Raw genomic sequence first — 222,882 nt, forward strand, 5'->3', positions numbered from 1 at the left:
AGGTTGTCACCCATGTCTTAGGTACAGTTTGTTACCTATGTGTCCGGGCCGGACACGGCTAACCATGGTAGCGGGGGAGGGACTCGAACCCCCGACCCCAGGATTATGATTCCCGTGCTCTAACCAGCTGAGCTACCCCGCCACGGCATCGCGGTGGCGGCAGGCAATGCCGCGGTCGCGAACGCGCGGCATATAAGGAGCGGGTCAACGACCTGTCAAGCAAAGCGAGCCGTCCGGGCAAGCATCTGCAAAATTACGCTATTTCGGCCGGATTGACGGGTCGCCGCCGGGAGTGCCGGGCGGCGGAATCACTGGCGTCTTGCCATCTTCCGGCGTGGGCGCATGGATTTCGGGATCAACGCCCGGGGGCGGACACAATACGCCCTCCGAGCGGGCCAGTTTGTCGCCGAGCGGCTCGGTCCGCTGACCGGTGGTCGTTCCTTCCCGCGCCTTCCCCTCCGGAACCGTCGCGCCGGAATTCGGCGCCGGCTGCATCGGGGCGCAATTGGCGGCCGCGGCGCGGTCGGGCGATGGCGGTGCGGTCTGGGCGGGCGGCGTCGCCGGGCTGGGCGGGGCCTGAGCGCCCGCCATACTCGTAGCCGTCATCAACACACATGAAAGAAGAAGTGCCCGGTAGATTGCCATACCGAGAAAACGGTCCGCGCACGCGGAGGTTCCGCAGTTAGTTCGCCGCTTTTTTGTTTGACGCGTTTTCTTGAGCGAAAACGCGATGCGCTTCACGATTTCCGAAAACGGATCAGCGAAAAATGTCCCATCGGCGGCATCGGCCGCCGCTCGGTCAAGGTGACGCCGCCATGTTTGGCGGCCCAGTTGGTCAGGCGTTCCCACGGAAATTCCGGCCGCCAGCCCAGCCGCCGCGCCAGCGGCGCGAACGCCAGTTCGAACGCGCGGCGCGGACCGGCTTCGGCTCCGATGTGATTGACCAGGATGAGTTCGCCGCCGGGCTTCAGCACGCGGATGAAATCATCCAGCGTGCGTTCCGGATCCGGCACCGCCGTGATCACATATTGCGCCACCACCGCATCGAAGAACGAATCCGGAAACGCCAGGTTCTTGGCGTCCATCACCGCAAGCGCTTCGACATTGGTTAGGCCGAACTCGCGCACGCGCTTGAGCGCCCGCCGCAACATTGGCTCGGAAATGTCGACGCCGCACAATTTCGTGTTGCGCGAATATTCAGACAGCGACAGCCCGGTACCGACGCCGACGTCGAGCACACGTCCGCCGATTTTGTCGGCCTCCGCAATGGTCGATCGGCGGCCCTCGTCGAACACCTTGCCGAAAACCAGATCGTAGACCGGCGCCCAGCGCCCATAAGCTTTTTCGACCCCCTCGCGGTCGATGTCCCCAGCCATTCCCTCTGCCCCGATTTTTTTCTTAAGTGCGCATCACCTCGGCGAGCGGCGCGGCCTTTTCCTGCGCCCCTGCCCTCGTCACCGGATGGCGTGCGGTCGCGCTCCTGATGAATCCGCCGCCGAGCACGCGCGCCTGTCCCGCAGGCGCATCATAGAACACGCAGGCTTGGCCGGGCGATACGCCCTCCTCGCTGGCAACGAGTTCGACTTCATAACCGCCATCGATCGCGCGCAGCCAGGCCGGCTGCGGCGCGCGCGTCGAGCGCACGCGCACGAACATCTCGATGCCGTCGCCGATGACGCGGTCGAGCAGCCCGTCCCCGATCCAGTTGACGTCGCGCAGCAGGATCCGATCCATCCGCAACGCCTCGCGCGGGCCCACCACGACGCGGCGGCTGCTGGCATCGAGCTTGACGACATAGAGCGGCGCGCCGGCCGCAATGCCCAGCCCCTTGCGCTGGCCGACGGTGAAATGAACGATACCTTGATGGCGGCCGATTGTGCGGCCCTCGAGATCGACGATGTCGCCGGGCTCGATCGCGCCGGGCTTGAGGCGGCCGATGATATCCGTGTAGCGCCCGGTCGGCACGAAGCAGATGTCCTGGCTGTCCTGCTTTTCGGCGACTTCGAGGCCGAAGCGCCGCGCCAGTTCGCGCGTCTGCGGCTTGGTCATGTCGCCAAGCGGAAAGCGCAAGTAATCGAGCTGCTCGCGCGTGGTCGCGAACAGGAAATAGCTCTGGTCGCGATCGGAATCCGCGGCGCAGACCATCGCGCGCGATCCGTCGGCAAGCCGGCGCGAGGCGACATAGTGTCCGGTCGCGAGCGCCTGCGCGCCGAGTTCACGCGCGGTCGCCAAGAGATCGCGAAACTTGATCGAGCGGTTGCACTCGATGCACGGCACCGGCGTTTCGCCGAGCGCGTAACTGTCGGCGAAATTGTCGATCACGGATTCGCGGAAGCGGCTTTCGTAGTCGAGCACGTAATGCGGAATGCCGATCCGCTCCGCCACGTTGCGGGCGTCGTGGATGTCCCGTCCCGCGCAGCAGGCCCCCTTGCGATGGGTGGCAGCGCCGTGGTCGTAAAGCTGCAGCGTGATCCCGACCACGTCATAACCTTCGGACTTCAGCAAGGCGGCCGTCACCGAGGAATCGACGCCGCCGGACATGGCGACCACGATCCGTGTGTCCTGAGGACGGCCTTCGAGATCCAAACTGTTTCGCATGCCAGGGGTCATCGACTTCAATCGCGAACGCGCCATGGCGGCTCGCGGCCAGGGTTTAAAAAGCCTTTATGTATAAGGCCTTAAGGCATCATTCGGCCATACCGGGCCGGATCGGGCTTAGCTCTTTAATATAGGCCGTATTCCCGTGAAGCAATCAGCCGATCCCCATTTTGGAGCGTGTCCAGGACGGCAAATCTTGCCGCCGGGCAGAAAAGGCGGCCGCGGTCACGCTCCGAAATCCACTCGCCAATCTTTTAAGTACTTGAAATAACACGATATTTTTTACCGCGGCGGCTGGCCCGGTCCTTGCTGAATGGTAGCCGAGAGCTCAGCGCGAGGGTTACCGTGGTTAGTGTCACGTCAGAAATATCGGCAAATGCATCTTTCCAGAGCGCGGCGGCGAGGTCGGCCCGGCCGGATTCCGATCCGCCCGCCGGGAACGACAGCTTCGCGGCGCTGGTCGACAGCAACACGGCCGCGAGCCAGAACGACCGCGCGCAGGACGCAGCGCCCTCCCCGCGCCGCTCCGACGACGCGCAGTCAGCTTCCGACAACCGTTCGCGCGACAGTGCCGCCGCATCCGACAAGGCCGACAAGGCCGCGCGCAACGATTCGAATAATCGCGACGCCGCGGCCAAGATGCGCGACGACAAGGCACGGAACGACAAGACACGCGACGACGGCAAGGTCGACACCGACACCAACGCCGATGTCGAGACCAAGTCCGCAAAGACCGGCCGCGCCAAATCGAAGTCCGACGCACCGAAGTCCGAGAAGGCCACGTCCGACGAAGCGACGCAGGCGTCTTCCGGCAACACCTCACCAGCGACCGATCAGACTGAACTGGCGCAGGATGGAACGGCCGTGGTAACGGTCGACGCGATTGCCGCCGCCATCCCTGCGGCCGCAACGCCGGAGACGACGGCCCCCGCTGCACCCGCGACCGATAAGGCGACCGCGCCGCTTGCCATCGCGGCGGCTGCGATCGCAGCCGCCGCTTCGCTCGCCGCCGAGACCGCGCCAGCCAGTCCCGCCGGTGAAAGCGCCGAAGCGACCGCCACTACGATCGCGAACGCGAACGCTGCGCAAGGGGACGGGACCAAGACCAATGCGCAGGGCATCGGCCAGGCCGTCAGCGCCCAGGCCACATCCGCCGACCCGTCGGTCACAACCGGCATCGCTCTGGCCGCCTCCGTGGTTGCAACGACACCCGCCGCCACCAAATCGGCAGTGCCGCTCAAGAGCCCGGATCCCGCCCGAAAAGGCGCCACGACGGCGGTCGCGCCAGAGAACACGGCTGGCACCACCGCCGCTGCCGCACCCGCAGCGCCTGCCGCTGACACCATCGTGCCCGCCATCACGCCGCCGACCGAAGCTGCAGGCAAGTTTAAGTCCGAGAATGGCATCGCCGAGACCGTGAAGGCCGACGCCTCGGGCAACTCCATCGTGCCGTCGGCCGCCAGCGCCAACGCGCATTTTGCCGCCCCAGATGTCGTCGGCCAGACGCCGGTCAACGCGTCCGGCAACGGCCTGCAGGCCGCCGGCACGATCCAGACGCAGCAACCGGCCGCTTCCACCACGACGGCGGCTGCCGCTACCCAACTCACCGCCACGGCAGCAACAAGCGCGGCGGTGCCGGTCAGCGGGCTTGCGATGGAAATCGCCGCTTCCGCCAAGAGCGGCAAGACCCGCTTCGAAATCCGGCTCGATCCCGCTGAACTCGGCCGCATCGACGTCCGCATCGATGTCGATCGCCACGGCCAGGTGACGTCTCATCTGACCGTCGAACGGCCGGAAACGCTTTCGATGCTGCGTCAGGACGCCAACCAGTTGCAGCGCGCACTCGACAACGCGGGCCTCTCGACCGGCAACGGCGGCCTGCAGTTCAGTCTGCGCGACCAGTCTTCGCAAGGCCAGAACGACGGCAACCAATCCAATCCAAACGCACATCGCCTCGTCGTCAGTGAGGAAGACAGCGTGCCGGCCGTCGTCGCCGGCCGCAGCTATGGCCGCATGCTCGGTGCGAGCGGCGGCGTCGACATCAGGGTTTAAGGAGATCGCCATGGCAGTCGATGCAGCAACCATGCCGACACCGGTCGTCTCGGCGCCGGGAACCGGCACCGCGACGAGCAACAACACAGCGTCGGAGAGGACGACGGGAATTGCGGATAATTTCCAGACCTTCCTGACGCTGCTGACCACGCAGTTGCAGCACCAGAACCCGCTCGATCCGCTCGACACCAACCAGTTCACCCAGCAGCTCGTGCAGTTCGCCGGCATCGAGCAGCAGCTCAAGTCGAACGAGCAGTTGAAGGCGCTGGTGGAAATCGAGAAGAGCGCCCAGGCGACGCAGGCGCTGGTCTATGTCGGCAACATGGTCGCCGTTGACGGCAGCAAGGCGCAGTTCGACAAATCGGCAACGTGGAATTTCAATTCCGAGAAAGACACCAGCGCGACGATCACGATCACCAATTCGGCGGGACAGACGGCGTATACCGGCAACTATGCGCTGAAGAAGGGCGGCTCCAGTTTCGTCTGGGACGGCAAGGGCAATGACGGCGTGCAGTGGCCGGCCGGCACTTACACCTTGACCGCCACGGGCAAGGACAGTTCGGGCAACAACGTCGCGATTTCCACCGAAGTCCAGGGCATCGTCGATTCGGTCGATCTCAGCGCCTCCCCGCCGCTGCTGTCGATCGGCGGCCAGAGCTACACCACCGACAAAATCAAGCGCGTGGTCCGTCCGACCTCTTCCAGCTAAGCCCGGCCCACTCGCCTCGGTTGATCCACCGCTCCCGGCCCGGCAATCCCTGATTGTACGCAAAAGCGTCACAGGGAACCGGGCCGAAGCCATTTTCGGTCATTTTCAAGGAGATTCGTATTGAAGCCGTAGGCTTAGGCAAATTTTAAGCCGAGGGGCGTAGGTTACCATGGTGAGTTCAGTGGTTGAGAGTTTGTGAGTACGCCATGACAGAACCCCATCGCCCGAGGGTGAAATACGTCATCGGGCCTGACGGCAGTCCGTTAACAATTGCTGACCTGCCCGCGCCAGGCACCAAACGGTGGGTGATCCGTCGCAAAGCCGAAGTTGTCGCTGCGGTCCGTGGTGGCCTGCTCTCCCTCGAGGAAGCCTGCAGCCGCTATACGCTGACCGTCGACGAATTCCTGTCGTGGCAGTTTTCCATCGATCAGCATGGCCTGGCTGGCTTGCGGACCACCCGGATCCAGCAATATCGGCAGTAAACTCTCCCGAACCGAAAGATTTGATGAAAACCGGCTTCGTTTTACGAAGCCGGTTTTTTCATGCCGGAACTATTCGCCGCCGCTTTAAGGGTTGTTAACCATATGGAAACCATCCCCTAGGCAATAATTGCCCAGTCGGTCCCTCGGGCCGAATCCCTGGGGGCGGTTGGTGCAAAGTCTCGTTGCTTTCCTGAAAGGCCTGGGCGCAGCGCGGCTGATGGCCATGGTTGCGGTTACGACCGCGCTGATCGGCTTCTTCGCCTTCGTCATCATGCGCGTCACCACGCCGCAGATGACCACCCTGTTCACCGACCTCTCCTTTGAAGATTCCTCCAGCATCATCAAGGATCTTGAACGCCAGGCCATTCCCTTCGAGCTGCGCAACGAAGGCGCGGTCATCATGGTCCCGAAGGACAAGGTCACGCGGCTGCGGATGAAGCTGGCCGAAAGCAACCTGCCCAAGGGCGGTGGCGTCGGCTACGAGATTTTCGACAAGTCCGACGCGCTGGGCACCACGAGCTTCGTCCAGAACATCAACCATCTGCGCGCGCTGGAGGGCGAACTTGCCCGCACCATCCGCGCCATCGACCGCATCCAGGCCGCCCGCGTCCATCTCGTGCTGCCGGAACGGCCATTGTTCGCCCGCGAGGCGCCGGAGCCGTCGGCTTCGATCGTGGTGCGGGTGCGCGGCAGCCTCGAACCCCCGCAGATCCGCGCCATTCGCCACGTCGTCGCCTCCGCCGTCAACGGGCTGAAGCCGCAGCGGGTGTCGATCGTCGACGAAGCCGGCCGGTTGCTGGCCGACGGCGCCGGCAAGGACCCCGAGATCGCCGTCGGCGACGAGCGCCGCACCGCCTTCGAGAAGCGCATGCGCAACGAAGTCGAGGCGATCGTCTCCTCCGTGGTGGGCCAGGGCCGCGCCCGCGTCCAGCTCACCGCCGACTTCGACTACAACAAGGTCACCCAGACTTCCGACAAGTTCGATCCCGAGGGCCGCGTACTGCGCTCCACCCAGACCCGCGAGGAGTCTTCCCTCACTGCCGAGAACAATGGCCAGGTAACAGTCAACAACGAACTGCCCGGCAATCAAACCAACACCACAGGGCCTGCGGCCCGCGACCAGAGCAAGAAGAGCGAGGAGACCAACAACTACGAGATTTCCCGCACCACCAAGACCGAGGTCACCGAGGCCGGACGGGTCAACCGGATCTCGGTCGCGGTGCTGGTCGACGGCGCCTACACCAAGAACGAAAAAGGCGAAATGGTCTATCAGGACCGTAGCAAGGAGCAGCTCGACCGCATCGCCACGCTGGTGCGCTCGGCGATCGGCTTCGACCAGAAGCGGGGCGATCAGGTCGAGGTCGTCAATCTCCGCTTTGCCGAAGCGCCCTCCGTGCCACCGGTCGTCGAGCCGGGCGGGCTGCTCGGCATGCTGCAGTTCACCAAGGACGACGTCATGTACGTCATCGAGCTTGGTGTCATGATGCTGCTCGGCCTCGTGGTGCTGTTCCTGGTGATCCGTCCGCTGGTCAAGCGCATCCTGGCCGCCGAAGTCGTTCCCGCGCTGACCGAACCGACGCCCGCATTGATCGAGGGCAGCGGTCCAAACGGAGAACTCGGGCCCAATCAGGCCCTGATCGCCGGCACCAGCGGCACCGCCCAGTTGATCGACGTCGCGCAGGTCCAGGGCCAGGTCCACGCCCAGGCCGTGCACAGGGTTGGCGAACTGGCCGAACGTAATCCGAACGAGACCGCCTCCATTGTTCGCCAATGGCTGAGCGAACCCGCCGAGAGCTGACATGGCCGCCGTACCGCAAACCTCAAACGCCAACGACATCACCACCGTCATCTCGGCGCTGGCGAGCCGTCAGAGCAACCGGCCCAAGGGCAAGCCGTTGAGCGGCCCGAAGCGCGCCGCCATCCTGATGCTGGCGCTGGGCGAGCAATATGGCGGCAAGGTGTGGTCGCTGCTGGACGACGACGAGGTGCGCGAACTGTCGATCCACATGTCGACGCTCGGCACCGTCGAGGCCGATGTCGTGGAAGACCTGCTGCTCGAATTCGTCTCGCGGATGTCAGCCTCCGGCGCCCTGATGGGCACCTTCGACGCCACCGAACGGCTATTGCAGCAATATCTGCCCTCCGAGCGCGTCAGCGGCATCATGGATGAAATTCGCGGCCCCGCCGGCCGCAACATGTGGGAGAAGCTCTCCAACGTGCAGGAAGAGGTGCTCGCCAACTACCTCAAGAACGAATACCCGCAGACCATCGCGGTGGTGCTGTCGAAGCTGAAGCCCGAGCACGCCGCGCGCGTGCTGGCGATCCTGCCCGAGGACCTCGCGCTCGATGTGGTCGGCCGCATGTTGAAGATGGAAGCCGTCCAGAAAGAAGTCATCGAGCGCGTCGAGCAGACGCTGCGCACCGAGTTCATGTCCAACCTGTCGCAGACCCGCCGCCGCGACGCCCACGAGGTGATGGCCGAAATCTTCAACAATTTCGACCGCCAGACCGAGACTCGCTTCATCACCTCGCTGGAAGAGGAAAACCGCGAATCCGCCGAGCGCATCAAGGCGCTGATGTTCACCTTCGACGACCTGATCAAGCTCGATTCCGCCTCGGCCCAGACGCTGATGCGCAACATCGACAAGGACAAGCTCGGCATCGCGCTCAAGAGCGCCAATGAAGAGGTGCGCGCCTTCTTCCTCGGCAACATGTCCTCGCGCGCCGGCAAGATGCTGCTGGACGACATGGCCGCGATGGGACCGGTGCGGCTGCGCGACGTCGACGAGGCGCAGGCACTGCTCGTCAACCTCGCCAAGGACATGGCCGCCAAGGGTGAAATCACCCTGACCAAGAACCGCGCCGACGACGAATTGGTATACTGATGGCTGCACCCGCAAAGTTCCTGTTCGACACCGACTTCGCAGCGCCCGACAGGACGCGCGAGCGCGCCGCCACGGCTGCCGAGATCGCGCAGAGGGTCGCGGAGGCCGAGGCACGCGCCTACCGCGCCGGCTACGAGGCGGCCCAGCACGAGGCCAAAGTCGAGAGCGACCGCCGCTCGGCGCTGGCGCTGGAAGAGATCGGCATCGCGATCAAGGGCATCGCCACGCGTTTCTCCGGCATCGAGGCCAGGATGGAAACCGAGGCTGTCGATGTCGCGGTCGCGGTGGCACGCAAGCTGTGTAGCGAGCTGATCGGCCGAGAACCGCTCGGCGAGATCATGGCGCTGGTCAGCGACTGCTTCTCGCATCTGGTCGCCACCCCGCATCTCGTCGTCCGCATCAACGACCAGCTCTACGAGGCCGCCCGTGAGAAGATCGAACGTCAGGCGGCCCAAAGCGGCTTCGAGGGCCGGCTCGTCATCCTGGCCGAACCCGGCATCGCCACCGGCGACTGCCGGATCGAATGGGCCGACGGCGGCGTCGTGCTGGAGCGCGCGGCCATCGAAGCGAAGATCAGCGAACTCGTCGGGCGCTATCTGGCGTCCCGCGATCAGGCCGCAACGTGAAGGCCATGAGGACTGAACCATGAGTGACACCGACGCACAGGTACCGCTACCCGATCTCAACCCCGCGGATGCGCCGCCGGTCGACGATCTCGCCTACAACGAGGACGAACAGGCCTCGCGCATCGCAGCCGACCTCGAGGCCGTATTCGACGTGCCCGTGCAGGTCTCGGCCGTGCTCGGCCGCTCCAAGATGGACGTCGGCGAGCTGTTGAAGCTCGGACCAGGCACCGTGCTCGAACTCGACCGCCGCGTCGGCGAAGCCATCGACATCTACGTCAACAACCGCCTGGTGGCGCGCGGCGAAGTCGTGCTGGTCGAAGACAAGCTCGGCGTGACCATGACGGAAATCATCAAGGCAGAACGCAACTAACAATTTTGGCGATACGCGCGCGTGAGGCGCGAACAGACGGACAGGAGACAGACATGCGGCTTCTCATCGTTGGCACATTGAAGGGCCAGCTCACGACCGCCACCAAGATCGCGATGGAAAACGGAGCTTCGGTGACCCATGCCGAGGCGACCGAACAGGCGATGGCCGTGCTGCGCGGCGGCAAGGGTGCCGACCTGCTGCTGGTCGACGTCGCCCTCGACATCCGCGACCTGGTGATGCGGCTGGAAGCCGAACACATTCACGTGCCGATCGTGGCCTGCGGCATCTCCAACGATGCCCGCGCCGCGGTCGCCGCGATCCATGCCGGCGCCAAGGAATACATCCCGCTGCCGCCGGATCCGGAACTGATCGCCGCCGTGCTTGCTGCCGTCGCCAATGATTCACGTGATCTGGTTTATCGCGATGAAGCCATGGGCAAGGTGATCAAGCTGGCGCAGCAGATCGCGGGCTCCGACGCCTCCGTGATGATCACCGGCGAATCCGGAACCGGCAAGGAAGTGCTGGCGCGTTATGTCCACACCCGCTCGACCCGCGCCAAGCGGCCGTTCATCTCGATCAACTGCGCGGCAATTCCCGAACACCTGCTGGAATCCGAACTGTTCGGCCACGAGAAGGGCGCCTTCACCGGCGCGGTCGCCCGCCGCATCGGCAAATTCGAGGAAGCCACTGGCGGTACGCTGCTGCTCGACGAGATCTCGGAAATGGACGTGCGGCTGCAATCCAAACTGTTGCGCGCGATCCAGGAACGCGTGATCGACCGCGTCGGCGGCACCAAGCCGGTGCCGGTAGACATCCGCATCATCGCGACCTCGAACCGCAACCTCGCAGAAGCCGTGCGCGAAGGCTCCTTCCGCGAGGATCTGCTGTTCCGCCTCAACGTCGTGAACCTGAAGATCCCGCCGCTGCGTGACCGTCCGGCCGACATCCTCGAGCTGGCGCAGCACTTTGCCAAGAAATACGCCGACGCCAACGGCGTGCCGCTGCGCCCCATTTCCGCCGATGCGCGGCGGGTGCTGACATCAAACCGCTGGCAGGGCAACGTTCGCGAGCTGGAAAATACCATCCACCGTTCGGTGCTGATGGCGCAAGGGGATGAGATTGGGCCTGAGGCCATCCTGACCCCCGATGGCGACCGCCTCGACCTCGCCAAGACCGCGCCTGCCGTGGCCCACGCCACCTTTGCCGCCGAACAGGTGACCCGTGCTCTCGTCGGCCGCACCGTCGCCGACGTGGAGCGCGACCTGATCCTGGAGACGCTGAAGCACTGCCTCGGCAACCGCACCCATGCCGCCAACATCCTCGGTATCTCGATCCGCACGCTGCGCAACAAGCTGAACGAATATGCCGACGGCGGGATACCGATTACGCCGGCCGGCGCGGGCGAGCACCAGCGGTTTGTGACGGCGGGGTAGACGCCGTTGCCGTCATTGCGAGCGGAGCGAAGCAATCCATAGCGCCCCAAGCGGAGAGGTGGACTGCTTCGCTACGCTCGCAATGACGCTGAAAGCGCGGAATAACTCGGCGCATCCGGCTTGCGGAAAATGTGAATAGGGTCCCCGGGCTGCAGGTCGCGCCCGGTGAAAACAGCATAGGCATACAGCGCGAGATAGGCGATCGCGATCGCGCCGACACCGTAAAAAACCCAAGTAGCCAATCGCTTCATCAGATCGCCGTACCGCGTTGCGTCATCGGCCGAGGCTAACATAGCGCGCAGTGCCGGCCCAGCCTCTAACCCGCCGCCACTTTCTGCGCCGGCGCGACATTGATCGCGAGCTTGCCGTAGCGATCCGTAAACGCCTCGGTGTCGATCTCCTCGAGCTGGATCGCACCGCTCATCACGCCCAGCTTCCAGGCGTCGTGTTCGGGGTCGTTCTGGAATTCGGGCATCACCTCTTTGGCGAACAGTTCCAGCGACTCGCAGATGTGCTCATGGGTATTCTTGCCCGCCTGATTGAGCAGGATCACCTGGTCGATGTGGGATGAGCGGAAACGTCTTAGCTTTTTGCGGATGGTTTCCGGCGACCCGATCAGGCCGCCGCGCAGCGCCGCCTCCTGCGCCTCGGGATTTTCACGCTTCCATTTGTTGTACTCGTCCCACATGTTGACGGTGCCGGGGTCGGGACGCTGGCGGTTCTGCGAGGCGCCGTAATAGCGCAGCGCGAACTGGAAGAAGGTGGCGCCGTCGGCACGGGCCCTGGCCTCTTCATCGGTCTTGGCGCACATGAAGAACGAGACCAGCGCCATGTTCGGGTTGATCTCGTAGTCCGCAAGTTTCTTCAGCCGCTTGGTGATCGCGTTGTAGTAGGCATGCACCCAGGCATGCGCCGCCTCCGCGCTGACGAACTGGAAGCCAAGCGCGCCAAAACCGTTCTGGCCGGCGCGTTCGATGGTCGGCAATTGCGAGCACGCCATCCACAGCGGCGGATGCGGCTTCTGAACGGGCTTAGGCACCACATTGCGCAAGGGGATATCGAAATACTTGCCGTGATGCTCGGTGCCGACCTTGGTGAACATCGGGAAGATCGCCTGAACCGCCTCCTCGAACACCTCGCGCTTGGTCTCCATGTCGCGGCCGAACGGCGTCAGTTCGGTGATGGAGGCACTCTCGCCCATGCCGAATTCGCAGCGGCCGTTGCTGAGCAAATCAAGCACCGCGACGCGTTCGGCGACGCGCGCGGGATGGTTGGTGGTGAGCTGGAAAATGCCGTGGCCAAGCCGGATATTTCTGGTGCGCTGGCTGGCGGCGGCGAGAAAGGATTCTGGCGCGGGCGAGTGCGAATATTCTTCCAGGAAATGGTGTTCGACCACCCAGGCATAGTCATAGCCGAGCCGGTCGGCGGTCTCGAGTTGCGTCAGCGCATTTTGGTAGAGCCGGAGTTCGTCGCCCTCTTCCCAGGGGCGCGGCAGTTGCAGCTCGTAAAAAATGCCGAATTTCATGACGCCTCCCAAGACTGTTTGTTCAAGACCGTTTGTTGTTTTCGGGCAGTGTATGCTCCGCAAATCGCAAGTCTAGCCTTGGTCGCGAAGGGACAATTCCGCGTCACGGAAGTTGTCTTGCATGGAACGCGCGAATGGTTAGCTTTACAGTCCGTTGAGTCGCGGCCTTCCGCCTGCTCTTCTCTCCATCTGGACCCCATGACCATTTTTACGCCGCATCAGGATTCCGCGTTGAAGGCCGTTGCCGAATGGCTGAAGGCCAAGCCGGGCCGCAACGGCACGCCGCCGGTGTTCCGCCTGTTCGGCTATGCCGGCACCGGCAAGACCACGTTGGCGCGGCACATCGCCGAGGGCGTCGACGGCGAGGTCAAATACGCCGCCTTCACCGGCAAGGCGGCGCTGGTGATGCGCAACAAGGGTTGCGACAACGCCTCCACCATCCATTCGCTGATCTATCGCGCCAAGGAATCCGGCGTCGAGCAGCCGAGCTTTGAATTGTGGGACGACGCGCCGGCTTCGAAGGCGAAGCTGATCGTGATCGACGAATGTTCGATGGTCGACGCCGAACTCGGCCGCGACCTGATGTCGTTCGACTGTCCACTGCTCGTGCTCGGCGACCCCGCGCAGTTGCCGCCGATCCAGGGCGGCGGCTTCTTCACCAATTGCGAGCCCGACGCGATGCTGACGGAGGTGCACCGGCAGGCGCAGGACGATCCGATCGTGCGGATGTCGATGGACATTCGCGAGGGCCGCGAGCTCGAAATCGGCCGCCACGGCGAGAGTGAAGTGGTGCCGCGCAGCGAGCTCGATCCCGACCGCGTCATGAGCGCCGACCAGGTGCTGGTCGGCCGCAACCACACCCGCCGCGCTTACAACATGCGGATACGGCAGAAGCAGAGTATCGAGGATCCCCTGCCGGTTGCCGGTGACAAGCTTGTCTGCCTGCGCAACAACCGCAAGAAGGGCCTGTTCAACGGCGGACTGTGGCGGGTGAAGTCGCGCACCCAGCCGCGATCGAAATCGCAGATCCTGACCATGCGGCTGTCGCCCGACGAAGAGTTCGGCCACAAGGTCACCAAGGTCTCGGTGCGACACGATTGCTTCCAGGGCGGGATCGAGGCGATCCCGTGGGAGCAGCGCAAACCCTATGACGAGTTCGACTATGGCTACGTGCTCACCGTGCACAAATCGCAGGGCTCGCAATGGGACGACGTCGTGCTGTTCGACGAGAGTTTTGCGTTCCAAGACAGCCGAGCGAGATGGCTGTACACGGGGATTACGCGCGCGGCGAAGCGGCTGAGCGTGGTGGTGTGAGCCGAGTCATTCCAGGGCGCGAAGCGAACTATGGTGCGCACTTGCGCACCTGAGAATCTCGAGATCCCCGATGCGCAGTTGCGCATCTGAGGGCTGGTGCTTACGCACCATCCCGAAATGACGCTGGCGCGTCACCTCCCCGCCACGAAGGAGAAATCCTCGCGTCCCGGCAATGAGCCGTAGGTGAACGGCTGCTGCGTGCGGTCAGGCCCGCACTGGTCAAGTGACCGAGATCACCTCTCCAAATACTCGGGGCAGATGACCCTGTTCACGAACTCGTGTGGCGCACGCCGTAATAATTCGCAGCCAGAGCCGTATCTTGGGCATCGGCGAGAACTGAGCCGATTGCGAAACGCCAGTCCCGCTCTAGACTGCCCCAACCAACGCCGAAAGAGGAAACCATGTCCCCTCGCCATTTCAGCCGCCTGTCGCTCGCCGCTGCCGCCATCGGCACGCTGGCCGTCACGGCCTTTGCCGCCGCGCCTGCGCGCGCCTCGGAAGAGGCCGTCGTCATTCCAGCCCCTGCCGTCGACGTTCAGGCTGCCGACGGCATCCAGACCGCCGTGATCGCCGGCGGCTGCTTCTGGGGCGTGCAGGGCGTGTATCAGCACACCGCCGGCGTGCTCAACGCGGTGAGCGGCTATTCCGGCGGCAGCAAGATGACCGCGAACTACACCATGATCGGCACCGGAACGACGGGACACGCCGAGGCGGTTGAGATCAAGTACGATCCGAAGAAGATCAGCTACGGCAAGATACTGCAGATCTTCTTCTCGGTCGTGCACGACCCGACGCAATTGAACCGCCAGGGCCCGGACATCGGCACGCAATATCGCTCGGCGATCTTCACCATCAATGACGAGCAGAAGAAGGTGGCAGAGGCCTATATCGCCCAGCTCAACGCCGCCAAGGTCTACAAGAAGCCGATCGCGACCAAGGTCGGCCCGCTGCAGGCGTTCTACCCGGCGGAAGACTATCACCAGGACTACCTGACGCTGCACCCGAACCAGCCCTATATTGTCTTCAACGACATCCCGAAGATCGAGAACCTGAAGAAGATCTTTGCGGAGAACTACATCGAGAAGCCGACGCTGGTGCGCAACGCGAAGGCTACCAATTAAGGAGGGCAAATGTCCGAGACCAAGACATCCGGCAAGGTCGTCAAGAGCGAGGCCGAATGGCGCAAGGAATTGACGCCGATGCAGTACGCCGTGCTGCGCGAGAAGGCGACCGAGCGGCCGTTCTCGGGCGAGTATGAGCACGAGCACCGCAAGGGCACCTATACCTGCGCCGGCTGCGGCCAGACGCTGTTCGAATCCGATGCCAAGTTCGATTCCGGATGCGGCTGGCCGAGCTTTACGCAGCCTGCGGTGGACAGCCATATCGATGAGGAGCGCGATTTCAGCCACGGCATGATCCGCACCGAGGTGTTGTGCTCGAAATGTAATGGCCATCTCGGCCACGTCTTCAACGACGGCCCCGGCCCGACCGGCCTGCGCTACTGCATCAATTCGGCGGCCTTGAAGCTGCAGCCGAAATAAGCCCCGAGCAATGTCGCTTGGAACGATACTCATCATCGTTCTAATTATTGTCCTGCTGGGCGGCTTTTCCGGCCGTTTCGGCGGCTATGGCTATGGCAGGGGCCATTCCGCGATGGGCTCGGTGGCGTGATTTTAATCGTGCTTCTGATCCTGGTCCCTGCCCGGCAAGCAGTAAGCCATGGAACCCATTGAAATAACTTGATTTAATTTGCACCTCCCGCAGCCATGCGTGGATTCATCATCACCCCCGATGTCGGGCTTCAGGGGTCGCATTTTCGTCAAAGAAGCTTATATTGGGGCCTGAAATGACGTGCACGGCGTGGCCCCCACTGTGGCCCACCGTCATCCAATCCCCATTGCTCACACGAAGAGAGCCGAAAAAGATTGAGGTCACCGTCCATGCGTCCATTCAGCTACAACACCGCCGCCGAACTGTTTCCCGCCGCGATCCGCAAGAAGAAGCGGGCCGGCTTTGCCTATCGGCGTTTTGGCACCGCGGCGGAAGCAGTTCGCTTCGCGATCGAGGAGCTGCCTGCGGACTCGCTGAATGGCGCCTATCTCCAGGTCGAGGAAGCCCGCTTTGACCAGAGCGGTATCCGCTCGCTCTATGAGAGCGAGGCGTTCCCGCTGCCGCGCCGTCCGCGCCCGGCCGCCACCGACGACAAGGCCGACGCCGCCTAAAGCTTCCACTTTTTAAACAGCGCGCCCCCGGAAATCATTTCGGGGGCGTTTTTCTTTAGCGCGGCTGCTTATCGAGCCAGCGCTTGAGCATGCGCACATTGCGGACGTTGGCGCGGAACATGACGTCGAAGGCGTCGCCTGCGACTGGCACCAGGCCAACCGCGCCATCAACCGCAACATTGGCCAGCATCCGCGCCGTGATGTGCCAGGGGGCGCCAAGCGCGCGCGCCTCGCGCACCACCCACAGCGAAATCGCCGTCGTGATAATGTCGCCGACAACCGGGATCAGGCCGATCAGCCCGTCGATGCCATAACGGAAATTGGTGCCGGGCACGATGAAGGCGACGTCGAGCAATTTGGCGATGGCATCGAGCCGCGCGATCCGCTGCTCGCGCGTCAGCTCGCCGAACGGATTGGCGGCGGAATGACCGAAATCGAACCGCATTCCCTCGAACCGCGTATGCAGGTTCGGCTCGGGGAGTTCGCGCCCCTCCTGGTCGATGACCGGCCCACGTCCGGGCGCGCGCGTCCGGGACGATGGTCCGGAACGCGAACGGGGCGGCGTAAAGATATCGTCGTCTGGCATGGCCATCAGATGGTAACGCGAATGCGAGGCGCAAGTTGCGTCATGCGGTCGCTGCTTTGCGTGGGTCGGATCCGAAAGGTCAGCGCTGTCATCATCCGGCAACGGATCTGGAATGGTGGGCATGACGCAGATGCGCCTTTGCTCGTGCCGGGCTTTTCCTGACATCCCCGAACGAAGCATGATTCTAATATGCGGTTGCGCGCGAAGCAGGTGGGATGCGCGCAGCGGGCCGACCCGTCATTGAGACGCCTTCGGACAAATCAACGGCACGAAGTGAAGACAGATGAAGAAATTCGTCCAGCTCGCAACTGGTTTGTTTCTCGCACTGGGAAGCGCGGCGATCGTGGCCTACGCGATGGCGCACCTCGCGCAACATAGCCTGGGCTTGCCCCGATCCATACTTCGAGAGCAGGCGCTGATCTTCGCGGCTATTCTCTTTGGCCTTGTCACGATCGAGTTCCTCGCAAGCCGAGAGAAATAGCAGGGTAGCCGACGATGAGGATCATAGACCTGGCTGTTGCCGTCATCTTCTTTATCGCAAGTGCCGGCGTGACCGCACTCCTGATGGCCGTGTTCATTCACTACGGATTGGGCGTCCCGCCGGCGGCATTGAGGACGAATGCCCTCATCTCGGCCGGCGCCCTCAGCGTCGTGCTCCTGGTAGCGATGGCGGGGGCGCACGAGAGCGAGGACTAGTTCGCAAACAATCACGATCTGGGTGCTGCAGGGAACGGGGGCTGGAATGTTCGGTGGCAGGACAATCGATAATCGACCTTTGGCGTATTGCGCTCCTTGCTCGGAAAGGACGCCGCACCGATACGAACGATGGGGCGTCAACGGACGTCTCACATCGAAAGCCATCTGCCTGGTCTGCAACAATGATTCGCGCGGCGGCGCGGGTCACACCAGCGCCACCGAAATCGCATCCGCAAAAGCAGGCATAGTGTGAGCATCATTGCCATTGACAGGTTTTTCCTGACGCGCCGGCGCAAGATTGCATTCTAGGATGGCGATCATTCGTGGGGCACGTGCACAATGGGACGAGGAGCAGGAAGGGTGGGTCGAACCAAACACAAATTGATCAAGCTGTCTCGGGCCGAGCTGCTGCATGAGCGGGCCGTCTTCTGCAAGCGTCTGGCGATTGGCGCGGCCGATCCAGGATTTGCCGAAAAACTTCAGATACTGGTCGACGAATATGAGGCCGAGGCCGCGCAGGCAGCATTGCAAGCCAGCCCGCAGCCTGGATTCGGCGAGGCCCTCAACACCCGGCCGCAGCATCAGACAGGTTGACGGATTGCAGTATATGCGGCGTGGCGGCGATATCGCCACTCGGAGAGTCTCTGGTTCGGTGATTCCGGCATCCGTGTCGATCGACACACAACATCAGCCCACGGCATGGCAACGCGATACGTTCCCGACGACGTGCGGGACTTCATATTGAAGCACATCGCTTCGGTGGCGCAGATCGAGGCGCTGCTTCTGATCTGGTCCAGCCCGGAAGAGCGATGGGGACTGCGCCAGATTGCGGCCCGCATCCATGCCAGCGACACGGAAACCGAAAGCGCGCTGGCCGGGCTTTGCACTGACGGGCTACTGGTTTGCGAGGCTGGAGTCTTCAAGTTGAGAACCTCAGCGGAAAACGCCGAGATGATCCGAAGGCTTCAGGAAGTCTACGCCCGCTACCTTGTTGCGGTGACTGACGTCATCCATGGCAAATCGCGCGACATGTTCCGGGCCGCCGATGCGTCCGGACCTGGAAAGGACCAATGAAGGTGCGAAGGATTCCCTGCAAGATGGCAGGCTGGAGTGCGTTCCTGACGGCTTTGTTCATGGTCCAGCCGTGCATGGCCCAGAAGCTTCATTCTTACGAACCGCTGATGATGGATCCATACTCCACCATCTACGTCGATGACGGCTCCTGTTCGGCTGGCAAGGTCTTGAAGGTGCAGGGCGCAGCGAAGAATCATCGCCGGAAAAAGAGCTGCGTGCCGCTGAGTGATCTGCAGCCCGGCACGCGCTCAGAATCGGCGAAGTAGCCCAGCGGCAGGGCAAAGCCGTCGTCCCGGCTTCGAACGCCATGGGCCGCGGACCTTCATCCGCGGCCCCAGGACCTGTCCTATGGGCAGGGATGCCGATAGCCGTCGTATCCGAGATAAGTGCCGGATGCTGGATCATAGGAGCGGTATCGTTGCGCGCAGTAGGCGACCGCATCATTTGCCCGGGCCTGACTATTGGCGATGGCGCCTCCGATAATAGCGCCAGCGGCCAGTCCGCCGAGCACAGCCGCGCCGGTGCCGTGGTGGCGTCGATGCCAGCCGTGGCGGTGGTAGTACGGCCCACGATGCCAGCGGCGGTACTGCACGGCCTCGACCGGCGGAACCGATGCGGCCAGCCGCTCTGCCCCGGCCACCGCCATCGTCGGCGACGCCCCGGCCGGCTGGAGCGGGATCAAGGGCGATATTCCGAGCACAATTGCTGCCGAGACAATTTTCCACGATTTCATCTGATTGCTCCTGTTCTGCGCTCTTGTCCAAGCTGGACCGACAACGCGTCCGTCGCCGTATCGTTCTGACAGGTTAATCCTGACGCTAGACGTGCCGCGGAATAGGAATTGGTATTTGCCATGGCGCTCAGTTCGGAGCAGCGAGCCAGCCCCGCCTGATGCCGTAGCGGACGATATCCGCGCGGCTATGCAGGCCCTTCTTTTCGGATGCTCGCGCCTTGTAGGTTTCGACGCTTTTGACGCTCACCTCCAACTCGCCGGCGATTTGCTTGTTGCTGAACCCTTGAGCGACCAGCTTGAGCACATCCTCTTCGCGCCGGCTGAGTTCGCCGCCATCGCCGTTATCGGCGGACGTCGGTTCGGGAGCGCTCGTTGACGCCTTGTCGGCGATAGCGGGATCGAGGTAGATGACGCCCTCGTTGACGGCCCTGATCGCGCGAAGCAGTTCGTCTGCGGCGGATCGCTTCAAGAGATATCCCCGTGCGCCAGCCTCGAGAGCCGGATGAATATAGGCGCGGTCTTCATGCACGGTCAGCGCTATGATCTTTACCGCCGGGCATCGCTTGCTCAGCCGGCGCGCGAGTTCCAGGCCGCTGATGTCGGGCAGCGAAAGGTCGATCACCGCAATGTCCGGGGAGCATTCGCAAATCGCCTTCAGCCCCGTTGTCCCCGTATTCGCCTCGCCGACGAGTTCGACCTCGGGCATGCCCTGCAGCAGCGCGCGTATGCCGGCGAGCACGACCGGATGGTCATCCACGAGCGCAATCCGAATGGGCGTCATGCGCCGGTCTCCTGCACTTCCCTCTCCTGCACTTCGAGCGGGATCTGGACAAAGATGGTGCTGCCTTTTCCCGGCGCGGATTCCACCGCGATCGTGCCGCCGAGCAGCGCGACGCGCTCCTTCATGCCGGAGAGGCCAAGTCCGGACGGTTGATCTCCGCCCATCGCATTGCGGCTGACGCTTTCCGGATCGAAGCCAACGCCGTCATCCTCGAGAACGAGCGCCAGCCCGTCCGATTTCTTCTCGAGCACGATACTGACCTTGCTGGCGCTGGCGTGCTTCAGGACGTTGGTCAATCCCTCCTGGACCAATCGATACAGCACCGCCGCGACATCGGGAGGCAGCGAACTATCCCGCCCGAACGTCTGGATATCGATACGAATGCCATAACGCTCCTGCCACTCCGCGACGTAGGCTTCGATCGCTCTGAAGAGTCCGAGGTCGTCGATGGCGGTCGGCCGCAGATCCGACGCGGTGCGGTGAATGTCCCGGCCGATCTGCGCAGCAAGCTGCTCCAGCCATCGCACCTGCTCGGTCGCTGCTTCCGTATTGCCGCCTCTTGCCAATCCCTGTTCGAGCGCCTTCAGCCCGAGCGACAATCCCGTCACCGTCTGGCCGATCTGATCGTGCAGTTCTCGCGAAATCCGGCGCTGCTCTTCTTCCTGGGCCGAAGCCAGGCGACGAAGCAAGTGAGAACGCTCGGCCTCCGCGCGCTTGAGGATATCGATGTCGGCGAGCACGCCGTGAATCACGTGACGCCGGTTGGGCGGACCTTCCGCCCTGCCTGCGGCACGTAACCAGTATTCGCCGCGATCGTCGGATTGAACCGGAAATTCGACGCTGCCCGATTTGCCGCTTTCGAGGCAAGCGCCGCCGAACGAGGCCAGAGCCGCGCGGTGCGGCGGTTCGAGCAACGCAAAGATCCGGTCCGCGGACCATCTGGTTTCGCCCGATCGGTCGCTCGGCAAACCCAGCAATGCGCCAAAGCGGCTGCAACCGCTGAACTCGTTTGCGGTCAGATCCCAGCGCCAGGTACCGAGTTCGGCGGCATCGATGGCGAGCGCGCCGCGTTTTTCGCTGTCCAGCAGCGCTGCGGCCGACTGAAGCGCCTCCATGCGACGCCGTTGCGCGATCTCGCGGGCGATCACCAGTCCAAGCGCGATGGCGAGCCCGACACTCGCCGCCGTTCCTCCGACCAGCAGCCGCAACGAGCGAGACACGGGAGCGTTCAGTTCAGCGACGGGAACACCCACGTGGACCGACCATCCTTCGGTGCCCACCAAGCCGCGATGGACGGTTTCGACATCTATTCCCTCCCGCGTCTGGGTGCGCAGCGAATTCGAGCCGCCGCGGGCAATGGCTTCCTGCACCGCAGGCGTCTTCGCGCTTGCACTGACGGCTCTGGCATCAGGCGTTCGCGCGACAATCTCGTCCTTGGCGTCAATGACGGTGCCGGCCCATCCAGCGGGCAGACCGGCCTGACCAAGAATGGTGCCGATCTGATCGGGCAACAGTCCGACGGTCAGGACGTAGCGAAGTTCGCCCTCTCGAATAACCGGCACACGCAGTGCCACGAGCCGCTTGCCGATGGAGGCCTGGTACGGCCCCAGCCCGCCAAGGACTGGCTTACGTGTGCGGAGCACGGCGTCGAAGCTTTCGCTGTCGGTCACAGGCCCAAGCGGCGCGCCGAGCGGCCGCAATACGTTGAGAACCTGTTCCCGGTCAGGCTTGGTCAGGAAGGCAGTCTCCCACAGCGGACGCGCGGCGACTATACGTTTCGCCTCGCGATAGAAGTCGCTCAAGTTGCCATCATCCAGCGCGGCCGAGCTAGCAAGCGTCTCCGCGACCTGTATTTCGTGGGAAATCTCGCTCTCGATCCGGTGCGCCACTTGCGTCAGCGCCTCGGTGGCAGCTTGGCGGGCGTAGCTTCGTTCCTGGTCGGCGGTGATATAGGCCATCCATCCCCCGAGCAGCAGGACCGGAATGGCAGCCGTCAGAACCAGCGCGGTGAAGAGCCAAACGGCTTCCTTGCTTCGGCCCGAACCGGAGGAGAGCTTGTTACTTAACTCCGCGATCATGGATGCGCGCATGTTGGTTCGCCGGCGAAAACTGACAACGCCGAGGCTCCTTTACGTTGCATTCCCCGATCGGACCAGCCTGACATTCGTCTGCCAAGCGTCAACTTGACGGCCGAGGTCAGGTAATTCCTGACGTTCAACGGCGGAACGAACATCGGAGCGCCGATGATAGATGGTGGGCACGGCGCATGCGCGCCTTTTCCCACCCTACGGAGCACTGCACACTTACGTCGAGTGCACTGGCTGCGGCTCGTCCACGTATCGGTGCGCGAGCCACGACGACAGCGCCGCAGGCACCATGCCGACGATGCCGTAGAGCAGAAACTGCACCGCGCCGGTATCCGGTCCGCGCGAACCATAGAGCAGTTCCGACGCAGCAAATCCGATGGCGGCCACGATCAGGATCCGCACCACGTAAGAAATGCGCTTGACGTGACAGAGAATGTCGTCGATGGCGCCGATCATCAACGCAGGCACGATGCCGAACAGATAGCTGTATTGCAGCGTCTTGGCGAACGCGCCGAGGAATTTCCCGATCTCCGACCAGTTGGTATCGGTCCAGTAGCCCGAGGCCACCGTGGTCGCGAACAGCATCAGGAATCCGCCAACGAAGGGGCCGACGGCTCCGAAGATCAGATAGCGTTTCATGGAACTGCCTCCTGGCGCTGGTTACCCAATACAGCAGCTCAAGGGCCAAGTAAATTTGTCCGGTCCACCTTCCTGTTGCGCGAATTGCCGATAGCACCAGCATCTGAATCCGGCTGCGCTGAGGGGCGGATGAATGAATGTTCAGCATATAAAAACGGCTGGACGCAAGCCTGACGCAACTTCCACACGCTTTCGGACTTATGCTGATGGGAAAAAATGGCAGACGTGGACGGGAGCCTTCGCCTGTAACGGCCGGTCGGTTGGAAAGTTGTTAGGCCAGTCGGTTCCCGCTCGCAGATGGCGCTGAGGCCTGCGATGGCGATTGCGAACTCGCCGAGATTTGGAGCGGGCGAAGCGGCATTGCCGCAATGCAAGAACTTTGGAAGAACCACAGAACCACAGAGGCGACTTCGATGTCCACGCTCACTTCCGCCGTGCAACGGTCCACTCTCGGGCTTCATACGCTCGAACAGTACGAGCCGCTCATCGGCGCTGCGACGGTCGAGCGCATCGCGGCGAAGGCGGATCGGGTGCGCACGATGCGCGTCGCCCATATCAGTTCGACATTCTACGGCGGAGGCGTCACCGAACTGCTCACGCCGCTCACCCTCATGATGAACGCGACCGGCATCGAAACCGACTGGCATCTTATTCAGGGAACGCCGGGCTTCTTTGGCTGCACGAAGAAACTTCACAATACGCTGCAGGGCACCAGCCTGGAATTTTCCGAAGCCGAAAAGACGATCTACGAAGAGGTCGTGTTCGAAAATGCCACGCGGCTTCATCTTGACGACTGCGACGCAGTCATCGTGCATGATCCTCAGCCTCTGCCGCTCATCACGCATTTTTCCGATCGGGAAATGCCGTGGCTCTGGCAATGTCACGTCGATCTGTCGTCGCCGCACGCCTCGGTTTGGGCCTATCTGCGCCAATTCATCGAGCAGTATAACGCAGCTATCTTTTCGCTACCGGAATACGGCCAAAATCTTCAGGTCGGCCAGCATTTCGTCACCCCGGCGATTGATCCGTTCTCGGCGAAAAACCGGGAGATGTCCGACCGCGAGAGACGAGAATTCCTCGGCAACTACAAGATTCCGACAGATCGCCCCTTGGTGACGCAGATTTCCAGGTTCGACCGATGGAAGGACCCGATGGGCGTGATTGAGGCCTTCCGCAAGGCGAGAGAGCAGGTCGATTGCACGCTCGTGCTCGTCGGCAACAATGCCTCCGACGATCCCGAGGGCGAGAAGATTCTCGAAAACATCGAGAGCGTCGTCGATGAAGGCATCATTGTTCTCAGCGTCGACGATCCAACCCTGGTCAACGCGCTGCAGCGCTCTGCCGCCGTGGTCCTGCAGAAGTCGATCCGCGAAGGCTTTGGTCTTACGGTCGCCGAGGCAATGTGGAAGGGCGCCGCCGTCATCGGCGGCGACGTCGGAGGCATCCGGCACCAGATCAAGGACGGATGGAACGGATTTCTGGTGAACACGCCCGATCAGGCGGCCGAAAGAATGGTGCAGCTCCTGAAGCATCCGAGGCTGCGAGAGGAGCTCGGTGCGCGCGCGAAAGAAAGCGTGCGTCAGAACTTTTTGATGAGCCGATTATTGGAGGATTGGTTCGACCTGCTGTCCAAATACGAACGACCGGTGGTTTGACGGTTTGGTTCGATCTCGATGGTAGAAAGCCGATGCGGATTGCCCAGATAGCGCCTCTGGCCGAAAGCGTGCCTCCCAAGCTTTACGGCGGCACCGAGCGCGTGGTGGCGTGGCTGATCGATGAGCTGGTGAGCCTGGGACATGACGTGACATTGTTTGCCAGCGGCGACTCGGCAACGTCAGCCCGGCTTCATGCGGTTTGGCCTCGGGCGCTTCGCCTTGGCCGCCCGCGGACCGACCCGATGATTGCCCAGACAGCGTTATTGGAAGCGGTAGCCCGCAATGCGGCCGAATTCGATATCATTCACGCGCATACCGATTGGCTGCACCTGCCACTCCTGAGCCGGCTCGGCGTTCCGTTTCTAACCACCTGCCACGGGCGCATGGACTTGCCTGGCTTTCCGGACGTGGTCCGCAGCTTTCCCGACGCGCCGTTCGTTTCGATATCGGACAATCAGCGCGTTCCCCTAAGCGAGGCCAACTGGATCGGCACCATTTACCATGGCTTGCCGGCCGACCTGTTTCGGCCTTCGTTCGAGGCCGGGTCCTACCTTGCCTTCCTGGGCCGGCTGACGGCGGAGAAAGGACCGGAAGCCGCCATCCGGATCGCGCGCGCAGCCAAGATGCCGCTTCGTATCGCCGCAAAGGTGCCGCGCGGCGATAGGAGCTACTTCAAGGAACAGCTCGAGCCGCAGATCGATGGCGAGCAGGTGCAGCTCACCGGTGAGGTCAATGATGACGCGAAGCGGCAATTTCTGGCAGGCGCTGCGGCGCTGTTGTTTCCGATCGATTGGCCGGAGCCGTTCGGGCTCGTCATGATCGAGGCCATGGCGTGCGGCACGCCCGTCATCGCGTTCAACTCAGGCTCGGTGCCCGAAGTCATCGACAACGGCATTACCGGCTTTGTCGTAGCGGACGAAGCAGAAGCGGTCGAAGCGATCGGAAGGCTCTCCGAACTCGATCGAAGCCAGGTGCGCGGGCAGTTCGAGAAGAGGTTTACCGCCAGGCGCATGGCGGAAGAATATCTTCGCCATTACACAGCACTGGCTCGCGACCGCGCCAATGAAGCCATTCCGGCATGAGGCGGTGCCGGTGGATATGGACGAGCTACATGCGAATCTGACGTGCTCGTCGTCTGTAGCTACCTTCGGCCGGCCGCCGCTACAGCCGCCACGGGCTCGCCCTTCTTCCCAAGGATCCGGTCGGAGCCGAAACGAATGGTCCACTGCGCCACCGACAGCAGTAGCGATTCATAGATCGCCACGCACTGCTCGAGTTCCCGCTCGGTGGATGGCGGACAGTTCGGACGGTTGCGGACGATCATCGTCGTTGTCGACCAGCTCAGCAGCGCCGCCTTGCACGCGACGATCAGGCCGTATACCCGGTCGGGCTCGAGCAAGGGTTCGATGGCCTCGATCTTGACGTCGGCCTTCAGGGCGAGCGCTGCGACGACATGGGTGTATTCGCCCCGCACCGCAAACCGGTTCACGATCGAATCGTTGAGCTTGCCCGTGCGATTGAGCGCGACGACTTCGCTTTGCGCCTGGGTATAATCAATCGCCTTCCGGGCCGCGTCACCCTGTCCGGCAGCCCCGGCAGAACCTTGGGTTTTCTTCCGCGCAACAGGTCGCGACGCTGTCAAGAAACGCGCGCGGACCACGTCGGCAACTCTGCCCAGAAGCTCCCGAAGCAGGTTGCCGGGAATGTCCAATCGAAGCCCGAGCTTTTCCGCGAGGACTTCGTCACGCTCGGCCCGCCCCACCAGCGTCGCGTAGCCGCATTCGGAGAAGCGCGCGCCGGCGTTGCGCGCGAGCGCGCTGGAGACGTGGACGTCGCCAAATCGCATCAGCGCGTCTGTGAGCGCTTCATTGAGGATCCTTCTGTCCGATATTGCCAACAAATGCTGCTGGCTGCGGCTTTTGACGATTTCAAGGAGGTCGGCTTCGGACAGGCAGTTGGAGCATCTGAGAACCGGTGCCGCCAGCAAGTGGTTTTCGTGAAATGCAAGCTTGCGGATGGTCTGGCGTGGGGCGCGGTCGATGGTGGAAAGGGCTTCGCTGAGCTGGACCACGGTTCTCGCGTCCACCCGCTCGATCAGGTGGGCGAGAACGCCATCGACGGCTGCGATCTGCGATTCACCAAGACGATCGACACTGGACAGGAACAGGTCCGTCACTTCCCCGAAAATCCGGGCGTCGTGCTCGGGTCCCTCCTTTTCGGCGCCATTCAATTCCGCGCGCAAATTCGGCGATGCAGCAGGCATGGCTATGCCGCCTCCGCACCGGTCGTGCCGGCTCGCCGCGTCACCTTACGGCCCACCGCGCGGATGGCCGGCATCTTCGTGAATCCATCGGCAGCGGCATGAACACGCATTTGAGTGCCATTCGACAGGCTGGTCCCGGCAGCCTTTTCACTTCACGACAGCAATGAGGCGGGTGCGAGCAATAGCCGCTGATCGTACTCAGCCTTCCCTAACGGGTGGTTGTTCCGGAACGCTGATTTTGCGCATTTTTACGGAGTTTTGGGCAGGTGAAGGCAGGCCGGCCATCTGCCGGGGTTAGGGCCAAGCAGCATCGGCTTCGGCGGACCACCGGATAACCGAAGTCATGGTTGCGTCATGAACGGGACGACGGCGAATGATGTTTCGCCCGCCGTTCGCCGGCCTGTTCGATCACGGCTGAGACGGCGTCCGGAAGACTCGCATCTGTTCCTTCTCCGGAACCGTCAGGCTGACACACAGAAGCGCAGCGCAAAACGTGAGTCGTTTTCACTTTCCGCTTCGCTCGACGTGGCGCGCACGCAACAGTCTTGAGAAGTGTTGGCGTGAGCCATTGCAGCTTCGCAGCGAGCCATTGCAGCTTCGCAGCATTGGCGCATAATTCGCGTGGGGCCGCGCAGCACTTTTCGATTCGGACATCGGCAGAAATCGAGCAACCACACCGGGTGAGTTCCCGGTGACGGACGACGTGTGCGGCAGCGCAAACCGCGTGCAGCGCCCCCAATGAAGAGCGGCCAGCACCGCACGCAACCCTGCACGCAACCCTTGGGGAACGGCTCAATGACTATCCATCGCACAATCAAGATCGCACTTCTCTTCGCCCTCGCCTTTGCGGTGACCGCACTTTCCGCACGCCCAAGCCTCGCCTTCTCGGAGGCGCAGCAGATGTGCACCGGCGACGCCATGCGGCTATGCGGCCATGAAGTCCCTAACGTCCAGCGAATCACCGCCTGCATGGTCAGGAACCGCGCGCATGTCAGCCCGGGCTGCCGCGCCGTGATGGAGCGCGAAGGCGCCGCACGGCGACGAGCCGCCTCCGCAGAGCGGTAGGCTGCTTCGCTCGAAGACGAACGCAGACGGCCTCGGCAGAGCTGCGAGCAATGCTGAGGCCGTTTTTGTGTTGGACTGTTTTGCGACGCTCGCGGCAATCGATGGCTTACCGCGATGGATATCGGCTCACGCTTGAGCGCGCATCGGGGGCGCTCTCCGCCCCTACTCTCCCCACAGTGCGAACGCGTCATTGAACGCGCGTTCGCCCGGAGAGCCCTTTTCGATCGCGATGATAGCGCGGCGCTGGTTGACGTAGACCAGCGGCACGTCGAACCAGGAGCGCTCCTTCAGGAGCTGCAAATTGCGGGCGCGGTCGGAATCGACGTTGGAAAGGCCGACCAGGAAGAAGCCGTCGGTCACTTTCACGGCGAGCCCCGCCAGCGGCGTGCCGCGCGCCTGCTCGTTGGACTTCATCAAAATGCCCGGCACGTTGCCCACGCCGCCGCCGGAAAAATCCTGCGGCAGGATGAAGGTCAATTCCGCGGTGTGGCTCGCCGGCAGCGAGGTATCGGTGTTGCGGCGGAACGACATCGTCATCTTGAACTTGCGGTCGGGAATCTCGATATCGGCGCGCACGGCAACGTCCGGCTTCTGATTGCCGCTCGCCTTGATCGGTTCGGTGCGCCAGATCACCGAGCCGACATACTGCTTGCCCTTGGGATCGGACGGATCCTCGTCGTACAGCACGACGCGCTGCGCCACGGGTGCCACGTTCTCGCTCGACGACGGCTGGCCGACGCGGTCGGGAATCTTCGGGCGCGACTGCGGCGCGGCCGGATCCTTTGGCGCTTCCACCACAGACGAGGATTTGAACAGGCCGCTCACGGCTGTCACGACCGACTTGCCCCAGAGGATGCCGGCGCCGACCAGAATGAGCACGATGCCGACCGCAATCGCGCTCTTGAACGGAAATGCCGCGCGCTTCTTTGGCGGCTCGCGGTCGCGGTCCTGCGACAGCCGCGGACGGTCGCGCAACGGCGGCGGCGCGTAACGGTCGGCTTCCGCCTGCGATTCGTCATACGAATACGGCACCTCGGGATCGGCGCCGCGGTCCTCCATGTTCGGCTCGAGCCGGTCGAATTCCGGCGAGGGCGACGGCACGTTGGCATAGGTCTTCCGCGCGTTGCGGTTGGCTTGCGCCGCGGCGCGGCCAAGATCGTCGGCATCGGCTGCGATGTCGCGGAAGCCGCGCATGCCGGGCGGCTGTGGCGGCGTCGGCGGACCACCATTATCCGGGCCGCGACGTGGGCCGCGCTCGCGAGGCGGCGATGGCGGCAGGCCAGCATCCTGCGTCGGAATCTGCGGCGGCTGCGGGCGCGGCGCGCCGGGCGGTGGCGCATCGGCGCGCAGATTGCGCGGCGGACGTGGCTCCTCGCCAAGCGGCGGACGGCCATCGCGCGAGGGGCCTTGAGAAGGCGGACGCGGGCGCGGCGTACCCGGCGGCGTGGCAGCGGCTTCCGGCGGGCGGGCATTGGCGCGGCGGAAGGCATCGCCGCCGCGCGCAGCCCCGCCACCGCCGCCGGGCCGCGAAGCCTCGCGGGCGCGCTGGGCGGCTTCCGATTCGACCTTGCGCACGGCCTCTTCGAGCGACAGCCGCTCGCGGGTGATTTCGGATTCGGAAAGCGGCGGCTGCACGCTGCGCAACTGCGCGATCAGCGCGGTACGCGCCCGCTCATAGAGCGCACGGCGGCTCTCGCCTGGAGCATTGGGGTCCAGGCCGGCGATAGCGCGTGCAATCAGCGGGTAATAATCAGCCATTTCTCTTCAATACTGCAGCCCCGGCGGTAACATCCCGTTAAGCCTCAAACGGGTTCTGCACCAAGATAGTATCCTCGCGTTCGGGGCTGGTGGAAAGCAATGCGATCGGACAACCCACGAGTTCCTCGACCCGGCGGACATATTTAATGGCCTGGGCCGGCAGATCCGCCCAGGAGCGGGCATTGGCGGTCGGCTCTTTCCAGCCCTCGATGGTCTCGTAGACCGGCACCACCCGGGCCTGGGCGCCCTCGCCCGCCGGCAGATGGTCGATTTCCTTGCCGTCCAGCATATAGCCGGTGCAGACCTCGATGGTGTCGAAGCCGTCGAGAATATCGAGCTTTGTAAGCGCCAGACCCGTGATGCCGCAAGTGCGGACCGTTTGCCGCACCAGGGCGGCGTCGAACCAGCCGCAGCGGCGCGGGCGGCCGGTGTTGGTGCCGAACTCGCGGCCCCGCTCGCCGATCTTGCGGCCGATCTCGTTGTCCTGCTCGGTTGGGAACGGGCCCTGGCCGACGCGGGTCGTATAGGCCTTGCAGATGCCGAGCACGTAGCCGACCGCGCTCGCGCCCATGCCGGTGCCGGTCGCTGCCTGTGCGGCGACCGTGTTGGATGAGGTGACGTAGGGATAGGTGCCGTGGTCGACATCGAGCAGCGCACCCTGCGCGCCTTCGAACAGGATGCGCTTGCCCTCGCGGCGCTTGAGATCCAGCAGCCGCCACACCGTCTCCGCATAGGGCAACAGCTTTGGCGCCAGCGCGGTAAGCTCTTTCAGAATGCCGTTGCCGTCGATCTCCTCGAGATTGAGCCCACGGCGCAGCGCATTGTGGTGCGCCAGCAGCCGATCGATCTTGTGCGGCAACGTGTCGAGGTCGGCCAGGTCCATCAGGCGAATCGCGCGGCGGCCGACCTTGTCCTCATAGGCCGGGCCGATGCCGCGGCGCGTGGTGCCGATCGCGGTGACGGCGTTACTGGATTCGCGCAGCGCATCGAGGTCGCGATGCAAGGGCAGAATCAGCGTGACGTTTTCGGCAATGCGCAGGTTTTCCGGACCGACGGCAACGCCCTGCCCCTTCAGCCGCACCACCTCGTCGAGGAAGGCTTGCGGATCGAACACCACGCCATTGCCGATCACGGCAAGCTTCGACGGCCGCAGCACGCCGGACGGCAGCAGCGCGAGCTTGTAGGTCTCGCCGTTGATGACGAGCGTATGGCCGGCATTATGGCCGCCCTGGAAGCGCACGACGATATCGGCCTGCTCCGACAACCAGTCGACGATCTTGCCCTTCCCCTCGTCACCCCACTGGGCGCCGACGACGACAACATTGGCCATTTTTAAGGTGTTCCCTGCAAATCTCTTGGTTCCAGCATGATTTCACCGGCGAACCGATACCTGTGTTTCCGGACCATGCTCTAAGCTCACCCAGCCAAAATCACGGCCGGGGCCGCTCGCGTGCAGGGCGCCCCACCGGATAAAGGAAGCGGCCGATCTAGGCAAGCAAGAAGGCGGCTTTAAGGGGGCCTTAGAAGGGCTCCAACCCATTGATATCCCCGTAAAATCCTGGCCATCCCGGCCTTGCACGGGGAAGAAACGCATTAATGTTCGGCAATGATGGAAAGGCCATGTCCAAAACCACCCGTGCGACGCTAGCGCTGGAAAAGCTCGGCGTGAAATTCGCCCTGCACGCTTATGACTACGACCCGGATGCAGCGAGCATCGGGCTGCAGGCGGCGGAAGCGCTCGGCGTGCTGCCCGCGCGCGTGTTGAAGACGCTGATGGCCGAGGCCGATGGCAAGCCGGTCTGCGCCGTGGTGCCGTCGGACTGCGAGGTCAGCATGAAAAAGCTCGCGACCGCGTTCGGCGCCAAGTCGGCGAAGATGATGCGGCCGGCCGATGCCGAACGGCTGACCGGCTATCACGTCGGCGGCATCTCGCCGTTCGGACAGAAGAAGCGCGTCCCGGTCGCGATCGAAGAAGCCGCGCTCGGCCATACCAGCGTGTTCCTCAATGGCGGCCAGCGCGGCCTGCAGATCGAACTCGATCCCAACGACGCCATGAAGGCTGCGGGCGCGATCGCGTGCGCGCTCGTGGCGTGAGCTGCGTTCGCCGCGGCGCAGCCCTATTTGGTGAGTTTGGGCTGCGTCTGCGCCCATAGCATCGCCTCGATGATGGCCTGGCGCAGTTTCGGGCGCTGCTCTTCATCGCATTCGATGAACGCCAGAATGGAATTGGCGCGAACGGCAAACTGGTGACGTGTTTCGGCTTCGGCTTCTTCGGCCGACATCGGCTTGCTCAAGGAATGACCCATCATCTGCAAGAAATTCAGTGTCACGGACAGGCGAAACGCTTCAAAGCGGAGTCGCGCAAACCGTGGTCCCAAGGATCGAACGAACGCCCAATACTGAAAGCAGCTCGGAATAACTCACTGCATGTGCCGCCGAAAAACAAACGAAGGTTGGGTCACATGAATCAATCGTCCTTTGATTGCACACCTGCCTACCCGCTGGCAACCCCGAACAGCCAGCAAGGCGGGCTGCATGGTCGCGATGCATCCTGCACCATTGATGAGCGGCGCAAATCGGTGTCTGTGACCAGGGCCGGGCCACATTCCGGCCCGGCGTCGATCGCCGGGCGGGCCGCGGCGCCATGACCGGGCCCAATCTTGGTTTGACGCGTTTTCTTTACGCGAACCGGTGTCCACCCCCGGATCAAGTCCGAGGGCATGCTTCGCTCGAAAACGCTATGGATCGCGAATGTCGGCTACCGAACAGACTTCACCCGCACGATCGGGGAACTGGCTCGCCAATCAGCCTTATCTGCTGCTCAGCATCACCGCGCTGTGCTGGGCCGGCAATGCCATCGTCGGGCGGCTGGCCGCCGGCCACATTCCGCCGGTGACGCTATCGTTCCTGCGCTGGTGGTTCGCGTTCCTAATCATCCTGCCGTTTGCCTGGAAGCATCTCGTCAAGGACTGGGCTGCGATCCGCGGCCGGCTCGGCATCATGGTCGTGCTCTCGATCACCGGCATCGGGGCCTTCAACACGCTGCAATATTGGGCGCTCGAGCACACCCAGGCGCTGAACACGCTGTTGTTGCAGTCGGCGGGACCGCTGGTGGTCGCGGTGTGGTCGCTCGTGCTGCTCGGCGTGCGGCTGACGCTGGCGCAGGCGGCCGGCGTTCTGCTCTCGATGGCCGGCGTGCTGGTGATCATCCTGCACGGCGATCTCACCACGCTGTCGAAGATCGACTTCAATATCGGCGATCTGATTTTCCTGGTCGCGCTCGCGATCTTCGGGATCTATTCGGTGCTGTCGTTGAAGCGTCCGGATATCCACGGTCTGTCGTTCGTCGCCTTCACCTTCGGCGCCGGCGCGGCCTGCCTGATTCCGCTGTTCATCTGGGAATTGTTCGCGCGGCCGCTGATGCAGATCGACGCGGCGAACCTGCTGACGCTCGCTTACGTCGCGCTGTTCCCATCGACGATCGCCTATCTCTGCTTCAATCGCGGCGTGCAGATGATCGGCGCCAACCGCGCAGCACCCTTCTTTCACGTGGTACCGGTGTTCGGCACCGTCATGTCGATCATCTTCCTCGGTGAGCACCCGCAGGCGTTCCACTTCATCAGCTTTGCGCTGGTGCTGACGGGAGTGTTTGTGGCGTCACGAAAGCCTCGAACTGCCTAGGACCTGTGAGCTCAAGCGGACATACCTTTGGGCACAGGTTGCCCCTGAGCGAGCATACAGCCTGCGCTGCGTGCCGCGTCTCACCACGTCCAGCCCGGTTGCACCTGTTGATAGTACTGCCCGCCGCGCCGGCGCGTGGTGCCAGGTTGGGGGCTCGAATTGGGCGAGAAAAAGGGGAAGAAGCTTTCGCCACCCCAGTCGTGGCCGCTTGCAATGACATCGGGCGTAGGCTGGCGCGTAATGAAGCCGCCCTGCGGCTGGTTGCTCAGCACCGCGACGAACTCGGTGCGATAGTTGGTCTCGCGGCTCAGCGGCTCGTCCGAGACGATGATCGAGGATCGCGGCAATGCGGTCGGCGCGATGCGATCGAGCACATCCTGCGGGATGGTGATGCGGTCGAGCGCGCCTTTGGCGTCCTCGGCGTCGTCGATCGTGACCGCGGTCCAGCGCAGGCCCTTGTCGCTATGCGCCACCGCCGTGAAAACATGCGTGCCGACCCGCTTCTCGGGATTGCGGATCGTGACCGGAACTTCGATGGACGCATCGAACACCTCGCCGCCGCCGTCCGGCGCCGGCTTATGCGTGTTGCGCCGCACGTAAAGCTTCTGTGTCGCGCGGCTGATGTAGACCGAGACCGGCACGAGCGCGAGCTTCGCCTCGCTCGCCGCCTTGGCGGCGTCGGCCTTCCTGGTCGCGGCCGCCTTGGCTGCGTCCTTAGCCGCGGCGGCGGTGGGCTTCGACTTCGCATCGGCCTGGACGGTATCGAGCTGCGTCCCCAGCTCCGCGGCCTTGGCGGCGGCCCTTTGCTTGAGGTCCTCGGCTCGCGCCCTGGCCTCGTCCGTCTTTGCGGCGCCGAGCGCCTTGTCGGCTAACGCGAGCTCGGCGTCGGCGCGCTTCTTGAGCCCTTCCAGCTTGCGCAGCGACACCGTGAGCGATGCTGCCTCACGTGCCGCTGTTACGGCGGCTTTCTTCGCCTCGTCGGCTGTCCTGGCGGCCTCCGCGGCCTCGCGCGCGAACGTCTCGGCACGCACTGGCGCGGCTGCGACGGCCTGCGCGTTTGGCACGAACAGCGCGGGGTGAGAAAACTCGACCGGAGCCGCGTCGTTTGGCGAGATGATCACCCGCATTCCGATCCGCGTCTTGTCGAACAGCTTTTCTGCAAAGCCGTAGGGCATCCGCACGCAGCCATGCGAAGACGCATACCCGGGCAGCGGCCCGCCATGCAGTGCGATGCCGTTCCAGGTGATGCGCTGCATGTTGGGCATCTCGGCATCGTCATACATGTTCGAGCGGTGCTCCTTATTCTTCTCGACGACGGTGAAGACGCCGGCCGGCGTCTCGCGTCCCGTGGTGCCGGTCGACACCGGCGCGCGCAGGATCCAGCCGTCGGCGTCGTAGAGAGTGACCTGCTGGGACTTGATCGACACGATCGCCATGATCGGCTCGCCTGCATCGCGCGGCGCTGTCGCCTCGGTGGGTGCCGCGGGGCGCGCTTGTCTGGCCGCGGCGTCGGCGGTCAACGCCGTAAGTAGCGTCATCGCCACGAGCGCCGCATTGGCGGGAGGCCCCCAGCGCCGCATCGCCACTCCGGATTGCGCCGTCGTAAATCGAGTTACCATCCGATGCCCCGGTTGAAATGCCTGTCTGCGCTTACATCGATGAAGTGTCGGATTTTGGGTTAACTAGCCGCCGCCGCCATCCACGCCGCCAATTCGCTCCTAAAGGACTACTGGCACGTTCCCGGTGGCAATTCTCTCATATACGACAGCCAGCGCAGGAGGAAGGATGGTTTGCGGCTGAAATTGGCCCCAAACGGATTTCGCTGTCCTGTCGGCGAATGTCCGCCTTCAGAGCAAGAACGGACGAGAGGTGCATCAGTACAGCCGAGTTTTGAGTGCACGTCGCAGTTCCGGGTGGTTCGCGGCGGTGACTTGCCGTCATAAAGCCGTTATCTCTTAGGCCTGCTTCGCTAAGGCATCTTCGATGAAAGTTCGCGCCAGCAATCTGATGACCGGCACCCTGACCCTGGCCCTGATCGCCGGGTCGCTTGGTGCGTGGCTCGGCTATCAGAGGCTCGCCGGGATCAAGCAGAAGGTGCCGTTTCGCGTGATTTTCGAGGGCTCGGCTTCGGGCCTGCGCAACGGCGGCAGCGTCAATTTTGCCGGCATCCGGGTCGGCGAAGTGGTGTCGCTGAAGCTTGACCATCCACGCCGCGTGGTCGCGCTCGCCATGATCGACGGCAACACGCCGGTGAAAAGCGACACCCAGGTCGGCCTCGAATTTCAGGGGCTGACGGGGATAGCGGCGATCTCGTTTACGGGCGGCACCGACGAGGCGCCGCCGCCGCCAAAGGGCGCGGACGGCATTCCAGAGCTCACCGCCGATCCGGAAGGAATGCTCAATACCCAGGAAAAAATCCGCGTGGCGCTGCGCAACGTCGACCGCGTGATTGCCGACAACGAGGTGGCGATCAAGGGTACTTTGCGGAATTTCGAGACATTCACCGCCTCGCTCTCAAACAGTGGCACGAAAATCACATCCATCATCGCAACCGCCGAATCCGGCATCGGCGCGGTCGACGGCGCGATGGACAAGACCAAGGATTTCCTCGGCAGCCTCGCCAGCGACAAATATGGCGGCGAACTGCTGCCGACCGTGATTTCGCTGCGCGAGCTGATCGAAAGTTTCGACAAGAAGTCCGGGCGGGTGATCGCCGAGACGCGAAAAATGCTCGGCGACGTCAGCGAATCCGTCAACAAGGCCGGCCAGAAATTTGGCGGACCGCCTCCCCGCCGCTAACCTGCCGTTCGCATAACAACCAAAAAAATGGAACGCCCGACGTGCTCGACAAATCCACAGGCTTGGCTGCGCCGCCTCCGACCGTGACCCGCACCGGGAGCGCGGTGCCGCGGGCTTTGCAAAAATATCTTTCGCTGGACGATTTCGAGCCCGTGGCGCGGCGGCGGATTCCAAAATTTCTCTACGGCTATATTTCCGGTGGCGCCGAGACCGATGCTGCGCTGCGCGACAACCGCAAAGCCTTCGACGAATACGGTTTCGTGCCGCGCGTACTCAACGATGTCTCCGGCCGCGACCAGACCACCACGCTATTCGGCAAGACCTACGCCGCGCCGTTCGGCATTCCACCGATGGGCTCCTCGGCGCTGTGCGCCTACCGCGGCGACATCGTGCTGACGCAGGCCGCTAGGTGCGAGAACATTCCGATGATCTTAAGCGCCTCGTCGCTGATTACGCTGGAGGATGTCCGCGCCGCCAATCAGGCCGCGTGGTATCAGGCCTATCTCGCCGGCTTGCCCGAGCGGATCGAGCCGCTGGTCGATCGCGTGGCGGCGGCCGGCTACGACACTTTCGTCGTCACCGCCGACGTGCCGGTGCCGCCGAACCGCGAGAACAACATCCGCAACGGTTTTCAGGTGCCGCTTGCGATCACGCCGCGCGTGTTCTGGGATACGGTCACGCATCCGCACTGGCTGTTCGGCACCTGGGCGCGCACCGTGATGAACCACGGCATGCCGCATTTCGAGAACATGGACGCGCAGCGCGGCCCGCCGGTGCTGGCGAAAAACCTGATGCGCAACATCGGCGCCCGCGACCAGCTCGCCTGGAAGCATGTTGAATTGATCCGCAAGAAGTGGAAGGGCAAGCTCGTTATCAAGGGCCTGGTCTCGCCGGCCGATGCGAAGGTTGCGCGCGAGAGCGGCGTCGACGGCGTGATACTCTCCAACCATGGCGGCCGCCAGCTCGATTACACGATCTCCGGACTGCGTACGCTGCCGGAGATTGCGGCTGAAGCCAAGGGCATGACGGTCATGGTCGATGGCGGCATCCGCCGCGGCACCGACGTGATCAAGGCGCTCGCGCTCGGCGCGCATTTCGTCTGGGTCGGCCGCCCCTTCCTCTATGCCGCGATCGCCGGCGGCCAAGCCGGCGTGCAGCGCGCGATCGCACTCTTGAAGGCCGAAATCGATCGCGACCTCGCGCTATTGGGCATCCGCTCGATCAGCGAGATCACGCCGGACCTGGTGCGGAAATTCTAACCCCCGATTCTGATTAAAGGGCGTGAATGACCCATAAATTCAGACTGGTCAGTGGACGTCCGCTTAGGCACGCATTCCGGACTCAAGTCAGACATCACCGCGGGTCCGGAAAGTGCCCAGAAGCAGACCTAGCGCTCTCGCAATTTCACTATGGGTCGAGCGCAGGCTACGGCAAATGCCGGCCAGTCGACATCGAGCCGGAGCACAAACCGGCCCGGCTACTCTGGCTCAGAGCCATGGATACCGAAGCGGCGCGAGCGCTACCGGAAGCCGAGGCCAAGCAAGAAGAATATTATGCCGCTTTCCGTGATCACACGCGCGGCGCGGAACGGTCGAATTTAGCGCAGAGCGCATTAAGCGGTCCGCAGCAATAATATAACTGCCGATTATCTTCTTTGGAACGGCCAATCGCGAGACGCGTTTCGCGATAGCTCGGTGCTGTTCCCACAGACAACTCCATACCCATGTAGGTGAAGGGGGCCAGGCTGCAGATGACACCCTCGTCCCAAACCGACGCGGAGAGGTTCCGTAAGGAAGCTGAGGAATGCCGTGAGCTGGCAGAGAAGGCCATGAGCCCTCTGGATAAGGAGGCTTGGGTGCGCCTTGCGGAGGATTGGCTGAAGCTTGCGCAAGAGGCGGAACGGGGCACCAGGTTTGGACGGACGAGATGATCCGGCTTACGTCACGGACAAGGCGGGCTTTACACGTTAACATTTGATTTGGTGGACGACGGTCTCTTCTCGATAAGATCGAGATCGAGGCGACGATTTCTTACGACTGGCTAGCAAGGACCTGTCGTCAGGAGAAATCGCGATGACCGTCAAAGAGCTCATAGTTCGACTGCAGGCGCTTCCCAACCAGGATGCGCTTGTAATTTTTGCAAGCGGTAATGCAAACGAGTGGCTGGTAGTCACTGGCATCGTTGAGCGCGGTATTTCACCGTCACCTGCAAACCCGGATTTTGTCGTACCAGGCAACGATCCTGGCGTGGAGATCATCTAGCCGCTTCTCCTTCCAATGAAACACGGAAGAGGCAGCCCTGAGTACTCGGCCACCGAGGTCCAGCTGACAAATCCAACCAAACGCTCGGTCCTGTAACACTATCTGCTCTGAGTATGTCCGCTTTGCCTCATCAATGAGCTGACATGTGGGCTCGACCCGTCATTTCCGAAAGTGCCGCGAGCGGGCTGACCCTAACCTGATTGCTGTGGGAGCGAATGCTCGAGGAAAAAACGCAGCATTTCCCTTGCTGCGTCCGGTCCTTTCGGATCAGTGTAGGAGCCGACAGGGTTGCCTCCGGACCATGCGTGACCAGCTCCGTGGACATCCCAATGCTCCAATATTCCGCGCCCATTCGCGTCGCTAAGGATCGTGCGGGTATAGGCATGCCCTCCAGGTACCTGGCCACGAACAACCTTCTTTTGCAGGTTCATCGCTTTCGCAGACTGCGCAAGAATTTGATCGCTGTTGTTGGGATGCACGGTAGTGTCGCAATCGCCGTGAAAAACAATGGTTGGGACGGGTGGCCCGTCACATAAAGTAACCCTATGACTGGCTCCGCCACCTTGTCGCATGGCGACCAACGCAGATGGAAGATCAATAGCCGCCCCGCAGGCAAGGCCTGAATGTACGCCGATCGCTGCGTACAGATCCTTATAGGTATTTCCCATGATCGCAGCAGCGGCAGCTCCGGCCGATAGTCCACCGACATAGACACGATTTGGATCGATCGAAAAGTCGTGCATGACTTGGCGAGTGATGCCCGCGATAAGCGAGGGTTCACCCTTGCCCCGCTGCTGGTCGGCTGGGCGAAACCAGTTCCAGCATTTCGCCTGGTTTGCCTCGCTGCGCTGGGCCGGATAGACCACAAAGCAAGATTTTTCTTCAGCGATGAAGTTCATCCTCGTACCAGCGGCGAAATCGTCTGGGAATTGAGTGCAGCCGTGTAGCATCACGATCAAAGGAAGCGATTGGTCCTGATAGTGGCTGGGGATGAAAAGCTTGTAGGCACGGCTTCCCGCCGGATTGCTGTAGGTTCCTTCGATGAACCTTGTGCTGTCAGGCACGATATCCGACGGGGAAAGCGGCTTGCGCTCAATCACAGCTCGCAAGTTGAACCCAGGGCGCTGCCTTGTGCGATCGAGAAACTCGCGGAGCATGCGAGGTTCAGCGGATGGAGGCCGCGCCAGGTCCGGGCTATCGCTCTCCTCAATAGCATTGGCCTTCGCGTCAATGATCGACGGCTCTTGTCCAATAAGCGCGGGGTGACCGATGCGGGATTCCGGGTCTGGCGCGCTTTCGTCGCGCAGCATGCGTTGAAGGAGCGCGGTGGCCTCCACGAGTCGGCCAGCGCGCGTGAGGCGTGTGGCTTCGCCAACTATGTCCTGTCTGAGCATCGCGTTCACCGTGTTCTATCGACGAGAGCGGCCTTGACCGCCGGACTGGCCTGCAAAGCGCCCAGGACGCAGACCGAAGCAATTGCGGCGCGAGCAAGCTCGGGCGTGACATCTTGAGCGATACTGGCAAGGCCCAAAACGTTGATGTGCAGCATTTCCCCGGCTCGCCGCGCCGCTTCGAGATCCTCTCGGCTGAAGTGCCTCAGACCCAAATCCAAACTTTTTCGGGTCGTTGACTGTTTGACGACGTCCGCGTGACGTTCCAGCTGGTTGCGGATTGCCGTTCGAATGAAATCGGTACGGTTCGAGTAGAAACCTTCCTGAACCATCAAGTCGACCTGACCAAGATCGACATAGCCGAGATTGATCGTGATTTTTTCGCTTTCCGGGGGCTTTGGCCGGAGTTCGCGGACGTTGCTCGTCATGGCCTTGCTCCATCCTTTTACCATCTATCTGGATGGTATATGGATGTTAAAGGCGCCTGTCAATGGAATGGAACGCTGGTGGGTTCTCGAATTTGAAGTGCACCCCCGGACGCGAGACGATGTTTCCGATTTTGTCGGTTAGCGACGCCTTTAGAAGGTCAGTTGGTGAAATGCTGGAAAGTGCGGGCTACGGGCCGCATGAAACGGCATGGGACCGCGTTGAGCATCCCGATTTCCGACTACGCCGCTACGCACAGTCGGCGGCGAACCCTTCGTCAGTCTTGATTGTACCCGCCCCGATCAAGCGGGCCTACATATTCGACCTTTTGCCGGATGTGAGCGTGGTGCGGCGTCTCATCCAGGCGGGATTCGCCGTCTACCTGTACGAATGGCCAGAGGAACAGGATGGCAAGTCGGACCTTGAATCCAGCATTCGCTCGCTCAGCCTTGCAGCTGAAATAATCGCGACCGAGCATCGCGGCCCATCCATCCTCGTCGGGCACTCTCTTGGTGGGACCCTTGCCGCGATCACTGCGGCTATTGAGCCGCGCCTGGTCAGCAAACTCGTGCTTGTTGAAGCTCCCCTAAAGTTCGGCGAACAGACCGGAGCGCTAGCGCCGATTGTGCTGTCTTCGCCAATAGCGCCGCTCGATGCTGTTCCGGGAAGTCTGCTCGGTCTGGCGAGCGTTATCGCGGCACCGGAAGAATTCGTTATCGGGCGTTATAGCGATAGCTGCACAAGCTTGCTGGATCCGGAAGCGCTGGCAATCCATGTTGCCGTCATTCGTTGGAGTCTGGACGAGTTCGCGCCCAGCGGCCAACTGATCCGAGATGTAATCCAGCTACTCTACCGTGAAGACCGATTCGCGCGCAACGAGCTTCATTTGCTTGGGCGGGATGCCCGATCCGACTCGCTGGCCAAAATACCCGTCGCGGCAATTGTCGATCATGCAAGCCGAGTGGTCCCATCCTTGTCGGTCCTAGGAGCGTTGAAGAACCCTTCGATATTTTCGTATGAGCGAGAAATCGGAGTGGCGCTTCAGCACGTGGGACCACTTGTGGGCAGGCAGGCGCATCGAAAAATCTGGCCTAAGGTAATTGATTGGATGCGCGGGCGCCAACGGTGACGCCGACCTAAGAGCAAATTGTCGATTGCCGCTTTGCTTCGACAGCGGGCATCGCTCAGGATCAACGTCAGGTCCGCTTGGTGCCAAGCCCGGAAATCGCGCCTAATCGCTCAAGATTGATAATTCTGGTCAGATGCCCCTTAACCCGTTTGGGCTAGTAATCGGCAAATAAGAGGCCCCCAACTGGGGCGGTCTTGCACTGGAAGGTACACTCATGTTGGTTGCTGACCTTGTGTTCTGGCCAGCCGTCGCCTTTCTTGCCGGGTGCAATCTTTATTTTGGACCTCGCATCAGGAGCGCTCGCATGGCTATGCAGTGGCGGCTCGACGGCGAGCCTACTTGGTACGCACCCAATGCAGTGGGGCTTTGGGGCATGGTGGCGTTCGCCCTTTCAGTTCGATTGCTGATTTGGGTCGCCTCAACTTACGCGCCGGACAAGGTTCACAGCGCCGAAATAGGTTTGCTGCTGTTCTCAGTCATCGTGGCTGTGGTCCATGTGCTGACGTGTAGAAGAGCCGCGCGAGCAAACTAGGCATCGCTCAATTCTAGCCCGCGATGCCCATGGCGGGATGGGGCAGCCTCAAACGTTATTCAACTCGAATGTCCATTCGAGGTCATTCGCGTCGATTTTGGAGATCCGCAACATGTCCGGTCAGTGGGCAATCTCGGAAATTCCGGCTGTCTGGTTTTGTCGGTTGAAGGCATCGGTTTGGGCGAGAAAACGCTGCGCTCACCGCTGCCCGTCGTGCACCGAAATCTGATCCACCGAGAGCCCGCCGATGCGCGCGTGGGTGCGGCCGCCGGTTGCCATGACGAGCCCGAACACGATCTCGTCGCGCCGCGGCGCATCCCAGATCGTCATCTCGGCGGTGCCGAAATGGCTGCGCACGTAAGCCGCCTCGATGTGGCCGAGCGGGACCATCAGCCGCGTGCCAATCGCGCCGACGGTCTTGGCGGCGGGCACGACCGCCTTGGCCTGCGCGATCACTTCGCGGATCGCGGCACCACCGGCTTCGTGCCAGACTGCACCGTGCTCGAGTTCTCCGTCGCCGCCGACGATCGCGCCCTTGCCATAGGCTTCGATAACGTCCTTGCCGCCCAACCGGTCGCACAACGTCCGCGCCAGTTGCCGGCCGAGATCGCGTAAAGCCGCCTGAAACGGCATCAGGTCAGGCTCGTAGCGGCCGGCATGGGGATTGTTGATCACGGCAAGCGCGGTGCCGATCAATAGCGGCCGTGTCCGGCGCGGCCCGCGCTCGTGCCAGACTTCTTCGATCGAGACTTGCGTCTTCCTGATGTCGTACGCCGTCACTGCGCGGCCTCATCGATCACGGGGTTACGCAGCACGCCGATCTTCTCCACCTCGACCTCGACGACGTCGCCGGGCACCAGGAACATCGGCGGCTTGCGCGTAAATCCGACGCCGGCGGGGGTGCCGGTGGCGATGACGTCGCCCGGCATCAGATCGAAGATTTCGGAGGCGTAGTTGATCAGCCGCGGAATCGAGAAGATCAGGAACGAGGTGTCCGACTTCTGCACGGTCTTGCCGTTGATCCGGGTCTCGAGCTTCAGCTTGGTCGGATCGGGCAGTTCGTCCGTCGTCACCATCCACGGCCCGAACGGCCCGGTTCCGACGAAATTCTTGCCGGCCGCGATCTGCTGGGCATGCATCTGGTAGTCGCGGACGCTGACGTCGTTATAGATCGAATAGCCGGCGATATGGCCCATGGCGTCGGCCTCGGAAATGTAGCGGCCGGGCTTGCCGATGATGACGGCGAGTTCGCCCTCCCAATCGAGATGCGTCGACACTTTCGGCCGGATCACCGGCGCGTCATGCCCGACCTGGGAACGCCAGACGCGCAGGAAGATCGGCGGAAACGCCGTGATCTCGCGCTTCATGCCGTGGGCCGCCGCCTCCTGGTGGTGGTCGAGATAATTGCGCACGGCGCAGACGATCTTTTCAGGACGCGGGATCACCGGAAGATATTTGACGTCGGCGAGCTTCAGGTCGGGCTTGTGGCCGGCTACTAGACGATCGCGCTTCTCGAAATCGGGGCTTGCGATGAAGTCCTGCAGCGTGGCGTGGGGCAGCTTGCTGCCGAGGTCGACCACGCCGTCGCCGACGATCACTCCCCAGGTCTCTCTGCCATTGTTCAGAAATGAAAGCAGCCGCATGGGACGTATATCCTTCTCGGTTGGACGGGCTGATGAACTGGAATTTCGTCAGAGAGGACTATTTTCGAAAATCTTGTCGAACGCAACCAAAATCCGTCGCTAGGGCGGCATCCATCGAGCACTTATGTGGAAGGCCGCTGCCAGCCGGCCGCAGGCGATCAGCCGGCGCTGATCACGCCGGAAGCGTATTTTGCGACGTTGTTGGACGTGGTCTGGATGTGGCTCGCGATCAGGGCGCACGCCTGATCGGCGTTGCGGCCGATCGCGGCCTGCATCAGCGCACGATGCTCGCCGGCCTTGTCGCGCGGATGCGGCCGGAACATGGCTGACAGATTGCGGTAGCGCTCGGCGCGATCGAACAGCGAGTTTCGCACCGCGAGCAGCGTCGGCGATCCCGATGCCGAGACCAGCGCCTCATGGAACTGGCGGTGCGCCGCCTTCCATTCGGTATTGCTTGCGTAATCTTCCGGCGCCCGCTCCTCGATCCTGGCGAGCCGGTGAAGTGACGAAATAACCCTTATTTCCCAGTCGTCATCGCCCTTTTCGATCGAGCGTCGCATCAGATCGACCTCGATCAGGATGCGGGCATGCGTCAGGTCGTGCAGATCCTCGAGCGTCACCGGCGCGACCTTATAGCCACGCTGCTCCTCTGCGACGACGAGCCCCTCCGACACCAGCAACGTCAAGGCTTCGCGCAGCGTCGTGAAACTGGCGCCGAACGACAGGCGCAGCGCGTCGAACTTCAGCGATTCATTCGGCTTGAGCTGGCAGGTGACGATCTCGTTTCGCAGCCGGTGTGCGATGTCGGAGGCGAGCGTCTTGCCGAATTCCTTGCGCGCCTTGAGGGCTGTCGTTGTCATTGATTCGCTCGCGACCCCGGAGCCGCGATCCTAGCCAAAAAGAATCTCGTTGCAATGATTTTCGTAATGAGACATATTTTCGAAAATACTTAAAATTTGGGGAGCCGCTCGATGAAGGCTGTACTGGTGCATCGCCCTGGAGGCCCGGAGGCGCTCGACTATGTCGAGGTGCCGAAGCCGGCGCTGGGCGAGCGGGACGTTCTGATCCGCGCCCAGGCCTTCGGCATCGGCCAGCCCGACAAGCTGATCCGCAGCGGCGTCTACAAATGGATGCCGCCGCTGCCGGCCAATCCCGGCAATGATGTCGCCGGAATCCTGGAAGCCGTGGGTGCGCAGGTGAGCGGGCTTGTCGTCGGCCAGAGGGTGCTCCTGAGCGCGCGCGACCTTACCCAGCGCGGCGGCTGCTACGCCGAATATGTTGCAGCGCCTGCGGACGCGGTGCACGTGTTGCCGGACAACGTGGCGTTCGAGGACGCGGTGTGCCTGCCGAACTACCAGGTCGCCTGGGCACTGCTGCACAATTGCGGCTCCGCTACGCCGCCCCACTCGGCCCTCGTCATCGGCGCAGCCGGCGGGGTCGGGACGTCGCTGGTGCAACTCGCAAAACTCGCCGGAATGAAGGTGATCGGCACCGTCTCCACGCCGGAGAAGGCCGCCCTCGCGCGAAAGATGGGCGCGGACGAGATCATCTATTATCGCGATGAGGACGTGGTCGCCCGCACCCGTGCGCTGACCGGCGGACGCGGCGTCAGTCTCGTCTTCGATCACGTCTGCGGCCCCGAATTCTATTCCTATCTCGGCGCACTCGATAAATGGGGCACCATCGTCTCCTACAACGCGTTTGCCGGACTGCCGACGGAAAACCTGATGGGCGAGATGCGGAAATATCTCGACATCTGCCCGGCGATCCGCTGCTTTTCCTTTCACGTCTACGATAACGACCGCGAAGGCCGGCGCGACATCATGCGAAAGATGATCGGCTATCTCGCCGATGGCGCCATTCGCCCGTCGATCTCTAAGCGCTTCAAGCTCTCTGAAGTTCGCGCCGCGCATGAACTGCTCGATTCCGGTGCGGCGTTCGGCAAGATCGTGATGGCCCCGGATTGAGCTGGATGCCCGCACAGCCCAGACATTCTGCCTGAATTCAAGAGGTCACGAGATGATCAAGGTCAAGCGGCTGCGACACGTCACTTTCACCAGCCCGAACATCGAGGCGCAGCTCGACTACTACCAGTCCATCATCGGGCTCGGCATCATCCAGCGCAGCGACGGCCGGATCCTGCTCGGCACCGAGTCCGAGGAGCTGACACTGGTTCTCGAACGCGGCGCGGCCTCGCAATTGACTTCCATCGCCTATGAAGTTGCGCCCAACCTCGATCCGGCCGATCTGCAGAAATCGCTGGCAAGCCTCGGCATCAAATCGGAGATCAGGAGCGACACCGCGCCGGGAATAGCGAAGGCACTCGTCTTCGACGATCCCGACGGACACCGGATCGAAATGTTTTCCAGATGGGAGTTCTGCAAGGCCGTCGAGCCGATCCGTGGTCTTGCCGTCGCCAAGCTTGGCCACGTCGCGCTCCATACGCCCGATCCCGAGCGAACCGCAAAATTCTTCGGTGACGTTCTCGGCTTCCGCATCTCCGACCGCATCGAGGAAAACTTCGTCTTCATGCGCTGCGGCCCCGAACATCATGCGATGAATTTTGCCCGCGGCACCGACGGCCGTCTGCATCATCTCGCCTTCGAGCTGCGCGACGCCTCACACATGCATCAGGCTTGCGACCTGCTCGGCCGCAACAAGTTTCAGATTCTCTGGGGACCGGTGCGGCATGGACCCGGCCACAACGTGGCCGTCTACCATTACAACCCCGATGGTTACTTGATCGAGCTCTATTACAGCATGGATCTGATGCTCGACGAAGAGCTCGGCTATTTCGAGCCGCGTCCCTGGCACCATGATCGTCCGCAGCGGCCGAAGACCTGGATCGGGTTGCCGCGCGACGTCTGGGGCATCGGCCCAGCCAAGGAGGCGAGCGAATTTTCTCCGGCGATGCGCGGCGTGAAGTAATCGCGCACGCCGCCACCAGCCGGAACTGACGTTCAAAAAACAAAACACCTAGGGGTGAAACACAAATGGCTCGATCGTTGAACGTCCTGCGCGGACGTTTGCTTGCCCTGCGCTGCTGCATCGTTGCCGCAGCGCTCAGCCTCACCTGCCTGGCGCCTCCCATCGCCGCCGCGCAGACGTATCCCAACCGGCCGATCCGGCTGCTGCACGGCTTTGCGGCGGGCGGCGCCGCCGACACCATGGCGCGCATCGTCTCGGACGGGCTTTCCAAGCGGCTGGGGCAGCCGGTGGTGGTGGAAGCCAAGCCGGGCGCCGGCGGCAATCTCGCTGCGGACGCCGTCGCCAAATCCGCGCCGGATGGCTACACGATCGGTCTCGTCACGGGCGCGCATGCGATCTCGGGCGCGCTGTACAAGCAGCTCGCCTATAGTCCGATCGACAGTTTCGATATGCTATCGACGATGGTCTACTACGCGCTGGTGATCGCGGTTCGCGCCGACCATCAGGCGAAGACGCTGGCGGACCTGATTGCGATGGCGAAAGCCAAGCCCGATGCCCTGAGCTACGGCTCGGTCGGTTTCGGCAGCACGCATCATCTCGCGGGCGAGCTGTTGAACGTCACCGCCGGCACCAAGATGGTGCACGTCCCCTATCGCGGTGACTCACTAACCGTCACCTCCCTGCTCGCCGGAGACGTTCCCGTGATCGTCGGGACAACCGTGCTACTCGCAGGCCAGATCGAAAGCGGCGCCATTCGCGGCCTCGCCGTCACCTCGCCCGCGCGCACCAAGCTGCTGCCAAACGTGCCTTCCGTACAGGAAGCCGGTGTTGCGGGCTTCGACGTTCGCACCTGGGCCGGGCTGGTAGCTCCGAAGGGCACGCCGGCCGATATCGTGAAGCGGCTGAACACGGAGATCCAGTCGATGCTGGCCGACCCAACAACGAAGACGGCGCTGGAGACGGCAACCGGCGGCGAGGTCCGCGGCAGCACGCCGGAGCAAATGCGCGCGCTGATCACGTCGGAGATCGACAAGTGGTCGAAGGTGATCAACGACGCAGGTATCCCGCGGATCTGAGCCGATTGCGGCGGGGTTGGCGGAAAGCTCTGAGGCACCGCGTTCTCTGCGACAAGACCGTCACCCGCGGAGGGGGGTGATCCAGTATTCCAGAGATCACAGATGGAGCCGAGAAACCGCAGCGTACTGGATACCCCGCTTTCGCGGGGTATGACAGCGGGAGTACTGATGCGCAAGGCATTGTAGCATTGCATGCACGGGACTTGTCGCGCGGCGGAATTTTCGCCCTACTCGCCTCGCGACCATGACCAAGCCCGCACCAGTGCCACCTGCCTTCAATCCGGTCCGGTGGCTGACCAACCAGCCTTACCTGCTGCTGAGCCTGACCTCGCTGTTCTGGGCCGGCAACATCGTGCTGGCGCGCCATGTCGCCGGGCATGTACCGCCGTTGACGCTGTCCTGCGTCCGCTGGATCGGCACCTTTCTGATCCTGCTGCCGTTCGCCTGGCCGCATCTGAAGCAGGACTGGCCGGTGCTGCGCGCGCATCTGCCGATGATGCTGTTCCTGTCGCTGGTCGGTTTCGCCTACAACAATGCGATCTCCTACTGGGCGCTGCAATATACCGAGGCGCTGAACGCGCTATTGATCCAGTCGGCGGGGCCGTTGTTTGTCGCGCTGTGGTCGCTGGCGCTGTTCGGCGTCCGCCTAACGGGTGCGCAGCTTGCCGGCATCACCATCTCGCTCGCCGGCGTCCTGACCATCATCCTGCGCGGCGATTTCGGCGCGCTCGCCGGCATCAGGTTCAACTGCGGCGACCTGATGTTTGCGAGCTCGCTCGTGTCGTTCGGATTGTACTCGGCGCTGATCCCGCGCCGCCCGGCGACGCACGCGCTATCGTTGATTTCGTTCACCACCTGCTGCGGCGCGCTGATGCTGGTGCCGTTCTCGATCTGGGAATTCTCGACCGGCGCGACGCTGAAATTCGACATGATCTCGATGGCGACGCTGGGCTATGCCGTGATCTTTCCCTCGACGCTGGCGTACCTGTTCTTCAACCGCGGACTGGCGCTGATCGGCCCCAATCGTGCCGCGCCGTTCTTTCACCTGGTGCCGGTGTTCGGCTCGGCGATGGCGATCCTGCTGCTCGGCGAGCAGTTGCGCTTATTCCATCTCGTGGGCTATGCGCTGGTGCTGGCCGGCGTGGTGATCGCTTCAAGGCGGGCTTCGGCGAAGATATGAGAGCTTACGTATCCCAGACGCGGCGCAGCGCGACTTCAGCGCTGCTCCGCAGAGCCGGGACCCAGCAACCGGTGGGCCCCGGTTCAGCAGCGCGTCACTTCGTGCCGCACTGCGCCCGGGGCACGTGAGCCTGCGCGGCGTCTTGCCGGGCTTCCACTTTGTCCTTCGGCAGGCTAGCTTGCCGGCCATTTCAACAGAACAACAACAGAGGAAACAACTATATGTTCGCGCTATTGAAGCGGTATCGGCCTGTCGCCGTAGCGGCTCCCCTGATGCTGGCGATGATCGCCACGGCTGCCGCGCAGGCGCCCTACCCGAACCGCAACATCACGCTGGTGCTGCCGTTCGCGGCTGGCAGCGGCACCGATACCACCACGCGCATCATTTCGAAGGAGCTCGGCACCGCGCTCGGCACTGGCATGGTGATCGAGAACAAGGCAGGCGCCAACGGCTCGATCGCGGCGAGCTATGTCGCGCGCTCGGCGCCCGACGGCTACACGCTGTTCGTGACGACCAACACGTCGCATTCGGCCAATCCGTATCTTTTGAAGAACATGACCTACGATCCGATCAAGGATTTCACGCCGATCGCGCGCACCGGCGACCTGCCCTTCATGCTGGTGATCAATCCGGAGGTTCCAGCCAACTCCGTGGCCGAGCTGATCGCGCTCGCCAAGAAAGAGCCGGGCAAATACACCTATGCCAGCGGCAGCTCGGCAGCGATCGTCGCGGGCGCGACCTTCGCCCGCCTCGCGGGCATCGACCTCCTGCACGTTCCCTACAAGAGCTCGCCGCCGGCGCTGACCGACCTGATCGCCGGCCGCGTCTCCATGATGTTCATCGACGTGCCGACCGGCCTGCCGCACGTCAACGCCAAGGCGCTGAAGGCGCTGGCGGTGACGACCAAGAAGCGCTCGGCGCTGCTGCCCGATCTGCCGACCATGGACGATACGGTGAAGGGTTTTGATATCACCTCGTGGCAGGGCTATTTTGGTCCGGCCAACCTGCCGAAGGATGTCGTGACCAGGCTGAACGCGGAGATCCGCAAGGTGGTCGAGCGGCCCGACATCAAGAGCCAACTCGCCGAGCGCGGCATGGAAGCATTCTCCGGAACGCCGGAAGAGTTCGACGCCTTCGTGAAGGAGCAGCTCCTGGTGTGGGAGAAGCTGATCACGGCCGCGGGGATCGAGAAGCAGTAGCTGCCGCGCTGGGTAGGTGGGCAAAGCGAAGCGGGCCCACCCTACAGCGCTCGTGTCCCGGACGCGGTGCAGCACCTCTTGGTGATGCACCGCAGAGCCGGGACCCGCGGCACGATGGACCCCGGATCAGCAGCGCATCACTTCGTGCTGAGCAGCATCCGGGGAACGCGACCAGCGTGAAACTTACGCCACGCGCACCTTGCCCAAGAACTCGTCCACTGCGCTGCGCAGCATGCCGGACTGGGTGTCGAGCTCACGGGCGCTCGCCAGCACGTCGGATGCCGCCTTGCCGGTTGCGGCTGCCGCTGTACTGACGCCGCCGATATGGGCCGAGATCTCGTTCGATCCGGCCGCCACCGACTGGATGTTGCGGGCGATTTCGCGCGTAGCGCCACCCTGCTGCTCGACGGCGGTCGAGATCGAGACGGTGATCTCGCTCATCTGCGCGATGGTCTCTGAGATGCCGCCGATCGACGCCACGGCTTCGCTGGTGGAAGCCTGCATGGCCGCGACCTGCGCGGAGATTTCCTCGGTCGCCTTCGCGGTCTGGTTGGCGAGCGCCTTCACTTCCGACGCCACCACTGCAAAGCCGCGCCCGGAATCGCCGGCGCGCGCCGCTTCGATGGTGGCATTCAGCGCAAGCAGATTGGTTTGGGCAGCGATCGAGTGGATCAGCTTGACCACTTCGCCGATCTTCTCGGCGCCGGTCGAGAGCGCGCCGACCGTGGCATTGGTGCGCTCGGCGTCGCTGACCGCCTTGGCGGCGATCTCGCTGGAGCGCGTCACCTGGCGGGAAATTTCAGTAACCGAGCTGGAGAGCTCTTCGGCGGCGGATGCCACTGTGCCGACATTGTCGGACGAACGCTGCGACGCCGCGCCGACGGTTGCCGCGCGTGCGCTGGCGTCGCTGGCGGTCGTGGTCATGGATTGCGCCGTGCTCTGCATGCCGGCGGCCGCCGTCGAAACCGAGCGGACGATGCCGGTCACGCTGCGTTCGAAGTCGCTGGCGATGCTTTCCATCGCCGCCCGCCGTTCGGCCTCGGCGCGCGCCTGCACTTCGGCTTCCTTCTGCTCGAGCCCGCGGATGCGAACCGCGTTGTCCTTGAAGATCTGCACGGTCGCGGCCATCGCGCCGATCTCGTCGCCGCGGCCGATGCCGGGAATTTCACCGTCGAGCCGGCCCTCGGCGAGGTCCTGCATGCGGGCGCCAAGCTGACCGAGCGGCTTACTGATGCTGCGGCCGATCATCCAGGCGATGCTGCCGGCAACCAGCGCGATGCCGAGAATGGCAAACCCGAGCACTGCCGCGATCGGCTTCATCTTGGCGTCGAGGTCGTCGAGATAAGCGCCGGTGCCGACGAACATGTTCCAGCCGGGGATCGGAACCGCGTAGGAGAATTTGCGGATCAACTCGTCTTGTCCGGGTTTACGGAATTCATAGCGCAGCATGATTTCGCCGTTCGCCGCGACGCCATCGCGCAGCTCACGCACCAGCTTTCGGCCACCGGTGTCGATGTCCATGCGGTTCTGGCCGATCTGGCTGGGAACCGGGGCCAGCACGGCGACGCCATCCATCGTGTAGGCAAATACGTAGCCGTTGCCATTGTCGAAGGTCAGCGTATTGCCGCGCTTGCTGAACTCGGCAATCGCCGCCTCCTTGCTCATCTGGCCGGCGGCAACCTGCTTCTGCAGGCCGAGCGCCATGTTGCGCGCCATGTCGACAATCGTCTTGGTCTGCTCGATCCGCGCATTGAGCATCTCACGCTGCATCAAATAACCCGCGAGCGCACCGGCGGCGCAGAGGCCAAGCAGGGTCACGCCCACCAGAATGCCGAGTTTGGGGGTGATCTTGAGATTGGTCAGCTTCACGGGGATCTCCGGAAAATAGGCGCGTGGCACGCGATTGGCCGATTGATTCGGCGCACAATATCGTGAGACCCTTTAGCGCTTTGTTACGAAGGCCCGCGGAAATCCGGCAGAAAGCGGTGCTGCCGATCAAGCAGCAACTGGCGATTGTAGCAGAAGCAAGACAAGTCGCGTAAAAGGTGAAAAGTACGTCAACGATGGAAGTGGCGGCGCCCGCCGCCTCAAACCAACACCGAAAAATAAAATCGGGAGCAGGAAATGCCGAAATTCAGGGTGGTGACGCCGAAGGGCGCGAGCTTCACGGTCGCCGGCGGCGGCTATGACTATGAGAAGGAAGCGCTCGATCCGATCGGCGCCGAAATCATCGAGGCGCCGGCCAACGAGGCGGAATTCATCGCCGCCGCAAAAACCGCGGACGCGATTTACGCCAAGGGCATGCCGATTACCAAAGCCGTCATCGACGCGCTCGAAAACTGCAAGGTGATCACACTCGGCAGCGTCGGCGTCGACAGTGTCGACGTCAAGGCCGCCACCGCCCGCGGCATTCCCGTCACCAACATTCCCGACACCTTCATTGAAGAGGTCGCCGACCACGCCATGATGCTGCTGCTGGCGGGCTTTCGGCGGCTGGTCGAGCAGGACAAAATGGCGCGCGCCGGCCGCTGGTCCGAGGGCCGGCCTGCACTGTTGAAGATCCCGCGGCTGATGGGCCAGACGCTCGGCTTCATCTCGTTCGGCCGGGTGGCCCGCGCTGTTGCCAAGCGCGCCGCCCCCTTCGGCCTGCGCATGATGGCCTATGACCCGTTCATCCAGGAAACGCTGATGTACGACCACGGCGTGATCCCGGCGACGCTGTCCGAGGTGCTGTCGCAGTCGGACTTCGTCTCGATGCACGCGCCCGCCCGGCCCGAGGTGCACCACATGCTGACCGAGAAGCATTTCCGCCAGATGAAAAATTCTGCCATCTTCATCAATACCGGCCGCGGTGCCACCGTGGACGAGGAAGCGCTGATCAAGGCGCTGCAGGAGGGCTGGATTGCCCATGCCGCCCTCGACGTGCTGGAAAAGGAGCCGCCGTCGCACAACAACCCGCTGCTCTCGATGGAAAACGTCACCCTGACCGCCCATGTGGCGTCGGCATCGGCACGTTTTGACGAGGCGCGCAAGCGCCGCGTAGGCTACGAATTGTCACTGGTCCTGTCCGGCATGTGGCCGGTAAGCTGTGTCAATCCGTCGGTACTGCAAAACACCTCGCTCCGCCGCTGGCAACCCGTCAGCATGGATCGCGGTCCGAACAGCTAGCGCCGGCAAAGAAGCGTTTCGAACGACAGGTTCACCGGCGATTCAACGCCGGGAACCGATATAGGGAGAGCACCATGAGGAACGACATCACCCGTCGCGATGCGTTGGCTTTGGGCGCCTCGGCAGCGGCTCTGGCCGTGACCGGCGCTTCGGCGCAGACCACATCGCCAATCAAAACCGCCGACGTCCCGCCCCCCAAGTTCGCAATCGAAAAAGGCGCATCCCTGCGCATGCTGCGCCCGGTGCGCTTCGTGCAAGCCGACGAGGACGTGTTCCGCGCCAACGCGGCCAAGTTCACCAAGGACACCGGCATCGAGGTCAAGGTCGACTTCGTCGGCTGGGAAGACATCAGCCAGCAGACTGCGGTGACCTCGAATTCCGGCGCCGGCCCGGATATCATCATCGGCTTCTCCGATGCGCCGCACATCTATGTCGACAAGCTGGTCGAACTGAACGACGTCACCGATTATCTCGGCAAGCGCTACGGCGGCTGGCTGCCGCTAGCGCAGACGTACGGCAAGCGCAGCAAGAGCGACAAATGGATCGGATTGCCGTTCGGCGCCACCGCCGGCCCGCTGATCTACCGCAAGTCGGTGCTGCAATCGGTCGGCTTCGACAAAGTTCCTGAGGACCATGCCGGAATTCTCGACCTGTGTCAGAAGCTGCACAAGGCCGGCAAGCCGGCCGGCTTCGCGCTGGGCAATGCCAAGGGCGACGGCAACGGTTTTGCCAACTGGGCGCTGTGGTCGCACAACGCTTCGCTGCTCGATGAAGAGGGTAATATCATCATCAACAGCAAGGAGACCATCGAAGCGCTGAAGTGGGTCAAGGCACTGTACCCGACCTTCATCGCCGGCACGTCGTCGTGGAACGACGTCAGCAACAACCGCGCCTACTCCTCGCAGGAAATCTCGCTGACCGCCAACGGCGTCTCGCTGTACTTCTCGCTGAAGAACGATCCGGCGACCAAGGCGATTGCCGAGGACAGCGAGCATCAACTGCTGCCGAAGGGCCTCGCCAAGGTCTCGCCGATGGCCGGCCTGACGCTGAATGCGATGCTGTTCAAGCACAGCCCCTATCCCAATGCCGCAAAGGCGTTCCTGCAATTCATGATGGAAAAGGAACAATACGAGCCGTGGCTCAACGCCAACTCCGGCTACTGGTCGCAGCCGCTTGCCGCCTATACCGACGCCGCGGTCTGGTCCAGCGACCCCAAGGTCTCGATCTTCAAGAACACCATGCAGAGCACCTATTACGATGGCTACAAGGGGCCGATTTCGACCGCAACCGGTGCGGTCAGCGCCGACTACGTGCTGATCCAGATGTGCGCCGCGGTCGCGACAGGTGCCCAGACCCCGGAGGCCGCCGCCGCGGAGGCGGAGCAGCGTGCGAAGCGGTACTTCCGGCGCCAGGGCCGGTAGCGGCGCCAGCGATTGACACGCCGTCATTCCGGGATGCTGCGTAAGCACCAGACCCGGAATCTCGAGATTCCGGGTTCGATGCTTCGCATCGCCCCGGAATGACCTTGAAAGTCAGACCTGCACAGGGACCCGATGTCCGTAACCACACTTCTATCGCGCGGCGTGGCGCTCCGCCAACCGAACTGGATCGCGCGCCTGTTCGACTACAAGCCGTTCCTGATCGTGATGTGCCTTGCGCCGGCGATCGGGCTGCTGACGGTGTTCCTCACTTACCCGCTCGGCCTCGGCGTCTGGCTTGCCTTCACCGACACCACGATCGGCCAGCGCGGCATCTTCATTGGCCTGGAGAACTTTCAGTATCTGCTGAAGGATTCCCTGTGGTGGAACGCGGTGTTCTACAGCGTCTTCTACACGGGAATAGCGACCATCGGGAAATTCGCGCTCGGCTTCTGGCTGGCGCTCCTGCTCAACAACCACTTCCCGCTCAAGAGCCTGTTGCGCGCCATCGTGCTGTTGCCGTGGATCGTGCCGACGGTGCTGTCGGCGCTGGCGTTCTGGTGGATCTACGATCCGCAGTTCTCGATCATCTCCTATCTGCTGGTCGATGTGCTGCACATCCGCTCGACCAACATCGACTTCCTCGGCACGCCCTGGCCGGCGCGCTTCTCGCTGATCGCAGCCAACATCTGGCGCGGCATTCCGTTCGTAGCGATCTCGCTGCTGGCGGGCCTGCAGACCATCTCACCCTCGCTCTATGAAGCCGCAATGCTGGATGGCGCCACCGCCTGGCAGCGCTTCCGCTACATCACGCTCCCGATGATGATGCCGATACTGGCGATCGTGATGACGTTCTCGACCATCTTCACCTTCACCGACTTCCAGCTCGTCTATGCCATCACCCGCGGCGGTCCGGTCAATTCCACGCACCTGCTGGCGACGCTGGCGTTCCAGCGCGGCATCGCCGGCGGCGAGCTTGGCGAAGGTGCAGCGATCGCGGTCTCGATGATCCCGTTCCTCGTGTTCGCGACGTTGTTCAGCTACTTCGGCCTGGCGCGCCGCAAATGGCAGCAGGGAGAAGCCAATGACTGACGTAGCTGCCCAATCCACCAACGTCGCCAGCGCCACGCCGGACACCATGGCGTGGGATTCCCGCGCGCGGCGGGTGATGATGATCTACCTGCCGCTGGCTTGCTTCGTGCTGATCCTGCTGTTTCCGTTCTACTGGATGGCGATCACCTCGTTCAAGCCGAACGCGGAGCTTCTGAACTACAAGCAGCACAATCCGTTCTGGATCTCCTCGCCGACGCTGGCGCACATCAAGCATCTCTTGTTCGACACCGCCTATCCGACCTGGCTCAAGACCACGATGTTCGTGGCGATCGGCTCCACCTTCCTGTCGCTGTTCGCTTCGACGCTCGCAGCTTACGCGATCGAGCGCTTGCGCTTCCGCGGCAGCCCCTATGTGGGCCTCGGCATCTATCTCGCCTATCTGGTGCCGCCCTCGATCCTGTTCATTCCGCTAGCCACCGTGATCGTGCAGTTCGGCCTGTTCGACTCGCCGATGGCGCTGATCCTGGTGTATCCGACCTTCCTGGTGCCGTTCTGCACCTGGCTCTTGATCGGCTATTTCAAGTCGATCCCCTATGAGCTCGAGGAATGCGCGCTGGTCGATGGCGCCACTAGGCTGCAGATCCTGCGCCGGATCACGCTGCCGCTCGCGGTGCCCGGCCTGATCTCGGCCGGCATCTTCTCCTTCACGCTGTCGTGGAACGAATTCATCTACGCACTCGCCTTCATTCAGAGCGGCGCCAACAAGACGGTGCCGGTCGCGATCCTGACCGAGCTCGTCACCGGTGACGTCTACCAATGGGGCGCGCTGATGGCAGGCTCGCTGCTCGGCTCGCTGCCGGTTGCGCTATTTTACTCGCTTTTCGTGGATTATTACGTGTCGTCGCTGACGGGCGCGGTGAAGGAGTAAGCGTCGGCTATCTGGGGACAGTAAAGTCCACCGGAACGTTGAAGCCCATCGAGCCTTGCGTAATTTCCGGCGGGAACGCCGGAAACGGCGAGGCTCGGCGAACCATCGCAACGGCCTGGGCATCGAGTGCGGCGACGCCAGATGATCCGGTAAGCCGGCTTCCGAGCACCTGCCCACTGCGGCTGATCGTGAAAGACAGCCTGGCCACGCCGGGCTGATTGGCCCCCGCGGGATACTGCTTGAAGCGCATCAGATGCGCGCGGACACGCTGATTATAGGTCGCGACCGCCGAAGCCGTTGCGCCGGCGCTGACCGCGGAGGCGGCCGGTGCCTGGCGTTCGACGCGCGGCGGCGCCGCGGTACGCGGCGCGGGTGTCGAGTCGTTCGGCTTCTTCGCCTCGGGGCGGACGACTTTCGGTTTGACTGGCGTCGGCTTGGCATCCGGCACCGGTTTGGCGGGCTCGGTGGCCGGCTTCATTTCCAGCTTTTGCTCGGGCGGCGCCAACACCTCAGGGTTTTCTTGCGGCGGGGTCGGCGCGATCTGCTCCTCGACCACCTCCTGCTGCTTGACCGGCTCCGGCGGCGAGGCGTCGGCCTGATCCATCAACTGATCCGGGGCGCGTTCCAGCGGCGTCGATTGCGGCGCCGACGATACCGGCGACATGTCCACCATGATTGCCGGCAAGGTGACGCCGGGCTCCGGCTGTGGCCGGCTCCAGTTCATGCCGATCGCAATCACTGCGGCATGGGCAGCCACGATCGCCGCCGCCGAAACTCCCCAGCGCCGGATGACGGCCTGATCGGAGACATCATGCAGGGCGAACGCGTTCATGGCAGTCAAGTGCGGCCGTCGAGGCCGACCAGCGCGATCTTGAGATAGCCGGCGTTGCGCAGGAGGTTCATCACCTCCATCAAATCGCCATAGCTGACGGCCTTGTCGGCGCGCAGATAGATGCGCTCATTCTTGTCGCCCTTGGTGGCGGCATCGATGGTGGCGGTCAGCGTATCGCGTGCGATGATGTCCTCGCCGACGGCAACCGAAAGATCCGGCTTCACCGTGACGAATACCGGTTTATCCGGCCGCGGCGATGGCTCGACGGCGCTGGCGGGAAGATTGACGCCGAGATTGACAGTTGCGAGCGGCGCGGCAACCATGAAGATGATCAAGAGCACCAGCATCACGTCGATGAACGGCGTGACGTTGATCTCGTGAGCCTCGACAAGGTCGTCGCCGCCGCCGCGCGCCCGTCCGCCGACCATGCTACCCAGTTTGGCGCCCATCGCTCACACTCCGTTAGCTCACTCGGCGGCGCGCGCCAGGCGGAACGAACCGCGGTCGCCCTCGCGGCTGATCAGGAGCAGCACCAGCGCCGAGGCATCGCCGAGCAGCGCACGATGGGCTGAAATCGTGCGGGTGAGATGGTTGTAGATCACGACCGCCGGGATCGCCGCGACCAGACCGAGCGCGGTCGCGAGCAACGCCTCCGCAATGCCGGGCGCGACCACCGCGAGATTGGTGGTCTTGGCTTCGGAAATGCCGATGAAGGAATTCATGATGCCCCACACCGTGCCGAACAGGCCGACGAATGGTGCGGTAGCGCCGATGGTCGCGAGCACGCCGGTGCCGCGGGCGATCTGCCTGGACATCGCCGCCTCGACCCGCTCCAGCCGCAGCGCGACCCGTTCCTTGAGGCCGTCGTCGAAATGACCGCCGGAGAGACTGGCCTCGCGCGCGGCAGACTGGATGATCTGCGCCACCGCATCGTTGCCGCCGCGGGTTTCCTGCTCAGCCTTGGCCAGCACCGTATCGGCTTCCAGCATGGTCAGCCGCCGCTTGGCGGTCGCCGTCTTGCGGCCGATTTCGATGGTCTTGGCCAGCCAGATCGTCCACGTCACCAGAGAGGCGAAGGCCAAGCCCACCATGACCGCCTGCACCACCACGTCCGCATTCACGAACATGTTCCAGGGCGACAGGTTGCGCGGCAGCAGCGCAACATCGGTGGCGGCGAGCGCCGCGCCCGGCATTCCGGCCACGCCGGCAACGCAGCACCAACGGATCATAACGTCCAGCACTGTTCGCTGCATGATCGTCTCCCGGGCTGACAATGCGAATCGCTTAGGTCGCGCGGGCGGACGCGATCCTTTCCGCCAATGCATGAAAGCGCTGCAACTGGTCGGCGCGCAGCGCGCGCTGCTCGTCGCGACCGACAAACACCTTGAACATGATGCCACCGTCGACGTTGATGAACGCGATGAAGGCCGACGACTTGCCCATGAAGGGCCGCTCGACAAAAGCGATGGCTCCGCAGCGCTCGTGCCGGAGATGGCCGTGCAGCCCCTTCGGTTGCATCAGGTTGAAGTAGCCGCGGCCGACCTCGCCCGCTGGGATGGCGCCGGTGAACTCGAAGATCGCATCGTCGGTGTGGACGATCAGCGTCACCTCGCCCCATTGCGCGACGTCGTTCATCGCGGCGGCGAATTCGCTGCCAGAACCGAAACGCACCATCGTGTCAGGCAGTGCTTCGAGCACGGCGCGCGGGGTGACCTTGCGGTCCCGCGCCACATCCTCGATCACCGCGCCCGGATTTTCCGCCATATGCGCCTTGAGATCGGCAAGGTCCGTGCTCAGCATGGCACCCTCCCCGTCAAGCGGCGGCGCTGGATTTGCGCTCGCTCAGGATCACCTCGAATCCTTCGAACTTGGGATGGCCGAGGTAGAGGCTTTCGCCGGTCTTGTTGTCGGCGCGGGCATGCGCGCGGCGGAACTCTTCCGATTTGGTCCAGGCTTCGAACGCCGCCTTGCCGACCCAGACCGTATGCGACGAATACAGCGTGTGATCCTCGGCAACGGGCCCCTTGAGCAGGTGAAACTCGACGAAGCCGGCCATGTTGCTGAGATAGGACTCGCGCGAGCGCCAGACATTCTCGAAGGCCGCTTCAGAGCCAATCTTCACCTGGAACCGGTTCATCGCGATAAACATTTGAAATCTCCTTGGCTTAGTTGCTGGGGTGCGCCTGGCGTACCGTTTGAGTTGGTTAAAAGCATGAACGCGCCGAAGCCGCGCTGGAGCATCAGCGCGGCCCGGTGCCGTTGGAGGTGATGGTCTCACCCGAGACCGCGGATTCTTCGTGTCAGGTTCCTCCGAAATGATATCTGAGACCGCCCTTGAAGACGATGCCGGCGCCGGCGCTGGCCCATTTAACGTCGTTCTGCGTGTCGCCCGTGCTCCCGACCGGAATGGCATACGGACGATAGTACTGGTTGAGGAGGTTCTCGACTGAGAAGTTAAACGTGAGGTCCCGCGTGGGCTGGTACTGCAGATAAAGGTTGACGAGGTCGTACGAGGTTGCCGGCGTGTAGGTCGGAGGAAGGTTCGTGTTTGCGATCGCCGACGTCCACAGCATGGAAAGAATGAGCGTCCTGTCGAGCAACCGAACACCGGCCGTCGTCGTGATCTTCTGCGGCGGCACAGTGTACAGTCCAAACCCCGTCTGCAGGTTCTTGCCATCCTGGAAGGAGCCAGAGATGCCTGCGTACCAGAGGCCGGCGTCATACATCGTCTCGGCCTCGAAGCCCTGGATTCTTGCGGAGGCGACGTTCTGATACTGCAGGAAGGGCAGGACGGTAATCCTTGGCGCGGGTGGTGGGCCGGTCGGCACCGTCAGCGGCGTACCAAAGGCAACCTGGTCGATGAAGTCGGTGATGTCGTTGCGGAAGAAGTTGATCTTGCCGCGGAAGCTGTCGCCGGCGATGAACAGATCGTTCTTCCGGATGTTGAAGCCGATTTCCTTGTTCTTGCCGACCTCGGGACGCAGGTTCGGATTAGGCACGAAACAGAAGGTCGAGTCGGCGCCCGGACCCGGCGTCCCCGATGGGCAACGGAAGAACGAATCGTTGATCGTAGCGCCGGCATGCGGACCGTTGACCAGCGTCTCCGTGATCGACGGAGCGCGGTAGCCTTCTGCATAACTGGCATACGGCGTCACCACCGCCACCGGCATCAAGGCGACCGTGATCTTCGGCGACAGCCGGTCACCCCCTGCGGATGTCGCCCCTGATTCCAGGCTGTAGTTGTCGTAGCGAAGTGCGCTGATCGTCTCCAGCAGGTTGCTGTATGTCGCCTTCCACTGGACAAATCCGCCGGACACCGTACGCCTTCCACCTGGAGTCGTAACGTCCGACGTACCGCGCCGGTCGGCAGTCTTCACGTTGTCCTGGAACGCATCGGCGCCGTAGGTGACCGCATGGTACCAATCCGCATACTCGAATCGTGAGGTGTTGTGCGCGTCGAAACCGACCGTATCGAGCAGATAACCTCGGTTGTCACCAATGCAGCCGGAGACCGCATTGCCCGGCACGCCGCCACAAAATGCGGAGGGAGTCGTGCTGGTGTGACGCGTCTTGATCTGATCGTTCTCGGTGCGATTCCAATAGACCTTCGCATCCCAGTCGAACACCTTGTCGTCCGGCTGCGAATATTTCCAGCCGAGGGTCGTCGTGTAGTTCTTGACGTCGGTATGATAGATCGACGTGCCGTTGAGGTTATTGGTCCCGTTTGGATTGGTTGAGTTGGGATCACCGGCGCGCCGCGGCGGCTGGCCCACGTTGTAAAGGTCTTCCTGGAATATCGTGCCCAGCTTGATTTCGTGTCCGTCAGCAGGACGCACCGTCACCTTGGCGAGGCCGGCGGTAAGCCGGTTTCCGGTATTGGCGACTTCGAAACCCGTGCCGTCCTTGTAGCTTTCCTGCGTGCTGTAGGTGCCGCCGGCGAACACATCGACATTCGGATTGACGTGAACACCGCCAAAGACCGAGCCCAGGGCACGGCCATAGTTTGTGCCGAGAATGGTTTTGGCGTCCACACCCCAACGCTCGCCCGGACGCACGACGTCTTCGATGTCCTTGGTGCGGAACGACGCCACGCCACCGATCGCGCCCGAACCGTAGATGTTGGCCGTCGGACCGCGCACGATGTCGATGCTGCTGACCAGTTCCGGGTTAAGGAAGAAAGAACCGTTCGCGAAATGGCCGGTGCGCTGATAGTTCTGCCGTGCGCCATCGACGACCACGGCAACGCGACCAAAATCCTGCAAGCCGCGAATGTTGATCGAGGTCGACGGCTCATCGCCGCGATCCTGCACCCAGACACCGGGAATATTGTAGAGGAGACCGCCGAGCGTGCTGGCCTGGCGACCCTGAATCTGCTCCAGCGTCACCACGCTGACGGGAGCCAGCGCGTCGATGGCGCGTTCTTCGGTCTTCGAAGCCGCGACAGTGATGGTATCAAGCGACTGCACTGGCACCGCACCGATCTGCGCCATCGCATTCATGACAGGCGCCGGGGCCTGCGCTTCCTGCCGTGGTTTGGCCTGGCTGCGCTTGCCCTGCTTCTGTTTCTTCTGCTCGGGTGTGCGCGTGACCGTCTCCGCTTCGAGCGCCTGCGTGAACGCTGCGGTTGATGACAATAACGCAAATGAAAATGCCGACGCGCCCAAAACCAAGGCGCGCGAATGCCTAGCCCCGAAAGCCATACTGCCCCAACTGTTATTTGCCTATTGGGCTGGCTGGCGGGCGCCGGTGATGAGGCGGCTGCTTGCTGGCTACCAAACTTCGTCGCGACCGGGCACCCCCGCTCGTATCGCGTCCATCTTGGTTACGCCGCGGTACGGAACCGGTCAATAATGCCACCGCGCACTTTATATCAATTGTAAAGTGCAGCGGTTGGATTGCGGCTCCGCCCAATTATACATGCGTGGATCGATTGAATTTTTCGGGGCACCAAAGCACAAAATGTCCGCGACAACAGGAGACAAGCTCGGAAGCACCCGGACGCAAGCCGGCAATCCCGCTTCCGCAGCCAGATCGCTTGCCATCAGCGGCAACCGGATCGACAGCCGCGAACTGTTCGCCACCGAGCGCGAAATCATCATCGCGCATGGCGAGGAGCATTATCGCCTGCGCCTGACGTCGCAGAACAAGCTGATCCTGACGAAGTGACCTACCTGGTGAACCGGAAATGACAGTTTGTCGCACGCTTGCAGTGTCAGCCGCCATGGGCTGTTTCCTGCTCGGCGGCGTCGCGCTCGCTGCGGGCGTTACGGTGCATGATGCCCATGATCGCGACGTCACGATCGCAGACCCCGCGCGGATCGTCTCGATCGGCGGCGCGATCACGGAAATTCTCTATGCGCTCGGTTTCGAGGATCGCCTCGTCGGCGTCGACTCGACCAGCCTCTATCCGGCCGCGGCGCGCGAGAAGCCGGATGTCGGCTACATGCGCCAGCTTTCGGCCGAGGGCGTGCTCGGGCTCAACCCCTCCCTGGTGCTGGCGGCGCAAGGCTCCGGGCCGAAGGAAACCATCGACGTGCTGGAAGCCGCCAAGGTGCCGCTGGTGCTGGTGCCGGACACGTTTTCGGAAGCAGGCCTGCTCGACAAGATCAAGCTGGTCGGCCACGCCATGGACGCGGACAAGCGGGCCGAATGCCTGACCGCGGCGGTGTCGGACGATCTGGCGCAACTGCGCGAGCTGCGCGCCAAGGTGACGAAACCGGTGCGCGTGATGTTCGTGATGTCGCTGTTGAACGGCCGGGCGATGGCCGCCGGAAAGAACACCGCGGCAAACGAGATCATCGCGCTTGCCGGCGGCGTCAATGCCATCGACAGCTATGAAGGCTACAAGATCATCAATGACGAGGCGATCGTCGCGGCGAAGCCCGACGTGGTGCTCTCGATCCAGCGCGGCAAGGATTCGCTGGATGCCGAAACCGTATACGTCCATCCGGCCTTTGTGCTGACGCCGGCTGCGGCCAACAAGGCCTTCATCTCGATGGAAGGCCTCTATCTGCTCGGCTTCGGGCCGCGCACGGCGGCCGCCGCCCGCGATCTCTCGATCAAACTCTATCCGGCGCTGGCGCCGCAGGCCGAGAAATTCAAGCCTGCGGCACTTACCGCCGATTGCCGGAAATGACCGTTCTGACCGAGGGTAGCGCCAAGCGACGCAGCGGATACGCGTTGCGCCCTCCGGCCTCGCTGACCCTCACCTGCCTGTTCGCCGCGCTGGCCGGCGCGGCGCTGATCGCGCTGACGGTAGGCGCTGCCGGCATTCCGCTGGCGCGGCTGCCGGCTGCACTCCGCCTGTGGGGCGAGGCTTCTGCAGGTCCGAGCCTCGCGCGTGACCAGCTCGTGGTGTGGTCGATCCGGATTCCACGGATCGGCGCGGCCGCGATGATCGGCGCGCTGCTCGCGGCATCGGGGGCCATCATGCAGGGGCTGTTCCGCAACCCCCTCGCCGACCCCGCACTGGTCGGCGTTTCCTCCGGCGGCGCGCTGGCGGCAGCGGCTGCGATCGTCTTCACCGACAGCCAGATCGGCCAGAACTTCCGCTTCATGCAGCATCATTTGCTGCCGATCGCAGCCTTCGCTGGTTCGCTCGCGACCACCGTCATTCTTTATTCGATCGCGAGCCGCTCCGGGCGGACGTCGATCGCGATTTTCCTGCTGGCCGGCATTGCCATCGCCGCGATCGCCAATGCCGGGGTCGGGCTCCTTGTGTTCATCGCCGACGATCGCCAGTTGCGCGACATCACGTTCTGGCTATTGGGCTCGCTGAGCGGCGCGACCTGGCCCAAGCTCGCCACGCTGGCGCCGGTGCTGGGATGTGCCGCGATCGCCTGCCTCTCGATTGCGCGTGGGCTCGACGTGCTGGTGCTCGGCGAGGCCGAGGCGTTCCATAGCGGTGTCGACGTCGAACGGCTGAAGCGGATTTCGATCGTGCTGGTATCGGCGATGACGGGCGTGGCGGTTTCGGTCTGCGGCGTCGTGGGCTTTATCGGCATCGTGGTGCCGCATCTGTTGCGGCTGGTGATCGGGCCGGCGCACCGGTTGCTGTTACCCGCTTCCATGCTGCTGGGCGCGGTGCTGCTGGTGGGCGCCGATACGCTGGCCCGCACCATCGTGGCGCCCGCGGAAATGCCGATCGGCATCCTGACCGCAGCAATCGGTGCGCCGTTCTTTCTGGCGATGCTGCTCCGCCAGCGCGGGCTGGTTTCGCTATGACCGCCATTCTCGAAGTGCAGTCGGCTTCAATGGTCGTTGGCGGCGCCACGCTGGTCGACGGCATCGATCTTTGCGTCGCCCCCGGCGAAATGGTCGCGATCGTCGGCCCCAACGGCGCCGGCAAATCGACGCTGCTGCGGATGCTATCAGGCGATCTCCGCCCGACGCGCGGCCAGATCAGGCTGAAGCAGCGCGACATCCAAAGCTATCCGCCGCGCCTTCTCGCTTTTCACCGCGCGATGCTGTCGCAGCATGTCAACGTCACCTTCCCGTTCACGGTCGAGGAGATCGTCCATATGGGCGCGGGCGACGCCGGCCGCGCCGCCGCCCAGCGGCTGGTCGATGCGGCACTCGGCGAGGTCGATCTGGCGCATTTCAGCCAACGACAATTACCGACGCTCTCCGGCGGCGAACAGCAGCGCGCGCATTTCGCCCGTGTGCTGGTGCAGCTCGCCTGCGGCGAGGCGCAGCATGGGCCGGGCCTCTTGCTGCTGGACGAGCCGACTTCGAGCCTCGACATGCGCCACCAGATCGACCTGGTGGAAACCGCGAAGCGGCGCGCGCAGAACGGCACGGCTGTTATCGCTGTGCTGCACGACCTCAATCTCGCCATGCGCTTCGCCGATCGCATCGTGCTCTTGCATCGGGGTAAGCTCGCCGTCGATGGCGGTCGCAGCGATGCGATCACGGCCGAGACCATCCGCCGGATCTTTGAGGTCGATGTGAAGATCGACTATACCGACGCCGGCGTGCCGTTCCTGCTGCCGCAGACCATGCGGCCGGCTGCAGCGCAGTAACGCCTGAACCGCAGCCTTATCCAACGCCGTTACGCGGCTTTCACAAAACTGTCAGCCGGCTGTAACAGCGGCTGCGCAAGACACACCGCATCGCCATTCAACAGGAGATCCGCCATGCGCGTGTCATTGCTCTGCTCCGTCGCGTCCATGTTTCTGGCCGGCGCCGCCTTCGCTCAAGGTGAAGGCGAGTTTCCCGCCACGCTGAAGGGCCACGCCGTGCTGCCGGCGCAAACCTTTATCAACGCGCCCGCCGATGCGCCTGACGATCTCAAGACATCAGGCAAATACACTACCGGCCGCCGCGTCGACACTGTGGGCACCGTGATGGGCAAGTCCTACGAACGCCCGACCGGCGTTTCGCTGCCGTTCAAGGGCCAGCCGCTGCAGGGCCATTCCGGCATCAAGGTGATGCCGGATGGCTCGTTCTGGGTGCTCACCGACAACGGCATGGGCTCGCGCTACAACTCGGCCGACTCGATGCTGTACCTGAACCGGCACAAGATCGACTGGGCGAGCGGCAAGATCGAGCGGCAGGAAACCGTCTTCCTGCACGACCCCGACAAGAAGGTGCCGTTCCGCATCCTCCATGAAGACACTGCCAAGCGCTATCTCACCGGCGCCGACTTCGACACCGAAGGTTTTCAGGTCATCGGCGACACCTTCTGGATCGGCGACGAGTTCGGACCCTATGTGCTGAAGGCCGATAAGACCGGCAAGGTCCTGGCGGTGTTCGACACGACCGCCGACGGCAAGCCGGTGCGCTCGCCCGATCATTGGTCGGTGCAGTCGCCTGCAGCTCCAGGCGCGAGCTACACCACCGTCAACCTCCGCCGCTCCAAGGGCTATGAAGGTTTTGCCGGCTCGAAGGACGGCAAGTTCCTCTACGGCCTGCTCGAGGGGCCGCTGTGGGATGCCGAGAAGAAGGACTTTGAGAAGGTCGATGGCAAGGAAGCCGCGCGGATCCTCGAATTCGACGTCGCGGCCGAAAAATTCACCGGCCGCTATTGGCACTATGTGTTCGAGCAGAACGGCAACGCCATCGGCGATTTCAACATGATCGACGCGACGAGCGGCCTGATCATCGAGCGCGACAATGGCGAAGGTACCGCCGACAAGGCTTGCCCGGCCGGCCAGCGCGGCGAGAACTGCTTTGCGGACCTCGCCAAATTCAAGCGCGTCTACAAGATCGAGCTCTCCGACGCCAATATCGGCAAGCCGGTGCGCAAGATCGCCTATGTCGACCTGATGAAGATCAAGGATCCCGACAAGAAGGCGCGCAAACCGCTCAATGACGGCGTGCTGACCTTTCCGTTCTTCACCATCGAGAACGTCGAGCGCGTCGACGAGACGCATATCATCGTCGGCAACGACAACAATCTGCCGTTCTCGTCGAGCCGCGATCCCAACAAGGCTGACGACAACGAGTTCGTGCTGCTGGAGGTGCGGGAATTCTTGAAGGCGAAGTAGGTCATCTCCTTCTCCCCGCCCTTCGCGGGAGACTTGACTCCCTCTCCCCGCGAATAGCGGGGAGAGGGAACAGAGAAGAGCTCTACGGCATCACCGTCTTGCGCCGCCCGATCGCATCGGATCGTGACATCCACTCCGGCAGCGGCGCACCATCCCGATGCCGTCCGCCGGCGCAAGCTGCGGCCCAGGCGGCGACGGCGCCGAGCAGAATCGCGGTCGCGACCGAGAAGGCGAGAATGATGCTGCTGCGCCGTGATCGCGTAATCGCAGTCTTGGCGCTGGCGACGACGCTATCGACGCGCCGCTCCGCATCCGGCGCGGAAAGGCCCGTAAGGGCGCCGACCTGCTGAATCAGATAGGTGCGGTCGTCGGCGCTGAGCCCGCTGTGGCTGGACGTGGTGAGCAGGATGCGCCCTGCTTCGGCCCGCTCCGCGCTAAGATCGACATTGGGTGCTCGGCGACCGGCGCGAAACAGCCGGTCCAGCTCATAGCTCAACAGCGGCTCTGCCGTACCGGCCTGCGCAGAACTGCGCATCGAGGGCGTCCGGCTGATCGTGGCCACGCTCACCAGAGCTGCGAGCAGCACTCCCAGGATCACGGCGAGGGACCAGACGCCCAGGCCATGGACGCCGTCTGCCCGTTCAGTGTCCTCCACGGATGCAGCGGCGGTCGCGGTGCGAACGCGGCCGGCGACATAGCCGCCAAGGCCGAAGCTCACGATGGCCTGCAGGATGAGGTAGATGCCCGACAGGATCGCGAGCGCTGCGGACGCATCGCGCCATGTCGGGGCGGTCGATGTCACGCCGAGACCGATCGTGGCGCCAAACGTCAGCAGCACGGACGAAAGCGCGGTCGCCGCAAACGCGCCAAGCACGATCGGCGACCATTGCAGGAAACGCGGCGCGATATCGCTGCGCACCGCAGGAGAAGCGTTTTCCATCGACCTCTCCATGCGTTAGCGAAGGCCGAAGAAGGACAGAATTGCCAGGATCACGACAATGAGACCGACGAGATAGATGAGCCCATGCATGGCTTTCTCCATGTGCCCCGCCGCCATTTCTCATCGACAATCGGCCGGCATTGGCAAAGTTCCTCCCATTGGCAGGAAAAAGATGCAATCGACGCGGCGCAGCAGAAGTCCTTCGCTCGCTACGAACGCAATGTTCGCTCGTCGACACTTTGCCGGCCGCGCTCGCTTCCCCATATTCAGTGCATACGCGCAAGTACTGGGACCAAGGATTGACCGGGCAGCTCGCACTATTTCCCGAAGACCGGCCCGATGGCCTGCAATACGCGGCCGAATTCATCTCGCGCGAGCTTGAGCGCGAGCTCATTGGCCATGTCTCGGCGTTGCCGCTGCAGCCGTTCCAGTTCGGCGCGTTTGAAGGCAAGCGCCGCGTGGCGTCGTTCGGGTTCCGCTACGATTACACGCTGCAGCGATTGCAGCCGGCCGAGCCGATTCCGGGGTGGCTCGGTCCGCTGATCGAGAAGGTCGAAGCGTATGGCGGGCCCTCGATGCACATCGCGCAGGTTCTCTGCACCGAATACGATCCCGGCGTCGGCATTGGCTGGCACCGCGACAAGCCGCATTTCGGCAGGATCTTTGGCCTGTCGCTCGGATCATCCTGCAAATTCCGGTTTCGCCGGGCGGCAGCCGAAAAATGGCAGCGCTACACGCTCGAGACCGCGCCGCGCTCGCTTTATATGCGGTCCGGCGAGTCCCGCGAGGTCTGGGAACACAGCATTCCTCCGGTCGAGGCGAAGCGCTATTCGATCACGTTCCGCACGATGGCTGACCGAAAGAGCTGACAGAGCGGCTTTCCGTTCTGATAAACTGGCTGCTGATTCAGATACCACAGGAACCGATGGCAAGACGTACCGGCAGCGCCGACCTACCCCTGCACGGCGGGCGCGTACCCGCCTGGCTCGGGGTACGCATGTCCTCGCTCGGCGCGATCATCACCCAGGCGATCGTGCATCATTACGGCCGCGACGAATTCCTGCGGCGGCTATCGCATCCGTTCTGGTTTCAGTCGTTCGGCGCTGTGATGGGCATGGACTGGCATTCGTCCGGCATCACCACCAGCGTGATCGGCGCGCTGAAGCGCGGACTCAAGCCGCTGGAGATTGAGCTTGGGATTCATGTCTGCGGCGGCCGTGGCCAGCACTCCCGCAAGACGCCGGACGAGCTTCGCCTGCTCGGCGAACGCACCGGCTTCGACGCGCCACAATTGGTTCGCGCCAGCCGTCTCGTCGCCAAGGTCGACAGCGCCGCCGTGCAGGACGGTTTTGATCTCTATCTTCACGGCTTTTTCGTTACCGATGACGGCAAATGGACGGTCGTGCAGCAGGGCATGAACGGCGACAAGCGGCAGGCGCGGCGTTACCATTGGCATTCCGAGCAGCTCGAAAGTTTTGTCGACGAACCGCATAGCGCAATCGACGGCCCTCAGCAGGGCGAGATCGTCAACCTCACCGACCACCGCGCCGGGCGGTCGCGCGCGGCGCAGCTTGAGTTGCTGAGCGAGCTGGGGCCGGATGGCATCGCCAATGAACTGGCGATTATCGAACGCAAGGAGCCGACCCAAGCCTTGCTGCCGCATCTGGTGATGCCGGCGCATCATGACGTCAGGTCGACCGATGTCTTCAGCCGCCGCTTGCACGGCGCGCTCGCCGCCGCTGCCGAGCGCGGACCGGTGGATTTTCCGGAATTGCTGCTGACGCCCGGCGTCGGCCTGCGCACGGTGCGTTCACTGGCGATGGTTGCCGAAGTTGTCCACGGTGCGCCGTACCGGTTCAGCGACCCGGCACGTTTCTCGCTGGCGCATGGCGGCAAGGATCGCCATCCCTATCCCGTCCCGATCAAGGTCTATGACGAGACCATCCGCGTGCTGAAGTCGGCGGTGCGGAACGCAAAACTCGGACGCGACGAGGAGATGCAGGCGTTGAAGCGGCTCGATGACCAGTCGCGCCGGCTCGAACGTTCTGCGGAGGGGCCGTCGCTGGACGCGTTCATCGCAGGTGAGCGCGCGGCCTCTCCAGAGCTCGACGGCCGCTCGGTGTTCGGATGGGAAGCGGAGTTGAGCGCGCGCAAGAGCAAATGAGCACGGGCTCTCCCCGCCCTTCGCGGGGGAGAGGGTCGGGGTGAGGGGATCTATCCGCGTACTTACTGCTGAGTGAGTCTGCCGAAGCAGCCCCTCACCCCCGCCCTCTCCCCGTGAAGAACGGGGAGAGGGAGAGGCGCAAGCTCAGCCCGCCGGCACCATCACCACGCCCTTGTCCTTGGGCCAGCGTATCCGCCAGGCGAAGTTGATATCCCTCACCTCGCCGGGCTTGGCCTCGAACGCCCATTCCAGCACGCCGCGTCTGTCGCGGATGTTGCTTGCGGTCGGCGCCGTCGTGGAAGACAGCATCTCGACCTGGATTTCCTCGTTCTCGCTGACCGGCAACTGATCCTCGATCGCGATCCGGATCGGGAAATCATGGCCGTTGCGCACGGTGGTCTTGAACGCGCGCTCGTCGGTCTTCGACGTCGTCACGATCAGGCCGGCCGATCCCTCGTTGCGCTTGAGAACCGCGCGTTCGATCTTGATCTTGTCGTCGGCGCCGAAGCCGAGCCGCACGGTCTCGTCCTTGGCCGCGGCGGCCATCTGCCCGCGGCCGACGAAGACGCCGTCGCGGTAGATCGAGACTCGGCCAGGCAATAGCGGCGCGTCCTCGTTCTGGTTGAAGTTCGCCTCGAGGAATGCGGTCGGGTCTTTCACCGGCGCGGCGCGGACCGCGAGTTCGGGGGCGATGGTTGCGGTGGAAACGCGCAGACTCTTGGCGCCTTCGCTGGCGCCGAGGCTGACGCGACCGGGAATTTTGAACACCACCTGGAAGCCGCTGACATCGGCCGCGGCCTGCTGTTCGTCGGCACGTTCGGCGAGGGATTCCGCCACCTTTGCGGCAGGCGCCGGCGCCGAGCGCAATCTATTATCCATCGCGCCGCTGACGGACGCTTGAGGTCGCGGCGGTTGCGGGTAGTGCACGATCAGCGGATTGAGCTCGGGCGCGCTGCCGCCGCGCGCGGTTCGCATGGTCGACACACTGAGCGCGACGTTCGACCAGTCCTCGCCGGTGGCCTGCGTGATTTCGGCGCGGCGCACCAGTTCGAGCGCGGGCTTGCGGTCTTTCGCGCCGGTATCGAGACGGGCGTCATAGAGCGGCGTCCAGCGCGCACTGCGCACCGCATAGGTCACCCGCAGCGTCGCCTTGGTCGCGGCAGCCGCCGCGAGCTCGATCCGCACCTCCAGCTTGTTCGGCGGCTTCTGGGCCTTGTCCTGCTCGAGGCGCGCGATTTCACGGTCGAGGTCGCGCTGCTTGCGTTCGGCATCGCGGATCGCGGCTTCGGCACTGGCGACTTCTTCGCCAACCGCGGCAAAGGCAGCGCGCCATTCAGATACCGGCCGCGCCTCGCCTTTGTCGCCGATTCCGCCCGGCGCGGCATCCGCAAATCGCTCGGCGAACTTGCGCCGCGCTCTCGCCGCATCGATTACGCCCTGCAGGTTGACGCGCTCGTCCTTCAGCGCCTCGATGCGCTTGTCGAGTTCGGGCAAGTTGACCGGTGGCGCCGCGCGCGGTGGCTTGGCGTCGATCGCGCCGATCGTGAGCTTTGTGCCGGCCTCACCCTCGACCCGCAGCGACGTGGGGTCGAGCGTGAGCGGAAGATCCTTGAGAACAGCGGAATTTTCACCGGCCGGCAGATCGAGCGTGACGAGGCGCGTTACGCTGGCGCCGTCGGGATAGACGGTGACGGCGTCCACCGCCGAGCTCGCGGCGATGTCGGCGGCCTGCGCCTCACCGGCGGCAAGCGCCGTCAGAACGACGAGGCTCGTCGTCAAAAAGCTGTTCGCAATCAATCGCATGGATACCCTCCTGAACCGCCCGCCGGATGGCTGCGGACAAACAACGCCCACCACTCCCGGTCATGAGACGCGGCGAGGAAGGAATCGGTTCGATCGGGATTCGCCGCGGCAGCACCGCGGCGAAAGGCCTTCCCTGGAAGGAAGGGAATGCGCTTTAAAACGCCAGCGCCTTGGCCTGCTTCACCTGCGGCAGCGCTTGCACCTTGGCAAGCACGTCGGCCGGCACGGGGCCGTCGATCTCAACCAGCGCGATGGCGTCGCCGCCCTGCTTGACGCGGCCGAGATGGAATGTGGCGATGTTGATCTTGGCGTCGCCGAGCAGGCTGGCGAAGCTGCCGATGAAGCCGGGCTTGTCCTCGTTGGTGACATAGATCATCGACTTGCCGAACTCGGCATCGACCCGGATGCCTTTGATGTCGACCAGCCGCGGCTTGCCGTCGTGATAGACGGTGCCGGAAACGGAACGCTCCTGCCGTTCGGTGGTGACGGTCACCGTGATCAGGCTTTCGTAATCGCTCTGCGCCGCGCGTACGATCTCGTCGACGACCATGCCGCGCTCCTTCGCGACGACCGGCGCGGAGACCACGTTGACTTCGCCCAGCATCGGGCGCAGCAGGCCCGACAGCACCGCCGAGGTGATCGCCTTGATCTTCATCTCGGCGACGTGTCCCTCATAGGTGATCTGGACTTTCAGGATGCCGCTCTCGGTGAGCTGGCCCGCGAACGAGCCGAGCTTTTCGGCGAGCTCAATGAACGGCTTCAGCTTCGGCGCTTCCTCCGCCGTGATCGATGGGAAGTTCACCGCGTTCGAAATCGCGCCGGTGAGAAGATAGTCCGACATCTGCTCGGCGACCTGCAGCGCGACGTTCTCCTGCGCTTCGGTGGTGGAGGCGCCGAGATGCGGCGTGCAGATCACGTTGGGATGGCCGAACAGCACGTTCTTGGTGGCGGGCTCCTCGACGAAGACATCGAAGGCGGCGCCGGCGACATGCTTGGAATTCAGCGCATCGAGCAGCGCCTGCTCGTCGACCAGGCCGCCACGGGCGCAATTGATGATGCGAACGCCCTTCTTCATCTTGGCGAGCGCCGCCGCGTCGATGATGTTCCTGGTCTTCTCAGTCAGCGGCGTGTGCAGCGTGATGAAGTCGGCGCGCCTCAGCAATTCGTCGAGCTCGACCTTCTCGACGCCGATATCCTTGGCGCGCTCCGGCGACAGGAACGGATCGAACGCGACGACCTTCATTTTCAGGCCGAGCGCGCGGTCGGCTGCGATCGAGCCGATATTGCCGCAGCCGACCACCCCTAAGGTCTTGCCGGTGATCTCGACGCCCATGAAGCGGTTCTTCTCCCACTTGCCGGCCTGGGTTGAGGCGTCGGCCTGCGGAATTTCACGCGCCAGCGCCAGCATCAAGGTGATCGCGTGTTCAGCGGTCGTGATCGAGTTGCCGAACGGCGTGTTCATCACGATAATGCCCTTGGCGGTCGCCGCCGGAATCTCGACGTTGTCCACACCGATGCCGGCGCGGCCGATCACCTTGAGCTTCTTGGCCCTGTCGATGATCTTCGCGGTCGCCTTCGTCGCCGAGCGGATCGCCAGGCCGTCGTAATTGCCGATAATCTCGGCGAGCTTGTCCTTGTCCTTGCCGAGATTGGGCTGAAAGTCGACCTCGATGCCGCGATCTTTGAAGATCTGGACGGCCGCGGGAGATAGCGCGTCGGATATGAGAACTTTGGGTTTGGTCATCTGAATGTTTCCTTCAGGAAATCGATCGTCGTCCCGGCCGAAGCGCCTCTTGGCGCGTAGAGCCAGGACCCATACTCCGAGCTGATGGTTATGGGTCCCGGCTCGCGCTTCGCTTGGCCGGGACGACGGCCAAATAGGAGGACGAGTTACGCGGCCTTTGGCAGCGCGGCCTTGGTCTCGGCAAACGCCCAGTCGATCCACTGCGTCAGCAGCGCGACGTCGGAGGCTTCTACCGTGGCGCCGCACCAGATCCGCAGGCCCGCAGGCGCATCGCGGTAATAGGCGAAGTCGTAACCGGCAGCTTCCTTCTCCACCAGTGCAACCAGCTTCTTGGAGAACTCGGCCTGCGCGTCGGCGGTCAGCGAGGTGATCGCGGGATCGATGAACTTCAGGCACACCGAGGTGTTGGAGCGGATCGATGCATCCTTGGCCAGGAAGTCGATCCACGGCGTTTTCGCCTTCCAGTCCGACAGCACCTTGGTGTTGGCATCGGCGCGCGCGATCAGGGCCTTGAGGCCGCCGATCGATTTCGCCCAGTTCAAGGCATCGAGATAGTCCTCGACGCACAGCATCGACGGCGTGTTGATGGTCTCGCCCTCGAAGATGCCCTGGTTGAGCTTGCCGCCCTTAGTAAGGCGGAAAATCTTCGGCAGCGGCCAGGCCGGCTTGTAGGTCTCGAGCCGCTCCACCGCGCGCGGTGAGAGGATCAGCATGCCGTGCGCGGCCTCGCCACCCAGCGCCTTCTGCCAGGAGAACGTCACCACATCGAGTTTTGCGAAATCGAGTGCTTGCGCAAACGCAGCCGACGTCGCGTCGCAAATCGTGAGGCCTTGGCGGTCCGCGCTGATCCAGTCGGCGTTCGGCACGCGCACGCCTGAAGTCGTGCCATTCCAGGTGAAGACGATGTCGGAATCCGGATCGGCCTTGCTCAGATCGGGAAGATCGCCATAGCCGGCGTGCAGCTTGGTGACGTCCTTGAGCTTCAATTCCTTGACGATGTCGCTGACCCAGCCCTCGCCGAAGGATTCCCAGGCGATCGTGGTGACGGGGCGCGCACCAAGCAGCGACCACAACGCCATTTCGACCGCGCCGGTATCGGACGCCGGCACGATGCCGATCTTGTAGTCGGCCGGCACTTCCAGCACTTCGCGCGTCAATTCGATCGCAAGCTTGAGCTTAGCCTTGCCGAGCTTCGCGCGGTGCGAGCGACCGAGGGCTGCGTCCTTGAGATTTTGGGGATTCCAGCCGGGGCGCTTGGCACAGGGGCCGGAGGAAAAATGCGGCACGTTCGGCCGCGCAGCGGGCTTCGCTACGGTCATGAATCTATCCTTCCAGATAGTAAGCCTCCCGTTGGGGGGAGGTGTCCCGCCGCGGTCATTAGGGGAATCGGGCTCGATCGTCAAGAAGCTTCGGGGGCTTCACGCTCGATTGATGGCGCCTCGTCCACGCAGGGAGCCGGCTCCTGCTGCAGAAGTTCGGCGGCATCGATGACCAGTTTGGCGGCCTCTTGCCGGCTCGAGACCTTCAAAATGCTGGTGTCCCCTGCCTGCACGACTTCCGATCCGGACAATCGAATATTTTTTCATTGGAAATCCCCGCCCACAGCCCCATGGGAGAGCCCGGCATAGCGGAGACGTTCCGGTCCGTAAAATCACGGACGTATGCGTAGTTTATCGCTTGTTAACCGGATCGCACAGTGACGACTACCTCAGGCATTCGTCGCAAGCGCGCTTCAACCGCGGTTGGCTGATCTTTATTCTGACGCGTTTTCTTGGCGCGAACCGGATGCCATCCCGGATCAAGTCCGTGGCAGGCGAAAACGCTATGGCTGTCAAAATCGCAAGGTCATGCCGACATGGCTGCGCGCAAAGCCGAGCCGCTCGTAGAACCGCTGCGCGTCGACACGGGTGTGATGCGTCAGCAATTCGACCAGTCTGCATTCCCTCGTGCGCGCTTCCACAATCGCCCACTGCACCATTTGCTCGCCGATGCCGCGGCCGCGGCAATGGCTGGCGACGCGGACATCCTCGATCAGGCCACGCGATGCGCCCTGCGAGCTCAGCCCGGGCAGAATGCATAGCTGCAGGCAACCGACCACGGCGCCCCCGCCGTCCTCGGCGACGACGAGAAGGATGTTCGGGTCGAGCTGCAGCCGTTCAAAGGCCGTGAAATAGGATTGCGGCAGTGGGTCTTCGATCCGCTCACGCGCACCGCCGAGCGGATCGTCCGCCAGCATGGCGATTATGATGCCGACGTCCTCGCGGCGCGCGGGGCGGATGGTGACCTCCGGGATGGCAGACATGACGCATTCCGGTGAAGTCAGCGCGCCGGCGCAAGGACGAGAAATTTCTCGGTCTCGCCGATCCAGCGGCGCACCGCGGCGTAGCCATCGAGATGGAAGCCGCCTTCGTGCGCCACGCGGGTATAGGCCAGTAGCGATATGTCGGCGAGCGTGACGGCATCGCCGACCAGGAACGGCGTCAGCGCAAGCTGGTGCTCCATCCGCGCCAGCGCCGCATAGCCGCGCTTGACCTTTTCAGGGTCAAGATCGGAGGCCGGCTTCTTCAGGTAGAACATCTGGAAGCGGCAGACGGCGATGTAGGGCTCGTGACTATATTGTTCCCAGAACAGCCACTCGTCCATCTTCGCTTCCGCGAACGCGTCCTGCGGAATGAGACGAGAACCGCGGGCGAGATAGCGGATGATGGCGTTGGATTGCGCCAGCGTGCGGCCGTCGTCGAGTTCGATCGTCGGAACCTGGCCGGCGCCATTGCGCTTGAGAAATTCCGCCGTCCGCGTCTCGCCCTTGAGCGTATCGACCGCCATCCAGGTGTAGGGCAGCGCGAGATGGTCGCATACCCACTTCACCTTCAGACAATTGCCGGAATTGGTATCGCCGTAGATCTTCATGCGCCGCCCTCGTTAGGGCGATAGTGCAACAGGCGGCGGCAATTCTGTCAACGGCGCCGGAGCGGCGCCGCCGTGGCGGGATCAGAATTTGTAGCCGAGGCCAGCGCGGACCGTGTTGATGGTGGTATCGACGCTCGAAGTAAACCGGAGATACTCCCACTCGGCGCGAAGGAAAAGGCCCGCGTATAGCATCACATCGACGCCGACACCGCCGGCGAAACCGGTGATGAAATGAGAGTTGGCGTTGTCCGTCAGGCTACCACCTCCCGAGTAGTTGGGCAGCGGTGGAATGGCCGAGCCGACATATTGATAGTTGGCGGCATAATCGGCCCTGCGGTTGATATTCGCCTGCCCCATTGCAATGCCGGCAAATCCATAGGGCAAGAAGTTGTCGATAGCGTATCCGCCGCGCACCCGCAGCGAGCCGTAATCGGTGACTTTCATCGACGCGCTCGAGGATATCGCAACGGTGGACACATAGTCGGCCGGATACTGAAACGAGCGGGCTTGCGCGCCGCTGTTGGCTCCAAAAAAATTGCCATGGGTGTAGTTCAGTTCGATGGCGACGACGGCTTCGGTCCACTGCCAATTATACCCGATGAACCCGCCAAAGCCGCTATTTTGCATATGGGCCTTGCCGTGCACCGGCCACCTCGAGATGCTGAACTCCGATTCCAGATCGAGATTGTTCATGAGCTTGGCGAGCAAGTCCTGGCCGGAATTGGTGAAGTCCATGTCCGCCGCGCCGTGAGAAGCGTGGCCACCGATATAGCCGCCGCCCCAGTTGACGTTGCTTGCGCTCAGTCCGTCGGTGAAGCTGCCGCGGAGAAACGGCATATCAGCCGCCTGCGCACCACTTACCGCTCCACACATCACCGCAACCAATAAAAAACGACGCATCGCAACGCTCCATCGCCCCACTCTGAACTTGCGCTGATCATCGCCTGTTAACCTTAACCAATGGTTGTCGAGAACTCAGATTGGCGCAATCTTGTCGGAAAGCCGACGCATTTTTCTCATCGCGCCGCAGTTGCGCTGGCATCGCGCGCAAGCAAAACGGCGCGGGAAGAGCTCCCGCGCCGTTTGCAAATGTTAACGAAAGAAGGCCGCGATTAACCTTTCCGGATCAGCGGCGGCGGCGCGTAGACCTGCGGAGATTCCAGATTCCAACGCACGCCGAGCTTCAGATCATGCGAGGTGATATCCTTGAACTTGAAAACATTGTTGGTGGTTACCCCGGTGTAGTCCGAGAGGATGCCGGTTTGTCCTTCACCCAGATTGACATAACTGTAGGCAAGTTCGAGCACGAGATTCGGATTGACGTTATAGGCAAGACCAGCGTGGGCTGCCCACGCGAAATTCCACTTCGAGCCGGTCGGCGCGCTCGCGAAACTCGTCGTTGTGAATGGCAGGTTGTTCGTTCCCGTATCCGTAAAATTCGAGATCGTCACGCGCGCGCCCCCGACGCCGGCACCGATGAACGGGGTAATGCACCACCAAGTGCCGAGATCGACATAGGCATTGGCCATCACCAGCCACTCGGACTTGCTGCCACCGTAATTGTCGATCCCACTATAAGCGATGCCGCCGGCAGTTCCGGTGAAGCGGTCGGTCGCTTTAAAATTGGCGTTGCCACGATACTGCCCGGTCACGTCAGCACGGAACCAATTGTTGAGCCGGTACCCGACACCGATTCCATAGATGCCTGCAGTGTCGAACGCAGACTGCTGCTCGAACGATGTCAGCTCCGAATAGGCGGATTCACGGCCATAGTGAACGTCCTTCACTTTCTGATTGCTGAAGCCGATGTCGCCGCGCAGATACCAGCCGCCGAAATCCTCGACCACCGGGGCCGGAGCGTACGGAGGGGGCGCAATCGCCATGTCGGCAGCAAACGCCGCCTGGGACAACAAAGTGGCCGCACCGGCGGCAATGAAAGACTTAACGCTACGCATGGGGTCGTCCTTTTGTCCGGTGAGGCTGACTGCAAAGGGCCCCACTTCAAAAATCCACGGACGGACGATGACATTAAATGCTTAAACGGCGCTTAACCCTAATTTTTAAGGTTGACAATCTCTGACTTTTTTCACGGCGCCGCTTGCGACGCGAGTCTCGATGCATTTGCACACGACACATGAGGTGAAAGCGCCATACATCCTAACGGTATATTGAGAATCCGCGTGCTGCCGCGCCGTTAAGACTTTGTTGATGCGGCGAGCTACGCGCTCGCCTCGCGGTAACTCGTCAGCGCACGTGCTTTGGCATCTTCGGCAGGAACACCGCGAGCAGGCCGAGCGCGGGCAGGAATGCGCAGAGGTGATAGACGAAGGCGATGCCGGTGTGGTCGGCAAGCTTGCCGAGCACCGCCGCGCCAACTCCGCCGATGCCGAAGGCCACGCCGAAGAACACGCCGGAGATCATTCCGAAGCGATGCGGCATCAATTCCTGCGCGAACACGATGATGGAAGACGTCGCCGACGAGATAATTAGGCCGATCAACACCGTCAGCACCGCGCTGCCGACGAGGCCGGCATAGGGCAGCGCCAGGGTGAACGGCAGCGCGCCGAGGATCGAGAACCAGATCACGTATTTGCGCCCGAAGCGATCGCCGAGCGGCCCGCCGAAAAATGCGCCCACCGCATTGGCGGCAAGGAACAGGAAGAGATAGAGCTGGGCTGCCTGAGTCGACACCTGAAACTTTTCGATCAGATAGAAGATGTAGTAGCTCGACAGGCTCGACACGTAGAGCTGCTTGGAGAATAACAGCGCAACCAGCACCGCGAGCGCGATTCTGACGCGCCGGGAATCCGGCAGGTCCGGATGACGATCCACTGCCGCCGCTTTCTTCGTCGTGATCTGCGGCTTGTACCAAACGCCGATCCGCCACAGGATCACGATCGCCAGAAACGCGATCGACGAGAACCAGGCGATCGAGGGCTGGCCGAACGGCACCACGATCAGCGCCGCCAGCACCGGTCCCATCGACGTGCCGAAACTGCCGCCGAGCTGAAACACCGATTGCGCGAAGCCGTAGCGTCCGCCGGAAGCCAGCCGCGCGATCCGCGCCGACTCCGGGTGAAACACCGCAGACCCCAGTCCGACCAGCGCCGCCGCGATCAGGATGATCGGATAGAGATGCGCGACGCTGAGCAATAGCAAGCCGAAGAACGTGAAGCCCATGCCGATCGCAAGCGAGAACGGCTGCGCCTTCTTGTCGGTGAAGTGCCCGACGACGGGCTGCAGCAGCGACGCGGTGAACTGGAACGCCAACGTGATCATGCCGATCTGCGCGTAGTCGAGCGCGTAGGCCTCCTTCAGGATCGGATAGACGGACGCAATCAACGACTGCATGGTGTCGTTGAGGAAATGCGAGAAGCTGATTCCGGCAAGCACGATGTAGGCCGGCCCTGCCGCCGCCGCTTTCGCGGCAAGCCCCGGCGCCGCGTCCGACACGACCACCGGCGCGGTCGCGGTTTCCTCAGTTACGATGACGGGCTTGTTCAACGGCGCATTTCCGAAAGGATTCGCTGACGCAATGCCGCGTTTTACGCCGCACGCCCGGTTGCGACCAGCAGCAATAGCCGATAGCTGCGATGCGCTCCTGCGCACCGCAGATCAGCAATCGCGCGTCCTTTGGATAAAGCGTGCTTATGCAGCGGCGGCGTGGCCGAGCGCGTTGACGATCTGGTCGACGACTTCCTCGACCAGGAGGCGGTCGTCGCCCTCGCCCATCACGCGGATCACAGGCTCGGTGCCGGACGAACGCACCAGCAGCCGACCGTGGCCATTGAGGCGATTCTCGCCGTCCATGATCGCCGATTTCACCTCGGCGTGGTCGAGCGGCTTGCCGGAGCGATAACGTACGTTCTTCAAGATCTGCGGCAGCGGATCGAAGCGGTGGCAGACCTCCGACACCGGGCGGCGAAGCTTTTGCACCACGGCCAGCACCTGCAGCGCGGCGACGAAGCCGTCGCCTGTCGTGGCGTAGTCGGAGAGGATGATATGGCCGGAGGGCTCGCCGCCGAGATTATAGCCCTGCGACATCATCTGCTCGAGCACGTAACGGTCGCCGACCGGCGTGCGCACCATGCCGAGGCCCTGCCCCTCGAGGAAGCGCTCGAGCCCGAGATTCGACATCACGGTAGCGACGATGCCGGGCTTGGCAAGACGGCCGTCTTCCTTCCAACTTTGCGCGATCACCGCGAGCAACTGGTCGCCGTCGACGACGTGGCCGCGCTCGTCGACCAGGATGACGCGATCGGCGTCGCCATCGAGCGCAATGCCGATATCGGCGCGCATCTCGCGCACCTTCTTGGCGAGCGCCTCCGGCGAGGTCGAGCCGCACTCCTTGTTGATGTTGAAGCCATCGGGTTCGACGCCGATCGCGATGACGTCGGCTCCGAGCTCCCACAGTGCTTCCGGCACCACCTTGTAGGCCGCGCCGTGCGCGCAATCGATCACGACGCGCAGGCCGTCGAGCGAGAGCTCGCGCGGCAGCGTCCGCTTGGCGAATTCGATGTAGCGGTCGTGGACGCCGTCGATACGGCGGGCGCGCCCGAGGCTAGCGCTCTGCGCCAAGCGACGGTCGATCGGCTCGTCGAGCAGTTGCTCGATCTGCTTCTCGACGTCGTCGGACAGTTTGAAGCCCTGCGGACCGAACAGCTTGATGCCGTTGTCCTCGAACAGATTGTGCGACGCCGAAATCATGACGCCGAGATCGGCGCGCATCGACTTGGTCAGCATCGCGACCGCCGGCGTCGGCATCGGGCCGAGCAGCAGCACGTCCATGCCGACCGAGGTAAATCCGGCCACCATCGCATACTCGATCATGTAGCCGGAGAGCCGCGTATCCTTGCCAATGACGACGCGGTGGCGGTGATCGCCACGCTGAAACACCAGACCGGCCGCCTGCCCCACCTTGAGCGCGAGCTCCGGCGTGATCAAACCATTGGCGCGGCCCCGAATTCCGTCGGTACCGAAATATTTGCGGCTCATGTGACCCCCAGCCATTCTGGTCTTCAGGCCATCACGGCCACGAATCCCGAATGCCTCCATTGTAGCGTGCTGGGGGTTATAATCCTTCGCCCGCTAAAATGGCTTCAAAAAATATGATGAATCATTACGGCCATTAGCGGCCAAAAGGCAATATAAGTATTTGTTATATCTGGATATTCACCCCAAGCAGGCCATCCGCCTGCCGGCTCAACCGCGCCGCTTGACGTGCTGGTCGCCTTTCGAAGGCGGCGGCTGAATGACATTGACCGGGTCGGATGCCGGAAAGGTCTCTTCCAGACCTTCGTCCAGCGCATCATCGAGCCGGCGCTTTGCTTCGCGATCGGCCGGGCCGGTCTCGACGGGGGCGGCTTTGCGCGGTCCGGTCATGGGATGTCCTCCCGGAATGGCGCCGCGAGATGCGATTTGGCTGGCCATCCAACCATGCTAGATGACGACGCAGCGAAGAAGTTCAAGAAGGGCCGGGACGTCCATGAAGCATATCACCTGCATTGAGGATCTGCGCCAGTTGCACAAGCGCAGGGTTCCCAAGGCGTTTTTCGACTACGCCGACCGCGGCTCCTACACCGAGGACACGCTGCGGGCCAATTCGGAGGATCTGCAGCAGATCAAGTTCCGCCAGCGCATCCTGGTCGACGTCTCCAAGCGCGATCTCTCCACGACGATCCTCGGCGAGCCGGCCGCGATGCCCTTGATCCTGGCGCCGGTCGGCCTGCTCGGCATGCAGCATGGCGACGGCGAAATCCATGCCTGCCGCGCTGCACAGGCCGCCGGCATTCCCTTCACCCAGAGCACGATGTCGATCTGCTCGATCGAGGATATCGCAGCCAGTGTCGACAAGCCGTTCTGGTTCCAGCTCTACGTGATGAAGGACCGCGGCTTCATCAAATCGCTGATCGAGCGCGCCATTGCGGCGAAATGCTCGGCGCTGGTGCTGACCGTCGACTTGCAGGTGATCGGCCAGCGCCATCAGGACATCAAGAACGGCATGACGGTGCCGCCGGAATGGTCGCTGTCGAAGCTGATCGATTTCGCGAGCAAGCCGTCATGGGTCGCGGGCGTGCTGCGCGGCAAGCGCCGCACCTTCGGCAACATTGTCGGCCACGTCAAAGGCACCGAGGATCTCACCAAACTCTCGGAGTGGACCGCGTCGCAATTTGATACCTCGCTGAACTGGAAGGACATCGACTGGATTCGCTCGATCTGGCCGGGCAAGCTGATCCTCAAAGGCATTCTCGACGTCGAGGACGCCGAAATCGCGGCCAAGACCGGCGCGCAGGCGATTGTGGTTTCCAACCATGGCGGCCGCCAGCTCGACGGCGCGCCATCCTCGATCGAGGTGCTGCCGGAAATCGTCGATACCGTCGGCTCGAAGATGGAGATCATGTTCGACGGCGGCATCCGCTCCGGCCAGGACGTGGTGCGCGCACTCGCGCTCGGCGCCAAATCCTGCATGATCGGCCGCGCCTATGCCTATGGCCTAGGGGCCGGCGGCGAAGCCGGCGTCGCCAAGGCGATCGACATCCTGGCTAAGGAAATGCTCACCACGATGGGGCTGTGCGGCGTCAACACGATTGCCGAGATCGATGATCGTGTGCTGGCGGTGTGAGGCAGCCTGAGCACGGCTCGCTCAACGGGTCGTCCCCGCGAACGCGGGGACCCATACTCCGCGGCCCCTCAGTTTAGCGATGTGGTAGACGCTTTCCCTCCACAATAAACAATTGTGGTTATGGGTCCCTGCGTTCGCGGGGACGACGTGGGGATGGAGCGACGCACACCTCACATCGGCGGTGTGATCCCGTCGCGGCCGACATTGACGCGGTTGGCTTCGAGCGTGCCGTCGTCCTTCTTCACCGCGCCGAAGATGATGATCTTCGCGCCCGGCTTCAGCTCGGACTTGTCGCCGGCGACGAAGGTGACAACAGGCGTATCCGGCGGCACCACGACTTTCTTTTCGCCGTCCTTGTATTTGACCAAAATGTTCTGGCCATCGGTGCCCTTCACCGTCTGGGCGACGGTGGCGTTGGTCATGGTCGAGTTCGGGCGCTGATCCCATGGCCGAAAACCTTCGGCCGCGCCGCGCTGGTTTTCCGGGAAGATATGCACCGCGACCGCCTTCTGGGTGCCGTCCGGCTCCGGCATGCCGGTGACGCCGATATAAGAGCCTTCCTTGATCTCGGACAGCGCGGTCTTCGCCACGCCGAACACGGCGACATTATCGGTGAGACGGACCTTCATGTCGGCGCCCTCGCGCGACTTGACCGACAGCATGGACCCATCGACTGCCTCGATGGTGCCGCGAATGCGCACCGTCGGTGGCTGCTGTGCCCAGGCCTCCGTTGCTAACAGCGCGACGAGGCCCAGCGAGGCCACAAACCCGCGCGGCCATGAAGATTTCGACATGATGTTCCTCCCAAAGTTGGATCGGCGCCCAATCCAACGCCAACACCGGGAGGAAATGCCTATTCCACGGCTGGCGCCCCGCCTACCGATCATCAAGGCGTGATCGTGTTTAGGCGCGCCAGCGCCGATCATGTATTCGTGAGATCGGCTTCGACGAGCGCACGAAGCTCCGGCGTCACCTCGGGACGCCGTCCGAACCACAATTCGAATCCCCGCACCGCCTGATGCAAGAGCATGCCGAGCCCATCGGCGGTCTTCAGCCCGCGCGCGCGTGCAGCGGTCAGCAGCGGCGTGTCGAGCGGCACATAAACGAGATCGGCGACGACGGCGCGTGACGGCAGCCGGCCGACATCGAGTTCGAGCGGCGGCTGGCCCTTCATGCCGAGGGAGGTGGTATTCACCAGAAGCCCGGCGCGCGGCAGGAGATCGCCGAGCGCATCCCACGCCACGGGCAACAAGCTCGCGCCGAACTGATCCGCCAACGCGCTCGCGCGCGCCATGGTGCGATTGACGATATGAATGCGCTTGATGCCGCGTTCGCGCAGTCCAAACACCACGGCGCGTGACGAACCGCCGGCGCCCAGCACCAGTGCATCCTCTGCCTGGTCCCAGCCGCTGGCGCAGGCATCGAGATTGTTGATAAAGCCTTCGACGTCGGTATTGGTCGAGCACAATTCGCCATCTGCGAACCACAGCGTGTTGGCGGCGCCGACCGCGCGGGCGCGCTCGTCCGGCTTCGACAGCGCCAGCGCGCGCTCTTTGTGCGGAATGGTGACGTTGGCGCCGACAAAGCCGCGTAGCGACAGGCGGAAGACGAAATCCTGAAACTCGTCGGGCGGCACCGCCTCGATGACGTAACCGCCCTCAATGCCCAACGTCCGCAGCCAGTAATGATGGATCAACGGCGAGCGCGAATGCGCGGCCGGCCATCCGATCAGGCAGGCGGCGGGGGGTTTAGGCACGGCAATAGTCTCCTCCAAAGACGTCGATGGCCGGGATAAACCCGGCCACCATTATCAATTTATCTTCCGCTGAAATGAGTCAAGCCGCGCGCCCGCCGCCGCAGACGGAGCTGCGGCGGCCAGCCGGCCAGCTACGCCGCGACGCGATGCGCGGCGATGATCTGGTCGGCGGCGCGGCCGGTGACCTCGGCCATGCGGTCGAACTGGCGGGTGAACCCGCCGGCGCCGGCCGTGGCCGAGCGCAACTCCACGATCAGATCGCCGATCTCCGCCTCCGGCATGGTGGCGCGGACGCAGTCCCATCCCGGCCAGCCCTCGCGGGTGTCGAAGCCGAGAATCTGGCCGCGTCGCGCCGACAGGATCGCGTTGATCTTTGCCGTCGCTTCCGTCGGGCAGACGATCTCCACCATGTGGATCGGCTCCAGCAGCACCGGCTGGCATTGCGGCAGCCCCTCGCTCATGCCGATCCGCGCAGCGGTGCGGAAGGCAAGATCGGAGGAGTCGACGCTGTGGTAGGAGCCGTCGGTCAACGTCACCTGCACGTCAACGACGGGGAAGCCGAGCGGGCCCTTGGCAAGACCGTCGACCACGCCCTCTTCCACCGCGCCGATATAATTTTTCGGCACCGCGCCGCCGACGACGGTTTCCTGGAATTGAAAACCCGATCCGCGCGGCAATGGCTTGATTTCCAGCACCACGTCGCCGAACTGGCCGTGACCGCCGGACTGCTTCTTGTGACGGCCCCGCTGGGTGATCGATTTGCGAATAGTCTCCTGGTAGCCGATCGCAGGCGGCTGCGATTTGATATTGACGCCGAAGCGGTCGCGCAGACGCTCGATCGCGACGCGCAGATGCATCTCGCCCTGTCCCCACAGCACGATGTCGTGGGTGCGCTGGTTCTGGATCATCGTCAGCGACGGATCCTCCTCGTTCAGCCTCAGCAGCGCCTGACCCAGCTTGACATCGTCCTTGCGATCGGCCGCCGAGACGGACATCGCGAGCACCGGCGGTACCGGCGTCACCTGCACCAGCGCCGGCGGCGCGATCTTGCCACCGGACAGCGTGTCTCCGGTCTTGATGGCGTCGAGCTTGCCGAGGGCGACGGTGTCGCCGGCCTCCGCCGAAGGCCGCTTGGTATCGTACGCGCCGTTGACGGCGAGAATGCCGGACACCCGCCCGGCTTCGCCGAAGGAGGATTGCAGCGTCGCGCCGTCATCGAGATGGCCGGCGAGCAGCCGCGTCAGCGACAGCTTGCCGCCGTGCTGCAGATGCAGCGTCTTGAACACATAGGCCAGCGCCTCCTTTTGCGACGATGCGCCGAGGCGTTTCGCCGTTTCAACAACGCCGGGCGATTCATGCCGCAGCGCCTTCATCAGCCGCAGCACGCCGTTTTCGCGGCTCGCGGCGCCCAGCAGCACCGGGCAGATCAGCCCTTCGCGCAATTCGCGAGCGAGATCGTCGAACACCGCGTCGCGCGGCGGCTGGATGTCCTCCAGCAACTGCTCCATCAACGCGTCGTCATGGTCGGCGAGCTTTTCAAGCATCGAGAAGCGCGCTTCCTTCTCGCGGTCGAGATCGCCGCCTTGCAGCGCGATCACTTCGGAAGGCTTGTGCTCGCGATAAACAAAGGCGCGCTCCAGTGCGAGGTCGACAAAGCCTTCGATCAACTCGCCGTTCCAGATCGGAATCTGCCGCAGCACCAGCGGCACGCGCGAAGCCGGCTGCAGGGTCGCCAGCGTTTCGCGGATGCGCTTGTTGGCGCGGTCGATCTTGTTCAAAAACAGAAAACGCGGAATACCGAGATCTTCCAGCTCGCGCAGAATGATCTGCAGTTGCGGCAGCTTCTTCTCGTCCGCCTCGCAGACCACGACCGCGGCATCGACCGCGGGCAATGCGGCGCGCATGTCATGCGCGAACTCGACCGAGCCAGGACAATCGATAAAAGTGTAACTGTCGCCCATGAAGGTGGTGGTGGCGGCGCTTAGGCCCACGCCCATCTTGTGATGGCGCGCTTCAGGGGTGGCATCGCCGACGGAAGTTCCGGCATCGACGCTGCCGGCACTTTTAATGGCGCCCGTTCGCGCCAGTATGGCTTCTAGAAGTGTGGTTTTACCGCTCTGGAAAGGGCCCACCAGCGCAATGCACCGTGGACCTTGGGGACTTCTGACGTCTTGTCCCATTGCCGCCTCCCTGTTTGGAGCTCGGCCCGTGATTGGGTCGGCGACCTCTGATGCTCCGCCTGTCGCAACGATTTGGCAAGCGGGAAAACGTCGCTGCGGTGCGAGGTGGACCGAAAAGGCCAGACGCCGTCATTGCGAGGAGCGAAAGCGACGAAGCAATCCATTTGCCTCGTGCGGAGAAATGGATCGCTTTGCTTCGCTCGCAATGAGGGCGGAGGACCGACGAAAGTTACCGTCCTGCCTGAGTTCCAGGCTCTCCAATCCGGCAGCGATGCTGACGCCAACCTGACCCTGGATGCTCAAGGTTACGCCGGCTTATGCCCGACGGTCGGAACAACGCTCGATGAACTCCGCAACGAGGCCCGTGATCTGAGTTGGCTGCTCCAGGCTCGGTAGATGGGCAGTGCCGGTCAACATATGGCCCGACCCCTTCAACATCGTCGTTGCAATTTGGCGGCTTCGTTCCTGAATGTGCGGAAAATCGAGGGCACCCCAGATCACAAGCGATGGTACTGATATCTCGCGCAAACGGTGGAAGGTGGGCACGACATCGAGGTTCGACCCGGCCGGCGGCGACCGTAGCGCAATGGCGTTCATGTCGAGGAACAGCCGGCGCGCCTCACCTGTGACACGCTCCTCGGGCTGCAGCGGACCGTCGAGCCAAAGATGAGCCTTGATTGCGTTCACGCGATCCAAATCGCGGGCTTGTTCGGCGTCCTTGAGCTTCGCCATCAGGCCCTCGATCTCAGACGGACAGATCGGCTCCGGCGCGCCGCTCACGGCGGGCGCAATGAGAACGAGCGCGCGGACATAGGATGGATGCAGAAGAGCAGTGTCGAGTGCGATCCGTCCACCCTGAGAGCATCCGACAAGGATCGTCGGCGCGCCGTTCCCGACGGCGTCAATCACCGCCAGCAAATCCGCAACTGCAGAAAAGCCCTCCTTTTCCGCGCGAGTCTCGCCAAAGCCCCGCCGATCGTACGCGATCGCCTTGTTGCTTGCGCCGAGTGCATCCAGTTGCGCGCGCCACATGCGACTATCGCAGACCGCGGCATGCAGAAAGACGACAGGGTCGCCGTGGCCGACGACTGTCGCGGCCAACCTGGCCCGGCCGGACGCAATCTGATGATTCGAAATCATGATTGATGCTAGTCCCGTTGGCTCGCAATGATGGAGCCAAGCCGCCCTGATCAGCGCCCCGGCCGCAGCTCCAGACTTTCCAATCCGGCGGCGATGCTGACCCCTACCTGGCCTTGCAGGCTGAGCGGCTGCAGCGCGATCGAATTCGCGGAGCCGCCGACCAATACGTTGCCGCCGACACCGACGCCAAGCGTTGCGCTGCCCTGCGCGCCGACATAGTCGCCGGAAAGGCCGCCCGGCCCGAGCCGCGCGACAGGCGCGAACACGCCCCAGGCCAGTGCCGATTCCTGGGTGATGCCGAGATCGAGTCCGACTTTGCGGATAGTGGCGACATAGCGATCTTCCGGCATCCCTTCCGCGCGCAGCACGCAGCCGAGATGAGTGACGGAACCGACGATGAAACCGACGCTGGCGCCGCCACGGCACTCCAGCACGCCGACCTGCACGCGCTGCTCCTGCTGCGCATTGGCGCCGCTCGACGAAGCCAAAGCGGCGAGCACGGAAGCAGCAAGGATGAAGGAATGGTGCATGAAGTATCTCCTGCTGAAAAACTGTGATGCGAGCAGAGAATTAAGAACAAGGCCGTGCCCGCGGCGCTCGCCGTTCTATGCCACAACATCACAGGCCGTGCCAGATTGGCGGGAGCTGAAGGCGAGCCGTCTCCATTCGCTCGTCATTCCGGGGCGATGCGCAGCTTCGAACCCGGAATCTCGAGATTCTCAGGTGCACAATTGCCACCGTAGCTCGTCGCTCCGTGCCGCCCCGGAATGACATCAAAAAAAGGCCCGCTCGCGCGGGCCTTTTCCTTAACGTGTCATGCTCAGCCGCGGTGACGATGGCGGCGATGGCCCTGGCGTCGCGGACCGTTGCCGTAGAACGGCTGCAGCTCGAGGCCGGCGATGCCGGCGGCGACGTTCAATCCGGTCTGGCCTTGGAGGCTGATCGGCTGCAGCGCATAGGCATTCGCCGGACCGCCCACCAGGAAGTTGCCGCCGCCGCCGACGCCGATCGATGCGTTGGCGCCGACGCCGCCATAGCTGCCGGCGAGTTCGCCGCGGCCGAGCCGGCTATTCGGCGCACTGACGGCCCAGGACAACTGCGTCTGCTCAGTAACGCCGAGATCGAGACCGATGCGCTGCACCTTGGCGATGTAGGGTTCGGGCCGGCGGCCTTCGCTGCGGAACACGCATTCGAGGCTCGTCACCGAACCGACCACGAAGCCGACATTCTGGCCGCCCTGACATTGCAGGATGCCGGCGCGAACCGGCGGCGCCGCGTTGGCGCTTGCGATCGGCGCGATCAGTGCCGCCGCGGCGAGTGTCAATGTCAGGAGTCGCATGTATCCCAGTCTCCGCATGTTGATGAACAAATCTAGCGGAGCGGACAGGATGGAAGTGCGGTGTCGAAAACATGGCGCTTCATCAAGAAGCCGTCAAAACATTGCATGTTCGTTCACGCGCGATGTGATTTGACGGCCGTCCTTTTGACGCGATTGCTCGTGCGAACCGCAAACCGTCCCGCATCAATCGCGGAAGGGGCTCGGGCCGCTTCTTATCGCAAATTGCCACAGAAGCGCTGGATGCGCTTGCAGGCGTCTTCGAGGTCGGAGGTTTTGGTCGCGTAGGAGATGCGGAACGCCGGGCCGAGGCCGAACGCGGACCCCTGCACGACGGCGACGCCTTCGCTCTCCAGCAATTCCGTGACGAAATCCTCGTCATTGGCAATCACCTTGCCTGACGGCGAGGTCTTGCCGATGGTGCCGGCGCAGGACGGATAGACGTAGAACGCGCCTTCCGGCCGCGGACATTCGATGCCCTTGGCCTGGTTCAGCATTGAGACCACGAGGTCGCGCCGCTCCTTGAACATCTTGTTATGCACCGGGATGAAGTCCTGCGGGCCGTTCAGCGCTTCGACGGACGCCCACTGTGCGATCGACGACGGGTTCGAGGTCGATTGCGACTGGATCGTCGCCATCGCCTTGATCAGATCGGCCGGGCCGCCGGCGTAACCGATACGCCAGCCGGTCATGCAATAGGCCTTCGACACGCCGTTCACCGTCAGCGTGCGCTCGTAGAGTTTTGGCTCGACCTGCGCCGGCGTCGCGAACTGGAAGTCGTCATAGACCAGATGCTCGTACATGTCGTCGGTCATCACCCAGACATGCGGATGCTTCACCAGTACGTCGGTGATCGCCTTGAGTTCGGCGCGCGTGTACGCGGCACCGGTCGGATTCGACGGCGAGCACAGGATGATCCATTTGGTCTTCGGCGTGATCGCCTTTTCCAGATCCTCGGACCGCAGCTTGAAGCCGCTCGACGCCGGGCACACGACGGGGACCGACTCGCCGCCGGCCAGCGCCACCATCTCCGGATAGCTCACCCAGTACGGCGCCGGGATGATGACTTCGTCGCCGGGATTGAGCGTTGCCATCAACGCGTTGTAGAGCACCTGCTTGCCGCCGGTGCCGACGATGATCTGGTTCGGCTTGTAGGTCAGGCCGTTCTCGCGCTGGAACTTGTTGATGATGGCTTCCTTCAGCTCGGGAATGCCGCCGACATCGGTGTACTTGGTCTTGCCGGCCTCGATGGCGCGGATCGCCGCCAGCTTGATGTTGGCGGGCGTGTCGAAGTCCGGCTCGCCGGCGCCGAGGCCGATGACGTTGCGGCCCGCCGCCTTCAGCGCACGCGCTTTATCCGTGACCGCGATCGTCGCGGACGGCTTCACACGGGCGAGCGCGGCGGACAGGAAGGGCATCATTATCTCCTGGCAAACGTCGTGACTTGAAGGATCGCACGACTCTTTCTGATGGGATCAGTGCACCCTAAGACGCACTGCGCTGCATCGCAAGAACCTTGGCCAAATAACGGCGAACTTTAGGGAACGTTAAAGCGGGCTCGGTACGGTCGGAGCAATACGGCGCAATAATCGTAAATTTCCGCGGTGAAATGACTCATATCTGGCAAGGGTTGCGATCCGGCGAATGGCTGACGGCTTCGCGCTTACGCGCCTATTGCCTGATCCTGCTCGCCCCCTCGGTCCTGATCTTCGCCGGCTGGATCGCTGTTTCCGACGGCCTCATCGACCGCACGGGCCAGCCGATCGGCACTGATTTTTCGAACGTCTATGCGGCAGGATCGCTGACCTGGCAGGGCCGCGCCGCGGACGCCTATGCGCCCGCGCTCCAGCACGCGGCCGAGAAGGCGGTGTTCGATGGCCGCGACGTCCCGTTCTATGGCTGGCACTATCCGCCGTTCTTCTTTGCGGTCGCCGTTCTCGTCGCCGCCCTTCCCTATGCCGGGGGACTTGCGCTCTGGCTGCTCGCCAGTTTTGCCGCCTATCTCGCAACGATCCGCGCCATCATGCCGCGTCAGGAAACGTTGCTGGTCGCCGCCGCCTTCCCCGCCGTGCTCGTCAATGTCGGCCATGGCCAGAATGGATTTCTCACCGCTGCCCTGCTCGGCGGCGCGCTGCACTGGCTCGACCGGCGGCCATGGCTTGCCGGCGTGCTGATCGGCCTGCTCGCCTACAAGCCGCAATTCGGCGTGCTGATTCCGATCGCGCTTCTGGCGGGCGGGCGCTGGCGCACCATCGGCGCCGCGGCCGCCACCGTCGTCGCGCTGGTGGTGGTCAGCTTCGCGATGCTCGGCAGCGGCATCTGGCATGCCTTTGCCGATTCCATGAATTTCACGCAGACGGTCGTGCTCGAACAGGGCGGCACCGGCTGGCAGAAAATCCAGTCGATCTTCTCGGCCGTCCGCGCATGGGGCGCGAACGTGCCGACAGCCTATGCGGCGCAGGCCTCGTTGTTCGCCTTGCTCGCCGCCAGCCTCGCCTGGCTGTGGCACAGCGATGCCGCCTTCGAACTCAAGGCTGCGGCGCTGGCGCTGGGCAGCCTGCTCGCAACCCCCTATGTGCTCGACTACGACCTCGTGGTGCTCGCGGTCGCGATCGCATTCTTCGCCCGGCATGGGCTGAACAACGGCTTTCGCGATTTCGAGATCAGCCTGCTTGCCGCAGCCTGGATCGTGCCGCTGTTGTCGCGCAGTGTCGCGGGCGTCAGCTACATACCCTTGGGGCTGCTCGTGGAGCTGGCCCTCTATGCGCTCGTAATGCGGCGCGCGGCCCTCGACCGTGCGAGCCATGCGCTTGGTGCTGTCCACGTCGCGCAAGCGTGATCTTTGTTGTTCCGGCGTGTTGATGGAATCATTCTGCGCGCGTGCAGTGCAGTAGAGGTTTTCGACTTTTTCCGTTCAGCGGGTCTTGCGACGCATTCGTATCGGCATCATTGTTTAGCCGCGTTGCGGCGCGAAGGCTTTCCGCAATGCGGTCCCCGCGTGCGCCTCTGACCCCTGTGAACCAACGACGATGTACAAGCTCTATTCGATGCAGCGCTCCGGCAACAGCTACAAGGTCCGCCTTGCGCTGGCGCTGCTCAACGCGCCCTATGAGGCGATCGAGATCGACATTCTTCGTGGCGAAAGCCGCACGCCGGAGTTCCTGGAGAAGAACCCCAGCGGGCAGGTGCCGCTGTTGGAGGTCGCCGAAGGACGCTACCTCGCCGAGTCCAACGCCATTCTCTGGTATGTCTGCGGCGGCACGTCCCTGGCGCCGGAGTCGCGGGTCGAGCGCGCCGAAGCGCTGCAATGGATGTTCTTCGAACAGCACGCGCTGGAGCCCAATATCGGCGCCGCATATTTCTGGCTGTCGCTGGTCAAGGGCGGCCGCGACCTGCAGACCCATGCGCTGGAGGACTGGATGGAGCGCGGCTATGCCGCACTCCAGGTGATGGAAAACCATCTCAAGACCCGCGCCTATTTCGCGGCCGGACAACTCACGGTCGCCGATATCGCGCTGTACGGCTACACCCATGTCGCCGACCGCTGCGACTACGACCTCGCGACCTTCCCCGCCATCCGCGCCTGGCTGCGGCGGGTCGAACAGACCCCCGGTTTCGTGACGATGGACTGGCCGCCAAAGACCGAGGTCGACGATCGGGCCGACATCGCCGTCGGCGCATAGCTACCCTCGCCCTACTCACTTTCGCGCGAGCAGCCCGCCGAAGGTTAACAATAGCGGGCATAATGTTAACCTTTGCCGTGATTCTGCCATTTTAAGCGATTGGTCGCCGCAATGTTGCCGGTGATCGCTGCAAGATTTTCCCGACGTCGTGAGTCGCGGGTGATTCGTCCCGCGTTACAAGGATTTAGACTATGATGCGGTCACCCGGCGCGGTCGGCTTCGAGAGCAGCCGCGCGCCCGTCGCTTCTTCCCGGTTGCTTGGTGCCATCGCCACCTCGCTTGCGATCGGCACGCTATCGCTTTGCCTCGTGGTCACCCTGACGGTGCTATCGATCAAGGCCACCGTCGCGATGCCCATTCCGTGACAGGTCCGGCCTTTTGTTTGCATCATTGGACTAGCGAAGCGCGATGATCAGCATCGCGATGTAGATCAAAATGAAGACACCCGTCGGCCTTGTGACCGTCGCCTTGACGGTAGCGATCCTGCTCGCCGTCTCCTTCCTGATCGCCACCGGCACGCGCGGCGAAGAGCCGGCGTTCGACTCGTCGGCGGGCGAACTCGAGGTTCGCACCATTGCGAGAGGCCTCGTCAATCCGTGGGCGCTGGCATTCCTGCCCAATGGAACGATGCTGGTGACCGAGCGTCCCGGCCGCATGCGCCTCGTCAGCGCGGAGGGCCAGGTCTCGCCGCCGCTCAAGGGCGTACCTGACGTGTGGGCCTCAGGCCAGGGCGGCCTGCACGATGTCGTCACCGACAAATCCTTTGCACAGAACCGGACTATCTATTTCTGTTACGCCGAACGGACCTCAGGTGGCGGCCGCACCACGGCCGCGCGCGCGAAACTGAGCGACGACAATGGCCGTCTCGACGAGGTCAAGATCATCTTCCGCCAGCAGGGGCCGCTATCGTCAGGCAATCACTATGGCTGCCGCATCGCGCAGGCGGACGACGGCAATCTGTTCGTGGCGCTCGGCGATCACTTCACCCATCGCGACCAGGCGCAGAATCTCGGCAATCACCTCGGCAAGATCGTCCGGATCGCGCCCGACGGATCGGTACCCCCAGGCAATCCGTTCGCCGGTCGCACTGATGCCAAGCCGGAAATCTGGAGTTACGGGCACCGCAACGTGCAGGCGCTCGCGATCAATCCGGCGAGCGGCGAGCCCTGGGAAATCGAGCACGGCCCCCGCGGCGGCGACGAAGTCAATATCGTCGGCAAGGGCAAGAACTACGGCTGGCCGGTGATCGGCTATGGCATCGATTATTCCGGCGCGAAAATCCACCAGAGCACGGCCAGGGACGGCATGGAGCAGCCGCTCAAATATTGGGTGCCGTCGATCGCGCCGTCGGGCATGGTCTTCTACACCGGAAAGCTATTTCCGAAATGGAACGGCAGCCTGTTTACCGGCGCGCTGCGCAGCGCGATGCTGGTGCGGCTGACGCTGAACGGCAACGCGGTGACGTCGGAGGAACGCCTGCTGCAGAACCTGCACGAACGCATCAGGGACGTCCGTCAGGGGCCGGACGGCGCGCTGTGGCTGCTCACAGATAGTTCGAACGGACGGATATTGCGAGTGGCACCGGCCGTAAAATGACGACGACGATCTGAACAAAAGCGCTCACCATTTGTGAAAGATCAAAAACGCGCCGATCGCGATGAAGAGAAAGCCGAGTGCGTGATTCCACCCCAGCGGCTCCTTCAGATAGAGCACCGAGAAGCAGGCGAACACCACCAGCGTGATCACCTCCTGCATGGTCTTGAGCTGCGCCGCCGAGTACACCGCGCTGCCCCAGCGGTTGGCCGGCACCGCCAGCCAGTATTCGATGAAGGCGATCCCCCAGCTCGTCAGCACGACCATTGGCAATGGACTTTCCTTGAATTTCAGATGGCCGTACCAGGCAAAGGTCATGAAGATGTTGGAAGCAAACAGCATCAGGATCGGCAGCAGCGTCGGCGAAATAATGGGCATCGATGTCCTCGCAAAATATCGAGCAGCTCAATGGTCAGGTGCTTACCGCGTTCCTTAACTCGATATCATTTGATTTCAAAAATGCGAAAGTCTTACGCATGCGCGCAACGCTCTCTTAGGACTGGCGGCAGAAAGGCGTGCACAATCGCAACAATCAGGCATGCTCGCGCCTTATTCCCGGCAAGTGGCGAGAACGGGCATGCAGTTAGACTGGCGCGCAATCTCCGGTCCGGCTCTCACGACAGCGACGGCGATGATCGCCTTCGTTGTCGACCGACACTTCGTTGCAGTCCCCAATCCCGCGCCGCTGTTCGTCTGCATTGTCGCCTTTGCCGCTTCCATCAGCGGCATCGTCTCCGGCATGGCCAGCGCCATCATAGCGGTGGCGTCGTCAGCGCTGTTCTTCCTCAACCACCGCGCTACGCCTGGTTACGACATGTCCGACCTGGCGCGCATGCTGCTGCTGGCGGCGACCGCCGGCGGCACCGCACTGATCACCGGGTTGTTGCGGAAAAGATGGGTCGATGCGTTCGCGTGGGAGAAGAAGCATCACGCTACCGCGGAGCGCCTGTCGGCCGCGCTCGATCAGGTCGATATCGGCATCGTTCTGCTCGATTCCGCCACCCGCGCCGAATTCATCAACCGCGCGTTCCGGGATTATTTCAAGCTGTCCGACGAGCAGGCCGACAGCAAGCCTCCCTTCATTGCGCTGATGTATCACGGCCGCGACACCGGCGCCTGGCAACTGCCGGAGGACGAGTTGAGCACCTTCATCGCCAAGCGCACCGAGATGATCCGAACAGGCGATTCCACGCCGATCAACCTCGATCTCGCGGATGGACAGGTGCTGCGCTTCACCTGCACGGCGCTTCCCGACGGCGGACGCATGCTAAGCTACACGCCGATCACCGACCTCGTTCGCCACACCGACGATCCCAGCCACGCGGAGTATTATCGCGCGCTGCGCGGCAGCCATCGCAGTCTCGCGAAGCACCTCGGCGCCGCGGAGTAGCGAAGCGATAAGTTGATCGTCTGCTGCCACATCTGTAGTAATCAACAGATATCCCTCGTTCCCGCGTCTCTGACGCGCCGTCTCTTAACCAAAACGGAATCGCGCATGCCCGGCGACCTCATCATCCGCTTCGTCACCCGCCAGGACTACGCGCAATGGCTTCCGCTATGGGACGGCTACAACGCCTTCTATGGCCGTTCGGGCCCGACCGCGCTGGCGCCCGAGATCACGGCGATGACATGGGCGCGCTTTTTTGATGCCTATGAGCCGATGCATGCGCTGGTGGCCGAGAGCGGCGGCGAGCTGCTCGGGCTGACGCATTATCTGTTTCACCGCTCTACGACCATGATCGAGCCGAACTGCTATTTGCAGGACCTCTTCACCAGCGCCGCAGTGCGCCGCAAGGGCGTCGGCCGTGCGCTCATCGATGGCGTATACGAGCAGGCCAGGCGCGCAGGATGTTCCCGCGTCTATTGGCAAACGCACGAGACCAACCACACCGCGATGGAGCTCTACGACAAGGTGGCGGACCGCTCCGGCTTCGTCGTGTACCGCAAGATGCTCTGAGGCACGGCTTTCGGCCGGCCTGTGGATAAGTTCTGCCGTCACGCGCGCGTAACAAAGCGCAGCTAGCCTGCCCCTGCGTCTGATCAGGCCCCCCGTCGCAGATCACGCGCCCCCAGCGGTCCCCGTCAGTCGCCGCGTCTGACCGGGGCCGCATCTTTTTGTGCCGCATGGCTGCCAAGCGCGGGCGCTGGCCCGCTTTTCTTGCAGGTCGAAGCCGCGCGCGCCACAATGCGCCCTCCCCGCTCTTCCCACAGGATCGATCCATGCAAATTCGCAACCTCGGCGGCTCCGGCCTGCGTGTTTCCGCCGTCGGCCTCGGCTGCAACAATTTCGGCCAGCGCACCGATCTGGAGACCTCGCGCAAGGTCATCCACAAGGCGATCGACCTCGGCATCACCCTGTTCGACACCGCCGACATCTACGCAGGCATGGGCGGCTCCGAGACCGTGCTCGGCACCGTGCTCGGCGACCGCCGCAAGGATATCGTGCTGGCGACGAAATACGCGAAACCGATGGCGACCGACGGTACCAAGCAGGGCGCTTCGCGCCGCTACATCATGTCCGCGGTCGAGGCCAGCCTGAAACGGCTGAAGACCGACTACATCGATCTCTACCAGCAGCATGAATACGATCCCCTGACACCGATGGAAGAGACGCTGCGCGCGCTCGACGATCTCGTGCGCCAAGGCAAGGTCCGCTACATCGGCAATTCGAACTTCCCGGCCTGGCGCATTGCGGAGGCCGAAATGATGGCGCGGCAGATGAACGTCAACCGCTTCGTTTCCTGCCAGGATGAATACAGCCTCGTGGTGCGCGGCATCGAGAAGGATTTGCTGCCGGCGGCGCAGGAATACAAGCTCGGCCTGCTGCCGTTCTTTCCGCTGGCGAGCGGCCTTCTCACCGGCAAGTACAAGCGCGGCACTGATGCCCCTGCCGACACCCGCTTCGCCAAGGCGCCGGCGCTGAAGGACCGCTACGTCACGGCGCGCAACGAGGACATCGTCGAAAAGCTCCAGACGTTCGCGATGGAGCACGGCCACACCATGCTCGAACTCGCCTTCTCCTGGCTGGCCCAGCGCCCGCAAGTCGCAAGCGTCATCGCCGGCGCCACCCGCGTCGAACAGGTCGAGCAGAACGTGAAAGCCATCGGCTGGACGCTGAGCGCCGAGGAGATGGCGCAGGTGGATCGGATTACAAAGTAGGTCTTGGTTGCCGTCGTCCCTGCGAACGCAGGGACCCATACCGCGTGATCCGTCGATGATGCGCGGTGGCCGACACCGTAGCACACCACGAAGACCTGTGGTTATGGGTCCCTGCGTTCGCAGGGACGACACTGCCGTTGAGGCTGGCGCTAGGTCACCAGCCCCTGCATCGGCTTCACGGCACTGCTCTCCGGGAACACGCTCTCCGCCAACACCTTCTCAGCCAGCCCGAACTGATCCTTCAGCACGCCTTTCATGACCGCGCGCAGATCGGTGGTCGGCGCGAGGTCGCGGCCCTGATGGAGGCTCGCCGGCTTCAGCCCCGGCCAGTCCGCGATCACCCGCCCGCCGTTCACCGCGCCGCCGGCGAGCAGCGCGACGGTGGCGGTGCCGTGATCCGTGCCTTGCGTGCCGTTGATGCGCGCGGTGCGGCCGAACTCGGTGGCGACGACGATTACCGTGTCGCGCCAGCGCGGTCCCAGCGCAGTTTCGAATTCGGCGAGTGCGCCGTCGAGGCCGCCGAGCAGTTGCGCCAGCCGGCCGACCGGGCCGCCTTCATTAGCATGCGTGTCCCAGCCGTCGAAGCCGAGTGCGCCGATCCGCGGACCATTGTCGGCCGCCATCAATCGGGCCGCGCCGCGCGCCGCGAGCCGCATTGCGGCCACGCCGCCGGTGCCGGGCTTTGGTTTCATGTCGTCGCCCTGCGCGGCCTTGTCGAGCGCGAGGCCCTGCTTCAGCGCCGAGCCCAGCGCGGCATCGCGGTGAGAATAGAGGTCGAGCAGCCGCATCGCGGTATCCTCGCTGGCCTGCGGCAGCGCGAGCGGCGCCCAGCCGACGGTCGGTGCCGCGCCGCGCAGCACCAGCGGCGTGATCAGGCCGACTGCGAGCCCGTTCGCCACCCGCTCGCCCTTCGGCAGGCCTTCCAGCGCGCGGTTGAGCCAGCCGGACTGCACCCGGCCGGGGCCGGCAAAGCCGCTTTCGAGCACGTCCTGCCCGTCGAAATGCGAACGGTCGCGATAGGGCGTCGCCACCGCGTGGATCACCGCGGCCTTCTTCTCGCGATACATCCGCGAAAATTCCGGCATCGCCGGATGCAGTGAGAAGAAATTGTCGAGCGGCAGCGCCGCGTTCGGCCCGCTCGACGACAGCGCGATCGCGCCGTGCAGGCCGGCATAGTCGGGGTCGCCGATTGGTGCGACGGTGGCGAGACCGTCCAGCGCGCCGCGCAGGATCACGAGCACCAGCCGCGGATCGCGGCCGTCGGCCGCGCGCGCGAACTTCGGCAGGTAGGCCCACGCCGCAAAGGACGCGCCGCCGAGCAGCACCGCACGCCGCGTCGTCGGCGATGATCGCAGGTCCTCGCAGCAACCCATTGTCGTTTCCATGGACGTCATCTCCTCTGGAGCGACATCAACAACAGTGCCAGCGCCTGCTGCCGGGATTCCGCGCGCTCGACGGTCCGCCGCGTCTCCACAGACGCGGTGTCGGCGGCCGCGAGTTCGAGCAGGTCGCGCGGATCGACGCCCTCGGCGAGCCTCGATGCAATCTGCGCGGAGATATCAAGGCGCAGTTTCATGCCCTCCGGCGCCAGCCATGCGGCGTTGGTGTCGGGAAAACCGTTCGGCCCGGCCGGCGACCATAATGGTTGACCGAGCGCCCTCAGGCCGGCGAGATAGCGGCCGGGATCGTTCGGAATTTGCGCCAGCAGTCGGCCGGCCGCGACGAGAAATTCGTAAGGCGAGCGGATCTTGGTGAGCGGCGCGCTCCAGGCCTCGTCGGAATCGACCAGCGCCAGCGCCAGCGCCTTTAGATCGCCGTCGGTTTTCGTGAAGACATCGGCGAGCCGCGTCACCAATGCCTGTGGCGGATCGTCCGATACGAAATGGCGCGCAAATTTGGCCGCGATGAATTTCGCCGTCGAAGGATGCCGCGCGATATCCGCCAGCACCGCCTCGCCCTGCGCCACGCCTTCGGCATCGTAGACCTTGCCCATCACCCGCTGCGCGCCCGGCTGGTGCGCATTGGCATTGAACACGAAGGTGCCGGGCGCGCCGAGCTGGCCCAACCTTCCCGCATAGGTCCAGCCCGTGATGATGTTCGCCAGCGACGTCACGTCATCCTGCGAATAGCCGCCGCCGACGCCGAGCGTATGCAACTCTAGTATCTCGCGCGCGAGATTTTCGTTCAGTCCGCGGTTGCGGTTTTTCCCGGCGCGCGAATCCGGGCCCAGCGATTGCTGGTTGTCGAGGAAGAACAGCATCGCCGGATGTTGCTCGACCGCCTTCAGCATGTCGGCGAAGCGTCCGAGCACGTGCGGCCGGATCGCCTCGCGCTCGAACGAGCCGGCCCACATCCGCGCCGGCCCTCCCTTGTTGGCGGAAACGCAGAAATGATTCGACCAGAACACGACAAGCCGCTCGGCAAATCCGCCATCGACGATGACGGCGCGCTGCAGTCGCGCCAGCGCCTCGGCGCGAAAGGTTTTCTGAATGATGTTGAGCGGTTGTGGCGGCGGCTTTGGCGCATTGGGCTGCATCGCTTCCGCCGGTGCCGTCGCGCCGGGATTCTCCGCGGGCTTGGCCTGTGGCTCCCTGGGTGACTCCTTCGCCATCTCCATGGCGATGCCGTTTAGTGACAGGTTTCGCCGCTGGCCCTTGGCCTCCGGCCGCGGCGATGCACCTTCGGGCGGCGCGGCCGATTTGGCAGCCTCGCGCGCCTGCTGGATTTCGAACTGATAGTCGAACACCGCCTTGCCGAGCGCGGGCGTCGATTGCAGCCCCGGCACTTCGAGCAGCACGCGATTGGGACGGCCGAGTTCCGCCTTGACGAAACCGCGCGGATCGGACGCGGCGTTGAGAACATCGCCGGATGCCCCGCCGCGCGCGCCGAAGCCGAAGCGATTGAGCGCAACGAGGGCCGCTTGCGAATCGCGAGCCATCGGATTTCCCTTAGAATTTCCCAGGCGTATAGTGGCGAAGTATAACGCGCCTCAGTGTGAACCCGGGATTAATTCGGCGTCAGGATTCAGCCTCGTTGATGACAGACCGTTTGGAAAATGCGCCCTCGCGCCGCCTCGCCTGCGCCGGCTGCGGCAACGAATTCGGCTGCAACCTGTCCGGCCCCTGCTGGTGCAACGACGAGACGTTCCGCCTGCCGATGCCGGTGGACGGTAGCGATTGTCTCTGCCCTGACTGCCTGCGCAAACTCGCCAGCCAGCGCGCGGGTGCGGCGTGAGCGGGAAATGGAACGTCAGTGCCGTCCTGCTCGATATGGACGGCACGCTGCTCGACACCGAGCGGGTCTATTTCGACAGCCTGGTCGCAGCGCTCACCGCGCATGGCTACACCGACGACGCCGCAACGCTGTGCCACGCGATGGTCGGCCTGCCCGGTCCGGAGTGCGAGGCCCTGCTGCAAGCGCGCTACGGGGATGGCTTTCCGCTTGCGGAGGTCAGCCGTGCCTTCGTCAGCAACCGCAATGAAATTCTCGGCGCAGGCTTGCCGCTGAAGAGCGGCGCGATCGAACTGCTGGATGCGCTGCGGGCGGCCGAATGTCCGATGGCGATCGTCACCTCCTCGTCGCTGCGCACGGCGAATGCGCATCTCAAGCTCGCGGGTATCCGTCACCGTTTCGAAACACTGCTGACCCGCGACGACGTCGCCCGCGGCAAGCCCAATCCCGATCTCTATCTGCTCGCGGCATCGCGGTTCGGCCTGAAGCCGGAGGCTTGCGTGGCCGTGGAGGATTCCAACCACGGCGTGACCGCCGCGCATGCCGCAGGCGCGATTACCATCATGGTGCCCGACATGGTGACGCCGACCGAAGAGTCGCGTGCGCGATGCGCGGCGGTGGTGCCGGATCTGAATGCGGTGCTGGCAATACTGCGCGAGCGTGGCGCGCTAGCGCGAAGCCGTTAGCAGCCGTCATCGCGAGCAACGCGACTTGTTCGCCGAAGGCTTGGAAGGCGGAAGCCCCTAGCCATAACACCGCAAGCGGTCGCACGGATTGCGCCGCCGCTCCACGCGGAACGATTTCGCCAAGGGCAGCGTTGCCTTTTGCCGTTGATGACGGAGACCATGATGCCAAAGACCGCGCCTCCGATTCCCCCGGACAATCGGAGCCCCAAGGGCCCGGGCAGCGCGCCCCGCGTGCCGCTCGACACCACCAAGGGCCATCGCGACGACGAGAAGAGCAACATCCGCGAACAGGGCGCGCACGGCAATCTGACGCAGAACACCAGCCACCGGCGATCGGGGTGATAGCGTGTTCAATCGCGTCCCTCAGATGCGAATGTCAAACAACTAGTTCGCTTGTCGTCACCCGCGAAAGCGGGTGATCCAGTATTCCAGAGGCCTTTGTGATTGAGCCGAGAGGCCGCGGCGTACTGGATGCCCCGCATTCGCGGGGCATGACGGCGGAGCGGACACGCGCTCGCATTCCCGCGGCGCCATCCGCCCGAGCTTTGCATCGGCGATGCCCTCGACATCGAAGAGGGCGCAGGGAAAGCCGGGTGCCCAAAACACCCGCAGTCGTGCGCAAAAATGCACACGGCGGACTGCAGGTGCGCCGGAACACCCGGCCTTCCCTGCGCAATGGTTTTACGGCTTATACCGCGCTCTCCCCGGAGCCGAATTCCTCTGGCCTCCGTCGCTGACAGATTGACGATCGATCGAGACCCGGTTGTGTCAGATCAATCTCCGCCAGCTTGACACCAGCAACGGGTGCCAGGACCACACGGCTTTGCCGTCCGCGGCTTCCTCGACCAGAATGTTTCGATCGGCCCGTATGCTGCCAAACCGAAGTCTTGGTCGAAGCGTTTAAGCGCCGGTCGTCTGCGCGCCGTTCTTTTTCGCTCACAGGCCAAAGCCCGCCCTGCGATCAACTTGCGCGCCTGACGCTGCCGCGTCCATCGCCTCCCGCGCCCAACGTCCGTGACGATCGCGATACGCCCCTCTAGCGGGTGCGGGATGGCGGGAGTTGTAGGAGTGATTTGGGGTAATCGCGAAGCGGTTTATTTTTGCGGCGAGGACTGGACCAAGCCATGCCTGATTTGCCCTGCGGGCGACGCAACCGGTAGTAGTGTTCGCCCGAATGCCGCCCAACGCCCACTCGCGAAGGATATTCAGAAGGCGCTTAGGGATTGAGGGCTGAGGTTTGAGGGGCAACTGAGTGATTAAAGTTGCGCTGAGCGACAAGCTGCAGGTGCTGCCAACCATCGCGGAGCTGGAGAACTGAATGGCCAATGCGAAACCGTTTGATGCAGCCGAATATCTCGATAGTCCCGAGATGATCGCAGCCTATCTAAACGAAGCGTCCGAGTCCGGGGACGCATCTGCAATTGCAGTTGCCATTGGCACGGTCGCTAGCGCGCGGGGAATTCTGGTCCGCCCTCGAAAGCCATCGCGGCAGACGCGACCTCCAAGATGAGAGTTCCCCTGCGGAGGTCATAACCCACATCCGGCCACTCGACTTGCGAGGGCGATCTCAAGCTTTCGTTTCAGGTGCGGCCTGTTCTCACGAGTTTGCAGTCAGGGAACCGGCGTTGCTGTCCTGCGGTTTGCGCCCCGACAATGCCATGAATCTGAACAAGCCTGTCGCAGCTTCGCGCATCACGCAAGGCGATCCAAATCGATTTGCTCGAACCCAGGGGTAGGACATGAAGTGCATGACAGGATTCCTTGTGGCAATTCTGCTGACCCTAAATGTGTCAGAGGCAAGTTCTGCAGTACGCATCACGAATGATCGAGGCGGTCTGATCGCGACTTACATCGTTAAATATGATCGCCTGGCTTCATCGGGCCAATCCGTCATCATCGACGGTCTCTGTGCCTCGGCGTGCACCATGGTTCTCAGCGCGCTCCCTCACGACAAAATCTGCGTAACGCCGCGCGCGACGCTCGGCTTCCATGCGGCCTGGAATTACGGCGCCAATGGTCGCGCCTTCACTGATCCCGAAGCAACCTTGATGATGTACTCGACCTATCCGACGCGGGTACGCCGCTGGATCGCTCGCAGGGGTGGTCTGACTCCTCACACTATCTTTCTGAGTGGAAAGCCACTGCAGGAGATGTATCGATCGTGCTGATCAGACACGCGGTACCAACGAGCTTCAATTCAACGCCCTCGCTGGTCGGCGAAGGTCCGCTAAGCTACCTCTTCTTCCACCCACCGCGATGCCCCGGCGCGCCGCCGGTTGATCGCGGGGCTGGCCCGAACTCCGGCCCGGACTGCCGCAATCCGTCTCACTTTCTCCCTGATTGTCTCGCCGCAAGAAGAGCGCGCTTCGAATGGCAGATACCGTTGGGCGCTGCTGGCTTCACTCTGCCTTGATGTTGGCCGCCTTGATGATCGGCCACCACTTCTCGATTTCGGCCCTCTGGAAGGCGCCCAGCGATTCCGGCGTCTGCTGATCGCGCGGCGGAATGGATTGCCCGAGATCGGCGAGGCGCGCGAGCACGTTCTTGTCGGCAAGGGATTCCACGACCGCCTCATTGAGCTTGGCGATGATGGCTTTGGGCGTGCCCTTGGGCGCCCAAAGCGCAGTCCATTGCGAGACGATGAATCCAGGCAATCCAGCCTCGTCCGCCGTCGGAATATCTGGCGCTGCTGCCAGGCGAGCCTTCGCCGTCGTAGCATAGGCCTTGATGGTGCCGGCACGGGCCTGCGGCAGTGAGGTCGCCGGGTTATCGATTATCATATCAATTTGGCCGGCCACCAAATCCTGCATCGCCGGGGCGAGGCCGCGATAAGGCACGAATTGAAATCGAGTGCTCGTTTCCTTCTGGAAGAGGATTGCGGCGACATGCGATGCGCCTCCGGTACCAGTCGTTCCCGCCGATGCCTTGTCCGGGTTCGCCTTCAGCCACGCGATCAATTCCATCAGGTTGTTTGCCGGCATGGCTTTCCTGGCGACGATCATCATGGGGTTGCTCGCGACGAGCGAGATGGGTTCGAAATCCTTCAAGAGGTCGTACGAGAGTGGGTAGATCGCCCCGTTCAAAACGTGGGTGCCCCAGACGCCGATGACGAGCGTGTAGCCATCGCCTGCCGCGCGGGCGACCCGGCCGGTACCGATGCCGCCTGCGGCACCAGTCACGTTTTCAAGAATGACGGGTTGACCGAGCGATACTCGCATGGGCTCGGCCAAGGTGCGCGCGATTGTATCCGTTGGCCCACCCGCGGCGAACGGCACGATCATTGTGATCGGTCGGGACGGATACACCTGCTCCGCCGCGATCGCGACATTTCCGAATGCGGCAGCGAAGGCGAACGATGCCAGAAACATTCTTCGGGTTCGCATGGTCGTATCCCCCGTTGCATCAGGTGACCATTTCGATCCACGGCTCGGATACCCGGCCTGATTGCGAGGTTAGGCGTGCTCCGGTATATAAGGAATGCACTATTTGGCTCTACGCCTATAAGCTTTGACTATGGCACGAAAAATCGACTGGGAAAGTCAGATCGGCCGCCGGCTCAAGTTGCGGGACCTGCATGCATTCTTCACGGCCGTTCAACGCGGCAGCATGTCGAAGGCGGCTCGACAGCTTGGCGTTTCCCAGCCCGCCGTTTCCGAAGCGATCGCCGATCTTGAGCAAGCGCTCGGTGTGCGACTGCTTGATCGACGCCCGCAGGGTTGAGCCGACCATGTATGGTGGCGCGCTGCTCCGACGCAGTGCTGCGGTATTCGATGAATTGAAGCAATGCATCAGGGACATTGAGTTCCTGGGCGATCCGACAGCAGGCGAGTTGAAGATCGGATGCCCTGAAGCAATTGCCGCGATATTGCCGCCAATCCTGGAGAGCTTTGCCCGAAAATATCCCCGCGTTGTCTTGCACGTGGACCAAGTCAGCACTGCGACGTTGGAATTACCAGGCTTGCGCGAGCGAAAGTTCGATCTGGTCGTGGCACTCCTGTTGATGCCACGCGTGGACGACGGTCAGGCGGATGACCTGAATGTGGAAGTCCTGTTCGATGATCACCTGGTCATAGCGGCTGGAATGCGCAGTCGATGGGCCCGTCGTCGCAAGATCGATCTCGCTGAGTTGGTCGACGAGCCTTGGATACTGGCGGCACCTGATACCGGGCCTTACAGGATTGTGTCGGAAGCATTCTGCGCGCGTGGGCTAGGTGCACCGAGGATCAGCTTGATGACTTTGTCTGTGCACCTTCGGACCAATATGCTCGCCTCCGGCCATTTCATTGCGACGTTCCCGAGTTCAGTCGCGCGCCTCCACGCCGAACGCTTCTCGCTGAAAGTGCTGCCGGTCGATTTGCCGGTGCGGCCGTGGCCAGTGGCAATCGTGACGTTGAAAAACCGGACATTGAGCCCGGGGGTTGAACGGTTCATCGCGCATATTCGCGATTTCACGCGACCGATGCGTGAGCGGCCCGCCCGGCTAGATGGATGTGCCAGCGGCGGGTCATGACGCTCTTCCGCTCATTGCGAACAGAGAGTGCCGGGTAACGATCGTTGATCGTCTACCGCTTCTTCCACCCGCCCCGGTGCCCTGGCGCGCCGCCGCTTGAGCGCGAGGCTGGCCCGAACTCCGGTCCTGACTGCCGTGAGTCCGTCGGCTGGAAAATCTTGCTGCCGCTACCGATCTCGGGCTTGCGCGGTTTGGCGCCGCTGGGGCGGTAGGGCAAGCATTCAGGGCCATGCATTTCGTCGAGGTGGGGTTTGTGGATTTTGGAGGTGGAAGGACCGCCGCTGCGGCTCGCCAATCACTTTTCCGGTAGCCCCGCATTGCGCATGCCCTCGGCAATCCGCACCCGTTGTGCGAGACAGGTCGGGTTGTCCGTTGGCGAACTGGCGTGAAAGTGGGCGAGAGTGAAATTGGGGTCGATGGCCAGTCCCGTCTGTATCGAAGTCCGCGCTTCTTCGATCCGCCCGAGATGAGCCAACGCCGCGGCAAGGTAGACGTGAACGAACGCGGCGACATTCGGATTGGTCTCGATGGCCCGCTTGAACCAGTAGACAGCAGCTTCATCGACCGCAAGATACGACTGTGCGACGCCGGCATTAATCATCCAGGTGAACGCCTGTTGTCACGGGGAGAAAGTTGAAATGCCTGCATGACGCAAGCTTCGGTTTCCTCGGCTCGACCCAGGTAGCATTTGCCGAGCCCAATCCACGCGTAAGCGGTGGCTAGATTTCGATCTAGCGCCAATGCACGCCCACATTCGGCGATACCCTGAGCAGCACGTTTGGTAAAGATCTGGACGACGCCAAGGAGGCAACGCGCCATGGCATGGTTTGGCAGGTGCGCAAGCACCTTGGTCAAAGACGTTTCGGCCGCCAGAAGGCGTGCTGTCCGGTCGCCGGTCTGCATGGAAGTTCCTCGTATCGCATCGACGAACGCCATGCCAACCACTGCTTCAGCGTTGCTGGTGTCAAGGCAGATAGCTTGTTCGAAGAACTTACGCGCCTGCGATAGGTTTGCGGGGTCCGATCCCCGATGCACACTCGCCATGCCCTGAAAATACAGATCCATTGAATCCGGATGTGGCGCCTGCGCCGCCCGTCGTGCCTCGGCCGTGACCAACTCGGTTCCGAGCTGATTGGCGAGACGCGCGCCAATTTCATCCTGCATGTCGAGGAAATCAGCGATTGGCTTGTCGAATCGTTCGGCCCACAGATGATTGCCGCTTCCGGCATCGATGAGCTGGACGTTGATGCGTATGCGGCCTTGCCCACGCTGCACGGACCCCTCAAGGATATAGCGAACGCCGAGTTCTCGACCGATTTGCTTCAAATCGACATGCTTACTCTTGTAAGTGAAAGCGGTGTTTCGGCCGATCACGAAGATTCCAACCATGCGCGACAAATCAGTGGTAAGGCTCTCGGTCACGCCGTCGACGAAATATTCCTGTTCGGGATCGGGGCTAAGATTGGCGAACGGCAAAACGACGAGCGAGGGTTTACCTGGAGCGGCAAAAGCGGGGGTCGGCGAGTTGGTCGTGACGGTCGCTCCCGTTGACGCCGGCGTTTCGCGTACCGCGCCGATAAAACGGACGCCCTTGCGCCGAAAGGTCTTGATGAGGCGTTGCTCATCTCCGGAATCACCGATCGCGTTCCGCGCCGCATTCAGGCGGGTATCGAGAGCTGCATCCGAGACAATGCGACCTTCCCAAACGGCTCTTATGAGTTCGTCCTTGCTGACGACGCGTTCCCGGTTGCCGATCAGATAGTTCAGCAAGTCGAACACTCGTGGCGCGACGGCGATGACATCCGTCCCGCGACGCAACTCGCGCCGGGCGGTATCGAATGAATAATCATCAAACAAATAGCGCAAGCCGCTTCCCTGCACGGCGGTCCAACCGTCGAAGTCCCAGTGCCTGAGCGCAATAATAAGCCGTCGGTAAGGAAAAAGTAAGCTGGTGCGTAAGTATGTCCATCCTTGCCATGGTATCCGAAGGTAGAGCCCACGCTGAGGAAATGAGACGAGTCGGGGAGAGAGTTAATGATCACACGTCGTGACTTGTTGACCGTGTCGGCGGCCGGTGTCGCGTTGTCCGCCACGGATCTAGTGCAGAGGTCTTCCGCACAACCGCTCGCAAGAACCGCGCATATACTGACAGGCTTCACGCCCGGATTGCAGGACGCCCTGGGAAGGCTCGTTGCCGGCCAGATGAAAGACTATGCGGAGACGTCGTGGTCGAGACCCGGCCCGGTGCAGCCGGTCGTGTTGCGGTCGAAGCCGTGAAGACAGCTAACGCCGACGGAACGGTTATGCTGCTCGCACCGCTTGGATTCATGATGCTCTTTCCACACGTCTACAAGACACTCAGATACGAGCCGCGGGATTTCACCCCGGTGTCGACCCTCGCCTCAACCCCGACCTTGCTGACAGTGGGTCCAAAGGTGCCGGGTGACGTAAGGACCCTTGCAGATTTCGTCGCTTGGTGCCGGGCTAACCCAAAGCTGGCCACCTACGGCACGGCGGGTGCCGGCACCACGCTGCACTTCCTCGGTGCGATGCTGGGTCGCACCGCGGGCTTCGATTTTCTTCACGTACCGTATCAAGGCAATGGCTCGATTCAGGATTTGCTCAAAGGAGAGATCGCATCAGCCATCATGCCAGTCGGCAGCTCCCTGGGCCTCGTCCGATCTGGAGATCTTCGTGCGCTGGCTACTACCGGACCGCACCGCAGTCCGTTTCTTCCCGCTGTGCCAACGGTGGGAGAGGCTGGATATTCCTCGCTTGAGGACCTCACCTGGTACGGTGTTTTCGTTCCGGCGAAGACGCCGGCGAATATCGTCGAAAAGCTCAATGCTGCCATCCAAGGAGCCCTGCGCACTGACGAGGTAAAGTCCGGCATGGCAAAATTAGCCGTCGAACTTGACTCAATCTCCATGGGGGACTTTGCCCGGCTGATCGTATCGCAATCGGAACGATGGAAAGCGATCGTGCAAGCAACCGGGTTCGTCCCGACTGATTGAAGGTCTGAGCGGCACTTGCACAAGGCTGTATGCCCTTTCCGAGCCTGGTACACTGGCGGACTGGCCGAAGCTGGCTCTTATCCAAACCGCGGATTTCGTGAGCGCTGTTCGACCAACATTTACTCTTTGCAAAACCACGCTGGGGTCAGCAGTGGACACGGCCGCACAAATGCTGGCACCGAGTGGGCGCTTGGTTTTGGATCGAATCCTGGATGTGCGACCACAGGCTAAGCACGCGATTGAGTCGCCAAGACCTTTGTCGATCGCGAACCACGATCGTTGATCGTCTACCTCTTCTTCCACCCGCCCCGGTGCCCCGGCGCGCCGCCGCTTGAGCGCGGGGCTGGCCCGAACTCCGGTCCTGACTGCCGCGAGTCCGTTGGCTGGAAGATCTTGCTGCCGCTTCCGGTCTCGGGCTTGCGCGGTTTGGCGCCGCTGGGGCGGTAGGGCAAGGATTCCGGGCCGTGCATTTCGTCGAGATGGGGTTTGTGGACTTTGGAGGTGGAAGAACCGCCGCTGCGGCTCACCCCGCCCCGACCGCCTGCGGCGGTCGACCCTCCCCCTCCAGGGGCGGGTGAAGAGGCGCTGCGCTTCTTCATCGCTGATGTCGGCAAGTTCGCTGCCTCGCCGTACTTCTTCGTCCCGGCATAGGCGCCGGCCTTGCCCTGCACGGTGCGCTGCTTTGCGGTGGGGTCGTCGACCACGGCCATTTCCGTCGCGCGCAGGCGTTTGACTTCGTCGCGAAGCCTGGCGGCTTCCTCGAAGTTCAAATCGGCGGCGGCTTCGCGCATGCGGGTTTCGAGGTCGTTCAGGACGGCCTCGAAATTGTGGCCGATCGAGATGACGTCGTCCGCCATGCCGCCGTCGCCGATTTCGACCAGCACGTGGTCGCGCTCGTAGACGGAGTTGAGGATGTCGCCGATCGATTTCTTCACGCTCTCCGGCGTGATGCCGTTAGCCGTGTTGTATTCGACCTGCTTTTCGCGGCGGCGGTTGGTTTCGGCGATGGCGCGCTCCATCGAGCCGGTCATCTGGTCGGCGTAGAGGATCACCTTGCCGTCGACGTTACGCGCCGCGCGGCCGATGGTCTGGATCAGCGAGGTCTCGCTGCGCAAAAATCCTTCCTTGTCGGCGTCGAGGATCGCGACCAGCGCGCATTCCGGAATGTCGAGGCCTTCGCGTAACAGGTTGATGCCGACCAGCGCGTCGAACGCGCCGAGGCGCAAGTCCCGTATGATCTCGATGCGCTCGATGGTGTCGATATCAGAGTGCATGTAGCGCACTCGAATGCCCTGCTCGTGCAGGTATTCGGTGAGGTCTTCCGCCATGCGCTTTGTGAGTACCGTGATCAGCGAGCGATAACCCGCGGCAGCGGTCGCGCGCACTTCGCCGACGAGATCGTCGACCTGCGTGCGCGCCGGGCGAATGTCGACCGGCGGATCGATCAAGCCCGTGGGACGGATCACCTGCTCGACAAATACGCCGCCGCTTTCGTTCAGCTCCCAGCCGCCCGGCGTCGCCGACACCGCGACCGTCTGCGGGCGCATCATGTCCCATTCCTCGAACCGCAGCGGGCGGTTGTCCATGCAGGAGGGCAGCCTGAAACCGTACTCGGCGAGCGTCGCCTTGCGCCGGAAGTCGCCGCGGAACATGCCGCCGATCTGCGGCACGGTGACGTGGCTTTCGTCGGCGAACACCAGCGCGTTGTCGGGCACGTATTCGAACAGCGTCGGCGGCGGCTCGCCGGGGCGGCGCCCGGTGAGGTAGCGCGAATAGTTCTCGATGCCGGCGCAGCTTCCGGTCGCTTCCATCATTTCGAGGTCGAAGGTGGTGCGCTGCTCCAGCCGCTGCGCTTCCAAGAGGCGCCCCTGGTTATTGAGCTCGTCGAGCCGCAGCTTGAGTTCACTCTTGATCGACTTGATCGCCTGCACCAGCGTCGGCCGCGGCGTCACATAGTGCGAGTTGGCGTAGATCTTGATGAATTCGAGATCGTCCTGCTTGTGGCCGGTGAGCGGATCGAACTCCTCGATATTCTCGACGGTATCGCCGAACAGGTTCACGCGCCAGGCGCGGTCCTCATAGTGCGCCGGGAAGATGTCGATGACGTCGCCGCGCACGCGGAACGTGCCGCGGGTGAAATCGGCCTGCGTGCGCTTGTATTGCAGCGCGACGAGGTCGGCGATCAACTGCCGCTGGTCGATGCGCTCGCCCTTCTTCAGCGCAAAGGTCATCGCGGTGTAGGTCTCGACCGAGCCGATACCGTAGATGCACGACACGGACGCCACGATGATGACGTCGTCACGCTCGAGCAGCGCGCGCGTCGCCGAATGGCGCATGCGGTCGATCTGCTCGTTGATGGACGAATCCTTTTCGATATAGGTGTCGGTGCGCGGAACGTAAGCCTCGGGCTGGTAGTAGTCGTAGTAGGAGACGAAATATTCCACCGCGTTGTCGGGGAAGAAATTCTTGAACTCGCCATAGAGCTGCGCGGCCAGCGTCTTGTTCGGTGCGAGAATCAGGGCCGGGCGCTGCGTCGCCTCGATCACCTTGGCCATGGTGTAGGTTTTTCCGGAGCCGGTGACGCCGAGCAGCACCTGGGTGCGGTCGTTGCGGTTGATGCCTTCGACCAGTTCGGCGATCGCGGTCGGCTGGTCGCCCTTCGGCTGGTATTCGGATTTGATCTCGAAGCGCACGCCGCCTTCGGATTTTTCCGGGCGCGGCGGCCGGTGCGGCGTCCAGACTTTGAGCTGGCCGTTATCGCCGCGAAATTCGGGACGTCCATCGCGGATCAGGCTTTCCAGCGCATCGGCGGTGGCTTTGACGCCGAGCGCTTCCATCTTGTTGCGCGGCGGGCGAGCGAGGGCTTCCTCGTCGTCTTCCGCGGTCGGCAGGCCGAGCTGGCGCGCGAGCTCGGGATCGAGGGTCGGGATCGTGGCCGCAGTGCCGTAGTTGGCTTGGGGCGCTTCTTCGAGGCCTTGTCTGGCGGCATCGCGTTTTGCGACGTCATCGCTCGTCCCTTTGGTCGAAGCGCGCGCGCGATGCGCCGCCGCCTCGCCGCCGGCGCGACGATCCCAGGAATTGTCCGGCGGAGGCTGTAGGCCGGTGCCTGAACCCGTTCCGGCGTCGCCGCGGTTGATGGCGGGATTGAGCAGTTCCGCCAGCGCCGGTCCGATGGGTTGCACCTCGGGCCGGTGTGCCTTGGATTTCGGGGTTTTGCCTGATTTTTTGGGAGCGTCGGGTTTCTTCGCCATGCGGCGAATATGGGACGAGTCAGCCGGTGAGAAAAGAGCAAATGGCGGCGCGAAAGCGCGCGTGCTTCCGCCTGTCAGCAGATGTCAGCAAGACGTAATCGGGAACCGTTGTGCGCCTCAGACGCGAAGATCGCCATTATCCGCGCTAGCCGGCGCTGCCTTGACGATATCCAGATGAATCCCGCCGCAGCGCGTGCATCGCATGGCCCAGTACTCGGCGCCGGCGCGGCCGGGGATGATACGCAGCACCGCGAGCGCCGCGCTGCAGTCCGGACAGGTCGAAAGCAGCGGCGTGGCTTGCACGGTCTGTTCGGGAGCGGGTATCGAGATTCGGCCGGCCAGCATGCTTACCGATTCGCGAACCGCGGCATGAAACGATCGATATGGGCTTTCGCATCCGCGATCGCCGCTTCCGGATCCGACCAGGCGAAGCCGACTTCGAGGGTCGGAAATGCCAGGCCGTCGATCACCACCGGCTCCTGGTCGGCCCGTTGAATCCTGGCGTGCCATAGCCCTCTCCCTGCTTCGAACGATTGGATTTCAAAGCCGCCATAGATCATGGCGCGTCCCCCGGAATTGCGCATGGCACGAGCAGAGCACAGCGCGGCGGAGGCAAATGTGAACGGCTTCACATGTGATGGATGTTTTTTGGCAGAAAGCCGTCATCGTCCGCGAAGGCGGGCGATCCAGTATTCCAGAGGCTGCGGTGATCGAATCGAGACGCCGCGGAGTACTGGATACCCCGCCTGCGCGAGGTATGACGACCGTGAGCGGAAGACGGTCGAGAATCACCGTCGCGCCAAAATATGATCCGCGAGCACCACGGCATCGTCGCCGACGCCTGACAGGAACGAGGAGTTCATCTTCGACAGCCATTGCAGGCCGAGGAAGTACAGGCCGGATACGGCTGAGATGCCGTTGCGATGAACCGCTTCGCCGCGGGCGTCGAGGACCGGGATATCGATCCAGCCGAAATCGACGCCGTAGCCGGTGGCCCAGATGATCGAAGAGATGCCCTCCGCGGCGAGGTCGAGGCGCGTGAGTGGCGCGGTGACGCAAGGCGGGTCGGGAAGCGTCGCGCGGGCGCCGGGTTCTTCCGGCAGCTCCAGGCGGCGCCGTTTCACATATTCATCGACGGTGTCGAGGAAGGTGGTAAAGGCGATGTCGCCGTCGCCAAGGCTTTTGTCGAGGTTAGGTGCAATGTCGAGCACGCCGCCATCGGCGGCGTCGAGACGTCCGAGCAAGATCATGCCGCGGGCGGCGAAATCGCGGAAATCGATGCTGCGGCCACCATAAGCGCCCGAAATCACCGGGCCGAGGCGCGCTTGCCCGCGCTCCTCCGGGGTGATCTGGTCGAACTGCATTTCGGCGAGCCACCAGATCAAGTCGCGGCTGCGATAGCGGCGCGGCAGGCGGCGATGCCGTCCGACCGAGAGATAGACGCGCCGGCCGGCCTGCAACAATTCCTCGGCGATCTGCGCGCCGGACGCGCCGGCGCCGGCCACCAGCACCGCGCCCGGCGGAAGCTGTTCGGGATTCTTGTAATCGGCGGCACGCACCTGAAACACTGGATGATCGCGCAACAGGTCCGGGATGACGCTGCGCTGATAGGGTCCGGTGGCGACGACGACATTGTCGGCTTCGATCGTGCCACCCGTGGTCTCGGCGATAAAGCGCCCGCCGTCGCGCTGCGACAGCCGCGTCACCGCGACGCCGCAGCGGATCGGCGGCGCGACGAAATCCGCATAGGCCTCGATAAATTTGATGATGGTGGCCGTATCCGAAAACCCATCGGGATCGCTGTGCGGAAACGGAAAGTCCGGCAGCCGCACCGACCAGTTCGGAAACTGGAATATTAATCCGTCCCAGCGTTCGCTGCGCCAGCGTTCGGCGATCCGGTGGCGCTCGAGCACCAGATGCGACAGTCCGCGCTGCTTGAGGCGGTGGCTCATCACCAGGCCGGCCTGGCCGCCGCCGATCACCAGCGTTTCGATCTTCTCATCCGGCATGTCTGTGGCCCCTGCGGCGCGTGGCGGGCTCCGCTGCCGCGCGAACGATCCAGCGCCGAAACGCGGCGAAATCGCGCTGCCCCGTGCTGAATCCCCGATACACCAGATACCAGCGCATGCCTTTCGGCACACTTAACGCAAACGGCGCGACCAGCCGGCCGGCCGCAAGGTCATCGTCGATATAGGGGCGGATGCCCATCGCGATGCCGAGGCCGTCGACGGCAGCCTGCAGCGCCTGGCCGTAAAACTCGAACTCCGGTCCGCGGGCGCTGATACGGGCGGTGCCGGCGGCCTCGAGCCATGACGGCCAGTCGTCTGGCGAATGCGCCACCCGCAGCAGCGTCGGCCCCTTCAGGTCGCCGGGACGTTTGAGCGCGTTGGCAAGGCGCGGCGCGCAGACCGGGAGCAGATCGGCGGCAAACAACGGCTCGGCGATCAGGCCGGGCCATTCGCCGTCGCCGAGCTTGATGCCGCAGCTCCAGTCCTCGCCGAACGGCACTGCGGCGCCGCCGGTGGTGATACGGACGTCGATATCGGGTTCTTCCTTGCGGAAGTCCGCCAGCCGCGGGATCAGCCATTTCATCGCAAAGGTCGGCCCGACGCCGATGGTCAGCACCCGCACGCTTGCGGGCGCCGTCACCTGCGCGGTCAGGCTCGCCAGCGCGTCGAAGATCGGCGTCAGCCCGTTCTGATAGGCGCGGCCGGCAGCGGTGGTCACGAGTCGGTTGGCCTTGCGCTCGAACAGCGCCACGCCCAGCCGCTCCTCCAACAGATGCACCATCCGGCTGACGGCGGCGGCGGAAACGTTGAGCTCGGTCCCGGCGGCGGCGAAGCTGCCGGTGCGCGCTGCCGCTTCGAATGCCTTGATGCCGTTGAGAAAGAGCAGCCGCCGCACATGACCCTCAGGAAAACTGATGCCAGAGCAAGATAACTCGGTTTGCGTAGCTCCGACAAGCGAGGCACAAGAATGAGTGTAGTAGCCTTGGGTTGAAGTAGGCTTGGGTTGAATTGGTGCGGCCGGTTTCAACCTCGCCCCGCTCTTCGCGGGGAGAGGTCGGCGCGAAGCGCCGGGTGGGGGGCTGCTTCCGCGAGCCCGATTGTGAGCGAGTTTGCGGAGGCAGCCCCTCACCCCAACCTTCTCTCCGGAAGGGCGGGGCGAGCGGAGACAGCGCCCTCGCGCCTCAACCTGGGTCTTGCGCAGGAGAGTTTCGTGACGCCGCTGATGATCGCAGCCCTGGGTGTGCTGATGGTGGCCACCGCCTTCCTGTCCGGCCTGTTCGGCATGGCCGGCGGGATGATCCTGATCGGCGTGCTGTTGATGCTGATGCCGCTGCCGACCGCGATGGTGCTGCACGCGATCACGCAGATGGCTTCCAACGGCTGGCGCGCGTTTCTGTGGCGGGCGCATATCCGCTGGCGGCCGGTGTTCGTCTATCTGATCGGCTGCGCGCTGGCGCTCGGCCTCTGGTCGCTCACCCGCTACGTGCCGGACAAGCCGATTGCCTTGCTGTTGCTCGGGGCCACGCCGTTCATGGCGCGGCTGATGCCGAAGAACCTCAAGCCGAACCCGGACAGCATCTGGCAGGGCTCGTTCTACGGCTTCATCTGCATGGGCCTGATGCTGATGACCGGCGTGTCCGGTCCCTTAATGGACACGTTCTTTCTCGGCGGCAATTTTGGCCGCCGCGAGGTGGTCGCCACCAAGGCAACCTGCCAGGTCGTGAGCCATCTTACCAAACTGATCTATTTCGGCGGCATCATCGATCAGGCAGCGACGCTCGATCCCGTGCTGGCCGCGGTTGCGATCGCGGCTTCGATGCTCGGCACCACGCTGGCGCGGCGGATTCTTGAGGCGATGAGCGACGCGCAGTTTCGCACCTGGGCCAACCGGCTGATTACGACGGTGGCCGGTTATTACATTCTCTACGGAAGCTGGCTGTTGCTGGTTCACGGCTCGGTTGCTTCCTTCTGAAGGGAGAGGGCTGATGTCGGATGCTGCAGATCCGCTGGTGCTCGACTTCGTCGAATGGGTCGCCCGCGAGCCGCGGAATTACGCAGAAGTAGTCGCGACCTGGCGGACCTCCTGTCCGCGCCTGACGATCTGGGAAGACGCTTCCGATCGCGGCTACGTCACACGCGAAACCATCGCCGGAACCGGACTGATGGTGACCGTCACCGCCTCGGGCGAAAAGCTGCTGCGCGAGCACGGCCGCATCGGCGTGCCGCAACGCTGATCCCGCATCACGATCGGCTGGGGATTCCGCTCTATCCGGATATCCATCTCCAGGACGCATAGGCAATATCGCCGAATCATGGCGAGAATCGCCGCGTAAGCGCCCAACTTTTGCCGGGCCCAGGCGTTGTCAAACCGCAGGACTCATTGTTTCGGAGACGATTGTGGACACCACACTGAAGCTGCAGCCACGCCCAACCAACGTGGCGTTGATCGCCTGGCAGTTCACCGGACAGCCGCTGCACGAATGGCCGAGCTGGGTTCAATCCAGTTGCTCGCTGCAGCGAAGCGAGGACGGTCACCTCGAGCTTCGACATGAACGGCAAAGCGGGACGCAAATCGTGTATCTGCAGGAGTGGCTGGTGCGGGATCTCGATGGCGGCGTGTGTTTTTACACCGACGCGGAGCTGCGCAGAGAGTTCGACATCGCACCTGGTCAGTGAACCCTATAAAACAGCTGCCCGCTGTTATGTCTCCGAGGCAATCGGACCGCACGTGACGAGTAGCAGGTGTTCCACGCTGCGCCACGCTACATGAGCGCGGCGTTGATCGACAGATGGGTCAGGATGCTTGCCACGTAGCCGAGCGCAATGGCCCAGGTCCATCGAAGATGGTTGATAAACGTGTAGTGGTTGCGCAGCAGTCCCATCAGCGCCACGCCCGCCGCCGTGCCGATGGACACGAGGCTCCCCCCGACACCGGTGCTCAGCGTGACGAGCATCCACTGGCCGCTCGACATATCCGGGTTCATGGTGAGCACCGCGAACATCAGCGGGATGTTGTCGAACGCCGCGCCCAGCACACCGATCGCGATGTTGGCAACGGTCGGTCCCAGGTCGCCATAGAGAAAATTCGACACAAGCGCGAGATAACCGGCGACGCCAAGTCCGCCGGGCGAAGATGACACCGAAGAAGAACAGCAGCGTGTCCCACTCCAGGCGCCTGATCTCCCGCAAGGAGTCGAACGCCATGTCCTGGTCGTCGCGGCGGCGCCCGATCCGCTGTAGGATGTAGCTGTACATTTGCAGGTATCCGAGACCCAGCATCATCCCGAGCGCGGGCGGCAAACTGAAAATGCTCTTGAAAGCGACGGCGGTCGCGATGGTGGCCGCGAACAGCCCGATCACAACGGCGGCGCCGTGCTTGAGTTGTCGGGTCTCGCTTACCGGCTCGGGCATTCCTTTCGGCACGCCGAAATGCATAAGCGTTGCAGGTACGAGGAAGTTCACCAGCGCCGGGAGGAAGAGATGGAAGAACTCGAGGAATTCCAGCTTGCCCTTCTGCCAGACCATCAGCGAGGTGACGTCGCCGAACTGCGAGTATACGCCGCCGGCATTGGCGGCCACCACGATGATGATGCAGCCCATGACGATGAACTGGTAATTGCCGACCCCGACGGCCACCACCACGGCGCCCATGACGAGCGCTGTGGTGAGGTTGTCGATCATGGGACAGCCGAAGAAGGCAATCCCCCCGACCAGCCAGAAAAGCTGCCGATAAGAGAGCTTCTTGCTGGTGAGTTTGGCCCTCACCACGGCGAAGACGCGCCGCTCCTGCATTGTGTTCACATACGTGATCGCTACCACGAGGAACAGCATCAGCTCGCCATAGTCGAGGATCACATGCTTGGCGGCGGCTTCGAGCGCGGCGCTCTGATCATGTGCGGCGTAGACAGCGCCGAGAAGCGCCCAGATGAGGCCCGCCGCCAGCATGATGGGTTTCGACTTGCGCAATTGAATGACTTCCTCGACGGCCACGAATCCGTAGGCGACGAAGAAGATCAGGAGCGACAGATAGCCGACGGGATGCTGCGTCAGGTCGATGAGCGCGCCCGCCTCCATGGCATGGAGCGGCGCGGGAGCGGACAGGAGCAAGACAAATACCGGAACGGCGAGCATCCACAGCCGTCCGGCAAAACGCAGCATCGTCAGCTCCTGTCGACGAAAGTCGAGCGCCATCATCACCGCAACCTGGTTTGATCCCACGCGAGAGGATCGTGCTTGCTGGGGATAAGGCGTAACACGCGATGGCGCGACATGCGCCCAATGCCGCGTAGGGAATAGTGCCCACGGGCTTATGGTGTATATTACCTACGCGCTTGCGTACGGAGAGAAGACGGACGCATTCTCGCTAGGCAGAAAATTGTGTGCTCGGCGAGGGAGGAACTGCATTGGACGTCGAGATCCGCAGGTCCCGAGGCGGGATAGTGGGGTTGGGGTGGAGTGCTGGTTGGCTGCGCGTGCTGGCGCCGACGCAGTACGCCCTGATCGGCGGCGTTTTCACGGCCGCCTATCTCGGGCTCGAATGGCTCACGCGCGTCCATGAACTCGAAGGCCTCGGCATCACGCTGTGGAATCCGGTGAAGGCGCTGAGCCTCGGCCTGTTGCTGCTCAAAGGTGTCGCTTATGCGCCGGTGCTGTTTCTGGCGGCATTGCTGGTCGATCTCTTCATCTACGGGGCGGCCAAGAGCGTCACTTCTACTATTGCGACGAGCGCGGTTGTTGCGCTCGGTTATGCGGCGCTCGCCGCAGGTCTCACGCGATGCCTTGGCTTTGCGGCTGGACGATCCGACCTGCGCAATGTGATTGCGCTGCTGGTGACGGTGCCGGCAGGGACATTCGTCATAGCCTGCCTCTATTGCGGCTTTCTCGTGTGGTTCGGCGACCTGCCGGCGAGGCAGTACTGGGAAGCGGTGCCGCATCTCTGGGTCGGAGACACCGTCGGTATCATCATCATCCTCCCCGTTGCGATGGCCGCATCCGGGTCAGTTCAACGTCTGGGTGAGACAAGACCCGCAGTGCTGCTGATCGACTCAGGGGCCTTTCTGGCCGGAGTCCTGATCGCATTGTGGCTGATCTTCTCCTTCGAGCGGGCCAACGAATTCCATTTCTTCTATCTGCTGTTCCTCCCGGTGAGCTGGATCGCGATGCGCGCCGGGTTCGTGGGAGCGGCAGCCGGCGTATGTGTTGTCCATCTGCTGCTGTTGGCTTTCATCAGCTGGGGCGGCTATCCCGCGAGCACTTTCATGGGCTACCAGCTCCTGGTGCTGGCGCTCGCTTTGAACGGATTGCTGCTCGGCGCCGTCGTCGACGAACGCCGCAGATCGGATGAACTGCTGCGCGAGCAGCACGCCGAGGTGGCACGCATGACGAGGCATGCGACGGCCGGTGCGATGGGCGTTTCATTGGCGCACCAGATCAGTCAGCCGCTATCGAACGTCGCCATGTACCTTCACGTCGGCCGGCAGCTTTTGGCTGACAAGCCTGCCGATCCCGCGCCGATTGCGGAGTCGCTGGAAAAGGCAACAGGGCAGCTGCGGCACGCGAAAGATATCCTAGAGCGTCTGAGGGATTTCGTCTCGCGCGGCACGCTGAGGCCAGCTCCCACCGACCTCGGCGCCCTGACGCGGAAGGTGGTGGCACTAGCCGAAGATGACGCAAGGGCGCACGGGGTGTCGGTGCGGCTCGAGGCGGCGACCGTGCCGCCGGTCACGGTCGATGCGCTTCAGCTCGAGCAGACCCTGATCAACATGATCAACAACGCCATCGACGCCGCCACGGAAGCGAGCCCGGCACCGGGCTCCGTTACCGTTCGAGTGGCAACGGTAGACAAGTGGGTGCGGATCGAGATCGAGGACAACGGGCCGGGCGTTTCCGGTGTTGTGGCCAAGCACCTGTTCGAGCCGTTCGTCACGACAAAGCCGGGCGGCATGGGGCTCGGGCTGGCGCTGTCGCGCGAGCTGATCGCGGCACATGGAGGGACGATCGATTGGGAGCGCGTCCGGCCGGATGGCGGCGCGCTGTTCACGATTGAGCTTCCCCTGAGCCCGGAGGTTGGCCATGGGGCATAAGCACGTCGTGCACGTCATCGACGACGAAGCCGATGTCTGCGAAGCCCTCAAAGTGCTGTTGCATACGGCGGGGATGGAAGCGCGCACCTATGCCTCGGCCGAAGAGTTCCTCGCGGAAGTCAGGCTGAGCACGCCGTTGTGCTTGCTGGTCGACGTGCGCTTGCCGGGAATGAGCGGGTTGGATCTCGTGCGGCAACTGCAACAGGAGCCGGTGCGCCCGGTGGTGGTCATGATCACTGGCCATGGCGATGTGCCGCTCGCCGTCAAGGCAATGCCGGCGGGCGCGCTGCACTTTCTCGAGAAGCCGTTCGAGCCGGCGGAGCTCCTTCAGACTCTGGAAGAAGCGCACCAGCGCGTCAGCGAAATGGCTGCCGAGGAAGCAACGTTTGCGGCTATCGAGGCTAACTACCGCTCGCTCACGCCCCGCGAACAGGAGGTGATGGCGCTTCTGGCTGAAGGGATGCCGACGAAGCTGCTCGCTACAAAACTCGGGATCAGCACCCGGACAGCCGAGCATCATCGCGCAGCGGTGCTGAAGAAGATGGGTGCCCGGACGGTGTCGCACCTCGCCCGCATGAGCATGAGCCTGCAGTCGCGGAATACGCTGATCCGGTCATAGGTAGTCATCACAAATTCAGGGGAGAGCCGGTCGCCGTACTCTCGCATTGAGGCGCCGCTTTCTGCACGCGGCCTGCGATGTCCCCGCCCAATGGAGTTAGTCGTTCGATGGAACGACCCATTGTGAATGCAACTCTGCACAGACAGCATACTCTGACTAGGTCTCGATCGCTGTGCTCGGTTTTCGGATAACGAGGGCATCGCAAGGTACGTCATCCATGATCGCTTTTGCGACGCTCCCTAGAAATATCTCGAAGAAGGCATTCCGCCCGTGCGTACCAAGCACTAACAGGTCCACCTCTTTTTCTCGCACATAGTCGCGCAACAGAAGATTTGGTGCGCCATCCTCAATCAGCACATGCGGCCGTTGCAAGCCGGGCACTGATTTGTCCACTCCTGTCAAAAACGCTCGCACCTGCTGCTCGACTTCCATGCGATATTGTCGATGCAACGCTGATTCAGTTATCAGTCCGGACGGTGGGCGGTACGCGTGAAAGATTGTTAGCCTTTGTCCGGAGAAAAAGCGGGCGGCTGTTTCCAGGGCATAACGTGAGGAATCGGAGAGGTCGGTAGCGAAAACAATATTTTCGTACGGCCTGCGAGGACGGTCCTTCACAACAAGGAGCGGCAGCCGAGAATGACGAAATAGTCGATCCGCGGTTCGGCCCAATACGAAATTTCCGAGCGACTCGTCCCTTCCGACACCGATTGCAATCAGGTCGCAATTTTCGGCGCCGGCACTGCACAGAATGGCTTGTACGGGATTTCCTTCGGCGATTCGTACGGTTGGACGGGCCGGAAGTGCGTCGACATCGGCTAGGAGGTGTTTTCTGGCAATATCACGCGGATCGGGCGGGCGTCTCCACGACGGCAGTCCTGCCGCATCGGGGATGCTCAGGTCGCGATCTTCGACTACATGTAAGACGATTAGCGACGATTGCCACTGTTTTGCAAGCATGGCCGCTCGGTAGAGCGCGCGGTCACAGCGGGCACTAAGATCCGTCGCTAAGAGAATCTTTTTAGCTGGCCCGCTGATCCGGCGTGGCGCGTTCACACCGCGCTGCTCCTGCCGGTCGGGACGTGCCAATTCGTTTGGGCTTTCAGCGGCGCGCCTTGACGTTCCGCTGCGTGTGATGTGGGCAAGTTGCATATTCTTTACCGTAGCGGGAGCCTCGGACATGTCGCCTTCCGGCACCTCAATTTTCGAGATCTTTACGCGCAGTTTCGTTGTTCGATCCACCGCCCCGTCATGAGCTATACACAGTGCTTGCGCGGAGAGGATCGTATCTGTTGGGGATAGGACGTAGCACGCCGCGGCGCGACGTGCGCCCAGTTCCGCGTAGGGATTAATGCTTGCGGGATTATGGCGAGAACTACCTACGCCCTTGCGTACGAAGCGAAGGAGGCAATGGTGATCGCTGATCGCGGCTATGATGCAGACTGGATCAAGGTGCTCGTCAACGAGCAAGGCGCATGGCGCATGGGCCAACATCCCTCTGAAGCGCTATCGCAAAGATCCCGTCTGCTTCGGCCCGCCCCTATGTCGTGCGCGCATCTGGTGAATAGGTTCTTCAATCGGATCAAGCATTGTCGACGCATCCCCGCTCGCTACGACAAGCTTGCGGCCAACTACCTCGCGTTTGGTGCAGTTGGCATACATCAGCCTGTGGTTACGTGTTTATGAGTTCACGCACCTCGTAAGTGAAGCTGCTCACACAAATCGAAAAATAAACCGCTGGCACCGCGCTCCGATTGGCCACAATCTGGAGATGGGTTTTGCTGACTGAACCCTTTCGAGGGGTATCGCCCGAATTTTACCTGAACCTTTTCCTTACCTGAACAGCGCGACACACCGGTACCCCTCTTCTCCCAACATTTGCGATTGGAGGAAGTGATGGCAACTCAAGTGAATGTCCAGCCCGGCCATGGCAAAGCTGGCCGCCAACCGACCCGACAGTTTCTCGATTCGCTTTCCGGACATGACGATCCCGGAATGTTCGGACGGATGTTTCCGAATCTCGAACCGCTTGCCGTCGACGACGCGCCGCTGCAGGAGCTTGCCGACGCGATGAAGGATCCCAATCCCGGTGACGCTGCCGGCAACAACACCAAGATCCCGGCGGGCTTCACCTATCTCGGCCAATTTGTCGATCACGACATCACGCTCGATCTCACCTCGTTCGGCGACAAGGAAGCAGACCCGACGGCGGTCGAAAACTTCCGTACGCCGGCACTCGATCTTGACAGCGTCTACGGTCTCGGCCCGGATGGCAGCCGGCAGCTTTACGCGCGCAATCCCGGCGATGCCGACGGCAAGTCGCCCGGTCCGAAACTGCTGCTCGGCAAGACCATCAGCGTTGACGATGTAACCATCACGCCGCGTAACGACCTGCCGCGTAACCCGGAAGGCTTCGCGTTGATCGGCGACCATCGCAATGACGAAAATCTCGTGGTTGCCCAGACGCACCTGGCGATGCTGAAGTTTCACAATAAGGTCTGCGACCATCTTGCTGCGTCCGGGGTGCCGGCCGGCGAGATATTCACGCAAGCGCGCCAGACGGTGACCTGGCATTATCAATGGATGGTGCTGCATGATTTCGTGGAGCGCATCACCGAGAAGGGCATCGTCGCCAAGATCCTCGATCAGGGCCGCCGCTTCTATCGCTTCAAGAAGACGCCCTACATGCCGGTCGAATTTTCCGCGGCGGCGTACCGCTTCGGCCATAGCATGGTGCGCGAGGTCTACAGCCACAACCGAAAGTTCACGCCGGGCGGCGGCATTCCCGCTACGCTCGATCTGCTGTTCAAGTTCACCGGCCTGTCGGGCGGCATCATCGGCGATCTCGCGCCCGATCCGGTGCAGCCGCCGCTGCCGATACCGGTGCTCTCCAGCAACTGGATCATCGACTGGCGCCGCTATCACGAGGTGCTGGCGGCCAATCCTCCCAATGTGCGGCTCAATCCGTCGCGGAAGATCGATCCGTTCCTGATACCGCAGTTGCACGAGCTGCCGGGCGGTGGCGGTAACCTGCCGTTCCGCAATCTCAAGCGCGGCGTCATGCTGGGGCTGCCGTCGGGACAGGATGTCGCCAAGGCGATGAAGATCAAGAATCCGCTCACACCGGCTGAGATCGCGAGTGGCACGGACGGCGCCGCGGCAAAGAAGCACGGCCTGCACGAGCACACACCGCTCTGGTACTACATCCTCAAGGAGGCCGAGCAGCGCGGCGGCGGCGAAAAGCTCGGACCGGTGGGCGCGACGATCGTGGCCGAAGTGTTCGTCGGTCTCGTCCACGGCGACCGTCAATCGTATCTGTGGCTGAAGGGCAAGAACTGGAAGCCAACGCTGCCGTCGAAGACACAGGGCGAATTCACCATGGCGGACCTGCTGCGGTTCGTCGGCGATATCAGCCCGATCGACGGCATCTCGACGGTCTAGGCGTTTTGGCGCCTGGCGATTGCGCGGCGTAACGGCTGCGCAGTCGCAGCGACGTTGCCCACGTTTGCATCCCATCGTCCTGGCTGGACTTGACGCAATTGGCAGGCTGCCTCGTGGGTCCCCGCGAACGCACGCGAACGCGGGGACCCATAACCACCACCGCCGATATGGTGTGCGCAGACGTGCGGCGACTTCACATTACATCGCTGACATCTGTGGCTATGGGTCCCTGCGTTCGCAGGGACGACGGTGAGAGGGATTGCTTCCGCCTTCGCTCTTGAGCCACGGCGGACAAGTCGTCGCTTGCGCTCCCCGCACCGCCGGCTAGTCTGACGACTGACCCCAGGCAGGATCAGACGCCATGTCCCTCAAACTCTACGAACTCGTCGGTACCGATCCATCCCGTCCGTTCAGCCCATTCTGCTGGCGAACGCGGATGGCGCTGGCGCATAAGGAGCTCTCGGCGGAGACGATTCCCTGGTGCTTCACCGAGAAAAGCGCGATCGCGCCGCACGGCTCGGAGAAGGTGCCGGTGCTGCTCGACGGCGACAGCGCGGTCGTCGATTCCTGGACCATCGCCAACTATCTCGAAGACAAATATCCGGACCGTCCGTCGCTGTTCGGCGGCGAGGGCGGCCGCGCCATGGCGCGGATGCTGAATTGGTGGGGCGACGGCGTGATCGGCGGCATGTTTCCGCTCATCATCGCCGACATACCGCTCAACCTGAAGCCGGAGGACGCCGCCTATTTCCGCACATCGCGCGAGGCGCGCTTTGGCAAGAAGCTGGAAGACATCATGGCCGGCCGCGACAAGGCGGTCGAAAGTTTTCGCAAAAGCCTCGATCCGCTGCGGCTGACATTGCGGACGCAGCCGTACCTCGGCGGCACGGCGGCGAACTATGCGGACTATATCGTGTTCGGCGCATTCCAGTGGGCGCGCGTGGTCAGCCCGTTCAAGCTGCTGATGGAGGATGATCCGGTCCATGCCTGGCGCGAGCGGCTGCTCGACGCGTTCGATGGGCTGGCACGCAAGTCGCCGAGCTATCACGGCTAGCATCGGCGGACGGCGCTCGATCCACGCGGAGCGAGCACGGCATTATCACGGCTGCGGGCCGGACAGGTTCATTTCGCGCTCGGCCCGAAAAACGTTGCTGTGCAGGTTTGCGATCCATTGCCGCCCGCTCGACGTGACATTGAGATAGCGGATTGCCGTCTGGATCTGCGGCGCGACGTTGTTCCAATAGAACTGCGGATATTTGTAAACGACGTCTGCCGGCGTCTGGTAGCCGAGCGTTTTGTTCATGCCGACTTCTTCAAATTCGTAGAACAGGGCATTCGCTTTCTTCAGGTAGTTGGGGTCGCCGAGCTGCCCGATGAGGTCGGCCGCGCGCAGCAACAGGCCCTCTTCTTCGATCAGTTCGTCGTTTGACGATGAATCAACATAGGGAAATCGCGTATATTCGATTGCCCTGGCTATCCGGCTCGCATCAACTTCTTCGGCAGTGTCGAGCCGCTCGAACACGAACAGCTTCGAGCGGTCCACATGGTAGGCTGCCAGCGCAGCATCGGATGAACCTCGCGCCAGGCGAACAGTACGGCCGCTGAGATCTGCGACATAGGAATCTCCGTCATCTCCCTGGACAATTCCACGAACGAATCCGATGTCGTGGCTGAGGCACGCCAGGATGAAATTGGCGTAATCGTCCGCTGTCGTTGGCCGCAGCATCGCCCGGCCCATCAGGATATCGTGCCCGGCTAGGGTCACGAGCATGGTGTGTTCGATATTGTGATACAGGGCGTCGCTGTTGCCGATGCATTCCAATGTGAGCCTGGCTGCATAGGGGAGAAATTCAGCCAGCCGGGCATGGGAGGAGCCAAACCGGCTCCTGGTATCCGAGGCCAGAAACGACCCCAAAGCTTGCGCCACCAGTTCCGGGATTGTGATCATCTGAACACCGCGTCATTTGTGCGACGTTGGCGGCATAATAGCACATCGGCGTTTCTTCTGGTGGCCAATGTCTGCTCGCGCCACCAGAAAGCGTGGCCCAACGTCTCCGTCCGCGGGTGCACTCAACGCGTCCGCCGATCGGTCGTGAAGCGCGCATTCTCTGACATCCGGATACCCGGCCAGGAGGCTTTGCTTCGCTTGGGAATGATGACGTTTCCCGAGGCAATTACCAGACAACGATTGCCGGAGCGTCCGCGCAATCGCCGAGGCTGTAAATTAGTTCTATCCGATAACGATGTTAGCCGTGACGTAAAATGAAGGCGTAAGCTGAACTCCTTGGTGGCCGTTAGGGGAGACGCATCATGACCGACCTTGAAGCCAAATTGGAGCGGTTCGAGACTCTCGCTGCCGAATGCGATTTGATCGGCAAGTTGACGTCGGATGGGGCAAAGCGCGAGCTATACCTGCGCCTCGGCTTGCACTATCGCGAACTGGCCGACGACATCCGCGCGGTGATCGCAACCAAAGATGCCGCTTAGCCGGCCGGACAGGAGCGGCAGCGGGATCCTGGCCTTGCGTCAACAGCCGCGATAGAGCGGCGGCCGGTGTTCGATCCACGCATTGATGCCTTCGCCGAGATCGTGGCTCGGCACCAGCGCGGCGAATTGCTCGCTCTCGACCTGCAGCCCTTCGGCGATGGCCATGTTCAGTCCGCGGGTGACAGCGGTGATGATGCCGCCGACAGCAAGCGGCGAATGCGGGATGATACGGTTTGCGAGCTCCCGTGCCGCGGACAGCAATTCACCATGCGGCACGACCCTATTGACGAGGCCGATCTCCAGCGCCTGCTGCGGCAGGAAAGGATCGCCCGTCAGCAACAGTTCAAGCGCGCGCTTGCGCCCGGCAAGCCGCGGTAGCCGTTGCGTTCCGCCGAAGGTCGGCGGCATGCCGAGATTGATTTCCGGCTTAGCGAATCTCGCGCGTTCGCTGGCAACGGCGAGATGCACGGCTTCGGTAATCTCGCAGCCGCCGCCGAACGCCAGCCCGTTGACCGCGGCGATCACCGGTTTCCTGAACGCTTCGAGCCGCGCGGTCATGGCCTGACCGCGCCGGACGAAGTCGCGGATGGCGATGTTTGCGCCTTGGCGAACGCTGCCTGAGAACTCATGGATATCGGCGCCGGCGGAAAAGGCGCGCTCCCCTGCCCCGGTCAGGATCATGGCGCGCACGCTGGCGTCAGTCTCGATTGCATCCAGCACCGCCATCAGGCGGTCGATCAGCTCAAAGTTCAGCGCATTGAGCCTGTCGGGGCGGTTGAGCGTGATCAGCGCGATCCCCTCCTTGATTTCGATCAGAATGGGCTCGGACATCTCCAAATCTCCGCAGGCGTTAATGTGTTGCATGCATCGTAGAAGACGGTCCGCGTTGTGTATATTCACTGGTTAGTATACATGACGGTCATGGCACGACCCGGTATCCCGACGCGCGAACGCATCATCTCGGCGGCGAACGCGCTGTTCTACAATAATGGCATCCGGGCCGTCAGCGTCGACGCAGTAGCGGCCAAGGCCGGCGTTACCAAGCGCACGCTCTATTATCACTTCAAAAGCAAGGACGATCTGGTGGCAGCGTATCTCGCCGGCCGCGATCAGCCCAATCTCGCATTGTTCCGAAAATGGTTTTCGGAAGCCCAGGGCAGCCTGCCTGCCAAGGTCGAAGCGATCTTTCGCCATCTCGCACGCTCAGCGCGTCATCCGAAGTGGAACGGATGCGGATTCCTGCGCACTGCGGCCGAGCTCGCCAATTTGCCCGGACACCCCGCGATCAAGATAGGCGCCGCGCACAAGAAAAAGTTCGAGGAATGGCTGCGCGCGACATTTGCGGAGGAGGGCATAGTCGAACCCCTCCGGCTCGCGCGGCAAATCCTGCTGCTGCTCGACGGCTCGTTCGCCGTCGTGCTGTTGCATCGCGATCCGTCCTATATGGAGACGGCGGGAGAGGCGGCGCATGCGCTGATCGAGGCGGCGCTTCCGGTGCGGGCGAGCCGGCGAGTGCGGGCGGGACGGTAGCGTTCCGTTGTTGCGAGAAGCCCACCGGTCGCGCGAACGCGCGAGACGCCCGCTCTGCGGGTCATCACCCTGCAACAGGCCCCAGCGTGTTCTGCGTCGTCGCAACGCGGGCGGCAGTAATGAACCTTTTGGAAACCACCAGGTCACATACTGAAGGTTGCTTTTGCTGATTGATCCCTCCGCCCTTCCCCTGGACTGGGCCGCAGAGCCGGATCGAACCCAGACGGGGTGGACGAATGACCGAGGAATCTCATCGTCAGCGCGTACTGGATTTCCTCAACATCCTGTATTCCGGCGACGTCGAAGGCGCGCTGGCGCGCTGCACCGACGACATCGAATCCCTCGCCAACGCCCCGATCGACATCCTGCCGCATATGGGCCATCGCCGCGGCAAGGCCGAAATGCGCGAGATGTGGAACGCCGTCCGCGCCCGCTATTCCGAACTGCGCTGCGAGGTGCCGATCCTGGTCGTCGAGGGCGACAAGGCGGCCGCGTTCATCCGCGTGTTCTTCCGCAAGAGCATCAATCAGCGCATGGTGCAGTTCGACATCGCCGGCTTCTACACGCTGCGCGACGGCAAGATCAGCCAGATCAGGGAAATCATCGACACCTTCGATCTGGTCCAGCAACTGCTCGAACGCGACGTCGCTGCGATCCTGACCCGTAGAAAGCCGGAGCTGATTTAGCGCAATTGTCATTCCTGGTGCGGTCGTCATTCCGGGATGGTCCGAAGGACCAGACCTCAGACGTGCAATTGCACATCGGGGAATCTCGAGATTCTCAGGTGCGCAATTGCGCACCGTAGTTCGATGCTTCGCATCGCCCCGGAATGACGAGCCTTCAGTTACATTCCGCGCCATTGAACCTCATCGCCTCCGCCGCCGACACCCGCCACAAGGATTTTTCCGACCGATAATGCGGCCAAAACAGCCGCATTTGTGCATTGCAAAAACGACAATTGTGTTCTGGCGAAACTGCTCTATTTCTGGCTGCAACAGTGAAAGTCCGGCATTTCGGCCCCGGCGTCGATGAAGACGCCCGATTGGGCGTGACTGCCGTTTTGAAATCCAGTTTTTAGGACCAAATCAAAATGACAGAGCATAGTCTCTGGCGTTTTTCGCGCGCGCTGCATCGTGCGATCAATGAACGCCAGCCCGTTGATCTCGAAACCCTGCTCGACGAGGAGGTCGACTGGGCGATCTACGGACCGATCGATATGTATCCGTTCTTCGGCCAGCGCCGCGGCAAGGCGGCCGTGATGGAGGTGATCAGGCAGATCGCGGACAATTTCCGCGTCCACCGCTTCATCCGCGAATCGATCATGCTGGGAGTGGATACGGCCGCCTCGATGATGCGCTATTCGCTGACCGCGCTGGATTCCAACAAGCCGATCACCCTGCGCATCGCCCATTTCGCCCAGTTCAGGGCCGGCCGCCTGACCAACTTGCGCGTGCTGGTCGACACCTTCGATCTGGTCGAGCAGACCGTGGGCTACCCCATTCATCTGCCACGGATGGCGGTGTAACTCACAGGTGCCGTCATGGCGAGGAGCGCAATGACGGCATTTCGACCACCCGCCATAATTTCGCAACAGAGCGAACGCATTCTTGGCGCGACTTGGAATGCGGGCGGGCAATGATTCCGAAAATGCGATTTGGCTGGGCGCGGCTGCCAATGCTGGTGGCCGGCGTAAGTTTGGCTTCGATATTGGCTGTGGCGGCACAAACGCCGCCGACCGACGATGAGGCGGAGATGCAGGAGGCTGAAGAAGCCGAGGCCGCTCCCAGCGTCAACGATGCCGATATCGTGAAGGACATCGACGTCGAAAAGCTCGACTGGAGCCAACTCAACGTCGATGCATCGACCCTGAGCTTTCAGGCGCCGAAGCGAGGCAATTCGTCGAAAGGCACTGCCAGCGCGGATGCCTCATGGTCCGCCAATGAAAGACCGAACGGCACCTCCGCGGTATCGGTCAAGCAATCCATCTCGCCGTTCTGGGATGCGCGGATCGGCGCCGACATGACGGTCGCGCGGCAAGGCACGGTGACGACGTCCGAACTGCTCTCGGAAAAACTTGCCAATGGCGGCAGCCTGCCGCAATCGTCCGGCACCGCGTGGGCTGCGATTACCGCTCCAGGCGTTGGCTCGATTTGGGACACGACCGCGGTCGAGGCACGGGTCGATCCCGGATCCGAGCAGAGCAAGCTCGGCACATCCTTGAGCAAATCGCTGCCGATCAGCGAGCAATATTCGCTGACCCTGAAGAACGACTACAACCTGATCCAGCAAGGCATCGTGCCGGTGCCCGGCATCGTCGGCCATCCGGCCAGCAGCTACGAGACCGACCAGTCGGCAAAGCTGAGCATTGCCGACACCGGCACCAGCTTGATCGCCGGCCAGACGCTATCGACATCCGACGACAAGTGGCTGCGCAAGATCGGCGCCGAGCAGAAGCTGTTCGACGGCGTCACCATCTCGGGCTCGATCGGCGAAACGCCGTCGGGCGCCGCCAACAAGAGCCTCAGCGCGGGCTTCAGGCGTAGCTGGTGAGGGCCGAAATCGTCCCAATTTGACGCGCTTTCCGATCTCGAGGGCAGCGCCCCAGAGAATGAACCATCATTGCCGCAGATTGGCCAAGATGCGGACAAAATCGGCGGGACAGATGGGCCCGCTCCACTTCGTCGTGCGGGGGACGTCCGCGCTCGCCTGAAAGCGAAACAGAGGAATAGCCGATGAACGCCACCAATCGCTCCGAACAAGTTGATTCCACCACGGAAGCCGACAGCGATCTCGCCGCCGTATCCGAAGTCGAGGCCGGCATCCGCGATTTCGTTCGCAACGATATCGCCTATCTGCGTCGGCCCGCGGTGGCCCCGGACACCATGCCGATCGACGCCAATGCCGAAGCGACCGTCAACAACGTCAACTCGCTGATCCAGCGCGTTGCCGGCACGTCGCTGGCGGAAATCGAGAAGCTGATTTCCGAACTCGAAAGCCTTCGCGACTTGCTCCATGCCGAAGGCCAGCGCGTCCAGCGCGAGATCTCCGGCTATGCGCAGCTCAGCCAGGCGGCGATGAAGTCGACGCGCATGATCGCCGACAACGTCACGCAGTGGAAGCGCGCCGCCGACGGCCTGCGCAACGCCTAATCTGATCGTTGCAAAAATCTAACACTCCGCCGCGTTCCGTAACTGAGCGCGGCGGTTTTGTTTGGCTGTGTTCGATCTGAACTTTATAAGCACGGTCGCGTCCAAGGACCGATGTCGTCACTTGGCGGCAGGCACCTTTTGGGGACACACCGGCGATGCAAAACGTTCAGCCAGACAACATGGATTCAATGCCGTTGCGGCAATCGTCGCATAGCATGGGCACGCTCGTGATCCGCTTTGTCGGACTGCTGACGCTTGCGGTCGTGGCAATGACGTTGATCTGGAGCCGCTGAATCTTTTTTGAGATTCGGCGTCTATGCTTGCCCAATCCGCAACTACTGGCGGACGAACGCGGTGTCCTCGATCGTGTAAACGCCGTCGGCATAGGATTTCACCACCATCGTTGCGGTGAGCATCACCGCCATCGTGACGGTTGCGAAGACAAAGCCGACGAATTTCAGGCCGTTGCGATCTGCCATTTTCATCCCCTCGGTACTTCCCCTGAGACGCATTTGGCAGGCAGAAGGTTCAAAATGCGTTAGCGAAAAAACGGTTTCGTGGAGTCGTGGATTACGAAGCACTAACGAAACAATTGGCTAACCATGTTTCGCCGGACGGGCGCGCGTAGCCGGATGGAGCCAACGAGCTACGATTAGTCCTTACTCCGTCGCGGCACGAACGCGGTGGCGAGGAACGAGAACACGACTTCGTCGCGCTGGTTGGTGCCGGTATTGCGGGCCTGCAGGATGCCCCATTCGGGACGCTTCTCCGAGGTCCGCTTGGTTTCGACCTGGTTGGAAAAGCTGACCGTATCGCCCGCCAACACTGGCCTGACCCAGCGCAATTCACGAAAACCCGGCGACGGCCCCCACACCGCGACGTTCTCACCGCGTGCGACGGCCTCGGTCGTCAATCGCTTGCCGTCGGCGACCAAGAGCTTCATGCACACCGCCGCAACGTGCCAGCCCGATGCGGCCAGCCCCCCGAACAGGGATTTGCGCCCCTCTTCCTCATCGAGGTGAAAGCGCTGCGGATCGAACTGCGCGGCAAACCGCTTGATGTCTTCGGCCGTGAAGGTGAACGAGCCGAACTCGCGCCGCGCGCCGATCTCGATGTCCTCGAAGAAACGCATCGCTACTCCGCTCCTGCTTCAAGGCGCCGGCGCACGATGATCGGGGACTCCATCTCGCACAGTACGACCCCGGCCGCGTTGCGGATCGTGCCCTTGAAGGTCACGATACCGGTCTCGGGTCGGCTTTTCGAAATCCTGGCCTCCACGACGCTGACATCCAGCGTCAGGTCATCGCCCGGGCGCAGCGGCGACAGCCAGCGCATTTCGTTGACACCGGGCGAGCCGAGCGAGGCGGTGCGGCCGATAAAGCCGTCGAACAGCATCCGCATCATGAGCGAGCCGAGATGCCAGCCCGAACCGGACAGCCCTTTGAGCATCGACGCGTTGGCGGCGGCCTCGTCCAGATGCATTGGTTGCGGGTCGAATTCGGCGGCGAACGCCAAAATCTCCTCGCGCGTGACGTGGCGCGGTCCGAACGTGCCGAAATGGCCGGGCGTGAAGTCTTCGAAGGTCAGCGTTGTCATCGATTGACGATTTGGATTGAGGATTGTGGTGGGGAAGCCCGATTGTGGCCGTTATTTGCAGCAATCTCAACCCGCCCACCCGCATGGCTCGTTCGCCAAGGGCGAGTACCGCCGCCGGCGCTCGCCCTGACTTGCCCGAAGCAATTTTCGGGGCTAGCCCTGTGCGGTCTGGGACCAGGTTTCTTGACCCGCCGGAGAGCCATCGATGTTCGATTTTCAGGATCTATTTCAGTGGGACCGCTTCATCACGCCCACGATTATCAAGACTTTCTACTGGCTGGTCATCGGCTTGATCGTGCTGTTCGGCCTATCCGGAATTTTTTCGGCGCTTGCCGCGATGGCGGTCAGCCCGTTCGGCGGATTCATCCTGCTGTTGTCCTCGATCGCCGGCGTCGTGGTCGGCGTGGTGTTTTCGCGCATCGCCGCGGAATTCATCCTGATCGTTTTCCGCATCAACGAGCATCTCGGCGCGATCCGGGATCAGGGCGGGATGCGGTAGCCTCTTGTCCCGGACGCGGTGCAGCGTGTAGCGCTGCTCCGCTGAGCCGGGACCCACGCCGGGTGTGGGCCCCGGCTCTGCAGCGCACCGCTAACGCGCTGCGCGGCGTCCGGGGCACGCACATCGCGCTTCTCACGTATTAAACCTGAAATGCATCACGTCGCCGTCGGCGACGACATATTCCTTGCCTTCCAGCCGGAGCTTGCCGGCGTCGCGGGCGCCGGCTTCGCCGTTCAGCGCGACGTAATCGGCATAGGCGATGGTCTCGGCCCGGATAAAGCCCTTTTCGAAATCGGTATGGATCACACCGGCCGCCGCCGGCGCCTTGGTGCCGCGGTGGATGGTCCAGGCGCGGGCTTCCTTCGGGCCGACGGTGAAATAGGTGATGAGGTCGAGCAACTGGTAACCGGCGCGGATCAAGCGGTCGAGGCCGGCCTCTTCCAGCCCAAGCGTCTCGAGGAAATCGGCGCGCTCCTCACGTGACAGGGTCGCGATCTCGGATTCGATCTTGGCCGAGATCACCACGGCGACCGCGCCTTCCTTCTTGGCGTGCTCGAACACCTGTTTTGAGAAGCTGTTGCCGTCCTTGGCCGAGCCTTCCTCGACGTTGCAGACATAGAGCACCGGCTTCGACGTCAAGAGGCCGAGCATGCCGAAGGCGCGCTCTTCCTCCGGCTTGCGCTCCAGTGCCCGAGCCGGTTTGCCCTCGCGCAGCAGCACCAGGGCGCGGTTAACGAGGTCGAGCGCTTCCTTGGCGTCCTTGTCGTTGCCCTTGGCCTTTTTCGTCAGATTGTCGACCCGCTTCTCCAGGCTGTCGAGGTCGGCGAGCATCAGTTCGGTTTCGATGGTCTCGATGTCGGCCAACGGCGCGATCTTGCCTTCGACATGGGTGATGTCGGAATCCTCGAAACACCGGACGACATGCGCGACCGCATCGACCTCGCGGATGGTGGCGAGGAACTGGTTGCCGAGGCCTTCGCCCTTCGAAGCGCCGCGCACCAGCCCTGCGATATCGACGAAGGTCAGCCGCGTCGGGATGATCTGCGCCGAGCCTGCAATCGCCGACAGCTTGTCGAGCCTGGGATCAGGCACGGCGACTTCGCCGACATTCGGCTCGATGGTGCAGAACGGATAATTCGCCGCCTGCGCCGCTGCCGTCTCGGTCAGCGCGTTGAACAGCGTCGACTTGCCGACATTGGGCAGGCCAACGATACCGCATTTGAATCCCATAACTTGTCCTGAAGTTCGTTGCTGTCGGTCGACGACGCGTCACGGCGCGCCATCATCATCCTTGTCGAAAATTCCCTTGGCCTGCAGCGCCAGATGCACCTTGTTCTGGAACGAGGAGTCGTGCCCTGCCGCCAGCAAGCCCGCATTCTCGGCCACCGCCGCGCACAGGGCTTCCACCCAGGCGCGGTCGCTCTTGGCGAAATCCGACAGCACGTGGCCGTGCACCAGCTCCTTGATACCGGGATGGCCGATCCCGAGCCGCACCCGGCGATATTCGTTGCCGATATGCGAGGTGATCGAACGCAGCCCGTTGTGGCCGGCGATACCGCCGCCGACCTTGACGCGGACTTTCGCCGGCGGCAGTTCGAGCTCGTCCTGAAACACGGTGATGTCGGAGGCGCCGAGCTTGAAAAAGTTCGCGGCTTCCTGAACCGCGCGCCCGGACTCGTTCATATAGGTGGTCGGCCGAAGCAGAACGACCTTCTCGCGATCCAGCGTGCCTTCGGATGTCTCGCCCTGAAAACGGCGGCGCCACGGTGCGAAACCGTGACGCCGCGCAATTTCATCGACGGCCATGAACCCGATGTTGTGCCGGTTGTTCGCGTATCTCGAACCGGGGTTACCTAGGCCAACAAACAGGCGCATGACGCGGCATCCTGCCGCTGCTTACTTCTTCTTGTCGCCACCAGCCGGCGCCTTCGCGCCAGCCGCCGGAGCGGCAGCTCCCGCCGCAGGCGCGGCAGCAGCAGCCGGAGCGGCACCCGCCGCCGGAGCAGCCGTGCCTGCCGCCGCAGCAGCCGCGGCGGCCTTCTGTTCTTCGGCGTAGCCGGACGGCGGCACGATGGTCACGAGCGTCGCGTCCTCACGCGACAGCGCCTTCACGCCCGTCGGGAGCTTGATGTCGGAGAGATGCAGCGAGTAGCTGATTTCCAGCGCGCCGGCATCGGCTTCGAGGTACTGCGGGATGTTGTCGACCGAGCATTCGAGGTCGACGGTATGGGTGACGATGTTGATGGTGCCGCCGCGCTTGACGCCGGGCGAGGTCTCGCCGTTGACGACGTGCAGCGGCACGCTGACGCGGATGGTCGCGCCTTCGCCGAGCCGCAGGAAGTCGACATGAATCGGGAAGTCTTTCACCGGATCGAGGTGGAAGTCGCGCGGAATCACGCGGTGCTTTTTGCCCTCGAGATCGATGTCGTAAATCGTGGTCAGGAAGCGGCCGGCCAGGATGCGCTGGCGCAGTTCCTTGTCGTCGACCGAGATGGTCACGGGGGGCTCGTTGTTGCCGTAGATCACTCCGGGCACTCTCCCGGCGCGACGCTCTGCCCGGGCGGCCCCCTTGCCGCTCTGCGGACGCGCGGTCGCCTTCAATTCCTTGACGGTCGCCATCGTGTTAAGTCCTTGTTTTCTAAAAAGTTAAAGGCCGCATCGCGGCCCGTGGGCGTCCCACAGCAAGCCTCCAGGGGTGCGGGGGCTGCGGACGTGGCCGGCTTTTAGCCCCAAAGGGGCAAAATGACAAGGAAATGAAGGGATTTTTCTTGTTCTTCACCCTCCCCTGGGGGGAGGGTAACAATCCCCTACCCGTCCGCCATGCTGCCGGCATCCGGCGTGGCCGGCGCAATGCCGAGCTTGGCTTCCAGAACAGCAATCCGGCTCTTCAGTGCCTCGTTCTCCTCGCGCGCCAGGCGGGCCATGTCCTTGACCACGTCGAACTCCTCGCGCTTGACGACATCAAGATCGCGCAGGATGCGCTCGGCCTGGTTGCGCATGACCGTATCGACCTCGCGCTTGACGCCCTGGGCGGCGCCGGCGGCGTCATTCATCAAACGGCCGATCTCGTCGAAAAACCGATTGCTGGTCTGGGTCATCTAAAACGCTCCGGTCGCTGCAAATTGATCGTCATCGACAAGACAATGGCAATCCCAAGGGAAACGTTCAAGAGCGCGCTTCAACGCCAACGTGACGGCCGTTCGCCTTGTCATGCTGCAGTTTCCTTGCAATCGTATCGAACAGCCAGCCAGACACCGGAATCACAACACAAAAAGCAACGCCCATGATCGACCAGCAAATCGATATTGCGACCAAGGACGGCAAGACCACGACATTCATCACCCACCCTGAGCGCGGCGGCCCCTTCCCGGTCATCATCTTCTACATGGACGCACCGGCGATCCGCGAGGAACTGCGCGACATGGCGCGGCGGCTCGGCACGTCGGGCTATTACGTGATGCTGCCCAACCTGTATTACCGCTCCGGCGTCATGGAGCTGGGGCCGATACCGGCTGATCCGGAAGCGCCTGAGCGCAAGCGGATGTCCGGCTTCATGAACTCCATCAATATTCCCATGGTGATGGAGGACACCAAGGCGCTGCTCGCTTATGCGGAGACGCAACCTGCCGCAAATACGAAGATCGTCGGCACCGTCGGCTACTGCATGAGCGGCCGCTACGCGGTCAACGCGGCAACGCATTTTCCGGATCGTGTGAAGGCGGCGGCTTCGATCTACGGCACCCATCTCGCGACCGACCAGCCCGACAGCCCGCATCTGGCTGCATCGAAGACCAAGGCAGAGCTGTATTTTGCGTGCGCGGAGACCGACATCTATGCGCCGCAGGAGATCATCGACAAGGTGAAGCAGGCAATGGAAGGCACGAAGAACGAGGTCGAGATCTATCCCGGCACCCATCACGGCTTCGCTTTCCCGAAGCGGCCGGTCTATCACCGCGACGCTGCCGAGCGGCACTGGGAGCGTCTGCTGGCGCTCTATCGCCGCAACCTCGCGCAGTAGACCTCCCGACGATGCCCTTTCTCACCATCGCCTTTCCGGAAATCGATCCGGTCGCCATCTCGATCGGGCCGTTCGCGATCCGATGGTATGCGCTGGCCTATATCTGCGGCATCGTGCTCGGATGGATCTATGCGCGCGCGCTGATCAGGCAAGAGAAACTATGGGGCGGGCCGGCGCCGATCGCACCCGTGCAGCTCGACGACTTTATTCTCTGGGTTACGATCGGCATCATTGTCGGCGGCCGCACCGGCTATGTGCTGTTCTACAACCCGGCCTTCTTCATCCAGAACCCAATTGCCATTTTCAAACTATGGGAAGGCGGCATGTCCTTCCATGGCGGCTTTCTCGGCTGCGTCGCCGCGGTGATGCTGTTTGCGCGCGTGAACAAGATCTCCATCCTGTCGCTCGGCGACATCACGACCGCCGTCGCTCCGATCGGAATATTCCTCGGGCGGCTTGCCAATTTCATCAAGGGCGAATTGTGGGGACGGCCGGCGGATTCCAGCGTGCCCTGGGCCATGGTGTTCCCCGACGGCGGTCCGCTCCCGCGGCATCCGAGCCAGCTCTATGAAGCCGGATTGGAGGGCATTCTGCTGTTCGTTGTCCTGGCTATCATGATCCGGATGGGCGCGCTGAAGCGGCCCGGCCTGATCCTCGGCAGCTTCATCGCGATCTACGGCCTTGCGCGCATTGCCAGCGAATTCTTCCGCGAGCCCGATCCCCAGCTCGGATTTTTGTGGGATCCCCAGCTCGGGCTGACCATGGGTATGCTGCTGTCGGTACCGATGATCATTGCCGGAGCCATCCTGATCATGGTGGCATGGCGCCGCGAGACGCCGCAGCATATAGAGAGGTCGATTCAAGGCAGGCCGTGACCGAATTTTCGCCGTTACAGACGGAGATCCACAAGCTGATCAGATCGTCAGGCCCAATGCCGGTCTGGCGTTACATGGAACTGTGCCTGATGCATCCTGAGCACGGCTACTACGTGTCGCGCGATCCATTGGGCCGCGAGGGCGATTTCACCACCGCGCCCGAGGTCAGCCAGATGTTCGGCGAACTGCTCGGGCTATGGACGGCCTCGGTCTGGAAAGCGATCGGTTCGCCGCCGATGCTGCGGCTGGTCGAGCTCGGCCCCGGCCGCGGCACCATGATGGCGGACGCGCTCCGTGCGGTCCGGGTGCTGCCGCCGCTCGATCAATCGATCCAGATCCATCTCGTCGAGATCAATCCGGTGCTGCGCGAGAAGCAGCAGGCAACGCTATCCGGCGCGCGCAACATCACCTGGCATGACAACATCGATGACGTGCCGGAGGGCCCCGCGGTCATTCTCGCCAACGAATATTTCGACGTGCTACCGATCCATCAGGTGGTCAAGCGCGAAACCGGCTGGCACGAGCGCGTCGTCGAGCTCGATGCCAATGGCAAGCTGGTATTCGCCGCCGCGGATGACCCGATCCCGCGCTTCGAGGTGCTGCTGCCGCCGCTGGTGCGCGCGGCCCCGATCGGCGCCGTGTTCGAATGGCGGCCGGATAGCGAGATGATGAAGATCGCGGCGCGGGTGCGCGACCAGGACGGCGCGGCGCTGATCATCGATTACGGACATTTGCGCAGCGACGCCGGCGATACCTTCCAGGCGATCGCCCGGCACAGTTTTGCCGACCCCCTGAAAAATCCCGGCCAGGCCGACGTTACCGCCCATGTCGATTTCCAGGCGCTGGCACGAGCGGCGGAAGACGTCGGCGCGCGCGTTCATGGCCCGGTGACGCAGGGCGAATTCCTCAAGCGGCTCGGCATCGAGACCCGCGCCGCCACGTTGATGGCAAAAACCACGCCGGAAGTTTCCGCCGATATTTCCGCCGCGCTTAAGCGCCTGACCGACTCTGGCCGCGGCGGCATGGGATCGATGTTCAAGGTGCTTGCGGTGACCGAACCAAATCTCTCCTCGGTCGCAGGCCTGAGCGACGAACCGCCGGGAGACGAAAAAGTATGACGTTCGGATCGTCGCTGCTCGCAGCCATTCCCGGGCTACGCCACGCGTTCTTCACCCGCGAAGGCGGGGTATCCGGTGGAATTTACGAAGGCCTCAATGGCGGCCTCGGCTCCAATGACGATCCGGCCAATGTCGCGGAAAATCGCCGCCGGATGGCCGAGCAGATGGGGGTTACGCCCGAGCACTTGCTCAGCGTGCACCAGATCCACTCGCCCGACGCCGTGGTCGCGACCGGACCATGGCAGGGCGACAAGCCGCGCGCCGACGCGCTCGTCACCCGCACGGAAGGCATTGCGATCGGCGTCACCACGGCGGATTGCGGTCCGATCCTTTTCGCTGACCCCGCCGCGCGCGTGATCGGCGCCGCGCATGCCGGTTGGAAAGGCGCGCTGACGGGTGTTTTGGAATCCACCATCGACGCAATGGAAAAGCTCGGCGCCGACCGCACCCGTATCGTTGCCGCCATCGGCCCGTTGATCCGCCAGCACTCCTATGAAGTCGGAAGTGAACTCGTCGAGCGCTTCATGGATGCCGATGCGGAGAATGGCGTGTTCTTCATCCCGTCAGTGCGTGCGGGTCATTCGATGTTTGATCTTCCCGGATTCATCCGCATGCGGCTGGAGAATGCCGGCATCCTGATGATCGACGACCTCGGCGTCGACACCTATTCCGACGAGCGTTTTTATAGCTACCGCCGCTCGGTGCACCGGAAGGAGCCGGACTACGGCCGCCACGTTCACGCGATCGCGCTGGCGAGCGAGTAATTCCTACTTCACCCGCAGCACCACCTTTCCCCGCGCCCGGCGGGCTTCCAGGTAGGTGAGCGCCGCCGGCAATTGCTCGAAGGCAAATTCGCGATCGAGGACAAAGGTTCGCATGGATGATCCTGCGGAGTTGACGAATTCTGGCAACAAAAAGGAGAGACGGGACCAGCCGGACGCAATCTTTTTGGCGAGCTTATCCACGCACTGCCCTAGACCTTAACACATTTTAACGATATCGCAGGGAGCAATGAGGAACACCTTAATTGCTTCGTGCCTGCAAACCCCGCGCGCCATGATTGCCGCGGTGCTGCTTGTCGTTTCTTGCGCGCTCGGCGGCTGTGCCGGCGGCGGCGCGGCCAGCGGCTCGTATGCGATGGCACCGAGCGCGGGCGGCGGTCCCACCGTAGCGTTCGAATCGATCGACGGTCCGCCGCCGCAGGTGTTCGACCGGATGGTCAGCGTGCTCGACAGCGAATCGAAGCTCCGAAACTTATCGATCGTCTCGCGCGAAGGCGGAGCATCCTACCGCGTGCGCAGCTATCTCTCGGCACAGGTGGTTCGCGGCAAGACCGTGATAGCCTGGGTCTGGGACGTCTATGACAACAACCAGCAGCGCGCGCTGCGGCTTTCCGGCGAAGAGCCTGCCGGCAAGGCTGGCCGCGACGCCTGGGCCGCGGCCGACGACCTCGTGTTGCGGAAAATCGCGCAGGCCGGCCTCAGCGGTCTGTCCGGCATGGTCAACGGAAGTCCGGATGCAGCGCCGGCGCCGGCCCCGGAGCGCCGCGGTCCCGCGGTCGCGAGTGCGGAAGAAACAGTACCCGCCCAGGATGCTGCCGGCGTCACGACGCTCAGTTTCAGCGCCCAATAAACAGCCCTTTAAAGTCCCGTATCGGCCGATTTTTGACCGGGAAAACGACATCAACGGGTTGCCAGCCGAGCCACCCGCCTGATATCTCCTCGCTCACAAAACGCGCCGGTTCCCGAGGACTTTCTCGATATGCTGAACGTTGTATCCAGCAAGGCGCGAGGAGAAGCGTTGATGGCGGCCAAGAACGGCTCGATCAAGCTGGTCGCTGGCAATTCCAACCCCGCGCTGGCCCAGGAAATCGCGAACTGGCTGCATCTGCCGCTGACCAAGGCGGTGGTTCGGCGCTTCGCCGACATGGAAATCTTCGTCGAAATCCAGGAAAACGTCCGCGGTTCGGACGTCTACATCATCCAGTCGACGTCGTTTCCGGCCAACGACCATCTGATGGAACTTCTGATCATCACCGACGCGCTGCGCCGGGCTTCCGCGCGCCGCATCACCGCGGTCATCCCCTATTTCGGCTACGCCCGCCAGGACCGCAAGGTCGGCTCGCGCGCACCGATTTCCGCCAAGCTGGTCGCCAACCTGATTACGCACGCCGGCGTCGACCGCGTCATGACGCTCGATCTTCACGCCGCCCAAATCCAGGGCTTCTTCGATATTCCGGTCGACAATCTCTTCGCCTCGCCGGTCATGGTGCGCGACATCAAGGAGCGTTTCGACCTCGCCAATGTCATGGTGGTATCGCCTGACGTCGGCGGCGTGGTGCGCGCCCGTGGACTGGCCAAGCGCATCAACACCCCGCTCGCCATCATCGACAAGCGGCGCGAGCGCGCCGGTGAATCCGAAGTCATGAACGTGATCGGCGACTGCGCCGGCTACACCTGCATCCTGATCGACGACATCATCGATTCCGGCGGCACGCTGGTGAACGCGGCCGACGCGCTGATCGCCAACGGCGCCAAGGAGGTCTATGCCTATATCAGCCACGGCGTGCTCTCCGGCGGCGCTGCCGCGCGCATCGCCTCGTCGAAAATGAAAGAGCTCGTGATCACCGATTCGATCCTGCCGACGGAAGCGGTCAACAAGGCTGCCAACATCCGCACGCTGTCGATCGCGCCCCTGATCGCCGAAGCGATCAGCCGCACCGCTTCGGAAGAATCGGTATCGAGCCTGTTCGACTGAGATTGCTTCGTAGGGTGGGCAAAGCACAGCGTGCCCACCAGTCAGGTTCACGTTCGAGGAGAGATGGTGGGCACGCTTCGCTTTGCCCACCCTACTGCTCCCTCATTCAAATCCCGGTCGCGGTACCAAGTTCATCAACATATTGGCGTAGCCGCCATCGACCATGATCTCGTCGCCATTGACGTAGGACGCGCGGTCGCTGGCGAGGAACAGGATCGCATCGGCCATGTCCTGCGGCATGCCGACCCGCCGCAACGGCACGACTGCGGCGCGGCGTTCGGTGACGCCGGGCGTATCGTAGAACGCCTGGCTCATCGGCGTGATCACCATGCCGGGACTGACGACATTGCTGCGGATGCCCTGCGGCCCCCATTCATTGGCGAGCTGCCGCGACAGCATGATCACGCCGGCCTTGCTGACACTGTAGGCGCCGCTCTGCCCCTGCGCGTTGCTGCCTGCGATTGACGCGACGTGAACCAGACTGCCGCGGCCAAGCGCGCGCATCTGCCGGCCGAACACCTGCGCGCAGAGGAAGTAACCGGTCAGGTTGACGGAGAGAACGGCGTTCCATTCGGCAAGCGTCAGCACGTCGAGCGCTCCGGGCCGTAGCACCGCGGCGGTGTTGACCAGCACGTTGCATGGCCCCAGCGATTTCTCGATCGTCGCGGCCGCGGCGGTGACGCTCTCGACATCGGTCGTATCGCAGCGCGCGATCACATGATCGGCGCCGAGCTTGCCGAGCTCGGCGCGCGTTATCTCAAGGCCACGTTCATCGAGATCGATCGCGGCCACGCGGGCGCCGGCCTGGGCAAAACTGAGGGCAACGGCGCGGCCGATCCCGCCTCCCCCGCCCGTCACCACGCAGACGCGGCCATACAGGCCGAGCCAATCGGAAGACTCTCTTTCGGCGTTGACCATCGATGCCTCCAATCCGATGCTGCTTCGCCATTGCGAGGAGCCACCGGGTCCGGCCCTCGGCCGGCCCGATGATAAACTCCGCGATGAAGCTATCCATTCGTGGCGAGATGGATTGCTTCCGCCTTCGCTCTTCGAGCTACGGCGGACAAGTCGCTTCGCTCGCAATGACGGAGACTACCCTCCTACCCCCCAATCCCCGCCGCCACTTGTCCACGCAGCCGCTCCAGGCTGTGTAGCGTGTTGGCGCAGGCTTCTGCGACCTCGATGCCCTTAATGACGAAGTGCTTGCGGAAGAATTCGTGGTGCACGGCGCTTTCATGGAATTGCTGCGGCGTCAGCACCGCCGAAAATACCGGCACCTCAGTCCTGAGTTGCACGTCCATCAGCGCCTTGATCACGGTGTCGGCGACGAATTCGTGGCGATAGATGCCGCCGTCGACGACGAGGCCGGCGGCTACGATCGCGGTGTAGCGCCGCGTCTTCGCGAGCAGTTGCGCATGCAGCGGTATTTCGAACGAGCCCGGCACCTCGAACAGATCGACCTGCGCACGCGTGATATGGCGCGCTTCGATCTCTTCGAGAAAGGCAATGCGGCATTCCTCGACCACGTCGCGGTGCCACGAGGACTGCACGAAGGCGATACGCTGCGGCTTGACGAAACGCGGATGCACCGGCGCCGGCGGACGCTCGGGCACGTCAGCAATGTGATGGGCTTCGGCTGCTTGGGATTGGACTTCAGGCTCTTGCAACATCTGATTCATGGCTTTCCTCTTTCAGGACCAGAATCAGGGCATACGGAACGACGCCGACCCACGCGCAAACGTGCGAGGCCGCCGCAAACCGTTCTCTTTCATCCGGACTGTAACCGTCGGCTTCGGAATCGCACCGAATCTGCTGACCCTTCTGCTCTGGCGAGAAGAAGGCGCTCGCGGGCTTGGGCTACGTCACCCTTACCGCCGGTGGGGATTTTCACCCCGCCCTGAGAACATCGGCCGCCCGGAATGGACGACCTGCCGAAGAATATGACCAAGGCCCGGGCGTCAGCAAGCGTCTTTGGCATGGGGAATCGGCATGTCCCCATGCCGCCGAAACAGAGCATGTGGCCTGCCGGATCGTTGCCTTTACTCAAACCGCACCAATTGAGATAGGCTTGCCAAGAACAGGGGGGCGCTCAACATGAAAATTCTTCGCCGGAATTTCCTCAAGCTGGCCGGCGCACTCATCGCCGCGCCCGCCTTGCCGCGACCGGCGTCCGCGCTCGACTATCCGACGCGACCGACGAAAATCGTGGCCGGCTTCGCCGCCGGAGGCGGCGTCGACATCACGGCGCGGCTGATCGGCCAGTGGCTGGCCGACCATCTCAAGCAACCCTTCGTCGTCGAGAACCGCACCGGCGCCGGCGGCAATATCGGCACTGAAGCGGTCGTGAATGCGGCGCCCGACGGCTACACGCTGTTGCTGGCGACGGTGCCGAACGCGGTCAACGCCTCGCTCTACGAAAAACTCAGTTTCAATTTCGTCCGCGATATCGCGCTGGTGGCCGGCGTCATTCGCGTGCCGATGGTGGTGCTGGTGCACCCCGCGGTGCCGGCGCAGACCTTGGCCGAATTCATCGCTTACGCCAAAGCCAACCCCGGAAAGTTCAACATGGCCTCGGCCGGCAGCGGCAGCGCGCCGCACATGGCGGGCGAGTTGTTCAAGATGATGACCGGCGTTGACATGATCCACGTCCCCTATCGCGGCCAGGGTCCGGCGATGACAAATCTGATCAGCGGCCAGGTGCAGGTCCTGTTTGCCGCCGCGCCCGGCACCGCCGATCACATCAAGACCGGCAAGCTGCGCGCGCTCGCGGTGACGACGGCCACGCGCATGGCGGAGCTGCCGGAGGTTCCGACGGTAGGCGATGTCGTGGCAGGCTATGAAGCCAGCCAGTGGTACGGTTTCGCGGCGCCGAAAAACACGCCGGCCGAGATCGTCGACAAGCTCAACAAGGAGATCAACGCGGCGATCGCCGATCCCGGCATGAAGGCCCGGCTTGCCGCCATTGGCGGCGCGCCGATGCCGGGCTCGCCTGCCGATTTCGGCAGACTGATCGCAGACGAGACCGAGAAGTGGGGCAAGGTAGTCCGCGCGGGTGGGCTAAAGCCGGAGTGAGCGCGCGCGATTTGCGAACGATCCGAGAGGCACCGATGCACGGCGAAACATTCACGAATCCTTAAAGCCGGCATCCTAGAGGTGTCTATCGTGCCCAACTCCAGATCGCCTGGGCGTCGCAAATGGAACAAGCGTGACACACGCCGCTGAGGTTGCCGGCACGGATGCAGCAAGGCCCGCGGACCGGGCCTGGCGAACGCCGATCCTTCAGACCAATATCCTGGCGCCGATGGCCATCGCGCTCGGCTCGTTGCTGGCCGGCGCGATCTACACCTGGTTTGCCGGTGAGGACGTCAACTGGGATTGGCAAAACTACCACGAGTATAACGTTTGGGCCGTCATCAATGGCCGCTACGGCATCGATGCCTTGCCGGCCGGCTTTCAGACCTACTTCAATCCGACCGTCTATTTCCCGCTTTACTATCTGCGCCATCTGCTGCCGGCACCCTACGGCCTGATGATCATCGGCGCGATACACGGCCTCAATCTGCTGCTGATCTATTTTCTCGTCCGCATCCTGCTGCAGGAAGCGGCGACGGCAAGCGCGATCGGCGCAGCGATCCTGATTGCGGCCGTCGGACCGATGACGCTTTCGGAAGTGGGCACGAGCTTCTCCGACATCCTTACCGCGCTTCCGATTGTTGCAGGCTGCATTCTGATCCTGTCGGCAAATGGATCCCATCACGGGCGCTACGTCCTCGCCGGGCTGTTGATCGGGGCGGCCGTCGGGCTGAAGTTGACCAACGTCGTCTATGCGCTCGGAGCGGCTACCGCAGTGCTGGTTGCGGCCCGGCCGCTGCTGGCAACGCTCTGTCTCGGAGTCGGCGGACTGATCGGCGCGCTGACGACCGGCGGCGCCTGGGGGCTGATGCTCTGGCGCGAGATGGGAAATCCGATTTTCCCGCTCTTCAATGCCGTGTTCCAGTCCAAAGAGCTGGTCCCGATGAACATCATGGACTGGCAGTTCATGCCGCGCGGCCTGCTGGACGCGCTGGCCTATCCCTTCTACTGGGTGGTTGGCGACCACAGGAGTTCGGAATATCCGTTCCGCGATGCGCGATTTGCGGTCGTGATGGTGTTGATCGTGCTCGGCATCGGCCGTTCGGTCATCAACCGTGCCACGATCTTCACGCGCCGCGACGTTCAATTCCTGCTGTTCTTCGCGGTCTCCTATGCGACATGGCTCGCGCTGTTTGCGATTCAGCGTTACGCAATCGTGCTGGAGCTGTTATGCGCGCCGCTGGTCGTCCTGCTGATCGCGCGCTGCATGGCAGCGACGCCAGGAGCACCGTCCGGCCGCGTCTCCGCAGTGCCTGCCAATTCCGTGATGGTCGCGACGGCGTTGTGCGTGGCGCTGTGGTCGCAACCGGGTGACTGGTTCCGCCGCCCCTGGTCCAATCCATTCAACCCCGCGATTCCCGAGCAGCTTCACCAGCCTGCAAACTATCTCATTATCGACAAGCCGATCGCCTATGTCGCCCCGCTGCTGCCGCCGCAGTCGCGGTTCTATCAGATCGCCGACATCGCCTTGCCCATCATGCCTGACGGCGAGTTCGACCGCCGCATTCGCGCCAGGCTGGCATCACCAATGCCGGGCGGCATATGGGAATTGCACATGCGGGGCAAGCCGATCCGCGAGACGTTGCTGGAACGGTATGGTCTGCGGGTGGATGCCTCCCGGCCGTGCGTCGAATTCGAGGGCGCGCAGCTCGGAACAGCGATCGAGGCCTGCCCGCTAGCAGCGCGCGAGAGATAGGACCGCAGCGTTCCCGCCGGTCCTTCAAGCTGCCTGCCGTCCTTCCGGGAAATTTAACCACAAATTAACCATTGTGGCAGACTTGCCCAATTTCCTTCGGCGCATCGGACGCCGTGGCGCTCGAATCCGATTCCGGTTTGTTCTCAAATTAGCAGCTATGACCGCGTTCAACTGTGGACGACGCCGCTTTGGCCTGTGGACGGACTCAGGGGTCAGTTGCGCGGATTCCGCAAATCACATCACTTGATCTCGGCAGGCCCCGGGATGATCCGCGAACGGGGGATTGCAGTCGGCGGCGCCACATCGGTTCAACGCGTGCCGTCCTTGCGTGCGTATCAGAAGAATTCAAGAAACAGGGTCGAGACGGCATGTCCCTCCTCGAAGGCATTATTGATTCCCGGAACAACCCGCTCGCGGCCGTCGAGGACATCGCCGCCGAAAACAACTGGGCGTTCGAGCGCTCCGGCGAAGACGAAGTCACGATCGTCTCCAAGGGGAACTGGACCGACTACCAGCTCTCCTTCACCTGGATGGCGGAGATCGAGGCGATGCACCTGGCCTCCGCCTTCGACATGAAGATTCCTCCTGCACGCCGCGCGGAAGTGCAGCGGCTGATCGCGGCGATCAACGAACAATTATGGGTCGGCCATTTCGACATCTGGAGCCACACCGGCATGATCATGTACCGGCAAGCGCTGCTGCTGCCGGGCGGGCTGACCGCCTCGACCGCGCAATGCGAGGTCATGCTGGCCGGCGCCATCCACGCCTGCGAGCGCTACTACCCCGCGTTCCAGTTCGTGGTCTGGGCGGGAAAGAGCGCCGCGGAAGCTATGAGCGCGGCGATGTTCGACACCGAGGGCGAGGCGTAGGTCTCCTAGTCGCCTCCACATGCACAGTGTCGTGCCTGCGAAAAGCAGGGACCCATACTCCGTCACCTCAAGGCTCAAGCAAACTGCTTGTAGCCCCTTCTGAGCTTTACTAAAACCGCCGATGGTTATGGGTCCCTGCGTTCGCAGGGACGACGGCAGAACTCATGGTGACACCGTGACCGATACACTCCAAAATCTCCGCGGCACCATTGCGCTGGCTGGCGCCGGCAAGATGGGCGGCGCGATGCTGACCGGCTGGCTGGCCGGCGGGCTCGACGCAAGCGGCGTAATCGTGATCGAGCCGCAGCCATCCGCTAAGATCGGCGCGCTGGCGGCGCGAGGCATCCGCCTCAATCCGAAGGACGCCGGCACGGTCGACACGCTGGTGATGGCGGTGAAGCCGCAGACGTTCCGCGAAGCGGGGCCGGCGCTGAAGTCCTTCGTCGGAACGAACACGCTCGTCGTCTCTATCATGGCCGGCACGACGATCGCGGCACTTGAAGAAGTCTGCGGCGGCATGGTGGTTCGCGCCATGCCGAACACGCCGGCCGCGATCGGCCGCGGCATCACCGTTGCGGTCGCGGCGAAAAACGTCAGCCCCGCCCAACGCGCTACGGCCGACGCGCTGCTGCGCGCCACCGGCTCGGTCGAATGGGTCGAGGACGAAAGCCTGATGGATGCGGTCACCGCCGTCTCCGGCTCCGGCCCGGCCTACGTGTTCCTGCTCGCCGAAGAGCTCGCGCGCGCCGGCGTCGAGGCCGGCCTGCCGGGCGAGCTTGCAACGAAGCTCGCGCGCGAAACCGTCGCCGGCTCCGGCGAATTGCTGCACCGCTCGGACCTTGCTTCGGCCACGCTGCGCCAGAACGTCACCTCGCCCGGCGGCACCACCGCGGCCGCGCTCGAGGTGCTGATGGCCAAAGACGGCCTGCAGCCGCTGATGATCCGCGCGATCGCCGCGGCGACGAAGCGCTCGAAGGAACTGGCGAAGTAGACGGAATCGTAGGGTGGGCAAAGCGCCAGCGTGCCCACCATTACGAGCACGGTGCCAGATGGTGGGCACGGCGCGAAGTGCGCCTTTGCCCACCCTACGCACCGAGTCCGCTGCTATTTCCCTGCAAGCCTTTTTGTAAACGTCTCGACATTGACGAGGCCGCGGGCGTGGCGGCCGTCGCCTATTCTGCGCCCGCCCTCGAAGGCTTCGACCTCGAAGCGGATCACGCGGCGCTCGACTGTTACGACCTTTGCCGCGACGCGTACCGTCGCGCCGACCAGCGATGCGCCGAGATGGCGGATATCGACCTCGGTGCCAACCGTGATCCAACCCAGCTGAAGATAGCTGCGGATGGCATCGCTTGAGGCCATCTCCATTTCCAGGATCATCATCGGCGTCGCATAGACCATCGGCATATCAGGCACGAAATGCCCGACCGTGCGTTCCGCCGGCACCACCAGCGTCCGTTCCGCGCTCATGCCGATCTTGATGAAATCGCGTGCGTCCATGAAAAGTCCTGAAGCACAATGCTTCCACAGTGTCGTCCCGGCCCTTATGCGCAATTGCGCATCAGGAGCCGGGACCCATAACCACAAATCGCCATTGTTGCAGCACGCTGGGGCTCCAGCTTGCTCCAACAACAACGTCGGTGGTTATGGGTCCCTGCGTTCGCAGGACGACGGGAAAGTTACTTCTTCGCCGCTGCAGCGCGTTCCACGAACGTCTTGCCGCCCTTCATCTTGTGAGTGAGCGGCGCCTCGTTGATCTGGATCACGACGGCTTCTGCGTCGACGCCAAGATTCTTCACCAGTGCCTGGGTGATGTCGCGCATCATGCCGACTTTCTGTTCTTCGGTACGGCCGGCGGCCATGCTGATGGTGATCTCAGGCATTGGTAGTGCTCCCTCTTGCTCTTGCTTGTTCGGTAAACTGTCATTGCCGGGCATAGTAGTCCGCCTGCGCAGACTACGTAAGCTTGTCTGCGCCCGGCAATCCATCATTTTGAAGATCGGTACGCGGGTCAACCCCGCGTATGACGAAATCAGTTGCCCCACTTCACATCATGGCGCGCGAGCACCTCGCGCACTTTTGCGACGATCTCACCCTCAGCACAGGAAAACTGCGCCGGACGAGTCTCGCGCCATTCCTGGTTGGAGGCGATCGCAGCCGCGGCTTTCGCGCCTTCGATCAGATCCTTGATCTGGATTTCGCCCCGCGCCTTTTCATCCGAACCCTGGATGATGACGCAAGGCGAGTTGCGGCGGTCGGCATATTTGAGCTGGTTACCCATGTTTTTGGGATTGCCGAGATAGAGCTCGGCGCGGATGTTCTCGTTGCGCAACTGCGCAACCATTTTCTGGTAGTCGGCGACACGATCGCGGTCGAACACGGTGACCACGACGGGGCCGAAGTCAGGCCGCGTGTCGAGCTTGCCGAGCATCGTCAGCGCCGCCTGCAAGCGCGACACGCCGATTGAAAATCCCGTCGCCGGCACCGGCTCGCCGCGGAAGCGCGAGACGAGACCGTCATAGCGACCGCCGCCGCCGACCGAGCCGAAGCGAACGGGGCGGCCTTTTTCATCCTTGGTGTCGAGCAGAAGTTCGACCTCGTAGACGGGGCCGGTGTAATATTCGAGGCCGCGCACGACGGAGGGATCGATGCGGATGCGATCCCCGTAGCCTGCCGCCATTACAAGCTTTTCAATTTCCTTCATCTCCGAGAATCCAGCCGCAGCCGTCGCACTAGCATTTAGCCTCTTATTCCAAGCCTCAACGTCGTTGGAGGTACCCACTTGAACAAGAGGTTGAAATTGAACTACCGCTAGAATGTACTCAATCTGCACGGCATCCAAATTCGCGCCCTTGGTGAAATCACCGCTTTCATCCTTACGGCCTGGGCCGAGCAGTTGCTTAACGCCATCGCTTCCGAGCCGATCCAACTTATCGATAGCCCGAAGCACCGTCAGTCTTCGTCCTGCATTTTCTTCGCCGCCGAGATCGATGCTCTCCATCACGCCATCGAGCACCTTACGGTTATTCACCTTGACCAAATACTGGCCTCGCTGAATGCCAAGCGCTTCCATCGCATCCGCCGCCATCATGCACATCTCGGCATCGGCGGCCGGTGAAGCGCTCCCCACCGTATCAGCATCGAATTGCATGAACTGGCGAAAGCGGCCGGGGCCTGGCTTCTCGTTGCGATAGACGTAACCCGCGCGGTAGCTGCGATATGGTTTGGGCAGCGCGTCGAAATTCTCCGCCACATAGCGCGCCAGCGGCGCAGTCAGATCGTAGCGCAGCGATATCCACTGCTCGTCGTCGTCCTGGAACGAGAACACGCCCTCGTTCGGCCGGTCCTGGTCGGGCAGGAATTTGCCGAGCGCGTCGGTGAACTCCATTGCCGGCGTTTCCACCGGCTCGAAACCGTAGCGCTCGTAGACCTCGCGGATTTTCTCGACCATCTGGCGCGTGGCCGCAATCGCGGCCGGACCACGGTCTTCGAGCCCGCGCGGCAGCCGCGCCTTCAGTTTCTGCGGTTTTTTGGGTTTTTCAGCCATCGCGGCTAGGTACCAGCCGAGGCGCGGCAGGGCAACCAGGGCTTTCTTCCCTTCTCCCCTTGTGTGGGAGAAGGTGGCGCGAAGCGCCGGATGAGGGGTACCGTACCCTCCGCGGACACTGCATTTGCGGAGACAGACCCCTCACCCGTCGCCTCACTTCGTGAGGCGCCACCCTCTCCCACAAGGGGAGAGAAGAGAGATCCGCCGAGGAAGCTCGGCCTTACGCCGCCGCTGCCTTGCCCTTGGGCTGCACTTCGGCGCTGTAGTCCGCCATCAACTGCTCGGAGATCTTACCGGGCGTGAACTTCCAGTTCGCGATCTCGGAGACCGGCGTCACTTCGGCGGCAGTGCCGGTGATGAAGCACTCGGTGAAGCCGTCAAGCTCCTCCGGCATGATGCGGCGCTCGATCACCTCGACGCCGCGGCGCCTGGCGAGGTCGATCGCGGTGGCGCGGGTGATGCCGGCGAGAAAGCAGTCGGCGATCGGCGTATGGATCTTGCCGTCCTTGATGAAAAAGATATTGGCGCCGGTGCATTCGGCCACCCGGCCCTGCCAGTCCAGCATCATGGCATCGGCATAGCCGGCGCGTTCCGCTTTGTGCTTACTGATGGTGCAGATCATGTAGAGGCCGGACGCCTTGGCCATCGCCGGGATCGTCGCGGGATCGGGCCGCCGGTACTCGGCCATGCACATCCGGATGCCCTTCAGCTTCTCCGCCGGATCGAAATAGCTCGGCCAGTCCCAGGCGGCGATGGCGAGATGGATGGCGTTGGCTGGCGCCGAGACGCCCATCATCTCCGAACCGCGCCAGGCAATCGGGCGCAGGTAGGCATCCGGCAGATTGTTCTTGTCGATCACGGACTGCTTGGCGGCATCAATCTCGGCCACCGAATAGGGAATCTCGAAGTCGAGAATATTGGCTGAATTCTTCAGCCGCTCGGAATGCTCGGTGCTCTTGAAGACGTTGCCGCCATAGGCGCGTTCGCCCTCGAACACGCAGCTCGCATAGTGCAGGCCATGGGTCAGGATGTGGATGTTGGCGTCGGCCCACGGCACCAGCCTGCCATCGTACCAGATGACGCCATCGATCTTGTCGAACGAAACTCCCATGAGCTCCTCTCTCTGATTGGCGTTGTTTCGATGAGCCGCACGTCAGCCTCGCGCGACTCGACGAGACGCGCGCTACCGAACGCTTAAAGTGATCTATCGCTTAAGCGGCGGCGTAATCCCGCCGCCGGTCACAGGACCTTTCTGATCCAGTCGTGCGGGTCCGCTGCGCGACCGTACTGAATATCCACGAGCTTCTTGCGCAGCCCCATAGCGACAGGGCCGGCGACGCCGCCATTGATCAGAAAATCGCCGCTCGCGGAGCACACCTTGCCGATCGGCGAGATGACGGCTGCGGTACCGCAGGCGAACGCCTCTTTCAGCTTTCCGCTGGCGGCATCCGCGCGCCACTGCTCGACCGTGTAGGTCTCCTCGCGCACGACCGTGCCGGAATCCTTCGCCAGCGCTATGATCGAATCGCGGGTGATGCCCGGCAGGATGGTGCCGAGCGGCGGCGTCGAGAGCGAGCCGTCGTCGAACACGAAGAACACGTTCATGCCGCCGAGCTCCTCGATGTAGCGGCGTTCGATCGCGTCGAGGAAAACGACCTGGTCGCAGCCGTGCTCAATGGCCTCGGCCTGCGCGCGCAGGCTCGCGGCGTAATTGCCGCCGCATTTGACGGCACCGGTGCCGCCGATCGCGGCGCGCGTATAATTCTCCGACACCCAGATCGACACCGGCGCAGGTCCGCCCTTGAAATAGGAGCCGACCGGCGAGGCGATGACGGCGAAGATATATTGCGCCGATGGCTTCACGCCGAGGAATATCTCGCTCGCGATCATGAATGGCCGCAAATAGAGACTGCCCTCACCGCCCGGTATCCAGGCGCTGTCGATGCGCACGATCTGCTCGACCGCTTCGATGAAGATAGCCTCAGGCAGCGGCGCCATGGCCATGCGCTCAGCCGAACTGTTGAAGCGCCTCGCGTTGGCGTCGGGGCGGAACAGGTTCACGCCGTTGTCGCGCTTGTAGGCCTTGAGGCCTTCGAAAATCTCCTGCGCGTAGTGCAGGACGGCCGTGGCCGGATCGAGCGGAAAATTCGCGCGGGCTTCGACCCGCGCGTCATGCCAGCCGTTCGCCTGATTGTAGCGGACGATGGCCATGTGATCGGTGAAAATCCGGCCGAAGCCCGGGTCCACGAGCTTGGCCGCGCGCTCCCTCTCAGGGGTTGGATTCGCCGCAGGCCGGATTTCGAATTTCAAACTCATTCCCCTTTGCCCTTGCTTCCCGCTATTGGAATTCGGCGCCCATATCGGCGCCGGCGTGCGTCTCCCGGGCCTTCACAGGTCTGGACTTCACCATCACCGGCCTTGCGGCCGGCTTCCGTCGCCGTCATGTCGGTCGAGGACATGCTTTTGCGGGATGCCGAAGTCCAGTATGTTTGCCGAAATGCCGCTCGACAATCGCACGGTAATCCTTTTGCGGCCGTTGCCGCCATCGCTGGCTTTTTCCGGCTGTCTGACACGTCACCAGGTTCGAAACGACCTAAAGTTTCGTCGTGGCTGGAAGTTTTGTAACATTGAACCCAAGATATGTCAACATGACTGACATAAATTTCTCCAAGAGCTCCGTAGCCTCCGATTCGCAGGAGGCCGCCAGCCCTGCCCCGCGCACTGGCGAATTTCGCTGGGACATTATCGAGCTGCTGTTCTTCGCCTATCGCGACTTCGTCGGCGACGCCGACCATGAGCTCGAGGCTTTCGGGTTCGGCCGCGCCCATCACCGCGTGATGCATTTCGTCTACCGCTACCCCGGCCTCAAGGTCGCCGACCTCCTGGACGTGCTGCGGATCACCAAGCAGTCGCTTGGCCGGGTGCTCAAGCAGTTGCTCGACGAGGGCTACATCATCCAGAAGACCGGCAATAACGACCGCCGGCAGCGCCTTCTTTACGCCACCCCGAAGGGCGAAGCCTTAGTGGCAAAGCTCGCAGGGCTGCAGACCGATCGCATCACCCGCGCGCTCCGGGACATCAATCCCGAAGGCGTCGCCGCGATCAGCGAGTTCCTGCGCGCGATGATCGATCGCGACGACCCCGACAAGGTGTTGGAGGCGATCTTCGGGATCGGCAGCAAGAAGCCAAGGGAGTAATCGTGCCGCAAGGAGCAACCATCGCTGCAGCCACCACGCCCGCGCCGCGGCAATTGGCCGATGACGCCCCGCATGTGCTCTTGGTCGACGACGACCGCCGTATCCGCGATCTGTTGTCGCGGTTTCTGACCGGCGAGGGCTATCGCGTCACCACCGCCTCGAGCGCGAGCGATGCGCGCGCAAAGCTGCTCGGCCTGCATTTCGACCTCCTGATCCTCGACGTCATGATGCCCGGCGAAACCGGGTTCGATCTGGCGCGGTTCATTCGCACCTCCTCCTCGGTGCCGATCATCATGCTGACGGCGCGCCATGAGGCGGAGGCGCGGATCGAGGGCTTGCAGATCGGCGCCGACGATTATGTTGCGAAACCGTTCGAGCCGCGCGAACTGATCTTGAGGATCGGCAATATCCTCAAGCGCGCTGCGCCGCCGCCGGTGGAGGCGCTGGAGCAGATCGCGTTCGGCCCTTACATTTTCCATCTCGATCGTGGCGAACTGCGCCAGGGCGAGGAGATCATTCACCTCACCGACCGCGAGCGCGAAATGCTGCGCATTCTGGCGGCTGCGCCCGGCGAAACGGTGCCGCGCGCGGCGCTGACCGGCGGCGGCACGGTGAACGAGCGCGCGGTCGACGTGCAGATCAATCGCCTGCGGCGCAAGATCGAGCGCGATCCCGCCAATCCGCTGTTCCTGCAGGCGGCGCGCGGCATCGGCTATCGCCTGGTTGCGTCGCCCTGAGCAGTTCATGAGCACGCTCGACACCGGCCTGACGTTCATCCGCAACGCGTCGCAACGCGTCTCCAGGGCCAATGGCTGGATGGGCAATGCGTTCAAGAGCTGGATGCCGACCGGCCTCTACGCCCGCGCGCTCCTGATCATGATCGTTCCGATGGTGATCCTGCAAACGGTCGTGGCGTTCGTGTTCATGGAGCGGCACTGGAACACGGTGACGCGGCGCCTGTCGGCGGCCGTGGTCCAGGACATCGCCAGCCTGATCGACATCTACAAGGCATTTCCGCAGGACAAGGACCGTGCGCAACTCCGCCGCATTGGACAACGGCTGCAATTGGTCGTCGATTTCTTGCCTGTCGACGACATGCCGCAGCCGGGGCCAAAGCCGTTCTTCTCGCTGCTCGACCAGACCCTATCGTCGCAGATCGGCCGCCAGATTCGCCGCCCGTTCTGGATCGACACCGTCGGCAAGTCCAATCTGGTTGAAATCCGCATCCAACTCGACGATGCCGTGATGCGCGTGTTCGCGCAGCGCAGCGCCGCCTATGCCTCCAATTCGGAGATTTTCATCTTCTGGATGCTCGGCACATCCTCGATCCTGCTGATCGTCGCGGTGCTGTTCCTGCGCAACCAGATCAGGCCGATCCTGCGGCTGGCGGACGCCGCCGAAAGTTTCGGCAAGGGCCGCGAGGTGCCGAATTTCCGTCCGCGTGGCGCGCGGGAGGTGCGGCAAGCGGCACAGGCGTTCCTGGAGATGAAGGCGCGCGTCGAACGCTCGATCGATCAGCGCACCGCGATGCTGGCCGGCGTCAGCCACGATTTGCGCACCATCCTGACCCGCTTCAAGCTCGAGCTGGCGCTGATCGGCGACAGTCCCGAAGTCGACGGCATGCGCAAGGACGTCGACGAAATGTCCGGCATGCTCGAGGCCTATCTCGCCTTCGCGCGCGGCGACAGTGGCGAGATCGCGCAGCCGACCGATATGGCAATGGCGCTGGAGGAATTGCGCAGCGACGCCGAACGCCACGGCCATACCGCAACCGTGACGTTCCACGGCCTGCCGGTGGTGACGGTGAAGCCGGCCTCGTTCAAGCGCTGCATCGCCAACCTGGTTTCCAACGCGGCTCGGTACGCCAAGACGGTCGCCATCACCGGCCACCGCGATCACCGCTATCTCACGGTGACGGTCGACGACGACGGGCCGGGCATTCCAGCCAACATGCGCGAGGAAGTATTCAAGCCGTTCCTGCGGCTCGACGATGCCCGTAACCAGGACGAGGGCGGCACCGGCCTCGGCCTCGCCATTGCCCGCGACATCGCCCGCTCGCACGGCGGCGACATCACGCTCGGCGACAGCCCGATGGGCGGCCTGCGCGCTGCGGTAAGGGTGCCGGTCTGATCCTCCCTACTTCTTCGGGATCAGCGCCTTCAGCTTTTCCATGTCCTTGATGTTCATCTTGATGCCGCCGGGCATGATGATGTCGCCTGGCTTCTGATCCGCCTTGCAGGCGCCGACCCATTTGGCCTCGATCGTCGAGCTGTTGTCGCGCGGGGCGCCGGCCATGCCGCCCTCACTCTGCGAGGTCGATTTTACGGTGTAGGCGGAATTGAAGTCGCCGTTGATTTCGGCACGTGATTTGACCGTGATCCCGGCGACGCCGCAGACGGAATCAGTGACATAGCCGGTTGCGGTCTTCTGGATATCCTGCTTCGAGCAGATCTGCTTGGCCAACGGCGACATTGCAGTGCTCATGTCCTTGTCGGTGGTCTCGTCCGTGCACTGCTGCATCGTCATCTCGGGCGAGCCTGTGCTCACCACCTTCATCTCCCACAGGCCGGCCTTGCGCAGCGGCAGCTCCACGGCGACGGCGCTGCTTGCCGGCAACAGAGCAAGCACACCAACGGCCGAACAAGATACAAGAAGCAGTCGTCTCATGCGTGGCTCCCGCTGATTTCTTCCAGAGATCGTCATCGCGAAGTGAACACACGCTCCGCGTGGCGAAAACATGTCCAGCCGGAAAACAGGTAGCGGCAGCGCTCAGTAAAGCGTGCGCAGCGGCCGCTCAGCGGCGCCATAGGGCACCCAGCGGCAGGCAAAGGAAACGTAGCCGCCGTAATTGGGCTGCACGCCGAGGAATTTCACCACCTTGCCGTAGCGGGCGCAGTGATCGACGGCGAGTTGGCGGGCGTCGGCCTGCATCGCGAGCGGATAGGCGATGATGCCGCCGGTGTCGTTGCCCTTGAACGGTGGCACCGTGTCGATATCCCACCAGTGCGCCTGCGCCGGCGCCGCCGCCAGCATTCCGCCCATGACAATCAGGCTCGCGGCCACAATTCTTCGCATCGCAGACTCCATTTCGCTTGAACCGCACCATAGTGTGCGCCGATGGCCGTGAAAAGAATGCTTGCGGCACGAGGCGGACTTGGCTGTCAGGTGTTGCCGCGCTGCACTTGACCTTGTCAGGGCTTCGCGGCACCGTCCCGTGCGTTGGCTTACCGGCGGATTCCCCATGCGCAATTTGTTCAAATCCTTGAGAGCACTCGGTCCGACGGCGGCGGCGCTCGCCCTGCTGGCCTCCAGCCACGCCGCCCAGGCCGCCAATCCCTTGGAATTGAATTTCTGGCTGTCAGGCCCGCGCTATGACGGCGGCGTTGTCGAATGCGAGCGGGCGCTGTCGACCATCGCGTACCAATTCCGGGAGAAAGAGGGCAAGTTCTGGAATTCGGCGCTGACGATCACCGGCTTTGGCCGGATCCAGGAAACCGCATTCCGGCCGTGGCAATCCGACAACATTCCGCGCCGTTTTTGCAGCGGCGATGTGATGCTGAGCGACGGCAAGATGCGCAGCGTGCACTACTCGATCATCGAGGATGGCGGCTTTGCCGGTTTCGGCCAGGGCGTCGAATGGTGCGTGACCGGGCTTGACCGCAACTGGGCCTACAGCCCCGGCTGCAGGGCCGCGCGGCCCTGATCGCCCCCTGAAGTCCGGCAAACGATCCGGCCGGCTCGAACCGATTCTGGGGTCAATTCAATTTTGTTCTTGAAATGTTCCACTTCCCTGCTAGGCTCCCGGTAGTTGAGTAGAGGGGGCGTTCGATGCACCGGTCGATCACTATTTCGCGGCTTCTGATTTCGCTGGCTCTTGTTGTCGTCTTGGCCGGGACGGCGTCCGCACAGGATCGCCGGCAGAACGCGCCGGGCGAATTCGACTTTTATGTCCTGGCTCTTTCCTGGTCCCCCTCCTTCTGCGAGGCGGCGGCTGAGCGCGGCAATAGCGGGCGTTCACAGACCCAGTGCAGCCGCCCCTATTCCTTCGTCGTTCACGGCCTGTGGCCGCAATATGAGCGCGGCTTTCCCGAATATTGCCAGCGCCCCTCGCCGCGGCTCGATCGCAACATCATGACCTCGATGCTGGACCTGATGCCGGCGCCCGGCCTGATCTTCAACGAGTGGGACAAGCACGGCACCTGTTCGGGCCTTGGTGCCCGAGCCTATTTCGAGACCACCCGGAAAGCGCGTGCGGCGGTAAAGATTCCCGAGGAATTCCTGCAATTGTCGGAGCAGAAGACCATCGCCCCCGGCGATCTCGAAGAGGCCTTTATCAAGATCAACCCGGGCTTGAGCAGTTCGGCGATTTCGGTGACCTGCTCGAGCCGGCGCCTGAGCGAGGTGCGGGTCTGTCTGAGCAAGGACATGCAATTCCGCGCCTGCGACGAAATCGATCGCCGCGCCTGCCGGCGTGACGAGGTGGTGATGCCGCCGGTACGGGGCGGCTGAAGACCCGCTTTCCGTCATGCCAGGGCATGGCGGCCCGCTTTTGCGCAGACTGCTCGAAGTTGTCTGCGTTCCCGGTCATCCACGGCTTATCGTCATCTGCAAGACACGTGGATGGCCGGGACCTGTCTGCACCAAAGCGTCGTCGTTCGCGAAGGAGGACCCGTCTTCGCCAAGGCTTCGCCGGGTTTTCAGCCCTGGTCCTCCGAAGCGCTTCGCGAAGGAGGACAAGCCCGGCCCTGACGAGTAGAAGACGATACGTCTTCTCCAATTGGTCGGCCGATTGCCATGAACTACCGACACGCCTTTCACGCCGGCGGCTTTGCCGATGTCATCAAGCACATCGTGTTGGTACGCATGCTGACCTATCTGCAGGAAAAGCAGGCCCCGTTTCGTGTCATCGACACCCATGCCGGCGCCGGGCGCTATGATCTCACGGCTGAGGAGGCGCGCCGCGGCGGCGAATGGCTGACCGGCATCTCGCGGGTAGTGCAGGCGCGGTTCTCGGAAAGCGCGCTGCCGCTGGTGACCCCCTATCTCGACATCATCAGGGCATTCAACGCGCCGGGCCGGCTCGAGGCCTATCCCGGATCGCCCCTGATCGTCCGCGCCCTGCTGCGGCCGCAGGACCGCCTCACCGCCTGTGAAATCGAGCCCAATGCCCGCAGGCAACTGATCGATGCGCTGCGCCGCGACAGCCAGGCGCGGGTGGTCGACCTCGACGGCTGGACGGCGTTGCCGGCCTTCGTGCCTCCCAACGAGCGGCGCGGCCTGGTGCTAATCGACCCCTCGTTCGAACAAAAGGACGAGTTCGATCGGCTGGCCGGCGGCTTCGCCGAAGCCTACGCGAAGTGGCCGACCGGCAGCTATCTGATCTGGTATCCGGTGAAGAGCCGGCGGGCCACCGACACGCTGGCACGGCTCGTCGCAGGCGCTGCCGCGGCCAGCAAGCCGGCCGGGAAATGTCTGCGGCTTGAATTCAGCGTTGCGCCGCAGGAGCCGGGCGGCCCCCTCGCCTCCACCGGCCTCCTGATCGTCAATCCGCCATGGACGCTGGCTGGTGAGTTGAAGACAATTCTCCCCGAGCTCGAAAAACCGCTCGGCCAGGGCGGGGCCGGCCGGTTCAGGCTGGAGACGCCCAAGCCGTGAGCCTCGGCGCGGCCGGTGGAAAGTGCGAATCGTCGTAGGCAATTTACGCGAAACCGTATTATGCTCAGGCCGTTGGGACTGGCTTTACGTTCCGCTTCCGCGAATGGTTGCGGCGGAGTGATCAAGGCCGAACAAAGATCCGGGTTGATCGGCGGCGTGAATCCGATCGGCTCAGGTGGCCAAGCTTCCGGCAGCGAATGTCCGGTCGGCCGACACGCGAGGTGCGCGTAACGGCAGAGCAATACGGGGGAGGAGTTTCCCGATGGCCATGACTGGAACAGTCAAGTTCTTCAATGGAGAACGCGGCTACGGCTTCATCAAGCCCGATGACGGCGGCCGCGATGTGTTCGTGCACATCACTGCTGTCGAGCGGGCCGGATTGAAGGATTTGACTGAAGGGCAGCGCATTACGTTCGAGGTCGAACCGGACAAGAAGGGCAAAGGCCCCAAGGCGGTCAACCTGGTGATTTCATCGTGAGCTGACGCTCACGTTGAACGCGGACTGAATTCTTGCTGCGAAGATTGCGCTGGGCATGGCGTCGCCGTCCACAGCGTTGAGATTTGCAATGCCTGCGGCCTGAAGGCAAAAAAATCCCGGCGACTTGCTGCCGCCGGGAGATGGTCGCCGACAGTTTCTTTGTTCTTAGAAGCGATAATTCACGCCGGCCCGTATCAGGCCGAACCGGTAACCATTCGACGCGCCTGTAATGACGAAGTTGCTGTTGGCCAGATCGACATAGAGATATTCGATCTTGGCGCTCCAGTTCGGAGCGAAGGCCATCTCGGCACCGGCGCCCAGCGTCCAGCCCGCATTGGTATGAAATTCCGACAGGCCGAAGGTGGTGGCGCGCAGTTCGCCGAAGGCGAGACCGCCGGTGCCGAAGAATAACATGTTGCTGAACGCGTAGCCGGCGCGGCCGCGAATCGTGCCGAACCAAGGATTGGAAAATTTCCATGGGGCGAAGGTTTCTTCGGCGCCGGTCGCCTGGATGTCGCCTTCGAGACCGAACACCCACGGTCCGCCATTCTGCCAATTATAGCCGGCCTGGACACCGCCGACGAAACCGGACGGGTTGGCCGGATTGTTTGCGACCGAACCCCAGGCGTAGCCGATGTTGACGCCAAGGTAAGGACCGGCCCAGCTATCGGGACGGAACAGCGACTGGTTGACCGTATTGGGCGCGCGCGATCCGTAGAAGTCTGCTGCCTGCGCCGACATGGTCCAGCCAGCGGCGACCAGCGCCAGCGCGCCCGACACAATCCTGCTCATCACGCACCCCACGCAACTGCCGCAACCAAGCCCGGCGGGAGATCGGCCTGGTTACGGAACCCCACCTTTTTCGCTAAGATTTATCGAGAGATTTAAGTTAAAGGGTTGTTAAGCGGGGTTACCCGCCGCCCATCATTCTTAAGGATCCGTTACCGGCGCCCCTTCGGCGACGCGCGCCGCGAGCGCTGGCGATGCCGCCTCGCAGCGCTTAGTTTAGGGCCATGGATCACGATTCTACCGACCATTCGAAGCCTCCGAGCAGGGCGCGGCGGGGTTCCCAGCCGGATTTGCCGCCACCGGACCCGACCGCCGCCGATGTCGATCCCGCAACTTCCGCTGCCGAGGAGGACGACGAGGCGCGCCTGCCGGAAGCGCCCGAGGAACCCACTGATGCGATTGCCGAAGGCCCGCTGGCGGTCGGCCACGCGGCCATCGAGAACGCTGTGCGGCTGGCGCCGACCTCTCCCGGCGTCTACCGCATGCTCAATACCGCCAACGACGTGCTCTACGTCGGCAAGGCGAAGAACGTTCGCAAACGGCTTGCCTCCTATGCCCGCGCCAACGCGCCCTTGCCGGCGCGCATCCTGCGGATGATCGCGGCGACCGTCACGGTCGAGATCGTTTCCACCACGACCGAGACCGAAGCGCTGCTGCTGGAAGCCAACCTGATCAAGCAGCTACGGCCACGCTTCAACGTGCAGCTACGCGACGACAAATCGTTTCCCTACATCCTGATCACCGGCGACCATTGGGCGCCGCAGATCCTCAAACATCGCGGCGCGCAAACCAGGCCCGGACGATATTTCGGGCCGTTCGCATCCGCCGGCGCCGTCAACCGGACTATCACGGCGCTGCAGCGCGCGTTTCTGATCCGCTCCTGCACCGACGGCTTTTTCGAAAGCCGCACGCGGCCCTGCCTGCTGTATCAGATCCGCCGCTGTTCCGGGCCCTGCACCCGCGAGATCGACTTCCCCGGCTATGGCGAGCTGGTGCGCGAGGCGACCGATTTCCTGTCCGGCCGCAGCCATGCGGTGAAGGAGCTGCTCGCAGCCGAGATGGAGAAGGCATCAAACGAGCTCGAATTCGAGACCGCGGCGCTCTATCGCGATCGTCTCGCCGCGCTGTCGGCGATCCAATCGCAGCAGGGCATCAATCCCCGCACCGTGGAAGAGGCCGACGTGTTCGCCATCCATCAGGAAGGCGGCTATTACTGCGTGGAAGTGTTCTTCTTCCGCACCGGCCAGAACTGGGGCAACCGCGCCTATTTTCCGCGCGCGGAAAAGTCGTTCACGCCGCAGGAGGTCCTGGCCTCGTTCCTCGCGCAATTCTACGACGACAAGCCGCCGCCAAAGCTCATTTTGCTGTCGCATGAGATTGAGGAATGCGCGCTGCTGGCCGACGCCCTGTGCGTCAAGGCTGGCTACAAAGTCGAAATCTCGGTGCCGAAGCGCGGCGAGAAAAAGGAACTGGTCACGCATGCGCTGACCAATGCGCGCGAGGCGCTTGGCCGCAAGCTCGCCGATACCGCGACGCAGAGCCGGCTCTTGGAAGCGATGGCCGCCAAGCTCGGGCTGCCGCAGGTGCCGAAGCGCATCGAGGTCTACGACAACAGTCACATCCAGGGCACCAACGCGGTCGGCGCAATGATCGTGGCGGGACCGGATGGCTTTATCAAAAACCAGTATCGCAAGTTCAACATCAAGTCCGAGGGACTGACGCCCGGCGACGACTACGCGATGATGCGCGAAGTGCTGGAACGGCGCTTCAAGCGGCTGTTGAAGCCGCCGGAGGACGACGCGGCCAAGGCCAAGGCCGACGACGATTCGTTTCCGCAATGGCCCGACCTCGTCATCATTGATGGTGGCCGTGGGCAGCTCAACGCCGTCAGGGAAATTTTCCAGGGTCTGGGATTGACTCAGGTCTCCCTGATGGCCGTGGCAAAAGGCCCGGACCGAGATGCCGGGCGCGAGACCCTGTTCATGCCGGACCGCGAAGCCATCAAGCTCGAGCCACGCGATCCCGTGCTGTATTTCATCCAGCGGCTGCGCGACGAGGCGCATCGCTTCGTGATCGGCTCTCACCGCAAACTGCGGAAAAAGGATATCCGGGAAGCGGGCTTGCAGGAGATCCCGGGCATCGGCCCGTCACGCAAACGTGCCTTGCTGCATCACTTCGGAACACTGAAGGAGATCGAGCGGGCCTCGATCGCGGACCTCGGCAAGGTTCCAGGCGTTAGCGCCGAAAGCGCCCGCAAGATCTTCGAGTTTTTCCATGCACAGGCGGGTTAAGGGGACTTCGCGTCGAGAGGCCTGTCATTTGGGCGTCGCCTGCGACAGATGATCTAAATCCGCACGGTTGACCTTCACGCTCCAGCGGTATTGGTAAGACGGATGAACATCGCGACAACCAGGGGGCAGGCCAAGACCCTGTCCCTGCCGAATATTCTAACCTACGCCCGTATTGCCGCCATTCCGGTGGTGGTCGGCTGCGTTTTCGCCCAATCCATCCAGGACGGCCCGCTGTGGCTGCGCTGGGTAGCGCTGGCGGTCTTCCTCGCCGCCGCCGTGACTGATTACCTTGATGGCTACTATGCGCGAATTTGGGACCAGCAATCCGCCTTTGGCCGGATGCTCGATCCGATCGCCGACAAGCTCCTGGTAGCGTCCTGCCTCTTGATGCTGGCCGCCGATAGCAGCATCCACGGCTGGACCCTGTGGGCCGCCATCGTGATCCTGTGCCGCGAAATCCTGGTCTCGGGCTTGAGGGAATATCTCGCGGCGTTGCGGGTCAGCGTACCCGTGACCAAGCTGGCCAAATGGAAGACCACGATCCAGTTGGTCGCGATCGGTTTCCTGATCGCGGGCGAAGCGGGCGAGCAGCTCCTGCCTGCGACCACCCTGATCGGGATCGTGCTGTTGTGGATGTCGGCGCTCTTCACGATCTACACCGGCTGGGACTATTTCCGCGCCGGCATCCATCACCTCATCAAGGAGGATGAGGGATGAGGGTCAAATATTTCGCCTGGGTGCGTGAGCGGGTCGGCGTCGCGGAAGAAACCGTCGAGCCACCGGCCGACGTGCGCACGGTGAGCGATCTGATCGGCTGGCTTTCCAGCCGTGGCGAGACTTACGCCCATGCCTTCGAGAAGCCGAAGGTGATCCGCGCTGCGATCGACCAGGCCCATGTCAAGCCCGATGCCGTGATATCAGGCGCACGCGAGATTGCGTTTTTCCCGCCGATGACCGGCGGCTGACTTACTATGTCCGTCACCGCGACCATTCGCATCCAGGAAGCGGATTTCGACGCTGCGCAGGAGATCGCGGCGCTTACCGGAGGCCGCACCGATATCGGCGCGGTCGTCACCTTCAGCGGCATCTGCCGCGGCAGCGAGAACGGCGAGCCGATCGCAGCCCTGACGCTCGAGCATTATCCCGGCATGGCCGAGGCCGAGATCGGGCGCCACGCCGACGAGGCGCTGTCGCGCTGGCCGTTGCAGGGCCTCACCATCATTCACCGGTTCGGCCGCATCGCGCCGGGCGAGAACATCGTGCTCGTGGTAACCGCCTCACCGCATCGCCAGGCGGCCTTTGAAGCGGCGGAATTCCTGATGGATTTTCTGAAGACCAACGCGCCGTTCTGGAAGCGCGAGGAAAGCGAAAAAGGCACAAGCTGGATCGAAGCCCGCGATCATGACGACGCTGCCGCCGCACGCTGGACCAAGTCCTGATGGCCAAGCGCACCAAGCCGGCGGCGAAGCGCGGCCAGACCACACCAAAACTTCCCAAGGTCGGCGCGGGAGAATTGCTGACGCTGCTCGACTTCGCCCGCTATGCCGTCAGCCGCTTCGTCGAGGCCAAACTGGTATTTGCGCACGGCACCACCGATCCGCTTGCCGAAGCAGCATTCCTGGTCTGCGAAGCGCTGCACCTGCACCCCGACCAGTTCGAGACGTTCGCGACCGCGCGCGTCACCGCCGCCGAAGGCAAGGAGATCCTCGACCTGATCGCGCGCCGCGTCACCACGCGAAAGCCCGCCGCCTATCTCGTCAACAAAATCTACATGCGCGGCCTGCCCTTTTACGTCGACGAGCGCACCATCGTGCCGCGTTCCTTCATCGGCGAATTGCTGGACCAGCACTTCGGCCGCGATGGCGATGACGAGGCGGGCTCGCTGATCTCGGATCCTGACACGGTGGAAAGCGTGCTCGATCTCTGCACCGGCTCGGGCTGTCTTGCCATCCTGGCCAGCCGGAATTTTCCGAATGCGGCGATCGACGCCGTGGATATCTCCAAGGATGCGCTCGAAGTCGCCGCGCGCAATGTCGGCGATTACGGGCTTCAGGACAGGCTGACGCTGTACCGCGGCGATCTGTTCAAGCCGCTGGGGGACAAGCGCTACGACCTCATCATTTCCAATCCGCCCTATGTCGACGCGGAAGGAATGGCCGGCCTGCCGCGCGAATGCCGTGCCGAACCGAAACTTGCCTTCGATGGCGGCTCCGATGGGCTCGACATTGTCAGGCGCATCCTCGACGAGGCGGCCGCGCACCTGACGCCACAGGGCGGGCTATTATGCGAGATCGGCCGCTGCCGCCCGCAACTGGAAGCCGCCTATCCGCAACTGCCGCTGCTCTGGCTCGATACCGAGGAATCCGAGGGCGAAGTATTCTGGATCGCGGCTGCGGATCTCTGAACGGTCCGATTGCGCGAAAAATATCACGTCGTGGCGGCGTTCCCGTGTCGCGACGAAACTGATACCTTGTGGCAAATCCGACGTTCAAGCTGAAGAGAGGCGCCTTCCATGCTGGACAAGAGCCCCCGCCCCACTCCCGTCAATGTTCCGAACGATCTCGCCGCGCACTGGATGCCGTTCACCGCGAACCGGGCGTTCAAGAAGAACCCGCGGCTGCTCGCCGGCGCGAAAGACATGTATTACTTCACCGTCGACGGCCGCAAGATCATCGACGGTGCCTCGGGTATGTGGTGCACCAATGCCGGACACGGCCGCACCGAGATTTCGTCGGCGATTGCCAAACAGGCCGAGGCGCTGGACTACGCGCCGCCGTTCCAGTTCGGCATTCCGCAGGCCTTCGAACTTGCAAGCCGCATCGCCGAGCTGGCGCCTGATGGGCTCGACCATGTATTCTTCTGCAACTCCGGCTCGGAAGCGGCCGACACCGCGCTCAAGATCGCGCTAGCCTATCACCAGATCAACAGCCAGGGCAGCCGCATCCGCCTGATCGGCCGCGAGCGCGGCTATCACGGCGTCGGCTTTGGCGGCACCGCCGTCGGCGGCATCGTCGGCAACCGAAAACTGTTCGGCTCGCTGCTCACCGGCGTCGACCATCTGCCGGCCACCTATGACCGCGAGAAGCAGGCGTTCAGCAAGGGCGAGCCGGAATATGGCGCGCATTTCGCCGACGAGCTCGAACGGCTCGTGAACCTGCACGGCGCCAACACCATCGCTGCCGTGATTGTCGAGCCGATGGCCGGATCGACCGGCGTGCTGCCCGCACCGAAGGGCTATCTCAAGCGGCTGCGCGAGATCACCCAGAAGCACGGCATCTTGCTGATCTTCGACGAGGTCATCACCGGCTATGGCCGGCTCGGCTTCGCCTTTGCCGCCGAACGCTACGGCGTGGTGCCTGACATGCTGACCTTCGCCAAGGGCGTCACCAATGGCGCGGCGCCGATGGGCGGCGTGCTGGTGCGCGATACCATCCATGATGCTTTTATGAGCGGCCCAGAACATGTGGTCGAGCTGACCCATGGCTACACCTATTCCGCGCACCCGCTGGCCTGCGCCGCGGCTCTTGCCACCCTCGACATCTACCGTGACGAGAAGCTGTTCGAGCGCGCGCGTGAACTCGAGCCGAAATTCGCCGACGCCGTGATGTCGTTGCGCAACGAGCCGGGCGTCGTGGATATCCGCACCATCGGTTTGACCGCCGGCATCGATCTCGCACCGGTTGCGGATGCGCCGGGCAAGCGCGGCTTCGCCGGGCTCAACAGCGCCTTCCACGACCATGATCTGATGCTGCGGGTGGCCGGCGATACGCTCGCGCTGACGCCGCCCCTGATCATCAGCGAAGACCAGATCGGCGAGATTGTGGACAGGGTCGCCAAGGTGATCCGAGCGACGGCGTAAGCGCCAGCATCGGCTCTGACCGGGCAGGAACATTCGAAACGACCCCGCGTTCATTACGTTTGGCGGAGGCGATCCTGCCTCCGCCAAACGGAGGGTTGCGGAAATGCTCGCGCCTTCGAGCGGCTTGCTGCGCGCCGCGATCGGACTGAAGCTGAATCAAGTCAAGCTGGCGACGCGGTCGTATTTGCGCGACCGGACCCATCAGGCGACCGGAACGATGACTTCCTATGCCATCGCCACAGGCCTGTTCGCAGCAGCGGGCATTTTCCTGATCGCCGCCTGCCTGGTCGGCATGACCGCGCTGTTTCGCTGGATCGAGATCCATTACGGGCCGTTTTGGGCCTTCGGCGCGATCGGCGCATTGCTCGCGATAATCGCCGCGATTTGCGCCGGGCTCGCCGCCGCCAAGCTCAGACAAAGGCCGCCGCAGTTTCCTTCGCTTACAAGCCGCCTGCGCGTGGCGATCAAGGCCAGTCCGCTTGAACCGGACCAGATCGAAGCGACGCGGGACACCGCCAAGTCAACTTTGGCCAGGTCAATGTTGCAGGCGCCCTCGGCAGCTCCCACGCGCAGCCGTGCTCGGCGCCGATCCCCAGGAAGGGACACCAGGCATCTGCAGGCCGGTCTTATCCTGATGGCGACATTACTGGGCCTGGCGGCGACGCGACGGCGATGGCATGCGCGGCAGTCGGACGTTTGACGGCGCAACGGCGCTGGCTATTGCACCGCTTTGATCGCAGGTTCCGACCGTGTTCAAAGAACACTAGCTCTGCGAATCAACATTGATGCTAAGGTTGCGCCGCTGGGGAATGCGCAAGTCAGACGATGCCTGAAACTTCCGTGTTTTCCCGGGGGAGCACAGTTCGGACCTGAAGGCGTAGCGCGCGACATGATTCGCATTTCGACGATTTTCATCGCCATCTGCATGGTGCTGGTTGCGGCCTCCCTCGGCCTCGTCCTGCATACCGTGGCGGGCTTCAACGGCACCGAATCCGCGATCGTGGCGCTAACCGCGCTGACCTTCCTGATCCTTTACAACGCCGTATCGATGCGGCTGCGCGACCGCTCAGACGTCGGCGGTCAGATCGCCGATCTTTCCCGTGGCACCGCCGACCTCGCCCGTCAGGTCGCCGAATTCGGCCGCCGGCTAGCCGCCGTCGAGAGCCGCCTGGTGTCGGCGAACTCCGCAAGCTCCGACCGCATCCAGGCGGTGGTCGGCGAAATCAACGAGCTCGGCGTCCTGGTCAAGCAACTGGCGGTCTCGGTGGCGGGCCATGAGGATCTATTGGCCCAAGGTGCGGCGGCAACCGCAAGCCGGCCGGATCCGGAGCCCCCGAGCGAACCGGCGGTCGCCGCGGAGCAAGCCGCGCCGATCGTCGCCAGGCCTGCACCGGCTGCTGCCGCAAGGCCGGCAGCGGCTGCAATTGCCGCGGAATCAGCTCCGCCCTCGCGCAACCAACCGCAACTGCTTGCCGCGGTGAAAAACGCCGTAGAGGAAAACCGGCTCGACATCTACCTGCAGCCGATGGTGACGCTGCCGCAGCGCAAGGTGCGCTTCTACGAGGCGGTGACGCGGCTGCGCGACGACAGGGATCAGATCCTCGCCGCCGATGATTTCATCCCCACCGCCGAAGCCGGCGGGCTGATCGGCAAAATCGATCACATGGTGATGTTGCGCTGTATCCAGGTGTTGCGCCGCCTGATGGTGCGCAACAAGGATGTCGGCGTGTTCTGCAACGTTTCTGCGGGGACGCTCGGCAATGCCGCCAATTTCGCGCAATGCCTCGACTTCCTGGAGGCCAATCGGGCACTGGCGCCCTCCTTCGTGCTCGAATTCAAGCAGGCGACGTTCCGCCAGCTCCGTCCGACCGAAGTCGAGAATCTCGCCGCTCTGTCGCAGCGTGGTTACCGCTTCTCGATCGACCATGTCACGGACTTGCGGATCGAGCCGCGCGACCTCGCCGATCGCGGCGTCCGTTTCATCAAGGTGCCCGCGGCATTGCTGCTCGATCCCAAGCAGAGCTCGACCTCGGACATCCACCCTTCCGATCTTTCCGACCTGCTCGGTCGCTTCGGCATCGACCTGATCGCCGAGAAGATCGAGGGCGAGCGCGCGGTGGTGGACCTGCTCGACTACGACGTGCGGTTTGGACAGGGCTTTCTGTTTGCACCGCCGCGGCCGTTGCGGCCCGAGGGAGCATCTGCTACCGGCGGGGCGACAGCGAACAAGGAATCCGGCAGCCCCAATGGCCCCAGCAACCCCGTCCCCACGGCCAGCCAGGCCGCGGAGCCCCCGATGCGCGCGACCGGCAATGCCGCGTTGGCGCGCCGTGCCGCGGGACCGGGCTAACAGGCTTCCGGCATCATGACCTCATTGCGCTTCGTCGAGCGGCTACGCGACCTCGTGGACGGCGTCGAGGTCATCCTGTCCGACATCTGGGGCGTGGTGCACAACGGGCTGGAGTCCTTCCCCGAGGCCTGCGAGGCGCTGCACACCTATCGCCAGCGTGGCGGCACCGTCATCCTGATCACCAACGCGCCGCGGCCCGCCGATTCCGTGCAGCGGCAACTACGCAAGCTCGGCGTCGCCGACGAAACCTACGACGCCATTGTCTCTTCCGGCGACCTGACCCGGCACTTCGTCGCCGATCACCCCGGCAAGAAGATATTCTGGGTCGGTCCGGAACGTGATTCTTCGATCCACCGCGGGCTCGACGCCGTGCTGGGGCCGCTGGAGCAGGCTGACTACATCATCTGCACCGGCCTGTTCGACGACGAAACCGAATCGGCGGAAGACTATCGCGCGATGCTGCTGCAGGCGCGCGAGCACAAGCTGCCGCTGATTTGCGCCAATCCCGACATCGTCGTCGAACGCGGCGACCGGTTGATCTATTGCGCGGGCGCGATCGCCGAGCTTTACCGCGAGCTCGGCGGCGAGGCGATCTTCTACGGCAAGCCGCACCGGCCGATCTACGAGCGCGCGATGGCGCTCGCCGCCGAGCGCCGCGGCCATTCGGCACCGCTCAACCGCGTGCTAGCCATCGGGGATTCGGTGCGGACCGATCTTACCGGCGCGCACGGCTTCGGAATCGATTGTCTTTTCCTTACCCGTGGCATCCATTCGGAAGAATTCGAGGGCATCGACCAGCTCGATCCGGCCTCGGTGAAGGAGCTATTCGGACATCCACCCCGCGCGCTGATGCGGGAGCTGCGGTGGTAGGTGCATCGCTGCACCGGGCTCAAAATTGCGAAAACGACCCCATGCAAAGTAGGAGTGGGCCTTACATCATCCGAAAACGCAAGACCTGGTAGGGTTCATGAGAGCGCAGCATGCCCGGGATTGGGCCGGGCATCACGAGAATTGGAGCGAGCTGGAGACCAGGCGCCTTACGCCGTCGCCATGTCCGGGAAGACCGCCTCGATCTTGGTCTTAAGCGTCGCCGCGTTGAACGGCTTGACGATGTAGTTGTTCACGCCGGCCTTCTTGGCGGCAATCACGTTCTCGGTCTTGGATTCCGCCGTGATCATGATGAAGGGGGTGGTGGCGAGATTAGGGTCGGCGCGGACTTCCTTGAGCAGGTCGTAGCCGGTCATCGGCTCCATGTTCCAGTCCGAGATCACCAGCCCATACTTTTTGCTGCGCATCTTGTTCAGTGCGGCCGAGCCGTCGCTGGCGTCGTCGATGTTATCGAAGCCGAGCTGCTTCAAAAGATTTCGGATGATGCGGATCATGGTGCTGTAGTCATCAACCACCAGAACCGGCATGGACAAATCAACCGCCATCTTTCCCCCCACTCGACGCTTTACGCCACAAAAAATCGACAGGCCTGCGGGACCCGCAGTCCTCCCCCCACCTGTAGCATCAGCCGTTAAACAGCCCGTTAAAGACGAGCGGGTGTTTGTCATCGTTAAGGTGTGGGGTAGGGTGGGCTTGAAAAAATCGCAAAAGCGCCCGTCTCGCAACGGTTTCTGGCATTGTTAATAGCGGAGCCGTTAGGGATGGTTAAGCCCCATTAAGGGGCAAATCGCCCCGATCAATTGTCCGGGGAGGACATCCAGATGCTGCAACTGGTAAGGTCAGCGGGCGCTGCCGCTGCCAATAAACCTCGAGTAAAATGAACGATCTCTTCTATGGCGAGAAGAAAAACAAGTCATGGAAAGCGGCCGACAAACTGATCAAGCGCTACGTGTTGCCAAGCTGGGGCAAGCTGCGGGCGGCCGACATATCGCGTGGTGATGCCAATAAACTGCCGTTGTTCTGGAAGGCATTCGATAAGCAGCGGCGTGACCCTCGCGATGGATGCGCTCTGGAACCATTTCAGAGAGTATCCGGTTAGTCTGCTGGGGCCGATGGAGGAACCATCGCCATGAGGATCAGATATCTTGCTGCACTTGCGATACTTGCCGCTGGTGCTGGACTGGCGGTCCATTCTCTGCCGCCCGAGAAGCAGTCCCCGCCTGCCCTTGCCCAATTGGCGAGCCTGCTAGCTGAATCCGCGGGTCCGTTTTTGCATCGGTCCGGTGGCTAACACCCGCCGCAGTCCCCGTCTCTTTGTCCGCAACCATTCGGGGACCGACCTCAACCGCACAAGCCGCGCAAGCGGAGCGGCAGGACGGCAATGCGATATCTCAAACTGGCAACCCTAGTTTTGGCAAATGCGCTGATAGGATCGCCCTCGTTCGCGCAAACCTGTTGCCCCGCCGGCTGCGCGCCAGAGGCCGATCGGTGCGTGACCACGGGTCCGCCGTGGACCAGATGCATTCCGATCGCCTGCGACGAGGGTACAAGAAGGCCGATCTCGGGGGCCTCTGACCCTGCGCGCGAGCCCCGAAAGCGCGCGGTGCTTGCTCGCTCGCTGCGCCCAGCGCGTACTTACGTGGCCCCACGTCAGATCCCCCGGCATTGCCCATTGATAAATCCAACCAAAGCACAAGTCGCCGAGGCGACCAATCAATGCGTGAACGCGTTGACGCGAAGTGCGCAATTGCGGAATTGCGTTTTCGAGGACGATGCTGGCAGGGCCGAAGACAAAAGAACTGGCCTGAGCTGCCCTGATCGTCAAGCTGCGCTTGCTAAGCAGTGTCTAAGACGCTGCGCCAATTACGCATCCAATTCGACCCATTTGGTGTGCAGCGGCAGCTATCCGAACACGGTCTGGCGTATCTCCTTTGGAGATATTTTGGCCGAGCCTGGCAATTCCGCGCGTGTAGACCTCTGCGGGCCTCGACTAAGAAGCATGTCCGCGAAAAAGCCGCCAACGGGTTGAGAGTGATGTCCGGCTCACAAGAAGCCGTCTTGCCAAGCATCGTCGGGCGACGTCGATACTCTTTTTAAAGAGGGCTTCGGCCCTCTCTTCGGTTCCTGCTAACGTTTGGTCCAAAGCACGTTGCGATAGATCGGCCCGATGTCCGCGGACCTTTCATCAGCGGTACTTGCCGTTCGGGCTGCCGTCACCGCCGCCATTGGAAGGTCTCACCTTCGACTAGATCGAGGAAACGCGTGGTGGCCGGGCCGAGGCCGCCCGATCGGATGCTGACAACGTGATCGTTCCCGAGGGCTTCTCCCTCCAACTGTTCGCAACAGGTCTGACGTTCCCGACTGCGATAGCGTTTTCAGATGACCAGGTGTGGGTGAGCGAGTCGGGAGCCGTGCCCGGCACCGTGCCGCAGATCGTGCAGGTCGGCCCCCGCGGCGAGGCGATCATAGCGCTCTCGAGTGAGCAACTGCCGGAAGGCATTCTGGCCGGACCAATTACCGACGTCACCTTCCACGACGGCGAGGTCTGGCTCACGCACCGGCAGATCGGCGCCAACGGTTGGCTGGTGGGCGCCATCTCCAAATTCGATCCCGCCAATCCGGTCGACAGCTTCACGACTGTGCTGACCAACCTGCCTTCCACCGGCGATCACTATGCCGAGGAGATCGCGTTCGATACATCAGGTCGCGCGTATTTCTCACAGGGGACCGCCACCAACTCGAGCGTTGTCGGGCCAGACAACGAGCTCGTGACTGGATGGCTGACGCAATTTCCGGATTTTCACGACTTCGCCGCTCACGATGTCGTGCTGAACGGGACGGAATTTCATGCCCCGCTTTCCGTGCCCGGACTCAACCCCGAAAATCAGGTGACGGCCCCGTTCATGCCGTTTGGCTCAGGCCCGATTGCGCCAGGCACCGTCATCCCAGCTGCTACCCCGCAAACACCGCAGGAAGGTATGATTGCGGGTAACGGAGCCGTGTACTCGTTTGATCCCGCGGCGGATGACCCCGCCTCCACCCTGACGCTCGAGGGGTGGGGGATCCGCAACTCTTTCGGCATAGGTTTTGACCCGTTCAACCCTGACCTGCTGTTTGCCACCAATAATGGTGCCGACATCCGGTCGGCTCCACTGGATGGACTCCGGGTCGTGGAGTCACGCCCGATCGCGAATGATTACGATGATCTGTTCACCATCAATGTTGGCGGCGACCCGGAATTTTTCGGATGGCCGGATTTCTTCCATGATCCCGACACCGGCGCCGTGCTGCCGGTCACTGATCCGCTGTTTGCCCAGGGCGAGCTGCCGATCAACCCGCCTGGTTTCGTGTTGGACCAGGATTTCCGGAACGGCTTAGAGGTCGAGCCTGCCCTTGCTCAATTCGAACTCCATTCATCCGCCAACAAGTTCGACTTCTCGACAAGCGACAATTTCAAATTCGGTGAAGTCGGAGACCTGTTTGTCGCAGAAACCGGTTCGTTCGTCCCTGTGACGGGGGCACAGGAGTTCGTCGGCTACAGCGTGGTCCAAGTCGATCGGGACACCGGCGCGGTGAGCGACTTTATCGTTCACACCAGCAATACGGCCGACGATATCTTTGATCCCGAGGGGTTCAACAAACCGATCGACGTCAAATTCCAGGAGGACACGATGTTCATCGTGGACTTCGGGGTGTTCGAGCCGGGTCTCGAGCTGGCAGAACCCGGAACTGGAAAGGTCTGGATCCTCGCTCCCGGTCAGCACGATGGACATCATGATGGACTGCTATTGGCGTGAAGTGCCTGGGTTTCCGGCTGCCGTCACTTCTGCGGCGTGACGGCGCAGCGCTGGTTGCAAAGAACTAAGGCCGCCAAAGAGGCGGCCTTAGTTGCTCTTAAAGAGGGATTCGGGCCTCTCTTCGGTTTCTGCTAACGTTTGGTCCAAAGCACGTTGCGATACATCGGCCCGATGTCCGCGGACCTTTCATCAACGGTACTTGTCGTCCTTGCCGTTCGGGCTGCCGTCGCCGCCGCCATTGCCTTTTCCATTATTACCCCTCGGCCCGCCATGGCCACCTGCCCCAGAATGAGCAATCGCATCAGAGGTTAGAGAGGTTGATAGCAGCAGCGTTATTGCTGGGGGCGTTACAGCCGCAAACCGACCAGCCGCCTTTAGGAAATTACGGCGGTCTTCGATCTCTCGTACCTCACGATCGTTCATGGTGATTGCCTCCGACAGGTTATGGATGCAATATTATACCGCATTTAGTTTTCAGAATTAACTATATTAAATCGTTCAATCGCCTTTAATTGCACCGAGCGGTTGGAACTTCGCGATTATCCTAATGACATTCGCATCGCGCCTAGGGAAAACGCATGCCTGAAGCGCGATATCGGTCGATTTGCCCGACTTGCCAACGCTCGATGACGCTTGAACTTCAACCGAGTAGCATGTCTCCACGCACGTTCCAGTGTCTGGAATGCGAGTGGCCCGCCCCGCTGAAGTCGCGGGTTTTTGCGGGCATCATCAAGGGTTGCAGCCGCTTGAATAAAACAAAAGAACGGCCCCAGCCGGGGGGCGATGGCTAAGGGCCGCTCAGGTCGGTGAATGCCTCGGCGGCGATGCACTCGACTATCCAAAAGTTCTATCGCGGCAAAGGTTCCGGCCCCAGCTTGCCTCCAGTTCCCGGCTCCACACAATCTGAACAAATATTCAGAATCGAGGAACGAAAATCCTGGCCATGGCTTAAGTCGGCGACCCGACATTGGTGTCGGTTTTCCCTGGGAGAGATGTTATGCGAAAGCCTGTTGACATCGACTCCTCCCATAGTCGCGCGATCACCAAAAAGATCGGTGAAGGACTACGCGCGTCATTCAAAGAAGATCGAGAGTTACCGGTGAGCTTCCGAAAGCAGATCGAACGGCACCGTCAATTAGAAAGCGAGGCGCAGCCTGGGTCGTCGCCTAATGACAAACCCTAATTGCCCAATCTGTCACAGCATCGGGTGGGTGTGCGAAAATCAGCCTGACAAAAGCTTGGGATCAAGAAATCGGCTGCATCTACGGTGTGGTATGCCTTGAAAATGCAATTCCGATGACGAGCCGGATATCAGTCAGGTGATGGAAGAGAAACCGCCGACGCGTCACTAAGGACAATCCGCGTAAGAATTGATGAACGGGCGGCATAGCGCCGCCCATTTTTGTTGGAATTGACGCCGGATTGCATCCGTTTTGATCCGCCCCGCCCGGCTTGACTTCGATGGCGGCGCCGCGTCACCGTCCGGCCGCCTTCACCGAGACCAAGAATCCCTGAAATGACAACTGCTTTTACCGTTATCCGAGACGCCACCCCTGCCGCCGACATCCCCCGCGGGGCGGTGGTCGCGATGGGCAATTTCGACGGCGTCCATCTGGGCCACCGGGCCGTGATCGACGCGGCCTTGCGGATGGGCCGCGCCCACGGCAAGCCGGCCTTTGCCGTCACTTTCGAGCCGCATCCGCGCAGCTTTTTCAGCCCGAACAGCCCCCAGTTCCGGCTCTCCGACGAGACCAACAAGCTGCGGCTGCTGGCCGGAACGGGGCTTGATGGCGCGGTCGTGATGACCTTCGACAAGACCCGCGCCGGAACCTCGGCGCAAGACTTCATTCACCATGACCTGATCGGGCGGCTCGGCGTCAGCGGCATTGCCGTGGGCTACGACTTTCATTTCGGCAAGGGCCGGGCCGGCTCGCCGAGCTTGTTGGTCAGCGAGGGGCCGCGGCTCGGCATCGAGGTCGACGTCCAGGCCCATGTCGATATCGACGAGCGGCCGGTGTCCTCCAGCGCGATCCGCATGGCGCTGGCGGAGGGCCAGATCGACGAAGCCACCGCCATGCTGGGCGGGCCGTGGTTCGTCAGCGGCGCGGTGATCCATGGCGAGAAGCGCGGCCGGGACCTCGGGTACCCCACCGCCAACATCCGCCTCGACAAGAATTGCAGCCTCAAGCACGGCATCTATGCGGTGCGGGTCGGCCGCGGGCAAGGAAAGGATCATGAGCGCTTCGACGCCGTCGCGAGCTTCGGCCGCCGCCCGACTTTCGACAACGGCGCACCGCTGTTGGAGGTGTTCCTGTTCGATTTCAAGGGCGACCTCTATGGGGCGGTGCTCGATGTCGCCTTCATCGGCTTCATCCGCGACGAACTTAAATTCGACTCGATCGACGCGTTGATCCGGCAGATGAACGATGACAGCGCGCGCGCCCGCGCGCGGCTGGCCGCAGCCCCCGATGCGTTTCCGAAGCTCGGAGTGATCGATTGAGTAAGACCGAAAAAGAAAAGATGCTGGCCGGCGAGCTCTATCGCCCTGGCGATCCCGAACTGCAGGCGGATGCCGCCGCCAACAAAGCCTGGCTCGCGCGCTACAATGCGGCGCTGGCTGCGCCTGTGTCCGAGCGGCATGCGCTGCTATCGGCCCATCTCGGCCGTGTCGGCATCGGCGCCGTGATCCGTCCGCCGTTCTTTTGCGACTATGGCTACAATATCCGGCTCGGCGATGAGGTGTTTCTCAACTTCAATTGCGTCATACTCGACGTGGTCGAAGTCACGATCGGCGACCGCACCCAGATCGGACCCGCGACGCAAATCTACGCCGCCGATCACCCGCGCGACCACGAGACGCGGCGAACCGGCCTCGAATTCGGCCGCCCGGTGCGGATCGGCAGCGACGTCTGGATCGGCGGCGGCGCCATCATCCTCCCCGGCGTCACAATCGGCGATGGCGCGGTGATTGGCGCCGGCAGCGTGGTCACGCGGGACGTCGGCCCGGGCGTCATCGTCGCGGGAAACCCGGCCCGATCGCGGCAGGGCTGACCGTCCGCCCGCCAGCAGGCTTTGCGATTTTCCCGGCTGGCTGCTATGGAAAGCCCCATGTTTGCGCGGTGCACCATCAGCATTAGGAGCCCGGCTTCCGCCTGAGCGTTCGCTCGGCGCAAGACCGGGATTTCTTGTTTCAGCCGCTACTCCCCAGCGTTTCAGCACCGTCTTCGAGCCAACCAGAGCATTCATGTCCCAACAGCCGCAAAAGTCCGACGTCACAGACTATTCGAAAACCCTGTTCCTGCCGCAGACGGAATTCCCGATGCGCGCCGGCCTGCCGCAGCGCGAGCCGGAGATCCTCAAATACTGGAACGAGATCGACCTCTACGGAAAGCTGCGCGAGAGCGCGCAAGGCCGCGCCAAGTTCGTGCTGCACGACGGGCCGCCCTACGCCAACGGCAACATCCATATCGGCCACGCGCTGAACAAAATCCTCAAGGACGTCGTGACCAAGAGCCAGCAGATGCTCGGCTTCGATTCCAACTACGTGCCGGGCTGGGATTGTCACGGCCTGCCGATCGAATGGAAGATCGAGGAAGAGAACTACCGCTCCAAGGGCAAGCCGAAGCCGGACTTCCGCGACTCCACCGCGATGGTGGCGTTCCGCAAGGAGTGCCGCGCCTATGCGACGCACTGGCTCAACTTACAGCGTGAGGAGTTCAAGCGGCTCGGCATCATCGGCGATTGGGACCACCCCTACGCCACCATGAGCTATCCGGCCGAGGCCCAGATCGCGCGCGAATTGATGAAGTTCGCCGCCAACGGCACACTCTATCGCGGCTCCAAGCCCGTGATGTGGAGCGTGGTCGAGAAGACCGCGCTGGCGGAGGCCGAGGTCGAGTACGAGGACTACACCTCCGACATGGTCTGGGTGAAATTTCCGGTCACCTCGCCGGCGCATGGGGCGCTGGCCGAGGCTTCCGTCGTGATCTGGACCACGACGCCGTGGACGCTGCCCGGCAACCGTGCCGTCTCGTTCTCGCCGAAGATCGCCTACGGCCTCTACAAGGTCACCGATGCGCCTGCCGACAATTGGGCGAAGACCGGCGATTTCCTGATCCTCGCCGATGCGCTCGCAGCAGAAGTGTTCAAGCAGGCGCGCGTCACCGCCTATGAAAAGGTGCGCGACCTGCCCGGCGATACGCTCGACGCGGTGGAATGCGCCCATCCGTTGAAGGGTTTTAGCGGCGGATACGAATTCACTGTGCCGCTACTCCCTGGCGACCATGTCACCGACGACACCGGTACCGGTTTCGTCCATACCGCGCCGGGCCATGGCCGCGAGGACTTCGACGTCTGGACGGCAAATGCGCGTGAGCTCGATCAACGCGGCATCAACACCACCATCCCCTACACCGTCGACGAGAACGGTGCTTTCACCGATCACGCTCCTGGCTTCACCGGCAGGCGCGTCATCAACGACAAGGGCGAGAAGGGCGACGCCAACGAGGCCGTCATCAGGGCGCTGGTCGAGACCGGCAAGCTCCTGGCGCGCGGGCGGCTCAAGCATCAGTATCCGCATTCCTGGCGCTCGAAAAAGCCGGTGATCTTCCGCAACACGCCGCAATGGTTCATCGCGATGGACAAAGCAATCACTCCAAACAAGCTGGTTTGGGGCAGTGGTGTGAATACCCCCATGACGCTGGCCGGCGATGACACTTTGCGGAACCGAGCTCTGAAAGCGATCTCGGTGACGCAGTGGGTGCCGCCTGCCGGCCAGAACCGCATCAACGGCATGATCGCGGGCCGCCCCGACTGGGTGATCTCGCGCCAGCGCGCCTGGGGCGTGCCGATTGCCGTGTTCGTGCGCGAGAAGGGCGACGGCTCCGCCGAAATCCTGCAGGACGAAGTCGTCAACCAGCGCATCGTCGAAGCCTTCATGGAGGAAGGAGCCGACGCCTGGTACATGGACGGCGCACGTGAACGTTTCCTGGGCGAGCGCGCCGGCGAAGACTGGAAAAAGATCGACGACATCCTCGACGTCTGGTTCGACTCCGGCTCGACGCACGCCTTCGTGCTGGAGGACCGCCAGAATTTTCCAAGCCTCGGCAACATCGTCCGCAAGGTCGATGGCGGCGAAGACACCGTGATGTATCTCGAAGGCAGCGACCAGCATCGCGGCTGGTTTCATTCCTCTCTGCTGGAAAGCGCGGGCACCCGCGGCCGCGCGCCCTATGACGTCGTGCTCACCCACGGCTTCACGCTGGACGAGAACGGCCGCAAGATGTCGAAATCGCTCGGCAACACCGTCGAGCCGCAGAAGGTGATGAAGGATTCGGGCGCGGATATCCTGCGGCTGTGGGTCTCCGCCACCGACTATGCCGACGACCAGCGCATCGGTCCTGAGATCCTCAAGAACACCATCGAGACCTACCGCAAACTGCGCAACTCGATCCGCTGGATGCTCGGCACGCTGCATCATTTCAATCCGTCCGACGCGGTCGCCCATGCCGAGATGCCCGAACTGGAACGCTTGATGCTGCACGAACTGGCGAAACGCGCGACAACCGTGCGCCAAGCCTATGCCGAGTTCGACTACAAGACGGTGGTCGCGACGCTAGCGGCGTTCATGAACAGCGAATTGTCGGCGTTCTACTTCGACATCCGCAAGGACACGCTCTATTGCGATCCGCCGTCGTCAGTGGCGCGCAAGGCGGCCCTGACCGCGATCGACATCATCTGCGATGCGATCCTGCGCTGGCTGGCGCCGGTGCTCAGCTTCACGACCGAAGAGGCGTGGCGGATGTACAAGCCGGACGCGGAAGCCTCGGTGCACCTGACGCTGTTCCCGGAAGGTTTTGACCAATTCCGCGATGATGCGCTTGCCGCCAAGTGGGAGACCATTCGCGACGTCCGCCGTGTCGTCACCGGCGCGCTCGAAGTCGAACGCGCCGCCAAGAATATCGGCTCGTCGCTCGAGGCCTCGCCGCTGGTCTATGTGTCGGACAAGAACATCTTCAACACGCTGCTCGACATCGATCTGGCCGAGGTCTGCATCACTTCGAACGCGATGGTGACCAACGACGATGCGCCGGCCAGCGCATTCAGCCTCACCGACGTGCCCGGCGTTGCTGTCGTGGTCGAAAGGGCCGTGGGCACCAAATGCGCGCGGTCGTGGAAGATCCTGCCCACGGTCGGCGAAGACGCCGAGTATCCTGACGTCTCCCCGCGCGACGCGCAGGCGTTGCGGGAATGGAAGGCGCTTGCCGAAGGCCATAAGCCGGCCGATGCGGCCGTAGCGGCTGCCAAGCCTGTCGCGTTGGTCGAACAGCCACCTGTAGAACAACCGCAACAAGCAGAGGAAGCGCCGGAGCAGGCCGGTTCAGGAAAGGTGACGGCGGACACGACTGCCAAGAAGGCCAGAGCCAGAAAGACTTTGGAAACCGCGGAGGCCGAGCAAGCCAAGAGCGAGGCGAAAGCCAAGAGCGCCCCCGAACTCAACGCCGAAGTTAAAAAAGCAGAACCCAAAAAGGCTGCAGCCAAGAAGGCCACAACAAAGAAAGCCAAGGCCAACAAGACCAAGGCCAACAAAACCACGGCCAAGAGAGCCAAAGCCAAGAAAGCGAAGGCCAAGAAAGTGAAGTTCGGGAAAGCCGCCAAATCCAAAAAAGCAGCTTCGGCAACGAAGGCGGCCAAGAAGGGAGCTAGGAAAGCAGTAAAGAAGGCAGACAAAAAGACTGCCAAGAAGGCGGCAAGAAAGTCGTCTGCGACAGCGTCGAAAAAGAAGAAAAAGAAGAAGGCGAGATAAGTGTCCGGCAAGGAGCGTTTCGTGACCCCTCACCTTCGCGCCGGCGCGGTTGCCGCGGTCGCGACGCTGGTGATCGACCAGGCCTCGAAGCTTTGGTTGCTCTACGTGTTCGACCTCGCCCACCGCGGCGCGGTCAGGGTCACGCCGTTCTTCGACCTGGTGCTGGCCTGGAACGTCGGGATCAGCTTTGGCTGGTTCCAGAGCGATAATCAGTTCGCCCAGCTCGCGCTGATGGCGATCAAGGCGATTGCGGTGATCGTGCTGGGGATCTGGATGGCACGCTCGAGCACGCTCCTGGCGACGCTGGCGCTCGGCCTGATCATCGGCGGCGCGGTCGGCAACGGCATCGACCGATTCGTGCACGGCGCGGTGGTCGATTTCGCCCTGTTCCACATCGAGATCGGGGGAAAAACCTTCAATTGGTACGTGTTTAACCTTGCGGATGTGGCCATTGTTGCCGGGGTAGCGGGCCTATTGTATGACTCGTTCCTGGGGGTACCCGCCGCAAAAGCGCCCTGATCCCGGCCGATACGACCCCTGCGGTCTGGAGCCGTTAGGCCCCTTAAGCACGGCCCCCCGCGTGTTACGGAAATTGTGAATGGGAACAGCGCGATGCGCGAGACCGAACCCCGCTTCTTCTGGATGATGCAGACCAGCTCGCTCACCCGGGCGCTGCGGTTCGCCGCCATCGCCCTCGGCATAGGTCTCGTGATGGCCGCTGGCCCCGTGCGCGCGGCTGACGACGAGGACGAAGACGACAAGACCTTCGAGGAAAAGATCATCGAAGGCATCATGCGCGGCCTCGGCGGCACCAACATGGAAAATCGCGGCATCGAATACCGCGAGCGCTCCCCCCTGGTCGTTCCACCCAAACTGGATTTGCCGCCGCCAGCCGCGGCCGCGGCCGACGCGAAGGCGCCGAACTGGCCAAAGGACCCCGACGAGCAGCGCCGCAAGGCGGCCATCGCCGCACGCAAGAAAGAGAACAAGGACCCACGTGAAGCGTCCCGCATCCTGACGCCGGCCGAACTGGCGGTGGGCAAGACCGGGGCGCCCGCGCGCAAGGACAATGATCCGGTGCAGCCCGGCACCACGAACTACAATCCGATCCTGAGCCCGTCGCAGCTCGGCTATAACGGCGGCTTCAGCGGCCTGTTCGGCGGCAACAAGACCGAGACGGCGCCGTTCAAGGGCGAGCCGACGCGGGAATCGCTGACCCAGCCTCCGCCCGGCTACCAGACACCGTCGTCCAATTATGCCTACGGCACCGGGCCGAAGGAATCGCTGAACAAGGAATACAATCCGGCCGCCGGCAAATATGGCGAATAGTTAAGCCGATCTCTCGCCATCGTGACGATAGTTGGTACCGGCGCGGTGTACGATGCCGCCGCTTTGATCCCGAGCGGTTTTGTCGGGTTACTTCTAACATTTGCGCGGATTCGTTTCGCAGGGCCGGTAACCAGCTTTGCGGAATTTTAGCGCCAGATAGGTCATGATGTTCTCACACCGTCTTGCCGTTTCTCTCGCTATAGCCCTCATCTCAACGTTTGCTTTCTCCGCCGGCAGCGCACTCGCCCAGACCACGGTCACGTCGGAACGTCCGGCCAGCTTCACCCTCGACAACGGCCTGCAAGTCGTGGTGATCCCGGATCACCGCACGCCCGTCGTCACGCAGATGATCTGGTACAAGGTCGGCTCCGCCGACGAGACGCCGGGCAAATCCGGACTGGCGCACTTCCTCGAACATCTGATGTTCAAGGGAACCGCGAAACATCCCGCCGGTGAATTTTCGCAGACCGTGCTGCGGATCGGCGGCAACGAGAACGCCTTCACCTCGCTCGATTACACCGGCTATTTCCAGCGCGTGCCGCGCGAGCAGTTGGCGAAAATGATGGAATTCGAGGCCGACCGCATGACCGGCCTCATCCTCAAGGACGAGAATGTGCTTCCCGAACGCGATGTCGTGCTCGAGGAATTCAACATGCGGGTCGCCAACAATCCGGACGCCCGGCTCACCGAACAGATCATGGCGGCGCTGTATCTCAACCATCCCTATGGCCGCCCTGTGATCGGCTGGCGCCAGGAGATCGAGAAGCTCGACCGCGAGGATGCGCTGGCGTTCTACAAGCGCTTCTACGCACCGAACAACGCGATCCTGGTGATCGCGGGCGACGTCGATGCCAAGGAAGTCCGAGCGATGGTCGAGAAGGCCTATGGCGGCATCCCGGCGCAGCCGGCCATTGCCGCGCAACGAATCCGCCCGCAGGAGCCGGTGCCGGCGGCACCGCGCACGGTAACGCTGTCCGATCCGCGCGTCGAGCAGACCAGCCTGCGGCGCTATTATCTCGTCCCCTCTTCGACGACCGCCGCGGCCGGCGAGAGCCCGGCGCTCGACGTGCTCGCGCAACTAATGGGCGGCGGCTCCAACTCCTATCTCTATCGCGCACTGGTAATCGACCGCCAGCTCGCGATTAGCGCCGGTGCCGGTTACCAGGGCACCGCGCTGGATCCCTCGCAGTTCTCGATCTCGGTTTCGCCGAAGCCCGGCGTGGAATTTTCGCAGATTGAGCAGGCGATCGACGGCGTGATCGCGGAGGTCATCCAGAACCCGGCCCGCGCCGAGGATCTCGAGCGGGTCAAGACCCAGTTGATTGCGGAAGCGATCTACGCCCAGGACAACCAGGCCACGCTGGCGCGCTGGTATGGCGGCGCGCTGACCACGGGGCTTTCCATCGATGATATCAGGAGCTGGCCGGACCGGATTCGCGCCGTCACCGCCGAGCAGGTCCGTGACGCCGCGCAGAAATGGCTCGACAAGAAACGCTCGGTGACGGGCTATCTGATCAAGGATACCGCGCAAAAACGCGAGGAGAAGCGCTCGTGATCCGTTTTTCGATTCCCGCGCAGCGCCTCGCATCCGCCCTGATCGCCGGCGCCGTACTGCTGTCGCTGGCGGCGAGCCCATCGCACGCTGCAGCCAAGATCCAGCGGCTGGTCTCGTCTGGCGGCATCGAAGCCTGGTTCGTGCAGGATGCCACCGTGCCGCTGATAGCGATGGAATATGCCTTCGCCGGCGGCGCCGCCCAGGACCCGGCCGGCAAGTCCGGCGTCGGCAACATGGTCGCCAGCCTGCTCGACGAAGGCTCCGGTGATCTCGATTCCAAAACCTTCCACGAGCGCCTCGAGCGCCGTGCCATCGAGCTGAGCTTTTCGTCGACCCGGGATTATTTCCGCGGCTCGCTGCGCATGCTCAAGGACAACAAGGACGAGGCTTTCGGCCTGCTCCATCTGGCGCTGACCTCGCCGCATTTCGACGCCGTCGACGTCGAACGCATTCGCGCGCAGGTGCTCTCCGGGCTGCGCCGCGACACCACCAACCCGTCTTCGCTGGCGAGCCGTAAATTCCTGGAAGTCGCCTTTGGCGATCATCCCTACGGCCGACAGGCCAACGGCACGCTCGACAGCGTGCCGAAGATCGATGTCGCCGACATGAAGGATTACGTCCGCCGCGTGATCGCGAAGGATAATTTGCGGATCGCCGTGGTCGGCGACGTCGATGCCGACACGCTCGGCAAGCTCCTGGACAAGACGTTCGGCGGACTGCCGGCCAAAGCCAGCCTCACGCCGATTGCCGAGGTCGAGGCGACCAAGCCGCCGCAGCGCGCGTTCGTGCCGCTCGACGTGCCGCAGACCGTAGTGACGTTCGGCGGCCCCGGCATTCGCCGCCACGATCCGAATTTCATGGCCGCCTATGTGGTGAACCACATCCTCGGCGGCGGCGGGTTGTCATCGCGGCTCTACAGGGAGGTGCGTGAAAAGCGCGGTCTCGCCTATTCCGTTTATCAATCCCTGCTCTGGATGGATCGCTCCGCGCTGTTCATCGGCAATACCGGCACCCGTGCCGACCGCGCCGGCGAGACGGTGGACGCGATCGAAAGGGAAATCCGCCGCATCGCCGAGGAAGGCCCGACCCAAAAGGAACTGGACGAGGCCAAGTCGTACCTCAAGGGCTCGCAGATGCTGGCGCTCGACACCTCTTCGAAGCTGGCGCAGGCACTGCTGCAATACCAGCTCGATAAGCTGCCGATCGACTACATCGAGAAGCGTAACGCCCTCGTCGATGCGGTCACGCTGGACGACGCCAAAAAGGCGGCGCAGAAGCTGTGGGGCCAGGGTCTGCTCACCGTGATCGTCGGCCGCGCCCCGCAAGCCGCCGCGCAGCCCGCCGCAGCGCCGCCGAGAGCGAATTAGGCCTTCCCCTTTCTCCATGTTCATGGCCGGGCTTGTCCCGGCCATCCACGTTTTCTATACGCTGATTAAGTCGTGGATGCCCGGGACAAGCCCGGGCATGACGACCTTTGGTGCCGCCATGCTGCGGGTTTCCCGCGATCTCACGATTGACGAAAACGACATCGAGATCGGCTTCGTCCGCGCCTCCGGCCCGGGCGGGCAGAATGTCAACAAGCTCGCGACCGCAGCCCAGCTCCGTTTCGACACGCGCAAGATCGCGCTGCCGGAGGATGCGGCCGCACGGCTGGTGCGGCTCGCCGGCCAGCGCATGACCAAGGAGGGCGTGATCGTGATCCACGCCCAGCGCTTCCGTACCCAGGAGCGCAACCGGGCCGACGCCATCGATCGCCTGCTCGAATTGTTGCGCGAGGCCCTGATCCGCCCGACGCCGCGCCGGCCGACCAAGCCGACCTTCGGATCGAAGCAGCGGCGGCTGGAAGGCAAGAAACGGCGCAGCGACGTCAAGGCGAAGCGCACGGCGCGCTTTGACGATTGAACCGCCGATCACGACGTCTCAATCGCGAACCAGATATTCCCGGATCATGATCCGCGCGCGGTGGATACGCGCCTTGACGCTTTCGCGTGTCAACCCAAGAACACCAGCGATCTCGTCGATCGACAACTCCTCGATATCGCGCAGCAGGATCACCTCGCGATAGTGGTCGGGCAGCGACTGGATGGCGCGGGAAAGATCGATGCGAATGTCTTCCGGCGCAAGATGCGCCAGGCGCGCCTCCGCATCGTCGGCCGGCGCTTCCGTGCTTGCTGCGCGGCGCAGCAAGCGAAGGCAGGCGCGGCGGGCCACCGCAAACAGCCACGCCGAAAACGACGTCACCGCGCGCAACGTGCCGACCCGCCGGTACAACAGCAGCAGCGTTTCCTGAACCGCGTCGTCGATATCGGCGGCGCGGCAATTGCGTGCGGCATAGCGGCGGATATCCGGCTGAGCGGCTGCGATCAGCGACACCAGCGCCTCGGTGTCGCCGCCGCGAGCGGCCTCGATCAGCGAGGGGCTGCAGCGCCCCGCTCGGGCCAACGCGCTCATGATGAGGGAAGCCTGCGGCCGACCATGGCGCACATCGGACAAAAGCCGAAAAATCCGGTCGCGATTGCGACCGCGCCGGTGGCCGCGATCAGGTAGCCGGCCATCGTGCCGGGCATGCCCAAAAACCCATAGGCGATCATCACAACGCCCCCGATCGTCCGCATCGCCCGCTCCCAGCCCGGCAAATTCTTGCGATAGAACATAACAGCTCCCTTCGATTGCACGAAAGAACGTCAGCGCGTTCTCGTCAGATAGAGCCGCCGGGCCGAGCTTTCGGTTCGCGGGTCGCCGATCGAGGCATAAAAAAACTCCGGCCGCCAGACGGCCGGAGTTCTGTTGGAGAGCAACCCGTCGGAGGAGGCGGGTTTCCTCCAGGCATTTAGCGGCTGCTTGCTGGAGGCGTCGCTGCTCCGCCCGTGTGCTTGGGCGGCGCTGCACTACCGCCCGCTCCGACGGTGCCTTTCGCACCCGGCTTGGCGCCTGCCCTCTGGCCCGCGGCGCCCGCCGGCGCGTCTTCGTCCATGCTGCCCGACGCGCCGCCTTGCATTTGGGTCGTGCCCTTTGCTCCGCCGCGGATCTGGGTGTCGGATGAGACGCCTTGCGCCAGTACCGGACCGGCAAGCAGAGCCGAGATTGCAACCGCGATCGCCGAGGTTTTCACTAGCTTCATCCACTTCTCCAAGGTTTTGTCGAACGACAAACAGTTCGGCTTCTTCAGGCACCGTTCACAACCCGAACATGTTCATCGCGGGATCAGTCGTTATCCGCGAACGGTGCGCTCACCATGCAAGCCGCGCGATGTGGTGATCGTGCAGGGATTTCGAGGTCATTTTGCGAATCCTTGGCCACATGCAGACCGCATATTCGGCGCCTCCGCAGCGTCCGGAAAGTTCCGTAAAAATATTTTGAACACATGCATTTGACTCGGTAGCCACGTAAAATCGCCATCCAGCCTCGAATCGATCCGAGAACGCATGCCCGTCCGCCAACTCCCCGAACAAGTCGTCAACCGCATCGCCGCCGGCGAAGTGGTCGAACGTCCCGCAAGCGTGGTGAAGGAGCTGGTCGAAAACGCCATCGACGCCGGCGCCAGCCGCGTCGACGTTTTCATCGATGGCGGCGGCAGGCGGCGGATCGGCATCACCGATGACGGCAGCGGAATGACCCATGGCGATCTCGCGCTCGCCGTCGACCGCCACGCCACCTCCAAGCTCGACGACGAGGATCTGTTACGCATTCGCACGCTGGGCTTTCGCGGCGAGGCGCTGCCCTCGATCGGCGCCGTCGCGAAGCTCGGCATCACCACGCGCCACGCCAGCGAGCCGCATGCCTGGTCGCTGTCGGTCGAAGGCGGCCTGAAATCGCAGATCGTGCCGGCCGCGCTGTCGCAAGGCACCCGCGTCGAGGTCAGCGATCTCTTTTATGCAACGCCCGCCCGGCTGAAATTCCTCAAGACCGACCGCACCGAGGCCGAGGCGATCCGCGAAGTGGTGCGGCGCCTCGCAATGGCGCGGCCCGACATCGCTTTCACCTTGGCCGGCGAGGAACGCGCACCGGTGACCTGGGCCGCGGCGCTGCCGGGTGCTGCGGGCCGACTGACGCGGCTCGGCGACATCTTAGGTCACGATTTTCGCTCTTGCGCCATCGACGTGCGCTCCGAGCGCGAAGGCGTCGTGGTCGAGGGCTTTGCCGCCGCCCCCTCGCTGACCCGCGCCAATGCGCTCGGGCAATATCTGTTCGTCAACGGCCGCCCGGTCCGCGACAAGCTCATCCTCGGCGCGGTGCGCGCGGCCTATTCCGACTATCTGCCGCGCGACCGGCATCCGGTCGTCGCGCTGTTCGTGACGCTGGCGCCGCAGGAGGTCGACGCCAACGTGCATCCGGCCAAGACGGAGGTGCGGTTTCGCAACGCCGGGCTCGTTCGTGCGCTGATCGTGCATGCGCTCAAGGACGGCCTCGCCCGCGAGGGCCGGCGCACCGCTGCCAATACCGACGGTGCGGCGCTGTCGGCGTTTCGTCCGTCTTTTGCGCCGCGCCCGACCAACTGGGACTGGCGGAGTTCGCCGGCCTATCCGGTCACGCCTTCGTTCGAAGGCGCGGCGGCAACGGCACTCGCCGAAGCCGGGCAAGCCGCGTTCGATGTCGGCGCACCAACCGCCGACGTACGCTTCGAGGCGCAGCCCTCTGCCGACCTGCTCGACCGTCCGCTCGGCGCGGCGCGGACGCAAATCCACGAGACCTATATCGTCTCGCAAACCCGCGACGGCCTGATTGTCGTGGATCAGCATGCCGCCCATGAGCGCATTGTCTACGAGAAGCTGAAGGCGTCGCTGGCGAAGAACGGTGTGCAGCGGCAGATTCTTCTGATCCCCGAGATCGTCGAACTCGATGAGGCCACCGTCGAGAAGCTGCTGGCGCGCACTGACGAACTCGCCTCCTTCGGCCTTGCGATCGAATCCTTCGGCCCCGGCGCGGTGGCGGTGCGCGAGACGCCATCGCTGCTCGGCAAGGCGAATGCCGCAGGGTTGCTGCGCGATCTCGCCGAGCACATGGCCGAATGGGACGAGGCGCTGCCGCTGGAGCGCCGCCTGATGCATGTCGCCGCCACCATGGCCTGCCACGGCTCGGTCCGCGCCGGGAGACGCCTCAAGCCGGAAGAGATGAACGCGCTTCTGCGCGAGATGGAAGACACGCCGAATTCCGGCCAGTGCAACCACGGCCGTCCGACCTATGTGGAGTTGAAGTTGAGCGATATCGAGAAGCTGTTCGGGCGGAGGTAACGCTACAACTCCCGTCGTCCCGGGCAAGCGAAGCGCGACCCGGGACCCATAACCACTGTTGCAAGACCTTTGGCGCGATGGAGCCACAGCTTTATCCATCGCAATAGCGGTGGTTATGGGTCCCCGCTTTCGCGGGGACGACAGATCAGGATGCGGTTCCAGCCCGTAAAAACACGAACTCCGTATCGTCATACGCGCGCCGCTCGATCTCCTCGAAGCCCTCGGGCGCTGCAAACGCCGCATCCTTCGATTCCTCCACAACGAGCAGCGCACCGGGCGTCATCCAGCCGCCATCGCGCAGCGAGGCCAGTGCCTTCTCCGCAAGCCCCTTGCCATAGGGCGGATCGAGGAACACCAGCGAGAACGGCTCGACCGGATGCGCCGGGCCGAGATTGGTGGCGTCGCGGCGATAGACTTTTGTCACGCCACCCAGCCCCAGCGCCTCGACATTGTTGCGCAGCAACGCGCGCGCTTCTGCGCCGTTGTCGACGAACAGCGTGAAGCTGGCGCCGCGCGATACCGCCTCGATGCCGAGCGCACCGGTGCCGGCGAACAGGTCGAGCACGCGCGCGCCTTCGATCGGGTCGTCGTAAGCGTGGATCAGGATGTTGAACACGGACTCGCGCAAGCGATCCGCCGTCGGGCGGATGTCCCGCGACGAAGGCGAGGCGATACTACGGCCCTTCAATCGTCCGCCAACGACACGCATAGCCCAGCTACTCGTCCCGCGGCTTCAGATCGCGCTTGCCGTGATAGCCGCGTCGCGGGCGGCGCGGCGGGCCGTAGCCACTGGCCTCGTCCTCGTTGCGCGCGCGGGCTTCCTCGCTGCCGGTGCGCTGCACCAGCACGCGGCGGCCCTTGCGGTCGGCGATCAGCGCGCTCTTGCCCGCAGGTTTGAACGGCTTCTTGCCGCGCGCTGCGTCGTCCTCACTATCGGATTTCTCGCCCGGCATCGGCCGGTTGAAATCGGCACCGGCCAGCGTCGCGATCTTCTCGCCGAGCTGCTCGCGCAGCACCCGCGTCTTGACCTCCTCGACCTGGCCCTCAGCCAGTTCGCCGAGCTGGAACGGTCCGTAGGAGACGCGGATCAGGCGGTTCACCTCGAGGCCGAGATGAGCCATGACGTTGCGGACCTCGCGGTTCTTGCCTTCGCGGATCGCAAACACCAGCCACACATTGGAGCCCTGGTCGCGCTCCAGCGACGCATCGATCGAGCCGTATTTGACACCATCGACCTCGACGCCCTTTTTCAGTTCATCGAGCTGCGCCTGCGTGACCTCGCCATGGGCGCGCACGCGATAACGCCTGAGCCAGCCGGTGTCGGGCAATTCGAGCGCACGCGCGAGCCCACCGTCATTGGTCAGCAGCAGCAGCCCCTCGGTGTTGAAATCGAGCCGGCCGACCGAGATCAGCCGCGGCAGACCTTCCGGCAGGTTGTCGAACACGGTCGGCCGCCCTTCGGGATCGGCATGCGTGGTCATCAGCCCGCGCGGTTTGTGATACATGAACAGTCGCGTGCGCTCGCGCGGCGGCAGCACCTTGCCGTCGACGGCGATCACGTCATTGGCGGTGACGTCGAGCGCCGGCGAATTGATGACGCGGCCGTTGACGGTGACGCGGCCCTGCGTGATCCATTCCTCGGCATCGCGGCGCGAGGCCAAGCCTGCGCGGGCCACCACCTTGGCGATGCGCTCTCCGGACTTCTTCGGCCTCGGCTCCGCGCGCGGCGCGCGCTTGTCGAAATCGGTCGGGCGCTCGCGATACGCGCCACGGCCCCCGAAGGCAGGACGCTTTGCGAAGATCCTGCTGTCGTCTTCATTGTCGCGACGCGGACGGTCGTCGCGCGATTCGCTGCGCGGATGCTCCTGCCAATCGGTGCGGCCTTCCCCCGGGTCGCCCTTGCGATCCCGGTGCTCGCGGGGGCGATCAAATTTCGGCCGGTCCTCACGGGAGCGGGAAAACCGCGGACGCTCCTCGCCACCGCGATCGTCACGCGCGCGGTCAAAGCGCGGCTTGTCGAAGCTGCGCCCGCCTTCGCGTGAAGGGCGGGCACCGCGCCCTCCCCGATCATCGCGCTTCTGCCAGGGCTTCTCGTCACCCCGCTCGGGACGATCGCCAAAATCCTTGCGTGGACCGCGCGAAAATCGCTTCTCGCCATCGCGCGGCGGACGATCACCATAGGGCCGATCGCCACGCGGACGGTCGCCGTCCTTCCGGAAACCTTCTCCGCGTGGCGTGAAAGGCCGCTTGTCGCCAAATTTCCTGTCGGAGGAACGCCCAGCCGGACGCGCTTCGTCACGATCCCCAGGGCCGCCCTTGCGATCCCCAGGAGCGCTCTCGCGATCCCTGCGCGGTGGGCGATCATCGCGATCATAGTTCGGACGGTCGCCGCGCGGCTTGAACGCGCGCTTCTCGCCATCGCGATCCTCGCGCGCGCGAAAGTCCTTCCGCGGGCCACGGTCTGGACGGTCGCCACGGGGGCGCTCATCACGGCTGAAGCGCTGCGGCCGGTCGCCAAAATCCCGGCGCGGCGGCCGATCATCGTCGCGGCGGAACGAAGCACCTTCCCGCTTGCCGCCGTAAGGCTTCTTGCCGAACGATTTTGCCCCTTCGGACTTCCCGGCATAGGGATGCCGCTCACCGCCGCGCTCGTCGCCATCCCTGGCGCCAAAGCCGCGCTTGGCAAACTTCTTCTCTGGCCCCCGCGCCGCTCCCGAGCGGCCCTTGCCTGCGCCGGCGCGGCCCTTCACTCCGCTAGCGCGGCCCTTGCCGCCCCCGGGACGGTCCCGCCGGCCGCGGGAATCGTTGTTTTTGTCATTATCGCGGGGCATGAATGTTCTCTTGGGTCCGAATAAAATGGCCATCAGGCGGATCAGGATGGGCTGTCATAGCGATAACGCGCGCGCACTTCGCTCGAGGCGCATTCTCACGCAAAACCGGCATCCACGTTTGCTGAAGGCGGCCCTCATAGCAGGTTTATTCCAATGATACGAGGCATGACTGCCCCTTCTTTCATGGATTTGGCGCTGAAAACGGCCGAAAACGCCGGAAAGGCCGGCGAAGTTCCGATCGGCTGCGTGATCGTGCGGGATTACGAGGTAATCGCCACCGCCGGCAACCGGACGCTGACCGACCGCGATCCGACCGCGCACGCCGAAATATTGGCGATCCGGCAGGCGGCCGAGGTCATCGGCACCGAGCGGCTGGTCGATTGCGACCTCTACGTCACGCTGGAGCCCTGCACGATGTGCGCCGGCGCGATCTCGTTTGCGCGGATCCGACGGCTCTATTACGGCGCCGCCGATCCGAAGGGCGGCGCGGTGGATTCCGGCGTGCGGTTCTTCGCACAGCCGACCTGCCATCACGTGCCGGAGGTTTACTCGGCGGTGGGGGAGACGGAGGCGGCGACACTGCTCAAGGAGTTTTTTAAGGTGAGGCGGTAGGCATCGCGCCCCACATACCGCTGTCATCATCCGCGAAAGCGGATGATCCGGTATTCCAGAGACGCCTGTGATTGATCGATAGGCCGCGGCGTACTGGATACCCGCCTTCGCGGGTATGACAACTTCGACGTGTGGCGAGGTTTTCGACTCATGCTGCCATAAAAAACTCCCGCAGCAATTTCGCCGTCACATCCGGATTCTCCTCCGTCAAAAAATGCCCGGAATCCACCGGCGCTCCCTCCACCTTTGTCGCCCATCTCTTCCACGCATCGAGCGGTGTCGTTGCAGCAGGCGCGACGCCGGCATCGCCCCACAGCGCCAGCATTGGAATCGTGATCTTCTTGCCGGCGTCGAAATCGGCCTTGTCGATTTCATAATCGGCATAGGCTCCGGCGCGGTAGTCCTCGCACATCGCATGCACGCGGGCGGGATCGCGGAACGGCGCGAGATAATGTTCCAGCGCGCGCGGATCGATCGCGTCGAGCGTCTTCGATTTGGTCTGGCTCGCCATCTTGTTCTTGAGGAAAAATTCTCCGTTGTTAGCGATCAGGGTTTCCGGCAGCGGATAGGGCTGCGCCAGAAACGCCCAGTGGTAGATCTTCAGCGCCGAAAGCCGGTTCAGCTTCTCCCAATAGTCATAGGTCGGCGCGATATCGAGCACCGCGAGCTTCGACAACCGGCCCGGATGATCGAGCGCCAGCCGGTATGACACGCGGCCGCCGCGGTCGTGTCCGGCGAGCGCGAAATGCACATGCCCGAGCTGCTCCATCGCCTCCACCATCGCCTGCGCCATCGCGCGCTTGGTGTAGGGCGTGTGGTTCTCGTCGCTGCGCGGCATGTCGGACCAGCCATAGCCCGGCAGGTCAGCGATGATCAGCGTGAACTGGTCCGCCAGTTGCGGCGCGACTTGGTGCCACATCACATGCGTCGACGAAAAACCATGCAGCAGCAACAGCGGTGGGCCGTTGCCGCCGACACGGGCGAAGATGCGGCCCGACGAGGTGTTGATCCATTCGGCCGCGTATCCAGGAAACAGATCGGCAAGATCGGGCATGGGCACCTCTCATGTCATCATCCGCCAACGGGTCGCGCGAATGCGACAGGCTCCGGCGGATGATCCAGTAAACACCAGCATCACGGTCAACAACAGGCGCCCCGGCGTACTGGATACCCCGCCTTCGCGGGGTATGACAGCCATCCTTGCTTCAAACTTTGTTTGCCGTTGCCGCTGGCAGACCGCAGGTTTATGCCATCCCTCAAGTCCGACCAAGAGCAACAAGATGCGAGGAAACCAGCGATGTCGATCGATTTCGAAATTCCGGCTGAAGCCAAGGCGATCCGCGAGAAGGTCCGCAAATGGGTGCAGGAGGAATGCATCCCCGCGGAGAAGGAACTCGACACCAAGCCGCTCGCTGAAGTACTCGGCCCGCTACGGGCCAAGGCCCGGGCGCGCGGCCTGTGGTGCCCGTGGGTGCCGAAGGAATATGGCGGCATGGGCCTCGGCCCGCTCGCCAACGCGCTGGTGCAGATGGAGCTCGGTGAGAGCATGCTGGGCGCGCTGTCGATGAACACGCAGGGTCCCGACGACGCCTCGATGATGACGATCCTGGCCCACGGCACGGAATACCAGAAGGAGAAGTTCCTTAAACCCCTGCTCAACGGCGACAAGCGCATCTGCTTCTCAATGACCGAGAAGGCTGCCGGCGCCGACGCCACCGGCATGCAGACCACGGCGGTGAAGGACGGCAACGAGAACTACGTCCTGAACGGCGAGAAGTGGTTTTCCTCCTCCGCCAGCGTCGCCGACATGGCGCTGGTGATGGCCAAGACCGATCCGAACGCGCCGCGGCACAAGCAGTATTCGACCTTCATCGTGGAGCTGCCGAACCCCGGCTACAAGATCAAGCGCAACGTCGCCAACATGGCGATCGAGGGGCCGCATGACGATGTCCTGCACGGCGGCCACTCCGAGATTGAGATCAGGGATCTGAAGGTGCCGGCCGACAATCTGCTCGGCGGCGAAGGCAATGGCTTTGCGATGGGCCAGCACCGCCTCGCCTATGGACGCCTGCGTCACGGCATGCACAACGTCGCCAAGGCGCAACGCGCGCTCGACATGGCGGTCGCCCATGTCACCAAGCGCTCCACCTTCGGCAAATTGCTCGCCGACCGGCAGGCGGTGCAATTCATGCTCGCCGATTGCGCCAGCGAACTCTACATCGGCCGCCTGATGCTGCTGCACATAGCCTACAAGGCGGAAAAAGGCCTCGACATCCAGCAGGAAAACTCGATCGCAAAAATCTTCCATGCGCACATGGTGCACAAGGTGATCGACACCGCGATCCAGCTCCATGGCGCACTCGGCTTCAGCCAGGATACGCCGCTGGCGAAATGGTACACCCAGGTGCGCTCGCAGCGGCTGGTCGACGGTCCGGATGAAGTACACAAGTGGAAGATCGGCAAGAACGTCATCAAGGCGTTCCGCGAGCACGGCACGACTGCGAGTGCAGCAGGCGGGGATTTGTTGTAGCCATCGTCATTGCGAGCCGCCCGGTCGGCGCAAAGCGCCGCCGGATGACAGGCTCCGCGAAGCAATCCACTTCTCCGCGCAGGGATAGATGGATTGCTTCGTCGCTTCGCTCCTCGCAATGACGGAGGGAGCGGTCAGCCCCGCTCCACCTCCACCGCCTGCCAGGCGATGTCACGACGGCAAAAACCATCCGGCCATTGGATGCGATCGACGGCCTGATAGGCGCGCTCTCTCGCCTCAGTGACGGTCCTGCCCATCGCGCAGACGTTCAGCACGCGGCCGCCATTGGCGACAATGCCACCGTCCTTTGCCACCGTACCGGCATGGAAGATTTCGACGCCGTCGATCCTGGCCGCATCATCGAGCCCATCGATGCGCGTGCCCTTCTTGTAGTCGCCAGGATAACCCTTAGCCGCCATCACCACCGTCAGAGCAGGCTCCGGATACCAGCGCAGGTCGAAATGCTTCAGTTCTCCGTCGCAGGCCGCCAGAAACGCAGGCACGATGTCCGACATCATTCGCAGCATCAGCACCTGGCACTCGGGATCGCCAAAGCGGACGTTGTATTCGAACAGTTTTGGCCCCTGCTCCGTCAGCATCACGCCGGCGTAGAGCACGCCGCGGAACGGCATGCCGCGCTTTTTCATCCCCGCAACCGTCGGCAGGATGATCCGCGCCATGATCTGGTCGTGAATTTCAGCCGTCACGAACGGCGTCGGCGAATAGGCGCCCATGCCGCCGGTGTTCGGTCCTTCGTCATGATCGAACACCCGTTTGTGGTCCTGCGCCGAAGCCAGCGGGATCGCGGTGTCACCGTCGCACAGCGCGAAAAAGCTGATCTCGCGGCCGGCGAGGAATTCCTCGATCACGACTTCGGTGCCGGCCGCACCGAACGCACCGTCGAACATCATGGCGATGGCGGCTTCGGCTTCGGCCAACGTTTTGGCCACCACGACGCCTTTGCCGGCGGCCAACCCATCGGCCTTGACCACGATCGGCGCACCCTGCGTGCGCACATAGGCGAGAGCGTCGGCCGCATTGTCAAAACGACGATAGGCGCCAGTCGGGATATCGAATTCGCGGCACAGGTCCTTCGTAAATCCCTTGGAGCCCTCGAGTTGCGCCGCCTGCTTGCTTGGACCGAACGCCTTGATGCCGGCACCGGCGAGATCGTCGACGATCCCGGCGGCCAGCGGCGTCTCCGGGCCGACCACGACGAGATCCACGGAGTTCGTTTTGCAGAACTCGATCACCGCGCCATGATTCGCAACGTCGAGCGCGACGCATTCAGCTTCACGCGCGATGCCGGCATTGCCCGGCGCGCACCACAATTTGGTCAGCAGCGGCGAAGCGGCAATCTTCCACGCCAGAGCGTGTTCGCGGCCGCCGGAACCGAGCAGGAGAATGTTCATTCGGAGTGCAGCCAAGTGGAGGGGTTGCCGGCCATTGCGCGACGGTTTAGCACGGCCGGAGCCCGCCGCAACAACGTGTCCATTCTCGTGTGGATATGTGCTCTGGCTCCCCCAACATGGCCTCGGCACCTTGCGGAAGCGCCGGAAAAGGCCGATTCTACGCCCTGATATGCCAGCAGATAACCTGATCAACGCACCCGAATTCACCGTCTCGGAACTGTCCTCCGCCCTGAAGCGGACGGTCGAGGACCGCTTTGGCCATGTCCGCGTGCGCGGCGAAATCTCCGGCTTCCGCGGGCCGCACTCCTCCGGCCACTGCTATTTCGCGCTGAAGGACGAGAGCGCCAAGATCGAGGCGGTGATCTGGAAGTTCGCCCACGCCCGGATGCGCTTCAAGCCGCAGGAAGGGCTCGAGGTCATCGCCACCGGCAAGCTCACGACTTATCCAAACTCCTCGAAATACCAGATCGTCATCGACTCGCTGGAGCCTGCCGGCATCGGCGCTTTGATGGCGCTGATGGAGGAGCGCAAGCGGAAGCTCGCCGCCGAGGGCCTGTTCGATGAGGCGCGCAAGCAATTGCTGCCGTGGCTGCCGGAAGTGATCGGGGTCGTCACCTCGCCGACGGGCGCGGTGATCAGAGACATCCTGCATCGGCTGCAGGACCGTTTTCCCCGCCGCGTGCTGGTGTGGCCGGTCAAGGTACAGGGCGACGGCTCGGCCGAGCAGGTTGCGGCGGCCATCCGCGGCTTCAACGCGCTACCCGAGACTGGACCAATCCCGCGGCCCGATCTCCTGATCGTCGCGCGCGGCGGCGGCTCGCTGGAGGATCTGTGGTCGTTCAACGAGGAGATCGTGGTTCGCGCTGCCGCCGGTAGCACGATCCCGCTGATCTCGGCCGTCGGCCACGAGACCGATATCACGCTGATCGATTTCGCCGCCGACAAGCGGGCGCCGACGCCGACGGCGGCGGCCGAAATGGCCGTCCCCGTGCGCAGCGAATTGTTCGCCGAGGTGGAAAGCCTGGCGCGCCGCAGGATGTTGTGCTGGCAGCGCGGCCAGGAGAGCCGTCGCAACGAATTGCGCGCCGCCACCCGCGCGCTGCCGAGTTTGAGCGAACTGCTCGCGATTCCCAGGCAGCGGCTGGATCACCTCGGCGCCGCCCTGCCCCGTGCATTGAAGGCCAATACGCACGCCCATCACCGCCGCTTTTCGCATCTCAGCGCCGGCCTGACGCTGAAGGTGCTGCGCGGCCAGGTTGCGCAGGCCAGCCATCGTCTTACGGTGTCGGGCGAGCGGATCAGGCTGTCCGCTCGCGCCCTGCTGCGCAACCGGCGCGACCGTTTTGCCGGGCTGGAGGTCAGGTTCAAGGCATCAAAACTCTCCAACGCCCAGGCGCAGCGCAACGCTATTGCGCGCGACTGCGAACGGACGCAACGGCTCGCCGAGCGCGCCCGCCGCGCGCTTGAGACCACGATGCAGCGGCTCGACGCGCGGGTCGCCCACAGCGGGCAATTGTTGTCGGCGCTGTCCTATCGCGGCGTGCTCGCCCGCGGCTTTGCCCTGGTGCGCGACGAACACGGCCACGCCGTCCATGCCGCAGCAGCAGTCGGGCCGAGCGCGCGCCTCTCAGTCGAATTCGCCGACGGCCGCGTGGGCGTCACCGCGGATGCGGACCGGCCGCAGGCCACGGCTCCGGCCTCAAGCGCGCCGAAGGCGGCGCCGCGCGAGACGAAGCCCGCCGCGCCAAAGCGCGTGCCAAAGCCGGTCGATCAGGGAAGTTTATTTTAGCGCGCCAGCCACTCGGCGACGCGCGCTTGCGCATCCTTTCGCGCATCCGCGTCGGTGCCGATATGGCCGTGTTCGGGCAATGCCGCGTCGGCGCCCGCGATCGCTCGCAGCGGAAGGTTGGCGCGGTCAAAATCGTGAGCCGCCCCGGGATAGACCACGATTCGCGCCAGCGCGCTGCGGCCGCGGGCACCCTCCACCATCTGACGGCAGGCTGACGGCGAACTGATGTCGTCCTTCGCGCCAATCAACAGCAGCGTCGGCACCCGCGTGCTCCAGCCGAGGCCGGAGGAGATCCGGCAGTCCGGATAGAACGCGATCGCCGAGCGGAAATCCGGGTCAGTCCCGCGCGAAGATGATTGCGGGCGTACCGCCCACAGCACCGCGCTGGCGCCGTTGGCCCATCCGATCAGGCTGATGCGGTCACGCGCGACCCAGGGCTGCTGCAACAGCCATTGCCGCGACGCGTTGATATCGGCCACCCGCTCGCGACGGGCAAGCACGCGGCGCTCGTTGACGCGGCATTGCGGGTCGAGCTCGCGCGAACCGTAACTGTCCGGCAACAGCACGGCATGGCCGGACTTCAGGAGCTGTTCCGCCCAGTCACGGTAGCGCGGCAGCACCGGCTCGGATTGCCCGCTCAATCCGCCGCAGCCATGCAGCGCGATAACCGTAGGAAATGGGCCGTCACCATCAGGCTTATAGAGCTGCGCGTGCAGGGTCAGTCCGGTCGCCGGGATATCGACCTGGCGCGGGGCCGGCAACGACGCGGCGCCGGCCGTGCAGGCCGCAGCAAGGAGCGTCAGGAATAGCGTTGCTGACAACAGGCGCATCGGTCTCCGTCGAATCGGTATGACGCTGCGGGCGCGATGAAATTCACGCTATCATGCAGGGGACGCAAAATCATCACAAGTAGGTCAGTTTGCGGGGCGGACAGTACGACCTATTTATGATAGATCGAATCCGGGAAATACACTTAAGGCCAGCCCGCGGGCCGGCCTATCGGAGAGTTTGACGGTGCTCAATAAATTCGGCCCCTCGGGCCATGGCGAAGCGCAGGTGCAATATCTGGACGGCGATTTCCGCGTGATCTCGCCAGGAACCTATGTGCGCTGCGCCGTCACCGACGTGCGGATTCCGCTCGACGAACTGAAGTACTGGAGCGTTGATCTGCAGGAGGCCTATTCGGTTCCGGGCGCCGTGCTGCAGCGGCACTTTCCCGGCGCGCTGAAGACGCAGGGTTAATCGCGGTTTCGTAGGGTGGGCAAAGGCGCATGCGCCGTGCCCACCATCTATCGTCGAGCCTTGTCTTGAATGGTGGGCACGCTGCGCTTTGCCCACCCTACTCTTTTCTCTCACGCGCCTTGAATAGCCGGTCGGCGACGAATTTTCGCAGGCGCGCAGGATCGTCGAACTCTAGCGTTACCGCGAGCGGCACGATGTGCTGCCGATCGCGCAGCCGCGCCAGATCCTTTTCCGTCGTCACCAATGTCAGCCCATCGCGCCGAGCCTCGGTAATCAAGCCTTCGATCTCGGCTTGCGAATACGGATGATGATCGGCGAAGGCCTGCTGCCTGACGACATCGATGCCGCTTAAGCGCAGCGTGTTGAAGAATCGCACGGGATCGCCGATGCCGGCAAATGCCAGCACGCGCTTGCCCCGAAGCGCGGCGACCGGCGCGTCATCCGGCTTCAGATGCGCGCGCAGTACCGGCTTGCCCTGTGCGGCAATCTCGGCGGCCACCGGCTCGGCAGCGGTGCCGTCACCGACAATGATCAGCGCGTCGGTGCGGGCCAGTTGCGGCCGCAGCGGCGCGCGCAGCGGACCGGCGGGAAACACCTTCCCGTTGCCAAGTCCGCGTTCGCTATCGATCACGATCAGGGAGGCGTCCTTGATGATCGACGGATTCTGGAAACCGTCGTCCATCAGGATCACGGTCGCGCCTTGCGAGCGCGCCAGCGGCACGCCCTCGGCGCGCTTGCGCGACACCACGACCGGCAGATGGCCTGCCAGCATCAGCGGTTCGTCGCCGACATCGGCCGCCGCATGCCGCTCAGGATCGACTCGGACCGGTCCACGCAGTTCACCGCCATAGCCGCGGCTCAGCACGACCGGCGTTTCGCCGAGGTCGCGCATGAGCTTCGCCAGCGCCAACACGGTCGGCGTCTTGCCGGCGCCGCCGACGTGGTAATTTCCGACGCAGAGCACCGGAATGCCGGCATTCAATCCCTTGCGCTGCAAGCGCTGCGCGGCGATGGCGCCATAGAGCGCGGCGAGCGGTTTCAACAGATGCGAGTTGAGCGAGGACGGGCCGTGCCAGAAGCCCGGCTCACGCATTGCCGGTTCCCATCTCGATACGCAACTGCAGCAGATACGGCTCGAGCGCAGAGAGCGTTCGCTCCAGCGCGCCGCCGAGCTGACCGACCACGCGCTCGGATGCGGTGAGCACGGCTTCGCGCGCCTTGGCATCGGCGAGCATCTGCCCGAACTGCTTGACCAGCGCTTCCTCCGTATCGGCCCGCCGCGCGCCGCCCGCTGAATCGAGGGCTTCGTAGACATCGGTGAAGTTGAAGACGTGAGGGCCGTGGACGATCGAGGCGCCGAGCTTGATCGCCTCGATCGGATTCTGCCCGCCATGCTCGACCAGCGATCCGCCCATGAACACGATCGGTGCCAGCCGATAGAACAATCCCAGTTCGCCCATGGTGTCGGCGATATAGATATCGGTTGTTGCGGTGGGCAAATCCTCGTGCGAGCGCAGGGTCGGACTGAGGCCCGAAGCTGCGATCATGCGCGCGATGGCCTCGCCGCGATCGGGGTGCCGCGGCACGATCACCGTCAGCAGTCCCGGGAAGAATCCGGCTAGCGTCCGGTGGGTTGCCGTCACGATTTCTTCTTCGCCGGGATGCGTGGAAGCCGCAACCACCACTGGGCGGCCACGTGTCATCGACATCAGCATGTCCAGCTTGTTGGCGTCGGCCGGCGGCGCGGGAACGTCGAGCTTGAGATTTCCCGTGACCATGACGTTGCGGCTGCCCAGCGCCGTAAAGCGATCCGCATCGATCTGCGACTGCGCCAGGCAGATGTCGAACTTGTCGAGCAGCGCCGAAATGGTGCCGGCGACACGACGCCAGCGCGGGAACGAACGCTGCGACATCCGTCCATTGATCAGCACCATCGGCAGCCGCCGCGCAGCGCTCGATAGGATCAGGTTCGGCCACAGATCGGACTCGATGAACAGCGCCAGCGATGGACGCCAATGGTCGAGGAATCGCGCGACGTAGCGCGGCGAGTCATACGGCACGTATTGATGAATGACATCGGGCGGGAACCGCTTGGCGACGATCGCAGCCGAAGTCACCGTGCCCGACGTCAGGAGGATGCGCAGGTTCAGGGCCCGCAGCCGCTCGATCAGCGCAGCCGCCGCCAGCACTTCGCCGACGCTGGCGCCGTGAATCCACACCAGAGGCCCGGCGGGGCGAACATCGGCGCTCATGCCGCGGCGCTCGCCGACTCGCGCCGGGTCTTCCTTGCCCATCCTCAACCGCTGGTTGATGACAGCAGGCGACAACGGAACCATCACGGACGACAGTTTCCGGTAGACGCGCAACGTCATCGGCAGTGGATCAGCCAAGAGCTGCCTCCGGACGCCCGACAGCCGCGTAGGCGCGACGAGTCGCTTCGTTCAGCAAAGCTTCTACCTGAAGGCGCAGCTTTTCCATAGTTTCGGCGTCGGCGTCCGGCGGCACGTATATATGCTCAATGCCTACCACGGCACCGCGCCCGAATGGCAAATTGATGGTGCTGGAGTCCCAGTTTTTCAACCTGATAAAGCGGCTGGTCGCCATCGCAAACGGCATGATCGGCCGTCCAGACTCCCGCGCCAGCATGATTATGCCAAGCCCCACGACCCGCGCGCGCTTCGGCACGTCGGCAGTGGTAGCGACGTTCCATTTGTCCTCCAGCGCCTGCAGCATCTCGCGGAACGCGCCGACGCCGCCCTTGCGGTGGAAAGCGCCGCTATGATCGCCGGAGCCCCTGATGGTTCCAATGCCGAGCCGCTCGGCGGCGATGGCGTTGAACTCGCCGTCGCGGTGCCGCGAAATCAGCACCTTGGCGCGGTGGATCTCCTTGGTTTTGATGAACGGCGTCATGAAATGTTGGCCGTGCCAGAACGCGAAGATCGCCGGCATCTCCGGCTCGACGATGTCGTAGACGTTGGCGGGGTCGTAGCTGAAGCGGTTGGTCAACCAGACCAGCCGCAAATATTCGGCCGCAAACACACCCAGCGCGCGCTGAACCCAGGTGCTGCGCAGCAAATCGCGAAGGAGGCGTTTCAACTGGAGGACTTCGTGTCTTGACCTGGATCGAGCAACCGATGGAGGTGAACCACGAAGTAGCGCATATGGGCGTTGTCCACGGTCTGCTGCGCCTTCGCCTTCCAGGCCGCGTAAGCGGATGCGTAATTAGGATAGACGCCGACGATATCGACCTGGTCGAGGTCCTTGAACGTGACGTGTTCGAGATCAGTCAACTCGCCGCCGATGACGAGATGCAGCAATTGCTGCGGGGCACTATCTGGCATGATGGTCTTTCCTAACGAGATGCCCGGCGAGCAAGATCGATAATGTGAATCGCGGTATGAACGGGATGATTTGTGGCACGGATTTCGACCGATTCAGGGCAGCCGACGATCCCGGAAATGCTCGACAATGCGCGCATGCCGATCGTATCCCGCTGCCACCAGCACCCCGTGCACCACCTCCCGGCGATTATACGCAATCGCATCCCCCGAGAGCGCGGTCATTCTACCATTCGCTTCCTGCACGATCAAATTCGCCGCGGCAAGATCCCAATCCCGGCTTTGCCCGCCTGCAAAAGCGGCATCGAGACTGCCATCGGCGACCCGGCACAGCCGCAGCGCCAGCGATCCGATTCGCGGATGCAGCGTGATGTCGTCGGGTGACGAACTCAGCCGCTGCACCAGCGGTTTTGGGCCGGCCATGCGGGAAAAATCGAGCTCCGTTCCTGCGGATGCACGGACCCGCTTCTCGTTCAGCATGGTGCCCTTGCCGCGCACTGCGAAGAAGAATTCGTCGCTGGCAGGCGCGAACACTGCGGCCAGTACCGGGGTTGAACCCGAAACCAGCGCCACGCTCACGCACCAGTCTTCACGATGGGCGAGATAGGCGCGGGTGCCATCGATGGGATCGACGATCCAGACCAGTTCCTTGCCGAGCCGTGTGTCGTCATCGACGCTTTCCTCGGACAGCCAGCCATAATCCGGCGTCGCCGCGCGCAGCCGCCGCTCGACGAGGTCGTTGACGGCGATGTCGGCCTCGGAAACCGGCGAGGAAACGCCCTTGGTCCAGTTCTTCAATTCGGTGCGAAACAGCGACAGTGCCAGCGCGCCGGCTTCGCGCACGGTGTCCTTCAGCAGCGCGGCATCGCGCGCCCAGATCCGGTCGGCGGTATCAGCGTCCGCCAAGCGTCAGGCCCTCGATGCGCAGCGTCGGCGCGTTGACGCCGTAGCGGAATTCCAGGTCGTTGGCGGGAACCAGCGACTTGAACATCGCCAGCAGATGGCCGGCGATCGTCACCTCGCTGACGGGATACGTGATCTCGCCGTTCTCGATCCAGAAGCCTGAGGCGCCGCGGCTGTAATCGCCGGTCACGCCGTTGACGCCGGAGCCGATCAGGTCGGTGACGTAAAAACCCTGCTTGATGTCGGAGATCAGTTCCTTCGGCGTCATCGCGCCCGGTTCGAGATGCAGATTATACGACCCCGGCGACGGCGACGAGGAGACGCCGCGATGGGCATGTCCGGTCGTGACCATCCCGAGTTCGCGCGCGGTCGCGCAGTCGAGCAGCCACGTGGTCAGCACGCCCTCGTCGATAAGCGCAAGTTTCTTCACTCTGACGCCCTCGGCGTCAAAAGTCTGCGAGCGTAGGCCGCGCACGCGCAAGGGGTCATCGATGATGCGGATGTTCTTCGAAAACAACTGCTCGCCGAGCTTGTCCTTGAGGAAGCTGGTCTTGCGCGCAATCGAAGCGCCGTTGATGGCGCCGACGAGATGGCCGACCAGCGACCCCGAGGCCCGGGGATCGTACACCACCGGCACCTTGCAGGTCTCGACCTTGCGCGGATTGGCGCGCGCCACGGTCCGCTCACCTGCCCTGCGGCCGACGCTTTCGGGAGAATCGAGATCGGACGCATGCGGGGCCGAAGTGAAATCGTAGTCGCGCTCCATGCTGGTGCCTTCGCCGGAGATCGCGGTCACCGAGATGCCGTGGCTGGAGCGCAAATATGAGCCGTGGAAGCCAGTCGAGGTCACCAGCACCATGCCGCCGATGCCGCTCGAGGCGGACGCGCCGCTCGATTTGGTCACGCCCTTGACCGCAAGCGCTGCAGCTTCCGCTTCGCAGGCGCGGCGCTCCAGCTCGCTTGTGGTCGGAATATTGCGGTCGAGCAGATCGAGCTCGGCGAACTCGCGCGCCAGCAGCGCGGGATCGGCGAGGCCGACAAATTTGTCGTCGGGCGCAACGCGGGCCATTGCAACCGCCCGCTCGGCTAGCTTGGCGACGCCGTCGCCCGAAATATCGTTGGTCGAGACTACCGCCTGGCGCTGGCCGACCAGCACGCGCAATCCGACGTCGTCACCTTCGGAACGCTCGGATTCCTCGACCCCGCCATCGCGCACCTCGACGCCTTGCGAAACCCCGCGCACCGCGACCGCGTCGGCGGCGTCCGCGCCGGCACGCTTGGCGGCCTCCACCAGCCGTTGCGCCAGCGTCGAGAGCGCCGATTGATCGAACAGGTCGGAAGTTGCGGGAGCCTTCGAAAGCGGCGAAGCCGTGGATGGTGAAGAGTTCACAAACAAAATCCCTGACATTGAAGGGGTCGGACGCCGGCCGGCAAGGCCCTGAGATGTGCCTGATTCACAGGGATTTCAAGCATTTTGCGGCGCCAAATGCCAAACATTTTCGGCATCTGCGCAAGGTCTCGTCAATCATGCGAGCCAAGGTCTTGTCAATCATGCTGGCGGGTGACGTTGGATTAACCAGGCTTTTTAAGACGAAACGGACATCGCTCGGCTAAGGTCTCGCGTATCGACCGGGAACATAATCCCGGCGGGGAGATGAGAGCCGTGAGGCGTCAAACAGCAACAAGCGGGATCAATCCCGCCGGGTCGAGCCGTTCACTGCGGCTCGACCCTCTTTCTCTGCCGCTCAGCTTCCATGCGCACGACACCCGTGCGGACGGCGGCGTGCGCAGGATCGAACTTCACCGCGAGCGCGTCGTGCTGCACCGTGCCGTCAAGGGCATGCGGATGGCGATCAACGTCCGCGTCAGCGATTTTCTCGGCGTCGCATTGCGTGGTCTCGACGACGACGCACAGATGCTGGTGCTGGCGCATCGCGACCCGTCCTTAAACATTCCCTTGTGCGTGAGCTCCGACGACGAGGAGATCGCCTCCGCCTGGCAGATGTGGAGCGACATCTTCGCGCTGCCGCTGCTCACGGAAGACGACCATCGCGAACCGGCTAACCGCCGCCGCCGCCACAACGCGATCCGCGCCCGCCGCCCCAAATTCCTGGTACGCCGCCGGCTTGGTAATCTCGGCAACACCGAGACTGTTCATCAGGACGAACGCGAGATCATCGCGCGGGATTAACCTCGCCATCGCTCCTGCAGGATGAGTGAAGCGCTCGTCATCGCTCTCGTCCCTGCGAACGCAGGGACCCATGCGCCGCGGCAGCACTTATTGAGCGCGCGGGTCGACGATCTTCTTCAACAACGAAAGCCTGTGGTTATGGGTCCCTGCTTTCGCCGGGACGACGGACACACTACGCGCGCATCACCGCGTCAACCAAGAGTCCCGCAAACAGCAACAATCCCGCATCGCGGTTCGACTTGAACAGGCGCAGGCACAGCGCGGGGTTGCTTATGTCGAGCGTCCTTATCTGCCAGGCTAGATGCGCGGCAAACGCCACGAGCCCGATCCAGGCCGGCCAGCGCACGCCGCCCAGCATCAGTGCCACGCCGATCAGGATCACGGCGAGCGAATAAAGCACCGAGAGCGCCAAATGGGTGCGCGCGCCGAACAGGCGCGCGGTCGACTTGATGCCGATCAGCGCGTCGTCCTCGGTGTCCTGATGCGCGTAGATCGTGTCGTAGCCGATCACCCAACTGATCGAGCCGGCATAGAGCACGAGCGCGGTGAGATCGATGCGGCCGAGCGTGACCGCGAACCCCATCAGCGCGCCCCAGGAGAACGCCAGCCCCAGCACGACCTGCGGCCACCAGGTGATGCGTTTCATAAAGGGATAGACCGCGACGATGACGAGCGAGGCTATGCCGGTCAGGATCGCAAAGCGGTTGAACTGCAAGAGCACCGCAAGCCCAATCAGCGCCTGCAGGACCAGGAAGGCGAACGCCTGCGTCACGCTGATCTGCCCCGCAGGCAGCGGCCGCGACCGCGTGCGCTCGACGCTGGCATCGAGGTCGCGGTCGGTGATGTCGTTCCAGGCGCAGCCAGCGCCGCGCATCACAAAGGCGCCGATGAAGAACAGTACGATCACGAGCGGCAATTGCGAGATGTCGCGCGCGACGCCGGCGGCCAGCGCCGCCGACCACCAGCACGGCATCAACAACAGCCACGAGCCGATCGGACGGTCGTAACGGGAAAGCCGCAAGTAAGGCCGCGACCAGGCCGGCGCACGCGTGTCGACCCAGTTGCCGGTCGAGTCGGCAACGCGGGCGGTCGCGTCGCTCATTGGGTCGGGGTCATCGCGCGAGAACGTTGCCGTTCAGCGTATCGAAGGTGCTGCCGCCCTTCCTGACCGTCTGCGCCTCGGGGAGCGCAGCGGAGGAGCCGAGCACCTCGCTCAGGCTCGGCCCGGCCGGCCCGCGGGCCTGCGCCTGCTGCGCAACGGCACAGACCTGCTTCTGCATCTTCTCGGTGTTCTTGTGGCCGTTCCGGAGCTGGTCGGCGATCTGCGGCGGGATTCCGCATTTGGCCGAATTGGTCTCGACGTACTTGATCATCTTCAATTCGGCCTGGCCGAAATTGCCGATCAGCTTGCAGGCTTCATCGGGCGGCGCCTTGCGGTCGCTCGCGGCCTTGATCAGCTTGCCGCGCCGCTCGGCTTCCTCGCGCAAGGGAACGAAGCCCTTCATGCACGCGTCCGCCGAACCGCTGGCCTGTGGCGGCGGCGCTCCGCCTCCGAAACCGCCACCGACCGGGGCGGCACCTTGCGACGGGAACGGCGACGGGGCGCCCACCGAGGCGGATGGTGCTGCGCCATTTACCGGCGGAAACGGCGAATTCGCAGGCGCGGCGCTTTGGTTCGGCAAGGGGGCCGGAAACGCGCCCTGCGCGAAGGCTTGGCCCGCGTGAACGGTCACGACGGCAGCGGTCAGCGGCACAATCAGGCGGCGGATCATCAAGGCGGTACCTCCGGCTAGGTCCAGGCAACCCCAGCGTCTTCGAAAACGAAGCGGATTTGCGGTGGGCACTTTTACGATTCCTGCCGACGCTTAACAACCCGTTGATTGGGGCAGCAGCGCGGCGCAGGGGCGGCCCCGGAAGTCAAAAATAGCGTCCGGATTCTAGCGCTTTAGGCTAAAAGCGGCGCGGACACGGAATATTACGGATGCCTGACCTCGATTTTCGCGCCCCTCGCCTGTTCGTCGATGCCCACTTGCGGGAGGGCGAAAGAATCCCGCTGGAGCGCAACCAGAGCAATTATCTGGGCAACGTGCTGCGGCTCTCGGCCGGCGAGACGATCCTGGTGTTCAACGGCCGCGACGGCGAATGGCAGGCAGCGATCGAGGGCCGCAAGCGGCCCGACGGCTTGAGCATCGTGGCGCAGACACGGCCGCAGGACCGCCTGCCCGACATTGCCTATGTCTTTGCGCCGCTGAAACACGCGCGCCTCGACTACATGGTGCAGAAGGCGGTCGAGATGGGTGCCTCAAGTCTGCAGCCGGTACTGACGCGGCACACTCAGGTCTCGCGGGTGAACAGCGAGCGGATGCGCGCCAACGTCATCGAGGCGGCCGAGCAATGCGGAATCCTAAGCCTTGCGCAGGTTGCCGAGCCGATCGCGCTCGACCGCTTTCTCGACAAGCGCCAAGCCAGCCGCCTGCTGGTGTTCTGCGACGAGGCCAGCGACGTCGCCGGCCCAGTGCAAGCGCTGCAAGCGGCGCAGGCCGCAGGCTCCGGGATCGACGTATTGATCGGCCCCGAGGGCGGCTTTGCCGGAGAGGAGCGTGAGCTTCTGTTGCGTCAGCCGAGCATCCTCAGGCTGTCGTTAGGCCCACGGATTCTGCGGGCCGATACGGCCGCAGTGGCGGCGCTGGCGCTGGTGCAGGCGGCGCTGGGTGATTGGCGGGTAGCTGCTCAGCACTAGTCAGGGACGCACCGGCGGACGGGTTCCCCCGTTGCTCGTTACCGGACCCCTGGCCAGCCCAAGCCACCCCCATTAATTCAGTTGGCCAATCCCTGTCGAAACGCCGCCCGGGCCGTGCTAAGGCCTGCGCCAACGAGGCTCCGGAACCCGGCAAAGCCCAAAACGAACCCTAGAACCCGGACTTTTCCGGATATTTGGACGCAAAATGACCGCGACCGCTGCCGTCAGAGGTGCTGCCGGGTCCGCCGCCTGGGCGGACGCGCTGCTATTGTCGTTTGCACAAGGCGGTTATGTCCAGGCCCACCCGGCCATCCTGCAGCCGGCAGAGCCGTTCCTCGATCTCTCTGGCGAGGACATCCGCAAGAGCCTTTATCTCACGACCGATGCCTCGGGCGAGGAACTCTGCCTGCGCCCTGACCTCACTATTCCGGTGGCGCGGGATTACCTCGCCTCCGGACGCGCCGGCCAGCCGGCCGGCTTCAGCTATCTCGGGCCGGTGTTCCGCTATCGCGGCGGGCGGCCCAGCGAATTTTTACAGGCCGGCATCGAATCCTTCGGCCGGCAGGACCGCGCCGCAGCGGATGCCGAAATGCTGGCGCTGGCGCTGGGAGCGACCTCGGCGTTCGGATTGAAAGATGTCGAAATCCGCACCGGCGACGTCGCGCTGTTCACTGCGCTGATAGACGCGCTCGATGTCTATCCGGTGTGGCGGCGGCGGCTGATCAAGGATTTCAACCGCAAGGTCAGCCTCGCCGAGGACATCGAGCGGCTGACGCTTGCGACTGCGCCCGGCCGCAACGAATATGAGGGCGTGCTGGCGGCGCTCGCCGGCTCCGACCGCAAGGCGGCGCTGGCGCTGGTCACCGACCTGATGTCGATCGCCGGCACCACCAATGTCGGCGGACGCACTGTCGACGAAATCGCCGACCGTTTCCTCGAACAATCGACGCTGAAGGGCGGCGCACTGCCGCGCGACGCGCTCGATACCATCAAGCGTTTCCTGGCGATTGCGGGCGATCTCGATGAATCAGTCAAGCAACTGCGCGCGCTGGCATCAGACGCCAAGCTCGATCTGACCGCGGCGATCGACCAGCTCGAAAGCCGCGTCGGCTTCATGGCCGCGCGCGGCATCGACACCAAGCTGACGCGCTTCTCCACCTCGTTCGGGCGCGGGCTCGATTATTACACCGGCTTCGAATTCGAACTGCACGCCAAGGGCAACGGCGTCGAGCCGCTGGTAGGGGGCGGGCGCTACGATGGCCTGATGACGCAACTCGGCTCAGCCTCGCCGATCCCGGCGGTCGGCTTCTCGGTGTGGATCGAGGCGCTGACGCAGCTCGGCCAGTCCAACGCGCAAGGGAGCGCTGCATGACCGCCCCCTTCGTGCTCGCCGTTCCCTCCAAGGGTCGCCTGCAGGAAAATGCCGAGGCGTTCTTCACGCGCGCGGGGCTTGCGCTGGCAAAACCGCGCGGCGCGCGCGACTATCGCGGCACCATTACAGGCCTCGACAATGTCGAGATCGCCTATCTCTCGGCGAGCGAAATCGCCTTCCAGCTCGCGCGCGGCATGGTGCATCTCGGCGTCACCGGCGAGGATCTGTTGCGCGAAAGCATCCCCGATGCCGACAAGCGCGTGCTGCTGATCGACAGCCTCGGCTTCGGCAGCGCCAACGTAGTCGTCGCGGTGCCGCAGGCCTGGATCGACGTCCGTACCATGGCCGATCTCGACGACGTCACGACAGGCTTCCGCGCCCAGCATAACCGGCGAATGCGGGTCGCGACCAAGTACATCAACCTGACGCGCAACTTCTTCGCCGCTCACGGCGTGGTCGACTATCGCATCGTCGAAAGCGCCGGCGCCACCGAAGGCGCGCCCGCCGTCGGCACCGCCGAGATGATCGTCGACATCACCACGACCGGCGCGACGCTCGCCGCCAACGGGCTGAAGGTGCTCGACGACGGCGTGATTTTGCGCAGCCAGGCCAACCTCGTGGCCTCCCGCGATGCCGAATGGTCGGCTGAAGCCCGCGAGACCGCGCGCGTGATCCTCGATCACATCGCAGCTCGAGCCCGGGCCAGCAAATATCGCGAGGTGCGCACCCGTTTCGCCGGCTGCAACGAGGCGTTGCTTAACGAGGCGCATAACCGCTTTGGTGTGGTGGCGCCGTTCGGCGGGCCGACGTCCTCTGGCATGCTCACGCTGCACTGCCCGCCGATGCACCTTTACGCGCTCGGCAGTTTCTTGCGCGAGCACGGCGCCGACACGGTCTCGATTGCCTCGCTCGACTATGTGCTCGACCGCGAAAACCCGCTATTTGCCAGGCTTGAGACGTTCCTGAGCCAATAAGGCTGCCGTTTCGTTCATCGTTGCGACAGCATCTCGCGGGTAACATATTTGGTTGGATAATCTGGAACCTGATCGATGACGCTCGGCTCTGACGTTTCCCGCCTGACGACGACCGCAACCAGCGCGGCGGCGAAAGGCTTGTCGATTGTCGTGCCGCTGTACAACGAGGCGGCAGGACTCGCTTTGCTGCACGAGCGGTTGATCGGGCTCGTCAAGACGCTGAAGGCGCGCTACGGCCTCACCTGCGAAGTGGTCTATGTCGACGACGGCAGCGCCGACAACACGCTGGCGATCGCGCGTTCTCTTACCGCCGATGCGCTCGACGTCCAGGTCGTCTCGCTGTCGCGCAATTTCGGCAAGGAGGCAGCGCTGATGGCGGGGCTCGATCATGCCCGCCGCGGCGCTATCCTGTTCATGGACGGCGACGGCCAGCATCCGCCGAGCCTGGTCGAAAAGCTGGTCGCGCACTGGATCGATGACGGCTACGACGTCGTCTATACGGCGAAGGCGCATCGCGACAATGAATCGTTCCTGCGCCGCCAGGCCGTGCGCGGCTTCTACGCGCTGATCAATTGGGGCGCGCGGCAGAAGATCCCAGAGGACGCTGGCGATTTCCGCCTGCTGTCGCCACGCGCGGCGGCCGCGCTGCGGCAGCTTCCCGAACGCAACCGCTTCTTCAAGGGACTGTCGAACTGGATCGGCTTCCGCCAGATCCGCGTCGATTACGAGCCGGCGCCGCGCGCGCACGGCGTCACCACGTTCAGCCCGGGCCGGCTGATCGGCCTGTCGATCGAGGGACTGACGTCGTTCTCGGTGGCGCCGCTGCGCTTTGCCAGCCTGCTCGGCGTGCTGCTCGCCATCAGCGCCTTCCTGTTCGGCCTCACCATTCTCTGGGAAGTCTGGACCACCGGCAAGCAGGTCCCCGGCTATCCCTCGCTGATGATCGGCATGATGACGATCGGCGGCGTGCAGCTCATCATGATCGGCATTGTCGGCGAATATATCGGCAAGATCCTCTCCGAGCTGAAGGCGCGTCCGATATACTTCGTCGCCGAGCACAACGAGAAGCGTGCCGATGGTGAGGCGACGGCGAGCGCCAGCGAACGGACCGCCGCCGAATGAACGATGCCGCGCCGCCGCGCCGGATCTGGCTATGCGCCGACGATTACGGGCTGGCCGAAGGCGTCAACCGCGCCATCCGCGATTTGATCGGCCGCGGCCGTCTCAATGCCACCTCGGTGATGGTGGTCGGCGCCGCGATCGGGCGCGCCGAAGTCGCCGCGTTGCAGGAGGTCGCGGCGGCGAGCCCGCGCTGCGCGATCGGACTGCATACGACGCTGACCGCGCCGTTTCGTCCGCTGACAATGCACTTCAGGCCGGTCGACGGCGGCTTGTTCCTGCCGTTTCCGAAGCTGCTGCGCGCGGGCCTGCTGCGGCGGCTCGATTCCGAAATGATCGAAGACGAACTCGCAGCCCAGCTTGCAGCCTTCAAGGACCTGTTCGACCGCGCGCCCGATTTCGTCGACGGCCATCAGCACGCCCAACTCTTCCCCGGGGTACGCGACGCTTTTCTGCGCGCGGTCAAGGAGGCGGCCCCCAGCGCCTGGGTTCGCCAGGGTGGACGCCTCAAGCCGTTGGGCCAACTGCTCAGCGAGCCGAAGGCTTTCTTGCTCGACGTTCTCAGCGCGCAATTTCGCAAGCGCGCGCTCCATGCGAAGATCCCGTTCAACCCCGCCTTCGCCGGCGCCTATGATTTTTCGAAAGAGCCCGATTTCGGCGTGCTGATGGCACAGTTCCTCGAAGGGCTGCCGGAAGGCGGGCTGGTGATGTGCCACCCCGGCTTTGTCGACGAAACGCTCGAGGGCCTCGATCCCCTGACCACCCAGCGCGAGGCGGAACACGCATTTCTGGCAAGCGATCGATTCCCGACATTGCTGGCGGCGAATAACGTCACATTGAGTTGACCGATATCTGCGAAAGCCACTTGGCGTTTTGTCGCATACCAAAAATTAATTCGGCCGCCCACTACTTGCGACACAAAGCCTTCCTTACATCCTTGGGCGCGTCGATCGCGATTCGACGCGAGGGAGAGGGCCATGACACCGCAAGAACGCCAACTGATTGACGATCTTTTCGACCGTCTCGCCAAGCTGGAGACAGCCAAGCGCGATCCGGAGGCCATGTCCGCAATCATGGAGGGCCTGCGCAACGCACCCAACGCGGTCTATGCGCTGGTGCAAACCGCGCTTGTGCAGGACGAGGCACTGAAGCGCGCCGACATGCGCATCCAGGAATTGGAAGCGGCGGCGGGCCAGCAAAACCAACCCGGCGGCTTTCTCGATTCGATGCGCGATGCGATCTTCGGGCAGAATCAGCAGCACGGCCAAAACCAGGGCTCCGTGCCCAACGTTCGCGCGCCCGATATGGGCAGCCGCCCGACATGGAACAGCGGTCAGGTGCTGCAGCAGACGCAGCCGCCCGGACAATATAACCAGCCGGCCTACGGCCAGCCCTCTGGCGCACAGCAGCCGCCGTTCGGCGGCGGTGGCGGCTCCTTCCTCGGAACGGCAGCGGCGGCCGCGGCCGGCGTGGTCGGCGGATCGCTGCTGGCCAACAGCATTCGAGGGATGATGGGCGGCGGCAACCACCAGGCATTCGGCGACACGGCGAACCACAGCGGCGGTGTCGAAGACCGCAGGCCGTGGGGCGATCAGTCCGGCGGCGATCTCGCGCGCGAGGCCGGAATCAACGACATCGGGTCGTCGAGCCGACGCGCCGACAACAATGACGATAGTGGTTCGCGGCAGGGATTCTTTGATCAAGCCTCGCACGATGGAGGCGATGACATGGACCATGATGGCGATGGTTTTGACGGCGACGACGGCGGTGACGGCGATTACGCCTGAGCCCACGCGAGCGCTGAAGCAACAACGGCCGCCCAAACGGGCGGCCGTTTTTATTCCACTCTGCCGTCGTCCCTGCGAACGCAGGGACCCATACTCCGCGGTCGTAATTGTTGGGCGCGAGGGTCGACGGCTTGCTTCAACGACGTAGACCTGTGGTTATGGGTCCCTGCGTTCGCAGGGACGACACCGTTTTCGCGGCCGTCCTGGAAATTCAGATCACCACCACTTTCGCGCCGACGCCGACGCGGCCGTAGAGATCGATCACGTCTTCATTGCGCATGCGGATACAGCCGGACGAGACATTGGTGCCGATGGTCCAGGGCTCGTTGGAGCCGTGGATACGATAGAGCGACGACCCCAGATACATCGCGCGCGCGCCGAGCGGATTTTGCGGGCCGCCTTCCATGTGCCGCGGCAGATCGGGGCGGCGCGCCAGCATTTCCGGTGGCGGCGTCCAGGCTGGCCATTCCTTCTTCGCCGAGATCGTCTTGACGCCCGACCAGGTGAAGCCGGGACGACCGACGCCAACGCCGTAGCGCAACGCCTTGCCGTCGCCCTGCACCAGGAACAGGAACTTGTTCGGGGTGTCGATCACGATGGTGCCCGGGCTTTCCTTGCCGTGATACTCGACCAGCTGCTTTTCATATTTCGGATCGAGCCGGTGCTGCGCGGGGTCGAATGCTTCCTCTTCCTCGCGCCGCATCGACTGCTGCGGATCCATTGGCGGCAGCAACGCGCGCCGCCCGCCATAGCCGTAATCCGGCTGCTGCTGATAGGCCGGCGCTTGTCGATAGCGCCCGCCCTGCGGCGCATCGCCAAACAGGAATTCGATGAAGCCGCCGCCCATGTTGGAGCGTTCGGCAGAGGCCATGCGCGCCGGCGCCGGTTGGCGGGCGTAGATCACGGTGGGCTCAGTCGATGATGAGGCGTCGATCGCTGCAGCCTCACTGGCGAAGCAAAGGCAAGACACGCTCGCGAAGAGCGCAACAAAGATTTTTCCGGACATCGACGTACTCTGTACTATTCGTCACTGCGGGTTCGCGGCGCGGCGGCGCGACGAACGCCGCTGCGCGCGATCAATACAAATCAAAACCTAATCGGTTTGGTAAACAGAAGCCGCGTTTCGATTCACCACGTCGGCAATCGCGCGCGGATTTGTCCGGTAGCGTTTATTTTGCGTGAACGCGGGCCCCTCATGGTTAATCGGTGGTGAGCGGCAGCGGGCAAAGCGCCAACGCGCGATATTGCGCCGTGAACCTGACGTTAAATCGCCATGGTTTAGAACACGCGGGCAATGAAGGGGTGGGAAAAACTCATGTCGGTAAATCGCAAACGTTTTCGTATCGAAGCCATTCTGGGCGATGCGCCAATTGTCATGCCTACAGAAGGCGGCGAGATCGGCCCGATGCATCGCGAGATCATGGCCGAGCTGCGCGCGATCCGGTCACAGATGGCCGGCTTCGGCCACGCCCGCGCCGCTTCGACCGAGAGCGCGGACATTATCCGCGAAGTCGCCGAATCCCACGCGCTTCTGGAAACCTATCGTGCGCAGATCGAGCAGTGCGAGAAGCTGAAGGTCGAGCTCGACCTCATTCACGACGCCATCAACCGCACCAAGCGCGAAATCGCCACCCTGCACGGCAAGAGCTTTGACGGCCAGGAAATGGCCAAGGTCAACGGCGAACTCGGCGCCGTCGTCGGCGGTACCGAACAGGCCACCCAGCAGATTCTGGAAGCCACCGAAGCGATCGATCAGGCGGCGACCGCGCTTTCCAAGAACATTTCTCCGGACCAGCAGAAGCTGCTCAGCGAAGATATCCAGGAACGCGTCGTCTCGATTTTCGAGGCCTGCAATTTCCAGGACCTCACCGGCCAGCGCATCAGCAAGGTCATGAACACGATGAAGTTCATCGAACAGCACATCGTCGAGATGATGGAAATCTGGGGTGGCGTCGATGCCATCAAGGCGCACGCACCCCCGATGGTCGATACCCGCGAGGGCGATGCCAAGCTGCTCAACGGCCCGAAGATGGACGGCGACGACGGTCACGCCTCGCAGAACGACATCGACGCCCTGTTCGATTGATCGGGCTAGTTAACGCGCGCTAAACAAAACGCCGGCAGCGATGCCGGCATTTTTTTGTTGTTTGTTACGATGTCATTCCGAGGCGATGCGAAGCATCGAACAATGGTGCGCAATTGCGCACCTGAGAATCTCGAGATTCCGGGTCTGGTGCTAACGCACCATCCCGGAATGACGCCGCCTAGTCCGTTGCATCACGCCCGCGGCGCGCAGCGGACATAGACCATGTTGCCATAACGGACCGCGGCATCCTTTTCGATGAAGCGGGTGACCATGACGCGGCCGTCGAACGAGACGATCTCGCGGTCCTGGTCGCCGCCGGCCGGGCCGGGCGGGCCGATATAGTTCTTGCCGCTCGGACTGCCCTTGAGGCGCAGTTCCTGCGGCGTCGCCTGATCGGCCAGATGCATGACCACGCCGCCATTGGCGCCGGCGCCGATCACGTAGGGCTGCTTGCACTGCCCTCGCGCAGCGGCCTCGGTGCGGGCGCGGTCATTGGGATTCTGAAACGAGGCAAGGCCCCAGCGGCCGACGATCTCGTCGGCGCGGACGGTTGCCGGCATTTCCGGCGCGACCTCGGGCTCGGGCGGCGGACTGGATGACAGCGACGGCAGGCTCGTGCTGCACGCCGCCAGCAAGATCGAAAGCGCCGACGCGATCGCCAGATTGGCAACCGTACGCGCATTACGTGAGCTGATCATCGCATTCCCCCGAGCAATCACTTGGCCGCTCCCGTCAAGCAGCCAACCGCAAAAATCCTGCCGGAGCAATGACGTCATGACGCCGCTGCACCGATTTGGTTTCCGAAGCATCATCCTATATTGGCCTCACCAAGGCTTTAATCTCCTTGTTTGCTTGACAGGATCGGCGCCAAGCCATATTCCCCGGCCCCACGTTTAGCACTCAAATACAACGATTGCTAAGGGTTGTGCTGCCCCGCCCCGGGGCGGCGACGAATACCGGCATTCCGAGCCATTTTCGAGTGGTACAGACCCGAAACCTAAGCCTCCCAGAGGAACTTCAAGAGGAGACATCATGGCTAAAACCAAATTCCGTCCGCTGCACGACCGCGTCGTGGTCAAGCGCATCGATGCCGAGGAGAAGACCAAGGGTGGCATCATCATTCCCGACAGCGCCAAGGAAAAGCCGTCGCAGGGCGAAGTCACCGCCGTGGGCCCGGGCGGCCGCGACGAGGCCGGCAAGCTGATTCCCATCGACGTCAAGGTCGGCGACCGCGTGCTGTTCGGCAAATGGTCGGGCACCGAGGTCAAGCTCGATGGCGAGGAACTCCTGATCATGAAGGAGTCCGACATCATGGGCGTGCTGGCGTAAGTCGAACCTATAGCCGCCGCGCACAGTCCTCGGCGTAGTCGCTTCTTCCCTTCTCCCATTGAAGTCGGATTTATCCGACTTCGACAAAGTTAAGATGCCCAACTCGGGTAAATCCGAGTTGGGGTGGGAGAAGGTGGCGCGCAAAGCGCGCCGGATGAGGGGTCTCCATCCGCGGAGACAGACCCCTCACCCATCTCGAATGAGCTCTCGCTCATTCGATTCACCCTCTCCCACAAGGGGAGCGGGGAAGAAGGCCCGGCGATGACAGGCGGCAAGCAACCGTACCCATCCATTCAGGAGTCCAAACAATGGCTGCCAAAGACGTTAAATTTTCCGGCGACGCCCGCGACCGCATGCTGCGCGGCGTCGACGTTCTCGCCAACGCGGTGAAGGTGACGCTCGGTCCGAAGGGCCGCAACGTCGTGATCGAGAAGAGCTTCGGCGCTCCGCGCATCACCAAGGACGGTGTCACCGTCGCCAAGGAAATCGAGCTCGAGGACAAGTTCGAGAACATGGGCGCGCAGATGCTGCGCGAAGTCGCCTCCAAGACCAACGACACCGCGGGCGACGGCACCACCACCGCCACCGTGCTGGCGCAGGCGATCGTGCGCGAGGGCGGCAAGGCGGTCGCCGCCGGCATGAACCCGATGGACCTGAAGCGCGGCATCGACATCGCGGTTCACGCCGTGGTCAAGGACCTCGAGAGGCGCTCCAAGCCGGTCGCCGCCTCCTCCGAGGTCGCCCAGATCGGCACCATCTCGGCCAATGGCGACACTGCGATCGGCAAGATGATCGCGCAGGCGATGCAGAAGGTCGGCAATGAAGGCGTGATCACGGTCGAGGAAAACAAGTCGCTCGAGACCGAAGTGGACATCGTCGAGGGCATGAAGTTCGACCGCGGCTACCTGTCGCCTTACTTCATCACCAACGCCGAGAAGATGACCGCCGAGCTGGAAGACGTCTACGTGCTCTTGCACGAGAAGAAGCTGTCCGGCCTGCAGTCGATGCTGCCGGTGCTGGAGGCCGTGGTGCAGTCCGGTCGTCCGCTCCTGATCATCGCCGAGGACGTCGAGGGCGAGGCGCTGGCGACGCTGGTGGTCAACCGCCTGCGCGGCGGCTTGAAGGTCGCCGCCGTCAAGGCGCCGGGTTTTGGCGATCGCCGCAAGGCCATGCTGGAAGACATTGCGATCCTGACCGGCGGTCAGCTTATCTCCGATGAACTCGGCATGAAGCTTGAAAGCGTCACCATCAACATGCTCGGCCGCGCCGGCAAGGTGGTGATCGACAAAGAGAACACCACGATCGTCAAGGGCGCCGGCAAGAAGAAGGACATCGAGGCCCGCGTCACCCAGATCAAGGCGCAGATCGAGGAAACCACCTCGGACTACGACCGCGAGAAGCTGCAGGAGCGCCTTGCAAAGCTCGCCGGCGGCGTCGCGGTGATCAAAGTCGGCGGTGCGACCGAGGTCGAGGTCAAGGAGAAGAAGGACCGCGTCGAGGACGCTCTCAACGCGACCCGCGCGGCGGTGCAGGAAGGCATCGTGCCGGGCGGCGGCGTGGCGCTGCTCCGCGCCAAGAAGGCGGTCGGCCGCATCAACAACGACAATTCCGACGTTCAGGCCGGCATCAACATCGTGCTGAAGGCGCTGGAAGCTCCGGTTCGCCAGATCTCGGAAAACGCCGGCGTCGAAGGCTCGATCGTGGTCGGCAAGATCCTGGAGAACAAGTCGGAGACTTTTGGCTTCGATGCCCAGACCGAGGAATATGTCGACATGGTCGACAAGGGCATCATCGATCCGGCCAAGGTGGTGCGCACCGCGCTGCAGGACGCTTCGTCGGTGGCCGGCCTTTTAGTGACCACCGAAGCCATGGTCGCCGAACTGCCGAAGGAGCCCGCCCCGGCGATGCCCGGCGGTGGCGGCGGCATGGGTGGAATGGGCGGCATGGGCTTCTGAGCCCCGCCCCTTCCCACGCCAACCAATCGAAGGCCGCCTCCGGGCGGCTTTCTTTTTGCGAAGACACCGAGATGGCGACGGCCGGCCACGGCAACCTACAGGGCCAAGCGTTATCCAGGCACACTAGTAGGACTCCCTCCCCCTTGCGGAGGAGGGAACCCCTCCGCCGGTGCGTACCTGACTAGTGCTAGCGAGCAGCCGTGATGCAATGCGGTGAGCACGCTCGTCAGGCTCGCTTTGCGCGCGTAAGCCTCGTCACGGCCTTCTTTTTGGCCGAAGCTACTGAGGTTTGCTACCTAGGGCGTCTTCCGATTCTGTGGTCTCAGGGAACTTCACATGCGCGCGCTCCCTCTTCTCCTGCTCGGTCTGGTGATGGCCTCCCCTCACCTCGCCTTCGCTCAAATGAAACTCCCCTCCAAGACCGCGCCGGGCGCGACCGAGACGCGTTATTTCACTGCGATCGACGGGCTGATGGACGGCAATGCCGATGTCATTCTGAAGGAAACCCGCCAGGGCAAGAACGTGACCGCTGCTACGCTGGACGTCTGCTACCCCGCCGCGAAGGGTGCCGACCGCAAGGACCGCTTCGTCGCCAACCTCGCCGTCAGCGGCCAGAACCTGACCGGCACCACGCAGAGCCTCGGTGACAAGCTGCCGGTTACCGTCAAGCTGTTGCGCAAGCCAGTCGGCGACACCTTCGAATTCCGCGGTCAGATCAGCATCGGCCAGACCGTGACCGAAGTGACCTCGACCGACAATTCCGATCTCAGCGAGAAGGAATTTTTGGACCTCCAAACCAGCGACGACGGCATCACGCCGGCGCCGAAGGATTTTACCGACGTCTCGCCGGAAGCGATCGGCGTGCGGGTCAAGCTCGACGCCGCGCTGGATTTCCTCAAGAGCTTGAAGGGAGAGGCCGTCGAAGTCGGGCTTTCCAGCCTTTCGATCTCCTGCGATGCGCTGCGCGCCGGCGAGCAGACCATCAATCTGACGGCCGATCCGGAGCGCGCCGCAGCGCTGATCGCGAAGGCGAAGTCGATGCCCGGCGTGGTCGCCGCGGGATGGACGAGTGGCAGCATCGAAATGGACCGCTCCATCCGCTTTGCAGCGGCCGATTGGCGCGATGGCGACAAGATCAACAGGGAGAAGATCGCGTCCGCCATTTCAGGCGTGCTCGCAAAAACGCTTGGCGCCAAGCCCGCAGGCAGCGAGTGGGACGCCAACACCGGAAAACTGACTCTGAGCTTCACGCGGCCGAGCCCGATCTATCCCGCGCTCGCGCTGACCGAAACTGTCGAGGTCACCGCGCTGGTCTCGCCGGATAAGCCGGGCGCCACCGATCGGCTGATGCTGTGGATCTCGAGCCCGGTGATCACGACCGCAGATGAAGGCCCCGGCCCAAAACTGAATTTGTCGGAAGAATCCACCGGCGACGAGGAAGGCGGCGAGCCGAAGGACGACAATGGTTCGGTCGAGGCGCTGGCGAAAGAGTTCAAGGGCCAACGCTGGGACGCCGACAAGTCGGTGTGGAAATAGGGCGGTGCCGAGTATCAGAAGTGCGTGACGGTATTAACCGCTTCACGCCCCAGTAACGATGATTTCGCGCCGTATCTGAGCCCCTACGGGTCACCGCTCGAAACTAGCCGGCTACCTCGGGGTTGATGGCATGGCCGAGGAATGGTGGTCGACGATCAGCCAACGCTGGCCGTTCTTGACATAGGTGAAGCTGTAGCGCGCGGGCAAGGTCTTCGTCTCGCCATCCTTCACATAAGAAAACGTGTAGTAGCCGGTATTGACTGCTGCATTCCCGTACACGCGGATGAGTTGATCGCCGAAGGTGACCTTGAGGCTGGGCAGAACCTTGAAGGCGCCTACGAAATAGTCTCGTAGCGCCGCCCGGTCGGAGCGCACGGTCGGCGACAGTGTGCCCCAGAGCACGGCGTCGTCCGAATAGAGCGGCAGCACCTTTTCGGGATCGCCTTCGCCAAGAGCCTGGCCCCATCCCGAGGTCGCCGCCGCCACTTCCGCTTTCGGCTCGGCTGAGGCGCCTAGGCCAAACGGCAACACCACCATGCACAGGGCAAGTGCTGCGTTCGCCAGTTTTGGAGAAGATTGCATGACATCCTCCCTTGCGAATACCGTGCAGACAAGTGTCCGCTTGAGGCGGCCTCTTGCAATGCAAGCGGCTACTGTTTGCGCGGATCGTCAGCCGGATTGACGTAATCGATGCCACCAGGGCCGATAAATTGGACTTGAAGTATCCCTTCCTCGTTTCCGGTCCAGGCATAGTGCGGGTGTCTTGCGGGATACACCCATAGCGAGCCTGGCTTCAGGAGATCACCCTTCTTTTCGAATTTTTCACCATGGCTGCTGCCGACGTCACCGCTTATGACTGTGACAACTTCGGAATAGGGATGCGTATGCGGAGGCATCTGGAAGTTAGGTGGAAACTTGATGCGCAAGACGACAACCTCGCCCGCTTTCGTCGGATCACCGACCAGGGTCGCAATCTGAACGCCCTTCGGAAAGGCTGGAGTATCCTTCCAGGTGAGCGTATCGGGCATCACCCGGACCTCAGTATTTTGGGCTATTGCCGGAATGGAGAGCGCAATCAAGCCG

General features: G+C 63.1%; 225 protein-coding genes, 1 tRNA gene, 6 pseudogenes and 1 riboswitch (1 of these 233 only partly in view). Of the genes and pseudogenes, 128 read left to right on the forward strand and 104 right to left on the reverse strand.

All coding sequences use genetic code 11. The features are described from left to right. Positions 1-65: 65 nt before the first annotated feature. The 4 genes from KJQ96_RS18025 to mnmA all read right to left on the reverse strand — a co-directional run bounded on the left by KJQ96_RS18025 (position 66) and on the right by mnmA (position 2,598). Positions 66-142, reverse strand: a tRNA-Met gene (locus tag KJQ96_RS18025). Positions 143-258: 116 nt separating this feature from the next. Then, positions 259-645 (reverse strand): hypothetical protein, encoded by a 387-nt coding sequence (locus tag KJQ96_RS18030; protein ID WP_213288152.1) that lies wholly within the window; start codon positions 643-645, stop codon positions 259-261. Between the two features lie 92 nt (positions 646-737). After that, positions 738-1,376, reverse strand: a complete 639-nt coding sequence (locus KJQ96_RS18035; RefSeq protein ID WP_213287928.1) for a class I SAM-dependent methyltransferase — start codon at positions 1,374-1,376, stop codon at positions 738-740. 22 nt (positions 1,377-1,398) lie between these two features. Further along, positions 1,399-2,598 (reverse strand): tRNA 2-thiouridine(34) synthase MnmA, encoded by a 1,200-nt coding sequence (mnmA, locus tag KJQ96_RS18040; protein ID WP_213287929.1) that lies wholly within the window; start codon positions 2,596-2,598, stop codon positions 1,399-1,401. Between the two features lie 345 nt (positions 2,599-2,943). Here mnmA and KJQ96_RS41750 point away from each other — a divergent pair, with 345 nt between their 5' ends. The 8 genes from KJQ96_RS41750 to KJQ96_RS18080 all read left to right on the forward strand — a co-directional run bounded on the left by KJQ96_RS41750 (position 2,944) and on the right by KJQ96_RS18080 (position 11,155). Continuing rightward, complete coding sequence (locus tag KJQ96_RS41750; RefSeq protein WP_213287930.1) at positions 2,944-4,650, forward strand: flagellar hook-length control protein FliK; 1,707 nt, start codon at positions 2,944-2,946, stop codon at positions 4,648-4,650. Between the two features lie 10 nt (positions 4,651-4,660). Beyond that, on the forward strand, positions 4,661-5,359 hold the full coding sequence (locus KJQ96_RS18050; RefSeq protein WP_213287931.1) for a flagellar hook assembly protein FlgD: 699 nt from the start codon (positions 4,661-4,663) through the stop codon (positions 5,357-5,359). 206 nt (positions 5,360-5,565) lie between these two features. Further along, a complete protein-coding gene (locus KJQ96_RS18055) occupies positions 5,566-5,841 on the forward strand; it encodes a DUF1153 domain-containing protein (protein WP_002714638.1) in 276 nt (91 codons plus the stop codon). A 169-nt stretch (positions 5,842-6,010) separates the two neighbouring features. Then, positions 6,011-7,639 (forward strand): flagellar basal-body MS-ring/collar protein FliF, encoded by a 1,629-nt coding sequence (gene fliF / locus KJQ96_RS18060; protein WP_213287932.1) that lies wholly within the window; start codon positions 6,011-6,013, stop codon positions 7,637-7,639. A gap of 1 nt (position 7,640) precedes the next feature. After that, positions 7,641-8,726, forward strand: a complete 1,086-nt coding sequence (gene fliG, locus KJQ96_RS18065; RefSeq protein WP_213287933.1) for a flagellar motor switch protein FliG — start codon at positions 7,641-7,643, stop codon at positions 8,724-8,726. After that, a complete protein-coding gene (locus KJQ96_RS18070) occupies positions 8,726-9,352 on the forward strand; it encodes a FliH/SctL family protein (RefSeq protein WP_213287934.1) in 627 nt (208 codons plus the stop codon). Before fliG ends, KJQ96_RS18070 begins: the two co-directional genes overlap by 1 nt. Before the next feature lie 19 nt (positions 9,353-9,371). Beyond that, on the forward strand, positions 9,372-9,722 hold the full coding sequence (fliN, locus tag KJQ96_RS18075; RefSeq protein WP_213287935.1) for a flagellar motor switch protein FliN: 351 nt from the start codon (positions 9,372-9,374) through the stop codon (positions 9,720-9,722). 53 nt (positions 9,723-9,775) lie between these two features. Beyond that, a complete protein-coding gene (locus KJQ96_RS18080) occupies positions 9,776-11,155 on the forward strand; it encodes a sigma-54-dependent Fis family transcriptional regulator (RefSeq protein WP_213287936.1) in 1,380 nt (459 codons plus the stop codon). Between the two features lie 71 nt (positions 11,156-11,226). On the opposite strand, the gene KJQ96_RS18085 is transcribed toward KJQ96_RS18080, so the two are convergent. Together KJQ96_RS18085 and KJQ96_RS18090 are read right to left on the reverse strand one after the other, a co-directional pair. After that, the gene (locus tag KJQ96_RS18085) at positions 11,227-11,406 is read right to left on the reverse strand and encodes a hypothetical protein (protein ID WP_057847192.1); all 180 of its coding nucleotides are present in this window, start codon (positions 11,404-11,406) and stop codon (positions 11,227-11,229) included. A 65-nt stretch (positions 11,407-11,471) separates the two neighbouring features. Next, complete coding sequence (locus KJQ96_RS18090) at positions 11,472-12,680, reverse strand: LLM class flavin-dependent oxidoreductase (RefSeq protein ID WP_213287937.1); 1,209 nt, start codon at positions 12,678-12,680, stop codon at positions 11,472-11,474. A gap of 198 nt (positions 12,681-12,878) precedes the next feature. Between KJQ96_RS18090 and KJQ96_RS18095 the strand changes: the two genes are divergently transcribed. From KJQ96_RS18095 to KJQ96_RS18115, 5 genes and pseudogenes are all read left to right on the forward strand, one after another. Beyond that, positions 12,879-13,994 carry an ATP-dependent RecD-like DNA helicase gene (locus tag KJQ96_RS18095; protein ID WP_213287938.1) on the forward strand — a complete coding sequence of 372 codons (1,116 nt, stop codon included), beginning with the start codon at positions 12,879-12,881 and terminating at the stop codon, positions 13,992-13,994. A gap of 401 nt (positions 13,995-14,395) precedes the next feature. Then, positions 14,396-15,115 carry a peptide-methionine (S)-S-oxide reductase MsrA gene (msrA, locus tag KJQ96_RS18100; protein ID WP_213287939.1) on the forward strand — a complete coding sequence of 240 codons (720 nt, stop codon included), beginning with the start codon at positions 14,396-14,398 and terminating at the stop codon, positions 15,113-15,115. A 9-nt stretch (positions 15,116-15,124) separates the two neighbouring features. Then, complete coding sequence (gene msrB / locus KJQ96_RS18105) at positions 15,125-15,535, forward strand: peptide-methionine (R)-S-oxide reductase MsrB (protein ID WP_213287940.1); 411 nt, start codon at positions 15,125-15,127, stop codon at positions 15,533-15,535. 10 nt (positions 15,536-15,545) lie between these two features. Beyond that, positions 15,546-15,727 (forward strand): annotated as a pseudogene (locus KJQ96_RS18110) (DUF3309 family protein). Between the two features lie 207 nt (positions 15,728-15,934). Beyond that, positions 15,935-16,216 (forward strand): hypothetical protein, encoded by a 282-nt coding sequence (locus KJQ96_RS18115; RefSeq protein WP_057842144.1) that lies wholly within the window; start codon positions 15,935-15,937, stop codon positions 16,214-16,216. Between the two features lie 55 nt (positions 16,217-16,271). Here the strand turns inward: KJQ96_RS18115 and KJQ96_RS18120 are convergent, their stop codons facing one another. Then, entirely contained in the window at positions 16,272-16,808 is a 537-nt protein-coding gene (locus tag KJQ96_RS18120) for a DUF4112 domain-containing protein (RefSeq protein ID WP_213287941.1), read from the reverse strand. Between the two features lie 277 nt (positions 16,809-17,085). On the opposite strand from KJQ96_RS18120, the gene KJQ96_RS18125 reads away from it, so the two are divergent. The 5 genes from KJQ96_RS18125 to KJQ96_RS18145 all read left to right on the forward strand — a co-directional run bounded on the left by KJQ96_RS18125 (position 17,086) and on the right by KJQ96_RS18145 (position 18,838). Further along, positions 17,086-17,283 (forward strand): hypothetical protein, encoded by a 198-nt coding sequence (locus tag KJQ96_RS18125; RefSeq protein WP_213287942.1) that lies wholly within the window; start codon positions 17,086-17,088, stop codon positions 17,281-17,283. 14 nt (positions 17,284-17,297) lie between these two features. Next, on the forward strand, positions 17,298-17,498 hold the full coding sequence (locus KJQ96_RS18130) for a hypothetical protein (RefSeq protein WP_213287943.1): 201 nt from the start codon (positions 17,298-17,300) through the stop codon (positions 17,496-17,498). A gap of 381 nt (positions 17,499-17,879) precedes the next feature. After that, entirely contained in the window at positions 17,880-18,092 is a 213-nt protein-coding gene (locus KJQ96_RS18135; RefSeq protein WP_213287944.1) for a hypothetical protein, read from the forward strand. Between the two features lie 105 nt (positions 18,093-18,197). After that, on the forward strand, positions 18,198-18,572 hold the full coding sequence (locus KJQ96_RS18140) for a hypothetical protein (RefSeq protein ID WP_213287945.1): 375 nt from the start codon (positions 18,198-18,200) through the stop codon (positions 18,570-18,572). Next, positions 18,569-18,838 (forward strand): DUF6719 family protein, encoded by a 270-nt coding sequence (locus KJQ96_RS18145; protein WP_249734187.1) that lies wholly within the window; start codon positions 18,569-18,571, stop codon positions 18,836-18,838. Before KJQ96_RS18140 ends, KJQ96_RS18145 begins: the two co-directional genes overlap by 4 nt. Positions 18,839-18,918: 80 nt before the next feature. On the opposite strand, the gene KJQ96_RS18150 is transcribed toward KJQ96_RS18145, so the two are convergent. The 4 genes from KJQ96_RS18150 to KJQ96_RS18165 all read right to left on the reverse strand — a co-directional run bounded on the left by KJQ96_RS18150 (position 18,919) and on the right by KJQ96_RS18165 (position 22,812). Next, on the reverse strand, positions 18,919-19,305 hold the full coding sequence (locus tag KJQ96_RS18150) for a BA14K family protein (protein WP_213287946.1): 387 nt from the start codon (positions 19,303-19,305) through the stop codon (positions 18,919-18,921). Between the two features lie 127 nt (positions 19,306-19,432). Continuing rightward, positions 19,433-20,086 (reverse strand): response regulator transcription factor, encoded by a 654-nt coding sequence (locus KJQ96_RS18155; protein ID WP_213287947.1) that lies wholly within the window; start codon positions 20,084-20,086, stop codon positions 19,433-19,435. After that, positions 20,083-22,176, reverse strand: a complete 2,094-nt coding sequence (locus KJQ96_RS18160; protein ID WP_249734189.1) for an ATP-binding protein — start codon at positions 22,174-22,176, stop codon at positions 20,083-20,085. Before KJQ96_RS18160 ends, KJQ96_RS18155 begins: the two co-directional genes overlap by 4 nt. Before the next feature lie 213 nt (positions 22,177-22,389). After that, positions 22,390-22,812, reverse strand: a complete 423-nt coding sequence (locus tag KJQ96_RS18165; protein ID WP_213287948.1) for a DUF5413 family protein — start codon at positions 22,810-22,812, stop codon at positions 22,390-22,392. 413 nt (positions 22,813-23,225) lie between these two features. Between KJQ96_RS18165 and KJQ96_RS18170 the strand changes: the two genes are divergently transcribed. Both KJQ96_RS18170 and KJQ96_RS18175 read left to right on the forward strand, forming a co-directional pair. Then, positions 23,226-24,467, forward strand: a complete 1,242-nt coding sequence (locus KJQ96_RS18170) for a glycosyltransferase (RefSeq protein WP_213287949.1) — start codon at positions 23,226-23,228, stop codon at positions 24,465-24,467. Between the two features lie 32 nt (positions 24,468-24,499). Next, positions 24,500-25,549: a glycosyltransferase family 4 protein gene (locus KJQ96_RS18175; protein WP_213287950.1), complete on the forward strand. Its 1,050-nt coding sequence runs from the start codon at positions 24,500-24,502 to the stop codon at positions 25,547-25,549. Positions 25,550-25,608: 59 nt separating this feature from the next. On the opposite strand, the gene KJQ96_RS18180 is transcribed toward KJQ96_RS18175, so the two are convergent. Then, complete coding sequence (locus tag KJQ96_RS18180) at positions 25,609-26,730, reverse strand: DUF2336 domain-containing protein (RefSeq protein WP_213287951.1); 1,122 nt, start codon at positions 26,728-26,730, stop codon at positions 25,609-25,611. A gap of 795 nt (positions 26,731-27,525) precedes the next feature. Here KJQ96_RS18180 and KJQ96_RS18185 point away from each other — a divergent pair. Beyond that, positions 27,526-27,795 carry a hypothetical protein gene (locus tag KJQ96_RS18185; protein WP_213287952.1) on the forward strand — a complete coding sequence of 90 codons (270 nt, stop codon included), beginning with the start codon at positions 27,526-27,528 and terminating at the stop codon, positions 27,793-27,795. Positions 27,796-27,957: 162 nt separating this feature from the next. Here the strand turns inward: KJQ96_RS18185 and KJQ96_RS18190 are convergent, their stop codons facing one another. Beyond that, positions 27,958-29,553: a hypothetical protein gene (locus KJQ96_RS18190; RefSeq protein ID WP_213287953.1), complete on the reverse strand. Its 1,596-nt coding sequence runs from the start codon at positions 29,551-29,553 to the stop codon at positions 27,958-27,960. Between the two features lie 37 nt (positions 29,554-29,590). Next, positions 29,591-30,883: an adenylosuccinate synthase gene (locus tag KJQ96_RS18195; protein WP_028349437.1), complete on the reverse strand. Its 1,293-nt coding sequence runs from the start codon at positions 30,881-30,883 to the stop codon at positions 29,591-29,593. A gap of 290 nt (positions 30,884-31,173) precedes the next feature. Here KJQ96_RS18195 and ybaK point away from each other — a divergent pair, with 290 nt between their 5' ends. Continuing rightward, complete coding sequence (gene ybaK / locus KJQ96_RS18200) at positions 31,174-31,647, forward strand: Cys-tRNA(Pro) deacylase (RefSeq protein ID WP_213287954.1); 474 nt, start codon at positions 31,174-31,176, stop codon at positions 31,645-31,647. A 23-nt stretch (positions 31,648-31,670) separates the two neighbouring features. Here ybaK and KJQ96_RS18205 read toward each other — a convergent pair whose 3' ends face one another. Then, the gene (locus KJQ96_RS18205; protein WP_213287955.1) at positions 31,671-31,835 is read right to left on the reverse strand and encodes a hypothetical protein; all 165 of its coding nucleotides are present in this window, start codon (positions 31,833-31,835) and stop codon (positions 31,671-31,673) included. 469 nt (positions 31,836-32,304) lie between these two features. Between KJQ96_RS18205 and KJQ96_RS18210 the strand changes: the two genes are divergently transcribed. Beyond that, positions 32,305-33,234, forward strand: a complete 930-nt coding sequence (locus KJQ96_RS18210) for a DMT family transporter (protein ID WP_213287956.1) — start codon at positions 32,305-32,307, stop codon at positions 33,232-33,234. Between the two features lie 80 nt (positions 33,235-33,314). On the opposite strand, the gene KJQ96_RS18215 is transcribed toward KJQ96_RS18210, so the two are convergent. Beyond that, positions 33,315-34,853 (reverse strand): L,D-transpeptidase, encoded by a 1,539-nt coding sequence (locus KJQ96_RS18215; RefSeq protein ID WP_213287957.1) that lies wholly within the window; start codon positions 34,851-34,853, stop codon positions 33,315-33,317. 364 nt (positions 34,854-35,217) lie between these two features. Between KJQ96_RS18215 and KJQ96_RS18220 the strand changes: the two genes are divergently transcribed. The 3 genes from KJQ96_RS18220 (at position 35,218) to KJQ96_RS18230 (ending at position 38,294) form a co-directional block, all read left to right on the forward strand. Further along, positions 35,218-36,033, forward strand: a complete 816-nt coding sequence (locus KJQ96_RS18220) for an MlaD family protein (RefSeq protein ID WP_213287958.1) — start codon at positions 35,218-35,220, stop codon at positions 36,031-36,033. Between the two features lie 104 nt (positions 36,034-36,137). Next, positions 36,138-37,292: an alpha-hydroxy acid oxidase gene (locus KJQ96_RS18225; protein WP_213288155.1), complete on the forward strand. Its 1,155-nt coding sequence runs from the start codon at positions 36,138-36,140 to the stop codon at positions 37,290-37,292. Positions 37,293-38,105: 813 nt separating this feature from the next. Further along, positions 38,106-38,294 (forward strand): hypothetical protein, encoded by a 189-nt coding sequence (locus KJQ96_RS18230; protein WP_213287959.1) that lies wholly within the window; start codon positions 38,106-38,108, stop codon positions 38,292-38,294. A 191-nt stretch (positions 38,295-38,485) separates the two neighbouring features. Here KJQ96_RS18230 and KJQ96_RS18235 read toward each other — a convergent pair whose 3' ends face one another. Further along, the gene (locus KJQ96_RS18235; protein WP_213288156.1) at positions 38,486-39,688 is read right to left on the reverse strand and encodes a PHB depolymerase family esterase; all 1,203 of its coding nucleotides are present in this window, start codon (positions 39,686-39,688) and stop codon (positions 38,486-38,488) included. Positions 39,689-39,693: 5 nt separating this feature from the next. Then, complete coding sequence (locus KJQ96_RS18240) at positions 39,694-40,113, reverse strand: CopG family transcriptional regulator (protein WP_028349427.1); 420 nt, start codon at positions 40,111-40,113, stop codon at positions 39,694-39,696. Positions 40,114-40,175: 62 nt separating this feature from the next. Here KJQ96_RS18240 and KJQ96_RS18245 point away from each other — a divergent pair, with 62 nt between their 5' ends. Together KJQ96_RS18245 and KJQ96_RS18250 are read left to right on the forward strand one after the other, a co-directional pair. Further along, positions 40,176-41,240, forward strand: coding sequence for an alpha/beta fold hydrolase (locus KJQ96_RS18245; RefSeq protein ID WP_213287960.1), 1,065 nt, complete (start codon positions 40,176-40,178; stop codon positions 41,238-41,240). Positions 41,241-41,544: 304 nt separating this feature from the next. Continuing rightward, positions 41,545-41,772 (forward strand): hypothetical protein, encoded by a 228-nt coding sequence (locus KJQ96_RS18250; protein WP_213287961.1) that lies wholly within the window; start codon positions 41,545-41,547, stop codon positions 41,770-41,772. 198 nt (positions 41,773-41,970) lie between these two features. Here the strand turns inward: KJQ96_RS18250 and KJQ96_RS18255 are convergent, their stop codons facing one another. The 3 genes from KJQ96_RS18255 to KJQ96_RS18265 form a co-directional block, all read right to left on the reverse strand. After that, complete coding sequence (locus tag KJQ96_RS18255; protein WP_213287962.1) at positions 41,971-42,552, reverse strand: amino acid synthesis family protein; 582 nt, start codon at positions 42,550-42,552, stop codon at positions 41,971-41,973. Beyond that, the gene (locus KJQ96_RS18260; protein ID WP_213287963.1) at positions 42,549-43,415 is read right to left on the reverse strand and encodes a fumarylacetoacetate hydrolase family protein; all 867 of its coding nucleotides are present in this window, start codon (positions 43,413-43,415) and stop codon (positions 42,549-42,551) included. The genes KJQ96_RS18255 and KJQ96_RS18260 overlap by 4 nt, the downstream gene beginning before the upstream one ends. A 158-nt stretch (positions 43,416-43,573) precedes the next feature. Continuing rightward, positions 43,574-44,275 carry a GntR family transcriptional regulator gene (locus KJQ96_RS18265; protein WP_213287964.1) on the reverse strand — a complete coding sequence of 234 codons (702 nt, stop codon included), beginning with the start codon at positions 44,273-44,275 and terminating at the stop codon, positions 43,574-43,576. Positions 44,276-44,386: 111 nt separating this feature from the next. On the opposite strand from KJQ96_RS18265, the gene KJQ96_RS18270 reads away from it, so the two are divergent. The 5 genes from KJQ96_RS18270 (at position 44,387) to KJQ96_RS18290 (ending at position 49,798) form a co-directional block, all read left to right on the forward strand. Next, positions 44,387-45,382 carry a zinc-dependent alcohol dehydrogenase family protein gene (locus KJQ96_RS18270; protein ID WP_213287965.1) on the forward strand — a complete coding sequence of 332 codons (996 nt, stop codon included), beginning with the start codon at positions 44,387-44,389 and terminating at the stop codon, positions 45,380-45,382. 52 nt (positions 45,383-45,434) lie between these two features. After that, positions 45,435-46,343 (forward strand): VOC family protein, encoded by a 909-nt coding sequence (locus KJQ96_RS18275; RefSeq protein ID WP_249734191.1) that lies wholly within the window; start codon positions 45,435-45,437, stop codon positions 46,341-46,343. Between the two features lie 65 nt (positions 46,344-46,408). Further along, on the forward strand, positions 46,409-47,419 hold the full coding sequence (locus tag KJQ96_RS18280; protein ID WP_213287966.1) for a tripartite tricarboxylate transporter substrate binding protein: 1,011 nt from the start codon (positions 46,409-46,411) through the stop codon (positions 47,417-47,419). 244 nt (positions 47,420-47,663) lie between these two features. Further along, complete coding sequence (locus tag KJQ96_RS18285; protein WP_213287967.1) at positions 47,664-48,599, forward strand: DMT family transporter; 936 nt, start codon at positions 47,664-47,666, stop codon at positions 48,597-48,599. Between the two features lie 221 nt (positions 48,600-48,820). Next, positions 48,821-49,798: a tripartite tricarboxylate transporter substrate binding protein gene (locus KJQ96_RS18290; protein ID WP_213287968.1), complete on the forward strand. Its 978-nt coding sequence runs from the start codon at positions 48,821-48,823 to the stop codon at positions 49,796-49,798. Positions 49,799-49,981: 183 nt separating this feature from the next. On the opposite strand, the gene KJQ96_RS18295 is transcribed toward KJQ96_RS18290, so the two are convergent. Further along, positions 49,982-51,667 carry a methyl-accepting chemotaxis protein gene (locus KJQ96_RS18295; protein ID WP_213287969.1) on the reverse strand — a complete coding sequence of 562 codons (1,686 nt, stop codon included), beginning with the start codon at positions 51,665-51,667 and terminating at the stop codon, positions 49,982-49,984. Between the two features lie 255 nt (positions 51,668-51,922). On the opposite strand from KJQ96_RS18295, the gene KJQ96_RS18300 reads away from it, so the two are divergent. From KJQ96_RS18300 to KJQ96_RS18315, 4 genes are all read left to right on the forward strand, one after another. Then, a complete protein-coding gene (locus KJQ96_RS18300; RefSeq protein ID WP_213287970.1) occupies positions 51,923-52,966 on the forward strand; it encodes a C-terminal binding protein in 1,044 nt (347 codons plus the stop codon). A 74-nt stretch (positions 52,967-53,040) separates the two neighbouring features. Beyond that, on the forward strand, positions 53,041-54,387 hold the full coding sequence (locus tag KJQ96_RS18305) for an ABC transporter substrate-binding protein (RefSeq protein ID WP_213287971.1): 1,347 nt from the start codon (positions 53,041-53,043) through the stop codon (positions 54,385-54,387). 132 nt (positions 54,388-54,519) lie between these two features. Next, positions 54,520-55,476, forward strand: coding sequence for a carbohydrate ABC transporter permease (locus tag KJQ96_RS18310; RefSeq protein ID WP_213287972.1), 957 nt, complete (start codon positions 54,520-54,522; stop codon positions 55,474-55,476). A gap of 46 nt (positions 55,477-55,522) precedes the next feature. Then, entirely contained in the window at positions 55,523-56,365 is an 843-nt protein-coding gene (locus KJQ96_RS18315; RefSeq protein ID WP_375293180.1) for a carbohydrate ABC transporter permease, read from the forward strand. Between the two features lie 7 nt (positions 56,366-56,372). On the opposite strand, the gene KJQ96_RS18320 is transcribed toward KJQ96_RS18315, so the two are convergent. From KJQ96_RS18320 to KJQ96_RS18345, 6 genes are all read right to left on the reverse strand, one after another. Then, a complete protein-coding gene (locus tag KJQ96_RS18320; RefSeq protein ID WP_213287974.1) occupies positions 56,373-57,197 on the reverse strand; it encodes an energy transducer TonB in 825 nt (274 codons plus the stop codon). 5 nt (positions 57,198-57,202) lie between these two features. Further along, positions 57,203-57,646 carry a TonB system transport protein ExbD gene (gene exbD, locus KJQ96_RS18325; protein ID WP_213287975.1) on the reverse strand — a complete coding sequence of 148 codons (444 nt, stop codon included), beginning with the start codon at positions 57,644-57,646 and terminating at the stop codon, positions 57,203-57,205. An 18-nt stretch (positions 57,647-57,664) separates the two neighbouring features. Then, entirely contained in the window at positions 57,665-58,426 is a 762-nt protein-coding gene (gene exbB, locus KJQ96_RS18330) for a tonB-system energizer ExbB (RefSeq protein ID WP_213288158.1), read from the reverse strand. Between the two features lie 55 nt (positions 58,427-58,481). Beyond that, complete coding sequence (gene hutX / locus KJQ96_RS18335; protein ID WP_213287976.1) at positions 58,482-58,997, reverse strand: heme utilization cystosolic carrier protein HutX; 516 nt, start codon at positions 58,995-58,997, stop codon at positions 58,482-58,484. Positions 58,998-59,010: 13 nt separating this feature from the next. Next, complete coding sequence (locus KJQ96_RS18340) at positions 59,011-59,346, reverse strand: antibiotic biosynthesis monooxygenase (RefSeq protein ID WP_213287977.1); 336 nt, start codon at positions 59,344-59,346, stop codon at positions 59,011-59,013. 151 nt (positions 59,347-59,497) lie between these two features. Beyond that, positions 59,498-61,897 (reverse strand): TonB-dependent hemoglobin/transferrin/lactoferrin family receptor, encoded by a 2,400-nt coding sequence (locus KJQ96_RS18345; protein WP_213287978.1) that lies wholly within the window; start codon positions 61,895-61,897, stop codon positions 59,498-59,500. A 259-nt stretch (positions 61,898-62,156) separates the two neighbouring features. Here KJQ96_RS18345 and hemP point away from each other — a divergent pair, with 259 nt between their 5' ends. From hemP to KJQ96_RS18370, 5 genes are all read left to right on the forward strand, one after another. Continuing rightward, complete coding sequence (gene hemP / locus KJQ96_RS18350; RefSeq protein WP_057842183.1) at positions 62,157-62,363, forward strand: hemin uptake protein HemP; 207 nt, start codon at positions 62,157-62,159, stop codon at positions 62,361-62,363. Positions 62,364-62,382: 19 nt separating this feature from the next. Next, entirely contained in the window at positions 62,383-63,333 is a 951-nt protein-coding gene (locus KJQ96_RS18355) for a hemin ABC transporter substrate-binding protein (RefSeq protein ID WP_213287979.1), read from the forward strand. Further along, positions 63,330-64,421 carry an iron ABC transporter permease gene (locus KJQ96_RS18360; RefSeq protein WP_213287980.1) on the forward strand — a complete coding sequence of 364 codons (1,092 nt, stop codon included), beginning with the start codon at positions 63,330-63,332 and terminating at the stop codon, positions 64,419-64,421. The genes KJQ96_RS18355 and KJQ96_RS18360 overlap by 4 nt, the downstream gene beginning before the upstream one ends. Then, positions 64,418-65,218, forward strand: a complete 801-nt coding sequence (locus KJQ96_RS18365; RefSeq protein ID WP_213287981.1) for a heme ABC transporter ATP-binding protein — start codon at positions 64,418-64,420, stop codon at positions 65,216-65,218. The genes KJQ96_RS18360 and KJQ96_RS18365 overlap by 4 nt, the downstream gene beginning before the upstream one ends. A 114-nt stretch (positions 65,219-65,332) precedes the next feature. After that, on the forward strand, positions 65,333-66,685 hold the full coding sequence (locus KJQ96_RS18370; protein ID WP_213287982.1) for an esterase-like activity of phytase family protein: 1,353 nt from the start codon (positions 65,333-65,335) through the stop codon (positions 66,683-66,685). Positions 66,686-66,767: 82 nt separating this feature from the next. On the opposite strand, the gene KJQ96_RS18375 is transcribed toward KJQ96_RS18370, so the two are convergent. Then, positions 66,768-67,625: a hypothetical protein gene (locus tag KJQ96_RS18375; protein ID WP_249734193.1), complete on the reverse strand. Its 858-nt coding sequence runs from the start codon at positions 67,623-67,625 to the stop codon at positions 66,768-66,770. 299 nt (positions 67,626-67,924) lie between these two features. Between KJQ96_RS18375 and KJQ96_RS18380 the strand changes: the two genes are divergently transcribed. Beyond that, entirely contained in the window at positions 67,925-68,494 is a 570-nt protein-coding gene (locus tag KJQ96_RS18380; RefSeq protein WP_213287984.1) for an alpha-ketoglutarate-dependent dioxygenase AlkB, read from the forward strand. Positions 68,495-68,550: 56 nt separating this feature from the next. Beyond that, positions 68,551-69,789: a DUF763 domain-containing protein gene (locus tag KJQ96_RS18385; protein ID WP_213287985.1), complete on the forward strand. Its 1,239-nt coding sequence runs from the start codon at positions 68,551-68,553 to the stop codon at positions 69,787-69,789. Positions 69,790-69,933: 144 nt separating this feature from the next. On the opposite strand, the gene KJQ96_RS18390 is transcribed toward KJQ96_RS18385, so the two are convergent. The 11 genes from KJQ96_RS18390 to KJQ96_RS18440 form a co-directional block, all read right to left on the reverse strand. Continuing rightward, positions 69,934-71,592: a mucoidy inhibitor MuiA family protein gene (locus KJQ96_RS18390; RefSeq protein ID WP_213287986.1), complete on the reverse strand. Its 1,659-nt coding sequence runs from the start codon at positions 71,590-71,592 to the stop codon at positions 69,934-69,936. 154 nt (positions 71,593-71,746) lie between these two features. Further along, positions 71,747-73,336, reverse strand: coding sequence for a phosphoglycerate dehydrogenase (serA, locus tag KJQ96_RS18395; protein ID WP_213287987.1), 1,590 nt, complete (start codon positions 73,334-73,336; stop codon positions 71,747-71,749). A gap of 146 nt (positions 73,337-73,482) precedes the next feature. Then, positions 73,483-74,655, reverse strand: a complete 1,173-nt coding sequence (locus tag KJQ96_RS18400; RefSeq protein ID WP_213287988.1) for a phosphoserine transaminase — start codon at positions 74,653-74,655, stop codon at positions 73,483-73,485. A gap of 80 nt (positions 74,656-74,735) precedes the next feature. After that, complete coding sequence (locus KJQ96_RS18405; RefSeq protein ID WP_249734194.1) at positions 74,736-74,888, reverse strand: hypothetical protein; 153 nt, start codon at positions 74,886-74,888, stop codon at positions 74,736-74,738. Positions 74,889-75,167: 279 nt separating this feature from the next. Next, entirely contained in the window at positions 75,168-75,638 is a 471-nt protein-coding gene (locus KJQ96_RS18410) for a GNAT family N-acetyltransferase (protein ID WP_213287989.1), read from the reverse strand. A 17-nt stretch (positions 75,639-75,655) separates the two neighbouring features. Continuing rightward, on the reverse strand, positions 75,656-76,246 hold the full coding sequence (locus KJQ96_RS18415; protein ID WP_213287990.1) for a glutathione S-transferase family protein: 591 nt from the start codon (positions 76,244-76,246) through the stop codon (positions 75,656-75,658). Positions 76,247-76,327: 81 nt separating this feature from the next. After that, entirely contained in the window at positions 76,328-77,167 is an 840-nt protein-coding gene (locus KJQ96_RS18420; protein ID WP_309142434.1) for an outer membrane beta-barrel protein, read from the reverse strand. Between the two features lie 191 nt (positions 77,168-77,358). Then, on the reverse strand, positions 77,359-78,201 hold the full coding sequence (locus tag KJQ96_RS18425) for an outer membrane protein (protein ID WP_082637347.1): 843 nt from the start codon (positions 78,199-78,201) through the stop codon (positions 77,359-77,361). A 289-nt stretch (positions 78,202-78,490) separates the two neighbouring features. Beyond that, positions 78,491-79,750 carry an MFS transporter gene (locus KJQ96_RS18430; RefSeq protein WP_213287991.1) on the reverse strand — a complete coding sequence of 420 codons (1,260 nt, stop codon included), beginning with the start codon at positions 79,748-79,750 and terminating at the stop codon, positions 78,491-78,493. A 144-nt stretch (positions 79,751-79,894) separates the two neighbouring features. Further along, the gene (glmM, locus tag KJQ96_RS18435) at positions 79,895-81,241 is read right to left on the reverse strand and encodes a phosphoglucosamine mutase (protein WP_213288160.1); all 1,347 of its coding nucleotides are present in this window, start codon (positions 81,239-81,241) and stop codon (positions 79,895-79,897) included. Between the two features lie 207 nt (positions 81,242-81,448). Next, positions 81,449-81,628 carry a hypothetical protein gene (locus tag KJQ96_RS18440; RefSeq protein ID WP_213287992.1) on the reverse strand — a complete coding sequence of 60 codons (180 nt, stop codon included), beginning with the start codon at positions 81,626-81,628 and terminating at the stop codon, positions 81,449-81,451. 103 nt (positions 81,629-81,731) lie between these two features. On the opposite strand from KJQ96_RS18440, the gene KJQ96_RS18445 reads away from it, so the two are divergent. Then, positions 81,732-82,868 (forward strand): alpha-hydroxy acid oxidase, encoded by a 1,137-nt coding sequence (locus KJQ96_RS18445; RefSeq protein ID WP_213287993.1) that lies wholly within the window; start codon positions 81,732-81,734, stop codon positions 82,866-82,868. A 170-nt stretch (positions 82,869-83,038) separates the two neighbouring features. Here KJQ96_RS18445 and KJQ96_RS18450 read toward each other — a convergent pair whose 3' ends face one another. The 7 genes from KJQ96_RS18450 to KJQ96_RS18480 all read right to left on the reverse strand — a co-directional run bounded on the left by KJQ96_RS18450 (position 83,039) and on the right by KJQ96_RS18480 (position 90,698). Beyond that, the gene (locus KJQ96_RS18450) at positions 83,039-83,662 is read right to left on the reverse strand and encodes a hypothetical protein (RefSeq protein ID WP_213287994.1); all 624 of its coding nucleotides are present in this window, start codon (positions 83,660-83,662) and stop codon (positions 83,039-83,041) included. A gap of 128 nt (positions 83,663-83,790) precedes the next feature. Next, entirely contained in the window at positions 83,791-84,630 is an 840-nt protein-coding gene (locus tag KJQ96_RS18455) for a shikimate dehydrogenase (RefSeq protein WP_375293181.1), read from the reverse strand. A 125-nt stretch (positions 84,631-84,755) separates the two neighbouring features. Then, on the reverse strand, positions 84,756-86,804 hold the full coding sequence (locus tag KJQ96_RS18460) for an elongation factor G (protein WP_213287996.1): 2,049 nt from the start codon (positions 86,802-86,804) through the stop codon (positions 84,756-84,758). 315 nt (positions 86,805-87,119) lie between these two features. Further along, on the reverse strand, positions 87,120-87,944 hold the full coding sequence (locus tag KJQ96_RS18465) for an alpha/beta fold hydrolase (RefSeq protein ID WP_213287997.1): 825 nt from the start codon (positions 87,942-87,944) through the stop codon (positions 87,120-87,122). A 50-nt stretch (positions 87,945-87,994) separates the two neighbouring features. After that, positions 87,995-88,474: a DUF992 domain-containing protein gene (locus KJQ96_RS18470; protein ID WP_213287998.1), complete on the reverse strand. Its 480-nt coding sequence runs from the start codon at positions 88,472-88,474 to the stop codon at positions 87,995-87,997. A 290-nt stretch (positions 88,475-88,764) separates the two neighbouring features. After that, complete coding sequence (locus KJQ96_RS18475) at positions 88,765-89,283, reverse strand: DUF992 domain-containing protein (RefSeq protein WP_213287999.1); 519 nt, start codon at positions 89,281-89,283, stop codon at positions 88,765-88,767. A gap of 212 nt (positions 89,284-89,495) precedes the next feature. Beyond that, positions 89,496-90,698: a pyridoxal phosphate-dependent aminotransferase gene (locus KJQ96_RS18480; RefSeq protein ID WP_213288000.1), complete on the reverse strand. Its 1,203-nt coding sequence runs from the start codon at positions 90,696-90,698 to the stop codon at positions 89,496-89,498. A 191-nt stretch (positions 90,699-90,889) separates the two neighbouring features. Between KJQ96_RS18480 and KJQ96_RS18485 the strand changes: the two genes are divergently transcribed. The 4 genes from KJQ96_RS18485 (at position 90,890) to KJQ96_RS18500 (ending at position 94,559) form a co-directional block, all read left to right on the forward strand. Next, the gene (locus KJQ96_RS18485; RefSeq protein WP_213288001.1) at positions 90,890-92,119 is read left to right on the forward strand and encodes a glycosyltransferase family 87 protein; all 1,230 of its coding nucleotides are present in this window, start codon (positions 90,890-90,892) and stop codon (positions 92,117-92,119) included. Between the two features lie 190 nt (positions 92,120-92,309). Further along, on the forward strand, positions 92,310-92,963 hold the full coding sequence (locus tag KJQ96_RS18490) for a glutathione S-transferase family protein (RefSeq protein WP_213288002.1): 654 nt from the start codon (positions 92,310-92,312) through the stop codon (positions 92,961-92,963). 191 nt (positions 92,964-93,154) lie between these two features. Further along, the gene (locus tag KJQ96_RS18495) at positions 93,155-93,328 is read left to right on the forward strand and encodes a hypothetical protein (RefSeq protein WP_176721808.1); all 174 of its coding nucleotides are present in this window, start codon (positions 93,155-93,157) and stop codon (positions 93,326-93,328) included. A gap of 70 nt (positions 93,329-93,398) precedes the next feature. After that, entirely contained in the window at positions 93,399-94,559 is a 1,161-nt protein-coding gene (locus KJQ96_RS18500; RefSeq protein WP_213288003.1) for a PQQ-dependent sugar dehydrogenase, read from the forward strand. Positions 94,560-94,583: 24 nt separating this feature from the next. Here KJQ96_RS18500 and KJQ96_RS18505 read toward each other — a convergent pair whose 3' ends face one another. Then, positions 94,584-94,934 carry a DMT family protein gene (locus tag KJQ96_RS18505; RefSeq protein ID WP_213288004.1) on the reverse strand — a complete coding sequence of 117 codons (351 nt, stop codon included), beginning with the start codon at positions 94,932-94,934 and terminating at the stop codon, positions 94,584-94,586. A gap of 199 nt (positions 94,935-95,133) precedes the next feature. Here KJQ96_RS18505 and KJQ96_RS18510 point away from each other — a divergent pair, with 199 nt between their 5' ends. The 3 genes from KJQ96_RS18510 (at position 95,134) to KJQ96_RS18520 (ending at position 97,715) form a co-directional block, all read left to right on the forward strand. Next, positions 95,134-95,946 carry a PAS-domain containing protein gene (locus KJQ96_RS18510; RefSeq protein ID WP_213288005.1) on the forward strand — a complete coding sequence of 271 codons (813 nt, stop codon included), beginning with the start codon at positions 95,134-95,136 and terminating at the stop codon, positions 95,944-95,946. A 105-nt stretch (positions 95,947-96,051) separates the two neighbouring features. Next, positions 96,052-96,513, forward strand: coding sequence for a GNAT family N-acetyltransferase (locus KJQ96_RS18515; RefSeq protein WP_213288006.1), 462 nt, complete (start codon positions 96,052-96,054; stop codon positions 96,511-96,513). Positions 96,514-96,776: 263 nt separating this feature from the next. Then, a complete protein-coding gene (locus KJQ96_RS18520; RefSeq protein WP_213288007.1) occupies positions 96,777-97,715 on the forward strand; it encodes an aldo/keto reductase in 939 nt (312 codons plus the stop codon). A 149-nt stretch (positions 97,716-97,864) separates the two neighbouring features. Here KJQ96_RS18520 and KJQ96_RS18525 read toward each other — a convergent pair whose 3' ends face one another. After that, a complete protein-coding gene (locus KJQ96_RS18525; RefSeq protein WP_375293177.1) occupies positions 97,865-99,100 on the reverse strand; it encodes a DUF1501 domain-containing protein in 1,236 nt (411 codons plus the stop codon). 5 nt (positions 99,101-99,105) lie between these two features. After that, complete coding sequence (locus KJQ96_RS18530; protein WP_213288009.1) at positions 99,106-100,653, reverse strand: DUF1800 domain-containing protein; 1,548 nt, start codon at positions 100,651-100,653, stop codon at positions 99,106-99,108. A 98-nt stretch (positions 100,654-100,751) separates the two neighbouring features. On the opposite strand from KJQ96_RS18530, the gene KJQ96_RS18535 reads away from it, so the two are divergent. From KJQ96_RS18535 to KJQ96_RS18550, 5 genes are all read left to right on the forward strand, one after another. Further along, on the forward strand, positions 100,752-100,949 hold the full coding sequence (locus tag KJQ96_RS18535; RefSeq protein WP_213288010.1) for a cysteine-rich CWC family protein: 198 nt from the start codon (positions 100,752-100,754) through the stop codon (positions 100,947-100,949). After that, positions 100,946-101,632 carry an HAD family phosphatase gene (locus tag KJQ96_RS18540; RefSeq protein WP_213288011.1) on the forward strand — a complete coding sequence of 229 codons (687 nt, stop codon included), beginning with the start codon at positions 100,946-100,948 and terminating at the stop codon, positions 101,630-101,632. Before KJQ96_RS18535 ends, KJQ96_RS18540 begins: the two co-directional genes overlap by 4 nt. Before the next feature lie 159 nt (positions 101,633-101,791). Next, a complete protein-coding gene (locus KJQ96_RS18545; RefSeq protein WP_249734197.1) occupies positions 101,792-101,974 on the forward strand; it encodes a hypothetical protein in 183 nt (60 codons plus the stop codon). A 976-nt stretch (positions 101,975-102,950) separates the two neighbouring features. Next, positions 102,951-103,142 carry a DNA-binding protein gene (locus tag KJQ96_RS42040; protein WP_375293178.1) on the forward strand — a complete coding sequence of 64 codons (192 nt, stop codon included), beginning with the start codon at positions 102,951-102,953 and terminating at the stop codon, positions 103,140-103,142. 229 nt (positions 103,143-103,371) lie between these two features. After that, positions 103,372-103,800, forward strand: a complete 429-nt coding sequence (locus KJQ96_RS18550; RefSeq protein ID WP_213288012.1) for a hypothetical protein — start codon at positions 103,372-103,374, stop codon at positions 103,798-103,800. 231 nt (positions 103,801-104,031) lie between these two features. Here KJQ96_RS18550 and KJQ96_RS18555 read toward each other — a convergent pair whose 3' ends face one another. Next, positions 104,032-105,015 carry a tripartite tricarboxylate transporter substrate-binding protein gene (locus KJQ96_RS18555; protein WP_213288013.1) on the reverse strand — a complete coding sequence of 328 codons (984 nt, stop codon included), beginning with the start codon at positions 105,013-105,015 and terminating at the stop codon, positions 104,032-104,034. A 130-nt stretch (positions 105,016-105,145) separates the two neighbouring features. Between KJQ96_RS18555 and KJQ96_RS18560 the strand changes: the two genes are divergently transcribed. Together KJQ96_RS18560 and KJQ96_RS18565 are read left to right on the forward strand one after the other, a co-directional pair. Beyond that, complete coding sequence (locus KJQ96_RS18560) at positions 105,146-105,352, forward strand: LysR family transcriptional regulator (RefSeq protein ID WP_213288014.1); 207 nt, start codon at positions 105,146-105,148, stop codon at positions 105,350-105,352. After that, complete coding sequence (locus tag KJQ96_RS18565; RefSeq protein ID WP_213288015.1) at positions 105,330-106,142, forward strand: LysR family transcriptional regulator substrate-binding protein; 813 nt, start codon at positions 105,330-105,332, stop codon at positions 106,140-106,142. Before KJQ96_RS18560 ends, KJQ96_RS18565 begins: the two co-directional genes overlap by 23 nt. Before the next feature lie 52 nt (positions 106,143-106,194). Here the strand turns inward: KJQ96_RS18565 and KJQ96_RS40275 are convergent. The 3 genes and pseudogenes from KJQ96_RS40275 to KJQ96_RS18570 all read right to left on the reverse strand — a co-directional run. Then, positions 106,195-106,425: pseudogene (locus tag KJQ96_RS40275) on the reverse strand (hypothetical protein); the annotation flags it as partial. Positions 106,426-106,437: 12 nt separating this feature from the next. Next, the gene (locus tag KJQ96_RS41755; protein WP_309142435.1) at positions 106,438-106,743 is read right to left on the reverse strand and encodes a tetratricopeptide repeat protein; all 306 of its coding nucleotides are present in this window, start codon (positions 106,741-106,743) and stop codon (positions 106,438-106,440) included. Beyond that, positions 106,740-108,008: a winged helix-turn-helix domain-containing protein gene (locus KJQ96_RS18570; protein ID WP_309142436.1), complete on the reverse strand. Its 1,269-nt coding sequence runs from the start codon at positions 108,006-108,008 to the stop codon at positions 106,740-106,742. The genes KJQ96_RS41755 and KJQ96_RS18570 overlap by 4 nt, the downstream gene beginning before the upstream one ends. Before the next feature lie 359 nt (positions 108,009-108,367). Between KJQ96_RS18570 and KJQ96_RS18575 the strand changes: the two genes are divergently transcribed. Continuing rightward, on the forward strand, positions 108,368-109,156 hold the full coding sequence (locus KJQ96_RS18575) for a tripartite tricarboxylate transporter substrate binding protein (RefSeq protein WP_309142437.1): 789 nt from the start codon (positions 108,368-108,370) through the stop codon (positions 109,154-109,156). A gap of 287 nt (positions 109,157-109,443) precedes the next feature. On the opposite strand, the gene uvrB is transcribed toward KJQ96_RS18575, so the two are convergent. From uvrB to KJQ96_RS18600, 5 genes are all read right to left on the reverse strand, one after another. Next, on the reverse strand, positions 109,444-112,407 hold the full coding sequence (gene uvrB / locus KJQ96_RS18580) for an excinuclease ABC subunit UvrB (protein ID WP_213288016.1): 2,964 nt from the start codon (positions 112,405-112,407) through the stop codon (positions 109,444-109,446). A 117-nt stretch (positions 112,408-112,524) separates the two neighbouring features. After that, positions 112,525-112,752: a hypothetical protein gene (locus tag KJQ96_RS18585; protein WP_213288017.1), complete on the reverse strand. Its 228-nt coding sequence runs from the start codon at positions 112,750-112,752 to the stop codon at positions 112,525-112,527. Between the two features lie 2 nt (positions 112,753-112,754). Then, the gene (locus KJQ96_RS18590; protein WP_249734198.1) at positions 112,755-112,991 is read right to left on the reverse strand and encodes a hypothetical protein; all 237 of its coding nucleotides are present in this window, start codon (positions 112,989-112,991) and stop codon (positions 112,755-112,757) included. 204 nt (positions 112,992-113,195) lie between these two features. Continuing rightward, positions 113,196-114,416 carry an NAD(P)-binding domain-containing protein gene (locus KJQ96_RS18595; protein ID WP_213288018.1) on the reverse strand — a complete coding sequence of 407 codons (1,221 nt, stop codon included), beginning with the start codon at positions 114,414-114,416 and terminating at the stop codon, positions 113,196-113,198. Then, a complete protein-coding gene (locus KJQ96_RS18600; protein ID WP_213288019.1) occupies positions 114,406-115,311 on the reverse strand; it encodes a LysR substrate-binding domain-containing protein in 906 nt (301 codons plus the stop codon). Before KJQ96_RS18600 ends, KJQ96_RS18595 begins: the two co-directional genes overlap by 11 nt. A gap of 315 nt (positions 115,312-115,626) precedes the next feature. Here KJQ96_RS18600 and KJQ96_RS18605 point away from each other — a divergent pair, with 315 nt between their 5' ends. The 3 genes from KJQ96_RS18605 to KJQ96_RS18615 all read left to right on the forward strand — a co-directional run bounded on the left by KJQ96_RS18605 (position 115,627) and on the right by KJQ96_RS18615 (position 117,092). Next, on the forward strand, positions 115,627-116,388 hold the full coding sequence (locus KJQ96_RS18605) for a sulfite exporter TauE/SafE family protein (RefSeq protein ID WP_213288020.1): 762 nt from the start codon (positions 115,627-115,629) through the stop codon (positions 116,386-116,388). A 13-nt stretch (positions 116,389-116,401) separates the two neighbouring features. Next, positions 116,402-116,650 carry a hypothetical protein gene (locus tag KJQ96_RS18610; RefSeq protein ID WP_213288021.1) on the forward strand — a complete coding sequence of 83 codons (249 nt, stop codon included), beginning with the start codon at positions 116,402-116,404 and terminating at the stop codon, positions 116,648-116,650. Between the two features lie 163 nt (positions 116,651-116,813). After that, complete coding sequence (locus tag KJQ96_RS18615) at positions 116,814-117,092, forward strand: hypothetical protein (RefSeq protein ID WP_213288022.1); 279 nt, start codon at positions 116,814-116,816, stop codon at positions 117,090-117,092. An 86-nt stretch (positions 117,093-117,178) separates the two neighbouring features. On the opposite strand, the gene nhaD (KJQ96_RS42045) is transcribed toward KJQ96_RS18615, so the two are convergent. Together nhaD (KJQ96_RS42045) and nhaD (KJQ96_RS18620) are read right to left on the reverse strand one after the other, a co-directional pair. Continuing rightward, positions 117,179-117,556, reverse strand: coding sequence for a sodium:proton antiporter NhaD (gene nhaD, locus KJQ96_RS42045; RefSeq protein WP_375293182.1), 378 nt, complete (start codon positions 117,554-117,556; stop codon positions 117,179-117,181). A gap of 49 nt (positions 117,557-117,605) precedes the next feature. Next, positions 117,606-118,610, reverse strand: a pseudogene (nhaD, locus tag KJQ96_RS18620) (sodium:proton antiporter NhaD); the annotation flags it as partial. A gap of 251 nt (positions 118,611-118,861) precedes the next feature. Here nhaD (KJQ96_RS18620) and KJQ96_RS18625 point away from each other — a divergent pair. Both KJQ96_RS18625 and KJQ96_RS18630 read left to right on the forward strand, forming a co-directional pair. Then, positions 118,862-120,499: an ATP-binding protein gene (locus KJQ96_RS18625; protein ID WP_213288024.1), complete on the forward strand. Its 1,638-nt coding sequence runs from the start codon at positions 118,862-118,864 to the stop codon at positions 120,497-120,499. Between the two features lie 7 nt (positions 120,500-120,506). After that, entirely contained in the window at positions 120,507-121,118 is a 612-nt protein-coding gene (locus KJQ96_RS18630) for a response regulator transcription factor (RefSeq protein WP_213288025.1), read from the forward strand. Between the two features lie 156 nt (positions 121,119-121,274). On the opposite strand, the gene KJQ96_RS18635 is transcribed toward KJQ96_RS18630, so the two are convergent. Further along, entirely contained in the window at positions 121,275-122,357 is a 1,083-nt protein-coding gene (locus KJQ96_RS18635) for a universal stress protein (RefSeq protein ID WP_213288026.1), read from the reverse strand. 318 nt (positions 122,358-122,675) lie between these two features. Between KJQ96_RS18635 and KJQ96_RS40280 the strand changes: the two are divergent. The 3 genes and pseudogenes from KJQ96_RS40280 to KJQ96_RS18650 all read left to right on the forward strand — a co-directional run. Beyond that, positions 122,676-122,793: pseudogene (locus KJQ96_RS40280) on the forward strand (IS5/IS1182 family transposase); the annotation flags it as partial. Positions 122,794-123,011: 218 nt separating this feature from the next. Next, positions 123,012-124,556, forward strand: a complete 1,545-nt coding sequence (locus KJQ96_RS18645; protein ID WP_213288028.1) for a heme peroxidase family protein — start codon at positions 123,012-123,014, stop codon at positions 124,554-124,556. Between the two features lie 361 nt (positions 124,557-124,917). Further along, the gene (locus tag KJQ96_RS18650) at positions 124,918-125,610 is read left to right on the forward strand and encodes a glutathione S-transferase family protein (RefSeq protein ID WP_213288029.1); all 693 of its coding nucleotides are present in this window, start codon (positions 124,918-124,920) and stop codon (positions 125,608-125,610) included. A 45-nt stretch (positions 125,611-125,655) separates the two neighbouring features. Here the strand turns inward: KJQ96_RS18650 and KJQ96_RS18655 are convergent, their stop codons facing one another. Further along, on the reverse strand, positions 125,656-126,504 hold the full coding sequence (locus KJQ96_RS18655) for a metal-dependent phosphohydrolase (protein ID WP_213288030.1): 849 nt from the start codon (positions 126,502-126,504) through the stop codon (positions 125,656-125,658). Positions 126,505-126,866: 362 nt separating this feature from the next. Here KJQ96_RS18655 and KJQ96_RS18660 point away from each other — a divergent pair, with 362 nt between their 5' ends. After that, a complete protein-coding gene (locus KJQ96_RS18660; protein ID WP_197427264.1) occupies positions 126,867-127,043 on the forward strand; it encodes a hypothetical protein in 177 nt (58 codons plus the stop codon). A gap of 39 nt (positions 127,044-127,082) precedes the next feature. Here the strand turns inward: KJQ96_RS18660 and KJQ96_RS18665 are convergent, their stop codons facing one another. Then, on the reverse strand, positions 127,083-127,874 hold the full coding sequence (locus KJQ96_RS18665) for a crotonase/enoyl-CoA hydratase family protein (RefSeq protein WP_213288031.1): 792 nt from the start codon (positions 127,872-127,874) through the stop codon (positions 127,083-127,085). A 90-nt stretch (positions 127,875-127,964) separates the two neighbouring features. Between KJQ96_RS18665 and KJQ96_RS18670 the strand changes: the two genes are divergently transcribed. The 6 genes from KJQ96_RS18670 (at position 127,965) to KJQ96_RS18695 (ending at position 132,015) form a co-directional block, all read left to right on the forward strand. Further along, positions 127,965-128,573 carry a TetR/AcrR family transcriptional regulator gene (locus tag KJQ96_RS18670; protein WP_213288163.1) on the forward strand — a complete coding sequence of 203 codons (609 nt, stop codon included), beginning with the start codon at positions 127,965-127,967 and terminating at the stop codon, positions 128,571-128,573. 236 nt (positions 128,574-128,809) lie between these two features. After that, a complete protein-coding gene (locus KJQ96_RS18675) occupies positions 128,810-129,259 on the forward strand; it encodes a nuclear transport factor 2 family protein (protein ID WP_213288032.1) in 450 nt (149 codons plus the stop codon). A gap of 404 nt (positions 129,260-129,663) precedes the next feature. Then, on the forward strand, positions 129,664-130,098 hold the full coding sequence (locus KJQ96_RS18680) for a nuclear transport factor 2 family protein (RefSeq protein ID WP_213288033.1): 435 nt from the start codon (positions 129,664-129,666) through the stop codon (positions 130,096-130,098). Between the two features lie 122 nt (positions 130,099-130,220). Next, on the forward strand, positions 130,221-131,123 hold the full coding sequence (locus tag KJQ96_RS18685) for a hypothetical protein (protein ID WP_249734200.1): 903 nt from the start codon (positions 130,221-130,223) through the stop codon (positions 131,121-131,123). Between the two features lie 182 nt (positions 131,124-131,305). Continuing rightward, complete coding sequence (locus KJQ96_RS18690) at positions 131,306-131,722, forward strand: hypothetical protein (RefSeq protein ID WP_028350762.1); 417 nt, start codon at positions 131,306-131,308, stop codon at positions 131,720-131,722. A gap of 155 nt (positions 131,723-131,877) precedes the next feature. Beyond that, positions 131,878-132,015 (forward strand): hypothetical protein, encoded by a 138-nt coding sequence (locus KJQ96_RS18695; RefSeq protein WP_156908851.1) that lies wholly within the window; start codon positions 131,878-131,880, stop codon positions 132,013-132,015. A gap of 42 nt (positions 132,016-132,057) precedes the next feature. Here the strand turns inward: KJQ96_RS18695 and KJQ96_RS18700 are convergent, their stop codons facing one another. From KJQ96_RS18700 to KJQ96_RS18710, 3 genes are all read right to left on the reverse strand, one after another. Further along, complete coding sequence (locus KJQ96_RS18700; RefSeq protein ID WP_028350761.1) at positions 132,058-132,201, reverse strand: hypothetical protein; 144 nt, start codon at positions 132,199-132,201, stop codon at positions 132,058-132,060. A 173-nt stretch (positions 132,202-132,374) separates the two neighbouring features. After that, positions 132,375-132,854, reverse strand: a complete 480-nt coding sequence (locus tag KJQ96_RS18705; protein WP_213288034.1) for a MaoC family dehydratase — start codon at positions 132,852-132,854, stop codon at positions 132,375-132,377. Positions 132,855-132,856: 2 nt separating this feature from the next. After that, positions 132,857-133,318, reverse strand: a complete 462-nt coding sequence (locus KJQ96_RS18710; protein WP_213288035.1) for a MaoC family dehydratase — start codon at positions 133,316-133,318, stop codon at positions 132,857-132,859. Between the two features lie 205 nt (positions 133,319-133,523). Here KJQ96_RS18710 and KJQ96_RS18715 point away from each other — a divergent pair, with 205 nt between their 5' ends. Continuing rightward, positions 133,524-133,817, forward strand: a complete 294-nt coding sequence (locus tag KJQ96_RS18715; protein WP_028350758.1) for a DUF4282 domain-containing protein — start codon at positions 133,524-133,526, stop codon at positions 133,815-133,817. A gap of 132 nt (positions 133,818-133,949) precedes the next feature. On the opposite strand, the gene ychF is transcribed toward KJQ96_RS18715, so the two are convergent. The 4 genes from ychF to KJQ96_RS18735 all read right to left on the reverse strand — a co-directional run bounded on the left by ychF (position 133,950) and on the right by KJQ96_RS18735 (position 136,915). Beyond that, a complete protein-coding gene (gene ychF / locus KJQ96_RS18720; RefSeq protein ID WP_213288036.1) occupies positions 133,950-135,047 on the reverse strand; it encodes a redox-regulated ATPase YchF in 1,098 nt (365 codons plus the stop codon). Positions 135,048-135,086: 39 nt separating this feature from the next. Further along, positions 135,087-135,692 carry an aminoacyl-tRNA hydrolase gene (gene pth, locus KJQ96_RS18725; protein ID WP_213288037.1) on the reverse strand — a complete coding sequence of 202 codons (606 nt, stop codon included), beginning with the start codon at positions 135,690-135,692 and terminating at the stop codon, positions 135,087-135,089. Between the two features lie 21 nt (positions 135,693-135,713). Beyond that, positions 135,714-136,436: a 50S ribosomal protein L25/general stress protein Ctc gene (locus tag KJQ96_RS18730; protein WP_213288038.1), complete on the reverse strand. Its 723-nt coding sequence runs from the start codon at positions 136,434-136,436 to the stop codon at positions 135,714-135,716. A 188-nt stretch (positions 136,437-136,624) separates the two neighbouring features. Further along, a complete protein-coding gene (locus KJQ96_RS18735) occupies positions 136,625-136,915 on the reverse strand; it encodes an accessory factor UbiK family protein (protein WP_065743541.1) in 291 nt (96 codons plus the stop codon). A 185-nt stretch (positions 136,916-137,100) separates the two neighbouring features. Here KJQ96_RS18735 and KJQ96_RS18740 point away from each other — a divergent pair, with 185 nt between their 5' ends. The 4 genes from KJQ96_RS18740 to pgeF are packed head-to-tail and all read left to right on the forward strand — an operon-like array spanning position 137,101 to position 140,592. Continuing rightward, positions 137,101-137,835 (forward strand): dienelactone hydrolase family protein, encoded by a 735-nt coding sequence (locus KJQ96_RS18740; RefSeq protein WP_213288039.1) that lies wholly within the window; start codon positions 137,101-137,103, stop codon positions 137,833-137,835. A gap of 11 nt (positions 137,836-137,846) precedes the next feature. Next, entirely contained in the window at positions 137,847-138,710 is an 864-nt protein-coding gene (gene lgt / locus KJQ96_RS18745; RefSeq protein WP_213288040.1) for a prolipoprotein diacylglyceryl transferase, read from the forward strand. Next, positions 138,707-139,828, forward strand: a complete 1,122-nt coding sequence (locus KJQ96_RS18750; protein ID WP_309142438.1) for a class I SAM-dependent methyltransferase — start codon at positions 138,707-138,709, stop codon at positions 139,826-139,828. Before lgt ends, KJQ96_RS18750 begins: the two co-directional genes overlap by 4 nt. After that, complete coding sequence (pgeF, locus tag KJQ96_RS18755) at positions 139,825-140,592, forward strand: peptidoglycan editing factor PgeF (RefSeq protein ID WP_213288042.1); 768 nt, start codon at positions 139,825-139,827, stop codon at positions 140,590-140,592. Before KJQ96_RS18750 ends, pgeF begins: the two co-directional genes overlap by 4 nt. 3 nt (positions 140,593-140,595) lie before the next feature. Here pgeF and KJQ96_RS41760 read toward each other — a convergent pair whose 3' ends face one another. Then, the gene (locus KJQ96_RS41760; protein WP_213288043.1) at positions 140,596-140,793 is read right to left on the reverse strand and encodes a zinc-binding dehydrogenase; all 198 of its coding nucleotides are present in this window, start codon (positions 140,791-140,793) and stop codon (positions 140,596-140,598) included. Between the two features lie 46 nt (positions 140,794-140,839). Between KJQ96_RS41760 and KJQ96_RS18765 the strand changes: the two genes are divergently transcribed. Both KJQ96_RS18765 and KJQ96_RS18770 read left to right on the forward strand, forming a co-directional pair. Further along, the gene (locus KJQ96_RS18765; protein WP_213288044.1) at positions 140,840-141,460 is read left to right on the forward strand and encodes a hypothetical protein; all 621 of its coding nucleotides are present in this window, start codon (positions 140,840-140,842) and stop codon (positions 141,458-141,460) included. Positions 141,461-141,631: 171 nt separating this feature from the next. After that, on the forward strand, positions 141,632-142,585 hold the full coding sequence (locus KJQ96_RS18770) for a ribose-phosphate pyrophosphokinase (RefSeq protein WP_057842314.1): 954 nt from the start codon (positions 141,632-141,634) through the stop codon (positions 142,583-142,585). A 102-nt stretch (positions 142,586-142,687) separates the two neighbouring features. Here the strand turns inward: KJQ96_RS18770 and KJQ96_RS18775 are convergent, their stop codons facing one another. Beyond that, entirely contained in the window at positions 142,688-143,503 is an 816-nt protein-coding gene (locus tag KJQ96_RS18775) for an SDR family NAD(P)-dependent oxidoreductase (RefSeq protein WP_213288045.1), read from the reverse strand. A 182-nt stretch (positions 143,504-143,685) separates the two neighbouring features. Then, positions 143,686-144,264, reverse strand: coding sequence for a 6,7-dimethyl-8-ribityllumazine synthase (locus KJQ96_RS18780; protein WP_213288046.1), 579 nt, complete (start codon positions 144,262-144,264; stop codon positions 143,686-143,688). Positions 144,265-144,341: 77 nt separating this feature from the next. Continuing rightward, a riboswitch (FMN riboswitch) is annotated at positions 144,342-144,494 on the reverse strand. 185 nt (positions 144,495-144,679) lie between these two features. Between KJQ96_RS18780 and KJQ96_RS18785 the strand changes: the two genes are divergently transcribed. The 4 genes from KJQ96_RS18785 (at position 144,680) to proC (ending at position 149,273) form a co-directional block, all read left to right on the forward strand. Then, on the forward strand, positions 144,680-145,657 hold the full coding sequence (locus tag KJQ96_RS18785; protein WP_213288047.1) for a tripartite tricarboxylate transporter substrate binding protein: 978 nt from the start codon (positions 144,680-144,682) through the stop codon (positions 145,655-145,657). Positions 145,658-145,790: 133 nt separating this feature from the next. After that, positions 145,791-147,413: a glycosyltransferase 87 family protein gene (locus tag KJQ96_RS18790; RefSeq protein WP_213288048.1), complete on the forward strand. Its 1,623-nt coding sequence runs from the start codon at positions 145,791-145,793 to the stop codon at positions 147,411-147,413. 368 nt (positions 147,414-147,781) lie between these two features. Next, positions 147,782-148,282: a YbjN domain-containing protein gene (locus tag KJQ96_RS18795; protein ID WP_213288049.1), complete on the forward strand. Its 501-nt coding sequence runs from the start codon at positions 147,782-147,784 to the stop codon at positions 148,280-148,282. A 127-nt stretch (positions 148,283-148,409) separates the two neighbouring features. Beyond that, complete coding sequence (proC, locus tag KJQ96_RS18800) at positions 148,410-149,273, forward strand: pyrroline-5-carboxylate reductase (RefSeq protein ID WP_213288165.1); 864 nt, start codon at positions 148,410-148,412, stop codon at positions 149,271-149,273. A 113-nt stretch (positions 149,274-149,386) separates the two neighbouring features. On the opposite strand, the gene KJQ96_RS18805 is transcribed toward proC, so the two are convergent. The 5 genes and pseudogenes from KJQ96_RS18805 to KJQ96_RS18825 all read right to left on the reverse strand — a co-directional run bounded on the left by KJQ96_RS18805 (position 149,387) and on the right by KJQ96_RS18825 (position 154,145). Next, positions 149,387-149,782, reverse strand: coding sequence for a thioesterase family protein (locus tag KJQ96_RS18805; protein WP_213288050.1), 396 nt, complete (start codon positions 149,780-149,782; stop codon positions 149,387-149,389). Between the two features lie 179 nt (positions 149,783-149,961). Further along, entirely contained in the window at positions 149,962-150,165 is a 204-nt protein-coding gene (locus KJQ96_RS18810; protein ID WP_171710092.1) for a tautomerase family protein, read from the reverse strand. Between the two features lie 271 nt (positions 150,166-150,436). Continuing rightward, a pseudogene (gene hisS, locus KJQ96_RS18815) lies at positions 150,437-151,829 on the reverse strand (histidine--tRNA ligase); the annotation flags it as partial. Between the two features lie 220 nt (positions 151,830-152,049). Further along, positions 152,050-152,940, reverse strand: a complete 891-nt coding sequence (locus tag KJQ96_RS18820) for a branched-chain amino acid aminotransferase (protein WP_213288052.1) — start codon at positions 152,938-152,940, stop codon at positions 152,050-152,052. 128 nt (positions 152,941-153,068) lie between these two features. Continuing rightward, complete coding sequence (locus KJQ96_RS18825) at positions 153,069-154,145, reverse strand: branched-chain amino acid aminotransferase (protein WP_213288053.1); 1,077 nt, start codon at positions 154,143-154,145, stop codon at positions 153,069-153,071. Positions 154,146-154,477: 332 nt separating this feature from the next. Between KJQ96_RS18825 and KJQ96_RS18830 the strand changes: the two genes are divergently transcribed. From KJQ96_RS18830 to KJQ96_RS18840, 3 genes are read left to right on the forward strand one after another with little or no spacing between them, the layout of a single operon-like run. Then, the gene (locus KJQ96_RS18830) at positions 154,478-155,026 is read left to right on the forward strand and encodes a MarR family winged helix-turn-helix transcriptional regulator (protein WP_213288054.1); all 549 of its coding nucleotides are present in this window, start codon (positions 154,478-154,480) and stop codon (positions 155,024-155,026) included. A 2-nt stretch (positions 155,027-155,028) separates the two neighbouring features. Continuing rightward, positions 155,029-155,763, forward strand: a complete 735-nt coding sequence (locus KJQ96_RS18835; RefSeq protein WP_375293179.1) for a response regulator — start codon at positions 155,029-155,031, stop codon at positions 155,761-155,763. Between the two features lie 7 nt (positions 155,764-155,770). Beyond that, positions 155,771-157,156 (forward strand): ATP-binding protein, encoded by a 1,386-nt coding sequence (locus tag KJQ96_RS18840; RefSeq protein WP_028350735.1) that lies wholly within the window; start codon positions 155,771-155,773, stop codon positions 157,154-157,156. A gap of 6 nt (positions 157,157-157,162) precedes the next feature. Here KJQ96_RS18840 and KJQ96_RS18845 read toward each other — a convergent pair whose 3' ends face one another. Together KJQ96_RS18845 and KJQ96_RS18850 are read right to left on the reverse strand one after the other, a co-directional pair. Next, entirely contained in the window at positions 157,163-157,693 is a 531-nt protein-coding gene (locus tag KJQ96_RS18845; RefSeq protein WP_213288055.1) for a DUF3617 family protein, read from the reverse strand. A gap of 102 nt (positions 157,694-157,795) precedes the next feature. Continuing rightward, entirely contained in the window at positions 157,796-158,101 is a 306-nt protein-coding gene (locus tag KJQ96_RS18850) for a hypothetical protein (protein WP_213288056.1), read from the reverse strand. Between the two features lie 166 nt (positions 158,102-158,267). Between KJQ96_RS18850 and KJQ96_RS18855 the strand changes: the two genes are divergently transcribed. The 4 genes from KJQ96_RS18855 to KJQ96_RS18870 all read left to right on the forward strand — a co-directional run bounded on the left by KJQ96_RS18855 (position 158,268) and on the right by KJQ96_RS18870 (position 161,159). Next, positions 158,268-158,729, forward strand: a complete 462-nt coding sequence (locus KJQ96_RS18855; protein ID WP_213288057.1) for a hypothetical protein — start codon at positions 158,268-158,270, stop codon at positions 158,727-158,729. 125 nt (positions 158,730-158,854) lie between these two features. Then, positions 158,855-159,535 (forward strand): ribonuclease T2, encoded by a 681-nt coding sequence (locus KJQ96_RS18860; RefSeq protein ID WP_213288058.1) that lies wholly within the window; start codon positions 158,855-158,857, stop codon positions 159,533-159,535. Between the two features lie 285 nt (positions 159,536-159,820). After that, positions 159,821-160,681 carry a 23S rRNA (adenine(2030)-N(6))-methyltransferase RlmJ gene (locus KJQ96_RS18865; protein ID WP_213288059.1) on the forward strand — a complete coding sequence of 287 codons (861 nt, stop codon included), beginning with the start codon at positions 159,821-159,823 and terminating at the stop codon, positions 160,679-160,681. Between the two features lie 262 nt (positions 160,682-160,943). After that, entirely contained in the window at positions 160,944-161,159 is a 216-nt protein-coding gene (locus tag KJQ96_RS18870; RefSeq protein WP_028350729.1) for a cold-shock protein, read from the forward strand. Between the two features lie 165 nt (positions 161,160-161,324). On the opposite strand, the gene KJQ96_RS18875 is transcribed toward KJQ96_RS18870, so the two are convergent. Further along, positions 161,325-161,951, reverse strand: a complete 627-nt coding sequence (locus KJQ96_RS18875) for an outer membrane protein (RefSeq protein ID WP_213288060.1) — start codon at positions 161,949-161,951, stop codon at positions 161,325-161,327. Positions 161,952-162,172: 221 nt separating this feature from the next. Here KJQ96_RS18875 and uvrC point away from each other — a divergent pair, with 221 nt between their 5' ends. From uvrC to KJQ96_RS18920, 9 genes are all read left to right on the forward strand, one after another. Further along, positions 162,173-164,239: an excinuclease ABC subunit UvrC gene (gene uvrC, locus KJQ96_RS18880; RefSeq protein ID WP_213288061.1), complete on the forward strand. Its 2,067-nt coding sequence runs from the start codon at positions 162,173-162,175 to the stop codon at positions 164,237-164,239. Between the two features lie 102 nt (positions 164,240-164,341). Then, positions 164,342-164,956, forward strand: a complete 615-nt coding sequence (gene pgsA, locus KJQ96_RS18885; RefSeq protein ID WP_028350726.1) for a CDP-diacylglycerol--glycerol-3-phosphate 3-phosphatidyltransferase — start codon at positions 164,342-164,344, stop codon at positions 164,954-164,956. Next, positions 164,953-165,204, forward strand: a complete 252-nt coding sequence (gene moaD / locus KJQ96_RS18890) for a molybdopterin converting factor subunit 1 (protein WP_028350725.1) — start codon at positions 164,953-164,955, stop codon at positions 165,202-165,204. The genes pgsA and moaD overlap by 4 nt, the downstream gene beginning before the upstream one ends. Before the next feature lie 6 nt (positions 165,205-165,210). Further along, positions 165,211-165,678 (forward strand): molybdenum cofactor biosynthesis protein MoaE, encoded by a 468-nt coding sequence (locus tag KJQ96_RS18895; RefSeq protein WP_213288062.1) that lies wholly within the window; start codon positions 165,211-165,213, stop codon positions 165,676-165,678. Beyond that, complete coding sequence (gene prmB / locus KJQ96_RS18900; RefSeq protein WP_213288063.1) at positions 165,678-166,643, forward strand: 50S ribosomal protein L3 N(5)-glutamine methyltransferase; 966 nt, start codon at positions 165,678-165,680, stop codon at positions 166,641-166,643. Before KJQ96_RS18895 ends, prmB begins: the two co-directional genes overlap by 1 nt. A 108-nt stretch (positions 166,644-166,751) precedes the next feature. Continuing rightward, entirely contained in the window at positions 166,752-168,098 is a 1,347-nt protein-coding gene (locus KJQ96_RS18905; RefSeq protein WP_213288064.1) for an aspartate aminotransferase family protein, read from the forward strand. 103 nt (positions 168,099-168,201) lie between these two features. Then, positions 168,202-168,798 carry a phage holin family protein gene (locus KJQ96_RS18910; RefSeq protein WP_213288065.1) on the forward strand — a complete coding sequence of 199 codons (597 nt, stop codon included), beginning with the start codon at positions 168,202-168,204 and terminating at the stop codon, positions 168,796-168,798. A 189-nt stretch (positions 168,799-168,987) separates the two neighbouring features. After that, complete coding sequence (locus tag KJQ96_RS18915) at positions 168,988-170,448, forward strand: EAL domain-containing protein (protein WP_213288066.1); 1,461 nt, start codon at positions 168,988-168,990, stop codon at positions 170,446-170,448. 15 nt (positions 170,449-170,463) lie between these two features. Beyond that, positions 170,464-171,318, forward strand: a complete 855-nt coding sequence (locus KJQ96_RS18920; protein WP_213288067.1) for a TIGR01459 family HAD-type hydrolase — start codon at positions 170,464-170,466, stop codon at positions 171,316-171,318. Positions 171,319-171,485: 167 nt separating this feature from the next. On the opposite strand, the gene KJQ96_RS18925 is transcribed toward KJQ96_RS18920, so the two are convergent. Further along, positions 171,486-171,881, reverse strand: coding sequence for a response regulator (locus KJQ96_RS18925; protein ID WP_028350718.1), 396 nt, complete (start codon positions 171,879-171,881; stop codon positions 171,486-171,488). Between the two features lie 332 nt (positions 171,882-172,213). Here KJQ96_RS18925 and KJQ96_RS18930 point away from each other — a divergent pair, with 332 nt between their 5' ends. Further along, the gene (locus KJQ96_RS18930; protein WP_213288068.1) at positions 172,214-172,435 is read left to right on the forward strand and encodes a hypothetical protein; all 222 of its coding nucleotides are present in this window, start codon (positions 172,214-172,216) and stop codon (positions 172,433-172,435) included. A gap of 1,204 nt (positions 172,436-173,639) precedes the next feature. After that, entirely contained in the window at positions 173,640-175,133 is a 1,494-nt protein-coding gene (locus KJQ96_RS18935) for a glucose/sorbosone dehydrogenase-like protein (RefSeq protein ID WP_213288069.1), read from the forward strand. 189 nt (positions 175,134-175,322) lie between these two features. Here the strand turns inward: KJQ96_RS18935 and KJQ96_RS18940 are convergent, their stop codons facing one another. After that, positions 175,323-175,556, reverse strand: coding sequence for a hypothetical protein (locus tag KJQ96_RS18940; protein ID WP_213288070.1), 234 nt, complete (start codon positions 175,554-175,556; stop codon positions 175,323-175,325). A 1,093-nt stretch (positions 175,557-176,649) separates the two neighbouring features. Here KJQ96_RS18940 and KJQ96_RS18945 point away from each other — a divergent pair. The 8 genes and pseudogenes from KJQ96_RS18945 to arfB all read left to right on the forward strand — a co-directional run bounded on the left by KJQ96_RS18945 (position 176,650) and on the right by arfB (position 186,724). Next, positions 176,650-177,633, forward strand: coding sequence for a bifunctional riboflavin kinase/FAD synthetase (locus KJQ96_RS18945; protein ID WP_213288071.1), 984 nt, complete (start codon positions 176,650-176,652; stop codon positions 177,631-177,633). Beyond that, positions 177,630-178,184, forward strand: a complete 555-nt coding sequence (locus KJQ96_RS18950; RefSeq protein ID WP_213288072.1) for a sugar O-acetyltransferase — start codon at positions 177,630-177,632, stop codon at positions 178,182-178,184. The genes KJQ96_RS18945 and KJQ96_RS18950 overlap by 4 nt, the downstream gene beginning before the upstream one ends. A gap of 193 nt (positions 178,185-178,377) precedes the next feature. Beyond that, positions 178,378-181,395 (forward strand): annotated as a pseudogene (gene ileS, locus KJQ96_RS18955) (isoleucine--tRNA ligase); the annotation flags it as partial. A gap of 564 nt (positions 181,396-181,959) precedes the next feature. Continuing rightward, positions 181,960-182,457, forward strand: a complete 498-nt coding sequence (gene lspA / locus KJQ96_RS18960; protein ID WP_213288167.1) for a signal peptidase II — start codon at positions 181,960-181,962, stop codon at positions 182,455-182,457. A 93-nt stretch (positions 182,458-182,550) separates the two neighbouring features. Further along, positions 182,551-183,267, forward strand: a complete 717-nt coding sequence (locus KJQ96_RS18965) for a hypothetical protein (protein WP_213288073.1) — start codon at positions 182,551-182,553, stop codon at positions 183,265-183,267. A gap of 166 nt (positions 183,268-183,433) precedes the next feature. Then, a complete protein-coding gene (locus KJQ96_RS18970; RefSeq protein ID WP_375293183.1) occupies positions 183,434-184,822 on the forward strand; it encodes a M16 family metallopeptidase in 1,389 nt (462 codons plus the stop codon). Continuing rightward, positions 184,744-186,189, forward strand: a complete 1,446-nt coding sequence (locus tag KJQ96_RS18975) for a pitrilysin family protein (RefSeq protein WP_213288075.1) — start codon at positions 184,744-184,746, stop codon at positions 186,187-186,189. The genes KJQ96_RS18970 and KJQ96_RS18975 overlap by 79 nt, the downstream gene beginning before the upstream one ends. Positions 186,190-186,307: 118 nt before the next feature. Then, on the forward strand, positions 186,308-186,724 hold the full coding sequence (gene arfB, locus KJQ96_RS18980) for an alternative ribosome rescue aminoacyl-tRNA hydrolase ArfB (protein WP_213288168.1): 417 nt from the start codon (positions 186,308-186,310) through the stop codon (positions 186,722-186,724). A gap of 18 nt (positions 186,725-186,742) precedes the next feature. Here the strand turns inward: arfB and KJQ96_RS18985 are convergent, their stop codons facing one another. The 3 genes from KJQ96_RS18985 to KJQ96_RS18995 all read right to left on the reverse strand — a co-directional run bounded on the left by KJQ96_RS18985 (position 186,743) and on the right by KJQ96_RS18995 (position 187,943). Next, positions 186,743-187,273, reverse strand: a complete 531-nt coding sequence (locus KJQ96_RS18985; RefSeq protein ID WP_213288076.1) for an RNA polymerase sigma factor — start codon at positions 187,271-187,273, stop codon at positions 186,743-186,745. Continuing rightward, positions 187,270-187,476 carry a DUF2892 domain-containing protein gene (locus tag KJQ96_RS18990; protein ID WP_213288077.1) on the reverse strand — a complete coding sequence of 69 codons (207 nt, stop codon included), beginning with the start codon at positions 187,474-187,476 and terminating at the stop codon, positions 187,270-187,272. Before KJQ96_RS18990 ends, KJQ96_RS18985 begins: the two co-directional genes overlap by 4 nt. A 176-nt stretch (positions 187,477-187,652) precedes the next feature. Continuing rightward, a complete protein-coding gene (locus tag KJQ96_RS18995) occupies positions 187,653-187,943 on the reverse strand; it encodes a hypothetical protein (RefSeq protein WP_213288078.1) in 291 nt (96 codons plus the stop codon). A gap of 304 nt (positions 187,944-188,247) precedes the next feature. Here KJQ96_RS18995 and mutL point away from each other — a divergent pair, with 304 nt between their 5' ends. Then, complete coding sequence (gene mutL / locus KJQ96_RS19000) at positions 188,248-190,053, forward strand: DNA mismatch repair endonuclease MutL (protein ID WP_213288079.1); 1,806 nt, start codon at positions 188,248-188,250, stop codon at positions 190,051-190,053. A 145-nt stretch (positions 190,054-190,198) separates the two neighbouring features. Here the strand turns inward: mutL and rsmD are convergent, their stop codons facing one another. Next, positions 190,199-190,762, reverse strand: a complete 564-nt coding sequence (rsmD, locus tag KJQ96_RS19005; RefSeq protein WP_213288080.1) for a 16S rRNA (guanine(966)-N(2))-methyltransferase RsmD — start codon at positions 190,760-190,762, stop codon at positions 190,199-190,201. A 7-nt stretch (positions 190,763-190,769) separates the two neighbouring features. Continuing rightward, positions 190,770-192,884, reverse strand: coding sequence for a pseudouridine synthase (locus KJQ96_RS19010; RefSeq protein ID WP_213288081.1), 2,115 nt, complete (start codon positions 192,882-192,884; stop codon positions 190,770-190,772). Between the two features lie 153 nt (positions 192,885-193,037). On the opposite strand from KJQ96_RS19010, the gene KJQ96_RS19015 reads away from it, so the two are divergent. Then, positions 193,038-193,496 (forward strand): nucleoside deaminase, encoded by a 459-nt coding sequence (locus tag KJQ96_RS19015; protein ID WP_057842272.1) that lies wholly within the window; start codon positions 193,038-193,040, stop codon positions 193,494-193,496. Between the two features lie 148 nt (positions 193,497-193,644). Here KJQ96_RS19015 and KJQ96_RS19020 read toward each other — a convergent pair whose 3' ends face one another. Further along, positions 193,645-194,550 carry an alpha/beta fold hydrolase gene (locus tag KJQ96_RS19020; RefSeq protein WP_213288082.1) on the reverse strand — a complete coding sequence of 302 codons (906 nt, stop codon included), beginning with the start codon at positions 194,548-194,550 and terminating at the stop codon, positions 193,645-193,647. Positions 194,551-194,793: 243 nt separating this feature from the next. Between KJQ96_RS19020 and KJQ96_RS19025 the strand changes: the two genes are divergently transcribed. Next, entirely contained in the window at positions 194,794-196,026 is a 1,233-nt protein-coding gene (locus KJQ96_RS19025; protein ID WP_213288083.1) for an acyl-CoA dehydrogenase family protein, read from the forward strand. A 134-nt stretch (positions 196,027-196,160) separates the two neighbouring features. On the opposite strand, the gene purD is transcribed toward KJQ96_RS19025, so the two are convergent. Further along, positions 196,161-197,438 (reverse strand): phosphoribosylamine--glycine ligase, encoded by a 1,278-nt coding sequence (gene purD, locus KJQ96_RS19030; protein WP_213288084.1) that lies wholly within the window; start codon positions 197,436-197,438, stop codon positions 196,161-196,163. Between the two features lie 169 nt (positions 197,439-197,607). On the opposite strand from purD, the gene xseA reads away from it, so the two are divergent. After that, a complete protein-coding gene (xseA, locus tag KJQ96_RS19035) occupies positions 197,608-199,227 on the forward strand; it encodes an exodeoxyribonuclease VII large subunit (RefSeq protein WP_213288085.1) in 1,620 nt (539 codons plus the stop codon). On the opposite strand, the gene KJQ96_RS19040 is transcribed toward xseA, so the two are convergent. Continuing rightward, positions 199,224-200,057, reverse strand: coding sequence for a dienelactone hydrolase family protein (locus tag KJQ96_RS19040; RefSeq protein WP_213288086.1), 834 nt, complete (start codon positions 200,055-200,057; stop codon positions 199,224-199,226). The two genes, xseA and KJQ96_RS19040, sit on opposite strands and share 4 nt — an antisense overlap. 184 nt (positions 200,058-200,241) lie before the next feature. On the opposite strand from KJQ96_RS19040, the gene KJQ96_RS19045 reads away from it, so the two are divergent. After that, complete coding sequence (locus KJQ96_RS19045; protein WP_057842324.1) at positions 200,242-200,469, forward strand: DUF2093 domain-containing protein; 228 nt, start codon at positions 200,242-200,244, stop codon at positions 200,467-200,469. Positions 200,470-200,566: 97 nt separating this feature from the next. Here the strand turns inward: KJQ96_RS19045 and lpxK are convergent, their stop codons facing one another. The 6 genes from lpxK to KJQ96_RS19075 form a co-directional block, all read right to left on the reverse strand. Continuing rightward, positions 200,567-201,562, reverse strand: a complete 996-nt coding sequence (lpxK, locus tag KJQ96_RS19050; RefSeq protein ID WP_213288087.1) for a tetraacyldisaccharide 4'-kinase — start codon at positions 201,560-201,562, stop codon at positions 200,567-200,569. Further along, positions 201,555-202,841 (reverse strand): 3-deoxy-D-manno-octulosonic acid transferase, encoded by a 1,287-nt coding sequence (locus KJQ96_RS19055; protein ID WP_213288169.1) that lies wholly within the window; start codon positions 202,839-202,841, stop codon positions 201,555-201,557. The genes lpxK and KJQ96_RS19055 overlap by 8 nt, the downstream gene beginning before the upstream one ends. 10 nt (positions 202,842-202,851) lie before the next feature. Beyond that, on the reverse strand, positions 202,852-203,565 hold the full coding sequence (locus tag KJQ96_RS19060; RefSeq protein ID WP_213288088.1) for a lysophospholipid acyltransferase family protein: 714 nt from the start codon (positions 203,563-203,565) through the stop codon (positions 202,852-202,854). Further along, positions 203,562-203,810 carry a DUF4170 domain-containing protein gene (locus KJQ96_RS19065; protein ID WP_028351494.1) on the reverse strand — a complete coding sequence of 83 codons (249 nt, stop codon included), beginning with the start codon at positions 203,808-203,810 and terminating at the stop codon, positions 203,562-203,564. Before KJQ96_RS19065 ends, KJQ96_RS19060 begins: the two co-directional genes overlap by 4 nt. 93 nt (positions 203,811-203,903) lie before the next feature. Next, positions 203,904-204,713 carry a 3'(2'),5'-bisphosphate nucleotidase CysQ gene (locus KJQ96_RS19070; RefSeq protein ID WP_213288089.1) on the reverse strand — a complete coding sequence of 270 codons (810 nt, stop codon included), beginning with the start codon at positions 204,711-204,713 and terminating at the stop codon, positions 203,904-203,906. After that, positions 204,700-206,100, reverse strand: a complete 1,401-nt coding sequence (locus KJQ96_RS19075; RefSeq protein ID WP_213288090.1) for a TldD/PmbA family protein — start codon at positions 206,098-206,100, stop codon at positions 204,700-204,702. The genes KJQ96_RS19070 and KJQ96_RS19075 overlap by 14 nt, the downstream gene beginning before the upstream one ends. 273 nt (positions 206,101-206,373) lie before the next feature. Between KJQ96_RS19075 and KJQ96_RS19080 the strand changes: the two genes are divergently transcribed. Then, a complete protein-coding gene (locus KJQ96_RS19080) occupies positions 206,374-206,901 on the forward strand; it encodes a DUF6101 family protein (RefSeq protein WP_213288091.1) in 528 nt (175 codons plus the stop codon). 172 nt (positions 206,902-207,073) lie between these two features. Here KJQ96_RS19080 and ubiA read toward each other — a convergent pair whose 3' ends face one another. Together ubiA and KJQ96_RS19090 are read right to left on the reverse strand one after the other, a co-directional pair. Further along, entirely contained in the window at positions 207,074-208,003 is a 930-nt protein-coding gene (gene ubiA / locus KJQ96_RS19085; protein ID WP_213288092.1) for a 4-hydroxybenzoate octaprenyltransferase, read from the reverse strand. A gap of 10 nt (positions 208,004-208,013) precedes the next feature. Then, complete coding sequence (locus tag KJQ96_RS19090; protein ID WP_213288093.1) at positions 208,014-208,673, reverse strand: hypothetical protein; 660 nt, start codon at positions 208,671-208,673, stop codon at positions 208,014-208,016. A 209-nt stretch (positions 208,674-208,882) separates the two neighbouring features. Between KJQ96_RS19090 and KJQ96_RS19095 the strand changes: the two genes are divergently transcribed. The 6 genes from KJQ96_RS19095 to KJQ96_RS19120 all read left to right on the forward strand — a co-directional run bounded on the left by KJQ96_RS19095 (position 208,883) and on the right by KJQ96_RS19120 (position 214,893). Further along, positions 208,883-209,641, forward strand: a complete 759-nt coding sequence (locus KJQ96_RS19095) for a 16S rRNA (uracil(1498)-N(3))-methyltransferase (protein WP_213288094.1) — start codon at positions 208,883-208,885, stop codon at positions 209,639-209,641. A gap of 205 nt (positions 209,642-209,846) precedes the next feature. Beyond that, a complete protein-coding gene (locus KJQ96_RS19100; RefSeq protein WP_213288095.1) occupies positions 209,847-211,013 on the forward strand; it encodes an ATP phosphoribosyltransferase regulatory subunit in 1,167 nt (388 codons plus the stop codon). Next, positions 211,010-211,987: an ATP phosphoribosyltransferase gene (hisG, locus tag KJQ96_RS19105; RefSeq protein WP_213288096.1), complete on the forward strand. Its 978-nt coding sequence runs from the start codon at positions 211,010-211,012 to the stop codon at positions 211,985-211,987. The genes KJQ96_RS19100 and hisG overlap by 4 nt, the downstream gene beginning before the upstream one ends. Before the next feature lie 75 nt (positions 211,988-212,062). Next, on the forward strand, positions 212,063-213,109 hold the full coding sequence (locus KJQ96_RS19110) for a glycosyltransferase family 2 protein (protein ID WP_213288097.1): 1,047 nt from the start codon (positions 212,063-212,065) through the stop codon (positions 213,107-213,109). Next, a complete protein-coding gene (locus tag KJQ96_RS19115) occupies positions 213,106-213,951 on the forward strand; it encodes a ChbG/HpnK family deacetylase (RefSeq protein ID WP_213288098.1) in 846 nt (281 codons plus the stop codon). Before KJQ96_RS19110 ends, KJQ96_RS19115 begins: the two co-directional genes overlap by 4 nt. A 132-nt stretch (positions 213,952-214,083) precedes the next feature. Next, the gene (locus KJQ96_RS19120) at positions 214,084-214,893 is read left to right on the forward strand and encodes a DUF2076 domain-containing protein (protein ID WP_213288099.1); all 810 of its coding nucleotides are present in this window, start codon (positions 214,084-214,086) and stop codon (positions 214,891-214,893) included. Between the two features lie 211 nt (positions 214,894-215,104). Here KJQ96_RS19120 and KJQ96_RS19125 read toward each other — a convergent pair whose 3' ends face one another. Further along, a complete protein-coding gene (locus KJQ96_RS19125; protein ID WP_213288100.1) occupies positions 215,105-215,899 on the reverse strand; it encodes a L,D-transpeptidase in 795 nt (264 codons plus the stop codon). Between the two features lie 309 nt (positions 215,900-216,208). On the opposite strand from KJQ96_RS19125, the gene KJQ96_RS19130 reads away from it, so the two are divergent. Next, on the forward strand, positions 216,209-216,979 hold the full coding sequence (locus tag KJQ96_RS19130; RefSeq protein WP_213288101.1) for a protein phosphatase CheZ: 771 nt from the start codon (positions 216,209-216,211) through the stop codon (positions 216,977-216,979). A gap of 191 nt (positions 216,980-217,170) precedes the next feature. Here KJQ96_RS19130 and KJQ96_RS19135 read toward each other — a convergent pair whose 3' ends face one another. After that, positions 217,171-217,677 (reverse strand): hypothetical protein, encoded by a 507-nt coding sequence (locus tag KJQ96_RS19135; protein WP_028351508.1) that lies wholly within the window; start codon positions 217,675-217,677, stop codon positions 217,171-217,173. A 334-nt stretch (positions 217,678-218,011) separates the two neighbouring features. On the opposite strand from KJQ96_RS19135, the gene groES reads away from it, so the two are divergent. From groES to KJQ96_RS19150, 3 genes are all read left to right on the forward strand, one after another. After that, positions 218,012-218,308: a co-chaperone GroES gene (gene groES, locus KJQ96_RS19140; RefSeq protein ID WP_213288102.1), complete on the forward strand. Its 297-nt coding sequence runs from the start codon at positions 218,012-218,014 to the stop codon at positions 218,306-218,308. 308 nt (positions 218,309-218,616) lie between these two features. Continuing rightward, positions 218,617-220,263: a chaperonin GroEL gene (groL, locus tag KJQ96_RS19145; RefSeq protein WP_213288103.1), complete on the forward strand. Its 1,647-nt coding sequence runs from the start codon at positions 218,617-218,619 to the stop codon at positions 220,261-220,263. Positions 220,264-220,599: 336 nt separating this feature from the next. After that, complete coding sequence (locus KJQ96_RS19150) at positions 220,600-221,799, forward strand: hypothetical protein (protein WP_213288104.1); 1,200 nt, start codon at positions 220,600-220,602, stop codon at positions 221,797-221,799. Between the two features lie 111 nt (positions 221,800-221,910). Here the strand turns inward: KJQ96_RS19150 and KJQ96_RS19155 are convergent, their stop codons facing one another. Both KJQ96_RS19155 and KJQ96_RS19160 read right to left on the reverse strand, forming a co-directional pair. Further along, positions 221,911-222,381 (reverse strand): SgcJ/EcaC family oxidoreductase, encoded by a 471-nt coding sequence (locus tag KJQ96_RS19155; RefSeq protein ID WP_213288105.1) that lies wholly within the window; start codon positions 222,379-222,381, stop codon positions 221,911-221,913. A 68-nt stretch (positions 222,382-222,449) separates the two neighbouring features. Continuing rightward, positions 222,450-222,882, reverse strand: the 3' portion of a protein-coding gene (locus KJQ96_RS19160; RefSeq protein ID WP_213288106.1) for a cupin domain-containing protein. It continues 26 nt past the right edge of the window; only the last 433 of its 459 coding nucleotides appear in the window; its start codon lies off the right edge, out of view; the stop codon is at positions 222,450-222,452.

The organism is Bradyrhizobium sp. sGM-13, assembly GCF_018398875.1.
Classification (GTDB): Bacteria; Pseudomonadota; Alphaproteobacteria; order Rhizobiales; family Xanthobacteraceae; genus Bradyrhizobium.

What these genes read in the sequence shown, in the direction of transcription:
- KJQ96_RS18030 (WP_213288152.1), bottom strand. Translation starts at nt 645, where the DNA reads ATGGCAATCTACCGGGCACTTCTTCTTTCATGTGTGTTGATGACGGCT.
- KJQ96_RS19125 (WP_213288100.1), bottom strand. Translation starts at nt 215,899, where the DNA reads ATGTCCGGAAAAATCTTTGTTGCGCTCTTCGCGAGCGTGTCTTGCCTT.
- KJQ96_RS18175 (WP_213287950.1), top strand. Translation starts at nt 24,500, where the DNA reads ATGCGGATTGCCCAGATAGCGCCTCTGGCCGAAAGCGTGCCTCCCAAG.
- KJQ96_RS18410 (WP_213287989.1), bottom strand. Translation starts at nt 75,638, where the DNA reads ATGTCTGCCATCCCGGAGGTCACCATCCGCCCCGCGCGCCGCGAGGAC.
- KJQ96_RS19100 (WP_213288095.1), top strand. Translation starts at nt 209,847, where the DNA reads ATGACCGCGACCGCTGCCGTCAGAGGTGCTGCCGGGTCCGCCGCCTGG.
- KJQ96_RS18710 (WP_213288035.1), bottom strand. Translation starts at nt 133,318, where the DNA reads ATGACAACGCTGACCTTCGAAGACTTCACGCCCGGCCATTTCGGCACG.
- KJQ96_RS18365 (WP_213287981.1), top strand. Translation starts at nt 64,418, where the DNA reads ATGACCGCCATTCTCGAAGTGCAGTCGGCTTCAATGGTCGTTGGCGGC.
- KJQ96_RS18920 (WP_213288067.1), top strand. Translation starts at nt 170,464, where the DNA reads ATGACCTCATTGCGCTTCGTCGAGCGGCTACGCGACCTCGTGGACGGC.
- exbD (WP_213287975.1), bottom strand. Translation starts at nt 57,646, where the DNA reads ATGGGCGCCAAACTGGGTAGCATGGTCGGCGGACGGGCGCGCGGCGGC.
- mutL (WP_213288079.1), top strand. Translation starts at nt 188,248, where the DNA reads ATGCCCGTCCGCCAACTCCCCGAACAAGTCGTCAACCGCATCGCCGCC.
- KJQ96_RS18670 (WP_213288163.1), top strand. Translation starts at nt 127,965, where the DNA reads ATGGCACGACCCGGTATCCCGACGCGCGAACGCATCATCTCGGCGGCG.
- KJQ96_RS18965 (WP_213288073.1), top strand. Translation starts at nt 182,551, where the DNA reads ATGCGCGAGACCGAACCCCGCTTCTTCTGGATGATGCAGACCAGCTCG.
- KJQ96_RS18810 (WP_171710092.1), bottom strand. Translation starts at nt 150,165, where the DNA reads ATGCCTGAGATCACCATCAGCATGGCCGCCGGCCGTACCGAAGAACAG.
- KJQ96_RS18665 (WP_213288031.1), bottom strand. Translation starts at nt 127,874, where the DNA reads ATGTCCGAGCCCATTCTGATCGAAATCAAGGAGGGGATCGCGCTGATC.
- KJQ96_RS18125 (WP_213287942.1), top strand. Translation starts at nt 17,086, where the DNA reads ATGAAGAAATTCGTCCAGCTCGCAACTGGTTTGTTTCTCGCACTGGGA.
- KJQ96_RS18545 (WP_249734197.1), top strand. Translation starts at nt 101,792, where the DNA reads ATGATGCCAAAGACCGCGCCTCCGATTCCCCCGGACAATCGGAGCCCC.
- KJQ96_RS18240 (WP_028349427.1), bottom strand. Translation starts at nt 40,113, where the DNA reads ATGACGAGCAACGTCCGCGAACTCCGGCCAAAGCCCCCGGAAAGCGAA.
- KJQ96_RS19095 (WP_213288094.1), top strand. Translation starts at nt 208,883, where the DNA reads ATGCCTGACCTCGATTTTCGCGCCCCTCGCCTGTTCGTCGATGCCCAC.
- KJQ96_RS18845 (WP_213288055.1), bottom strand. Translation starts at nt 157,693, where the DNA reads ATGAGACGACTGCTTCTTGTATCTTGTTCGGCCGTTGGTGTGCTTGCT.
- KJQ96_RS18520 (WP_213288007.1), top strand. Translation starts at nt 96,777, where the DNA reads ATGCAAATTCGCAACCTCGGCGGCTCCGGCCTGCGTGTTTCCGCCGTC.
- xseA (WP_213288085.1), top strand. Translation starts at nt 197,608, where the DNA reads ATGCCAGCAGATAACCTGATCAACGCACCCGAATTCACCGTCTCGGAA.
- hemP (WP_057842183.1), top strand. Translation starts at nt 62,157, where the DNA reads ATGTCCGCGACAACAGGAGACAAGCTCGGAAGCACCCGGACGCAAGCC.
- KJQ96_RS19020 (WP_213288082.1), bottom strand. Translation starts at nt 194,550, where the DNA reads ATGCCCGATCTTGCCGATCTGTTTCCTGGATACGCGGCCGAATGGATC.
- KJQ96_RS18385 (WP_213287985.1), top strand. Translation starts at nt 68,551, where the DNA reads ATGGCAAGACGTACCGGCAGCGCCGACCTACCCCTGCACGGCGGGCGC.
- KJQ96_RS18700 (WP_028350761.1), bottom strand. Translation starts at nt 132,201, where the DNA reads ATGGCAGATCGCAACGGCCTGAAATTCGTCGGCTTTGTCTTCGCAACC.
- KJQ96_RS18875 (WP_213288060.1), bottom strand. Translation starts at nt 161,951, where the DNA reads ATGAGCAGGATTGTGTCGGGCGCGCTGGCGCTGGTCGCCGCTGGCTGG.
- KJQ96_RS18245 (WP_213287960.1), top strand. Translation starts at nt 40,176, where the DNA reads ATGGAATGGAACGCTGGTGGGTTCTCGAATTTGAAGTGCACCCCCGGA.
- KJQ96_RS18915 (WP_213288066.1), top strand. Translation starts at nt 168,988, where the DNA reads ATGATTCGCATTTCGACGATTTTCATCGCCATCTGCATGGTGCTGGTT.
- KJQ96_RS41755 (WP_309142435.1), bottom strand. Translation starts at nt 106,743, where the DNA reads ATGATTAATGCCGGCGTCGCACAGTCGTATCTTGCGGTCGATGAAGCT.
- KJQ96_RS18645 (WP_213288028.1), top strand. Translation starts at nt 123,012, where the DNA reads ATGGCAACTCAAGTGAATGTCCAGCCCGGCCATGGCAAAGCTGGCCGC.
- KJQ96_RS18610 (WP_213288021.1), top strand. Translation starts at nt 116,402, where the DNA reads ATGTCGGATGCTGCAGATCCGCTGGTGCTCGACTTCGTCGAATGGGTC.
- KJQ96_RS18160 (WP_249734189.1), bottom strand. Translation starts at nt 22,176, where the DNA reads ATGCGCGCATCCATGATCGCGGAGTTAAGTAACAAGCTCTCCTCCGGT.
- KJQ96_RS18840 (WP_028350735.1), top strand. Translation starts at nt 155,771, where the DNA reads ATGAGCACGCTCGACACCGGCCTGACGTTCATCCGCAACGCGTCGCAA.
- KJQ96_RS18275 (WP_249734191.1), top strand. Translation starts at nt 45,435, where the DNA reads ATGATCAAGGTCAAGCGGCTGCGACACGTCACTTTCACCAGCCCGAAC.
- KJQ96_RS18120 (WP_213287941.1), bottom strand. Translation starts at nt 16,808, where the DNA reads ATGGCCATGCCAGACGACGATATCTTTACGCCGCCCCGTTCGCGTTCC.
- KJQ96_RS18905 (WP_213288064.1), top strand. Translation starts at nt 166,752, where the DNA reads ATGCTGGACAAGAGCCCCCGCCCCACTCCCGTCAATGTTCCGAACGAT.
- KJQ96_RS19090 (WP_213288093.1), bottom strand. Translation starts at nt 208,673, where the DNA reads ATGATCCGCCGCCTGATTGTGCCGCTGACCGCTGCCGTCGTGACCGTT.
- ybaK (WP_213287954.1), top strand. Translation starts at nt 31,174, where the DNA reads ATGTCCAAAACCACCCGTGCGACGCTAGCGCTGGAAAAGCTCGGCGTG.
- proC (WP_213288165.1), top strand. Translation starts at nt 148,410, where the DNA reads ATGGGTCCCTGCGTTCGCAGGGACGACGGCAGAACTCATGGTGACACC.
- KJQ96_RS18940 (WP_213288070.1), bottom strand. Translation starts at nt 175,556, where the DNA reads ATGAACGATCGTGAGGTACGAGAGATCGAAGACCGCCGTAATTTCCTA.
- KJQ96_RS18320 (WP_213287974.1), bottom strand. Translation starts at nt 57,197, where the DNA reads ATGAACGCGTTCGCCCTGCATGATGTCTCCGATCAGGCCGTCATCCGG.
- KJQ96_RS18375 (WP_249734193.1), bottom strand. Translation starts at nt 67,625, where the DNA reads ATGGAAAACGCTTCTCCTGCGGTGCGCAGCGATATCGCGCCGCGTTTC.
- KJQ96_RS42040 (WP_375293178.1), top strand. Translation starts at nt 102,951, where the DNA reads ATGGCCAATGCGAAACCGTTTGATGCAGCCGAATATCTCGATAGTCCC.
- KJQ96_RS19015 (WP_057842272.1), top strand. Translation starts at nt 193,038, where the DNA reads ATGATACGAGGCATGACTGCCCCTTCTTTCATGGATTTGGCGCTGAAA.
- KJQ96_RS18780 (WP_213288046.1), bottom strand. Translation starts at nt 144,264, where the DNA reads ATGAATCAGATGTTGCAAGAGCCTGAAGTCCAATCCCAAGCAGCCGAA.
- KJQ96_RS18735 (WP_065743541.1), bottom strand. Translation starts at nt 136,915, where the DNA reads ATGACCCAGACCAGCAATCGGTTTTTCGACGAGATCGGCCGTTTGATG.
- KJQ96_RS18400 (WP_213287988.1), bottom strand. Translation starts at nt 74,655, where the DNA reads ATGACCGTAGCGAAGCCCGCTGCGCGGCCGAACGTGCCGCATTTTTCC.
- lpxK (WP_213288087.1), bottom strand. Translation starts at nt 201,562, where the DNA reads ATGCGTGAGCCGGGCTTCTGGCACGGCCCGTCCTCGCTCAACTCGCAT.
- KJQ96_RS18250 (WP_213287961.1), top strand. Translation starts at nt 41,545, where the DNA reads ATGGCTATGCAGTGGCGGCTCGACGGCGAGCCTACTTGGTACGCACCC.
- KJQ96_RS18080 (WP_213287936.1), top strand. Translation starts at nt 9,776, where the DNA reads ATGCGGCTTCTCATCGTTGGCACATTGAAGGGCCAGCTCACGACCGCC.
- KJQ96_RS18705 (WP_213288034.1), bottom strand. Translation starts at nt 132,854, where the DNA reads ATGCGTTTCTTCGAGGACATCGAGATCGGCGCGCGGCGCGAGTTCGGC.
- KJQ96_RS18730 (WP_213288038.1), bottom strand. Translation starts at nt 136,436, where the DNA reads ATGGCGACCGTCAAGGAATTGAAGGCGACCGCGCGTCCGCAGAGCGGC.
- KJQ96_RS18185 (WP_213287952.1), top strand. Translation starts at nt 27,526, where the DNA reads ATGACTATCCATCGCACAATCAAGATCGCACTTCTCTTCGCCCTCGCC.
- KJQ96_RS18150 (WP_213287946.1), bottom strand. Translation starts at nt 19,305, where the DNA reads ATGAAATCGTGGAAAATTGTCTCGGCAGCAATTGTGCTCGGAATATCG.
- KJQ96_RS18360 (WP_213287980.1), top strand. Translation starts at nt 63,330, where the DNA reads ATGACCGTTCTGACCGAGGGTAGCGCCAAGCGACGCAGCGGATACGCG.
- KJQ96_RS18465 (WP_213287997.1), bottom strand. Translation starts at nt 87,944, where the DNA reads ATGATTTCGAATCATCAGATTGCGTCCGGCCGGGCCAGGTTGGCCGCG.
- KJQ96_RS18270 (WP_213287965.1), top strand. Translation starts at nt 44,387, where the DNA reads ATGAAGGCTGTACTGGTGCATCGCCCTGGAGGCCCGGAGGCGCTCGAC.
- pgeF (WP_213288042.1), top strand. Translation starts at nt 139,825, where the DNA reads ATGACGTTCGGATCGTCGCTGCTCGCAGCCATTCCCGGGCTACGCCAC.
- msrB (WP_213287940.1), top strand. Translation starts at nt 15,125, where the DNA reads ATGTCCGAGACCAAGACATCCGGCAAGGTCGTCAAGAGCGAGGCCGAA.
- KJQ96_RS19065 (WP_028351494.1), bottom strand. Translation starts at nt 203,810, where the DNA reads ATGCCAGATAGTGCCCCGCAGCAATTGCTGCATCTCGTCATCGGCGGC.
- KJQ96_RS18595 (WP_213288018.1), bottom strand. Translation starts at nt 114,416, where the DNA reads ATGCCGGATGAGAAGATCGAAACGCTGGTGATCGGCGGCGGCCAGGCC.
- KJQ96_RS18585 (WP_213288017.1), bottom strand. Translation starts at nt 112,752, where the DNA reads ATGCTGGCCGGCCGAATCTCGATACCCGCTCCCGAACAGACCGTGCAA.
- KJQ96_RS19055 (WP_213288169.1), bottom strand. Translation starts at nt 202,841, where the DNA reads ATGACGTTGCGCGTCTACCGGAAACTGTCGTCCGTGATGGTTCCGTTG.
- KJQ96_RS18805 (WP_213288050.1), bottom strand. Translation starts at nt 149,782, where the DNA reads ATGGACGCACGCGATTTCATCAAGATCGGCATGAGCGCGGAACGGACG.
- KJQ96_RS18205 (WP_213287955.1), bottom strand. Translation starts at nt 31,835, where the DNA reads ATGTCGGCCGAAGAAGCCGAAGCCGAAACACGTCACCAGTTTGCCGTT.
- KJQ96_RS18415 (WP_213287990.1), bottom strand. Translation starts at nt 76,246, where the DNA reads ATGAAGATCTACGGCGATACCAATTCCGGCAATTGTCTGAAGGTGAAG.
- KJQ96_RS18180 (WP_213287951.1), bottom strand. Translation starts at nt 26,730, where the DNA reads ATGCCTGCTGCATCGCCGAATTTGCGCGCGGAATTGAATGGCGCCGAA.
- KJQ96_RS18310 (WP_213287972.1), top strand. Translation starts at nt 54,520, where the DNA reads ATGTCCGTAACCACACTTCTATCGCGCGGCGTGGCGCTCCGCCAACCG.
- KJQ96_RS18115 (WP_057842144.1), top strand. Translation starts at nt 15,935, where the DNA reads ATGCGTCCATTCAGCTACAACACCGCCGCCGAACTGTTTCCCGCCGCG.
- KJQ96_RS18785 (WP_213288047.1), top strand. Translation starts at nt 144,680, where the DNA reads ATGAAAATTCTTCGCCGGAATTTCCTCAAGCTGGCCGGCGCACTCATC.
- KJQ96_RS18650 (WP_213288029.1), top strand. Translation starts at nt 124,918, where the DNA reads ATGTCCCTCAAACTCTACGAACTCGTCGGTACCGATCCATCCCGTCCG.
- KJQ96_RS18170 (WP_213287949.1), top strand. Translation starts at nt 23,226, where the DNA reads ATGTCCACGCTCACTTCCGCCGTGCAACGGTCCACTCTCGGGCTTCAT.
- KJQ96_RS18450 (WP_213287994.1), bottom strand. Translation starts at nt 83,662, where the DNA reads ATGTCGAAATCTTCATGGCCGCGCGGGTTTGTGGCCTCGCTGGGCCTC.
- pth (WP_213288037.1), bottom strand. Translation starts at nt 135,692, where the DNA reads ATGCGCCTGTTTGTTGGCCTAGGTAACCCCGGTTCGAGATACGCGAAC.
- KJQ96_RS18095 (WP_213287938.1), top strand. Translation starts at nt 12,879, where the DNA reads ATGACCATTTTTACGCCGCATCAGGATTCCGCGTTGAAGGCCGTTGCC.
- KJQ96_RS18555 (WP_213288013.1), bottom strand. Translation starts at nt 105,015, where the DNA reads ATGCGAACCCGAAGAATGTTTCTGGCATCGTTCGCCTTCGCTGCCGCA.
- KJQ96_RS18500 (WP_213288003.1), top strand. Translation starts at nt 93,399, where the DNA reads ATGAAGACACCCGTCGGCCTTGTGACCGTCGCCTTGACGGTAGCGATC.
- KJQ96_RS19120 (WP_213288099.1), top strand. Translation starts at nt 214,084, where the DNA reads ATGACACCGCAAGAACGCCAACTGATTGACGATCTTTTCGACCGTCTC.
- glmM (WP_213288160.1), bottom strand. Translation starts at nt 81,241, where the DNA reads ATGAGCCGCAAATATTTCGGTACCGACGGAATTCGGGGCCGCGCCAAT.
- KJQ96_RS18825 (WP_213288053.1), bottom strand. Translation starts at nt 154,145, where the DNA reads ATGAGTTTGAAATTCGAAATCCGGCCTGCGGCGAATCCAACCCCTGAG.
- hisG (WP_213288096.1), top strand. Translation starts at nt 211,010, where the DNA reads ATGACCGCCCCCTTCGTGCTCGCCGTTCCCTCCAAGGGTCGCCTGCAG.
- mnmA (WP_213287929.1), bottom strand. Translation starts at nt 2,598, where the DNA reads ATGCGAAACAGTTTGGATCTCGAAGGCCGTCCTCAGGACACACGGATC.
- serA (WP_213287987.1), bottom strand. Translation starts at nt 73,336, where the DNA reads ATGACCAAACCCAAAGTTCTCATATCCGACGCGCTATCTCCCGCGGCC.
- KJQ96_RS18970 (WP_375293183.1), top strand. Translation starts at nt 183,434, where the DNA reads ATGTTCTCACACCGTCTTGCCGTTTCTCTCGCTATAGCCCTCATCTCA.
- KJQ96_RS18925 (WP_028350718.1), bottom strand. Translation starts at nt 171,881, where the DNA reads ATGGCGGTTGATTTGTCCATGCCGGTTCTGGTGGTTGATGACTACAGC.
- KJQ96_RS18740 (WP_213288039.1), top strand. Translation starts at nt 137,101, where the DNA reads ATGATCGACCAGCAAATCGATATTGCGACCAAGGACGGCAAGACCACG.
- KJQ96_RS18855 (WP_213288057.1), top strand. Translation starts at nt 158,268, where the DNA reads ATGCGCAATTTGTTCAAATCCTTGAGAGCACTCGGTCCGACGGCGGCG.
- KJQ96_RS18315 (WP_375293180.1), top strand. Translation starts at nt 55,523, where the DNA reads ATGGCGTGGGATTCCCGCGCGCGGCGGGTGATGATGATCTACCTGCCG.
- KJQ96_RS19040 (WP_213288086.1), bottom strand. Translation starts at nt 200,057, where the DNA reads ATGCGCCTGTTGTCAGCAACGCTATTCCTGACGCTCCTTGCTGCGGCC.
- KJQ96_RS18560 (WP_213288014.1), top strand. Translation starts at nt 105,146, where the DNA reads ATGGCACGAAAAATCGACTGGGAAAGTCAGATCGGCCGCCGGCTCAAG.
- KJQ96_RS18390 (WP_213287986.1), bottom strand. Translation starts at nt 71,592, where the DNA reads ATGCGATTGATTGCGAACAGCTTTTTGACGACGAGCCTCGTCGTTCTG.
- KJQ96_RS18470 (WP_213287998.1), bottom strand. Translation starts at nt 88,474, where the DNA reads ATGCACCATTCCTTCATCCTTGCTGCTTCCGTGCTCGCCGCTTTGGCT.
- KJQ96_RS19010 (WP_213288081.1), bottom strand. Translation starts at nt 192,884, where the DNA reads ATGCCCCGCGATAATGACAAAAACAACGATTCCCGCGGCCGGCGGGAC.
- KJQ96_RS18495 (WP_176721808.1), top strand. Translation starts at nt 93,155, where the DNA reads ATGATGCGGTCACCCGGCGCGGTCGGCTTCGAGAGCAGCCGCGCGCCC.
- KJQ96_RS19025 (WP_213288083.1), top strand. Translation starts at nt 194,794, where the DNA reads ATGTCGATCGATTTCGAAATTCCGGCTGAAGCCAAGGCGATCCGCGAG.
- KJQ96_RS18370 (WP_213287982.1), top strand. Translation starts at nt 65,333, where the DNA reads ATGCGCGTGTCATTGCTCTGCTCCGTCGCGTCCATGTTTCTGGCCGGC.
- KJQ96_RS18510 (WP_213288005.1), top strand. Translation starts at nt 95,134, where the DNA reads ATGCAGTTAGACTGGCGCGCAATCTCCGGTCCGGCTCTCACGACAGCG.
- KJQ96_RS18265 (WP_213287964.1), bottom strand. Translation starts at nt 44,275, where the DNA reads ATGACAACGACAGCCCTCAAGGCGCGCAAGGAATTCGGCAAGACGCTC.
- KJQ96_RS18300 (WP_213287970.1), top strand. Translation starts at nt 51,923, where the DNA reads ATGCCGAAATTCAGGGTGGTGACGCCGAAGGGCGCGAGCTTCACGGTC.
- KJQ96_RS18675 (WP_213288032.1), top strand. Translation starts at nt 128,810, where the DNA reads ATGACCGAGGAATCTCATCGTCAGCGCGTACTGGATTTCCTCAACATC.
- KJQ96_RS18305 (WP_213287971.1), top strand. Translation starts at nt 53,041, where the DNA reads ATGAGGAACGACATCACCCGTCGCGATGCGTTGGCTTTGGGCGCCTCG.
- KJQ96_RS18515 (WP_213288006.1), top strand. Translation starts at nt 96,052, where the DNA reads ATGCCCGGCGACCTCATCATCCGCTTCGTCACCCGCCAGGACTACGCG.
- KJQ96_RS18195 (WP_028349437.1), bottom strand. Translation starts at nt 30,883, where the DNA reads ATGGCCAATGTTGTCGTCGTCGGCGCCCAGTGGGGTGACGAGGGGAAG.
- KJQ96_RS18775 (WP_213288045.1), bottom strand. Translation starts at nt 143,503, where the DNA reads ATGGTCAACGCCGAAAGAGAGTCTTCCGATTGGCTCGGCCTGTATGGC.
- KJQ96_RS18290 (WP_213287968.1), top strand. Translation starts at nt 48,821, where the DNA reads ATGTTCGCGCTATTGAAGCGGTATCGGCCTGTCGCCGTAGCGGCTCCC.
- ubiA (WP_213288092.1), bottom strand. Translation starts at nt 208,003, where the DNA reads ATGAGCGACGCGACCGCCCGCGTTGCCGACTCGACCGGCAACTGGGTC.
- KJQ96_RS18235 (WP_213288156.1), bottom strand. Translation starts at nt 39,688, where the DNA reads ATGCTCAGACAGGACATAGTTGGCGAAGCCACACGCCTCACGCGCGCT.
- lgt (WP_213288040.1), top strand. Translation starts at nt 137,847, where the DNA reads ATGCCCTTTCTCACCATCGCCTTTCCGGAAATCGATCCGGTCGCCATC.
- KJQ96_RS18535 (WP_213288010.1), top strand. Translation starts at nt 100,752, where the DNA reads ATGACAGACCGTTTGGAAAATGCGCCCTCGCGCCGCCTCGCCTGCGCC.
- KJQ96_RS18530 (WP_213288009.1), bottom strand. Translation starts at nt 100,653, where the DNA reads ATGGCTCGCGATTCGCAAGCGGCCCTCGTTGCGCTCAATCGCTTCGGC.
- KJQ96_RS18770 (WP_057842314.1), top strand. Translation starts at nt 141,632, where the DNA reads ATGGCGGCCAAGAACGGCTCGATCAAGCTGGTCGCTGGCAATTCCAAC.
- KJQ96_RS18460 (WP_213287996.1), bottom strand. Translation starts at nt 86,804, where the DNA reads ATGGGACAAGACGTCAGAAGTCCCCAAGGTCCACGGTGCATTGCGCTG.
- KJQ96_RS18085 (WP_057847192.1), bottom strand. Translation starts at nt 11,406, where the DNA reads ATGAAGCGATTGGCTACTTGGGTTTTTTACGGTGTCGGCGCGATCGCG.
- KJQ96_RS18425 (WP_082637347.1), bottom strand. Translation starts at nt 78,201, where the DNA reads ATGCGTAGCGTTAAGTCTTTCATTGCCGCCGGTGCGGCCACTTTGTTG.
- fliN (WP_213287935.1), top strand. Translation starts at nt 9,372, where the DNA reads ATGAGTGACACCGACGCACAGGTACCGCTACCCGATCTCAACCCCGCG.
- KJQ96_RS18035 (WP_213287928.1), bottom strand. Translation starts at nt 1,376, where the DNA reads ATGGCTGGGGACATCGACCGCGAGGGGGTCGAAAAAGCTTATGGGCGC.
- KJQ96_RS19150 (WP_213288104.1), top strand. Translation starts at nt 220,600, where the DNA reads ATGCGCGCGCTCCCTCTTCTCCTGCTCGGTCTGGTGATGGCCTCCCCT.
- KJQ96_RS19130 (WP_213288101.1), top strand. Translation starts at nt 216,209, where the DNA reads ATGTCGGTAAATCGCAAACGTTTTCGTATCGAAGCCATTCTGGGCGAT.
- KJQ96_RS18525 (WP_375293177.1), bottom strand. Translation starts at nt 99,100, where the DNA reads ATGGAAACGACAATGGGTTGCTGCGAGGACCTGCGATCATCGCCGACG.
- KJQ96_RS18765 (WP_213288044.1), top strand. Translation starts at nt 140,840, where the DNA reads ATGAGGAACACCTTAATTGCTTCGTGCCTGCAAACCCCGCGCGCCATG.
- KJQ96_RS18155 (WP_213287947.1), bottom strand. Translation starts at nt 20,086, where the DNA reads ATGACGCCCATTCGGATTGCGCTCGTGGATGACCATCCGGTCGTGCTC.
- KJQ96_RS19115 (WP_213288098.1), top strand. Translation starts at nt 213,106, where the DNA reads ATGAACGATGCCGCGCCGCCGCGCCGGATCTGGCTATGCGCCGACGAT.
- KJQ96_RS18340 (WP_213287977.1), bottom strand. Translation starts at nt 59,346, where the DNA reads ATGTTTATCGCGATGAACCGGTTCCAGGTGAAGATTGGCTCTGAAGCG.
- KJQ96_RS18860 (WP_213288058.1), top strand. Translation starts at nt 158,855, where the DNA reads ATGCACCGGTCGATCACTATTTCGCGGCTTCTGATTTCGCTGGCTCTT.
- KJQ96_RS18680 (WP_213288033.1), top strand. Translation starts at nt 129,664, where the DNA reads ATGACAGAGCATAGTCTCTGGCGTTTTTCGCGCGCGCTGCATCGTGCG.
- KJQ96_RS18130 (WP_213287943.1), top strand. Translation starts at nt 17,298, where the DNA reads ATGAGGATCATAGACCTGGCTGTTGCCGTCATCTTCTTTATCGCAAGT.
- fliG (WP_213287933.1), top strand. Translation starts at nt 7,641, where the DNA reads ATGGCCGCCGTACCGCAAACCTCAAACGCCAACGACATCACCACCGTC.
- KJQ96_RS18475 (WP_213287999.1), bottom strand. Translation starts at nt 89,283, where the DNA reads ATGCGACTCCTGACATTGACACTCGCCGCGGCGGCACTGATCGCGCCG.
- KJQ96_RS19135 (WP_028351508.1), bottom strand. Translation starts at nt 217,677, where the DNA reads ATGATCAGCTCACGTAATGCGCGTACGGTTGCCAATCTGGCGATCGCG.
- KJQ96_RS18140 (WP_213287945.1), top strand. Translation starts at nt 18,198, where the DNA reads ATGGCAACGCGATACGTTCCCGACGACGTGCGGGACTTCATATTGAAG.
- exbB (WP_213288158.1), bottom strand. Translation starts at nt 58,426, where the DNA reads ATGATCCGTTGGTGCTGCGTTGCCGGCGTGGCCGGAATGCCGGGCGCG.
- KJQ96_RS18490 (WP_213288002.1), top strand. Translation starts at nt 92,310, where the DNA reads ATGTACAAGCTCTATTCGATGCAGCGCTCCGGCAACAGCTACAAGGTC.
- KJQ96_RS18830 (WP_213288054.1), top strand. Translation starts at nt 154,478, where the DNA reads ATGACTGACATAAATTTCTCCAAGAGCTCCGTAGCCTCCGATTCGCAG.
- KJQ96_RS18865 (WP_213288059.1), top strand. Translation starts at nt 159,821, where the DNA reads ATGAACTACCGACACGCCTTTCACGCCGGCGGCTTTGCCGATGTCATC.
- KJQ96_RS18220 (WP_213287958.1), top strand. Translation starts at nt 35,218, where the DNA reads ATGAAAGTTCGCGCCAGCAATCTGATGACCGGCACCCTGACCCTGGCC.
- KJQ96_RS18685 (WP_249734200.1), top strand. Translation starts at nt 130,221, where the DNA reads ATGCGATTTGGCTGGGCGCGGCTGCCAATGCTGGTGGCCGGCGTAAGT.
- KJQ96_RS18445 (WP_213287993.1), top strand. Translation starts at nt 81,732, where the DNA reads ATGAAGCATATCACCTGCATTGAGGATCTGCGCCAGTTGCACAAGCGC.
- KJQ96_RS18850 (WP_213288056.1), bottom strand. Translation starts at nt 158,101, where the DNA reads ATGCGAAGAATTGTGGCCGCGAGCCTGATTGTCATGGGCGGAATGCTG.
- KJQ96_RS18145 (WP_249734187.1), top strand. Translation starts at nt 18,569, where the DNA reads ATGAAGGTGCGAAGGATTCCCTGCAAGATGGCAGGCTGGAGTGCGTTC.
- KJQ96_RS18215 (WP_213287957.1), bottom strand. Translation starts at nt 34,853, where the DNA reads ATGGTAACTCGATTTACGACGGCGCAATCCGGAGTGGCGATGCGGCGC.
- groES (WP_213288102.1), top strand. Translation starts at nt 218,012, where the DNA reads ATGGCTAAAACCAAATTCCGTCCGCTGCACGACCGCGTCGTGGTCAAG.
- KJQ96_RS18355 (WP_213287979.1), top strand. Translation starts at nt 62,383, where the DNA reads ATGACAGTTTGTCGCACGCTTGCAGTGTCAGCCGCCATGGGCTGTTTC.
- purD (WP_213288084.1), bottom strand. Translation starts at nt 197,438, where the DNA reads ATGAACATTCTCCTGCTCGGTTCCGGCGGCCGCGAACACGCTCTGGCG.
- KJQ96_RS18870 (WP_028350729.1), top strand. Translation starts at nt 160,944, where the DNA reads ATGGCCATGACTGGAACAGTCAAGTTCTTCAATGGAGAACGCGGCTAC.
- arfB (WP_213288168.1), top strand. Translation starts at nt 186,308, where the DNA reads ATGCTGCGGGTTTCCCGCGATCTCACGATTGACGAAAACGACATCGAG.
- KJQ96_RS19155 (WP_213288105.1), bottom strand. Translation starts at nt 222,381, where the DNA reads ATGCAATCTTCTCCAAAACTGGCGAACGCAGCACTTGCCCTGTGCATG.
- KJQ96_RS18590 (WP_249734198.1), bottom strand. Translation starts at nt 112,991, where the DNA reads ATGCGCAATTCCGGGGGACGCGCCATGATCTATGGCGGCTTTGAAATC.
- KJQ96_RS19110 (WP_213288097.1), top strand. Translation starts at nt 212,063, where the DNA reads ATGACGCTCGGCTCTGACGTTTCCCGCCTGACGACGACCGCAACCAGC.
- KJQ96_RS18995 (WP_213288078.1), bottom strand. Translation starts at nt 187,943, where the DNA reads ATGAAGCTAGTGAAAACCTCGGCGATCGCGGTTGCAATCTCGGCTCTG.
- KJQ96_RS18165 (WP_213287948.1), bottom strand. Translation starts at nt 22,812, where the DNA reads ATGAAACGCTATCTGATCTTCGGAGCCGTCGGCCCCTTCGTTGGCGGA.
- KJQ96_RS18260 (WP_213287963.1), bottom strand. Translation starts at nt 43,415, where the DNA reads ATGCGGCTGCTTTCATTTCTGAACAATGGCAGAGAGACCTGGGGAGTG.
- KJQ96_RS18505 (WP_213288004.1), bottom strand. Translation starts at nt 94,934, where the DNA reads ATGCCCATTATTTCGCCGACGCTGCTGCCGATCCTGATGCTGTTTGCT.
- KJQ96_RS18440 (WP_213287992.1), bottom strand. Translation starts at nt 81,628, where the DNA reads ATGACCGGACCGCGCAAAGCCGCCCCCGTCGAGACCGGCCCGGCCGAT.
- KJQ96_RS18695 (WP_156908851.1), top strand. Translation starts at nt 131,878, where the DNA reads ATGCAAAACGTTCAGCCAGACAACATGGATTCAATGCCGTTGCGGCAA.
- KJQ96_RS18280 (WP_213287966.1), top strand. Translation starts at nt 46,409, where the DNA reads ATGGCTCGATCGTTGAACGTCCTGCGCGGACGTTTGCTTGCCCTGCGC.
- KJQ96_RS18480 (WP_213288000.1), bottom strand. Translation starts at nt 90,698, where the DNA reads ATGCCCTTCCTGTCCGCCGCGCTCGCCCGTGTGAAGCCGTCCGCGACG.
- KJQ96_RS18795 (WP_213288049.1), top strand. Translation starts at nt 147,782, where the DNA reads ATGTCCCTCCTCGAAGGCATTATTGATTCCCGGAACAACCCGCTCGCG.
- KJQ96_RS18660 (WP_197427264.1), top strand. Translation starts at nt 126,867, where the DNA reads ATGACCGACCTTGAAGCCAAATTGGAGCGGTTCGAGACTCTCGCTGCC.
- KJQ96_RS18655 (WP_213288030.1), bottom strand. Translation starts at nt 126,504, where the DNA reads ATGATCACAATCCCGGAACTGGTGGCGCAAGCTTTGGGGTCGTTTCTG.
- KJQ96_RS18930 (WP_213288068.1), top strand. Translation starts at nt 172,214, where the DNA reads ATGAACGATCTCTTCTATGGCGAGAAGAAAAACAAGTCATGGAAAGCG.
- KJQ96_RS18945 (WP_213288071.1), top strand. Translation starts at nt 176,650, where the DNA reads ATGACAACTGCTTTTACCGTTATCCGAGACGCCACCCCTGCCGCCGAC.
- uvrB (WP_213288016.1), bottom strand. Translation starts at nt 112,407, where the DNA reads ATGGCGAAGAAACCCGACGCTCCCAAAAAATCAGGCAAAACCCCGAAA.
- pgsA (WP_028350726.1), top strand. Translation starts at nt 164,342, where the DNA reads ATGAACATCGCGACAACCAGGGGGCAGGCCAAGACCCTGTCCCTGCCG.
- KJQ96_RS18210 (WP_213287956.1), top strand. Translation starts at nt 32,305, where the DNA reads ATGTCGGCTACCGAACAGACTTCACCCGCACGATCGGGGAACTGGCTC.
- prmB (WP_213288063.1), top strand. Translation starts at nt 165,678, where the DNA reads ATGGCCAAGCGCACCAAGCCGGCGGCGAAGCGCGGCCAGACCACACCA.
- msrA (WP_213287939.1), top strand. Translation starts at nt 14,396, where the DNA reads ATGTCCCCTCGCCATTTCAGCCGCCTGTCGCTCGCCGCTGCCGCCATC.
- KJQ96_RS18910 (WP_213288065.1), top strand. Translation starts at nt 168,202, where the DNA reads ATGCTCGCGCCTTCGAGCGGCTTGCTGCGCGCCGCGATCGGACTGAAG.
- KJQ96_RS18285 (WP_213287967.1), top strand. Translation starts at nt 47,664, where the DNA reads ATGACCAAGCCCGCACCAGTGCCACCTGCCTTCAATCCGGTCCGGTGG.
- rsmD (WP_213288080.1), bottom strand. Translation starts at nt 190,762, where the DNA reads ATGCGTGTCGTTGGCGGACGATTGAAGGGCCGTAGTATCGCCTCGCCT.
- KJQ96_RS18055 (WP_002714638.1), top strand. Translation starts at nt 5,566, where the DNA reads ATGACAGAACCCCATCGCCCGAGGGTGAAATACGTCATCGGGCCTGAC.
- hutX (WP_213287976.1), bottom strand. Translation starts at nt 58,997, where the DNA reads ATGCTGAGCACGGACCTTGCCGATCTCAAGGCGCATATGGCGGAAAAT.
- KJQ96_RS18190 (WP_213287953.1), bottom strand. Translation starts at nt 29,553, where the DNA reads ATGGCTGATTATTACCCGCTGATTGCACGCGCTATCGCCGGCCTGGAC.
- KJQ96_RS18070 (WP_213287934.1), top strand. Translation starts at nt 8,726, where the DNA reads ATGGCTGCACCCGCAAAGTTCCTGTTCGACACCGACTTCGCAGCGCCC.
- KJQ96_RS18345 (WP_213287978.1), bottom strand. Translation starts at nt 61,897, where the DNA reads ATGGCTTTCGGGGCTAGGCATTCGCGCGCCTTGGTTTTGGGCGCGTCG.
- KJQ96_RS18550 (WP_213288012.1), top strand. Translation starts at nt 103,372, where the DNA reads ATGAAGTGCATGACAGGATTCCTTGTGGCAATTCTGCTGACCCTAAAT.
- KJQ96_RS18485 (WP_213288001.1), top strand. Translation starts at nt 90,890, where the DNA reads ATGACTCATATCTGGCAAGGGTTGCGATCCGGCGAATGGCTGACGGCT.
- groL (WP_213288103.1), top strand. Translation starts at nt 218,617, where the DNA reads ATGGCTGCCAAAGACGTTAAATTTTCCGGCGACGCCCGCGACCGCATG.
- KJQ96_RS18230 (WP_213287959.1), top strand. Translation starts at nt 38,106, where the DNA reads ATGACCGTCAAAGAGCTCATAGTTCGACTGCAGGCGCTTCCCAACCAG.
- KJQ96_RS18990 (WP_213288077.1), bottom strand. Translation starts at nt 187,476, where the DNA reads ATGTTCTATCGCAAGAATTTGCCGGGCTGGGAGCGGGCGATGCGGACG.
- KJQ96_RS18715 (WP_028350758.1), top strand. Translation starts at nt 133,524, where the DNA reads ATGTTCGATTTTCAGGATCTATTTCAGTGGGACCGCTTCATCACGCCC.
- KJQ96_RS18985 (WP_213288076.1), bottom strand. Translation starts at nt 187,273, where the DNA reads ATGAGCGCGTTGGCCCGAGCGGGGCGCTGCAGCCCCTCGCTGATCGAG.
- KJQ96_RS18895 (WP_213288062.1), top strand. Translation starts at nt 165,211, where the DNA reads ATGTCCGTCACCGCGACCATTCGCATCCAGGAAGCGGATTTCGACGCT.
- KJQ96_RS18820 (WP_213288052.1), bottom strand. Translation starts at nt 152,940, where the DNA reads ATGGGAGTTTCGTTCGACAAGATCGATGGCGTCATCTGGTACGATGGC.
- moaD (WP_028350725.1), top strand. Translation starts at nt 164,953, where the DNA reads ATGAGGGTCAAATATTTCGCCTGGGTGCGTGAGCGGGTCGGCGTCGCG.
- uvrC (WP_213288061.1), top strand. Translation starts at nt 162,173, where the DNA reads ATGGATCACGATTCTACCGACCATTCGAAGCCTCCGAGCAGGGCGCGG.
- KJQ96_RS18690 (WP_028350762.1), top strand. Translation starts at nt 131,306, where the DNA reads ATGAACGCCACCAATCGCTCCGAACAAGTTGATTCCACCACGGAAGCC.
- KJQ96_RS18090 (WP_213287937.1), bottom strand. Translation starts at nt 12,680, where the DNA reads ATGAAATTCGGCATTTTTTACGAGCTGCAACTGCCGCGCCCCTGGGAA.
- ychF (WP_213288036.1), bottom strand. Translation starts at nt 135,047, where the DNA reads ATGGGATTCAAATGCGGTATCGTTGGCCTGCCCAATGTCGGCAAGTCG.
- KJQ96_RS18050 (WP_213287931.1), top strand. Translation starts at nt 4,661, where the DNA reads ATGGCAGTCGATGCAGCAACCATGCCGACACCGGTCGTCTCGGCGCCG.
- KJQ96_RS18975 (WP_213288075.1), top strand. Translation starts at nt 184,744, where the DNA reads ATGGCTCGACAAGAAACGCTCGGTGACGGGCTATCTGATCAAGGATAC.